Origin of the sequence: Pseudomonas sp. B21-053, assembly GCF_026016365.1 — a bacterium.
Lineage (GTDB): Bacteria > Pseudomonadota > Gammaproteobacteria > Pseudomonadales > Pseudomonadaceae > Aquipseudomonas > Aquipseudomonas nunensis.
In genome coordinates this window covers 1,202,506-1,433,191 of record NZ_CP087205.1, presented here as the reverse complement: position 1 = coordinate 1,433,191, position 230,686 = coordinate 1,202,506, and the positions used below count along the sequence as shown (strand labels likewise).

At 59.6% G+C, this 230,686-nt stretch carries 220 protein-coding genes and 2 tRNA genes (2 of these 222 running past the window's edge); 77 read left to right on the top strand and 145 right to left on the bottom strand.

The features are described 5' to 3' along the window. The 6 genes from LOY68_RS06535 to pdeM all read left to right on the top strand — a co-directional run. Positions 1-536 carry the 3' portion of an ABC transporter permease gene (locus tag LOY68_RS06535; protein ID WP_054046997.1) on the top strand. Its footprint begins 193 nt before the window's first position, so the window shows 536 of its 729 coding nt (coding positions 194-729); its start codon lies off the left edge, out of view; its stop codon occupies positions 534-536. Further along, a complete protein-coding gene (locus LOY68_RS06530) occupies positions 533-1,243 on the top strand; it encodes an ABC transporter permease (RefSeq protein ID WP_054046999.1) in 711 nt (236 codons plus the stop codon). Before LOY68_RS06535 ends, LOY68_RS06530 begins: the two co-directional genes overlap by 4 nt. 29 nt (positions 1,244-1,272) lie before the next feature. Continuing rightward, on the top strand, positions 1,273-2,391 hold the full coding sequence (locus LOY68_RS06525) for a succinylglutamate desuccinylase/aspartoacylase family protein (protein ID WP_265043702.1): 1,119 nt from the start codon (positions 1,273-1,275) through the stop codon (positions 2,389-2,391). 13 nt (positions 2,392-2,404) lie between these two features. Then, a complete protein-coding gene (locus LOY68_RS06520) occupies positions 2,405-3,169 on the top strand; it encodes an ABC transporter ATP-binding protein (protein ID WP_054047003.1) in 765 nt (254 codons plus the stop codon). A gap of 163 nt (positions 3,170-3,332) precedes the next feature. Next, positions 3,333-5,819: a ligase-associated DNA damage response DEXH box helicase gene (locus tag LOY68_RS06515; RefSeq protein ID WP_265043701.1), complete on the top strand. Its 2,487-nt coding sequence runs from the start codon at positions 3,333-3,335 to the stop codon at positions 5,817-5,819. Then, positions 5,819-6,475, top strand: coding sequence for a ligase-associated DNA damage response endonuclease PdeM (gene pdeM / locus LOY68_RS06510; RefSeq protein ID WP_265043700.1), 657 nt, complete (start codon positions 5,819-5,821; stop codon positions 6,473-6,475). The genes LOY68_RS06515 and pdeM overlap by 1 nt, the downstream gene beginning before the upstream one ends. 137 nt (positions 6,476-6,612) lie before the next feature. Here pdeM and LOY68_RS06505 read toward each other — a convergent pair whose 3' ends face one another. Together LOY68_RS06505 and dcd are read right to left on the bottom strand one after the other, a co-directional pair. Further along, entirely contained in the window at positions 6,613-6,822 is a 210-nt protein-coding gene (locus LOY68_RS06505; RefSeq protein ID WP_054047009.1) for a hypothetical protein, read from the bottom strand. Positions 6,823-6,928: 106 nt separating this feature from the next. Beyond that, entirely contained in the window at positions 6,929-7,495 is a 567-nt protein-coding gene (gene dcd, locus LOY68_RS06500) for a dCTP deaminase (RefSeq protein ID WP_054047011.1), read from the bottom strand. Positions 7,496-7,850: 355 nt separating this feature from the next. Here dcd and LOY68_RS06495 point away from each other — a divergent pair, with 355 nt between their 5' ends. Together LOY68_RS06495 and LOY68_RS06490 are read left to right on the top strand one after the other, a co-directional pair. Beyond that, positions 7,851-8,060 (top strand): cold-shock protein, encoded by a 210-nt coding sequence (locus LOY68_RS06495; protein WP_002554837.1) that lies wholly within the window; start codon positions 7,851-7,853, stop codon positions 8,058-8,060. Positions 8,061-8,192: 132 nt separating this feature from the next. After that, the gene (locus LOY68_RS06490) at positions 8,193-9,620 is read left to right on the top strand and encodes a toxin-antitoxin system YwqK family antitoxin (protein ID WP_265043698.1); all 1,428 of its coding nucleotides are present in this window, start codon (positions 8,193-8,195) and stop codon (positions 9,618-9,620) included. 109 nt (positions 9,621-9,729) lie between these two features. Here the strand turns inward: LOY68_RS06490 and LOY68_RS06485 are convergent, their stop codons facing one another. Continuing rightward, positions 9,730-10,737 carry a DUF481 domain-containing protein gene (locus LOY68_RS06485; RefSeq protein ID WP_163908822.1) on the bottom strand — a complete coding sequence of 336 codons (1,008 nt, stop codon included), beginning with the start codon at positions 10,735-10,737 and terminating at the stop codon, positions 9,730-9,732. Positions 10,738-10,901: 164 nt separating this feature from the next. On the opposite strand from LOY68_RS06485, the gene LOY68_RS06480 reads away from it, so the two are divergent. The 4 genes from LOY68_RS06480 (at position 10,902) to LOY68_RS06465 (ending at position 15,675) form a co-directional block, all read left to right on the top strand. After that, complete coding sequence (locus LOY68_RS06480) at positions 10,902-11,255, top strand: MGMT family protein (RefSeq protein WP_163908821.1); 354 nt, start codon at positions 10,902-10,904, stop codon at positions 11,253-11,255. A gap of 43 nt (positions 11,256-11,298) precedes the next feature. Further along, a complete protein-coding gene (locus LOY68_RS06475) occupies positions 11,299-12,858 on the top strand; it encodes an AmpG family muropeptide MFS transporter (protein WP_054047019.1) in 1,560 nt (519 codons plus the stop codon). Positions 12,859-12,988: 130 nt separating this feature from the next. After that, a complete protein-coding gene (locus LOY68_RS06470) occupies positions 12,989-14,704 on the top strand; it encodes a proline--tRNA ligase (RefSeq protein ID WP_054047021.1) in 1,716 nt (571 codons plus the stop codon). Positions 14,705-14,721: 17 nt separating this feature from the next. Beyond that, positions 14,722-15,675: a hypothetical protein gene (locus LOY68_RS06465; protein WP_163908819.1), complete on the top strand. Its 954-nt coding sequence runs from the start codon at positions 14,722-14,724 to the stop codon at positions 15,673-15,675. Positions 15,676-15,775: 100 nt separating this feature from the next. Here the strand turns inward: LOY68_RS06465 and dinB are convergent, their stop codons facing one another. Next, positions 15,776-16,837: a DNA polymerase IV gene (dinB, locus tag LOY68_RS06460; protein WP_265043695.1), complete on the bottom strand. Its 1,062-nt coding sequence runs from the start codon at positions 16,835-16,837 to the stop codon at positions 15,776-15,778. Positions 16,838-17,137: 300 nt separating this feature from the next. On the opposite strand from dinB, the gene LOY68_RS06455 reads away from it, so the two are divergent. The 4 genes from LOY68_RS06455 to LOY68_RS06440 all read left to right on the top strand — a co-directional run bounded on the left by LOY68_RS06455 (position 17,138) and on the right by LOY68_RS06440 (position 21,729). After that, a tRNA-Met gene (locus LOY68_RS06455) sits at positions 17,138-17,214 on the top strand. Positions 17,215-17,434: 220 nt separating this feature from the next. Further along, a tRNA-Met gene (locus LOY68_RS06450) sits at positions 17,435-17,511 on the top strand. A gap of 277 nt (positions 17,512-17,788) precedes the next feature. Beyond that, positions 17,789-20,431 (top strand): bifunctional lysylphosphatidylglycerol flippase/synthetase MprF, encoded by a 2,643-nt coding sequence (gene mprF / locus LOY68_RS06445; RefSeq protein WP_163908818.1) that lies wholly within the window; start codon positions 17,789-17,791, stop codon positions 20,429-20,431. Then, a complete protein-coding gene (locus LOY68_RS06440; protein ID WP_054047028.1) occupies positions 20,431-21,729 on the top strand; it encodes a virulence factor family protein in 1,299 nt (432 codons plus the stop codon). Before mprF ends, LOY68_RS06440 begins: the two co-directional genes overlap by 1 nt. 259 nt (positions 21,730-21,988) lie before the next feature. Here the strand turns inward: LOY68_RS06440 and LOY68_RS06435 are convergent, their stop codons facing one another. Further along, positions 21,989-23,890, bottom strand: coding sequence for a potassium transporter Kup (locus LOY68_RS06435; RefSeq protein ID WP_265043693.1), 1,902 nt, complete (start codon positions 23,888-23,890; stop codon positions 21,989-21,991). Between the two features lie 289 nt (positions 23,891-24,179). On the opposite strand from LOY68_RS06435, the gene rimO reads away from it, so the two are divergent. From rimO to tsaA, 6 genes are all read left to right on the top strand, one after another. After that, positions 24,180-25,517, top strand: a complete 1,338-nt coding sequence (gene rimO / locus LOY68_RS06430; protein ID WP_054047032.1) for a 30S ribosomal protein S12 methylthiotransferase RimO — start codon at positions 24,180-24,182, stop codon at positions 25,515-25,517. Positions 25,518-25,630: 113 nt separating this feature from the next. Then, a complete protein-coding gene (locus LOY68_RS06425; RefSeq protein WP_265043691.1) occupies positions 25,631-26,104 on the top strand; it encodes a GNAT family N-acetyltransferase in 474 nt (157 codons plus the stop codon). A gap of 191 nt (positions 26,105-26,295) precedes the next feature. Beyond that, positions 26,296-27,006, top strand: a complete 711-nt coding sequence (locus LOY68_RS06420; RefSeq protein WP_163908777.1) for an rRNA pseudouridine synthase — start codon at positions 26,296-26,298, stop codon at positions 27,004-27,006. Positions 27,007-27,080: 74 nt separating this feature from the next. Further along, positions 27,081-27,551: a DUF1456 family protein gene (locus LOY68_RS06415; protein WP_054047039.1), complete on the top strand. Its 471-nt coding sequence runs from the start codon at positions 27,081-27,083 to the stop codon at positions 27,549-27,551. Between the two features lie 227 nt (positions 27,552-27,778). Beyond that, entirely contained in the window at positions 27,779-28,549 is a 771-nt protein-coding gene (locus LOY68_RS06410; RefSeq protein ID WP_265043689.1) for an SDR family oxidoreductase, read from the top strand. 160 nt (positions 28,550-28,709) lie between these two features. Next, positions 28,710-29,408, top strand: coding sequence for a tRNA (N6-threonylcarbamoyladenosine(37)-N6)-methyltransferase TrmO (tsaA, locus tag LOY68_RS06405; RefSeq protein ID WP_265043688.1), 699 nt, complete (start codon positions 28,710-28,712; stop codon positions 29,406-29,408). An 89-nt stretch (positions 29,409-29,497) separates the two neighbouring features. Here tsaA and fpr read toward each other — a convergent pair whose 3' ends face one another. Beyond that, positions 29,498-30,277, bottom strand: coding sequence for a ferredoxin-NADP reductase (gene fpr / locus LOY68_RS06400; RefSeq protein WP_003443014.1), 780 nt, complete (start codon positions 30,275-30,277; stop codon positions 29,498-29,500). Positions 30,278-30,413: 136 nt separating this feature from the next. Here fpr and LOY68_RS06395 point away from each other — a divergent pair, with 136 nt between their 5' ends. After that, the gene (locus tag LOY68_RS06395; RefSeq protein WP_163908774.1) at positions 30,414-31,340 is read left to right on the top strand and encodes a LysR family transcriptional regulator; all 927 of its coding nucleotides are present in this window, start codon (positions 30,414-30,416) and stop codon (positions 31,338-31,340) included. On the opposite strand, the gene LOY68_RS06390 is transcribed toward LOY68_RS06395, so the two are convergent. The 3 genes from LOY68_RS06390 to LOY68_RS06380 form a co-directional block, all read right to left on the bottom strand. Next, positions 31,337-31,699, bottom strand: a complete 363-nt coding sequence (locus LOY68_RS06390) for a diacylglycerol kinase (RefSeq protein WP_007947182.1) — start codon at positions 31,697-31,699, stop codon at positions 31,337-31,339. The genes LOY68_RS06395 and LOY68_RS06390 overlap by 4 nt on opposite strands. Positions 31,700-31,775: 76 nt before the next feature. Then, a complete protein-coding gene (erdR, locus tag LOY68_RS06385) occupies positions 31,776-32,426 on the bottom strand; it encodes a response regulator transcription factor ErdR (RefSeq protein ID WP_054047047.1) in 651 nt (216 codons plus the stop codon). 209 nt (positions 32,427-32,635) lie between these two features. Then, positions 32,636-33,394 (bottom strand): tRNA-uridine aminocarboxypropyltransferase, encoded by a 759-nt coding sequence (locus LOY68_RS06380; RefSeq protein WP_054047049.1) that lies wholly within the window; start codon positions 33,392-33,394, stop codon positions 32,636-32,638. 190 nt (positions 33,395-33,584) lie between these two features. Here LOY68_RS06380 and LOY68_RS06375 point away from each other — a divergent pair, with 190 nt between their 5' ends. After that, the gene (locus LOY68_RS06375; RefSeq protein WP_054047051.1) at positions 33,585-34,010 is read left to right on the top strand and encodes a PA3611 family quorum-sensing-regulated virulence factor; all 426 of its coding nucleotides are present in this window, start codon (positions 33,585-33,587) and stop codon (positions 34,008-34,010) included. Here LOY68_RS06375 and LOY68_RS06370 read toward each other — a convergent pair whose 3' ends face one another. Then, a complete protein-coding gene (locus tag LOY68_RS06370) occupies positions 34,011-34,205 on the bottom strand; it encodes a hypothetical protein (RefSeq protein ID WP_054047053.1) in 195 nt (64 codons plus the stop codon). Between the two features lie 468 nt (positions 34,206-34,673). Between LOY68_RS06370 and LOY68_RS06365 the strand changes: the two genes are divergently transcribed. Further along, on the top strand, positions 34,674-35,792 hold the full coding sequence (locus tag LOY68_RS06365) for a TIGR00730 family Rossman fold protein (protein ID WP_054047055.1): 1,119 nt from the start codon (positions 34,674-34,676) through the stop codon (positions 35,790-35,792). A 52-nt stretch (positions 35,793-35,844) separates the two neighbouring features. On the opposite strand, the gene recX is transcribed toward LOY68_RS06365, so the two are convergent. From recX to LOY68_RS06205, 32 genes are all read right to left on the bottom strand, one after another. Then, entirely contained in the window at positions 35,845-36,312 is a 468-nt protein-coding gene (gene recX, locus LOY68_RS06360) for a recombination regulator RecX (protein WP_054047057.1), read from the bottom strand. A gap of 8 nt (positions 36,313-36,320) precedes the next feature. Next, complete coding sequence (gene recA / locus LOY68_RS06355) at positions 36,321-37,373, bottom strand: recombinase RecA (protein WP_007907270.1); 1,053 nt, start codon at positions 37,371-37,373, stop codon at positions 36,321-36,323. Positions 37,374-37,456: 83 nt separating this feature from the next. Next, positions 37,457-37,957 carry a CinA family protein gene (locus LOY68_RS06350; protein ID WP_054047059.1) on the bottom strand — a complete coding sequence of 167 codons (501 nt, stop codon included), beginning with the start codon at positions 37,955-37,957 and terminating at the stop codon, positions 37,457-37,459. A gap of 80 nt (positions 37,958-38,037) precedes the next feature. Further along, positions 38,038-38,556, bottom strand: a complete 519-nt coding sequence (locus LOY68_RS06345; RefSeq protein WP_163908772.1) for a lysis system i-spanin subunit Rz — start codon at positions 38,554-38,556, stop codon at positions 38,038-38,040. Beyond that, positions 38,538-39,101 (bottom strand): glycoside hydrolase family 19 protein, encoded by a 564-nt coding sequence (locus LOY68_RS06340; RefSeq protein WP_163908771.1) that lies wholly within the window; start codon positions 39,099-39,101, stop codon positions 38,538-38,540. Before LOY68_RS06340 ends, LOY68_RS06345 begins: the two co-directional genes overlap by 19 nt. Positions 39,102-39,104: 3 nt before the next feature. Further along, positions 39,105-39,497: a phage tail assembly chaperone gene (locus tag LOY68_RS06335; protein ID WP_163908770.1), complete on the bottom strand. Its 393-nt coding sequence runs from the start codon at positions 39,495-39,497 to the stop codon at positions 39,105-39,107. Positions 39,498-39,510: 13 nt separating this feature from the next. Beyond that, entirely contained in the window at positions 39,511-40,722 is a 1,212-nt protein-coding gene (locus LOY68_RS06330; RefSeq protein WP_265043680.1) for a carbohydrate-binding protein CenC, read from the bottom strand. Positions 40,723-40,754: 32 nt separating this feature from the next. Beyond that, positions 40,755-41,315 (bottom strand): tail fiber assembly protein, encoded by a 561-nt coding sequence (locus LOY68_RS06325; RefSeq protein WP_163908768.1) that lies wholly within the window; start codon positions 41,313-41,315, stop codon positions 40,755-40,757. Positions 41,316-41,322: 7 nt separating this feature from the next. Continuing rightward, on the bottom strand, positions 41,323-42,417 hold the full coding sequence (locus tag LOY68_RS06320; protein WP_163908767.1) for a phage tail protein: 1,095 nt from the start codon (positions 42,415-42,417) through the stop codon (positions 41,323-41,325). Positions 42,418-42,542: 125 nt separating this feature from the next. After that, entirely contained in the window at positions 42,543-43,058 is a 516-nt protein-coding gene (locus LOY68_RS06315) for a phage tail protein (protein ID WP_163908766.1), read from the bottom strand. Then, complete coding sequence (locus tag LOY68_RS06310) at positions 43,055-44,206, bottom strand: phage tail protein (RefSeq protein ID WP_265043678.1); 1,152 nt, start codon at positions 44,204-44,206, stop codon at positions 43,055-43,057. The genes LOY68_RS06315 and LOY68_RS06310 overlap by 4 nt, the downstream gene beginning before the upstream one ends. Before the next feature lie 11 nt (positions 44,207-44,217). Beyond that, positions 44,218-44,817: a YmfQ family protein gene (locus LOY68_RS06305; protein WP_265043676.1), complete on the bottom strand. Its 600-nt coding sequence runs from the start codon at positions 44,815-44,817 to the stop codon at positions 44,218-44,220. Beyond that, entirely contained in the window at positions 44,805-45,848 is a 1,044-nt protein-coding gene (locus LOY68_RS06300; protein ID WP_163908763.1) for a baseplate J/gp47 family protein, read from the bottom strand. Before LOY68_RS06300 ends, LOY68_RS06305 begins: the two co-directional genes overlap by 13 nt. Further along, positions 45,838-46,236, bottom strand: a complete 399-nt coding sequence (locus LOY68_RS06295) for a phage GP46 family protein (protein WP_054047083.1) — start codon at positions 46,234-46,236, stop codon at positions 45,838-45,840. The genes LOY68_RS06300 and LOY68_RS06295 overlap by 11 nt, the downstream gene beginning before the upstream one ends. Next, positions 46,236-46,745, bottom strand: coding sequence for a phage baseplate assembly protein V (locus LOY68_RS06290; RefSeq protein ID WP_163908762.1), 510 nt, complete (start codon positions 46,743-46,745; stop codon positions 46,236-46,238). Before LOY68_RS06290 ends, LOY68_RS06295 begins: the two co-directional genes overlap by 1 nt. 819 nt (positions 46,746-47,564) lie before the next feature. Further along, positions 47,565-48,608 carry a phage baseplate assembly protein gene (locus tag LOY68_RS06285; RefSeq protein ID WP_163908761.1) on the bottom strand — a complete coding sequence of 348 codons (1,044 nt, stop codon included), beginning with the start codon at positions 48,606-48,608 and terminating at the stop codon, positions 47,565-47,567. A 3-nt stretch (positions 48,609-48,611) separates the two neighbouring features. Continuing rightward, positions 48,612-49,850 (bottom strand): DNA circularization protein, encoded by a 1,239-nt coding sequence (locus LOY68_RS06280; protein ID WP_163908760.1) that lies wholly within the window; start codon positions 49,848-49,850, stop codon positions 48,612-48,614. Continuing rightward, entirely contained in the window at positions 49,837-51,642 is a 1,806-nt protein-coding gene (locus LOY68_RS06275; protein WP_265043672.1) for a phage tail protein, read from the bottom strand. Before LOY68_RS06275 ends, LOY68_RS06280 begins: the two co-directional genes overlap by 14 nt. Before the next feature lie 130 nt (positions 51,643-51,772). Beyond that, a complete protein-coding gene (locus LOY68_RS06270) occupies positions 51,773-52,069 on the bottom strand; it encodes a phage tail assembly protein (RefSeq protein ID WP_054047093.1) in 297 nt (98 codons plus the stop codon). Then, a complete protein-coding gene (locus tag LOY68_RS06265; protein WP_054047095.1) occupies positions 52,066-52,413 on the bottom strand; it encodes a phage tail tube protein in 348 nt (115 codons plus the stop codon). The genes LOY68_RS06270 and LOY68_RS06265 overlap by 4 nt, the downstream gene beginning before the upstream one ends. Before the next feature lie 67 nt (positions 52,414-52,480). Next, complete coding sequence (locus LOY68_RS06260; RefSeq protein ID WP_054047097.1) at positions 52,481-53,977, bottom strand: phage tail sheath subtilisin-like domain-containing protein; 1,497 nt, start codon at positions 53,975-53,977, stop codon at positions 52,481-52,483. Further along, on the bottom strand, positions 53,977-54,159 hold the full coding sequence (locus LOY68_RS06255) for a DUF2635 domain-containing protein (protein WP_048393813.1): 183 nt from the start codon (positions 54,157-54,159) through the stop codon (positions 53,977-53,979). The genes LOY68_RS06260 and LOY68_RS06255 overlap by 1 nt, the downstream gene beginning before the upstream one ends. Continuing rightward, positions 54,156-54,740 (bottom strand): hypothetical protein, encoded by a 585-nt coding sequence (locus tag LOY68_RS06250; RefSeq protein WP_265043669.1) that lies wholly within the window; start codon positions 54,738-54,740, stop codon positions 54,156-54,158. The genes LOY68_RS06255 and LOY68_RS06250 overlap by 4 nt, the downstream gene beginning before the upstream one ends. A gap of 295 nt (positions 54,741-55,035) precedes the next feature. Beyond that, complete coding sequence (locus tag LOY68_RS06245; protein ID WP_265043667.1) at positions 55,036-56,064, bottom strand: phage late control D family protein; 1,029 nt, start codon at positions 56,062-56,064, stop codon at positions 55,036-55,038. A 9-nt stretch (positions 56,065-56,073) separates the two neighbouring features. Further along, positions 56,074-56,286, bottom strand: coding sequence for a tail protein X (locus LOY68_RS06240; protein ID WP_163908755.1), 213 nt, complete (start codon positions 56,284-56,286; stop codon positions 56,074-56,076). Next, positions 56,279-56,662 (bottom strand): phage tail protein, encoded by a 384-nt coding sequence (locus LOY68_RS06235; RefSeq protein ID WP_265043666.1) that lies wholly within the window; start codon positions 56,660-56,662, stop codon positions 56,279-56,281. The genes LOY68_RS06240 and LOY68_RS06235 overlap by 8 nt, the downstream gene beginning before the upstream one ends. Beyond that, positions 56,662-58,737, bottom strand: coding sequence for a phage tail tape measure protein (locus LOY68_RS06230; RefSeq protein ID WP_265043665.1), 2,076 nt, complete (start codon positions 58,735-58,737; stop codon positions 56,662-56,664). The genes LOY68_RS06235 and LOY68_RS06230 overlap by 1 nt, the downstream gene beginning before the upstream one ends. 128 nt (positions 58,738-58,865) lie before the next feature. After that, positions 58,866-59,447 carry a phage tail assembly protein gene (locus LOY68_RS06225; protein WP_163908752.1) on the bottom strand — a complete coding sequence of 194 codons (582 nt, stop codon included), beginning with the start codon at positions 59,445-59,447 and terminating at the stop codon, positions 58,866-58,868. Between the two features lie 187 nt (positions 59,448-59,634). Next, positions 59,635-60,141 carry a phage major tail tube protein gene (locus tag LOY68_RS06220; protein WP_163908751.1) on the bottom strand — a complete coding sequence of 169 codons (507 nt, stop codon included), beginning with the start codon at positions 60,139-60,141 and terminating at the stop codon, positions 59,635-59,637. Beyond that, the gene (locus LOY68_RS06215; RefSeq protein ID WP_054047113.1) at positions 60,141-61,307 is read right to left on the bottom strand and encodes a phage tail protein; all 1,167 of its coding nucleotides are present in this window, start codon (positions 61,305-61,307) and stop codon (positions 60,141-60,143) included. Before LOY68_RS06215 ends, LOY68_RS06220 begins: the two co-directional genes overlap by 1 nt. Before the next feature lie 2 nt (positions 61,308-61,309). Next, positions 61,310-61,492 carry a hypothetical protein gene (locus tag LOY68_RS06210; RefSeq protein ID WP_054047115.1) on the bottom strand — a complete coding sequence of 61 codons (183 nt, stop codon included), beginning with the start codon at positions 61,490-61,492 and terminating at the stop codon, positions 61,310-61,312. A gap of 97 nt (positions 61,493-61,589) precedes the next feature. Next, positions 61,590-62,012 (bottom strand): phage tail protein, encoded by a 423-nt coding sequence (locus tag LOY68_RS06205; RefSeq protein ID WP_265043662.1) that lies wholly within the window; start codon positions 62,010-62,012, stop codon positions 61,590-61,592. A gap of 348 nt (positions 62,013-62,360) precedes the next feature. On the opposite strand from LOY68_RS06205, the gene LOY68_RS06200 reads away from it, so the two are divergent. Further along, complete coding sequence (locus tag LOY68_RS06200) at positions 62,361-63,506, top strand: acyltransferase family protein (RefSeq protein WP_163908749.1); 1,146 nt, start codon at positions 62,361-62,363, stop codon at positions 63,504-63,506. Positions 63,507-63,617: 111 nt separating this feature from the next. Here LOY68_RS06200 and LOY68_RS06195 read toward each other — a convergent pair whose 3' ends face one another. From LOY68_RS06195 to LOY68_RS06150, 10 genes are all read right to left on the bottom strand, one after another. Beyond that, positions 63,618-64,049 (bottom strand): phage tail protein, encoded by a 432-nt coding sequence (locus tag LOY68_RS06195; RefSeq protein WP_163908748.1) that lies wholly within the window; start codon positions 64,047-64,049, stop codon positions 63,618-63,620. Next, a complete protein-coding gene (locus tag LOY68_RS06190) occupies positions 64,046-65,983 on the bottom strand; it encodes a phage tail protein (protein ID WP_265043660.1) in 1,938 nt (645 codons plus the stop codon). The genes LOY68_RS06195 and LOY68_RS06190 overlap by 4 nt, the downstream gene beginning before the upstream one ends. Then, on the bottom strand, positions 65,984-66,619 hold the full coding sequence (locus LOY68_RS06185) for a phage tail protein I (RefSeq protein ID WP_265043658.1): 636 nt from the start codon (positions 66,617-66,619) through the stop codon (positions 65,984-65,986). Next, positions 66,616-67,611 (bottom strand): baseplate J/gp47 family protein, encoded by a 996-nt coding sequence (locus LOY68_RS06180; RefSeq protein WP_265043656.1) that lies wholly within the window; start codon positions 67,609-67,611, stop codon positions 66,616-66,618. The genes LOY68_RS06185 and LOY68_RS06180 overlap by 4 nt, the downstream gene beginning before the upstream one ends. Continuing rightward, positions 67,608-67,940 (bottom strand): phage baseplate protein, encoded by a 333-nt coding sequence (locus LOY68_RS06175; protein ID WP_265043654.1) that lies wholly within the window; start codon positions 67,938-67,940, stop codon positions 67,608-67,610. Before LOY68_RS06175 ends, LOY68_RS06180 begins: the two co-directional genes overlap by 4 nt. Before the next feature lie 10 nt (positions 67,941-67,950). Beyond that, entirely contained in the window at positions 67,951-68,562 is a 612-nt protein-coding gene (locus LOY68_RS06170) for a phage baseplate assembly protein V (RefSeq protein WP_265043653.1), read from the bottom strand. A gap of 3 nt (positions 68,563-68,565) precedes the next feature. After that, positions 68,566-69,078, bottom strand: a complete 513-nt coding sequence (locus LOY68_RS06165) for a hypothetical protein (protein WP_265043651.1) — start codon at positions 69,076-69,078, stop codon at positions 68,566-68,568. A gap of 22 nt (positions 69,079-69,100) precedes the next feature. After that, positions 69,101-69,451, bottom strand: coding sequence for a phage holin family protein (locus LOY68_RS06160; protein WP_054615998.1), 351 nt, complete (start codon positions 69,449-69,451; stop codon positions 69,101-69,103). 143 nt (positions 69,452-69,594) lie between these two features. Beyond that, positions 69,595-70,020 carry a tail fiber assembly protein gene (locus tag LOY68_RS06155; RefSeq protein ID WP_265043649.1) on the bottom strand — a complete coding sequence of 142 codons (426 nt, stop codon included), beginning with the start codon at positions 70,018-70,020 and terminating at the stop codon, positions 69,595-69,597. 522 nt (positions 70,021-70,542) lie between these two features. After that, positions 70,543-71,277, bottom strand: coding sequence for a helix-turn-helix transcriptional regulator (locus LOY68_RS06150; RefSeq protein WP_054616000.1), 735 nt, complete (start codon positions 71,275-71,277; stop codon positions 70,543-70,545). A 259-nt stretch (positions 71,278-71,536) separates the two neighbouring features. Between LOY68_RS06150 and LOY68_RS06145 the strand changes: the two genes are divergently transcribed. The 5 genes from LOY68_RS06145 to LOY68_RS06125 all read left to right on the top strand — a co-directional run bounded on the left by LOY68_RS06145 (position 71,537) and on the right by LOY68_RS06125 (position 76,027). Then, complete coding sequence (locus LOY68_RS06145) at positions 71,537-72,262, top strand: zeta toxin family protein (RefSeq protein ID WP_163910389.1); 726 nt, start codon at positions 71,537-71,539, stop codon at positions 72,260-72,262. Then, positions 72,259-72,426: a hypothetical protein gene (locus LOY68_RS06140; RefSeq protein ID WP_204280783.1), complete on the top strand. Its 168-nt coding sequence runs from the start codon at positions 72,259-72,261 to the stop codon at positions 72,424-72,426. Before LOY68_RS06145 ends, LOY68_RS06140 begins: the two co-directional genes overlap by 4 nt. A gap of 288 nt (positions 72,427-72,714) precedes the next feature. Continuing rightward, positions 72,715-75,282 (top strand): DNA mismatch repair protein MutS, encoded by a 2,568-nt coding sequence (gene mutS / locus LOY68_RS06135; protein ID WP_265045750.1) that lies wholly within the window; start codon positions 72,715-72,717, stop codon positions 75,280-75,282. A gap of 142 nt (positions 75,283-75,424) precedes the next feature. Next, positions 75,425-75,748: a ferredoxin FdxA gene (gene fdxA / locus LOY68_RS06130; protein WP_054047139.1), complete on the top strand. Its 324-nt coding sequence runs from the start codon at positions 75,425-75,427 to the stop codon at positions 75,746-75,748. After that, a complete protein-coding gene (locus tag LOY68_RS06125) occupies positions 75,749-76,027 on the top strand; it encodes a hypothetical protein (protein ID WP_265043646.1) in 279 nt (92 codons plus the stop codon). A gap of 261 nt (positions 76,028-76,288) precedes the next feature. Here the strand turns inward: LOY68_RS06125 and rpoS are convergent, their stop codons facing one another. From rpoS to LOY68_RS06085, 8 genes are all read right to left on the bottom strand, one after another. After that, positions 76,289-77,296 (bottom strand): RNA polymerase sigma factor RpoS, encoded by a 1,008-nt coding sequence (rpoS, locus tag LOY68_RS06120; protein WP_054047143.1) that lies wholly within the window; start codon positions 77,294-77,296, stop codon positions 76,289-76,291. A 105-nt stretch (positions 77,297-77,401) separates the two neighbouring features. After that, entirely contained in the window at positions 77,402-78,259 is an 858-nt protein-coding gene (locus tag LOY68_RS06115; RefSeq protein WP_265043645.1) for a peptidoglycan DD-metalloendopeptidase family protein, read from the bottom strand. Between the two features lie 211 nt (positions 78,260-78,470). Continuing rightward, positions 78,471-79,106, bottom strand: coding sequence for a protein-L-isoaspartate(D-aspartate) O-methyltransferase (locus LOY68_RS06110; RefSeq protein ID WP_173860469.1), 636 nt, complete (start codon positions 79,104-79,106; stop codon positions 78,471-78,473). 41 nt (positions 79,107-79,147) lie between these two features. Continuing rightward, the gene (gene surE, locus LOY68_RS06105) at positions 79,148-79,897 is read right to left on the bottom strand and encodes a 5'/3'-nucleotidase SurE (protein ID WP_054047146.1); all 750 of its coding nucleotides are present in this window, start codon (positions 79,895-79,897) and stop codon (positions 79,148-79,150) included. Next, on the bottom strand, positions 79,885-80,943 hold the full coding sequence (gene truD, locus LOY68_RS06100) for a tRNA pseudouridine(13) synthase TruD (protein ID WP_265043642.1): 1,059 nt from the start codon (positions 80,941-80,943) through the stop codon (positions 79,885-79,887). Before truD ends, surE begins: the two co-directional genes overlap by 13 nt. Then, positions 80,940-81,413, bottom strand: a complete 474-nt coding sequence (gene ispF, locus LOY68_RS06095; RefSeq protein WP_054047151.1) for a 2-C-methyl-D-erythritol 2,4-cyclodiphosphate synthase — start codon at positions 81,411-81,413, stop codon at positions 80,940-80,942. The genes truD and ispF overlap by 4 nt, the downstream gene beginning before the upstream one ends. A gap of 43 nt (positions 81,414-81,456) precedes the next feature. Continuing rightward, entirely contained in the window at positions 81,457-82,302 is an 846-nt protein-coding gene (gene fghA / locus LOY68_RS06090) for an S-formylglutathione hydrolase (RefSeq protein ID WP_265043640.1), read from the bottom strand. An 8-nt stretch (positions 82,303-82,310) separates the two neighbouring features. After that, on the bottom strand, positions 82,311-83,423 hold the full coding sequence (locus tag LOY68_RS06085) for an S-(hydroxymethyl)glutathione dehydrogenase/class III alcohol dehydrogenase (protein WP_054616002.1): 1,113 nt from the start codon (positions 83,421-83,423) through the stop codon (positions 82,311-82,313). Positions 83,424-83,530: 107 nt separating this feature from the next. Between LOY68_RS06085 and LOY68_RS06080 the strand changes: the two genes are divergently transcribed. Continuing rightward, positions 83,531-84,427, top strand: a complete 897-nt coding sequence (locus tag LOY68_RS06080) for a LysR substrate-binding domain-containing protein (protein ID WP_054047157.1) — start codon at positions 83,531-83,533, stop codon at positions 84,425-84,427. Between the two features lie 112 nt (positions 84,428-84,539). Here the strand turns inward: LOY68_RS06080 and ispD are convergent, their stop codons facing one another. The 23 genes from ispD to rpsB all read right to left on the bottom strand — a co-directional run bounded on the left by ispD (position 84,540) and on the right by rpsB (position 110,805). Next, entirely contained in the window at positions 84,540-85,247 is a 708-nt protein-coding gene (ispD, locus tag LOY68_RS06075) for a 2-C-methyl-D-erythritol 4-phosphate cytidylyltransferase (RefSeq protein WP_265043637.1), read from the bottom strand. Further along, positions 85,244-85,522, bottom strand: coding sequence for a cell division protein FtsB (gene ftsB / locus LOY68_RS06070; RefSeq protein ID WP_008028992.1), 279 nt, complete (start codon positions 85,520-85,522; stop codon positions 85,244-85,246). The genes ispD and ftsB overlap by 4 nt, the downstream gene beginning before the upstream one ends. Positions 85,523-85,694: 172 nt before the next feature. After that, on the bottom strand, positions 85,695-86,984 hold the full coding sequence (eno, locus tag LOY68_RS06065; RefSeq protein ID WP_054047161.1) for a phosphopyruvate hydratase: 1,290 nt from the start codon (positions 86,982-86,984) through the stop codon (positions 85,695-85,697). A 156-nt stretch (positions 86,985-87,140) separates the two neighbouring features. Beyond that, positions 87,141-87,986, bottom strand: coding sequence for a 3-deoxy-8-phosphooctulonate synthase (gene kdsA, locus LOY68_RS06060; protein WP_054047163.1), 846 nt, complete (start codon positions 87,984-87,986; stop codon positions 87,141-87,143). A gap of 5 nt (positions 87,987-87,991) precedes the next feature. Beyond that, positions 87,992-89,623: a CTP synthase gene (locus LOY68_RS06055; RefSeq protein WP_163908736.1), complete on the bottom strand. Its 1,632-nt coding sequence runs from the start codon at positions 89,621-89,623 to the stop codon at positions 87,992-87,994. Between the two features lie 274 nt (positions 89,624-89,897). Further along, a complete protein-coding gene (gene tilS, locus LOY68_RS06050; protein ID WP_265043631.1) occupies positions 89,898-91,226 on the bottom strand; it encodes a tRNA lysidine(34) synthetase TilS in 1,329 nt (442 codons plus the stop codon). A gap of 131 nt (positions 91,227-91,357) precedes the next feature. Beyond that, a complete protein-coding gene (locus LOY68_RS06045) occupies positions 91,358-92,305 on the bottom strand; it encodes an acetyl-CoA carboxylase carboxyltransferase subunit alpha (protein WP_010462799.1) in 948 nt (315 codons plus the stop codon). A gap of 140 nt (positions 92,306-92,445) precedes the next feature. Next, positions 92,446-95,967 carry a DNA polymerase III subunit alpha gene (gene dnaE / locus LOY68_RS06040; RefSeq protein ID WP_265043630.1) on the bottom strand — a complete coding sequence of 1,174 codons (3,522 nt, stop codon included), beginning with the start codon at positions 95,965-95,967 and terminating at the stop codon, positions 92,446-92,448. Positions 95,968-96,183: 216 nt separating this feature from the next. After that, positions 96,184-96,810 (bottom strand): ribonuclease HII, encoded by a 627-nt coding sequence (gene rnhB / locus LOY68_RS06035; protein ID WP_054047172.1) that lies wholly within the window; start codon positions 96,808-96,810, stop codon positions 96,184-96,186. Between the two features lie 11 nt (positions 96,811-96,821). After that, on the bottom strand, positions 96,822-97,952 hold the full coding sequence (gene lpxB / locus LOY68_RS06030; protein WP_265043628.1) for a lipid-A-disaccharide synthase: 1,131 nt from the start codon (positions 97,950-97,952) through the stop codon (positions 96,822-96,824). 2 nt (positions 97,953-97,954) lie between these two features. After that, positions 97,955-98,731, bottom strand: a complete 777-nt coding sequence (gene lpxA / locus LOY68_RS06025) for an acyl-ACP--UDP-N-acetylglucosamine O-acyltransferase (protein ID WP_017336709.1) — start codon at positions 98,729-98,731, stop codon at positions 97,955-97,957. Continuing rightward, positions 98,728-99,168 (bottom strand): 3-hydroxyacyl-ACP dehydratase FabZ, encoded by a 441-nt coding sequence (gene fabZ / locus LOY68_RS06020; protein ID WP_017336708.1) that lies wholly within the window; start codon positions 99,166-99,168, stop codon positions 98,728-98,730. Before fabZ ends, lpxA begins: the two co-directional genes overlap by 4 nt. A gap of 108 nt (positions 99,169-99,276) precedes the next feature. Beyond that, complete coding sequence (lpxD, locus tag LOY68_RS06015) at positions 99,277-100,332, bottom strand: UDP-3-O-(3-hydroxymyristoyl)glucosamine N-acyltransferase (protein ID WP_163908732.1); 1,056 nt, start codon at positions 100,330-100,332, stop codon at positions 99,277-99,279. A gap of 3 nt (positions 100,333-100,335) precedes the next feature. Next, on the bottom strand, positions 100,336-100,839 hold the full coding sequence (locus tag LOY68_RS06010) for an OmpH family outer membrane protein (protein WP_054047181.1): 504 nt from the start codon (positions 100,837-100,839) through the stop codon (positions 100,336-100,338). 45 nt (positions 100,840-100,884) lie between these two features. Then, positions 100,885-103,260: an outer membrane protein assembly factor BamA gene (bamA, locus tag LOY68_RS06005; protein WP_265043624.1), complete on the bottom strand. Its 2,376-nt coding sequence runs from the start codon at positions 103,258-103,260 to the stop codon at positions 100,885-100,887. Positions 103,261-103,334: 74 nt separating this feature from the next. Then, positions 103,335-104,687: a sigma E protease regulator RseP gene (gene rseP / locus LOY68_RS06000; protein WP_265043622.1), complete on the bottom strand. Its 1,353-nt coding sequence runs from the start codon at positions 104,685-104,687 to the stop codon at positions 103,335-103,337. 54 nt (positions 104,688-104,741) lie between these two features. Beyond that, positions 104,742-105,932 carry a 1-deoxy-D-xylulose-5-phosphate reductoisomerase gene (ispC, locus tag LOY68_RS05995; RefSeq protein ID WP_265043620.1) on the bottom strand — a complete coding sequence of 397 codons (1,191 nt, stop codon included), beginning with the start codon at positions 105,930-105,932 and terminating at the stop codon, positions 104,742-104,744. After that, entirely contained in the window at positions 105,929-106,735 is an 807-nt protein-coding gene (locus LOY68_RS05990; RefSeq protein ID WP_163908728.1) for a phosphatidate cytidylyltransferase, read from the bottom strand. The genes ispC and LOY68_RS05990 overlap by 4 nt, the downstream gene beginning before the upstream one ends. Then, positions 106,735-107,490: a polyprenyl diphosphate synthase gene (uppS, locus tag LOY68_RS05985; RefSeq protein ID WP_054047192.1), complete on the bottom strand. Its 756-nt coding sequence runs from the start codon at positions 107,488-107,490 to the stop codon at positions 106,735-106,737. The genes LOY68_RS05990 and uppS overlap by 1 nt, the downstream gene beginning before the upstream one ends. A 13-nt stretch (positions 107,491-107,503) precedes the next feature. Continuing rightward, the gene (frr, locus tag LOY68_RS05980) at positions 107,504-108,061 is read right to left on the bottom strand and encodes a ribosome recycling factor (protein ID WP_007949335.1); all 558 of its coding nucleotides are present in this window, start codon (positions 108,059-108,061) and stop codon (positions 107,504-107,506) included. Then, positions 108,058-108,801 (bottom strand): UMP kinase, encoded by a 744-nt coding sequence (pyrH, locus tag LOY68_RS05975; RefSeq protein WP_003172271.1) that lies wholly within the window; start codon positions 108,799-108,801, stop codon positions 108,058-108,060. The genes frr and pyrH overlap by 4 nt, the downstream gene beginning before the upstream one ends. Positions 108,802-109,011: 210 nt before the next feature. Next, a complete protein-coding gene (gene tsf / locus LOY68_RS05970) occupies positions 109,012-109,875 on the bottom strand; it encodes a translation elongation factor Ts (protein ID WP_054047193.1) in 864 nt (287 codons plus the stop codon). Between the two features lie 192 nt (positions 109,876-110,067). Beyond that, positions 110,068-110,805 carry a 30S ribosomal protein S2 gene (gene rpsB, locus LOY68_RS05965; RefSeq protein WP_003219330.1) on the bottom strand — a complete coding sequence of 246 codons (738 nt, stop codon included), beginning with the start codon at positions 110,803-110,805 and terminating at the stop codon, positions 110,068-110,070. A gap of 374 nt (positions 110,806-111,179) precedes the next feature. On the opposite strand from rpsB, the gene map reads away from it, so the two are divergent. The 3 genes from map (at position 111,180) to dapC (ending at position 116,117) form a co-directional block, all read left to right on the top strand. Beyond that, entirely contained in the window at positions 111,180-111,962 is a 783-nt protein-coding gene (gene map, locus LOY68_RS05960; protein WP_054047195.1) for a type I methionyl aminopeptidase, read from the top strand. Positions 111,963-112,006: 44 nt separating this feature from the next. Next, positions 112,007-114,709 carry a [protein-PII] uridylyltransferase gene (locus tag LOY68_RS05955; protein ID WP_054047198.1) on the top strand — a complete coding sequence of 901 codons (2,703 nt, stop codon included), beginning with the start codon at positions 112,007-112,009 and terminating at the stop codon, positions 114,707-114,709. A gap of 208 nt (positions 114,710-114,917) precedes the next feature. Next, the gene (dapC, locus tag LOY68_RS05950; protein WP_163908727.1) at positions 114,918-116,117 is read left to right on the top strand and encodes a succinyldiaminopimelate transaminase; all 1,200 of its coding nucleotides are present in this window, start codon (positions 114,918-114,920) and stop codon (positions 116,115-116,117) included. Positions 116,118-116,209: 92 nt separating this feature from the next. Here dapC and LOY68_RS05945 read toward each other — a convergent pair whose 3' ends face one another. Further along, positions 116,210-117,841 carry a Na+/H+ antiporter gene (locus LOY68_RS05945; protein WP_265043595.1) on the bottom strand — a complete coding sequence of 544 codons (1,632 nt, stop codon included), beginning with the start codon at positions 117,839-117,841 and terminating at the stop codon, positions 116,210-116,212. 229 nt (positions 117,842-118,070) lie between these two features. Here LOY68_RS05945 and LOY68_RS05940 point away from each other — a divergent pair, with 229 nt between their 5' ends. From LOY68_RS05940 to LOY68_RS05920, 5 genes are all read left to right on the top strand, one after another. Then, positions 118,071-118,334 carry a hypothetical protein gene (locus LOY68_RS05940; RefSeq protein ID WP_265043593.1) on the top strand — a complete coding sequence of 88 codons (264 nt, stop codon included), beginning with the start codon at positions 118,071-118,073 and terminating at the stop codon, positions 118,332-118,334. Between the two features lie 320 nt (positions 118,335-118,654). Continuing rightward, positions 118,655-119,017 (top strand): ArsC family reductase, encoded by a 363-nt coding sequence (locus tag LOY68_RS05935; RefSeq protein ID WP_265043591.1) that lies wholly within the window; start codon positions 118,655-118,657, stop codon positions 119,015-119,017. Between the two features lie 32 nt (positions 119,018-119,049). Next, positions 119,050-120,084 carry a 2,3,4,5-tetrahydropyridine-2,6-dicarboxylate N-succinyltransferase gene (gene dapD / locus LOY68_RS05930; RefSeq protein ID WP_054047205.1) on the top strand — a complete coding sequence of 345 codons (1,035 nt, stop codon included), beginning with the start codon at positions 119,050-119,052 and terminating at the stop codon, positions 120,082-120,084. 188 nt (positions 120,085-120,272) lie between these two features. Further along, positions 120,273-121,478: an aminotransferase class V-fold PLP-dependent enzyme gene (locus LOY68_RS05925; protein WP_265043589.1), complete on the top strand. Its 1,206-nt coding sequence runs from the start codon at positions 120,273-120,275 to the stop codon at positions 121,476-121,478. Further along, entirely contained in the window at positions 121,475-121,882 is a 408-nt protein-coding gene (locus LOY68_RS05920) for a SufE family protein (protein ID WP_163908722.1), read from the top strand. The genes LOY68_RS05925 and LOY68_RS05920 overlap by 4 nt, the downstream gene beginning before the upstream one ends. Before the next feature lie 94 nt (positions 121,883-121,976). Here the strand turns inward: LOY68_RS05920 and tcdA are convergent, their stop codons facing one another. After that, a complete protein-coding gene (gene tcdA, locus LOY68_RS05915; RefSeq protein WP_123405731.1) occupies positions 121,977-122,795 on the bottom strand; it encodes a tRNA cyclic N6-threonylcarbamoyladenosine(37) synthase TcdA in 819 nt (272 codons plus the stop codon). A gap of 215 nt (positions 122,796-123,010) precedes the next feature. Here tcdA and LOY68_RS05910 point away from each other — a divergent pair, with 215 nt between their 5' ends. From LOY68_RS05910 to LOY68_RS05895, 4 genes are all read left to right on the top strand, one after another. After that, entirely contained in the window at positions 123,011-125,602 is a 2,592-nt protein-coding gene (locus tag LOY68_RS05910; protein WP_054047214.1) for a glycosyltransferase, read from the top strand. 226 nt (positions 125,603-125,828) lie between these two features. Beyond that, the gene (gene dapE / locus LOY68_RS05905; RefSeq protein ID WP_265043583.1) at positions 125,829-126,980 is read left to right on the top strand and encodes a succinyl-diaminopimelate desuccinylase; all 1,152 of its coding nucleotides are present in this window, start codon (positions 125,829-125,831) and stop codon (positions 126,978-126,980) included. After that, positions 126,980-127,789 (top strand): putative RNA methyltransferase, encoded by an 810-nt coding sequence (locus tag LOY68_RS05900; RefSeq protein WP_265043581.1) that lies wholly within the window; start codon positions 126,980-126,982, stop codon positions 127,787-127,789. Before dapE ends, LOY68_RS05900 begins: the two co-directional genes overlap by 1 nt. A 75-nt stretch (positions 127,790-127,864) precedes the next feature. After that, positions 127,865-128,242, top strand: coding sequence for a hypothetical protein (locus tag LOY68_RS05895; protein WP_163908717.1), 378 nt, complete (start codon positions 127,865-127,867; stop codon positions 128,240-128,242). A 118-nt stretch (positions 128,243-128,360) separates the two neighbouring features. Here LOY68_RS05895 and LOY68_RS05890 read toward each other — a convergent pair whose 3' ends face one another. Continuing rightward, a complete protein-coding gene (locus tag LOY68_RS05890) occupies positions 128,361-128,570 on the bottom strand; it encodes a cold-shock protein (protein WP_010462862.1) in 210 nt (69 codons plus the stop codon). A 166-nt stretch (positions 128,571-128,736) separates the two neighbouring features. Between LOY68_RS05890 and plsB the strand changes: the two genes are divergently transcribed. After that, positions 128,737-131,238, top strand: a complete 2,502-nt coding sequence (plsB, locus tag LOY68_RS05885; protein ID WP_054047221.1) for a glycerol-3-phosphate 1-O-acyltransferase PlsB — start codon at positions 128,737-128,739, stop codon at positions 131,236-131,238. Between the two features lie 67 nt (positions 131,239-131,305). Next, positions 131,306-131,995 carry a DUF4197 domain-containing protein gene (locus LOY68_RS05880; RefSeq protein WP_054047223.1) on the top strand — a complete coding sequence of 230 codons (690 nt, stop codon included), beginning with the start codon at positions 131,306-131,308 and terminating at the stop codon, positions 131,993-131,995. On the opposite strand, the gene LOY68_RS05875 is transcribed toward LOY68_RS05880, so the two are convergent. The 3 genes from LOY68_RS05875 to LOY68_RS05865 all read right to left on the bottom strand — a co-directional run bounded on the left by LOY68_RS05875 (position 131,992) and on the right by LOY68_RS05865 (position 137,516). After that, positions 131,992-133,128 carry a Fic family protein gene (locus LOY68_RS05875; protein WP_265043573.1) on the bottom strand — a complete coding sequence of 379 codons (1,137 nt, stop codon included), beginning with the start codon at positions 133,126-133,128 and terminating at the stop codon, positions 131,992-131,994. The two genes, LOY68_RS05880 and LOY68_RS05875, sit on opposite strands and share 4 nt — an antisense overlap. A 209-nt stretch (positions 133,129-133,337) precedes the next feature. Continuing rightward, entirely contained in the window at positions 133,338-136,409 is a 3,072-nt protein-coding gene (locus LOY68_RS05870; protein WP_265043571.1) for an efflux RND transporter permease subunit, read from the bottom strand. 6 nt (positions 136,410-136,415) lie between these two features. Further along, on the bottom strand, positions 136,416-137,516 hold the full coding sequence (locus tag LOY68_RS05865; protein ID WP_163908714.1) for an efflux RND transporter periplasmic adaptor subunit: 1,101 nt from the start codon (positions 137,514-137,516) through the stop codon (positions 136,416-136,418). Positions 137,517-137,610: 94 nt separating this feature from the next. On the opposite strand from LOY68_RS05865, the gene LOY68_RS05860 reads away from it, so the two are divergent. Then, a complete protein-coding gene (locus LOY68_RS05860) occupies positions 137,611-138,255 on the top strand; it encodes a TetR/AcrR family transcriptional regulator (RefSeq protein ID WP_265043568.1) in 645 nt (214 codons plus the stop codon). Between the two features lie 117 nt (positions 138,256-138,372). Here LOY68_RS05860 and LOY68_RS05855 read toward each other — a convergent pair whose 3' ends face one another. After that, positions 138,373-139,155: a class I SAM-dependent methyltransferase gene (locus LOY68_RS05855; protein ID WP_123405700.1), complete on the bottom strand. Its 783-nt coding sequence runs from the start codon at positions 139,153-139,155 to the stop codon at positions 138,373-138,375. A 94-nt stretch (positions 139,156-139,249) separates the two neighbouring features. On the opposite strand from LOY68_RS05855, the gene LOY68_RS05850 reads away from it, so the two are divergent. Then, on the top strand, positions 139,250-139,870 hold the full coding sequence (locus tag LOY68_RS05850; RefSeq protein WP_054616021.1) for a hypothetical protein: 621 nt from the start codon (positions 139,250-139,252) through the stop codon (positions 139,868-139,870). A gap of 13 nt (positions 139,871-139,883) precedes the next feature. Here LOY68_RS05850 and LOY68_RS05845 read toward each other — a convergent pair whose 3' ends face one another. The 7 genes from LOY68_RS05845 to ppc all read right to left on the bottom strand — a co-directional run bounded on the left by LOY68_RS05845 (position 139,884) and on the right by ppc (position 147,149). Continuing rightward, a complete protein-coding gene (locus LOY68_RS05845; RefSeq protein WP_163908713.1) occupies positions 139,884-140,579 on the bottom strand; it encodes an extensin family protein in 696 nt (231 codons plus the stop codon). Positions 140,580-140,581: 2 nt separating this feature from the next. After that, entirely contained in the window at positions 140,582-141,403 is an 822-nt protein-coding gene (locus tag LOY68_RS05840; protein ID WP_265043565.1) for an isocitrate lyase/PEP mutase family protein, read from the bottom strand. A 32-nt stretch (positions 141,404-141,435) separates the two neighbouring features. Further along, complete coding sequence (locus tag LOY68_RS05835) at positions 141,436-142,296, bottom strand: DUF72 domain-containing protein (protein ID WP_265043563.1); 861 nt, start codon at positions 142,294-142,296, stop codon at positions 141,436-141,438. Beyond that, a complete protein-coding gene (locus tag LOY68_RS05830) occupies positions 142,296-142,604 on the bottom strand; it encodes a hypothetical protein (protein ID WP_054047242.1) in 309 nt (102 codons plus the stop codon). The genes LOY68_RS05835 and LOY68_RS05830 overlap by 1 nt, the downstream gene beginning before the upstream one ends. A 210-nt stretch (positions 142,605-142,814) precedes the next feature. Then, complete coding sequence (tsaB, locus tag LOY68_RS05825) at positions 142,815-143,489, bottom strand: tRNA (adenosine(37)-N6)-threonylcarbamoyltransferase complex dimerization subunit type 1 TsaB (RefSeq protein ID WP_163908710.1); 675 nt, start codon at positions 143,487-143,489, stop codon at positions 142,815-142,817. Positions 143,490-143,582: 93 nt separating this feature from the next. After that, positions 143,583-144,230, bottom strand: a complete 648-nt coding sequence (gene adk, locus LOY68_RS05820; protein ID WP_054047246.1) for an adenylate kinase — start codon at positions 144,228-144,230, stop codon at positions 143,583-143,585. A 288-nt stretch (positions 144,231-144,518) separates the two neighbouring features. Continuing rightward, on the bottom strand, positions 144,519-147,149 hold the full coding sequence (gene ppc, locus LOY68_RS05815) for a phosphoenolpyruvate carboxylase (RefSeq protein WP_163908709.1): 2,631 nt from the start codon (positions 147,147-147,149) through the stop codon (positions 144,519-144,521). A 215-nt stretch (positions 147,150-147,364) separates the two neighbouring features. Here ppc and LOY68_RS05810 point away from each other — a divergent pair, with 215 nt between their 5' ends. The 4 genes from LOY68_RS05810 to LOY68_RS05795 all read left to right on the top strand — a co-directional run bounded on the left by LOY68_RS05810 (position 147,365) and on the right by LOY68_RS05795 (position 151,284). Beyond that, a complete protein-coding gene (locus LOY68_RS05810; protein WP_163908708.1) occupies positions 147,365-147,709 on the top strand; it encodes a pilin assembly protein in 345 nt (114 codons plus the stop codon). A 376-nt stretch (positions 147,710-148,085) separates the two neighbouring features. After that, positions 148,086-148,499, top strand: a complete 414-nt coding sequence (locus tag LOY68_RS05805) for a DUF4398 domain-containing protein (protein ID WP_054047252.1) — start codon at positions 148,086-148,088, stop codon at positions 148,497-148,499. Positions 148,500-148,554: 55 nt separating this feature from the next. Then, positions 148,555-149,343: an OmpA family protein gene (locus LOY68_RS05800; protein WP_163908707.1), complete on the top strand. Its 789-nt coding sequence runs from the start codon at positions 148,555-148,557 to the stop codon at positions 149,341-149,343. Between the two features lie 174 nt (positions 149,344-149,517). Next, complete coding sequence (locus LOY68_RS05795) at positions 149,518-151,284, top strand: transposase (RefSeq protein ID WP_265043559.1); 1,767 nt, start codon at positions 149,518-149,520, stop codon at positions 151,282-151,284. A 142-nt stretch (positions 151,285-151,426) separates the two neighbouring features. Here LOY68_RS05795 and LOY68_RS05790 read toward each other — a convergent pair whose 3' ends face one another. The 8 genes from LOY68_RS05790 to LOY68_RS05755 all read right to left on the bottom strand — a co-directional run bounded on the left by LOY68_RS05790 (position 151,427) and on the right by LOY68_RS05755 (position 159,355). Beyond that, a complete protein-coding gene (locus LOY68_RS05790) occupies positions 151,427-151,756 on the bottom strand; it encodes a hypothetical protein (protein WP_054047257.1) in 330 nt (109 codons plus the stop codon). Next, positions 151,753-152,667 carry an alpha/beta hydrolase gene (locus tag LOY68_RS05785; protein WP_265043554.1) on the bottom strand — a complete coding sequence of 305 codons (915 nt, stop codon included), beginning with the start codon at positions 152,665-152,667 and terminating at the stop codon, positions 151,753-151,755. The genes LOY68_RS05790 and LOY68_RS05785 overlap by 4 nt, the downstream gene beginning before the upstream one ends. Positions 152,668-152,808: 141 nt before the next feature. After that, complete coding sequence (locus LOY68_RS05780) at positions 152,809-154,086, bottom strand: flavohemoglobin expression-modulating QEGLA motif protein (protein ID WP_054047261.1); 1,278 nt, start codon at positions 154,084-154,086, stop codon at positions 152,809-152,811. Between the two features lie 36 nt (positions 154,087-154,122). Further along, positions 154,123-154,683: a hypothetical protein gene (locus tag LOY68_RS05775; RefSeq protein ID WP_265043552.1), complete on the bottom strand. Its 561-nt coding sequence runs from the start codon at positions 154,681-154,683 to the stop codon at positions 154,123-154,125. Between the two features lie 153 nt (positions 154,684-154,836). Further along, on the bottom strand, positions 154,837-155,553 hold the full coding sequence (locus LOY68_RS05770) for a TetR/AcrR family transcriptional regulator (RefSeq protein ID WP_265043550.1): 717 nt from the start codon (positions 155,551-155,553) through the stop codon (positions 154,837-154,839). Between the two features lie 101 nt (positions 155,554-155,654). Further along, entirely contained in the window at positions 155,655-157,157 is a 1,503-nt protein-coding gene (gene lysS / locus LOY68_RS05765) for a lysine--tRNA ligase (RefSeq protein ID WP_054047268.1), read from the bottom strand. 100 nt (positions 157,158-157,257) lie between these two features. Further along, positions 157,258-158,353 (bottom strand): peptide chain release factor 2 gene (prfB, locus tag LOY68_RS05760; protein WP_123507983.1). Its coding sequence is split into 2 segments (ribosomal slippage): positions 157,258-158,280 and positions 158,282-158,353, totalling 1,095 coding nucleotides; the frame shifts between segments, so codons are not numbered across the junction. Between the two features lie 228 nt (positions 158,354-158,581). Next, complete coding sequence (locus LOY68_RS05755; protein ID WP_265043546.1) at positions 158,582-159,355, bottom strand: SDR family NAD(P)-dependent oxidoreductase; 774 nt, start codon at positions 159,353-159,355, stop codon at positions 158,582-158,584. Between the two features lie 110 nt (positions 159,356-159,465). Between LOY68_RS05755 and gcvA the strand changes: the two genes are divergently transcribed. Further along, positions 159,466-160,383, top strand: a complete 918-nt coding sequence (gcvA, locus tag LOY68_RS05750; protein ID WP_265043544.1) for a transcriptional regulator GcvA — start codon at positions 159,466-159,468, stop codon at positions 160,381-160,383. 132 nt (positions 160,384-160,515) lie between these two features. Here gcvA and LOY68_RS05745 read toward each other — a convergent pair whose 3' ends face one another. The 7 genes from LOY68_RS05745 to LOY68_RS05715 are packed head-to-tail and all read right to left on the bottom strand — an operon-like array spanning position 160,516 to position 168,964. Then, the gene (locus LOY68_RS05745; RefSeq protein ID WP_054616027.1) at positions 160,516-161,517 is read right to left on the bottom strand and encodes a response regulator; all 1,002 of its coding nucleotides are present in this window, start codon (positions 161,515-161,517) and stop codon (positions 160,516-160,518) included. 48 nt (positions 161,518-161,565) lie between these two features. Beyond that, complete coding sequence (locus LOY68_RS05740) at positions 161,566-162,576, bottom strand: chemotaxis response regulator protein-glutamate methylesterase (RefSeq protein WP_163908698.1); 1,011 nt, start codon at positions 162,574-162,576, stop codon at positions 161,566-161,568. Then, positions 162,573-164,864 (bottom strand): hybrid sensor histidine kinase/response regulator, encoded by a 2,292-nt coding sequence (locus LOY68_RS05735; protein WP_265043541.1) that lies wholly within the window; start codon positions 164,862-164,864, stop codon positions 162,573-162,575. The genes LOY68_RS05740 and LOY68_RS05735 overlap by 4 nt, the downstream gene beginning before the upstream one ends. Continuing rightward, a complete protein-coding gene (locus tag LOY68_RS05730) occupies positions 164,861-165,544 on the bottom strand; it encodes a chemotaxis protein CheW (protein ID WP_163908694.1) in 684 nt (227 codons plus the stop codon). Before LOY68_RS05730 ends, LOY68_RS05735 begins: the two co-directional genes overlap by 4 nt. Beyond that, the gene (locus LOY68_RS05725) at positions 165,541-166,815 is read right to left on the bottom strand and encodes a CheR family methyltransferase (protein WP_265043539.1); all 1,275 of its coding nucleotides are present in this window, start codon (positions 166,813-166,815) and stop codon (positions 165,541-165,543) included. The genes LOY68_RS05730 and LOY68_RS05725 overlap by 4 nt, the downstream gene beginning before the upstream one ends. After that, entirely contained in the window at positions 166,812-167,342 is a 531-nt protein-coding gene (locus LOY68_RS05720; protein ID WP_265043537.1) for a chemotaxis protein CheW, read from the bottom strand. The genes LOY68_RS05725 and LOY68_RS05720 overlap by 4 nt, the downstream gene beginning before the upstream one ends. Continuing rightward, positions 167,342-168,964 (bottom strand): methyl-accepting chemotaxis protein, encoded by a 1,623-nt coding sequence (locus LOY68_RS05715; RefSeq protein ID WP_265043535.1) that lies wholly within the window; start codon positions 168,962-168,964, stop codon positions 167,342-167,344. The genes LOY68_RS05720 and LOY68_RS05715 overlap by 1 nt, the downstream gene beginning before the upstream one ends. 662 nt (positions 168,965-169,626) lie before the next feature. On the opposite strand from LOY68_RS05715, the gene LOY68_RS05710 reads away from it, so the two are divergent. Further along, entirely contained in the window at positions 169,627-170,154 is a 528-nt protein-coding gene (locus LOY68_RS05710) for a hypothetical protein (RefSeq protein WP_265043534.1), read from the top strand. A 161-nt stretch (positions 170,155-170,315) separates the two neighbouring features. Here the strand turns inward: LOY68_RS05710 and LOY68_RS05705 are convergent, their stop codons facing one another. After that, a complete protein-coding gene (locus LOY68_RS05705) occupies positions 170,316-171,038 on the bottom strand; it encodes a tellurite resistance TerB family protein (protein ID WP_265043532.1) in 723 nt (240 codons plus the stop codon). A gap of 188 nt (positions 171,039-171,226) precedes the next feature. Here LOY68_RS05705 and LOY68_RS05700 point away from each other — a divergent pair, with 188 nt between their 5' ends. From LOY68_RS05700 to LOY68_RS05660, 9 genes are all read left to right on the top strand, one after another. Beyond that, complete coding sequence (locus tag LOY68_RS05700; RefSeq protein WP_054047295.1) at positions 171,227-172,141, top strand: LysR family transcriptional regulator; 915 nt, start codon at positions 171,227-171,229, stop codon at positions 172,139-172,141. 131 nt (positions 172,142-172,272) lie between these two features. Next, positions 172,273-173,730 carry a gamma-aminobutyraldehyde dehydrogenase gene (locus tag LOY68_RS05695; RefSeq protein WP_265043530.1) on the top strand — a complete coding sequence of 486 codons (1,458 nt, stop codon included), beginning with the start codon at positions 172,273-172,275 and terminating at the stop codon, positions 173,728-173,730. Between the two features lie 82 nt (positions 173,731-173,812). Beyond that, complete coding sequence (gene ydcS, locus LOY68_RS05690) at positions 173,813-174,964, top strand: putative ABC transporter substrate-binding protein YdcS (RefSeq protein WP_265043528.1); 1,152 nt, start codon at positions 173,813-173,815, stop codon at positions 174,962-174,964. A 198-nt stretch (positions 174,965-175,162) separates the two neighbouring features. Beyond that, a complete protein-coding gene (locus LOY68_RS05685) occupies positions 175,163-176,200 on the top strand; it encodes an ABC transporter ATP-binding protein (RefSeq protein WP_265043526.1) in 1,038 nt (345 codons plus the stop codon). A 1-nt stretch (position 176,201) separates the two neighbouring features. After that, positions 176,202-177,149: an ABC transporter permease gene (locus LOY68_RS05680; RefSeq protein WP_265043524.1), complete on the top strand. Its 948-nt coding sequence runs from the start codon at positions 176,202-176,204 to the stop codon at positions 177,147-177,149. Then, positions 177,139-177,948, top strand: coding sequence for an ABC transporter permease (locus tag LOY68_RS05675; protein ID WP_054047303.1), 810 nt, complete (start codon positions 177,139-177,141; stop codon positions 177,946-177,948). The genes LOY68_RS05680 and LOY68_RS05675 overlap by 11 nt, the downstream gene beginning before the upstream one ends. 159 nt (positions 177,949-178,107) lie before the next feature. After that, positions 178,108-179,532 carry a gamma-aminobutyraldehyde dehydrogenase gene (locus tag LOY68_RS05670; RefSeq protein ID WP_265043522.1) on the top strand — a complete coding sequence of 475 codons (1,425 nt, stop codon included), beginning with the start codon at positions 178,108-178,110 and terminating at the stop codon, positions 179,530-179,532. Positions 179,533-179,758: 226 nt separating this feature from the next. After that, positions 179,759-181,243, top strand: a complete 1,485-nt coding sequence (locus LOY68_RS05665; protein WP_265043520.1) for an APC family permease — start codon at positions 179,759-179,761, stop codon at positions 181,241-181,243. Between the two features lie 392 nt (positions 181,244-181,635). Further along, complete coding sequence (locus LOY68_RS05660) at positions 181,636-182,136, top strand: Bro-N domain-containing protein (protein ID WP_163908672.1); 501 nt, start codon at positions 181,636-181,638, stop codon at positions 182,134-182,136. A gap of 117 nt (positions 182,137-182,253) precedes the next feature. Here the strand turns inward: LOY68_RS05660 and LOY68_RS05655 are convergent, their stop codons facing one another. From LOY68_RS05655 to LOY68_RS05645, 3 genes are all read right to left on the bottom strand, one after another. Beyond that, a complete protein-coding gene (locus LOY68_RS05655; protein WP_265043516.1) occupies positions 182,254-182,655 on the bottom strand; it encodes a type II toxin-antitoxin system VapC family toxin in 402 nt (133 codons plus the stop codon). After that, positions 182,655-182,900 (bottom strand): AbrB/MazE/SpoVT family DNA-binding domain-containing protein, encoded by a 246-nt coding sequence (locus tag LOY68_RS05650; protein WP_163908668.1) that lies wholly within the window; start codon positions 182,898-182,900, stop codon positions 182,655-182,657. The genes LOY68_RS05655 and LOY68_RS05650 overlap by 1 nt, the downstream gene beginning before the upstream one ends. Positions 182,901-183,039: 139 nt before the next feature. Continuing rightward, a complete protein-coding gene (locus LOY68_RS05645) occupies positions 183,040-183,225 on the bottom strand; it encodes a hypothetical protein (protein ID WP_054047310.1) in 186 nt (61 codons plus the stop codon). Positions 183,226-183,640: 415 nt separating this feature from the next. Between LOY68_RS05645 and LOY68_RS05640 the strand changes: the two genes are divergently transcribed. Further along, positions 183,641-185,266, top strand: a complete 1,626-nt coding sequence (locus LOY68_RS05640; RefSeq protein WP_163908666.1) for a glucan biosynthesis protein D — start codon at positions 183,641-183,643, stop codon at positions 185,264-185,266. 144 nt (positions 185,267-185,410) lie between these two features. Here the strand turns inward: LOY68_RS05640 and LOY68_RS05635 are convergent, their stop codons facing one another. The 3 genes from LOY68_RS05635 to LOY68_RS05625 all read right to left on the bottom strand — a co-directional run bounded on the left by LOY68_RS05635 (position 185,411) and on the right by LOY68_RS05625 (position 189,105). Continuing rightward, on the bottom strand, positions 185,411-186,517 hold the full coding sequence (locus tag LOY68_RS05635) for an NADH:flavin oxidoreductase/NADH oxidase (RefSeq protein ID WP_265043513.1): 1,107 nt from the start codon (positions 186,515-186,517) through the stop codon (positions 185,411-185,413). A gap of 269 nt (positions 186,518-186,786) precedes the next feature. Then, entirely contained in the window at positions 186,787-188,496 is a 1,710-nt protein-coding gene (recJ, locus tag LOY68_RS05630) for a single-stranded-DNA-specific exonuclease RecJ (protein WP_163908662.1), read from the bottom strand. Between the two features lie 66 nt (positions 188,497-188,562). Beyond that, positions 188,563-189,105, bottom strand: coding sequence for a YaeQ family protein (locus LOY68_RS05625; RefSeq protein WP_054047319.1), 543 nt, complete (start codon positions 189,103-189,105; stop codon positions 188,563-188,565). A gap of 146 nt (positions 189,106-189,251) precedes the next feature. Here LOY68_RS05625 and LOY68_RS05620 point away from each other — a divergent pair, with 146 nt between their 5' ends. Continuing rightward, positions 189,252-190,451 (top strand): CaiB/BaiF CoA transferase family protein, encoded by a 1,200-nt coding sequence (locus LOY68_RS05620; protein ID WP_265043511.1) that lies wholly within the window; start codon positions 189,252-189,254, stop codon positions 190,449-190,451. After that, the gene (locus tag LOY68_RS05615; protein ID WP_265043509.1) at positions 190,432-191,358 is read left to right on the top strand and encodes a TIGR02285 family protein; all 927 of its coding nucleotides are present in this window, start codon (positions 190,432-190,434) and stop codon (positions 191,356-191,358) included. Before LOY68_RS05620 ends, LOY68_RS05615 begins: the two co-directional genes overlap by 20 nt. A 170-nt stretch (positions 191,359-191,528) precedes the next feature. On the opposite strand, the gene LOY68_RS05610 is transcribed toward LOY68_RS05615, so the two are convergent. The 12 genes from LOY68_RS05610 to ffh all read right to left on the bottom strand — a co-directional run bounded on the left by LOY68_RS05610 (position 191,529) and on the right by ffh (position 202,631). Then, positions 191,529-191,816 carry a DUF3509 domain-containing protein gene (locus LOY68_RS05610; protein WP_054047324.1) on the bottom strand — a complete coding sequence of 96 codons (288 nt, stop codon included), beginning with the start codon at positions 191,814-191,816 and terminating at the stop codon, positions 191,529-191,531. A 170-nt stretch (positions 191,817-191,986) separates the two neighbouring features. After that, on the bottom strand, positions 191,987-192,394 hold the full coding sequence (locus LOY68_RS05605) for a response regulator (protein WP_163908658.1): 408 nt from the start codon (positions 192,392-192,394) through the stop codon (positions 191,987-191,989). A 117-nt stretch (positions 192,395-192,511) separates the two neighbouring features. Then, positions 192,512-193,885, bottom strand: a complete 1,374-nt coding sequence (locus tag LOY68_RS05600) for a transporter substrate-binding domain-containing protein (RefSeq protein ID WP_265043506.1) — start codon at positions 193,883-193,885, stop codon at positions 192,512-192,514. A 120-nt stretch (positions 193,886-194,005) separates the two neighbouring features. After that, on the bottom strand, positions 194,006-195,415 hold the full coding sequence (thrC, locus tag LOY68_RS05595; protein WP_054047329.1) for a threonine synthase: 1,410 nt from the start codon (positions 195,413-195,415) through the stop codon (positions 194,006-194,008). Between the two features lie 66 nt (positions 195,416-195,481). Further along, the gene (locus LOY68_RS05590; RefSeq protein ID WP_054047702.1) at positions 195,482-196,786 is read right to left on the bottom strand and encodes a homoserine dehydrogenase; all 1,305 of its coding nucleotides are present in this window, start codon (positions 196,784-196,786) and stop codon (positions 195,482-195,484) included. Positions 196,787-196,917: 131 nt separating this feature from the next. After that, positions 196,918-197,649: a bifunctional protein-disulfide isomerase/oxidoreductase DsbC gene (dsbC, locus tag LOY68_RS05585; protein WP_054047331.1), complete on the bottom strand. Its 732-nt coding sequence runs from the start codon at positions 197,647-197,649 to the stop codon at positions 196,918-196,920. Positions 197,650-197,901: 252 nt separating this feature from the next. Beyond that, entirely contained in the window at positions 197,902-198,798 is an 897-nt protein-coding gene (gene xerD, locus LOY68_RS05580; RefSeq protein WP_054054727.1) for a site-specific tyrosine recombinase XerD, read from the bottom strand. Between the two features lie 262 nt (positions 198,799-199,060). Then, the gene (gene rplS / locus LOY68_RS05575; RefSeq protein WP_003175895.1) at positions 199,061-199,411 is read right to left on the bottom strand and encodes a 50S ribosomal protein L19; all 351 of its coding nucleotides are present in this window, start codon (positions 199,409-199,411) and stop codon (positions 199,061-199,063) included. A gap of 45 nt (positions 199,412-199,456) precedes the next feature. Beyond that, positions 199,457-200,230 carry a tRNA (guanosine(37)-N1)-methyltransferase TrmD gene (gene trmD, locus LOY68_RS05570; RefSeq protein WP_173860472.1) on the bottom strand — a complete coding sequence of 258 codons (774 nt, stop codon included), beginning with the start codon at positions 200,228-200,230 and terminating at the stop codon, positions 199,457-199,459. Further along, positions 200,212-200,748 (bottom strand): ribosome maturation factor RimM, encoded by a 537-nt coding sequence (gene rimM, locus LOY68_RS05565; RefSeq protein ID WP_265043500.1) that lies wholly within the window; start codon positions 200,746-200,748, stop codon positions 200,212-200,214. The genes trmD and rimM overlap by 19 nt, the downstream gene beginning before the upstream one ends. A 5-nt stretch (positions 200,749-200,753) precedes the next feature. Next, a complete protein-coding gene (gene rpsP, locus LOY68_RS05560) occupies positions 200,754-201,005 on the bottom strand; it encodes a 30S ribosomal protein S16 (protein ID WP_010463010.1) in 252 nt (83 codons plus the stop codon). A 249-nt stretch (positions 201,006-201,254) separates the two neighbouring features. Then, positions 201,255-202,631: a signal recognition particle protein gene (gene ffh, locus LOY68_RS05555; RefSeq protein WP_054054731.1), complete on the bottom strand. Its 1,377-nt coding sequence runs from the start codon at positions 202,629-202,631 to the stop codon at positions 201,255-201,257. 209 nt (positions 202,632-202,840) lie between these two features. Here ffh and LOY68_RS05550 point away from each other — a divergent pair, with 209 nt between their 5' ends. The 3 genes from LOY68_RS05550 (at position 202,841) to LOY68_RS05540 (ending at position 206,525) form a co-directional block, all read left to right on the top strand. Then, positions 202,841-203,653 carry an inner membrane protein YpjD gene (locus LOY68_RS05550; protein WP_054054733.1) on the top strand — a complete coding sequence of 271 codons (813 nt, stop codon included), beginning with the start codon at positions 202,841-202,843 and terminating at the stop codon, positions 203,651-203,653. Positions 203,654-203,665: 12 nt separating this feature from the next. Continuing rightward, on the top strand, positions 203,666-204,907 hold the full coding sequence (locus tag LOY68_RS05545; RefSeq protein WP_265043496.1) for a transporter associated domain-containing protein: 1,242 nt from the start codon (positions 203,666-203,668) through the stop codon (positions 204,905-204,907). Positions 204,908-205,208: 301 nt separating this feature from the next. After that, the gene (locus LOY68_RS05540; RefSeq protein ID WP_265043494.1) at positions 205,209-206,525 is read left to right on the top strand and encodes an MFS transporter; all 1,317 of its coding nucleotides are present in this window, start codon (positions 205,209-205,211) and stop codon (positions 206,523-206,525) included. Positions 206,526-206,680: 155 nt separating this feature from the next. Here the strand turns inward: LOY68_RS05540 and purT are convergent, their stop codons facing one another. The 5 genes from purT to LOY68_RS05515 form a co-directional block, all read right to left on the bottom strand. Next, positions 206,681-207,862, bottom strand: a complete 1,182-nt coding sequence (purT, locus tag LOY68_RS05535; protein ID WP_265043492.1) for a formate-dependent phosphoribosylglycinamide formyltransferase — start codon at positions 207,860-207,862, stop codon at positions 206,681-206,683. Between the two features lie 101 nt (positions 207,863-207,963). Further along, the gene (locus LOY68_RS05530; RefSeq protein WP_054054741.1) at positions 207,964-208,431 is read right to left on the bottom strand and encodes a VUT family protein; all 468 of its coding nucleotides are present in this window, start codon (positions 208,429-208,431) and stop codon (positions 207,964-207,966) included. A gap of 154 nt (positions 208,432-208,585) precedes the next feature. Next, positions 208,586-208,801, bottom strand: coding sequence for a DUF1289 domain-containing protein (locus LOY68_RS05525; protein WP_054054743.1), 216 nt, complete (start codon positions 208,799-208,801; stop codon positions 208,586-208,588). Next, positions 208,798-209,322 carry a gamma carbonic anhydrase family protein gene (locus LOY68_RS05520; RefSeq protein ID WP_054616048.1) on the bottom strand — a complete coding sequence of 175 codons (525 nt, stop codon included), beginning with the start codon at positions 209,320-209,322 and terminating at the stop codon, positions 208,798-208,800. The genes LOY68_RS05525 and LOY68_RS05520 overlap by 4 nt, the downstream gene beginning before the upstream one ends. A gap of 50 nt (positions 209,323-209,372) precedes the next feature. After that, entirely contained in the window at positions 209,373-209,972 is a 600-nt protein-coding gene (locus LOY68_RS05515; protein WP_163908643.1) for a CoA pyrophosphatase, read from the bottom strand. 146 nt (positions 209,973-210,118) lie between these two features. On the opposite strand from LOY68_RS05515, the gene LOY68_RS05510 reads away from it, so the two are divergent. From LOY68_RS05510 to nagE, 7 genes are all read left to right on the top strand, one after another. Continuing rightward, positions 210,119-210,670, top strand: a complete 552-nt coding sequence (locus tag LOY68_RS05510) for an NUDIX hydrolase (RefSeq protein WP_054054749.1) — start codon at positions 210,119-210,121, stop codon at positions 210,668-210,670. A 67-nt stretch (positions 210,671-210,737) separates the two neighbouring features. Then, positions 210,738-211,241, top strand: a complete 504-nt coding sequence (locus LOY68_RS05505) for a L,D-transpeptidase family protein (RefSeq protein ID WP_054054751.1) — start codon at positions 210,738-210,740, stop codon at positions 211,239-211,241. A 375-nt stretch (positions 211,242-211,616) separates the two neighbouring features. Then, complete coding sequence (locus tag LOY68_RS05500) at positions 211,617-212,348, top strand: GntR family transcriptional regulator (RefSeq protein WP_265043487.1); 732 nt, start codon at positions 211,617-211,619, stop codon at positions 212,346-212,348. Between the two features lie 37 nt (positions 212,349-212,385). Further along, positions 212,386-213,492, top strand: a complete 1,107-nt coding sequence (nagA, locus tag LOY68_RS05495; protein ID WP_163908632.1) for an N-acetylglucosamine-6-phosphate deacetylase — start codon at positions 212,386-212,388, stop codon at positions 213,490-213,492. Then, positions 213,473-214,495 (top strand): SIS domain-containing protein, encoded by a 1,023-nt coding sequence (locus LOY68_RS05490; protein ID WP_265043484.1) that lies wholly within the window; start codon positions 213,473-213,475, stop codon positions 214,493-214,495. Before nagA ends, LOY68_RS05490 begins: the two co-directional genes overlap by 20 nt. Before the next feature lie 161 nt (positions 214,496-214,656). Further along, positions 214,657-217,173, top strand: coding sequence for a phosphoenolpyruvate--protein phosphotransferase (gene ptsP, locus LOY68_RS05485; protein WP_265043482.1), 2,517 nt, complete (start codon positions 214,657-214,659; stop codon positions 217,171-217,173). Between the two features lie 41 nt (positions 217,174-217,214). Further along, positions 217,215-218,924, top strand: a complete 1,710-nt coding sequence (gene nagE, locus LOY68_RS05480; protein ID WP_265043481.1) for an N-acetylglucosamine-specific PTS transporter subunit IIBC — start codon at positions 217,215-217,217, stop codon at positions 218,922-218,924. 122 nt (positions 218,925-219,046) lie between these two features. Here nagE and LOY68_RS05475 read toward each other — a convergent pair whose 3' ends face one another. The 4 genes from LOY68_RS05475 to purL all read right to left on the bottom strand — a co-directional run bounded on the left by LOY68_RS05475 (position 219,047) and on the right by purL (position 224,817). Beyond that, positions 219,047-219,502 (bottom strand): hypothetical protein, encoded by a 456-nt coding sequence (locus LOY68_RS05475; RefSeq protein ID WP_163908623.1) that lies wholly within the window; start codon positions 219,500-219,502, stop codon positions 219,047-219,049. Between the two features lie 224 nt (positions 219,503-219,726). After that, the gene (locus tag LOY68_RS05470) at positions 219,727-220,047 is read right to left on the bottom strand and encodes a DUF6124 family protein (RefSeq protein WP_265043477.1); all 321 of its coding nucleotides are present in this window, start codon (positions 220,045-220,047) and stop codon (positions 219,727-219,729) included. Between the two features lie 556 nt (positions 220,048-220,603). Continuing rightward, positions 220,604-220,915, bottom strand: a complete 312-nt coding sequence (locus LOY68_RS05465) for a YqfO family protein (protein WP_265043475.1) — start codon at positions 220,913-220,915, stop codon at positions 220,604-220,606. Between the two features lie 5 nt (positions 220,916-220,920). Further along, entirely contained in the window at positions 220,921-224,817 is a 3,897-nt protein-coding gene (gene purL / locus LOY68_RS05460) for a phosphoribosylformylglycinamidine synthase (RefSeq protein ID WP_163908619.1), read from the bottom strand. A gap of 274 nt (positions 224,818-225,091) precedes the next feature. Here purL and mltF point away from each other — a divergent pair, with 274 nt between their 5' ends. Next, complete coding sequence (gene mltF / locus LOY68_RS05455; protein WP_054054772.1) at positions 225,092-226,552, top strand: membrane-bound lytic murein transglycosylase MltF; 1,461 nt, start codon at positions 225,092-225,094, stop codon at positions 226,550-226,552. A 130-nt stretch (positions 226,553-226,682) separates the two neighbouring features. Here mltF and pdxJ read toward each other — a convergent pair whose 3' ends face one another. The 5 genes from pdxJ to lepB form a co-directional block, all read right to left on the bottom strand. After that, on the bottom strand, positions 226,683-227,426 hold the full coding sequence (gene pdxJ / locus LOY68_RS05450) for a pyridoxine 5'-phosphate synthase (protein ID WP_163908617.1): 744 nt from the start codon (positions 227,424-227,426) through the stop codon (positions 226,683-226,685). 51 nt (positions 227,427-227,477) lie between these two features. Beyond that, positions 227,478-228,161, bottom strand: a complete 684-nt coding sequence (gene recO, locus LOY68_RS05445) for a DNA repair protein RecO (RefSeq protein WP_163908615.1) — start codon at positions 228,159-228,161, stop codon at positions 227,478-227,480. 169 nt (positions 228,162-228,330) lie between these two features. After that, entirely contained in the window at positions 228,331-229,233 is a 903-nt protein-coding gene (gene era / locus LOY68_RS05440) for a GTPase Era (RefSeq protein WP_054054777.1), read from the bottom strand. Then, the gene (gene rnc, locus LOY68_RS05435; protein ID WP_054054779.1) at positions 229,226-229,915 is read right to left on the bottom strand and encodes a ribonuclease III; all 690 of its coding nucleotides are present in this window, start codon (positions 229,913-229,915) and stop codon (positions 229,226-229,228) included. The genes era and rnc overlap by 8 nt, the downstream gene beginning before the upstream one ends. 184 nt (positions 229,916-230,099) lie before the next feature. After that, positions 230,100-230,686 carry the 3' portion of a signal peptidase I gene (gene lepB, locus LOY68_RS05430; protein WP_054054781.1) on the bottom strand. Its footprint extends 268 nt past the window's final position, so 587 of the gene's 855 nt are visible here — the last part of the coding sequence; the start codon falls outside the window, past its right edge; the stop codon is at positions 230,100-230,102.

The following is a 230,686-nucleotide window of genomic DNA, read 5'->3' as shown; positions in this document are numbered from 1 at the left end:
TCTACACCACGCTGATTCGTGGCGTGCCGGACCTGGTGCTGATGCTGCTGATCTTCTACAGCCTGCAAACCTGGTTGACGTCGTTTACCGATTTCATGGAATGGGAATACATCGAGATCAACCCGTTCAGCGCCGGGGTCATTACCCTGGGCTTCATTTATGGTGCGTATTTCACCGAAACCTTCCGCGGGGCGATCCTCGCCGTGCCTCGGGGCCAGGTCGAAGCCGCTACCGCTTATGGCCTCAAACGCGGCCAGCGTTTTCGAATCGTGGTGTTCCCGCAAATGATGCGTTTCGCCCTGCCGGGTATCGGCAACAACTGGATGGTGATGCTCAAGGCCACCGCGCTGGTGTCGATCATCGGCCTCGCCGATTTGGTCAAAGCCGCGCAGGACGCTGGTAAAAGCACCTACCAACTGTTTTATTTCCTGGTGCTTGCCGCGCTGATCTACCTGGTCATCACCAGCGCTTCCAACTTCGTCCTGCGCTGGCTCGAACGCCGTTACGCCGCCGGTTCCCGGGAGGCCGTACGATGATCGAACTCTTGCAGGAATACTGGAAACCCTTCCTTTATAGCGACGGCAACAACATCACCGGCCTGGCCATGACCCTGTGGCTGCTCAGTGCCTCGATCTTCATCGGTTTCCTGGTGTCGATCCCGCTGTCCATCGCCCGGGTGTCGCCACATTTCTATATTCGCTGGCCGGTGCAGTTCTACACCTACCTGTTCCGTGGCACGCCGCTCTACATCCAATTGCTGATTTGCTACACCGGGATCTACAGCCTGGCAGCCATTCGTGCGCAACCAGTGCTGGATGCGTTCTTCCGCGATGCGATGAACTGCACCATCCTCGCCTTCGCCCTGAACACCTGCGCCTACACCACGGAGATTTTCGCCGGGGCGATCCGCAGCATGAACCACGGTGAAGTCGAAGCGGCCAAGGCCTATGGTCTGACTGGCTGGAAGCTGTATGCCTACGTGATCATGCCTTCGGCCCTGCGTCGTTCGTTGCCTTATTACAGCAACGAAGTGATCCTGATGCTGCACTCGACCACCGTGGCGTTCACCGCGACTATCCCCGACATCCTGAAAGTCGCGCGGGACGCCAACTCGGCGACCTTCCTGACCTTTCAGTCGTTCGGCATCGCTGCGCTGATCTACCTGACCGTGACCTTTGCGCTGGTCGGCCTGTTCCGTCTCGCCGAACGTCGATGGCTGGCCTTCCTCGGGCCGACTCACTAGGACCCGTTTTCAGGAATAAAGAGACGAACATGCGCCACCAGATACATGACTTGCTGGCCCCGCTGCCGGGGACCGCACGACAGATCCACAGCTTCCACTTCGGCCCCGCGTCGGCCAAAGGCAAGATCTACATCCAGTCGTCCCTGCACGCCGATGAAATGCCCGGCATGCTGGTGGCCTGGCACCTCAAGCAACGCCTGGCGGAGCTGGAAGCCGCCGGCCGCCTGCGCAGCGAAATCGTGTTGGTGCCCGTCGCCAACCCGGTGGGCCTGGAACAAGTGTTGATGGATGTGCCGCTGGGCCGCTATGAGCTGGAGAGCGGGCAGAACTTCAATCGCTGGTTCGTCGATTTGAGCGAAGAGGTCGGCAACGAGATCGAAGGCCAGCTCGGCGACGATTCGCGGCACAACCTCGAACTGATCCGCACCAGCCTGCGCAACGCCCTCGCCCGCCAGACCGCCGGCACGCAACTGCAATCCCAGCGCCTGACCCTGCAACGGCTGGCCTGCGATGCGGATATGGTGCTGGACCTGCATTGCGATTTCGAAGCCGTCGCGCACCTTTACACCACGCCCGAAGCCTGGCCGCAGGTCGAGCCGCTGGCGCGCTACATCGGTGCCGAGGCGAGTCTGCTGGCCACCGATTCCGGTGGGCAGTCGTTCGATGAATGTTTCACGCTGCTCTGGTGGCAGTTGAAGGAGCGCTTCGGCGAGCACTTCGATATTCCGCTGGGCAGTTTCTCGGTCACCGTCGAATTGCGCGGCCAGGGCGACGTCTATCACCCGCTGGCCAGCCGCGATTGCCAGGCGCTGATCGACTACCTGATTCACTTCGGCGCCATCGCCGGCGAAGCAGCGCCGCTGCCGGAACTGCCCTACCCGGCCACGCCGCTGGCCGGCGTTGAACCAGTGACCACGCCAGTCGGCGGGTTGTTGGTGTTCACCGCGCTGCCGGGGCAATACCTGGACGCCGGGCAACTGATCGCCGAAATCATCGACCCGATCAATGATCGCGTCACCCCCATCCATTGCACCGCCGCCGGGCTGATGTACGCCCGTTCGCTGCGCCGCATGGCCACTGCCGGCATGGTGATCGCCCACGTCGCGGGCACCGAAGCCTATCGCAGCGGCTACCTACTTTCGCCTTGAGGATGCATGCCCCATGTATAAATTGACCATCGACGGCCTGCATAAAAGCTATGGCGACCATCATGTGCTCAAAGGTGTTTCGCTCAAGGCCAACACCGGCGACGTCATCAGCCTGATCGGCGCCAGCGGCTCGGGGAAAAGTACCTTCCTGCGTTGCATCAACTTCCTCGAACAACCCAACGACGGCGCCATGAGCCTGGATGGCAAAGACATCCGCATGGTCAAGGACCGTCACGGCATGCACGTGGCCGATCCCGATGAACTGCAACGGATCCGCACGCGCCTGGCGATGGTGTTCCAGCATTTCAACCTGTGGAGCCACATGACCGTGCTGGAAAACATCACCATGGCCCCGCGCCGGGTGCTGGGTTGCAGCAAGGAAGAAGCCGAAGACCGCGCCCGGCGCTACCTCGACAAAGTGGGTCTGGCGGCGCGTGTTGCCGACCAATACCCGGCGTTTCTTTCCGGTGGCCAGCAGCAACGGGTGGCGATTGCCCGCGCCTTGGCCATGGAACCGGAAGTCATGCTGTTCGACGAACCGACCTCGGCCCTCGACCCGGAGCTGGTGGGTGAAGTGCTGCGCGTGATCCAGGGCCTCGCCGAAGAAGGCCGGACCATGATCATGGTGACCCACGAAATGAGCTTCGCGCGCAAAGTATCGAGCCAAGTGTTGTTCCTGCACCAGGGTTTGGTAGAGGAACAAGGCGCGCCGGAGGATGTGTTGGGCAATCCGAAGAGTGAGCGGCTGCAACAGTTCCTCAGCGGTAACCTCAAGTAAGACCACCGCCCTCACCCTGTAGGAGCAAAGCTTGCTCGCGAAGGCGTCCTTGAAATCGCCTTCGCCGGCAAGCCTGGCTCCTACAGGACCACGTATCGCAATTAAACCTTTCGTATCCCGTCGCGGTCACTGAAAGAACACTTTCAGAGCGCACGCCGCCGGCATGGGAACCTCCCCCGACTTCGCAAAAAAATGGTTCACCGCCCGTGGCTGGAAGCCGTTCGCCTTTCAGAAACAGGTATGGACGGCGGTCAAACGGGGCGAATCCGGGTTGCTGCATGCCAGCACCGGTGCCGGTAAAACCTACGCGGTGTGGTTTGGGGCGCTCAACCGCTTCGCCTCTTGCGTCGCGCCGGTTGAAACACCGCGCAAACGCAAACCGGTTGCCGAACCGCTGACCGTACTGTGGATAACTCCGATGCGCGCCTTGGCCGCCGACACCGCTCGCGCCCTGGAAGCGCCGCTGGCGGATTTGCAGATACCCTGGAGCGTCGGTCTGCGTACCGGTGACACCAGCAGCAGCGAACGCGCCCGTCAGAGCCGGCGCCTGCCGTCCACGCTGATCACTACCCCGGAAAGCCTGACCCTGATGCTCGCCCGCGCCGATGCGCAAACTGCGCTGTCGACCTTGCGCATGGTGGTGGTCGACGAATGGCACGAACTGCTCGGCAACAAGCGCGGCGTGCAATTGCAATTGGCCCTCGCCCGCTTGCGTCGTTGGCATCCCGAACTGATCGTCTGGGGCGTTTCCGCAACGCTGGGTAATCAATCCCACGCCGAACAGGTCTTGATTCCGCATGGTGGCGGCATCAGCGTCCAGGGCCAGAGCAGCAAAGACCTGCGCGTCGATACCTTGTTGCCGCCAGCCATCGAACGTTTCCCCTGGGCCGGGCACATCGGTTTGAAAATGCTGCCGCAAGTCGTCACCGAGATCGAATCGAGTCCCAGCAGCCTGGTGTTCACCAACACTCGCGCTCAATCGGAGATCTGGTATCAGGCTTTGCTGGAGGCGCGCCCGGATTGGGCCGGGTTGATTGCCTTGCATCACAGCTCGCTGTCACGCGATACCCGTGACTGGGTTGAGCGGGCCCTCAAGGACGGACAACTCAAAGCCGTGGTCTGCACGTCGAGCCTGGACCTGGGCGTGGACTTCCTGCCGGTGGAGCGCGTGCTGCAAATTGGTTCGGCCAAAGGCGTGGCGCGGCTGATGCAGAGGGCGGGACGCTCCGGGCATGCGCCGGGACGCGTCTCACGGGTGACGTTGGTGCCGACCCACAGCCTGGAACTGATCGAAGCCGCCGCCGCGCAAGATGCCGTGGCGCAACGACGGATCGAACCCCGCGAATCACCGTATAAGCCGCTGGATGTACTGGTGCAACATCTGGTCAGCATCGCATTGGGCGGTGGGTTTATGCCCGATGAGCTGTACGAAGAAGTGCGCAGCGCGTGGGCTTATCGCGACCTTACGCCAGCGGATTGGGCCTGGGCGCTGGCCTTCGTACGCCACGGCGGACTTTCTCTGACGGCTTATCCGGATTATCGCCGGGTCGAGCCCGATGAACAGGGCATCTGGCGTGTGCCGGATGCACGCTTGGCGCGCCGACATCGCATGAGCATCGGCACCATCGTCAGCGATGCGAGCATTCAGCTGAAGTACTGGAGCAAGGGCGGTGGCGGCAAACAACTGGGCAGTGTCGAGGAAGGGTTTATCGCCCGGCTCAAGCCTGGCGACGGTTTTCTGTTCGCGGGACGCTTGCTGGAACTGGTCCGTGTGGAAAACATGACCGCGTACGTGAAGCGCAGCAACGTGAAAAAAGCTGCGGTGCCACGCTGGAATGGCGGGCGCATGCCGCTGTCCAGCGAGTTGGCGCAGGCGGTTGTCGCGCGTTTCAGTGCAGCAGCATCGGGGCAGTTTGACGGCCCGGAAATGACCGCGTTGCGTCCACTGCTGGAGGTGCAGCAACGCTGGTCCGGGTTGCCGACCGAAAATTCGCTGCTGGCCGAGGCGCTTAAATCGCGCGAGGGGTGGCATTTGTTCCTCTATCCCTTCGCCGGGCGCCAGGTGCATCTGGGATTGGCGAGCCTGTTGGCCTGGCGGGTCAGTCAGCGCCAACCGGTTACGTTTTCCATCGCGGTCAACGACTACGGCCTGGAATTGCTCAGCGCAACGCCGATTGACTGGTCCGTTCATCTGAACCCCGACTTGTTCAACGCCGAGCAGCTGTTGCCCGACGTGCTCGCCAGCCTGAACGCCGGTGAACTGGCGTTGCGGCGTTTTCGCGAGATCGCGCGGATTGCCGGCCTGGTATTCGCCGGTTATCCCGGCGCGCCAAAGAGTACGCGACAGGTCCAGGCATCCAGCGGCTTGTTCTTCGAAGTGTTCAAGCAGTACGACGCCGACAACCTGTTGCTTGACCAGGCAGGGAAAGAAGTCCTACGCGAAGAATTGGATATTCAACGACTGGAGCAGACCTTGGCCCGCATCAACAGTCTGAAATTCGATCTGCATCAGATCAAACGTCCGACGCCTCTGGGCTTTCCGCTGCTGGTGGAGCGGATGCGTGAGAGCATGAGTTCCGAAAAACTGGCGGATCGAATCAGGCGCATGGTCGGCGATCTCGAGAAAACCGCACAGACCGGGAAAGCCTGATGAGCACGCCTTATCCTGTGCGCCTGGCCGGCGAAGAATTGTGGTTATTGCCCGAGAAAGCGATTTACTGGCCCGCCCAGCAAGCGCTGTTGATCGCCGATGTGCATTTCGGCAAGGCTGCGGCCTATCGCAGCCTCGGCCAGCCGGTGCCACGGGGCACGACTGCGCAAAACATCGCGGTGCTGGATGGGTTGCTGGCGGCCCTGCCCTGTCGCCAGCTGATTTTCCTTGGTGACTTTCTCCACGGGCCCGGCTCACACGCCGTGGACACCTTGACGGCGCTGGCAGCCTGGCGCGAACGCCATCGCGATCTGCCGATGACGCTGATTCGCGGCAACCATGACAAGCGGGCGGGTGATCCGCCGGCTTCGCTGAACATCCGCGTGGTGCCCGAGCCTTTCTTGCTGGGGCCGTTTTCCTTGCAGCATGAACCGGATCCGCACCCGAGCCGGCATGTCCTGGCGGGGCATGTGCATCCGGTTTATCGGCTGAACGGCAAAGGCCGGCAAAGCTTGCGTTTGGCGTGTTTCAGGCTGGGGACGGAAATCAGTCTATTGCCCGCATTCGGCGCATTTACCGGTGGGTATCAAGTTGAAGCGGACGAGAGTTGCAGGATTTTCGTCATCGGCGACAACGAAATATGGCCGATCAGCTAACGCTAACTCTGTAGGAGCGAAGCTTGCTCGCGAAGGAGGTGTGCCAGTCGACATCATTTTTGACTGGCACACCGCCTTCGTGAGCAAGCTTCGCTCCTACAGGATGACGCGTCGTGCGATAAGCGCAGGAGGCCACATCAGGCGACAGGTGCTGGAGGCGGCTCATCCGGCAGGGTTGGCTCACCGGGTTCGGTCGGCTGTTCGTTTGGGGTATCGGGATCAGGCTGGCCAGGGATGCCCCCTGCCATATTGATTGGCGGATGTGCCAACAAGGACCAGGCCAAAACACCGACCTGATTGGGCTCAAGCCTGGCCAGTTCGGCGCTGATTTGCGGATCGATCTTCATGGAGCACTCCTGAGCAGTGGCCCGGTTCGCTGTGCGCAAACCGGGCAGTACACCCAATAGAGTGTCTACCTGCTGAAGAATTCCCGGGATCTGTCAGATGGACGGATCAAGTGCGTGGCAGGGTGACGCCGCGCTGGCCCTGATACTTGCCGCCACGGTCCTTGTAGGAGACTTCGCACTCTTCGTCGGATTCGAAGAACAGCATCTGTGCGACACCTTCATTGGCGTAGATTTTCGCCGGCAATGTGGTGGTGTTGGAGAATTCCAGGGTCACGTGACCTTCCCACTCAGGCTCGAGCGGCGTCACGTTGACGATAATGCCGCAACGGGCGTAGGTGCTTTTACCGAGGCAGATAGTCAGCACGTTGCGCGGGATGCGGAAGAATTCCACGGTGCGGGCCAGGGCGAACGAGTTCGGCGGGATGATGCAGACATCGCTGGTTACGTCGACAAAGCTCTTCTCGTCGAAGTTCTTCGGATCGACGATTGCCGAGTTGATGTTGGTGAACACCTTGAATTCACCGGCGCAGCGTACGTCGTAGCCGTAGCTCGACACACCGTAGGAAATCAGCCGCTCGGCACCTTCGCCGCGCATCTGGCGCTCGACGAACGGTTCGATCATGCCGTGCTCTTGCGCCATGCGGCGAATCCACTTGTCCGATTTGATGCTCATGGCGGGGTGTCCTGAATAGCGAGGTGGAAAAATTCTGTCCGGCATCTTACTAGGCGCGCGCTCCGGGTTCAAAGCGCAGGTATTAATTCTCGCCGATCCCCCCTGATTGCCGGGCCTTGGCGCCAATAAGATGCACCGTCAGTCACGAAAACAGAGAAACCTTCGCAAGAAACATTGGCACGTTACTCAAAAAGGGTTAAGGTGGCGCCACTGTGCTGCTTGTGTCACTGAGAATCTCTACACGATATGTTGAATTTCGATCCAACCATCTACAAGAATTTTTCCTGCTCTTTGCACTCAGTCTCGGCCAGGGTTCTTCCTGCGTCGCAGTTATCTTTGTTCAAGGAGTTACACCATGTCTAATCGCCAAACCGGTACCGTTAAGTGGTTCAACGATGAAAAAGGCTTCGGCTTCATCACTCCACAATCCGGTGACGACCTGTTCGTTCACTTCAAAGCTATCCAATCCGACGGCTTCAAAAGCCTGAAAGAAGGCCAACAGGTTTCTTTCATCGCTACCCGCGGTCAGAAAGGCATGCAAGCTGAAGAAGTTCAAGTTATCTAACTTGTACTTGCTTTAGTAAAAAGCCCCGCCCTTAAAAGCGGGGCTTTTTTGTGGGCGTCTGTTTTTGCCTTACGCCATCCTCTCGTCCTTCTATATTATTCGCCACCTGGAAAATCACATGGAAGCAGCAGGATGCCGTTCAATCAATGGAAAGCGCTAGGCACAGCGCTGATCACACTCGCACTCCCCCTCTCGACACACGCCGATACCCGCCCCTATCACCCGACCATCATCGTCGGCATGGATACTCGCGCCACCTACCTCGCCAAAGGCCCGGACGCCCAAGGCGCTGCGCAGCTCCAGTTAATGCCCGCAGTACGACTGAAACTCTCCACCGCAAATACTTGCGGCAGCGATGAGGTTTACCTCACCCCGGAGTCGTCGGGCATCCCCGCAGAGTCATTCAGTCGAGCCCTGGACGAAATCCAGGAGCTGATCGATAACGAAACCCCCGTCCTGATGACCCTTTCCGCCTGCGACGGCAAGCGCGCGTTTTTCGAAAAAATCCGTGGATGCACACCCGAAGAGTGCGGCAAGCTCACCGCCTCTCTGGTAGACGGGAAGCTGTATCTGGACGAGGCATATGCGCCAACCGGCAAAAGCCAGGCGTCTTACTTCCTGAAAATGCCGATGGCCTACGACAGCAAGCGCAAGGCCTGGAAAGCAAAGGTCTACTACGCCGATTCCAAGACACTGCGCCGCGACTACTTTGTCAACGCCAAGGACTTCGTCTCAGGCAGACCCGTCCTCGCCTCAAAAACCTACTACCCAAGCGGAAAACTCGGACAAAGCTATCAGAACGATGCCAATGGCCAACGCCAGGGCGAGGCAATAACGTATTCCGAAAGCGGAATTGTCATCAAACGCGCGAACTATTTGAACGATGAACTGGAAGGCTGGCAAACCACCTACCACGACAACGGCAAAGAGGCTGATGCCTACAAATGGCATCAAGGTAAACGTGTCGACGGTGAATACCTGGAGCATGACGAAAACGGTGCATTGGTTGGCCGCATCAGCTATCGCAATGACGAACCCGACGGCCCGGCCATGAGCTATTACCCAAGCGGCAAACTGAAGGACAGCAGCAGTTTCGTTGCGGGCAAGGCGCAAGGCCCAAGCACTTCATATTTCGAAAACGGCGCGGTACGCAGCACCCGCAACAACGTGGACAGCAGCCCGGATGGCTGGGTCATCAGCTATTACGCCGACGGCAAAGTGGAAGAAAAACAGTTTTTCGAACAGCAAGTACAGCGCAGCTATGCCACTTGGAATGCCCAGGGCATCCAGACCGTGCAATGGCAATGGGATGAGCAGCATCGCGAACAGGGTGATTTCAAGAAGTGGTACGAAAACGGCCAGTTGCAGGATCACCGGATCTACAAGGACGGAAAACTGCAGGGCCCAGCCATCACTTGGTATGAAAACGGCCAGATGAATACGTCGGTCGATTATGTCGAGGGCCGCGAGCAGGGCGTGATGCGTATGTGGAAAGAGGATGGCAGCCCGAACGGCGAATGCCGATACGAGGCTGGCGAGCGTCAAGGTGAATGCACCTGACGCAATAACATCAAAAAAAAGATCGCAGCATTCGGCAGCTCCTACAGGATGAACGTCGATTCATCGTAGGAGTTGCCGAAGGCTGCGATCTTTTGATCTTTTCAGCGATTTACCAAGCCACGCCAAACCCGGCGGTATATCGAGTCTTGCTCAAATCAGCATCATCGGTCCCGCTGATGACATCCCGCTCGGCCTTGAGGTTAAGCGAAGCCCAGTCGGTGACTTTATAGCGCAAGCCCATTTCCGCATCGAGGGAGTAATCAGCCACGCCGGAAAGTGGCTTACCCACTTCGCCGTTGGTGAAGAACTCCACTTTCTTGCCAATCAGGTAACGGTTGTAGTCCCACTTCATGGCGACGGAATAGAAGTTGTCCTTGCCGCCGTCCTTGTATTCAAAATCGGTACGGTTGAACAGCGAGCCGAGCGAGAATGCGCCGAGTTCGTTATCCCAGAACTGATAACCCGGACCAGTACCGACCACGCGCTGACGGGACAAGTCTTCGACCTTGTCGCGCTTGTAGTTCACACGACCATCCCAGTACCAGTGCTCGGTCAGGAATCGGTCGAGGGAGTATTCGGCGCGCCAGTTGTCGGTGGTGACCACGTCATCCTGGAATTCGCGGTTGTACTCACCTTCCGCCGTATGGCGCCAGCGACCATGACGGGCCGAGGTCTTGAAGCCGACATCGTAGTCGTCGGTGTCCTTCTCGGCGCGCTGGTAATCCAGCGCCATGTCGACATTACCTTTCCATACCAGGTCTTCGACGATCGGCTTGGGCTTGAGGATCTGCTGGATACTCGCCAACTCGACGGTTTTCGGCGCCTCGCCATTGGCCAGGGTCACCTTGCCATCTTCGGCTGCCTTCAATGATTTGGCCTTCTCACCGTTGTAGGCATCCTGCTTGACCAGCAACTCCTGATCGCTTTCCAGGGTTTTGACCTGTTTCCAGTCGATCGGGATCGCACCGGCGTATTCGGTCTGGATCAACAGCTTGCCGCCATCGAACACGGTGATCTTGCCGCTCAATTTGTCACCGTTTTTCAACCACACGGTGTCGGCCAGCAAAGGCGTGGAAGCACTGAAGACAGCGAGGCACAGCAAAGTTCTGGACAACATAAGCAGATCGAAGGCTCTGGTTTGCGAAAAAAAGTCGGCATTATCCGCTGGAATAAGGCGCTAGCAAGGACTGACCCAACTATTTCTATTGAGTTCATTTCTCAATTGTCACTTCAGGACTTAATCTACGGGCAGCAAAACGAATTTCTTCAGGACCTGCGGACGTGACAGACGCGATCAGCGAAACCGAAAGCCCGGCGCAAATCCGACGCACGGCGCTCTACCTGACCCTGGCCCAGGTGCCGGAGGGTAAAGTCGTGAGTTACGGACAATTGGCCGAGTTGGCAGGCCTGGGCCGCGCTGCTCGTTGGGTCGGGCGCACGCTGAGTCAGTTGCCCGGCGACACCAAGCTGCCCTGGCACCGGGTTCTCGGCGCCGGCGGTCGGATCAGCCTGCCGGTTGGCAGTCCCTCGGGGGACGAACAACGCGCGCGTTTGCGCACCGAGGGCATCAGTATCCTGAACAATCGTGTTGATATTCAGCGTCATGGCTGGCGCCCGGTAGAGCACAGCGGTTAGAGTGCGCGCTTTGTTTCCGTAATCTTGAGGCAGACTTCAGCCCATGCCCCGTAAAACCTGGCGCGCCGCGCTCGCCGCCTATGCCAGCCCATCAACGCTCGTGCTGTTGCTGCTTGGTTTCGCCGCCGGCTTGCCGTACATGCTGGTGTTCTCGACGCTGTCGGTCTGGTTGCGTGAGGCCGGTGTGGCCCGCGAAACCATTGGCTATGCAAGCCTGATCGGTCTGGCCTACGCCTTTAAATGGGTGTGGTCACCGCTGCTCGACCAATGGCGCCTGCCATTTCTCGGCAAACTCGGCCGCCGCCGCTCCTGGCTGGTGCTGGCCCAATCGCTGGTGATCCTCGGTCTGATCGGCATGGGTTTCTGCGACCCGCAAAAGCATCTGTCCTGGCTGATCGCCATTGCCGTGATCGTCGCGTTCGCCTCGGCGACCCAAGATATCGCGGTGGACGCCTATCGCCTGGAAATCGCTGACGACAGTCGCCAGGCCGCGCTGGCCGCCAGCTATATGTCCGGCTATCGGATCGCAGCCTTGCTGGCCACTGCCGGCGCGCTGTTTTTCGCCGAAGGCTTCGGCTCCACCGGTTTCAATTACCAGCATTCCGCCTGGACCGGTACTTACGTGCTGTTCGGCGCCTTGATGATCCCGGCCCTGCTGACCACCCTGTTCATGCGCGAGCCGCCGGTGCCGTTGCGCACTCAGTTGCAGGCCGGACGCTACAGTTTTGTGCATCAACTGGCGTCGGTGTTTGTATTGATCGTACTGCTGGTGTCCGTGCCGGCCATGTTCACCCAGCTCTACAACACTGATTTCGCCAGCGTGCTGTTCGGCGGCGTCAGCCTGCTCGACCTGCTGCTGGAAGACCGCGCATTCCTGCGCGCAATCCTCTACATCACGCTGACCGCCCTGTGCCTGTCGTCCATGGGCCGCCGCGGCCTGGCGCCGGTGCTGACGCCGGTCAACGACTTCATCCTGCGTTACCGCTGGCAGGCGTTCCTGCTGTTGGGACTGATCGCCACGTACCGCATGTCCGATACGGTCATGGGCGTGATGGCCAACGTGTTCTATATCGACCAGGGCTTCACCAAGGACCAGATTGCCAGTGTCAGCAAGATCTTCGGCCTGATCATGACGCTGGTCGGCGCCGGCATGGGCGGCCTGCTGATCGTGCGCTTCGGCATTCTGCCGATCCTGCTGATTGGCGGCATCACGTCGGCTGCGACCAACCTGCTGTTCCTGATGCTCGCCGACATGGGCGCCAACCTGAACATGCTGATCCTGACCATTTCCCTGGACAACTTCAGCTCGGGCCTGGCGACCTCGGCGTTCGTCGCTTACTTGTCGAGCCTGACCAACCTCAAGTTCTCCGCCACCCAATACGCCCTGCTCAGCTCGATCATGCTGCTGCTGCCACGCCTGATCGGCGGCTATTCAGGGGTCATGGTGGAGAAGTTCGGCTATCACAACTTCTTCCTGATCACCGCCCTGCTCGGCGTTCCGACGCTGCTGCTGATCGCCCTGCACTGGTTCCAGGAGAGCCGCCGGGCCGGCCCGACGCCGACACCTGAACCGGTGCAGACGCCGGCGGTGGAAGAGCTGTAGGAAACGTCCCGATTGGCGGGAGGTTTCCCGCCATCAAGCCTCACCGCCGGCCGCACTTCTGTACGTCAGCAGATCTCGCCCGTACAATGCTCCGTCATTTCTCGTCATCAGCAACCGACAACGGCCAACCATGCGCACCAGTCAATTTTTGCTCGCCACACAGAAAGAAACGCCTTCCGACGCGGTCGTGATCAGCCACCAGCTGATGCTGCGCGCCGGCATGATCCGCAAACTCGCCTCGGGCCTGTACACCTGGCTGCCGATGGGCTTGCGGGTAATGCGCAAGGTCGAAGCCGTCGTTCGTGAAGAAATGAACGCCGCCGGCTCGCTTGAAGTGTTGATGCCGAGCACTCAACCGGCTGAACTGTGGCAGGAATCCGGTCGCTGGGAAGAATACGGCCCTGAGCTGCTGCGCTTCAAGGATCGTCACGGTCGCGACTTCTGCGCCGGCCCGACCCATGAAGAAGTGATCACCGACCTGATGCGCAACGAGTTGAGCAGCTACAAACAGCTGCCAATCAACCTGTATCAGATCCAGACCAAATTCCGTGACGAAATCCGTCCACGCTTCGGTTTGATGCGCGGCCGCGAATTCATCATGAAGGACGCCTACTCCTTCCACGCCGACCAGCCTTCGCTGCAGATCACTTACGATCGCATGCACCAGGCCTACTGCAACGTGTTCACTCGCCTGGGCCTGAAATTCCGCCCTGTTGAAGCCGACAACGGCTCCATCGGTGGTGCCGGCTCCCACGAGTTCCACGTACTGGCCGAATCCGGCGAAGACGATATCGTCTTCAGCAACGGTTCCGACTACGCCGCGAACATCGAGAAAGCCGAAGCCGTACCGCGCGAAACTTCTCGCGCCGCACCGGCTGAAGAGCTGCGCCTGGTCGACACGCCGAACGCCAAGACCATTGCGCAACTGGTCGAAGGCTTCAATCTGCCGATCGAAAAAACCATCAAGACCCTCGTGGTTCACGCTGAAGAGAAAGGCAAGCTGATTGCCCTGATCATCCGTGGCGACCACGAGCTGAACGAAATCAAGGCGTCCAACCAGCCAGGCGTTGCCAGCCCGCTGGTAATGGCCTCCGAAGCTGAACTGCGCGACGCCATTGGCGCCGGTGCCGGCTCGCTCGGTCCGTTGAACCTGCCGCTGCCGATCATCATCGACCGTTCGGTCGAACTGATGAGCGACTTCGGGATTGGCGCCAACATCGACGACAAGCACTACTTCGGCGTGAACTGGGAACGCGACCTGCCGGTTCCAACCGTGGCCGACCTGCGTAACGTCGTGGCCGGCGACCCAAGCCCGGATGGCAAGGGCACCCTGGAAATCAAGCGCGGCATCGAAGTCGGGCATATCTTCCAGCTGGGCAACAAGTACAGCAAAGCGATGAAGTGCGAAGTGCTGGGCGAGAACGGCAAGCCAGTCACCCTGGAAATGGGTTGCTACGGCATTGGCGTGTCCCGTGTGGTGGCTGCGGCCATCGAGCAGAACAACGATGCCAACGGGATCATCTGGAGCGACACATTGGCGCCGTTCCAGGTTGCCCTGGTACCGCTGCGCTACGACAACGAGCAGGTTCGCGAAGCCACCGACAAGCTGTACGCAGAATTGACTGCGGCCGGTTTCGAAGTGCTGCTGGACGACCGCGACAAGAAAACCAGCCCGGGCATCAAGTTCGCGGACATGGAGCTGATCGGCATTCCTCACCGGATCGTGGTCAGTGACCGCGGCCTCGCCGATGGCAATCTGGAATACAAGAGCCGCACCGAGGCCGAGGCGCAAGCGCTGCCGGTCGCTGACGTGCTGTCCTTCCTCCAGGCCCGTATCCGCCGCTGACACCAGATAGAGAAGTCATGTTCAAGCGAAACACCTTAGGCCTCGGTGGTGCCGCCCTGTGCGGCACCCTGCTGGTCAGCGGCTGTGCCAATCACATGTCACAACGCAGCGAGCACGAGGAACGGGTCGAGCGCAAATTGCTCGATCACAGCCTGCAGATCGATGTCGGTGAGCCCAAGGTCCTTGAGCTGCCGCAACGGCGGGTGAAAATCCACGAGCAAAAGACCTTCGAAGTCACCGAATTCGAAGTCACGCGTCACTACGACCGCTACACGCCGTACCAACCCTGGCGGGAGGTCTACGAGATCCCGCTGGGCATGGTGGCCATCGTGGCGGGTGTCGGCGCGAACGTGGTCAACGTGTTCACCCTCGGCAACTTGCCGGACAGCGTGACCAAGGATTGGCTGAGTTACGGTTTCGCCGGGATCAACCCGTTCATGAACGTGCAGTCCCACGGTCGCGCCCAGCAAAACCTGGCCGGTATCGACGAAGTCCAGCGTGACAAACGCACCGAGTACTCGAGCCTGCCGTGGAGTGAGCGCCCGGTGCAGGTCAAGGCAGGCAAAGAAACGTTCGATCTGAACACCGACAAAAACGGCGTACTGCGCCTGAACCTGTTGGACAGCCCTTTCGCTGAACATGACATCAATCATCTGAGCCGACTGCTGATTACCGTCGCAGATGCCCAGGACGACGTGCACACCGACTCGTCCCTGGCGGTCAGTAGCGGCTTGCGTGGCAAGTTGCTCGAAGCCCACGGGTTGATTTATGACGACCTCGAAGACGACGAAGTGAGCCAGTGGGTACACCGGGTCAAACGTTTGTCGGAACTGGGTCTGGAAGAAGAAGCCAGTGAGTTGGAGCAGAGCCTGATCGAATTGACGCGTAACGATCCTGAACTGCAGACCGAATTCCTCAAGTCGTTGACCAAGGATGCCGGGCGATTGGTGGCGGATCCGAACCCGAATTAAAAGCAAAAGCTTCGCGGGCAAGCCTCGCTCCTACAAGGGATAAGCGGTCCCCTGTAGGAGCGAGGCTTGCCCGCGAAGACGCCCGAACATTCAACGCCAACTACCGCTCGAACAACTCCATCTGCTCAAACCCGCCGCGCAAATCCTCCAGCCTCACCCCGATCCCCAACAATCGCACCGGCTTGCCGCCGCGATTGAATGCCTGGGTCATCAACAGCTGATAACTCCCCAGATCCCGCCCTGCCCCGGCCTGCTCCAGTGTGGTCTGGGTAAAGTCATGGAATTTAACTTTGACGAACGGTTTGCCCGGCCGATAGCTGCTGTCGATGCGCGCCATGCGCCCGGCGAGGGTTTCCAGCAATTCGGGCAGTTTATCCAGACAGCTCACCAGATCCGGCAGATCCACGTCGTAGGTGTTTTCAACACTGATCGATTGCCGGCGGTTGTCGTTGTGCACCAGACGCTCATCGATCCCACGCGCCAGACTCCAGAGTCGTTCACCGAAACTGCCGAATTCGCGCACCAGCGCCAACTTGTTCCACTCGCGTAGCTGCGCGCAATCATTGATCCCGAGCCTGGCGAGCTTGTCGGCAGTTACTTTTCCCACGCCGTGCAGCTTGTTCACCGGCAGTCCGCTGACAAAGTCTTCCACTTGATCCGGCGTGATCACGAACAAACCGTTGGGTTTCTTCCAGTCACTGGCGATCTTGGCCAGGAACTTGTTCGGCGCCACGCCCGCCGAGACGGTGATGTGCAACTGATTGGAGACCCGACGACGGATGTCCTGGGCGATGCGCGTGGCGCTGCCGCCAAAATGCGCACTGTCCGACACGTCCAGGTAAGCCTCATCCAGGGAAAGCGGCTCGATCAGGTCGGTGTAATCGCTGAAGATCGTATGAATTTCCTTCGACGCTTCTCTATAGGCGTCCATGCGCGGCTTGACGATGGTCAGGTCCGGGCACAGTTTCAAGGCGTGCCCGGAGGACATCGCCGAGCGCACGCCATAGGCCCGCGCTTCATAATTACAGGTGGCGATCACCCCACGCCGGTCCGCCGAGCCGCCCACCGCGAGAGGCTTGCCAGCCAGGCGCGGGTCATCACGCATCTCGATGGCGGCGTAGAAACAGTCACAGTCGACGTGGATGATTTTGCGTTGAGTCATATAAAAGCGGTGTTCATGGCAAGGAAATGACGTAATGACGAGCCGGATCGGCAGTATCTCACTGACACCTGTATATAGCACCAGTACTCTGAATCTTCTTCATCGCCTGTAGGAAAAGGCTGGATGAATTTATTTTCTCAATCGAATTACCCCCGTCGATAGAGCTGAAAGCCTTGCCACACCTGCCTTCCAGCGCGACCGCCCTGCCTTTTTTGTAGCTAAGCGATTGAACAGGAACAGGTTTTCTCTGAATTGAAGGTTGACACACCTGCGTTCCTCTGTAGAATGCCGACACACAGACGCGGGATGGAGCAGTCTGGTAGCTCGTCGGGCTCATAACCCGAAGGTCGTCGGTTCAAATCCGGCTCCCGCAACCAAACATCAAGAAAGGCTACTCGAAAGAGTGGCCTTTTTTGTGCGCGTCTGTTTTGTGCAAAACATCGCTCAACCGCGCACGAGGTTGAAACGAGAAATCGTTCTGATTCCGAAACTTACCTCTCCCCCATCACCGTTCGACACTAATTCACGCTTATTTGACCTGATTCAGGATTAACCGTTGACACCTCGGCGTTCCGCTGTAGAATGCCGCCACACAGACGCGGGATGGAGCAGTCTGGTAGCTCGTCGGGCTCATAACCCGAAGGTCGTCGGTTCAAATCCGGCTCCCGCAACCAAACATCAAAAAAGGCTGCTCGAAAGAGTGGCCTTTTTTGTATCTGTTGAAAAAGTCCTTTCGCAACAATGATCTGTCACTGTGTAGTGAACCGTTCGGGATCACCAAGGCTCTGAGTTCAGACTATGCTCTGTGCCAGGCAGGCCCTCTACGACCGATGACGTGTCATCGCCGGAATCCGGTGATAGGCGTTAATATTTGTGATTATTTTTTTCTACAGGGATTGGTAACTTGGCTCGATACCTCCATCCTGTCGCGCACAATCCAAGAGGTGATTGATGCGCGCCAACTCGTCTGATCCACAAGACACCGTCACAGCGACACAACCTATCAAGGCCGAGCGTTTGCGCCTGCTTGATCTGGTCAGCAAATACCGTCAGCCCATTGGTCTTGCGGTCACGCTGTTGTTGTTCGCTATCGCGCTGATTGCCTGTCGCCATCTATTAAGCGAACTCGATCTGTATGCGCTTCACGACTCGATCCTGGAAGTCCCTAAACCGGCATTGATCGGTGCACTGGGCGCGACTGTCGTCGGCTTCATCATTCTGCTGGGCTACGAATGGTCCGCCAGTCGCTATGCCGGCGTCACGCTGGCGCCGCGCACATTGGCCCTGGGTGGTTTCACCGCATTCGCGATCGGCAACGCCATCGGCCTGTCGATGCTGTCGGGCGGTTCGGTTCGCTACCGTTTATATGCACGTCATGGATTGGGGGCCTCCGATGTTGCCCACATGACGCTGTTTGCCAGTCTTTCCCTCGGCTGCGCCCTGCCCCCGCTGGCAGCGCTCGCGACGCTGAGCAACCTGCCTGCCGCCTCCTCAGCTTTGGGCCTCTCCGAGACCTTGCTGGGCGTCATCGCCGCTGCAGTGCTGTTGCTCACGACAGTGCTGGCGATCGGCATCTATCGCCGTCGCCTGCCTGACCAGCCTTACCCGGATAACCTTCTGGTCAAGGCCGGACGTCGCACACTGCGCCTGCCTGGGCGTCGCCTGACGTTCCTGCAACTGGTGATCACCGCCCTCGACGTGGCCGCCGCCGCGACCGTGCTCTATCTGTTGCTCCCGGAAGCCCCACCCTTTGGCGCGTTCCTGCTGATCTATCTATTGGCGTTGGCCGCAGGTGTGCTCAGCCATGTGCCCGGCGGTGTCGGGGTGTTCGAAGCGATTCTGCTGGCCGCGTTCGCCGACACCCTCGGTGCCGCGCCACTGGCCGCTGCCCTGCTGCTGTATCGACTGATTTATGTGGTGCTGCCGCTGCTGGTGGCCTGCGTATTCCTGCTGATCAACGAAGGCCAGCGCCTGTTCCAGTCCCGTCAGTCGCTGCGGGCGGCCTCGGGTCTGGCGGCGCCGATCCTGGCGTTGCTGGTGTTCATGTCCGGCGTGGTGCTGCTGTTCTCCGGCGCCACCCCGGAAATCGACACGCGCCTTGAACACATCGGCTTTCTGATTCCGCACCGTCTGGTCGACGCCTCGCACTTCGGTGCCAGCCTGATCGGCGTGCTGTGCCTGTTGCTGGCCCAAGGTCTGCGTCGTCGCCTCTCCGCCGCGTGGATGCTGACCACCATTCTGTTGCTGGTCGGCGCCCTGCTCTCGCTGCTCAAAGGCTTTGACTGGGAAGAAGCCTGCCTGATGACCCTGACGGCGAGCCTGCTCGGGGTGTTCCGGCGTTCGTTCTATCGCGCCAGTCGCCTGACCGAACTGCCGTTCTCGCCGCTGTATCTGGTCGCCAGCCTGTGCGTCCTCGGCGCGTCGATCTGGCTGCTGCTGTTTGCCTATCAGGATGTCCCTTACAGCCATCAACTCTGGTGGCAGTTCACCCTCGACGCAGATGCACCGCGCGGCCTGCGTTCATTGTTGGGTGCCGCCGTGTTGCTGGTGGTGGTGTCGCTGACCTGGTTACTGCGTACCGCGCGCCCGATCATCCATTTGCCGACGCCGGATGAACTGGACCGCGCCGTAAAGATCCTGATGGCGTCGTCGCAACCCGACGGCGGCCTCGCGCTGACCGGTGACAAGGCGTTGCTGTTTCACCCCAACGACGAGGCGTTCCTGATGTACGCCCGCCGTGGCCGCAGCCTGGTGGCGTTGTACGACCCGATCGGCCCGACCCAGCAACGGGCGGAAATGATCTGGCAGTTCCGCGACCTCTGCGACATCCACCACGCCCGTCCGGTCTTCTATCAAGTGCGTGCCGAGAACCTGCCGTACTACATGGACATCGGCCTGACCGCGATCAAACTCGGCGAAGAAGCCCGGGTCGATCTGCATCGCTTTGATCTCGAAGCCAAGGGCAAAGAGATGAAAGACCTGCGCTACACCTGGAATCGCGGCACCCGTGACGGTCTGTCTCTGGAGATCTTCGAGCCGGGGCAAGCGCCGATGGACGAACTCAAGGTGATTTCCGATGCCTGGCTGACCGGCAAGAACGTTCGCGAGAAAGGCTTCTCCCTCGGCCGCTTCAGCGACGACTACCTCAAGCATTTCCGCGTCGCGGTGATTCGTTTCGAAGGGCGCCCGGTGGCGTTCGCCAACCTGCTCGAGACCTACGGCCATGACCTGGCCAGCCTCGACCTGATGCGCGCACACCCGGAAGCCCCCAAGCTGACCATGGAGTTCATGATGGTCGGCCTGATTCAACATTATAAAAATCATGGATACGCGCGTTTCAGCCTGGGCATGGTGCCGCTGTCGGGTCTTCAACCCCGTCGCGGTGCCCCACTGACCCAGCGCCTGGGCTCGATGGTTTTCCGCCGTGGTGAGCAGCTCTACAACTTCCAAGGCTTGCGCCGCTTCAAAGACAAATTCCAGCCTGACTGGGAACCCCGTTATATGGCCGTGCCCGCCGGACTCGATCCGCTGGTTGCCCTGGCCGATACTGCTGCCCTGATTGCGGGCGGCTTGACTGGATTGGTGAAACGCTGATGATTCAACGCTCCTTGCGGTACGTACTGGCCACACTGGTAGTGCTGGCCCTGATTGTCGGTGGCGGTTACTGGTACATGAAACGCCCGGCACCAGAACCGACCCTCGAACTGCTGACGCCCGCCGACGGCGCCGCCATGACCCGTGTCATTCCCGGCACCACGCCAAAGGCTCAGGTGCTGGTGGCGGTCACTGACGAACAGAAACTCAATGACCAGCAACTGAAGACCCTGAGCCGCAGCGGTTCGGCGCAGATCGTCCAGGTGATCCTGCCCAAAGACTGCCTGCTGCAAAGTCGTGCCCTGCAATCCGGTCTGCGCGAGCTGAAAGGCCCGGCAACCCTGGTCAGCGGCATCGGCCCTGGCGCGGTGCTGGCCTGGCGCTGGTTGTCCGAGCAGAAGAACGACAAGGCCCAGGCCGTGTCGGTGGACCTGGCGCTGGAAAAGGGTGGCTGCACGCACCTGCTGCCGAAAAGCGCCGCCCACGGCCACTGGCTGGTGGCCTGGAACGACAACCCGGACGACGCCAGCGCAGGCTTCGTGCGCGACCAACCCAACGCCGAAACCAGCATCAGCGACTACGACATCAACCTGCCGCAAGTGCTGAACAACGAACTGCGCAAGATTCTGGTCGGCGGCGACAAAGCCGCTGGCGGCCTGCAGATCCCAGTGGTTGAAGTGCCTGCCGGTCAGGCCAAAGACACCGTCACCCTGTTCCTGTCCGGTGACGGCGGCTGGCGCGACCTCGACCGCGACGTGGCGGGCGAAATGGCGAAGATCGGCTACCCGGTGGTCGGCATCGACACCCTGCGCTACTACTGGCAGCACAAGAGCCCGGAGCAAAGCGCCCTGGACCTCGCCGAACTGATGCAGCACTACCGCCAGAAATGGGGCACCAAGCGCTTCATCCTGACCGGTTACTCGTTCGGCGCCGACGTACTGCCGGCGATCTACAACCGCCTCGCGGAATCGGAGCAGCAGCGCGTCGACGCAATCATCCTGCTGGCCTTCGCCCGCACCGGCAGCTTCGAAATCGAAGTCGAAGGCTGGCTCGGCAACGCCGGCAAAGAAGCCGCCACCGGCCCGGAAATGGCCAAACTGCCTGCCGATAAAGTGGTGTGCATCTACGGCGAAGAAGAAGTCGACGAGAGCGGCTGCACTGACAAGACTGCAGTAGGCGAAGCAATCAAGCTGCCGGGTGGTCACCACTTCGACGAGAACTACCCTGCGCTGGCCCAGCGCTTGGTAGACATCATCGTCAAGCGCCAGGCCAAGGAAGAGGCGACGGCCCAAGAGTGATCTGAGCCCCCGCCGAACAAAAAGCCCCCGCAACCTGAAGGTTGCGGGGGCTTTTTCATTCTGAAAAACACCACAAATCCCCTGTGGGAGCGGGCTTGCTCGCGAAAGCGGTGGGTCATTCAACATAGAGGTCGACTGACACGGCCTCTTCGCGAGCAAGCCCGCTCCCACAAGGGGATCTTCGTTGTAGTGGGGTGATGTGACCGGACACAAAAAAGCCCCCGCTACCTTCACGGCAACGGGGGCTTTTTGCTGTGGCTTACATCTCCACTTGCGTCCCCAACTCAATCACCCGGTTCAGCGGCAGATTGAAGAAGCGCAGGTTGCCGTTGGCGTTCTGCAACATGAAGGCGAACAGCGCCTCGCGCCAGCGGGCCATGCCTTCGAGTTTGGAGGCGATGACCGTTTCGCGGCTGAGGAAGTAGGTGGTGCGCATCGGGCTGAAGTCCAAGTCGTCGAGATGACACAGTTTCAGCGCTTGCGGCACGTCCGGTTCGTCGACGAAGCCGAAGTGCAGGATCACCCGGAAGAAGCCTTCGCCGTAAGAATCCACCTCGAAACGCCGGGAGGCCGGGACCCGAGGGATGTCTTCGTAGACCACGGTCAGCAGCACCACTTGTTCGTGCAGCACCTGGTTGTGCAGCAGGTTGTGCAACAGCGCGTGGGGCACGGCGTCCGGACGCGCGGTGAGGAACACGGCGGTGCCCTGCACTCGGTGCGGCGGTTGTACGCGGATACTGCTGATGAAGATCGGCAGCGGCAAGCCACCCTCGTCGAGACGGTCGACCAGCAACTGCTTGCCGCGTTTCCAGGTGGTCATCAGTACGAACAGCACGATACCGGCGATCACCGGGAATGCGCCGCCCTGCACGATTTTCGGCACGTTGGCGGCGAAGTACAGACCGTCGACCAACAGGAAACCAATCGACAACGGCACCGCGAGGATCGGCGGCCATTTCCACAGCAGCAACATCACCGCCGATACGAGGATGGTGGTCATCAGCATGGTGCCGGTCACCGCCACGCCGTAGGCCGAGGCCAGGGCACCGGAGGATTCGAAGCCCAGCACCAGCAGGATCACGCCGACCATCAACGACCAGTTCACTGCGCCAATGTAGATCTGGCCCTGTTCAGCACTGGAGGTGTGGCGGATGTGCATGCGCGGAATGTAACCGAGCTGAATCGCCTGACGGGTCAGGGAGAACGCGCCGGAAATCACCGCTTGGGACGCAATCACCGTGGCCATGGTCGACAGGCCGACCAGCGGGATCAACGCCCAGCTTGGCGCCAACAGGTAGAACGGGTTACGCGCGGCCTCCGGATCGCCAAGCAGCAACGCGCCCTGGCCGAAGTAGTTGAGCACCAGCGCTGGCAGCACGAGGATGAACCACGCACGGGCAATCGGCTTGCGGCCGAAGTGGCCCATGTCAGCGTACAGCGCTTCGGCACCGGTCAATGCCAGCACCACCGCGCCGAGAATCGCCACGCCCATGCCCGGGTGCACGATGAAGAAGCGCACGCCCCACACCGGGTTCATCGCTTGCAACACTTCCGGGTGCTGAAGAATGCCGTAGACGCCCAGGGCGCCGAGCACCACAAACCACGTCACCATGATCGGACCGAACAGAATGCCGATGCGCGCAGTGCCGTGGCTCTGGATCAGGAACAACGCCACCAGCACGACCAACGACAGCGGCACCACCCAATGGTCGATGCCATCAAATGCCAGCCCCAGGCCTTCAATCGCCGAAAGCACGGAAATCGCCGGGGTGATCATGCTGTCGCCGTAGAACAGCGCCGCACCGATCAACCCGCAGACCACCAGAAAACCCCGCAACTTCGGATGCCCCGCCGCCGCTCGCCGCGCCAGTGCGGTCAACGCCATGATCCCGCCTTCGCCCTGGTTGTCGGCGCGCAGCACGAACATCATGTATTTGAACGACACGACCCAGATTAGCGACCAGAAGATCAACGCCAGAATGCCCAACACGCCGTCATGGTTAACCGGCACACCATAGCCACCGGAGAACACTTCTTTGAGGGTGTACAACGGGCTCGTGCCGATATCGCCGTAAACCACCCCGACCGCCGCAACCAGCATGCCGATCGGTTTTGCTGCCGAATGCTCGGCGCCCGCCGCCTGACTACTTGCCTGCCCCATCCAAAACTCCTACTACTCAGACCCGGACTTCTTATAAGAAGCACTATGCTTTGCCGTGCAGCATGCGCTGATTTACTTAAGGTTACAGACGATTTGTTGACTGTAAAAATTCGGTAAAGCGTAAAGGCGCGAAGCATAGCGCAGCACTCGTCGTATTTCCCTGCATAAAGCTGGTCAAGTGAGCGTCTCATCGCTAGAATTGCGCACTTTTTGACCAGAGGCGCAACATAGCGCCCGTCTGTCGCCTTGCCGTCTTCGGCTGGAGGCGCCACAAATACCGAGGTTAGACATGTCCACCACTCCTGCTACGGCCAATCCAAAGGTTGGCTTCGTATCCCTGGGTTGCCCCAAAGCACTGGTCGACTCCGAGCGCATCCTTACCCAGCTGCGCATGGAAGGCTATGACGTCGTGTCCACTTACGAGGACGCCGATGTCGTGGTGGTCAACACCTGCGGTTTCATCGACTCGGCCAAGGCTGAATCGCTGGAAGTGATCGGCGAAGCCATCAAGGAAAACGGCAAGGTCATCGTGACCGGCTGCATGGGCGTCGAAGAAGGCAACATTCGCAAGGTGCACCCGAGCGTGCTGGCCGTGACCGGTCCGCAGCAGTACGAGCAAGTGGTCAACGCCGTGCACGACGCCGTGCCGCCGCGCCAGGATCACAACCCGCTGATCGACCTGGTGCCGCCGCAAGGCATCAAGCTGACCCCGCGCCACTACGCGTACCTGAAGATTTCCGAAGGCTGCAACCACAGCTGCAGCTTCTGCATCATCCCGTCGATGCGCGGCAAACTGGTCAGCCGTCCGGTCGGTGACGTGCTCGACGAAGCCCAGCGCCTGGTCAAGGCCGGCGTCAAAGAGCTGTTGGTGATCTCGCAAGACACCAGCGCCTACGGCGTCGACGTGAAATACCGCACCGGTTTCTGGAACGGCGCGCCGGTGAAAACCCGCATGACCGAACTCTGCGAAGCCCTGAGCAGCCTCGGTGTCTGGGTGCGTCTGCACTACGTTTACCCGTACCCGCACGTCGATGAGCTGATCCCGCTGATGGCCGCCGGCAAGATCCTGCCGTACCTGGACATCCCGTTCCAGCACGCCAGCCCGAAAGTCCTGAAGGCCATGAAACGCCCGGCCTTCGAAGACAAGACCCTGGCGCGGATCAAGAACTGGCGCGAAATCTGCCCGGACCTGATCATCCGTTCGACCTTCATCGTCGGCTTCCCCGGCGAAACCGAAGAAGACTTCCAGTACCTGCTGAACTGGCTGACCGAAGCGCAGCTCGATCGCGTCGGCTGCTTCCAGTACTCGCCAGTCGAAGGCGCCCCGGCCAACCTGCTGGACGCGGCCATCGTGCCGGACGACGTCAAGCAAGACCGCTGGGACCGCTTCATGGCCCACCAGCAAGCGATCAGCTCGGCACGCCTGCAAATGCGCGTCGGCCGTGAAATCGAAGTGCTGGTCGATGAAGTCGACGAGCAAGGCGCGGTCGGCCGTTGCTTCTTCGATGCCCCGGAAATCGACGGCAACGTGTTCATCGACAACGGCAGCAACCTGAAACCAGGCGACAAAGTCTGGTGCAAAGTGACCGACGCCGACGAATACGACCTGTGGGCTGAACAGATCTAAACGCAAAAAATACAAAAAGCCCCGCTCTCTTGACGAGATGCGGGGCTTTTTTACGTCTATCGTTTTGTGGAGAACGGATTCGCATCATTCATCCCATGAGAGGCTAGGCGGGCATGCGCCACCATTCGGTCATCCACACACCGAAACAAAGTGACTACAAAGAACTCACCCGGGTCTGGGAGGCCTCGGTGCGCGCCACCCATGACTTTCTGCCGGACAGCTACATCGACTTGCTGAAGAACCTGGTGCTGACCCGCTACCTCGACGCGGTGATGCTGATCTGCACCAAAGACTCGCGCCAGCGCATCACCGGGTTCGCTGGCGTCGCGGCGGGCAAGGTCGAAATGCTGTTTATCGACCCGGCCCATCGCGGCCAGGGCCTGGGAAAGCAATTGCTGCGCTATGCCCTGGAACACCTGAATGCCGATGAACTGGACGTCAATGAACAGAACCCGCAAGCGTTGGGGTTTTACTTCAAGCAGGGGTTCGAGGTGATTGGTCGCTCGGAAGTCGACGGCATGGGCCAGCCTTATCCGCTGTTGCACATGCGCTTGCGCCAGGCGCAACAATTGAAGCGCAATGGCTGACACAACATAGAACCCTTGTGGGAGCGAGCCTGCTCGCGAATGCGGTGTGTCATTCAAGAGATAAATTGACTGACCCACCGCATTCGCGAGCAGGCTCGCTCCCACATTAAAAGCACATGCGGCAAATGGAGCCGGGATTAACCGGCGCCCAGCAGGTACAATGCCCACCCCTTTTTTGTTACGGCCCTGTCATGACTGACCCGATTCGTCTCTCCAAACGCCTCATCGAACTCGTCGGCTGTTCCCGTCGGGAGGCTGAGCTGTTCATCGAGGGCGGCTGGGTCACCGTGGACGGCGAAGTCATCGACGAGCCGCAGTTCAAGGTCGAGAACCAGAAAGTCGAGCTCGACCCGGAGGCCAAGGCCACCGCGCCAGAGCCGGTGACCATTCTGTTCAACGTCGCGGCAGGCATGGACGCGGAAACGGCCATGGCCAGCATCAGCGCCGAAACCCTGAGCGAAGAACATCGCTTCAGCAAACGTCCGCTCAAGGGCCACTTCCTGCGCCTGACCGCCAGCACCGACCTGCAGGCCAATGCCAGCGGTTTGCTGGTGTTCACCCAGGACTGGAAGATCTTGCGCAAGCTGACTGCCGACTCGGCGAAAATCGAACAAGAGTATGTAGTCGAGGTTGAAGGCGACATGGTGGCTCACGGCCTCAATCGCTTGAACCACGGCCTGACTTACAAGGGCAAGGAACTGCCGCCGGTCAAGGCCAGCTGGCAGAACGAAAACCGTCTGCGCTTTGCGATGAAGAACCCACAACCGGGCGTGATCGCCCTGTTTTGCCAGGCCGTGGGCCTGAAGGTCGTCGCTATCCGCCGCATTCGCATCGGCGGCGTGTCCATCGGCAAAGTGCCGTTGGGGCAATGGCGCTACCTGTCCGGCAAAGAGAAGTTCTAAGACTTTTCACGCCGCCTTACATTTCGGCGTCGCTGCTTATGCGGCGCCCACTGCCGATATCAGGATTGCACACCATGATTCATAACGACGTACTGCGCAGCGTGCGCTACATGCTCGACATCAGCGACAAGAAAGTTATCGAGATCATCAAGATCGGCGGCATGGACGTGTCCATGGAAGATCTGCTGACCTACCTCGACAAGAAAGAAGAAGACGAAGAAGGCTTCGTACGCTGCCCGGACGAAGTCATGGCGCACTTCCTCGATGGCCTGGTGATCTTCAAACGCGGCAAGGACGAAAGCCGTCCGCCGCAGCCGATCGAAACGCCGGTAACCAACAACATCATCCTGAAGAAACTGCGCGTGGCCTTCGAGCTGAAAGAAGACGACATGCACGCGATCCTCAAGGCCTCCGAGTTCCCGGTGTCCAAGCCTGAGCTGAGCGCACTGTTCCGCAAGTTCGGCCACACCAACTACCGCACCTGTGGCGACCAGTTGCTGCGCAACTTCCTCAAGGGCCTGACCCTGCGCGTTCGTCCGCAGTAACGTACGCAGCGGATGTACTTTGTAGGAGCTGTCTCGTGAAACGAGGCTGCGATCTTTTGATGTTGTCTTTAAGGAGCAAGATCAAAAGATCGCAGCCTCGTTGCACTCGACAGCTCCTACACAGCTCCTACAAGGCCGTATGGCTGCTCATTCCTCGCAAAAATAGTGGCTCCGCTTCTCGCGGCTGACGACTAGGGTGTATTGACCCTCAGCTCTCAGGATTCGCCATGCACCCGTACTTTTCCCTGCAAGGCCGCACCGCTCTGGTGACCGGCGGCACCCGTGGTATCGGCAAAATGATCGCCAAGGCTTATGTCGAGGCCGGCGCAACCGTGTACGTCTGCGCCCGGGATGCCGAGGCGTGCCTGCAAACCGCTGAGGAATTGAGTGCTTTCGGCCTCTGCCACGGCATCGCAGCCAATCTGGCCACCGAGGAAGGCGTGCTGCAACTGGCGACACGCCTGGGCGAGCAGGTCGATCAGCTGGACATTCTGGTCAACAACGCCGGCACGACGTGGGGCGCGCCGCTGGAAAGCTACCCAATCAAGGGTTGGGAAAAGGTCATGCAACTCAACGTGACCTCGGTGTTCAACTGCATCCAGCAGTTCTTGCCGCTGTTGCGCAAGGCAGGCTCTGAAGCCAATCCGGCACGGATCATCAACATCGGCTCGGTGGCGGGCATTTCGTCTTTTGGTGAACAGGCTTATGCCTACGGGCCGAGCAAGGCTGCCCTACATCAACTGTCGCGGATTCTCGCGCGGGAACTGGTGAGCCAGCACATCAACGTCAACGTGATCGCACCGGGGAGATTCCCGAGCAAGATGACCCAGCACATCGGCAATGATGAGCAGGCGCTGGCGGAGGATACCGCGCTGATTCCGATGAAGCGCTGGGGCCGGGAGGAAGAGATGGCGGCGCTGGCGATCAGTCTGGCGAGTACGGCGGGGGCGTATATGACCGGGAATATTATTCCGCTGGATGGTGGGTTTAGTCTCTGAGATTGGCGGTGCCCTCTTCGCGAGCAGGCTCGCTCCCACATTTTGGAATGCATTCCCCTGTGGGAGCGAGCCTGCTCGCGAAGGGGCCCTACCCGGCACCACCTGGCCAAGGTCGATCGGGTTATCATGCCCGCCTCTTACCCCGCCTCGACCCCAAACCATGACTTACAGCGTTTCCCCCATCGGCTTCGTGCGCTCCTGTTTCAAGGAGAAATTCGCCATCCCGCGCCAACCGCAATTGGCCCCGGCCGCTCGCGGTGTGCTGGAACTGGTGGCGCCGTTCGATCAGGGCGATGCGGTGCAAGGCCTGGAACAGGTCAGCCACGTCTGGCTGCTGTTCCTGTTTCATCAAGCCCTGGAAGAAAAACCACGCCTCAAAGTCCGCCCTCCTCGCCTGGGCGGCAACAAATCCATGGGCGTGTTCGCCACTCGCGCGACGCACCGGCCCAATGGCATCGGCCAATCCGTGGTGAAGCTGGACAAGGTCGAGGCCAATCGCCTGTTCATCTCCGGCATCGACCTGCTGGACGGCACGCCGATTCTCGACATCAAACCTTACGTGCCTTACGCCGACATCATCGACAACGCCTCCAACAGTATCGCCAGCGCCGCGCCGCAGTTGATTCCCGTGCGGTGGGCGGAGGCGGCGCTGCAACAGGCTCACGAGCACGCTCAGCGCCTTGGCGAGCCTTTGGTGGCGCTGATCGATCAATGCCTGGCACAAGACCCACGCCCGGCGTACCAGGTTCCTACACCGGAGCGCGAATATGGCGCGCAGTTCTGGGATCTGGATGTGCGCTGGCATTACCCTGAGGCCGGGGTTATACGCGTCCTCGAGGTCATCCCCGCCCCCAACTGATGTAGGAGCTCCTACAGGGATTGTGTCGGGCATAAAAAAGCCCCCATTGCCTGCATTGGCAATGGGGGCTTTTCAGTGAGGCGGTGTTCTTACTTCTCGACGAACGCACGCTCGATCAGGTAATCACCCGGCTCGCGCATCCGCGGCGAAACTTTCAGGCCGAAGCTGTTCAACACTTCACTGGTTTCGTCGAGCATGCTCGGGCTGCCGCACAGCATGGCGCGGTCGTCCTGCGGGTTGATCGGTGGCAGGCCGATGTCGCTGAACAGCTTGCCGCTGCGCATCAGGTCGGTCAGGCGACCTTCGTTCTCGAAGGGCTCGCGGGTCACGGTCGGGTAGTAGATCAACTTGTCACGCAGGGCCTCGCCGAAGAACTCGTTCTGCGGCAGGTGCTCGGTGATGAATTCGCGGTAAGCGACTTCGTTGACGTAGCGTACGCCGTGGCACAGGATCACTTTTTCGAAACGCTCGTAGGTTTCCGGGTCCTGGATGACGCTCATGAACGGCGCCAGACCGGTACCGGTGCTGAGCAGGTACAAATGTTTGCCAGGCTTCAAGTCATCCAGCACCAGAGTGCCGGTAGGCTTCTTGCTGATGATGATCTCGTCGCCTTCCTTCAGATGCTGCAACTGGGAAGTCAGCGGGCCATCAGGCACCTTGATGCTGAAGAACTCGAGATGCTCTTCCCAGTTCGGGCTGGCAATCGAGTAAGCACGCATAAGCGGGCGGCCGTTGGGCTGTTGCAGGCCGATCATCACGAACTGACCGTTCTCGAAGCGCAGGCCCGGATCGCGGGTGCACTTGAAGCTGAACAGAGTGTCGTTCCAGTGATGAACACTGAGGACACGCTCGTGGTTCATGTTGCTCATGTACGTGGGACTCCTGGAGATTGGGTCTGCGCTGCTCTGCTAGAGAACCAGCCGTGCGCAATTGCATCGCATTCTAATGGCAGCCACAATATCTGTTAACTGGATTATTAAGATAAGGGTTATCGGTTATATAGATATGCGATTTACTCTACGTCAACTTCAAGTCTTCGTCGCCGTTGCTCAGCAGGAAAGCGTATCCCGTGCTGCGGGTCTGCTCAACCTCTCGCAATCGGCGGCCAGCACCTCGATCACCGAGCTAGAGCGTCAGTCCAGCTGCCAGCTGTTCGACCGCGCCGGCAAACGGCTGAGCCTCAATGCCCTCGGCAAACAGCTATTGCCCCAGGCGGTGGCGTTGCTCGACCAGTCCAAGGAAATCGAAGACCTGCTCAACGGCAAGTCCGGTTTCGGTTCGCTGGCGGTCGGGGCGACCCTGACCATCGGCAATTACCTGGCGACGCTGCTGATCGGCAGCTTCATGCAGCGTCACCCGGAAAGCCAGGTCAAGCTGCATGTGCAGAACACGGCCAACATCGTGCAACAAGTCGCCCACTATGAAATTGATCTGGGTCTAATCGAAGGCGACTGCAGCCACCCAGACATCGAAGTGCAGAGTTGGGTCGAGGATGAACTGGTGGTGTTCTGCGCGCCGCAGCATCCGCTGGCCAAACGCGGCATCGCGAGCATGGAAGAGTTGAGCCATGAGGCGTGGATCCTGCGCGAACAAGGCTCTGGCACCCGGCTGACCTTTGACCAGGCCATGCGGCATCATCGCAGCGCGCTGAACATTCGCCTGGAGCTAGAGCACACTGAAGCGATCAAACGCGCAGTGGAATCAGGCTTGGGGATTGGCTGCATTTCGCGGCTGGCACTGCGCGATGCGTTCCGCCGCGGCAGCCTGGTGGCGGTGGAGACGCCGGATCTGGACCTGGCGCGGCAGTTCTATTTCATCTGGCACAAACAGAAATTTCAGACGCCGGCGATGCGCGAATTCCTCGATCTGTGCCGCGCCTTCACCGCCGGGGTTCAGCGCAGCGACGAGATCGTGCTGCCGACTATCGCTTAAAGCAGGATCACCGCCCATACCAGCGCAATCATGGTCAACGCCACGAATTGCGCGGCGCTGCCCATGTCCTTGGCATTCTTGGACAACGGATGCAATTCAAGGGAAATGCGGTCGATGGCCGCTTCTACCGCCGAATTGAGCAATTCGACGATCAACGCCAACAGACAGACTGCGATCAGCAGCGCTTGCTCGACACGGCTGACGTTCAGGAAGAACGAAATCGGAATCAAGATAACGTTGAGCAACACCAGTTGCCGAAAAGCCGCCTCACCGGTGAAGGCTGCGCGCAGGCCATCCAGCGAGTAGCCGGAGGCGTTGAGGATGCGTTTTAGGCCGGTCTGGCCTTTAAAAGGTGACATAGAGTAGGCAACTGAACCAAAAAGGAGTGGGAAAGCTAGAGTAAAGAAAGTCAAAAAAGCGTGAATCTGCCGCGCTTTAGTGGCTCGAAATTGACTCAAGTTGTTGCAAGAGCAACGCGGCCTGCGTTCGGGTCCGCACATTCAGCTTGCGGAAAATCGCCGTCACGTGGGCCTTGATCGTCGCTTCGGACACGCTCAGCTCATAGGCAATCTGCTTGTTCAGCAACCCTTCGCACACCATAGTCAGCACCCGGAACTGCTGAGGCGTCAAGCTCGCAAGCCCCTCACTGGCAGCCTTGGCTTCGGCGGAAACACTGACTGCTTCAAACGCTTGGGGTGGCCAGAACACGTCGCCATCCAGCACCGCACGTACGGCTTTCTGAATGACGCTCAAGTCGCTCGACTTGGGAATGAAACCACTGGCGCCGAATTCCCGGGACTTGACCATGATTGAAGCCTCTTCCTGGGCCGAGATCATGACCACCGGAATCTGCGGGTACTGACCACGCAACAGCACCAGCCCGGAAAAACCGTAGGCCCCGGGCATGTTCAGGTCCAGCAGCACCAGGTCCCAGTCAGACTTTTCGTCGAGGCGGGTTTCCAGTTCGGCAATACTCGCCACTTCCACCAGACGCACATCCGGGCCCAGGCCCAGGGTCAACGCTTGGTGCAGCGCACTACGAAAAAGAGGGTGGTCATCGGCAATCAGGATTTCGTATGTGGCCATTTTTCAAATGATCCTGTTTTTCAAACAACTCAAGGTGCAGCCACGGAGCTGCACCAACAGGGCGCGTTCAACGCCAATTACGTGGCAATCACGTAAAGAAGTCGGCGTATCAAACTTTGGCCGCGCCCTAATCGGCGCCAAGCATGCCCAGCGAAGTCAGGGTGGTCAAGGTGCGTGGCCGCTACAGTTCTTTGCAGTATGGGCGACAATCAGCCAATTACCGGCGCCGTGTTCTGCACAAAAGGCATCAGCTCGGCGTGGGCCGGCGTTTCGACATTCATATCCAACTGGTGCTTGGCGTCCAGGTAATGCTGGCTGAACACATCGAAGTAGGCGTCAAGTGCCGATGCCGCGTCGGTATCGCCCGCCAGATCCAGGCACAGCGCAGCCACTTCGGCGGTACACAGGTGCTCGCTGCGGGTCGAGCGGCGCAGGCGATAGCGGGAAAGTTTCTCTGGAAGCAGGCTGAGGATTGGCAACCGGTCAAAATAAGGGCTTTTGCGGAAAATCTTCCGGGCTTCGGTCCAGGTGGCGTCCAGCAGGATGAACAACGGGCGCTTGGCGCTATCGGCGGCGACACTGTTGGTCACGCGTTCGGGCTCGACGTACTCGCCCGGAAACACCAGATACGGTTGCCATTGCGGGTCGGCCAACAGGTCCAGCAGTTGCTGATCGACTTCAGTACGCGACCAAATGAACGCATGGTTATCGCGGACCACATCGGCAATCAGCCAGCCGGTGTTACTGGGCTTGAACACTTCCTTGTTGGTCATGATCAGGCACACGCCGGAGCGCGTCTCGACCTGCGGGCGCCAGGCGCACAGGCAATGACTCTCGATCACCCGGCAGGCACGGCAACGCGGCGCCCGCCAGCCACGAGCCTGAATTGGCTTGATGCCTTCCTCTTCGCGCTGATCGCGCAAGCGGGCCACGGCGTTTATCGCAAAGTGAGCAGGCAGGGTGTTCATCGCAGGCAACGCCGACAGGCAAGGAAAATCGACACAAAAAACACTCGGAAGGGCAGAAAGTGCCGGGAGTTTATCAGAGCGGCCGGCGCAAGCCTGTACCGTCCGGGCCCGCTCCCCTATAATTCGCCGCCACTGAACGCACAGTCATGTGACGGGTCGAAACCACCAGTCACTGAACCAGGAGAGTTTCATGCTGCGCCTTATCGTTCCCACCGCTGCCATTTTGCTGGCGTCGTCCTTCAGCGCTCAGGCTGCTTCCTTGAGTGAGCAGAACCTCAACAGAGAGCTGCGAAACGTCGCCGTACAAAGCAGCGTCGGCACGCCTCGGGCGATCAACGAGGACATTCTCGATCAGGGCTACACCGTTGAAGGCAATACGCTGATCAACCACCTGAGCGTACAAAGCAGCCACGCCGACAAGATGCGCGCCGATCCGAAAGCCGTGTATTTCCAGCTGGGCGCCTCGGTCTGCAACAACCCATCGTTCCGCAAACTGATGGCCAAGGGCGCCGTCATGCGTTACGACTTCACTGAAGTGAAGACCAACCGCTCGGTCGGCTCCGCCAGCTATCAGGAATCGGACTGCCCGAAAGCGACCCCGGCCAAGAAGAAGTAATCATCGGGAATTGGCGCGCCGCTGTTCATCCTCGGCGCGCAGTTCTGCCAGCAAGGCCTGCAAATAACGCGAACGGCGCTCGCCGCCGCCCAGACGCCGGCAGCACTCCTCTTCAAGACTCAAATGATTGGTCTCTGCTGACGATTTCAATAATCGATACAGTTGCGCATCGATCTCCAGAATCAATCTGGCCATGATTTCCCGCCTCCCTGCACACCCAAATCCCTGAATAGCTTGAACGTTGCGTACTGCCTTTGACGCAAAGTTGTCGTGTCACGCCTGTAACTTAGTAAATCAGAGCCACGGCCTCCGGGCTTGCGTTCTGACGAGCGGTGAAACCACCTTGCAAATCGTCAATAAGCGGTTGCCAGGAAAGACTTTGCGGCGCAATGATCAAGTCAGCGCAAATCACCGCGAAGGTCTAGATTCAGAGTAGTCCTGTTCACTTTTCAGGGTGGGAAAGGGGCCGCCCGTTACGCGTCCTGTTGTGCGAATGTTTCTTTCATCCAAGGGAAAAACAGAGCCTGTATGGATGACCCGATCGCAACTCGGGTCAGGTGGATCGCCCAGGCAAGGGCTTGGGCAGACAGCGACACAAGGGGTGTCGCGGCACTGACGACTGTTTTGTCGGGGCCAAGGGTTCTGTGCATAAGGAGAAGTTGAATGCCTTACCAACCGAATGACCTCCTCAGCCGTCATTTCGAAGAAAGCGGCCACGACCTCACCAGCAAGGTCGAAGAGCAACTCAACCTGGTTTCACCCAACAGCCCGAACATTCCGATTTACCGCGACATGATCCTGACCGTGCTGCGCATGGCCCAGGAAGATCACAACCGCTGGAATGCCAAGATTACCCTGCAAGCTCTGCGCGAACTGGAGCATGCGTTCCGTGTGCTGGAACAGTTCAAGGGCCGACGCAAAGTCACTGTTTTCGGCTCGGCTCGCACGCCGATCGAACATCCGCTGTATGGCATGGCCCGGGAACTCGGCGCCGCGTTGGCGCGTTCGGACCTGATGGTCATCACCGGTGCCGGTGGCGGCATCATGGCAGCGGCCCACGAAGGCGCCGGCCTGGAACACAGCCTGGGGTTCAATATCACCCTGCCCTTCGAGCAGCATGCCAACCCTACTGTCCAGGGCACCACCAACCTGCTGTCCTTCCACTTCTTCTTTACCCGCAAGCTGTTCTTCGTCAAGGAAGCCGATGCGCTGGTTTTGTGCCCGGGCGGTTTCGGTACGCTGGACGAAGCGCTGGAAGTGCTGACCCTGATCCAGACCGGCAAAAGCCCACTGGTGCCGGTGGTGTTGCTGGATACGCCGGGGGGTACGTTCTGGCAAGGCGCGCTGGATTTCATCCACCATCAATTGGAGGAAAACCGCTACATTCTGCCCACCGACATGAAGCTGGTAAGCCTGGTCTACAGCGCCGAAGAGGCAGTGGCGCAAATCAACCAGTTCTACAACAACTTCCACTCCAGCCGCTGGCTCAAGCATCAGTTCGTGATTCGCATGAATCACCCACTCAGCGACGGAGCGCTCGAACACATGCAGACGGCTTTTGCCGATCTGTGCCTGAGCGACCACTTCCATCAGCATGTCTATAACGGCGAGGAGCACGATGAGCCGCAGTTCAGCCATCTGGCGCGACTCGCCTTCACCTTCAATGCCCGTGATCATGGGCGCCTGCGAGAGTTGGTGGACTACATCAATCTGCCGGAAAACTGGGCACAGCCCAAACCCCAGGCACAGCAACGCACACGGGAGCCGTCCAAGGTGACGTAAAAAAAAAGGCAAAAAAAAACGGCCCGCTATCGAAATAGCGGGCCGTTTTTATTTAATCGTCCATCCCTCGACCGCTGAACAAGCGGTTGATCATCTCCATGGAAAACCCCCGATAAGCCAGGAAACGCCCTTGTTTGGCACGTTCGCGCATGTCTATCGGTAAGTGCCCGGCAAACTTGCGTCGCCAGGTGTCTTCCAGTTGTTCGTGCCAGTTGATACCGCTCTCGCGCAAGGCCAGCTCGATATCGTTACGTTGCAGGCCGCGCTGACTCAGCTCTTCGCGAATGCGCAAAGGCCCGTAGCCGGAGCGGGCACGGTAGGAAACGAAGCTTTCGAGGTAACGGGATTCGGACAGCAGGCCCTCTTCCGTCAACCGGTCGAGTGCTGTGTCGATCATTTCAGGGAGGGCGCCGCGCTGACGCAGTTTACGCGTCAGCTCGACTCGACCGTGCTCGCGTCGTGCGAGCAGGTCCATTGCGGTTCGCCGCACCGCGACGAGTGTATCGAGTACGGCGGTCATCGGATCAATCAGATATCAGCGTCAGCCAGGTCATCAGCAGTCTCTTTGACTGGCGATGCTTTGACGTCCGGTGCTGGGGTCAGCAGCTTGTCGCGCAGCTGCTTCTCAAGCTTCGCGGCGATTTCCGGATTGTCCGCCAGGAACTTGGCCGAGTTGGCCTTGCCCTGACCGATCTTGGTGCCTTCATAGGCATACCAGGCACCGGACTTCTCGACGAAACCGTGCAGCACACCCAGGTCGATCATCTCGCCGTTGAGGTAGATGCCCTTGCCGTAAAGAATCTGGAACTCGGCCTGACGGAACGGCGAAGCCACCTTGTTCTTCACAACCTTGACGCGGGTTTCGCTACCGACAACCTCGTCACCTTCTTTCACCGCGCCAGTACGGCGGATATCCAGACGAACCGAAGCGTAGAACTTCAGCGCGTTACCACCGGTGGTGGTTTCCGGGCTGCCGAACATCACGCCGATTTTCATACGGATCTGGTTGATGAAGATAACCAGGCAGTTGGCGTTCTTGATGTTACCGGTGATTTTACGCAGCGCCTGGGACATCAGACGGGCTTGCAGGCCCACGTGCATGTCACCCATTTCGCCTTCGATCTCGGCCTTTGGCACCAGGGCGGCTACGGAGTCGACGATGATCACGTCTACCGCGTTGGAACGCACCAGCATGTCGGTGATTTCCAGGGCCTGCTCGCCGGTGTCCGGCTGGGAAACCAGCAGGTCGTCGACGTTGACGCCCAGTTTGCCGGCGTACTCAGGGTCGAGGGCGTGTTCGGCGTCGACGAATGCGCAGGTCGCGCCGGCTTTTTGAGCCTGGGCGATCACGGACAGTGTCAGCGTGGTTTTACCGGAGGATTCAGGACCGTAGATTTCAACGATACGACCTTTTGGCAGACCGCCAATGCCGAGCGCGATGTCCAGACCCAGAGAGCCAGTGGAGATAGCCGGGATCGCCTGACGGTCCTGATCGCCCATACGCATTACGGCACCCTTGCCGAATTGACGTTCGATCTGACCCAGGGCCGCAGCCAAGGCTTTCTTCTTGTTGTCGTCCATTAAAGTCCTCACGTAATCAATAAGGCCTGACGGCCAACACCTGTATAAGTAGCCAGTATTATTCCACAGCGATTCAGGATCGCCTACCCCTGATTTGAGATTTCTCCAGCGGCATGGCGCAGCAGCCCCTCTAGCGCGGCCTTCACCGTTTGTCGGCGGACCTCATCGCGGTTGCCGGGGAAGTGCTGGACCTCGCTGAACAACTGCTCGCCGACGCCCCAGGCCAGCCAGACCGTGCCTACCGGCTTGCTCGGGGAACCGCCATCCGGCCCCGCGACGCCGCTGACCGCCACGGCAAACCGCGCATGACTTTTGTCCTGCGCGCCACGCACCATGGCCTCGACCACCTCGCGACTGACCGCCCCCACCGACTCGAACAAGCCCTCGGGCACATTCAGTTGCAAGGTTTTCTGGCGGTTGGAGTACGTCACGTAACCGGCCTCGAACCATGCCGAACTCCCGGGAATACGGGTGATCGCCTCGGCAATCCCGCCGCCGGTGCACGACTCGGCGGTGGTGACATGGGCATTCAGAACCTGCAAGCGTCTGCCAAGTTCAGCGGCCAGCTGGGTGATTTCTTTCACGGGCGCTCTCCTGATCGTGCGGAATGGAACCACCGTACACGAGCCAATCGCGCTGGCAAGACACAGGTTCGATCAAAATGTTAGCGGGCCAAAGCGCGGATATAAGCCTGACAGGCCTGCAAGGCAATCAATCCGCTGTCGCCGGCGTCGGTGATGGCGATAATTCGTTGAGCATGCGCCGGGTCAAGTCGGGCTCGCGGGGCGCCATGATCCACGCCGCCGGTGCCGGAGGCGGCTGGCATTGCAAAGGTGGCGGCAACGTCATTGGCATCGAGGAGGACTGACAGGCGCACATCAGCAGTGGCAAGACGATCGCGCAGGCGACCTTGATCACGTTGGGCATCGCTTAGCGCTCGATAATGGGATTGTTCACTGGCTGACAGCCGTTGCTCCAGGGCTTGGCGCTTGTCCTGCTCGGCCTGCTGTTGCGTCACGGCAGCCTGGGTCAGCTGATTCAGCGTCTCAGCCTGCAACTTGGCCTGTTCCGCGAATTGCCGACCGTAACGCCAGTCCTGAATCTGCCAGGCCAGCACCGCCGACAAACCCGCTAACACAACAATGCCAATCAGCCGCCACGACATTAAACCGAAGGCTGGCATAACACCGCCCTCGCCCGCGCCCAGAGTTGCAGGCGATCTTCGAGTCCGTTCAGGCCACCGTTGATCCGTCGAGTGATGCTGTTGAACTGGTCGCGATCGGCCAGCTCATTCAGGCCGTTCTGCTCCCAGAACCACGCGGCGGACTCGGCGGCCCATTGTGGTTGTTCCAGCAGTTCAGGCAGCGACAGCAGACGCTCATCGCCAAACAGGCCGAGGCTGCACTGGCGGTAGTTGTTGTGCCCGGTGATCTGGATCAGGCCGCGGCCGCGGTACTTCTGGCCGTCGCCATCGGCTTCTGGCGTGTTACCCAATCGCAACGCCAGGGTGCCAGTGTCGTATTTGCTCAGGTATTGGTTGTTGCCCAGTTCACGCACGTACTGCAACTGCCCCGATTCATGGCCGACTTGCGCGAGGAACGCGGCGATGCGTTTCGGGGTGTTGATGTTGCGGTGGGTCATGGCGGTGTTGAGGGCGGAAATGAAAACGCCCGCTTGGGAGCGGGCGTTGGGCAATATTTGTTGTAGCTGCGTTGAAGTGAGAGGCATGGGTCATGTTCCATTGGCCGATGTTTTTAACCAAACCGGCGCCAGGGGTTTGCTGAAGTCGTTTGGAAAATTGGCCATCGAGGGCCAGTCGCGCAGATCCTGCCGGTAATCCAGCAGCTCATGATATTCATCGCTGCTCAAGGTCATCGGCGTTCCGGCTGCTTGCTCATCGCGATCACGGTCGACCAGCCATTGGCTGGAGGCCAACGCTTGATCCCGCCAGTTTCGAGCAACTTTCGCGGCCTCAGGTGCACCCTCCTGCATGGCAGGTAGCGGCACGCCACCGCACGCCAGCCATTGCTGGTATTCATCCCAGAAACGGTGATGAAGAGGAACGGTCGCGCCATCTGGCAGACGGATGACAGTGTCCGGGTCTTTAGTCAGTTGATAGCTCATAAGAAAAACCTCCTTAAAGTTCGGCGTCGGCAGTGGCGTGGATGTAGTAAGTCTGAGTAATCAGACCGGTATCGGAGTTATCCACCCAGACGCCGCGAGTCGAAGCACCGAGTGTTCGAGCATTCCCCGACGACACTTCATCACTTCCTGAACGCCATTGCCCTGCGCTCCCTTTCGGCGTGGTGGCGTACAAACTGAAACTTGGAATCGCTCTTTTCTCGACCTTGAAAGTCCACTGAGCCAAGGGCTGCGAGGCGAACCCCGTTTGCCCCTGTTTCACTGTGGATAACAGTGCGCCGTAAGGACCTGCCATGCTTCCCGGAGGCAGATCCTGACTGTAGGTTTTTTCAAAGTAACGCTGGCACATCATCAACTCATCGCCAGGACTACGCAGTTCGAACGGCGTTGATACCCGCCCCTCTTCCAACTGGATTTGCGCCAGGTCGATGACTTGCAAAACACTCAACGGCAGGTCAAAGGACAGCCGCAGAAAGTCATTGCCACTACTTCCCAGAGTCTTACCCGCCAAGGACGGTATCTGAATCGTTGCACTGTATCGGGACCACGTCGTCTTGAGCTGGAAGCTGCCCACCGGCGTCACCGTATCCGCGCTGCCGCCCACACCGAAATACTGTGCGATCGTCACATTGAGCTGACGCGCCGTGTCGGCCTTGGCCCAGAACGTCAGCGTCGCGGTTTTTCCCGCCAGGGTCCTGACCGACTCAATGGCCTGGGAGATTTTATGCACGCTGGCGCCAACGCCCGCGGTGACTTGCTGCCAACGCATGAAGTAACGGGGTTCATTGGGGACATCGGTCTGACCCAATGCAAAGTTCTGCCGGGAAATATTCACCCCGGCATTCCCGTTCCAGTCACAACGAAAACGGTCAGCGATATAGGCCCCGGTGTAAGGCCCCAGGTTGGCGGTCCCGCGCTGCCAGATATCGAAGTTGCCGTTAATCAACAGATTTTTGCGATAAACCTGCACGGGGAAATTCTGTTGCGGATCGAGTTTCGCCAACTCCTTGATAGCCAGGCTCAACTGATCATTTTGATTTTCGGAAGGCGTCAGACCGGCAGCAGCGATGGCATTGACGATTTCCTTGGTGACGGCGTTACCCCACGAGGCAGGAATCAGGGAACCGGGAGTTCCGGCGACCGGGTTTTCATCGACAAATTGGCCGTTGACCAGCCCCGCGCTGGTGACACTTCTTGGGTAGTCCATTTTAGCTTCTCTGTTTATTGGGCTTCATACCGTCACTGGGTCGAACCGGGAACTTGCGGCCAGTCGATCGCTGTCGGAAAGTTGGTTTGCTGTTCAAGACGATTCAACTCAACGCTGTAGAGCTTCCACTCCATCAGTGCCAACTGCTCGATATGGGTCGTATCGCCGATATCTTCGGCGTATTGCAGCGGGGCTATGCGCAGGACCGCCTCACGCAATAGCGCATCGCGTTGGGTCAGTACCTGACTAATGAAATGCGCCAACCGAGCCTGGTCATCCAGTTCCCAAGTGTTATTGCGCCAGACATAAAACGCTCCCGGCCATGGAACAGAGGTCAAGGCGTCGGGCAACTCCCCCAGTTCACTCCAGATTTGCTGCGCCCCACCCTCTTTGCGATACACCATGCCGCGCCGGTCAATCACTTCGCGCGGAACGTTATTGATCAGCGCCCAAGTACGGCCTTGTTCGAGTGGAGGTAATTCAAATGAAAGTTCCACGGCATTACTGGGCAGTTGAATACCGATGCCCGGCGTCACAAAAAACTCCACGGGCCCGGACAAGGCACCCGCGTTATCAATCAGATAATTAAACATGGACACCTCAGATAAGTTTGATGCGGCCGGGATAGGCGATGTTGCGTGGGCGGGATTTGTAGACGTAGAGCAAGGTGCTGGCAGGATCCATTTGATAGTTGGTTCCCGCCGGGTAGATGGGGCCGCCATTGGTGAGCGAGCTGACATATTGGGATTCCTCACCGTTGGCAGCACCGATGGTCGTCAGGCTGTCAGTCCAGCGCGACCCCACCGCGCCACCGCCATTCGCGCCCATGGCGTAGGCATGTGAAGTGCCTGGCTGGAAGGCCCCCATCACACGTCCCGCATCCACGCCACGCCCTTCATCGAGGACCCTCAGAAACTCCCCGCGATTTTCAGGCCCACGGAACGTCAGCGCCCCGTCGCCGCTGGTCCATTTGCCTTCGTTGCCCACCCGTGCGGCCTCGGTGCCGAGCATTCCCGACTGCTGCGCGTGGTCCCACAGCCATGGCCATTGCGCACGATTCATCACCGTGCCATTGAGCGCGCCATAGCCCCCCGGGCTCAGCAGCGTGGTCGTCTCGAAAAACGGTCGCCCCAACGGCGTGTTGTCAAACCGCCCCACCGGCCACCAACTGCCGGCGCCATCGCTGCGCAGCTGCCACCAGTCGCCGCCGCCCATCAGCACCAGGAACGTGTAACCGGTCGCCGACAGATGGGTGTGAAACCGGATTCGATCAGTGCCGGCAGCCTGAATAACCAGGCGGTTGCCGCTGTTGTCCACGCGTCGAACAATCACGTCGCGAACGCCCATGGCGACGTTGGCCGGTGGCAGCGTGATGGTGGCCGCGCCGGGGCTGGCATCAATCAACACCAGACCGAGTTCTTCTGGCGCCAGCAGCTTCGATGCAGCCAGCCGGGTAACCACCGAACGCATTGGGCTGGTCACGCCGATGATCGCCTGGATGGCTTTGAGCAACTGACCGTTGTCCGCTTCCGATGGCGCCATTCCAGCGCCAGCAACCACACTCAAAATCTCTTGCGTAACGGAGTTACCCCAGATCGCCGGAATCAACGATCCCGGCGTACCCGCCACCGGGTTCTCATCGACGAACCGGCCATTCACCAGTCCGACACTGGGGATGCTTTTTGGATAATCCATGGTTCTGCTCCCTGTAAAAAACACCTGCATGGCCATTGGCACTAAGGCAATGCAGGTCATGTTTGAATAAAAACAAAAACGCCCACGGTGAGTGGGCGTGGGGTTCGGCGAATAGATCGGATGAACTAGCCTGCGAAGTCGCTCACCACGGCACGTATGGCGGCAATCGCGTCATCACTGACTTGGTTGGCGAGTTCGGTTTTACCCTTGGCGATATGAACTTTGACTTGCTGTTTCGCCTTCAAGCGCAGGGTTCGAAGTGTCAGCAAGCTCTCGTTGAATTGAGCTGCTTTGGCAACGATCTGATCCGCCGCTTGTCTGGCAGTGCGACCCTTTACGACCCAGGCTGACACCGCTAGCGGTACAACTTTTTTCGGGTAGCCTTCGTCGATGTAAGCCTGAGCATCGGCGGCGGCTTGCGCATATTCCATCGCCCGCAACGGATCGCCTGCAATGACGTTTCGCGCATCGTCTGCCGCCGCATCAATCCTGGCGCTCAGGCGTTCGCCTTCCTGTTGTTGGGAGACCGAAACATTCAAGGCGTCGACAACCCACTGTTCACCGTTCCATTCATGATCTGGCGAAGGTTTGGCCGGACGAAGTTCATCTTCGTACTGATGAAGTTCCTGGATAACGATCATCGAATGAGCTCCCACGAGAGATGTACATTGATCGCAGCGGAAAAGTTAATGGCGATGCCGCTTGTGTAATCAGGTTGAGAAAAGGTTTTGATCCCCATCGAAAGCAGCAATTCATCACTGTTCCCGTTAGTAGCGTTGAACGTGTGTTCGGCTTGATAACTCTGCCAGAGCGAACGTGACTCCGAATGATCAAAACTGGCGACCAAGGTTGAAACCGTCGTGTCGTAAACAACGTTGTTGGTGAAAATACAAACGGCAAAGCCAGGCGTTGACCAGCCATCGGCACTAATAACGGCGCTACTGGGCGGTGTCATTAGCGAGTAATTGCCCCCCATCCAACCTCCGGGAGCAAAAGACACGCCGGTGATCAAGGTGGGGTGAGGCGTCGGATTACCCACCACCAGCCGCGCAGCCCGTGCATGGGGATCCAGAGGAAGGTAAACCACGCCGCTTCCATTCACGGTCTGGGTCCACGACAGTCGGTTGCGGTTGTAAATCAGCCTGACGATCGGCGTGGTACCCGGACCTGCGGTGACAACCCAGGCGATGCACATATCCAGCGGCGTGGATTGAAAGCCACCGCCCGCAGCACCATTCACAGTGCCTTTCAAATTATCCGGGACTGCGTCGTACAAGGTGCCGCGCTGCATGTAAAACGTCAGCGCACCACCAATCACCTGCGCCCGCAGAAAGTAGCCGGAGCTTGGCAACAATTCCGCGCTGCTCCAGGCTTGCGTTGTGAACGTGCGCGACCGCCCCAACTGCCCCGCCACCACTTCCTGGCCGATGCTGACAAACACCCCGGCCGGAATCGACACCTTCCCACCGCTGGTAGACGCCGCAATCGGCGTCACCGACAGACGCCCGTCCGCTGTCGCCACCGTGGGCGCCGGCAGCGAGCCGATCGGCAATGCCGAATCCAGATTCCAGCCCTTGGCCGAAACGCTCTGAATGGCTTGCAGCAACTGGTCAAACTTCGTCTCGTCCGGGGTCAGGTCGCCCGCCTTGATGACGTTCACAATTTCCTGCGTCACGCCATTGCCCCACGCCGCCGGAATCAACGACCCCGGCGTCCCGGTCAGCGGGTTCTCATCGACAAACTTGCCGTTGACCAATCCGGCGCTGGGCACTTTCGTTGGAAAATCCATCTCTCTACTCCCTAGTCATAATTGATGTGCACCTTGGTGTGCGCCGGGGCGCTGCGGTGGATCAGGCATTGCAGGGCCGAGCCTGGATTGACGCCGAAACGCTCGCCCCAATAACTCGCGCCGAAACGCCGGCCCAGCAGCAATCGGCCGCCGGTGTTGAGCGTCCACATGAATTGCGCTTCCCAGGTGCCCCAGTGCGCCGCACCAAAACGCGAGCGACCCATGCGCGGGGCTTCGAGTTCGGTGATGGTGGCGTTCGGGTAGCCCTGGCTTTTGGCGATCTCAAGGTAGTAACCGACCGCCTGGCTGCCGACCGCAAGCAAGCGACGGCGCACCGCAAGCCGGCGGTCATCGAACAGCGGCGTGGCACCCAGGCACGGGTCGGGCAGGTTCATCACCCGCTCCCAATCGGGTACCAGTTCGCTGACGCCGGCCGGGTCCATTTCGTTGAGCAGGTCGGCGGCGCGGGCGTCGAGTCGAGCCAGTTCCTGGGCGATGCCGTCCAGCACCTCTTCCAGTTCCGGAACCCGCTCGGGATCCCACGCCGGGCCGCTGGGCAGCAGGCTGCGCAGTTGCGCGTGGTATTGCGCGGCGGTTCTTAGCCCCCCCATATGCAACCTCCGAAGATCAGCAATTGATTGAAGTCTGCGTCGACATTGGCAATGGGCGCGGTCAATGTGTGGTCGCTTTCGCCTGTGGCGCTGCTGATCGCTTCGCGGATATGGCTGATCAATAAGGTGTCGCCCAGGCCGGCTTCGCGGTTATGTAAGTCACGCAGTTGCGCTTCGACAGCGGCTCGCACGGCGGTTGTGTCAGGGGTCAGGGTCAGTCTGTAGGTGACTGGCACCTGCACCGGCGGCAACACATGCAACTCGGCGGTGACCGGGCGCAACGGTTCGATATAGGCCTGGACTTCAGCCAGTTGCGCGGCATTCGGCACGGGTTGCGGATCGTCGTCGCGCATGATGTACAGGTTGACGATGCCGAGTTTCGCGAGGGTGCTGCGACACCAGGCCCGGGTCACGCCGGGGCATTCCAGTGCCCAGGTTTCGTAGTCTTGCGCCGAGCCGCCATGCGGAATGATCCGATAGGAACTGATCACCCGTGAGCGCAGGGATTCCAGGCTTTCCCGGGCCACTCCGCCGATCAGGCCCGGCGCCAGCACCGTGAAGCTGTTACCGACAATCCCGAGGATCGGCTGCACCGGAATCAGGCTCATGCCGGCGTCGGCATTGCCCAGGCTGCCGGCGTCGAGCGCGGCGATGCTGGTGGTGTTGAGGCCGTTGCTGGTGGTGCGCGACGCGGTCACTTTGTAGGTGCGGCCGTCGCTCGATTGCAGCAGCGTGTCGACATCCAGCACGGCACCGGCGCTGGCGGTAAAACTGACGCTGCCACTGGCGGCTTGCGCGGCTTTGCGTGGCTGGTTCAGGCGCAGTGCGGCGATCCGTTCCAGGGTCGATTCGTCGGCCTTGTCCGGGAGGATCTGCTCGGCGATCCAGTCGAGGTAGCCATACAAACCATAAGCGGCGCCACCGAGGGTACGCGCCAGCACTTGCGCATCGGACTGGCGCAGCGAATCGCTGGCCAGGTCGCTTTGGGTGCGCTTGATCAGCACCGGCAGCGAAGGGGTTTCAAACGGCATAGATCACCTGCCAACTGTTATCGGGGTTGATGTCCAGGCGCTCGCCATCGGCCAGGGTCAGGACCGTGCGCAGGTTCAGGCGCTGGGCGTCGAGGCGCTCGCTAATGATGTCGATGGCGCTGCAGTGGCCGTCGTCGATCAGCCATTGCAGGGCTTCGCGGGCATAGAACTCGGCGTCCATCTGCGTTTGCCGGGTCAGCTTGACCCGGCGCAGCAGCCACAGCCGCGAGCCGATGCGGTCGTCGGCGACGGTGGGAAACGTGTCGCCCCACCAGCCGAAGCGTTCCTCGTCATCGAGGGCATCGTCATCGGCGGCGCGGCGCCAGGTGAACAAGCTGATCAGCACCGCGCGGGTGAGCGCGGCGTGGAGGTTCTGGCTGATGAGCATTACTGACCTCCCGCCGGCACGCCGGTCTGGCCGTTGCCCGCCTGGACGCCGACGTGCACGTGTTTGATCTGGCTGATGCCGCCGGCGATTTGATCGCCCGTGGAGACGATTTTTCCGGTCTGGTTGATGACGGGCGTATCGATGTTCACGGCGGTGCTGGCGCGGATGTTCAGGGTCGCGGTCTGGATGTCGATAATCCGCCCGCGCTTGAAGTGGATCTTGTCGCCTTCGTCGGTGTAGATCGCCACTTCGCCAGCAGCCAGGGACTGGAGGCGATAGCGGCGGTCGGCGACCACCAGGACGATGGCGTGGGAACGGTCACCGCCCAGAAACGTGGCAATGCCCTCGGCGCCGGCCAGCGGGTTGCTGGTGAAACCGTAGGGCTCGAAGTGCTCCATGTCGTCATTCACTTCGCCGGCGGTGAGGCGCATTTGCAGCGATTGCAGCTTGGATGCCGAGTTGGCGAGCACGACAGTGCCGCGCGCCAGGAGGCGTGTCAGTAGGCTCATTGGGTTTCCTTCAAGGATCAGACTGAATGCGATCAAGTGTGGGGAGCGGGCTTGCTCGCGAAAGCGGTGGGTCAGGCGACATCGTTGGTGAATGTGCTGCCGTCTTCGCGAGCAAGCCCGCTCCCACATTTGGACGGCGTCGTTCACGGCATTGGCGTGCACAGTAGATTCCCTGTGGGAGCGGGCTTGCTCGCGAAGGCGGTGGGTCAGCCGACTTCGATGTTGAATGTCAGTCCGTCTTCGCGAGCAGGCTCGCTCCCACATTTGGACGGTGTCATTCACGGCATTGGTGAGCACAGGAGATTCCCTGTGGGAGCGGGCTTGCTCGCGAATGCGGTGGGTCAGTCGACTTCGATGTTGAATGTCAGTCCGCATTCGCGAGCAGGCTCGCTCCCACATTTGATCGGCGTCGTTCACGGTATTGGCATGCACAGGAAATTCCCTGTGGGAGCGGGCTTGCTCGCGAATGCGGTGGGTCAGTCGACTTCGATGTTGAATGTCAGTCCGCATTCGCGAGCAGGCTCGCTCCCACATTTGGACGGCGTCGTTCACGGCATTGGTGGGCACAGGAAATTCCCTGTGGGAGCGGGCTTGCTCGCGAAAGCGGTAGGTCAGTCGACTTCGATGTTTAATGTCTGTCCGCCTTCGCGAGCAGGCTCGCTCCCACATTTAATCGGCGTCGTTCATGGCATTGGTGAGCACAGGAGATTCCCTGTGGGAGCGGGCTTGCTCGCGAAGGCGGTGGGTCAGCCGACTTCGATGTTGAATGTCAGTCCGTCTTCGCGAGCAAGCCCGCTCCCACAGGTTTCGGTGTCGGGCTCAGGTTTTCTTGGGCGGTGTCGGGTTGGCGTCGAAGGTGTGTGGCGGGGCTACTTGCAGGGTGGTGGTTGAGCCTTGTGCCGACAGCGAATACGTCACTTTGGAAATCAACATGTCGCCATCCACTTCCAGCACCGGGTCCTTGACCCTGACCAATGTGTTGTGGCGCCACAAATCGCCGTTGGCCTGGCGCCAGCCTTGCACTTGGTAAGTGGTGGCCGTGGCCTTGCCGACGCGGGTGGCGGCTTCCCAGTTGGCGCGTTGCAGCGCCAGTTCCGGGGTGATCTGCATACCTTCATTGATCACCGTGACCCGTTTGCGCTTGAAGCCCAGGTCGGTAGATACCGCCTCGACCTCGCTGGCCGCCGCCCCGCTCTTCTGATCATTGCCCTTCTGCTGACCGATCACTCGATATTCAGAAAACACCTGGCTGAAATCCATCGGCGCACTGGCCGACAGAATATTCTTGCCCAGTTCCAGCACATCGCTCGCACGTCCGCCGCTGCCCGGGCGGGCCAGGATTACCCGGCCCTGCGCGTCATCGGTCGAAAACACCCGGAACAGCGTCAGCAACCGGTCGATGGACTGGAACACCGTTTCCCCCGGCACAATCGTGTGACTGCCCAACCGAGCGGTTTCCGGAATTTCACTGACCACCGAAACGCCATAGGACGACGCCAGCGCCTCGACGATGCTCAACAACGATTGCTGATGCCATTGATTGGGACGGTTGGTCGCCGCGCAATCCACCAGGTCCTGGGTTTTTGAACTGCCTTCGATACTCAGGCCAATCTGCCGCCCGTCATAACTGATCGGCGCCTTGAACACGTGCCCGGTGAGTACCAGATCGTTGCCGATGCGCACCTCGCAAGGCGCCCCCGGCTGAATCCGTCGCACCGTGGTCTGCCCCGGCCATTGCCAGGTAACGTCGAGCTTGAAGGTGCGGAACTGACGCTCCAGGTCCGCGGTGATTTGCACGCTTTTCCAGCCGCCATACTCCAGACCGTCAACGGTCAGGGTGACTTTGTTATCCAGTTCGCTCATGGCTTACTCCCCGGAGAGTTTCAGGTCATTCGGCGGAGAGAAAACGGGATGAACAATGCCGTTACGCTGGATCACTTCCTCCACCCGCGTTGCGTCGCCCAATTGCTTGTAAGCGATGACGAGGGCCGGAAAACTCTCCTGGAACGACTTGCTGACCAGCCTGACACCCGACGACGCAACGGCCGTCAGGTGCGCATTGAGTTTATGCCGCAGGTCCGTCATTGCCTGGTAGTGCGCCGGATCAGCCTTGTTCGATGCTTGCTGGATCGCCTCATCCAGCGCCGCACGCAACGCCAGCACATCATCGGCCACCGGCACGGCTTGTCGCTGGACCGGTTGCTCGGCCTGTTGTTCGAGGGACGGCGTGGAACCCAACTTGACCACTTTCGACGCCACCGGCATCGCCGCGACCCATTGGGCCGCCTGCACCAGCAACGTGTCTTGCACCAGATTCGCCAGGGCCTGGGCCGCAGCGGTGGTGTCCTTGCCGGTGGTGATCTTCGGTGCGTCCGCCTTGCGGATGGCTTCGACCTGTTGGGAGACGTTGGCAATCACGCCACGATAACCGTCACGAGCGAAGTCCTTGAGCTCCTTGATGTCGCCGACCAAGCCCTTGAACTCGGCTACCACCTCCTTAGGCAATTCCTTGACCGCTTTGACCAACTCGCTGATCTGCTTGTATTGATCGATCAGCGGTTGCAGCTGAGTCTGAATCACCCCGTAGATGTCCTTGATGCTGTTGCGCAGGTCGGCGATGCCGATTCGCGCAGCCTTGATCAAGGTCATCGCGTCTTCGAAACGCGCCACCGCCGAACCTAAAAAACTGTTCGCCGATACCAGCAACACTTTCTGTGTACTGACCGTCGCCGTCGGAAACGGCAGCGGTTCATCGGGGTAAAACTTCAGCGTGAACGTCACCAACCCGCCGTCCTGGCGGGTGTGGGTCATGTCGCATTCGCCGACCTTGACCTGCAAGCGTCCCAGCCACGGATGCACCAGTTCGCCGCTGCCCTGCTCCAGCGCCTTGAGCAGTTTGTCGCGCTGCTCCAGGCAATCGGGGCCAACGATGAATGCCGTCAGATCGTGGATCTTCGCCTGCTGGCCAAGGTTCTCGAAAAACGGCAGATCCCGCTGCGGGTACTCATGCAACTGACCCTTTTTGCCGACCGGGGTTTTCGCCTGATCGACCCAGAAACCGACACCTCGAAAGGACGCCGGCAATAAACGGTCACGCCAGCTCATTGGAACCTCCAAGCGAAAGTGAGCGGTAGCCGATGCGCGAATTGAGCGCCAGCCCCGGTTGGTTGGTTTGCGGTTGATCAGTGCGCAGACCGGCCGGTGCGTTGTCAAAGCGCACGGTCAGGCCACCTTCGAGTTGCGTGCGGTTGTTGGCGGCGGTTTGCTGGATCAGGGCGCTGGAGTTTTGCGTCAGGGACCCCGTCAGCATCGACGGTTTTTGCGGCAGGCCGCCGGGCGCCAATTCTGACTCTGACGCCGGCTCGGTACTGGCGCCAAAGAACGCCGGCGCCAGCTCACCTTTGCCTTCGGCATTGGTTTTCTTCTGCGCTTCGGCCAAGCCTTCGACCTTGCCGGTGACGCTGGCGATCACCCCCGCGAAGCCACCTTCGAACAATTCCTTGATCGGCGCGATGACGTCCTGGAGCTTTTTCCACAAACCGCTGAACCACTCGGTGATCGGTTCCCAGTTCTTGATGATTTGCCCCAGCGGCGACCATTCGAACATCCCGTGCAGGAACTCCAGCGCCGGCGCGGCCAATGCTTGCACCACGCCCCACAGCGCCGAAAACACTTCGCCGATCGGCTGCCAATTGGCCGCAATCTGCGCCATCGGCGACCACTCGAACACACTACTGAAGAAGTCCTTGACCACTTGCGCCGCGCTTTGCAAAGCGGCCCACAGCGGATCGAAAAACGCGCTTATCGCGCCCCAGTTGTTGATGATCATCCCCAGCGGCGAGTAATCGAACAGCGTGCCAAAGAAGTCCTTGATAGCCTGGGCCGCCGGTTGCAGCGCAGTCCAGATCGAACTGAAGAAACCGCCGATGGCCCCCCAGTTGTTGATGATCATGCCCAGTGGCGTCCAGTCGAACACACCTTTGAGGAAGTCGATCACCGGCACCGTCAGGGCCTTGAGCAACTCCCAGATCGCCGAGAACAGACCGGTCAACCCGGCCCAGTTGTCGATGATCATCCCGTAAGGCGTCCACGAAAAAACTGTCTTCAGGAAACCCGTCACTGTCGCGGTCACGGCTTTGATGCCATCCCAGAGACCGGAGAAGAACCCGGTAATCGGCCCCCAATTGGCAATCAGCATGCCGAGTGGTGTCCAGCTGAAGACTGTGCTCAACACCGCCATGGCCTTCGTGGCGACATTCTTGATGCCGTCCCAAAGGTTGACGAAGAACGCGGAAATCGGCGTCCAGTTGGCAATGATCAAACCGGCGGCCAGCGCTACGCCCATGGCAATCAGCATGATCGGATTGACCTTGAGCACCGAGCCCATCAGGTCAATAACCTGGGTCGCTCCGGTGACCGCGGTTTGCATCGCCGAGAACGCGATGGCGGCCGTCGCCAGCGTCTCGACCAGTTTCGGGTTGTCGGCGACAAAGCGCCCTACTCCCGTCAACAACGGCTGCAGACTCACCACCAGGGTGGCGACCGCCGGAGCCAACGCGGCGTCGATGGAGGTCGACACCTTGGCCATCGACTGGCTGAAAATGTTCATGCTTTGCGCGGCGCTTTCGGGCGCGCTCGGCAGATCGACAGCCTTGGCCGATTCACTGACCTCGGCCAATTTGCCCTTGAACGCGTCGGACGCCTTGATCCCGTCCACGAACGGCGTGATCACGCTACCGCCCTTGAACAGGCCGCTGATATCCAGCTTGCCGAGGCCGGCCTGTTCGAGGTTTTTCTTGAAGCTGTCGACCTTTGAAACAAGGCCGGCCAGCTTGGGTGACAGTTCATCGATGCCGGTCAACAGCACCGATTTCTTTAGCGTTTCTGTGTCTGCCATCACTGCACCTGCTGCATCGCATTGATCCGTTGCGCGTGCTCCAGGGATTCCCGGAGCACATCCAGTGGCCTGGCCATCATCTGTTCGGGGTCAACCTTCCAGAACCAGGCCAGGTCATAGGCGACTGCGATCAGGTCGGTGATGGCTCCGACGCCGCACTCATGAAAAAACTCGCGACGGCCCAGCTCAGCGCGTTGAGGTCAGCCAGGTCCAACTGGTTGACCGACGACGGTGGAATGCCGGCGCAGACCGCGATGTATTTGGCCGCGACGTCCATGTCGAGGCTGACTTCTTCGCTCTTGTCGATCTTGTACGGCAGCGCCTTGATTGCTCGCACTTCCTGCACCGTCGGGCGGCGCAGGTTGAGTTCGGTCAAAGGCTCGCCGTGGGCTTCAATCGCAACCTGAAGCTTCACGGCGCCGCTCATTGCCAGGTCCCCTTGACGCCGTTGAACACCAGCGAGATCGAGGCGTCGTCGCCCTTGGACGCTGGTTCATCGACCAGGTAGGCGCCGGCCAGCACGTAGACTTTGCCGTTGCTGAATTCACAGGTGACGGTCATGTCGACGCCGGCCACCAGTTGCTTGAGCGGGAAGTCCGGGGTGTGCAGCGCCGTCACTTTGAACGATGGCGGGATGTCGGTTTCCTTGTAGAAACCCGGTACGACGGTTTCGCGTTTGGTGGACATCAATGGCGCTTCGCAGCCGCCATTGATGGTCAGTTGAGCGCCGTCCACTTTGACGTAGCAGGTGCCCGCAATCAGTTGACCCATGGTGTTTCTCCCTTCAAATAAAAAGCCCACGCGAAGTGGGCTGAAATCGCACGTTCAACCGCGGTTTTTAAGCGGCGTCGTCGTACTGCAGACGGAATTGGTTGAGCAGTGCGAACACGCGCAGACCGTTGATGTAATCCGGCGGGAACAGCACGTTCACACGGCTCGGGTCCTGCACGTCGCGCTCGACAATCAGGTGCTCGGCGAATAGCTCGGCGTTTTCCACGTGGCCTTCCAGTTCGAGCTTGGCGTACTGGGCAATCAGCTCACCGCGAATGGTGCTCGGGGTGATGATCGGCTGGCCGGCGCCGAAGCGGGTGCCGTCGGAAGCCAGTTTGTGGCGCCCGTATTTGCTGGTGATCACGCTTTGCAGACGACGCACGATGAACGCCGACTGGTGCATGGTTTCGCTGTCCAGGTAGGAGTTGTCGGCCTGGCCGTAAGCGTTTTTCTGGTAGGTGGTGATCGAACGCTGGATGCGCACGTAGCCGCCTTCGTAGTACGCGGTGGCGATGCCGTAGTTGAGCAACGACTGACGCTCGGTCAGGGTGAAGCGCTCGCTGGCCGGCGCCGGGTCGAGACCTGGCAGGCTGCCGCTTTGAGTCGGACGGCTGGCGTCGGCTGAGATGAACACCGAGGTGCGTGCAGCCAGTGCAGCGGCCTGGACCCAGAACGGTTGCGGAACACCCGGCTCCAGTGCCTGGATGGTCATGTGCTGATCGTTACGCGCCTGGCCGGCGGCAACCAAAGTGCCGATGGTGCCGCGCTTGGCGCTGTAGACGTGACCGAACAATTGCTTGGCCCAAGACCAACGACCGGTGCTGTCATCCATGACGGCTTGCCAGGTGTTGAGGGTGCTCAGGTCCGAGAACGGCATGCAGATGAACTCGAACGGCTCATCGCCCAGCGCTGCCACGGCAGCCACTTGATCCGGTACACCGGCGCCGCCGGTCATGGCGGTGGCGACCGAAGTCAGGCCCGCCGGGGTTTCTTCGCCGTTGCTCTTGCCCAGGCGATTGAATTGCAGGCTGATGTCGTTACCGCTATCGCCCGTCCATTTGGCGCTCAGGGTCACGATGCCTTCAGCCGCAGCAGCGCTGACCGGCAGATCCGCAGCGGCATTGATTTTCAGTGCCAGCGCGGTGGCGGCTTGAGCGGCGGTAGCGCCATTGACGATGGCCGCTTGAACTCGAACGCCGCCGACGTACAGGTTGAGCACGCCGCTCTGGGTCGCTGCGCCGGTCAGGGTCAGCACGCCTTTGGCGATACTGCCTTCGGTGTTGTGCAGCGGCAGGCACCAGATCTCGCCGATCGGGTCGGTCTTGCGCCAGGTTTCGTACATCGAGGCCAGCATCGAACCTTGACCGCCAATGCTTTTGGCCAGCGCAACGCTGGACACCAGCACCAGTTTGCCGGCGTCGGCCGGGGCGATGTTGTCGTTGACCTGAGCGACGATCAAACGGCGCATGGCCGACGAAGCGCTATTGGCCGCCGAATTGTCCATCTCGGCGTAGAACAGCGGAACACGAATGTCCGCGGGGATGTTGCTGAATCCGATCGCCATTATTTGGCTCCCTGTGGTTTGGCCGCTTTCACGGCTTTGGTAGTGATATCGCCATCGGCCAGACGCCGACGCCACCAGGCGTTGTCCGGCACTTCACGGCCCTCTAGGGACAACAGATCGCCCGCTTCCGGGTCCGGCACGACACGGCCTGGGGCCGGCAGCACGGTGATGCGTTTGCTCATGGGGTTACATCTCCAGAGAAAGTCATTTCCAGGCGCCCGTCGGGGCCTGGGCGTTGCAGATTGGGGTCCGCCGGATCGATGGCATCGACCCGTACGGTGACCCCGGTAAAGGACGACAAACCGTCCAGTTCACGCTCGTGCCAGCTCTCCGCCGGTTGGTTTGGCAGATTGCGGCCGAGCTGGAATTCGGCGTAAAAGCGCAGGCGATACAACGCGCGGCTGGCGTTGATGGAAAGCAACTCACCGCCGTCGTATTCGATAGCGTCGTAGTCAGTGCCAGGCTTGAAACCCACCAACGCACGCCAGAGTTCGGCGCGCAGGTCGTGCAACAGATCCAGCGCTTTTGTCGCGTCGGTGGTGTCGAGCACCAGCGTCACTTCGAAGGTGTCGCGGATCGGTTGCAAGGCCAGGTTTTGCGCGAGGCTTTTGCTCGCCATATCGGCGAGCGGGACGACGTAGGCGCAGGGTGTGGTGAGTGGGGTATTGGCTTGCAAGGTGGTGAGGTCGATGCCCGCCGCGATGCGATTGGCCAGGGTCGGGCATTGCTCACGCAACTGCGTGAGGATCGGAGAGATCTTCATCAGGGCGCTCCATCTGTATGAAAGGTACGGTCGAAACCTGTGGGAGCGGGCTTGCTCGCGAAAGCGGTGGGTCAGGCTGAATCAATGTTGAATGTGCCGCCGTCTTCGCGAGCAGGCTCGCTCCCACAGGGGATTTCGGTTGTATGCAGATGCTGTGCATGACGCAGAGCAAAATGTGGGAGCGAGCCTGCTCGCGAAAGCGGTGGGTCAGGCGCCATTGATGGTGAATGGGCGACCGTCTTCGCGGGCAAGCCCGCTCCCACTGTGGCTTCTGTGTGCTGGTTATTGGGTTTGATCAGACGATGGCTTCAGCACCGGGGTCGATGCAGGTCGCGTCGATCATGCAGCGATAGCTGGCGGCGCGGTCGCCGCTGGCGGTGACTTTGTCGATCGACCAGCGCCCGCGCATGAAGTCCGGCCAGGTGTCGTCCAGCACGACCAGCCCTTCGGCCGAGAAGTCAGGATTGCCCGGACAGCTGATTTTCACCTTGAGCTTTTCACGGCCCATCTTGCGCACTTCACCTTCGCCGATCGCTTGCGCTTCTTCCGCGTTCTGGCAGCTCAAGCGCAGGGTCTTGAACGGTGCGAACCCGGCTTCAATCATCTGCAGCAAACCGCTTGCAGCGTCACACCAAGTGATCTGGCAGCCCTGAGTCTTGGCTCGGGCGGAATCATCAAGGGTCGCGGTGATGAACGCATGGTCGCCGGGGCGATTGTTATGGGTGACCGACAGTCTCACGTCCGCCAATACCTTGCCCGACAACGATTTGAGCTGCCCCGGCCGCGCCAGCACATACAGCTCATTAAAGGGTTTGGCGATGGCGCGGTACCTGGTCGCCAAGCGTGAGATAAAACCCATGTCGGTTTCATTCGACTGATCGATGTGCGCAATCTTTATCAACGACAGTGACGGGTCCACCCTCGGCGAAAAACCGTATTTGGACGTCAGTTCGCGAAACAACGCCCCCAGGGTCGTCGGACCATGACTGACCGAGCGGCGCTGCTGGAATCCGCTCTCGTCCGCCGCACTGAACGGTGCGGCGGTCGCCACCAGCGATACACGAAACGGGAACAGCGTCGGCGTCCGCCGGGCCACCACAAACTGGCCCTTATCCACCAGCCCGGTTTCCCGATACCCCACGAGCAAGCCGATTTTCCCACCTAGGCTCGGCAGCCCTTCAAGACCTTCCAGGTCGAGCACCAACGTCAGTTGATCCGACTCGATACCGGCGGTATCGATGTGCTCCCAACTGATCAGGCGCTTGTTGATCAGGGTCGCGTTGGCCCCGTAGATTTCTATCGCCGGTGTGAATCCGATGGCCATGTAGCCTCCTTAATCCCAAGCCGTCGCCGGCGTTTTCGCTGCGGGCCTGGATTCAAGTTCCGGCAGCACCACCCAGACGCCTGCCGGCAGTACCGGGCCTTGCTCGGCTAGCGTCGGATTGAGACGCCACAGCGCTTCTTCAGCCGCGTCGTCACAACGCTCGGTTTCGCGGCAGAGCAACAGATTCACCGAATCACCGGCAATCGTTCGAACCTTACGCATTGACGAACTCTCCCAAGGTAATCGACCAATTGATCAACATCGCCGTGCCGTCATCAATCACGTCGCTCTGGGTTTCCGTCACATCGTCGATCCGCCACAAACCCCAGTTGCGACCAATGCCATCGACCAGCGGCAGCGGTACTCGCAGTGCTTGCAAGGCGCGCAACTCATCGAGCCGGTCCATGGCCACCGCGTACATCGCCTTGCCGTTGATCGTCAGGGTTTGCAGGCCTTGGCCGGTCTGGCTGGACTTGGGCTTGCTGGTCAAAATATCCACCTTCACCCAGCCACCGTCCGACTTGCGCAACAAACCGCTGTAAGCGAAGTTGCTCGACAAGCCAAAAATGAACGTGCCGAGTGCCATTTGCTGCCTCATCAAGCCACCCCATCGGTCAGGGCCGTGTCACGTCGCACGGCGAGTTGATTGGTCGTTGTCATCATTCCGAACTGGCTGGAAATGTGTTGCACGACCAGGTTGGCCAGTTGCGTGGCGCTGGTTTGATCCTGACCGTTGATGTAGATGTTGGCGGTCAGTGCGTTTTGCTGGCTGGTTGTCTGGGTGTTGGTCAGGTCTTTGCTGACCCGCTCCGGTGACAAGAGCCGATCAGCCCCGGTGTAAACAGACTCTCCCAGCGCTTCACCGCCCTTGCTGCCGAAGTAGGAACCGACGAGGCCACCCACCAAAGCCCCCACCGCAGTGCCCAGGACTGGCACGGGAATGAAGCTGCCAATCAAGGCGCCAGTTGCAGCGCCGGCATAACCTGCGGCGACTCCGCCAACACCCGAACCCACTGCGCCGGCAGCGGCTTTGTAATCGCCGGCCATCAGAGCTTTAACCCCGTCATAACCTGCATTGGCCAACACCAGAGGCGCGCCTAACCGGCCGGTGAAGGTCTTGGCCCTGGCCATGGTCGTGGCCAGTCGATTACGTATCGTAGGACTCGGAGGTGGCGGACCAGAAGCCCCTGGCGGCAGAAAGCCGGCGTCCGGTTTGAACAGTTCTGTGGCGGTGGAAGAGACCACCGATGTCAGTTTGTTCAGGATAGGCCCGCGCAACGGCGTTGCGACCGCAACACCCAGCAAGGTCAACGCGGCCGTGACTTTCGGAAAGGTTTCCACTACGGAACTCACGCCGCTGACCACCATGTCGGCGCTGAGCATCGCCAGGTCAGTAAAAGGCGCCACTGCGTTTCCGACCGCCGTATCAAGTCGGGTCAAACTCGCGTCCAGCGCATTCGAGCGCCCTTGCGAGGTGTTCCCTCGGGCCTCGGCGGTCTGCGCCATCGAGCCCTTGTCACCGTCGCCCTTGTCGGATGCCACCGACAACGCAGTCTTCAGATCCTGAGGCGACTTCAGTAACTTACCGATGCCCTCGTCACCCTCAAACAGCGTCTTGATCAACGAAGTCTGTTGCTCGGCCGGCTTGCTCCTCAGGGCCGCCAGCACATCGCTGATCGCCCCCGGTGCATCCTTGCGCATTCTGCTGGCGAGAGCACCGGGTTCGATATCAAGTTGAACCCAGGCGGCACGCTGCTCTGGCGTGGCGTTGTCACCTTTGCCGAACGCGGTGCCAAGGGTTTTCAACGAGGCGCCGGCTTCTTCCTTGCCCACGGAAGCACTCAGCAGGGCCGCTGCGATGGCCGCCGCTTGCTCGGGCGCCATGCCGGCGGCCAAACCTGGTTCGCCGCCGCTCAATACGACCGAACCAATATCTGCCGCTGACGCTTTCAAATCGAGACTGGCGCCGAGACGGTTTGCCGCATCGCCCAAGTCGAGACTTTTCGCTCGATCAAGGTGTAACGATGTGCGCCAGCCAGTCATGAGCGCGCCGGCGTCCTTGACGTCGATCTTGTACGCCGAGGCCATGATGGCGCTATCGCGTGTGAGATCCGTCAGCGTCTGTTTCCGGTCCTGCGGTTGTACGTCCTTGAGGACACGGGCATCAACCGCCGCCTGCTGCACCTGCACCAGCTGCACACCTGTTGCGCCGCTGGGGGCGGTGCGCTTTTCACCCGCTATCTTCTGGGTCTCATTGCCCAGTTCCTGAAGCTGATCCGGGGGCAACTGCAATTTTTGATTCAGGTCGACGAGGGCCGACTGCGCCGCCATTGCGGGTCTCAACTCCTCTGGCGGCGCACGCTGGTCAACCTCAGCCTTGAGCTTTGATTTGGCCTCACTGGCTGGCGCTGGTGCAGGCGCCGATGCATTGGCCTTAAGCGACGCCTGCTGCGACGTCAGTGCACCGTTCAACGTCGCCAGGGTTTCACGGAGCTTTTCCTGCTCCACCACCAACAAACGGATATCGAGGCTGGCCGTGGTCAGTGCCTGATTCAGCCCCGACAACGGGTCTTCGAAACCGACAAGTCCCGGCGTTTCAGATGCGCTGCCGAGTTGCGGCAGCTCGATGCGGTTGATGTCCGCACCGTGCAGCGAATAGTCACTCTCTGCCATCCCGCTCTACTCCTTTTTCACGCCAAGGCGAGTGATCGCGATGTCGTAGCGGCGCAATGCCTTGCCGGCGTCCCATTCCAGAATTTCCGCTTCACTTACCGGGTAAATGAGCGGCACCACATCGAGGATTACTTCGATGTCGCGCTCCGAAAGAAGTCCGCCGGTTTGTTTAAAAAATCGTCGATGCGTACCTGAAGCTGTGTCCAGTCGGGAACGGTCAGCAGGTCCAGATCGGGAATCATCAGCCCGGTGCAATGGGCGGTGATGAACTCGGCGCGTTCCTTGGCGGTTTTCAGTTTTTTCATCGCCTTGGTGGCGCGCAGGACCGGCATATCCAGGGTCAGCGCGGCCAAGCTGCGGCCTCCAGCGTTGAGCGGTTGCAGCAGTTGCACTTGATCGGGATCGACCGATGGGTCGCCCTGCCCTTCCAGTTCCAGGAAGTAAGCAGCCGGACGGGTCGACATTTCGTGTACGTACTGGGCGATGCTCACGTAGTCCGGGCGTTTGAGCTGATCCAGTTCCTTGACCGACAGGCCAGTGGCCAATTTCGCCAGTTCGAAAAACTGATCGTCCTCATCATCGCCGGCGCGGGCCAGGGCCTCTTTCTGCGCGGCGTAAAACAATGGCTTGAGCTGAATCTGCTCGATCTGCGCCTGATTGTCGGCGGTGATCGGCGACAGCAAGACGTGAACAGGGGGCGTCCAGGACATGAATGAATTCCTTGGTGGATCATGGGGAGGTGTTGCGTGATGCAGGCCAGTTGAGGTGAGCAACCTGTGGGAGCGGGCTTGCTCGCGAATGCGGTGTGTCAGATACATTGATGTTGGATGTACCGCCGCTTTCGCGAGCAAGCCCGCTCCCACAAGGATTGCGTTTAACTGGTGGGCGTTGCGGGGTTTACGGCAGCAGCACCGCGCGGCGGGCATCACCAAGGATGTCGACGCCGTTGAGCATGAACTTCTGGGTCCGCACGTCGATGTCGATCACCGGGATACCGTTTTCGAGGCGGTTGTAGGTGCGGCAGGTGAACTCGAGCACGGTGGTCGGCTTATCCGGCATTTTGAGTGTTGTTTCGGTCAGGGATTTCAGCTTGCCGCCGATCGTGTGATAGGTGAACCAAGTGTTGCCGTCCTGATCCTGACCGGCTTCACGCACGTTCAGCAGAATGTCCTCACCCAGCGTCACACCGAGGGCCAGCATGACTTCAGGGCCCATCCCTTGCAGGGTCAACTTGGCCGTCAGCACGGTAGCGCTTTTGGCCATGTCCTCACCGATGAAGCGCCCGCCCGTCATCGTTTCCATTGCAAAATCGATCTTCGGCGGCTCGAAACTTTCAACAGTCGCCGACAACGGCAGGCCTTGCAGGGTGGCCGCCATGGCCTGTCTTACACGGTTGGTAAACATTAGAGAACATCCTCCAGGAACTGCTCGATGATTTCATCGCGGGCGTTGAGTTGGTAAACCATGTGTTCGTTCGGCGCGTAGCGGCCGTAGTCGATGACGATGAACCAGGTGCCGTTCTTGTACTTCTCGACGCTGTTCAATTCCGGGTGCAGATACACGCTGCCGCCAGGGATGGTTTCGTCGGCGACCAGGGTTTGCAGCCAGTCGTTGATGCGTTTGACTTCCTGATCCATGAACGACTTGGTCAGGTTCTTCGCCATGGCTTTCTGGCCGGCCTTCACCAGCTTGCGGCTGATGGCGTCTTCGAGGCCGACGTAGCTGATGAACTTGCCGGTGATCGAGCGGTTACCCAGCAGCGAGAAGCCGCCGAGGACCGTGCGGGCGTAGTAGCTGATGCCATAACGGTTGAGCAGATCGCCTTCGGTGGAGGTGTCGAGGATGTTGTATTCCACGACCCGCGAAACGTCTTCGGCGTAGGTCACCTGGTTGCCCGGGCTTTCCCATTGCTTGACCTTGGCCAGTGCGGCGATTGCCAGGCTGGAAGGCGAAAGGAACACGTTTTTCTTCGCCGCTTTGGAGTAAACCGCCGGCATGTTGTGCACCACCAGGCAGCGGTCGAAACCGAGGTCCGCGCCGCCCAATTCCTGGCTGTAAGTCACTTGATCAGCGACCGCGGCATCCTTGCCGTCGAGCACTACGCGGGCCTTGATGCGTTTGCCGAACGAGGCGAACTCGCTGGCCACAGCCTTGGTGCCGGTGAAGCCTGGCGCACCGATGATGGTCAGGTCTTCCGGCACACCGCTCAGCGCGGCCAGGCCAAGTTTGCGACCGGTCACTGGCTCGATGCCGCCGATCACGTTGTTGATGGTGTCCGCAGGGGCGGTGCCCTCTTCGACGATGACCACGTAGACCGGCACCTTCACCACTTTGAGGATCTGGAACACCGCTTGAAACAGCGTGCCCGACTCGGTGCCGGTCGGATCGAGCAGCGCTTGAGTGGTGAAGCTGTTGATGCGGAATGGCGAATTGCGCGGAATCAGTGGATCAGCTTTCGGCGCGGTGCCGACCAGACCAATGACGTTGTCGCCCAGGCCACCCATCGCTTCGGGGGATTCGGTGGCATTGACGGTAATGCCGTTGTGCTCGAAGTTCAAAACCTCAGCCATGGTTATTCAGCCTTCTTGGCAGCGGCCTGTTGGCCTTGGGTGGATGTTTTCAGTTCCAGGCGACCGGCGCTGAGCAGTGCATTGGCTTCGACGTCGAGCAGGTCGAGTTCCTGGCCGGCGGTGGACCAGTGACCACGCCCGACAGGGAACGGGACGAGCACGGTGTAGGTTTGGCGTTCTGCCATTTGGGTTACTCCAGAGACGAAAAAGCCCCTTGGTTTTAGGAAGGGGCTATTGGGTGTCGATTAGCGGATAAGAAAACGCCCCGACAATGCGGGGCGTTTATTCAGGTAGGGTTGCGAGCCATTCCGGCGCCGGTGGCCGGTGTTCGCTCAACGGCAACTCGCCGCCTTCCGGCCAGATACGAAGCTCACGGCGATAGGTTTGCAATTCGATGTATTGCGCCGGAGTCAGCAGCGTAGGCCAACGCTCCACCTCGTCACGGTAACGAGACACAGCTTTATCAGTAGTTGCAAGTTGCATGTTTCGCCATGCACGTTCATATCCCTCCAGTTCGGCAGGAGTTGGCCCCGGTCGATCAACCAGGATCGGATAGCCTTCATCATTCCCGACAATCATCTTGCCGCTGGACTGTCCGTCCAATAACTCAATCCAATACTCACGCGAGATTTCAACCACATCGCTTGGCATCGTTGTATGGATGGAGGGATCGTAAAAACCGCTTGTGGATTTTGAATAAAACATAGGTTCTTCCTTATTTAATAGCCAACGACTTTGTAGTCACCCACCAGGGTGGCTAGCGTGGTTGACGGGTTCCAAAACCAAAAACATGCGCCCGACAGACTCGCGATCAGTACGGACGAGGCCTGTACAGGGTTTATTCCAGTGCCTGAAAGCGCTCCGCGGCTCGCTCAATCAGGCGCCGAGCTCAAGAGCGACAACACCAACCCTACGGCCCGCTGCACAACAATCTCCCCGGACGGCTGCCGCGTGGTCGAATGACCAGGCCCTTCACTGAGCGAACTGGCAATCGGACACCAGTTACAATCGTGATAGTATTCAAAAAATTTAAATCGACAGGGCATGTCACTAATGAGAACAAAACAGATTGGGGGGCTGACAGCTCTCCGATTCTTTGCTGCATTTTCAATTATTGTTCACCACACCAAAGGCAGCTTTTTCCCGCCGAATTTCTTGTGGGATATTCCAACTGACGCCGGTGTAATGTTCTTCTTTGTCCTGTCGGGCTTTATTCTCTCGCATGTTCATTCGAAGCGAGGAATTGATGGAGGCGTTGCAAGATTCTATGTTGCGCGACTGGCCAGAATGTGGCCAGCGCATGCATTTTGCACATTGATACTTTTGCTCTGCCTGCCCTATCAACGCGTATTACTAGAGTCAGCCAGTAACGTCTTTATCTTCATCTTGAACTTGATGATGCTTCACTCTGCCGTTCCGATTCCGAACGTGTACTTCTCTTTCAATAGCGTTTCCTGGAGTATTTCCACAGAAATATTCTTCTACATGACATTTCCGCTATTGCTGCTGTGGTTTTCGAGCAAACCCATGCTCAAGCTAGCCGCTGCTATTGCGTTTGGTGGCCTGTATGCCTATTCGATAGACGCTGCAGGCCTCGCTTACTATTCCCCGGACAAACTGGACCAGATTTCCGCTCATGGACTTATTTACATCAGTCCTTTAGGACGCATACAGGAATTCATGCTGGGCATCGTCTGTCAGCGACTAATATCGGGGGTTGATTTCAGCTGGTTGAAAAAATGGCCAGCAACGGCCATCGAAATTCTTTCCATCGCGGCTATTGTTTTTATAGCCCCGCCCCTCGGCATTTACCCGTCTTACTATTTAGGACCTGCGCATAACGCATTCGCCGAATTTATTAGACACTCTTCGATAGCGATTCTTTTCGCCATCGCAATCTCCAGTTTCTACCTGGATAAAGGCATGGTGTCGCGGATACTTTCCTGGCGCCCATTTATATTTTTGGGTGAGATCAGTTTCTCCGTTTACTTGATTCATTCGATTGTTATACGAGTCACCATCGAACAGAAGTTTCTCGAGTCCTATGATCCCTACGCCAAGTTTGCATTTGTGACAATAACGTCCATCATCTGTGCTGCGTTTATCTGGAAGTTCGTAGAGAAACCATGCCAGCGCGGGATCATGCGCGCATATGATGCTGTTCGGCCAAGGCTTAAAGCTGCTGAGCCTGCTCAGTAATCGACGACGGATCACACTGATCTCGAAGGGCTCTCCGAAAGGCGGGCCCTTTTTCATTACCGGGGTGGATTTGATCAGTAGATAAGAAAACGCCCCGGCGGTACGGGGCGTTTACTGGATCAGGGTTGAGAGCCATTCCGGCGCTGCTGGCCGATGTGGGAGCAAAGGAAACTCGCCAGACTCCGGCCAGTTACGCAGTGAGCGACGATACGCTTGCAACTCGGCGTATTGGGCCAGCGTCAGCGTAGTTGGCGAGTTCTCTTCCACCTCGTCTCGATGACGGGTTACAACACCGTCAGTTATCGTCAACTGTACCGAACGCCAATAGCGCTCAACGTCGGCAAGTTCTTCATGCGACTGCGCGAGGGCTTCCAGCAGTACAGGCAAGCCCTGCGGCCCACAGACCAAACGTTTGCCGTAACTGACTTGTGCAAGCAGCGCATCCCGCTCTTGGACAGCAAATTCCCGGGCGTCTTCAGGAATAAAAGTACTCACCTGATCATCGTAGAAAAAGCCAGTGCCAGGACTATAAAAAACCGTCATGCCTTACCCCTCACTCTCCAGAAAAATGACGCATTCGTGCCGTACAAATTGCGCACAGTGATGGTTCCCAGTGTGCTGTTTCTCGCTTGAAGTACCGGGGCAATACCCACAGGCAGGCTACTGGAAAAGTCAGCGAACGACACTTGAATATTGGTGGGAGCCGCCAACATAGCAACAGGCAAGGGAATAACCGTATCCGAACCTGATGGTGCAGCAACATAGAGACCCCATTGCTCGACATCCCCTCCCGGCAGTTTTTGATAACCAATGTTCCCGGATACCGAAGATGCGAACTCGCTGGAGTATTTCAACGAGGACATGCCACCTTCTACGACCCATTGCGTGTTACCTGCGGTGATAACAATGTTGGACGCGGCTTGGAGAGTCACCGATGTAAGCGATCCATTGGCAAATGAGGAAATAAAATCCGTACCTTGCCGAACAATGGTAATCACACCGGGGAATGCGTTGTAGATATAAAAATTGGTTCCGGTTGGCACAGAACTCACAGGTGGCAGGGTGAGCGTCCCTGAGGCGTTGATGACGATACGACTCCCGGCGGACGAAACACTCAGCGTTGCGGGCAGCGCGAGGATATCTACGCGACTCGCGAAGTTTCCTTGGGCGCGTTGCACAAACTCCGTCGTTGCCAATGCCTTGCCATTGTCAAACTGCGGTGGTGTTGATCCAAGTACCTGAGCATATTGCAACTGCGCAGACCCCGAGGCCCACCAACTCGCGCTGCCATTACTAACCAGTTCAAGATTGGCGCCCGGTATCAACGCAATGCCGGTAATCTGCCCTGCGCCGGAGTTAATTGAATCATTCCCCGCGCACACTACCGTGACCACCCCGCCGCCGATGTTCCGGAAGTTGATCGCATGCCCTGCTGTAGGAACACTGGCTGCCGGTAACGTAAGAGTGAAGGTACCGATCACAGTAACTACCGTGCCAAATGCACTGGCCGGCAGTATCGTCGAGGCAGTCAGGCTGGTAAAACCACGATAATTTCCTTGAGCCCTTCTCACAAACTCTGTCGTCGCCAGTCGTGTTGAATCGTCAAACTGTAGCGGTGTATTCGCCGTAGGACTGACCAATGCCGGAGCATTGAGCGGCGCAAATCCTTGCGTCACGTTCTGAAACGTCAGCGCCGTGGTACCCAGGACAATCGCCCCATCAGTCACCAACTGCCAACGAGTATCAGCCAGCGTCGTCCCCTGTTCTACGGAAACAATCAGGCCCGACGTTACATCGGCACTGACATCCGCATCTTTCGACCGTACCCAGCCAGCGACCGCCGCCACATAGATGCCGTTATCCTTCGCAGCCGTCTGGTTTTTAACCAGCACGCGATCCCCCGCAACGACCGCAACGCCATCAATCGTTTGAGGCGCAGCCAACGTGATGTTGGCGGTAGAAGCCACCCGCACCGATTGCTTGCTGTCGAGTTTGGCGAGTTCGTCCGCGACATAGGACGTCACCCACGCCCGGGTCGCTTTAACCACAGTGTCGTCGATCAACAACGTCACTAACGACGCGTTACTGGTCTCGAAAATCGAGCGAATGTAGAACTCTTTGCCCGAACCCGACGTCGCTAGAACAGGTTTGAACGACTCCGGGTATTTGACGATCGCGTACAAAATCCCGGTATCGGTCCAGATCCCGGCCTCACGCACATACCAGCCGCCAACCTCCGGCGGGATGGTGACTTCAGCGAGCAACCAGCTCGGGTTTTTCTCATCCTGGAACAGTGCATTGAGCGGCCCGCGCCAGACTTCGCGCCGGAGCGCTGTGTCGGTGGCAGCCGGGTTGTAAACCGCGCCACCGCCGTCGCCGACGGACAGTTGAGACAACTTGATCGGCAGGCCCGCCGCTTTGCAGGCAGTTTCGTAGGCGATCCCCGCGTTGGTAAGCAGGGTGTAATAGTCGGCCATTTAGGACCCCTGAGGATAAATAGTGGAGGTTTCGACGGCGTAGAGCCCGGCGGCCATAAACACCTGGCCCGAGGCTTCGAGCCCTTCGATGACAATCGGATAAACCGTGGTCAGCTCGCCGCACACGGTGGCGGCGGCGATGACGTGATTGCCGAAGGCGCTCAGGCCGACGGAGACCTTTAAGGTGTCGCGCTCGCTTTTGGCGTCCGCCAGGCGTCGATCAAGGCGTGCATCGATTTCTTCGCTGTAAGGCTGTTCGGTAAAGGCCCTGACGGAAAAACTGTAGGGCTGACCGGGCGGCGACTGCTCGTACCAGGCACGCACCTCGGGTTGCAACTGCAAGCCTTTGGCGGCGTTTTCCAGCGCTTTTCGAGTACCGGCCTGGCGTGCGGTGGGCCAGGCGAGTTCGACTGTTAAACGCTTTTCGGCTTCGGGCGCTTCGGAGCTCCACTCGCTGACCCCGCGATCCGCGCCGAGGTACGGCAAGAACGCCAGCGGTGTTTGGGTGGGGTTCATCAACTCGGGAAACGGCGGCGTAATGCGTTCAAGCAAGCGGCCAAAACCGAGGTCGAGAGCCCTTTCCAGCGGTGAACTGTTGGCCGGCAACAGGCTCGGCCGAGGTATGTCATCACTCATAGCGTGTCCACCTCGACCTCGACACCCGTGCAATACGGGGCCTGGAACGCCGTGGTCACAATCGGCGCCAGCGGTTCAAGGATTTGCAGTTGAACCGCGCCGGCGCTGTGCAGCGTGTAGTCGATCCAGCTCGGGTCAACCCGCCCTTCGAGGCGATGACAAGAATCGGCATACGCCTGCAACTGCTGCTGCGCGGCAACCTTGGTCAGCCCCGAATCGGGACCGGCGTTAATCTTCGCCACGACACGGATTTTGTAGGTCTTGATTTGCGCGCCCTGCACCGTGACCAGGTCCGTTTCCGGCCGCACATCTGGCCGGGCAAAGTGTTGGCGAACGCCGTTAAGCAGTGCAGCGGACGGCGTGCCATCGCCTTCTCGGGCCAGCACGGTGACCATCACTTCTCCCGGAGCCGTACGTCGTCCATTGCCGTCCTTGACCTGCGCGGCAAAGCCATCCGGGTTGAAGGTGTAAGTGACCGTCACCACCCCGGCCGCCGCGGTTTCGACTTTCACCGAGGGCCGTTCGCCGAGGGTGAACACCTCGCGGCGATACTGCATCCGCGACCCCGCTGCCGGAGCATGGGGTGCCAGGTAATAACGCAACCGGGCGTCGTCGTCGCTTTCAAAAACCGACGGGATGGGCGGGAATGCCGCCGGGTCACCCGGGTCGAGTAATTGACGCTCAAGCCCCATGTCCGCCAGGCGTGCATCGAGGTTGCTACCCGTCGCCCACCACGCCAGCATCTGCTTGATGCGGGCGTTGTATTTGCGCTCGTGGGTTTGCAGTCGCACACAAAAGGCTTCCAGCGCCAGGGTCAGCAGTTCGCTTTCATTTTCCAGGCTGACCACAAGCTTCGCCGCGCTCTCGGGAGAGCGGGCACCGACGTATTCAACGACAAAGGTCTTGAACTCTGCGAGCAAGTCCTCAAACGCTTCGACGGTGACGATGGACGGCTCGGCCAATTGGTTCTGGCCGGGGATCAACATGCTCATGTCACTACCTCGAAGGTCTGTTGACGGTTTTTCCAGGTACCGGCGAAGCGCAGCAACAACCCCGCACCGTGTCGGCTGGCTACAATGACCTGTGGCTCAAAATCGTCGATGCCGTTCTGCTTGTTGTAAAACGCCTGTGCCGCATGGCTCTGGGCCAGGATCAGCACGTCGTCGCCGAGGTTCTGTCCCAGCAATTGCGGCAGCGTGCTGCCATACAAAGGACGCTTCTGGCGGGTGCCCAACGGCGTGGTCAGTGCCCGGGTTGCGCGCTGCACAAACTGCAGCCAGTCGTCGACGGTGGCTCCGGTGTTTCTATCGATTCCGATCATGGAAAACCTTTTATTTGGGGCTGATGACACGCCCTTGGTGATCCACCACCGGGCCGCTCAGGTGCACACCGCCAGCGTCGATCAGCAAACCGACCGCGCCCAGTTGCAAGGTGATTGCCTGGGGCGTCATCGCCAGTCGGGCCGGGCCGATATTCAGTTCAAGCGATTCGCGAGAACCGGTGAAGGCCGCCGGGCCGTTGTTCCAGTGCAGGACATGGCTGGCATCGTCGTAGCCGCTTTCCGTGCCGTCCTGATAGAGGCGACGGGTCAGCGACGCCAGTGTCGAGGCCGGGGGAAACCGGTCGCCGTTAAGGCCGAACAACGCAACTGACTGCGCGCCGCCCTCGCCCCCGCCGTGATTGAGCAACAGGCATTGCTCGCCGACGGAGGGGATTCGCGACTCACTCTGAGCACCGGCACTCGGATTGAAAAAGCGGATGGCCGGGGTCAGCAGTTCACCGTGGCGGACCTTGCAGGTATTGCTGGCGGCATCGACTTCCTGGCACACGCCGATCCGACAAAAGCTGTCGGCGCGTCGATACAGGTCCTCAAGCTCAGTCTCCATCTGCGCCAGTCGCTCGATGATCGGACCCAATTGCATCCGTAGCAGCGCATCAAACATGGGCTAGTCCTCGAGTGCGGTGTATTGATCCGGGTCGTCGATGTTCGACACCTCCCAGGTCCGGGCGAATTTCGGGATGCCGGTCGGGTCTTCGAGCAACAGCGGTCCGAGGTACAGCGTCTGGGTGAATGAAACGGTCCAGGCGTTGTATTCCCGTGTACCGCTGAGGGATATGGCCGGTAGCCCATCGATGTCCTGCGGCAAGTCGCATTGATCGGCTGCCAGTTTCCAGCGATTGTCGGTCACGAGATTTTTCAACTCGCTGACCAGGTCGCACACCTCGGGCCCTGGCGTCGGCAACACGACTTGCAATGAAATCGACAGGACATGCGCGATGCGTCCGTTATTGGCGCGAGTGCCCGGCGCATCGTGGTCGATGGCGATCAGCACCCAGGTCGAATCGATGGTGCTATCAAAGTCTTGAGGACTGCCAACCTTCACGCCGGGAAAGGCCAGGCGCAACACGTCGGCAATCGCGGTAACCAGATGAGAAGGTTTTTCGATGACAACGGGCATGAGTGGCCTCCTGTGCCGTCGTTTATGGTTGATCCGTGTGGGAATCGCGGGTCGGGACGTCACAGACACCAATCCGCTTCGCCGCCCAACGTTCATACAGTCCGATGGCCACGTCCGCGCCGGCCATCGCTGTCAGGCAACCGAACGCACATGCGGTCCAGATCGACACGCCAGCGGCGTACAGCAACATGATCGCGGAGACCCCGCAGATCACGCAGGCCCCGGAACGCAATGCCAGGCGCCGTAACAGCGCCCAGCCTCGGGCACCTTCCTTGTCGGCGCGCCACATTTCGCCGGACACCCCGCCCACCAGGGCAAGGACGATGACAAGCCAGATCGGCATGTCCAGCAACGCTTGTTGCTCGTTTGTCATGTCACGCCTCCGTAGGTAATTGATGAGTGATGCAGGTTGAGTTCAAACGATTTCTCTTGAGGTAGGCATTCCAAAAAGCCCGGCGCTGGGGCCGGGCTTTTCAGTAATGCGGTCCCGATATCGAGTTGCGCTGTCGAGGTGATTTAAAAGGGCGCGACCGGCCAGTTGATCGTCTGTGGGTAACCGGATTGGTTTTTTACGTCGCTGATAGCGACGTAGTACTGCTTATAAGCAAGCAGTGCCGCCTCATCAGCTGGTGTGGCGACGCCAAGATCCAGTTTGTATTGCAAAGGGTTGAACACCAGCCAACTGCTAGCAGCACTAAACAGCTGGTTCGTATTCCGTACGGCCAAATTGAGATAGTCCTGATGGGTCAGCTCGGAGAAGACCCAACCACCCACGTAGTCAGCCTTCCATCCCACTTGAACGGTGTTATTACCCGTTACATCGATCCATTGACCCATCACGCCATCCGGGTAGGTAGTGGGCATTTCTTCAGCGTCCACAATCTGACTGACTCTAGGGAACGGGTTTTGATATTCAGTTGGAACAAACACGTAACGATTCATTAATTCTTCCTTTTTACTGATGCGGCGAATGCAGTCTTGAGTTCTGCACACCTGTCACAGCGCACGACTCTTTTTGTGCACGGTAATGAGCTCAGGTGGGCATTCCAAAAAGCCCGGTACTTACCAGGCTTTTCAGTAATGCGGTCCTGCCGACTTTTCGGCGCTACTGGCGCGGTACGAGTCCATTCAAATTGTTTTTCCGACCGCGGTCCCTGCCCGCCGGATAACTGCTTCTGGTGCTTTACGCTGCACACCCGGGTCAGTTGCCAACCCTCTGAACCGTTGAGGCCGGTTCATCGCTGCCTTTGTGGTGGAACTAAAGAGCTTCGTTTCGAGCCGCTTTGTTGAGCGGCTTGAGACAAAGAATATGCATGGATGCATATACAGTCAATGCGTAAATGCATTTATTTATGCGCAACAAATGCACAAGCGCATGAAAGCCCTACCAGCAAAGGCTTTGGCCGATTTCTACGGGCGAAAAAAAACCCACCGGGCGGCGGGTTTTATCTGACAGCGTTGAGGTTAACGGGCGTACATGCCCCACCAGAAGACGTGACCGAGGATGACGATCTGCTCTTCCTGGATTTCCTGGAAGGTGTAGTCCTCGTCCGGATGCTCATCGCGGTTGAAGCTGCGCAGGCGGATACCGGTCGGCAGGCGATAAAGCTGTTTCACCCGCAGCTGGCCGTTATGGTTGATCGCGTACAGGTCGCCATCGACGATGTCGCCAATCCCGCATTTACCGGCGTTCACGCCGACGGTGGCACCATCGCGCAGGACCGGCAACATGCTGTTGCCCCGTACCGTCACGCACTTGGCCTGGTCGAACTGCACGCCGTTGTGACGCAGACTGCGCTTGCCGAAGCGCAAGCTGGAGCGCTCGCTTTCTTCGATGACGAATCTTCCTGATCCTGCAGCCAATTCAACCTCGCGAAGAAAGGGGACCGACACCTCGTCGTCATCGACAGGGGTATCGTCGTCCCACAAGCTTATGTCCTTGAGTTCGGAATGTAGGGGCTCGCGCCCGGCACCCGCGACTGGCGCAACATCCACGCGCCCACGCAGCTGATCGGTGCTCACGGCGAAGTACTCGGCGATCTTCGAGATGTGTTTATCCGAGGGATCGACGATCTTCCCGCTGAGAATTCGCGAGAGTGTGGATTGCGGCACGCCGGTGCGACGGTGAAGCTCCGTGGGGGAGATCCCGTGCTGGTCGAGCAGCGCTCTTAAGACTGAGGAAACGTTGCGTTTTTGCATAACGCGAATAGTGCTTGATCTTTTTCCGGAAAACAAATGCAGATATGCATAAAAACCAAAAATGTTGCAGCATTATGGACAGGTAGGATCGGCTGCCTTGCAGGAAAAAGCTTTTAGAGAGCCTGTGTCTACAATCCTTGTTTCATTTACCACCATTTTTAGCCTGCAAAACCGGGATAAGCTCCGCGATCCTAGACAGTACAAACTGACAAGAAGGAGTTTGCTGGTGGCGAATGAGATGATCCCGGCAAGGCAAGTGATGATGCCCGAAGAGATGAGGATATCGGCTCAAGCTGTCAGCTTCGCGCGCACAAACAAGAAGGCAATCGGGAAGCGCCGGACGGACAAGAAATTTTATCCGGCAGAAGAAGCTCCCGTGTCGGTGTTTATGGCTGGCTCCCCAGGAGCTGGAAAAACTGAAGCCTCCATAGCCCTTGTAAACCTTTTCTCTGACACGAAAATCTTGAGGATTGATCCAGACGAGCTCCGAAACGAGTTTTCAGAGTACTCGGGGGCAAACTCTTGGTTATTTCAGGGGGGGGTTTCGATTTTGGTTGAAAAGATTCTCGACTTTGCTCTCGATCAGAGACAGTCCTTTGTGCTCGACGGGACATTCTCGAATATTGATGTCGCCAGAAGAAATGTTGAGAGATCCTTGAAAAAGGGCAGGTTTGTGCAGATCTTGTACGTCTATCAAAATCCTGAGCTTGCTTGGGGCTTTGTCAAAGCTCGAGAGGAAGCTGAGGGTCGAAGGATTCGCAAGGAGCATTTCATCGATCAATATTTCGCTGCACGTGACGTTGTGAACGCACTTAAGCTAGAGTACGGCGGCGATGTCCACGTGGATTTACTGCTCAAGCATATCGACAACTCGGGACGACTGTACAAAGCCGGTGTCGATAAAATTGACTACCATATACCTGAGCGCCATACGAGGGCCGACCTTGAGGCCGAGCTCGGATTACCATCAGGAGCGCATTCATGATTTCGATTAAGCCAGGCGTAGCCAAAGGTGCTAAAAGCTCATTTGCCGACTTTATTCGTAACGCCAAGTCAGAACAAAAAAAGCGCGTTTACATTGAGGTATTGACCGAGGCGACCAGGCAACAGAACCTCGTGATGATGCAGGCGGAAGCCAAGCAGGGCTGATAAAACCGCACAGAATTATTGATAAGCCCGGCTAAATGCCGGGCTTTTTTATTAGCGTTGACTTGTCACAAACAGTTTGGCGAATAGCACGCGCGATCAATCCCGAGTATTTGCATAATGCTGCGCCTGCGGCGTAAGCGATAGCTGAAATGAGCCGCAGGCCTTTGATGCCTGCGTCCTGCAGACCGCTCATGTTAACCTTGCGCCCATCGCGGAAAAGCCGGGCCGATGCCCCTCCTTTGCCCTACACCTTTCAACGAGTTTTCCTGATTTCCGATGAATAAAGCTATCTCCGATCTGTCCTCGCACACGCCGATGATGCAGCAATACTGGCGCCTGAAAAATCAGCACCCTGACCAGCTGATGTTCTACCGCATGGGTGACTTCTACGAGATCTTCTATGAAGACGCGAAGAAGGCTGCCAAGTTGCTGGACATCACCCTGACCGCCCGTGGGCAGTCGGCGGGTCAGGCGATTCCGATGTGTGGGATTCCTTACCACGCCGCGGAAGGTTACCTGGCGAAACTGGTCAAGCTCGGCGAGTCGGTGGTGATCTGCGAGCAGGTCGGCGACCCGGCCACCAGCAAAGGGCCGGTAGATCGGCAGGTGGTGCGGATCATCACGCCGGGTACGGTCAGTGATGAAGCGCTGCTGGATGAGCGTCGGGACAACCTGATCGCGGCGGTGCTGGGTGACGAGCGCTTGTTCGGTCTGGCGGTGCTGGACATCACCAGCGGCAACTTCAGCGTGCTGGAAATCAAAGGCTGGGAAAACCTGCTGGCGGAACTGGAGCGGGTCAATCCGGTAGAGCTGATGATCCCGGACGATTGGCCAAAAGACCTGCCGGCGGAGAAACGTCGTGGGGTTCGTCGTCGTGCACCGTGGGATTTTGAACGCGATACGGCGCTGAAAAGTCTCTGCCAACAATTTTCGACCCAAGACCTTAAAGGTTTCGGTTGCGAGAACCTGACCCTGGCCATCGGCGCCGCCGGTTGCCTGCTCAGTTACGCCAAGGAAACCCAGCGCACCGCCCTGCCACACTTGCGCAGCCTTCGTCATGAACGTCTGGACGACACCGTGGTGCTGGATGGCGCGAGCCGTCGCAACCTGGAACTCGATACCAACCTGGCCGGCGGTCGCGAGAACACTCTGCAATCGGTGGTCGATCGCTGCCAGACCGCGATGGGCAGCCGCTTGCTGACCCGTTGGTTGAACCGTCCGCTGCGGGATTTGACCGTGTTGCTGGCGCGTCAGTCCTCGATCACTTGCCTGCTCGACGCCTACCGTTTCGAAAAGCTGCAACCGCAGCTCAAGGAAATCGGCGACATCGAGCGGATTCTGGCGCGGATCGGCTTGCGTAACGCTCGTCCTCGCGATTTGGCCCGCCTGCGCGACGCCCTCGGCGCACTGCCCGAGCTGCAAGTGGCGATGACCGAACTCGAAGCCCCGCACATTATTCAACTGGCCGCGACCACCAGTACCTACCCGGTACTGGCGGCGTTGCTGGAAAAAGCCATTATCGACAACCCGCCAGCGGTCATCCGTGACGGCGGTGTGTTGAAAACCGGTTACGACGCCGAGCTCGACGACCTGCAATCGCTCAGCGAAAACGCCGGGCAATTCCTGATCGACCTCGAAGCCCGTGAAAAGGCACGCACTGGTCTGTCGCACCTGAAAGTCGGCTACAACCGCATTCACGGTTACTTTATTGAGCTGCCGAGCAAGCAAGCCGAGTCCGCACCAGCGGACTATATTCGCCGCCAGACGCTCAAAGGCGCCGAGCGCTTTATCACGCCGGAGCTGAAGGCGTTCGAAGACAAGGCGTTGTCAGCCAAGAGCCGTGCCCTGGCCCGCGAGAAGATGCTCTACGAAGCGCTGCTCGAAGACCTGATTTCGCAACTGCCACCGCTGCAAGACACCGCAGCGGCACTGGCCGAACTGGACGTGTTGAGCAACCTCGCGGAACGCGCACTGAACCTCGATCTGAACTGCCCACGTTTTGTCAGTGAGCCGTGCATGCGCATCAGCCAGGGTCGTCACCCGGTGGTCGAGCAAGTCCTGAGCACGCCGTTCGTGGCCAACGACCTGAGCCTCGACGACAACACGCGCATGCTGGTAATCACCGGTCCGAACATGGGCGGTAAATCCACCTACATGCGTCAGACCGCGTTGATTGTGTTGCTGGCGCATATCGGCAGTTTCGTGCCAGCGGCCAGTTGCGAATTGTCCCTGGTGGATCGCATCTTCACCCGGATCGGTTCCAGCGATGACTTGGCGGGCGGTCGTTCGACCTTCATGGTCGAGATGAGCGAAACCGCAAACATCCTGCACAACGCTACTGAACGCAGCCTGGTACTGATGGACGAAGTCGGACGCGGTACCAGCACCTTCGACGGTCTGTCCCTGGCCTGGGCGGCGGCCGAGCGTCTGGCGCATCTGCGCGCCTACACGCTGTTCGCCACCCACTACTTCGAACTGACCGTGTTGCCGGAAGCCCAACCGCTGGTGGCCAACGTGCACCTCAATGCGACCGAGCACAACGAACGCATCGTGTTCCTGCACCACGTGCTGCCAGGGCCTGCCAGCCAGAGCTATGGCCTGGCGGTTGCGCAGTTGGCCGGTGTGCCGAGCGAAGTGATCGTGCGTGCCCGTGAGCACCTGGGTCGACTGGAAGCCACCGCCCTGCCGCATGAAGTTCCCAAGCCCGTCAAAGGCAAACCGGCCGCGCCGCAGCAGAGCGACATGTTCGCCAGCCTGCCGCATCCGGTGCTGGATGAGCTGGCCAAACTTGATCTGGACGATATGAGTCCGCGTCGTGCGCTGGAAATGCTCTATACACTAAAGACACGGATCTAACGCCTTTGCCTGCAAGCTGTTAGAATCTCGCGCGGTTTGGGATGCTGCTGGCTCATAGCCTGGCCAGCAGACTATCGCTCCCGAACCTGGCGACCCCAACGTGAAGGGGCTCCGCTGCCGCCGCCTGAGGAGAAAATTAGAAATGACCTTCGTCGTCACCGACAACTGCATCAAGTGCAAGTACACCGACTGCGTAGAAGTCTGTCCGGTGGACTGCTTTTACGAAGGCCCGAACTTCCTGGTGATTCACCCGGATGAGTGCATCGACTGCGCACTGTGCGAACCAGAATGCCCAGCCGTGGCCATCTTCTCCGAAGATGAAGTCCCGGAAGAGATGCAGGAATTCATTCAGCTGAACGTTGAGCTGGCAGAAATCTGGCCAAACATCACCGAGAAGAAAGAATCGATGCCCGATGCCGAAGAGTGGGATGGCGTCAAAGGCAAGATCAAAGACCTCGAACGCTGATTGACCGCGCGTTCTCGAAAAGGCCCCTTGCGGGCCTTTTTGCTTTATGAAGATCAAAAGATCGCAGCCTTCGGCAGCGCCTACGCATCTGTGGGCGTTGCCGAAGGCTGCGATCTTTTGACTTTTTTGCAGGCAAAAAAAAGGGGCGGTTTGACCCGCCCACATTTTTTCCCTATTCCCTGTATTCCTTTTCATCGTCCTGATGAACCGCTTCCTGCGATGTCCTTTCCCCTCTTCCTTGAAGGGCGTGTCTATCCGTCGACACAACCCAGATACTAGAGAATTCCCCGGCATGAGCAACCGCACTTCCTTGGCGAAACGCTCTGTCATATGCACTCCATAAAACAAAATATCCATATAAGTCAGCCAGTTAACATAACGACTTTGCGAAAATGGCCAACTGCCAACCTGTAAAGATAACGAACACTTACGAAAGAGTAAGCGAAGTCTTACAACGCGAGACTACGAACCTGAGATTTCTCCCAGGCAACAAAAAGCCCCGAACCAGTCGGGGCTTTTCGGTGCCATTGCGTGAATGCCTTATTGGAACAGCGACTCACTCGACAGGCCATTCTTCTCGAGAATTTCTCGAAGGCGTTTGAGCCCTTCCACCTGGATTTGCCTGACCCGCTCCCGGGTAAGACCGATTTCCAGGCCTACATCTTCAAGCGTGCTGCTCTCGTGACCGCGCAGGCCGAAGCGGCGTATGACCACCTCGCGTTGCTTGTCGGTCAGCTCCGAGAGCCACTGATCGATACTCTGGGACAGGTCATCATCCTGCAGCAGTTCGCATGGATCGGTTGGACGATCGTCGGTAAGGGTGTCCAGCAGGGTTTTATCCGAATCCGGACCCAGCGAGACGTCGACCGAAGAAACCCGTTCATTCAGGCCCAGCATGCGCTTGACCTCACCTACCGGTTTTTCCAGCAGGTTGGCGATTTCTTCGGGTGAAGGTTCGTGATCGAGCTTTTGCGTCAGCTCCCGTGCAGCCCGCAGGTACACGTTAAGCTCTTTGACCACATGGATCGGCAACCGGATGGTCCGGGTCTGATTCATGATTGCGCGCTCGATGGTCTGACGAATCCACCAGGTTGCGTAGGTCGAAAAGCGGAAGCCGCGCTCGGGGTCGAACTTTTCCACTGCCCGGATCAGCCCGAGGTTGCCCTCTTCGATCAGGTCCAGCAGCGACAAGCCACGATTGACGTAACGCCGGGCGATTTTCACCACCAGCCGCAGGTTACTTTCGATCATGCGCTTGCGCCCGGCAGGATCGCCACTTTGCGACAAGCGCGCAAAATGAACTTCTTCTTCCGGGGAGAGCAGCGGGGAAAAGCCGATTTCATTGAGATACAACTGCGTGGCATCGAGTGCCCGCGTGTAGTCGATGTACTTGTGTTGCTTTAACGAAGCGGAGTGTTTGGATTTTGCGCGAACGGAAGGCGGTGCAGCCCCTTCATCATTCGACATCGAATCCGTAGCGATGCCGGTCTCCATAAGGAGAACCTCATCGTCGATGTCAAACTCCGGCACTTCTTTACTGAGAGCCATTGTTATAGTCCTTTGGTGAGTTCGACCTCAAGCTCAAGCGGCGCCTTTATCCTTGGCAACGCTGGAGCCTGTTCCCTCTACGCGACGGAACAGGCTGACAACAAATCAACGACGTGGCAGGAATTGCAGCGGATCTACAGGCTTACCTTGTCGGCGAATCTCAAAATGCAGTTTCACCCGGTCTGTACCCGTTGACCCCATTTCGGCAATTGTCTGTCCGACTTTGACCTGCTGCCCCTCCCGAACCAAAAGCCTGCGGTTATGTCCGTAGGCACTGACGTAGGTATCGCTGTGTTTGATGATGACTAATTCGCCGTAGCCCCTTAAGCCACTCCCGGCGTATACCACCGTCCCATCAGACGCAGCTAAAACAGGCTGTCCCAAATCCCCGGCGATATCAATTCCTTTATTCAAACTACCGTTTGAAGAGAATTTTCCAATTAATATGCCATTAGAAGGCCATCCCCAGCCGGTCGGGGCCGGGCCTGCTGGAGGCAGTGGAGCGAGTGCTGGCTTGTTGGCGACGGACGGTGCAACCACCGCTGTGGTCGTGGTTGCGCCATTCGGCTGGCGTCGAATTACCGTTGTTTTCAGCGACGATGAAGGCGTTGAATCCGACGCGCTGGCGGCCGCTGTAGACGTTGAACCGGTACGACCATCGAAGCGAATTGTCTGACCCGGATGGATCGTATACGGCGTAGGAATATTGTTCCGTGCCGCGAGGGCTTTGTAGTCCCAACCGTAGCGAAAAGCGATCGAGAACAGGGTGTCTTTAGGTCGAACGACGTATTGACCCGTCGTCACTGCCGGACGCTGGGCGACCGACTTGTTGCGATCCACCACACCTACGGTGCTCGACTTGGTGCTGGAGCAACCGACCAGCAACGTGCTCAAGACAAGGCCAGTCACCAGGCGCTGAAAGCTTGTTGTAACCATACGCTGCGCAATGACTGTGAGACTCACCCGCCGCTCCCTTTGTGGTGGCTGAAAATGTGGATTGCCGTGTTTCGGCACGAGATGTCGCAAGTATAACGGGCCGTACAGGCTTTACCCTTAATGAAGCGAAATCGCTTCGCGCACACGTTTGCTGCCTGCCGATGAATCCCGTTTAACTGATCGACGCCGCTGTAAGACATGGGCAATCGAAGAGAATTCAGCGCGGAAAAACAAATGCTCAGGCGAGTGGCCCGTTGAGCAATGGTACGAAGCGCACCGCCCCCAGAACGCGTCGGGAAAAGCCCTGTTCTTCACGGATGATCAGCATCAATTGCTGGACCTCTCCGGAGCCGACCGGAATCACCAGACGCCCGCCCGGTGCCAACTGATCGAGCAGTGCCTGGGGCACGTCGGTGGCGACGGCGGTAACGATAATGCCGTTGTACGGCGCCAATGCAGGCCAGCCTTCCCAGCCATCGCCCCAGCGGAAGACCACGTTACGCAGGTTCAGCTCGACCAGGCGTTCCTTGGCCCGGTCCTGCAACACCTTGATGCGCTCCACGGAGAACACCCGCTCCACCAGCTGCGACAGCACAGCGGTCTGATAGCCCGAGCCAGTGCCGATCTCCATCACCTTGTCCAGCGGACCCGCCTCCAGCAGCAACTCGCTCATGCGAGCCACCATATAAGGCTGGGAGATGGTCTGGTTGTTGCCGATTGGCAGTGCGGTGTCTTCATAGGCGCGATGCGCCAGCGCCTCGTCGACAAACAGGTGACGGGGTGTGCGGCGGATCACTTCCAACACCTTGGCGTTGGAAATCCCCTCTTCATATAGCCGCTGAATGAGCCGCTCACGGGTTCGTTGAGAGGTCATCCCGATGCCGCGACGCAGCATATCGTCTTGTTCACGAGACATTAACGCAGCCCCTCCAGCCAGCCATCGAGACTTCTGAAGGCATCATTGAACGTGCGATCCAGTTGTAGTGGCGTGATCGATACAAAGCCCTGCATCACCGCATGGAAATCGGTGCCCGGGCCGCCGTCCTCGGCGTCCCCGGCGGCGGCAATCCAGTAACCGGACTTGCCGCGTGGATCGACGACTTTCATTGGTGCCGCGGCGCGGGCGCGATGCCCGAGGCGGGTCAACTGAATTCCGCGGATATGGTCCAGCGGCAGGTTGGGAATATTCACGTTCAGCACCGTGCGCGGTGGCAGCTGGAGGTCAGCATGGGCTTCGACCAGTTTGCGCGCAAAGTAGGCAGCTGTGGGAAGGTTCTCTACTTGCCGTGAGACCAGTGAAAAGGCAAACGAAGGACGCTCCAGGAAGCGACCTTCAAGGGCCGCCGCAACGGTGCCGGAATACAGCACATCGTCCCCCAGGTTCGCACCCAGGTTGATGCCGGAAACCACCATGTCCGGCTGGCGCTCCAGCAAGCCGTTAAGGCCCAGGTGCACGCAATCGGTGGGTGTGCCATTCAGGCTGATAAAGCCATTGGCCAGGGTTTGCGGGTGCAACGGACGGTCGAGCGTCAGCGAACTGCTGGCGCCGCTTTTGTCCTGGTCCGGGGCGATAACCACGCACTCGGTGTAATCCGCCAGCGCAGCATAAAGCGCGGCGAGACCGGGTGCGGTTACCCCATCGTCGTTAGAAATCAGAATACGCATGGGCTGTCCGTCTGCCCCACCGGCACCAGATCGACGAGTTCGCGCACCAATACAGTGGCGAAGCATCCGGCCGGGAGGACGAATTCCAGTTGCAGAATGTCAGGCTCGGGATAATGCCACGTCAACCCACCAATGGGCAGCCGCAGGATGCGACGTTCGTGGCTCATACCGGCGTTAATCAACCAATCGCGCAAGTCTGCTTCGCGGCTGGCGATTTCCTGCTCCAGTTCATGGACAGCGCCCGTGGCCGGCGAGTCACCTTCGCCCCACTGCGGGCCGGTCGGATGCAGGTCGAGAATCGCCAGGCGCGGATCGCTGCACTCTGCTTCACCGGCCGGAAAAAAGCTGCGGCTGTCAGTGAAAGCCAGCAGATCGCCGACCAGAGCTTTTTGCCAGGTGCCATCGGCAACGCGTGCTGCCAGCACCTGGTTGAACAGGAAACTGCGCGCAGTAGAGAGCAGGCGCGAACGCACATTGCGCTGTTCCGGCAGCGCTTTACGCGCTGCCCAGCCGCGGGCATCGACCACGTTGCCGCCGTCAAAGCCGAAACGCTGGGCGCCGAAATAATTCGGAATACCTTTTTGGGCGATCAGTTGCAGGCGTTCTTCGATTGCCGCTTTATCACCCGCGAACTGGGTCAGGCGCAACGTGAAGCCATTCGCCGAGTGGGCACCGCGCTGCAACTTGCGTTTGTGCCGACCGGTCTTGAGGATTTTCAACGTTTCGTTTTCCGCCGCCGACAGATCAGGATCGGCCTTGCCCGGCAGTTGCACGCTGAACCACTGGCGGGTCAGCGCCTGACGGTCCTTGAGGCCCGCATAGCTGACGGTGCGCAACGGCACACCGGCAGCCTTGGCAATCCGGCGTGCAGCTTCTTCAGTGTTCAAACCGCGCTTTTCGACCCAGATCCACAAGTGCTCGCCATCACCGCTGAGGGGGATATTGAGCACTTCGTCGACCTGGAAATCTTCTGCCGTGGCTTTCAGTACCGCCGTGCCGAGGGCTTCACCATAGGCTCGTGGGCCAAGCAATTGCAGCTCGTTCATGCGCGCAGCAACAAGGCAACGGAATGCACGGCGATGCCTTCTTCGCGACCGACAAAGCCAAGCTTTTCAGTGGTGGTAGCTTTCACGTTCACTTGATCCAACTCAACTTGAAGATCCGCGGCAATCAGCGCGCGCATCGATTCGATATGCGGGGCCATTTTCGGCGCCTGGGCAACGATGGTGTTATCGACGTTGCCGATTTTCCAGCCTTTGGCGTGGATCAGTGCGACGACGTGACGCAACAGCACACGGCTGTCGGCGCCCTTGAACGTTGGGTCGGTGTCCGGGAAGTGCTTGCCGATATCACCCAGCGCAGCAGCGCCGAGCAAGGCATCGCTCAAGGCGTGCAGCAGGACGTCACCGTCGGAGTGAGCGAGCAGCCCGAAGCCGTGTGCAATGCGCACGCCGCCCAGAGTAATGAAATCGCCTTCAGCGAAACGGTGCACATCATAGCCGTGGCCAATACGCATAAAAAAACGCCCCGATTTTTGTCAGGGCGTGATTCTACCTGCATTAGGCGCCTAGAGCGCGCGCGTGATGCTGTAAGTGATCGCCTATAAAGCTGGCGATGAAGAAATAGCTGTGGTCGTAGCCCGGTTGCAGGCGCAACGTCAGCGGATGACCAGCCAGTTTGGCGGCCTGTTGCAGGGCTTCAGGCTTGAGCTGGGTGGCGAGGAAATCGTCGCGATCACCTTGGTCGACCAGCAACGGCAATTGCTCATCGGCTTCAGCGATCAGTGCGCAAGCGTCCCACTCGCGCCACTTCGAACGGTCTTCGCCCAGGTAACGAGAGAAAACCTTTTGACCCCACGGGCAATCCATCGGGTTGTTGATCGGCGAAAACGCCGACACCGACTGATAACGCCCCGGATTGCGCAAGGCACAGACCAGCGCCCCATGGCCACCCATGGAATGACCACTGATACCGCGCTTGTCCGACGCCGGGAAATGCGCTTCGACCAATGCCGGCAATTCCTGCACGACATAGTCATGCATCCGGTAGTGCCGGGACCACGGTTCCTGCGTGGCATTCAGATAGAAGCCGGCACCGAGGCCGAAATCCCAGGCGCCATCCGGATCGGCCGGTACATCAGCGCCGCGCGGACTGGTGTCCGGCGCAACGATGATCAGCCCCAACTCGGCGGCCATGCGCATGGCGCCGGCCTTTTGCATGAAGTTCTCGTCGGTGCAGGTCAGGCCGGACAGCCAATACAGCACTGGCAACTTGCCGCCCTGCTCCGCTTGCGGCGGCAAGTACACGGCGAACACCATGTCGCAGCCGAGCACATCGGAGCGATGCCGGTAGCGTTTGTGCCAGCCGCCGAAGCTTTTCTGACAGGAGATATTTTCCAGGCTCATGAGCGACCTCAGAAATGGATGACGCTGCGGATGCTTTTGCCTTCATGCATCAGGTCGAAAGCCTTATTGATGTCTTCCAGGCCCATGGTGTGGGTGATGAAAGTATCCAGCGGGATCTCGCCGGTTTCGGCCATTTCAACGTAGCTTGGCAATTCGGTACGCCCGCGCACGCCGCCAAACGCCGAACCGCGCCAGACGCGACCGGTCACCAGTTGGAACGGACGGGTCGAGATTTCCTGGCCAGCACCGGCCACACCGATGATCACCGACTCGCCCCACCCCTTGTGGCAGCACTCAAGGGCCGCGCGCATCAATTGCACGTTGCCGATGCACTCGAAGGAAAAGTCGACGCCGCCGTCGGTCATGTCGACGATGACTTCCTGGATCGGACGATCGAAATCTTTCGGGTTAACGCACTCGGTTGCACCCAGTTGCTTGGCGATCTCGAACTTGGCCGGGTTGATGTCGATGGCAATGATGCGTGCAGCCTTGGCTTTAGCTGCACCGATTACCGCTGACAAACCGATGCCGCCGAGGCCAAAGATCGCGACGGTGTCACCCGGTTTTACCTTGGCGGTATTCAGTACCGCGCCGATGCCGGTGGTGACACCACAGCCCAGCAGGCAGACTTTTTCCAGTGGCGCTTCTTTTGGAATCTTGGCGACGGAGATTTCCGGCAACACGGTGTACTCGGAGAACGTCGAGGTGCCCATGTAGTGGAAAATCGGCTGGCCCTTGTAGGAAAAACGCGAAGTGCCATCCGGCATCAGGCCTTTGCCTTGGGTGGCACGAATAGCCTGGCAAAGGTTGGTTTTGCCTGACAGGCAGAATTTGCACTGGCGGCATTCCGGGGTGTACAGCGGGATTACGTGATCGCCGACAGCCACCGAGGTCACGCCCTCGCCGATCGCTTCGACCACCGCGCCACCTTCGTGACCGAGGATCGACGGGAAGATGCCTTCCGGGTCGGCGCCGGACAAGGTATACGCGTCAGTGTGGCAAACACCGGAAGCCACCACGCGCAGCAGGACTTCACCGGCCTTCGGCATGGCGACATCGACTTCAACGATTTCGAGGGGTTTCTTGGCCTCGAAGGCAACGGCGGCGCGCGACTTGATCATGCTGACTCTCCAGTGAATAAAAACGAGACACGGAGTGTAATACACTGCCGTACGATGAATAATCGGGACAAATGCAAAATATTATTGCCGTACAGGGATAATCCTAAATGTCGGAAAACCGTTGGGAAGGGATCGACGAGTTTGTCGCTGTCGCCGAGTGCAGCCAATTCACCGCCGCGGCTGAACGCCTTGGGGTTTCGTCCTCCCATGTCAGCCGACAAATCGTACGTCTGGAGGAACGCCTTCAGACGCGCCTGCTGTACCGCAGCACCCGCCGGGTCACGCTGACCGAGGCCGGGCAAACATTCCTGCAACATTGCCAGCGTCTACAGGATGGTCGCGAAGAAGCATTGCGCGCGGTCGGTGACCTCACCAGCGAGCCCAAAGGCATGCTGCGCATGACCTGCGCCGTGGCTTATGGCGAGCGTTTTATCGTGCCGTTGGTAACCCGTTTCATGGGGCTTTACCCGCAATTGCGGATCGACATCGAGCTGAGCAATCGCCAACTCGATCTGGTGCACGAAGGCCTGGACCTGGCGATCCGTCTCGGTCGCCTGCAGGATTCACGGTTGGTGGCGACACGCCTGGCACCGCGGCGCATGTACCTGTGCGCGTCACCGTCCTACGTGGAACGGTACGGTCGGCCACACAGCTTGTCGGAATTGAGTCGGCATAACTGCCTCATCGGCAGTTCGGACCTGTGGCAACTGGAACAGAACGGGCGGGAATTTTCCCAGCGAGTGCAGGGAAACTGGCGGTGTAACAGTGGGCAAGCGGTATTGGATGCGGCGCTGCAAGGGGTGGGTTTGTGTCAGTTGCCGGATTATTACGTGCTGGAGCATCTGAAAAGCGGAGCATTGATTTCGCTGCTTGATGCGCATCAACCGCCGAATACTGCGGTGTGGGCGCTTTATCCACAGCAACGGCATCTGTCGCCGAAGGTGCGCAAGTTGGTGGATTTCTTGAAGGAGGGATTGGCTGAGCGACCGGAGTATCGGGTTTGAGGGTTTGAAGATCAAAAGATCGCAGCCTCGTTGCACTCGACAGCTCCTACAGGTGCCGTACGGTGAGCGCGAACAAGGTAGGAGCTGTCGAGTGCAACGAGGCTGCGATCTTTTAGCGGCGGTTAGCCCAACGCTGACGCAACCACTCCAGGTCTTCCGGGCGGGTGACCTTCAGGTTATCGGACCGACCTTCGATCAAGCGTGGCGCCAAACCTGACCATTCCATCGCCGAAGCTTCATCAGTGATCACTGCATCGGCCACCAGACTGTCAGCTAATGCCCGATGCAACGCCCCGAGGCGAAACATCTGCGGCGTATAGGCTTGCCAGATCACGCTGCGATCCACGGTTTCAACCACACGACCGTGCTTATCAACCCGCTTCAAGGTATCGCGCGCCGGCACCGCCAACAGTCCGCCGACCGGGTCATCCGCCAGTTCACTGAGTAACTTGTCGAGATCGTCCCGGGCCAGATTCGGTCGTGCAGCGTCATGCACCAACACCCAATCCTCATCATCAGCACCCAGCGCATGCAAGTGCAGCAACGCATTGAGCACCGACCCGGAACGCTCGGCGCCACCCTCGACCCGCTGAATGCGAGGGTCGGAGGCACAGGCCAGGTTCGGCCAATAAGGATCATCAATCGCGAGACTGACCACCAACCCCTTCAGGGCAGGATGATCAAGGAAACAGCCGAGGCTGTGTTCGAGAATAGTGCGCCCGCCCAGTTGCAAGTATTGCTTGGGACGGTCCGCGGCCATACGGGCACCGACGCCCGCGGCAGGAATTACGGCCCAGAAGGCCGGTAACGACTGGATCATTGAGCCAACTGGTAAAGGGTTTCACCGTCCTTGACCATGCCCAACTCATGACGAGCCCGCTCTTCAACGGTCTCCATGCCTTTTTTCAACTCACTGACTTCAGCGTCCATCACCCGATTGCGCTCGAGTAAACCTTCGTTCTCGGCGTGTTGATCCGCAATCTGCTGAGTCAGCTCGGCCACTTGCGCCAGACTGCCATTTCCCACCCACAGGCGGTACTGCAGGCCAGCCAGCAGCAGGAGCAAGACGAGGAACAACCAATTGGGACTGCGCATCGAATATCAGGTATCCAGTGAAAAAAGACAGCCATGCCAAAACTATGAAGCTTCTGATAGCACGAAGCCTGGAAGACCCAGGCTTGTGCTCTTAAGGCATCAGATTAGTGGCAAAAACGTCGCTGTCGCGATTTTTTCGACACAATCCGGTGTCTTTTTTACCATGTACTACTTAACCGCGGAACTCGCTGCGACCGTTGTACTTGGCTTTGCCGTTCAACTGCTCTTCGATACGCAGCAGTTGGTTGTACTTGGAAACGCGATCGGAACGGCACAGGGAGCCGGTCTTGATCTGGCCAGCCGCGGTGCCCACAGCCAGGTCGGCAATGGTCGAATCTTCGGTTTCGCCGGAGCGGTGCGAGATGACGGCGGTGTAACCAGCGGCCTTGGCCATCTGGATGGCTTCCAGGGTTTCGGTCAGGGTGCCGATCTGGTTGAACTTGATCAGGATCGAGTTGGCGATCTTTTTATCGATGCCTTCTTTCAGGATCTTGGTGTTGGTCACGAACAGGTCGTCGCCCACCAGCTGGATTTTCTCGCCGATCTTGTCGGTGAGGACTTTCCAGCCAGCCCAGTCGGACTCGTCCAGGCCATCTTCGATGGAGATGATCGGGTAGCGCTCGGTCAGGCCTTTGAGGTAGTCAGCAAAACCTTCAGAGGTGAACACATGGCCTTCACCGGACAGGTTGTATTTGCCGTCTTCGTAGAATTCGCTGGCGGCGCAGTCCAGTGCCAGGGTCACGTCGGTGCCCAGCTTGTAACCGGCGTTGGCCACGGCTTCGGAGATCACTTTCAAAGCGTCTTCGTTGGAGGCCAGGTTGGGTGCGAAACCACCTTCGTCACCGACCGCAGTGCTCAGGCCACGGGCCTTCAGCACAGCTTTGAGGTGATGGAAAATCTCGGTGCCCATGCGCAGACCTTCCGAGAAAGACTTGGCGCCAACTGGCTGAACCATGAATTCCTGGATGTCGACGTTGTTATCGGCGTGCTCGCCACCGTTGATGATGTTCATCATCGGAACCGGCATCGAGTAGACACCCGGAGTGCCGTTCAGGTTGGCGATGTGAGCGTACAGCGGCAGGTCCTGGTCCTGTGCTGCTGCCTTGGCCGCGGCCAGGGAAACGGCGAGGATCGCGTTGGCGCCCAGGGAACCTTTGTTTTCAGTACCGTCGAGCTTGATCATCGCGTGATCGAGGGCTTTCTGGTCGCTTGGGTCTTTACCCAACAGCAGGTCGCGAATCGGACCGTTGATGTTGGCTACGGCTTTGAGTACGCCCTTGCCCAGGTAACGGCTTTTGTCGCCATCACGCAGCTCGAGTGCTTCACGCGAGCCAGTGGAAGCACCGGACGGCGCGCAAGCGCTGCCGATGATGCCGTTATCGAGAAGCACGTCCGCTTCGACGGTGGGATTGCCACGGGAGTCGAGAACTTCACGACCTTTGATGTCGACGATTTTTGCCATTGTTGTAAACACTCCAAAGTTGACGAAAACGACGCAGCTAGAGGAAATCTTTTACCGTCGGCAAGTGATGTGCAGCGGGCAGGCTTGCGGACGATAAGGCTCAGGCCCGAGGGCCTGAACATTAAATCGTGCGGTACTTTACCGGAGAAATGAGGTTTACGCGGTTTCTACCGTCGGAAAACTCTTAACCAGTTCGTCCAAAGCTTTGAGCTGGGCCAGGAATGGCTCCAGTTTGTCCAGGCGCAAGGCGCAAGGCCCGTCGCATTTGGCGTTGTCCGGGTCCGGATGGGCTTCGAGGAACAAACCCGCCAAGGACTGGCTGATGCCGGCCTTGGCCAGGTCGGTGACCTGGGCGCGACGACCGCCAGCGGAATCGGAACGACCGCCAGGCATTTGCAGCGAATGGGTCACGTCGAAGAACACCGGGTATTCGAACTGCTTCATGATGCCGAAGCCGAGCATGTCGACGACCAGGTTGTTGTAGCCGAAGCTCGAACCGCGTTCGCACAGGATCAACTGATCGTTGCCCGCTTCCACGCACTTGCTCAGGATGTGTTTCATCTCGTGCGGTGCGAGGAACTGGGCTTTCTTGATGTTGATCACCGCGCCAGTCTTGGCCATCGCGACCACGAGGTCGGTCTGGCGCGACAGGAAGGCCGGCAGCTGGATGATGTCGCAGACTTCAGCGACGACCGCGGCCTGTTCAGGCTCGTGGACGTCGGTGATGATCGGCACGCCGAAGGCTTGCTTGATGTCCTGGAAGATCCGCATGCCCTCTTCCAGGCCTGGGCCACGGTAAGAGGTCACGGAGGAACGGTTAGCCTTGTCGAAACTGGCCTTGAACACGTAGGGGATACCGAGTTTCTCGGTGACCTTGACGTACTCTTCGCAGACCTGCATCGCCATGTCGCGGCTTTCCAGCACGTTCATGCCACCGAAAAGCACCATTGGCTTGTCGTTGGCAATCTCGATATCGCCTACACGGATGATCTTCTGCGCCATCGGATTTATGCCTTCTTCTGGTGTTGAGTCAACGCTGCCTTGACGAAGCCGGTGAACAACGGGTGGCCGTCGCGCGGTGTCGAGGTGAACTCAGGGTGGAATTGGCAAGCGACGAACCAAGGATGATCCGGTGCTTCAACCACTTCAACCAGCGCACCATCACCGGAGCGACCGGAGATTTTCAGGCCGGCTTCCATGATTTGCGGCAGCAGGTTGTTGTTCACTTCGTAGCGATGACGATGACGCTCGACGATCACGTCTTTGGCGTAGCAATCGTGAACCAGCGAACCCGGCTCCAGCAGGCATTCCTGTGCGCCAAGACGCATGGTGCCGCCCAGATCGGACGCTTCGGTACGAGTTTCGACAGCGCCGGTGGCATCTTCCCACTCGGTGATCAGGCCCACGACCGGGTGACCGCTGGTGCGATCGAACTCGGTGGAGTTGGCGTCTTTCCAGCCCAGCACGTTACGAGCGAACTCGATCACGGCCACTTGCATGCCCAGGCAGATACCCAGGTACGGAATCTTGTTTTCGCGAGCGAATTGAACGGCGGTGATCTTGCCTTCCACGCCACGCAGACCGAAGCCGCCCGGCACGAGGATCGCGTCGACACCTTCCAGCAGCGCGGTGCCCTGGTTTTCGATGTCTTCGGAATCGATGTAGCGCAGGTTGACCTTGGTGCGGTTGCTGATGCCGGCATGACTCATCGCTTCGATCAGCGACTTGTAGGCGTCCAGCAGTTCCATGTACTTGCCGACCATGGCGATGGTGACTTCGTGCTCAGGGTTGAGCTTGGCGTCAACCACGGCTTCCCACTCGGACAGATCGGCGCCGCCACATTGCAGGCCGAAACGCTCAACGACAAAATCATCCAGGCCTTGCGAATGCAGGATGCCCGGGATCTTGTAGATGGTGTCGGCGTCTTCCAGCGCGATCACCGCACGTTCTTCAACGTTGGTGAACTGGGCGATCTTGCGACGCGACGAGATGTCGATCGGGTGATCGGAGCGGCACACCAGCACGTCAGGCTGCAGGCCGATGGAACGCAGTTCCTTGACCGAGTGCTGGGTTGGCTTGGTTTTGGTTTCGCCGGCAGTGGCGATGTACGGCACCAGCGTCAGGTGCATCAGCATCGCGCGCTTGGCGCCGACTTCGAAACGCAATTGACGGATCGCTTCCAGGAACGGTTGCGACTCGATGTCACCCACGGTGCCACCGATCTCGACCATCGCCACGTCGGCATCGCCGGCGCCCTTGATGATCCGGCGCTTGATTTCGTCGGTGATGTGCGGGATCACCTGGATGGTGGCGCCCAGGTAATCACCACGGCGCTCTTTGCGCAGGACGTGTTCGTAGACACGGCCGGTGGTGAAGTTGTTGTTCTGGGTCATGGTCGTGCGGATGAACCGCTCGTAGTGGCCCAGGTCCAGGTCGGTCTCGGCGCCGTCGTGGGTGACGAACACTTCACCGTGCTGGAACGGGCTCATGGTGCCCGGGTCAACGTTGATGTACGGGTCCAGCTTCAGCATGGTGACCTTAAGTCCCCGCGCCTCCAGGATGGCCGCCAATGAAGCCGAGGCAATGCCTTTCCCCAATGAAGAAACAACACCGCCCGTGACGAATATGTAGCGCGTCATGAAAAACCCTAGAAGTCTGCGTTAAAGCGGTCCGAGCCGCCGGGGAAAGCGAAGGAAGGCCGAAGCCCCCGATCACCTGCATTAATCACAGTGCATCTTTCAAAAAAACCGCCGCGTTGGGACAGACCGGGAGATGAAACACCGGTGCGTTGCTCGCTACACATTTTTTGGAATCGCCCAGCAAAGACTGCTTGGTAATCGGCAACTCCTGCAATTCAGGCGAATCCACAGAAGTTGTATCAAGAAGGGAGCGTAGTCTACCGGAAAGCCCCTTTCAGCTCAAACCTTGATCTTCGCTCGGCGGCTGCCAATGTAAATTCCAGCCCTCACGCAAACTGCCATTTAACCCCCGCAACCCCGCCACCGCCAGCAATTGCTCGCCGCGATAGAGCAGCGGCAATCTGCCACGGGCAAATGACGGTACACCACGTTCATTAAGCAAACGCTTCAGGTCGCGGTGGCCGCGCTCAGGCAAATTCATGATTTCACCACCTTCACGATAGCGGATATGCAGCGGGCCATCGGGGACCTGCCCGGTCATTGAGAGCAGGCCGTTATCGAGCAACGCCAGCGGCAACGTGGGATCAACCCAGCGTCCGACCACCGGCGGCGTGCGCAACCATGCACCGGACAACCACCAGATACGCCCGCTCGCGCGATGCAATTCACCGTCCGCCAGTCGCCAGACCGGACAGGCATCGCCGGTGGCATCGCGAAGATCTTGCCAACCCGACCAATGGTCGCTGTCCGGCAACCGCGTCCGGGTCGCCAACCAGTGACTCAAGGCATTGCGCTGACGAGCGGCAGACAGCTTTTCCAATGCCGCCAGCTCCAAGGACGATAAGCCCAGCCAATCGAAATCACTGCAGTGACCCGCCTCTCCCAGATCGATCTGCGCCAACTCATCGAGCAGTCCTTGAGCTTCGCGCAAATGACCGGCGCTGCGGGCCATGGTCGCCTGCGCTTGCGGCCAACGCTCGGTCAACACCGGGAACACCTGATGCCGCAGGTAATTGCGCGAAAATTGCCGATCCTCATTCGAGGGATCTTCGATCCAGCCCAATTGGTGCTCGGCGGCATACATCTCAAGCTCTGCCCGAGTGACGTCCAGCAGCGGTCGAAGCAAATGCCCCTGCCCTAACGCCCGCTCACTCGGCATTCCCGACAACCCCCGCGCCCCGGCCCCGCGCAACAGTCGAAACAGCAGGGTTTCGGCCTGGTCGTCACGGTGCTGGGCGGTCAGCAGTACTTCATTGGCGTGAGTGGACTTGATGAAGGCGCCATAACGCGCGTCCCGGGCGGCACGCTCAAGGCTGGCGCCTGACTGAACCTGGACGCGGACAACCTCGAGCGGCACACCCAGCGCATCACAGACTGACTGACAATGCGCTGGCCACGCATCGGCCGCAGCCTGGAGGCCGTGATGAACATGGATAGCGCTGAGTGCCGGCAGGGATTGGGTTTTAGCGAGGTGTGCGAGAAGGTGCAGCAGGACGGTGGAGTCGAGACCGCCGGAGAAGGCGATGCGCCAGGTGGCGGCGGTGCGCCAAGGCTTGAGGTTCAGCAGAAGCCTCGCAGACAGATCAATCATGGACTGGCTCATATCGATCACTTCACACAAAACAAATGTGGGAGCGGGCTTGCTCGCGAAGGCTGCCTAACATTCAACACACCCGTTGAATGTTATACCGCTTTCGCAAGCAAGCCCGCTCCCACATTGAAGCCGAGGTCAGATCAGAGACCGTAGCTCATCAGACGCTCGTAACGACGGGCCAGCAGCGCTTCGTTGTCGAACTTCTTCAGCATCGCCAGTTGCGAGCTCAGCTCGGCACGGATCGATGCCGCAGCAGCAGCCGGATCGCGGTGAGCGCCGCCCAACGGCTCGCCGATTACTTTGTCGACGATGCCCAGGCCTTTCAGGCGCTCAGCGGTGATGCCCATGGCTTCAGCGGCATCCGGAGCTTTCTCGGCGGTTTTCCACAGGATCGATGCGCAACCTTCCGGCGAAATCACCGCGTAGGTCGAGTACTGCAGCATGTTCAACTGATCGCAAACACCGATTGCCAATGCACCACCGGAACCACCTTCACCGATTACGGTGGCGATGATTGGGGTCTTGAGGCGTGCCATGACGCGCAGGTTCCAGGCAATCGCTTCGCTCTGGTTGCGCTCTTCGGCGTCGATACCTGGATAAGCACCCGGGGTGTCGATGAAGGTCAGAATCGGCATTTTGAAGCGTTCGGCCATTTCCATCAGACGGCAAGCCTTACGGTAGCCTTCCGGACGCGGCATGCCGAAGTTGCGGCGAACCTTCTCGCGCACTTCACGGCCTTTCTGGTGACCGATGATCATCACCGGCTGGTCGTCCAGGCGGGCGATGCCACCAACGATGGCTGCGTCGTCGGAGAAGTGACGGTCGCCGTGCAGTTCGTCGAACTCGGTGAAGATGTGTTCGATGTAGTCCAGGGTGTATGGACGTTTCGGGTGACGCGCCAGACGCGCGATCTGCCAGCTGGTCAGCTTGCCGAAGATGTCTTCGGTCAAGGTGCTGCTTTTGTCCTGCAGGCGGGAGATCTCATCGCCGATATTCAGCGAATTGTCATTACCGACCAAGCGCAACTCTTCGATCTTGGCTTGCAGGTCGGCGATCGGCTGTTCGAAATCTAGAAAATTCGGGTTCATAGGCGTCCGTCTTGGGTCGACATCCAAGAGAGCTTGGGCCGGCCGGTTGTCTATTCGCGCCCTACCTTAAGGGAGAGGCGCGTTCAGGTCGAGATTAAAAATTCAGGTCGAGATCAGGGCCATTCAAAGACACCTGACCGTCAACGGTATTGGAGGAAGACGTTGTCTCGCCCGAACTGGTCACGCAGGGCTTGAATCAAGGCATCCGCCGGGTCGATCCGCCAGGTCTCGCCGAACTGCAGCAAGGCCTTCGCATCAGGACTGGTGTACTCCATGGTGATCGGGCACGCGCCACGGTGACGCTTGAACAGCTCACCGAGCCAGCGTAGCTGATCGCCTTTCAAATCCTTGGTATGCAGCTTCAAGCGCAGGCTTTCGGCCAGGTTGGTGCGCGCATCTTCCATGCTCATTACCCGCTTGACCCGCAGGCGCAAGCCACCGGAGAAGTCATCGTTGCTGACTTCGCCTTCGACCACCACCATCGCGTCAGTCTGCAACAGCGACTGCGCGGAGTGGAACGCCTCGGCGAACAGCGACGCTTCGATCCGGCCAGAACGGTCGTCGAGGGTGATGAAACCCATCTTGTCGCCCTTTTTGTTCTTCATCACCCGCAACGCGATGATCATGCCCGCGACCGTCTGCGTATCCCGCGCCGGCTTCAGGTCGATGATGCGCTGGCGAGCGAAACGGCGGATCTCTCCCTCGTATTCGTCAATCGGGTGACCGGTCAGGTACAGGCCCAAGGTGTCTTTCTCGCCTTTCAGGCGTTCCTTGAGCGTCAGTTCCTTGGCCTTGCGGTTATTGGCGTAGACATCGGCGTCTTCTTCGACGAACAGGCCGCCAAACAGGTCAACGTGACCGCTGTCTTTGGTACGCAGGGTCTGTTCGGCGGCTTTGATCGCCCCTTCCATGGCGTTCAGCAGGACCGCGCGGTTGCGGTCGATGTTGGCCTGATAGGCTTTCTGCTCGTCATGGAAGTACGGACCGAGACGGTCCAGCGCGCCGCTGCGGATCAAACCGTCCAGGGTGCGCTTGTTGATGCGTTTGAGGTCGACACGGGCGCAGAAGTCGAACAGGTCCTTGAACGGACCGGCCTGACGCGCCTCGGTGATGGCTTCGACCGGACCTTCGCCCACACCCTTGATCGCGCCGAGGCCATAGATAATCCGGCCTTCGTCGTTCACCGTGAACTTGAACTCCGAAGTATTCACATCCGGCGCGTCGAGACGCAGCTTCATGGTGCGAATTTCTTCGATCAAGGTCACGACCTTGTCGGTGTTGTGCATATCCGCCGACAGTACCGCGGCCATGAACGGCGCCGGGTAGTGGGTTTTCAGCCATGCCGTCTGGTAAGACACCAGACCGTAAGCGGCGGAGTGAGACTTGTTGAAGCCGTAACCGGCGAATTTCTCTACCAGGTCGAAAATGTTACCGGCAAGGTCGGCGTCGATATTGTTGGTGGCGCAACCCTCAATGAAACCGCCGCGCTGCTTGGCCATTTCTTCGGGTTTTTTCTTACCCATGGCCCGACGCAGCATGTCCGCACCGCCGAGGGTGTAACCGGCCATGACCTGGGCAATCTGCATCACCTGTTCCTGATACAGGATGATGCCGTAAGTCGGCGCCAATACTGGCTTGAGGCCTTCGTACTGGTAGTCCGAGTGCGGGTACGCCAGTTCGGCGCGACCGTGCTTACGGTTGATAAAGTCGTCCACCATGCCCGATTGCAGCGGGCCCGGACGGAACAGGGCCACGAGTGCGATCAAGTCTTCCAGGCAGTCGGGCTTGAGCTTTTTGATCAGCTCCTTCATACCCCGGGACTCGAGCTGGAACACCGCGGTGGTTTCAGCTTTTTGCAACAGCGTGTAAGTCGGTTTGTCGTCCAGCGGGATGAACGCGATGTCCAGCGGCGGCTGATCGACCTTGGCGCGATCACGGTTGATGGTTTTCAGCGCCCAGTCGATGACCGTCAGGGTCCGCAGACCGAGGAAGTCGAACTTCACCAGACCGGCAGCCTCGACGTCGTCCTTGTCGAACTGGGTTACCAGGCCATCACCGGCCTCATCGCAATAAATCGGCGAGAAGTCAGTCAGTTTGGTTGGCGCGATAACCACACCACCGGCGTGCTTGCCGACGTTACGCACAACGCCTTCGAGCTTGCGCGCCATCTCCCAGATTTCCGCGGCTTCTTCATCGACCTTGATGAAGTCGCGCAGGATTTCTTCCTGCTCGTAGGCTTTTTCCAGGGTCATGCCGACTTCGAAGGGGATCATCTTCGACAGACGATCCGCCAAACCGTAGGACTTGCCCTGCACCCGCGCCACGTCGCGGACCACTGCCTTGGCGGCCATGGAACCGAAGGTGATGATCTGGCTTACCGCGTTGCGACCGTACTTTTCGGCCACGTATTCAATAACCCGGTCACGACCATCCATGCAGAAGTCGACGTCGAAGTCGGGCATCGATACCCGTTCCGGGTTAAGGAAACGTTCGAACAGCAGGTCATATTCCAGCGGATCGAGGTCGGTGATCTTCTGCACATAGGCCACCAGCGACCCGGCACCCGACCCCCGGCCCGGACCTACCGGCACGCCGTTGCTCTTGGCCCACTGGATAAAGTCCATAACGATCAGGAAGTAACCGGGGAAACCCATCTGGATAATGATATCCAGCTCGAAATTCAGCCGGTCGACGTAGACCTGGCGCTTGGCTTCGTAGTCTTCGGTGGTGTCCTTGGGCAGCAGGACGCTGAGGCGATCTTCCAGGCCGTCGAAGGACACCTTGCGGAAATACTCGTCGATGGTCATGCCATCGGGGATCGGGAAGTTGGGCAGGAAGTGCTTGCCCAGCTTCACTTCAATATTGCAGCGCTTGGCAATCTCGACGGTGTTTTCCAGCGCCTCGGGAATGTCGCTGAACAGCTCAGCCATTTCCTCGGCGCTTTTGAGGTATTGCTGATCACTGTAATTCTTTGAGCGCCGCGGATCGTCGAGGGCGCGGCCTTCACCGATGCAGACGCGGGTTTCGTGGGCTTCGAAGTCTTCCTGCTTGATGAAGCGCACGTCGTTGGTCGCAACCAACGGCGCGCCGATCTTCTCGGCCAGGGCCACGGCGCCGTGCAATTGTTCTTCGTCATTGGGACGGTTGGTGCGCTGGATTTCCAGATAGAAGCGATCCGGGAACACCGCCATCCATTCACGGGCCAGGGTTTCCGCTTCTGCCGGGTTGCCGCCGAGCATGGCCAGGCCGATCTCGCCCTCTTTTGCCGCCGACAGCATGATCAAGCCTTCGCTGGCTTCGGCCACCCACTCGCGCTCGATGATGATCGAGCCATTGCGCTGGCCGTCGATGAAGCCGCGCGAGATCAGTTCGGTGAGATTGCGATAACCCACGGCGTTCATCGCCAGCAGGCTGATCCGGCTCAACGGGTTGTCCGGATCCTTGTTCGACAGCCACAGGTCGGCGCCGCAGATCGGCTTGATGCCTGCGCCCATGGAGGCTTTATAGAATTTGACCAGGGAACACATGTTGTTCTGGTCAGTGACCGCCACGGCAGGCATGTTCATGCCGACCAGGGTCTTGACCAGCGGTTTGATCCGCACCAGACCGTCGACCAAGGAATATTCAGTGTGCAGGCGTAGGTGAACGAATGAAGCCGGCATAGTGATCCTGCGTTAAGTCATGAAAACAACAAGGCCCGGAAATCCGGCGTTTAAAGCTACTGCGCTTGGTAATCCAGCGTTAAACGGCAACTCGAAATGCTCATTGACTAACGTCAACTCCGCTTTCTCGCTGCCGTTCGCCTTGTCTTACCTGCGCTCGTGACGCTTTAAATCGCCGGATTGTACCGGGCCTTGATAAAAACATCAGCCTTGCGACTAACTCTCGATCAGGTTTTCCCGAGCCTCGTAGGCCAGGCGAACCGGGGCGAACGAACGCCGGTGAATCGGCGTTGGCCCCAAGCGTGCCAGGGCTTCCAGATGAACGGGCGTCGGGTAGCCTTTGTGGCCGCCGATGCCGTAACCCGGGTAAATCAATTCGAAAGCAGCCATTTCACGGTCGCGACTGACCTTGGCCAGAATCGACGCGGCAGCGATGGCTGGCACCTTGCCGTCGCCCTGCACCACCGCTTCGGCGCGCATGGACAGTTTCGGGCAGCGGTTGCCGTCGATCATCGCCAGTTTCGGCTGAATGTGCAGGCCTTCGATCGCGCGCTGCATGGCCAGCATGGTGGCATGCAGAATGTTCAGCTCGTCGATTTCTTCGACTTCAGCGCGAGCGATATGCCAACTCAGGGCCTTCTCGCAGATTTCGTCGTAGAGCTTTTCGCGTCGTGCTTCGGTGAGCTTTTTCGAGTCGTTCAGGCCGAGGATCGGCCGATTCGGATCGAGAATCACCGCAGCCGTGACCACGGCACCGCACAACGGGCCGCGACCGACTTCATCGACGCCGGCAACCAAGTCTTCCACTTCAGCGACCAAGGTGAAATCCAGCCCCATTTGCATGCTTGTTTTACTCATTGTACTTGGCCGATCAGTTTCAGCACGGCGTCTGCCGCCTGGTTGGAGGCGTCCAGACGCAAGGTGCGGTGGATTTCATCGAAGCCGCGGGTCTGTTCTTCACCGCCCTCGATCAGCGGCGACAAGGTCTGGGCCAGGGCTTCGACCGTGGCATCGTCCTGCAACAATTCGGGCACCAGCAGCCGTTGGGCCAGCAGATTCGGCAGCGAGACGTAGGGACTTTTCACCATGCGCTTGAGAATCCAGAACGTCAGCGGCGCCAGACGATAAGCGACGACCATCGGCCGCTTGTACAACAACGCTTCAAGCGTAGCGGTTCCGGAGGCGATCAACACCGCGTCGCAGGCCGCCAGGGCCAGATGGGATTTGCCGTCGAGCAAGGTCAGCGGCAAATCGCGGCCAGCCAGCAACTCTTCGAGCTGGGCCCGGCGTTCGGGGCTGGCGCAGGGCATGACGAACCGCACGCCGGGGCGCAGGGCACGCAGGCGCTGGGCGGTATCGAGGAACAACGCACCGAGGCGCCCTACTTCGCCGCCACGGCTGCCCGGCATCAGCGCGACCAGCGGACCATCAGGCAAGCCCAACTCGGCCCGCGCCGCAGCGCGATCAGCCTCCAGCGGAATAGCATCCGCCAGGGAGTGCCCGACGAACCTTACCGGCACGCCTTTCTCTTCGTAGAACTTGGCTTCGAACGGGAACAGCGTCAGCATCAGGTCGCAGCCTTCGCGAATCTTCAGCACACGCTTCTGCCGCCAGGCCCAGACCGATGGGCTGACGTAATGCACGGTCTTGATGCCGGCCTGACGCAGCTTGAGTTCGATATTGAGGTTGAAGTCCGGGGCATCGATACCGATGAACGCGTCCGGATTTTCGGCGATCAGGTCGGCGATCAGTTTCTTGCGCCGGGCCATTAGCTCTCGCAGCCGGCCCAGCACTTCCACCAGGCCCATGACCGAAAGCCGTTCCATTGGGAAGTAGGAGGTCAGGCCTTCGGCCTGCATCAGCGGGCCGCCAACGCCAATGAACTCCACCGCCGGATGCTGTGCCTTGAGTGCACGCATCAGACCCGCGCCCAGAATGTCACCGGAAGCCTCACCCGCTACCAGCGCAATACGCAGATTAGCCATGATTAACGGGTGATGCCGCGAGTCGAAGACTGGATGGAGTCACGGAACACCGCGACTTCCGGGAACTGTGCCGAGGGCTCGGCCAGTTCGGCGAGCGCTTGCTCGACCGTCAGCCCCTGGCGATAAACCACCTTGTAGGCGCGGCGCAGGGCGTGAATGGCATCTTCGCTGAAACCACGACGGCGCATGCCTTCGAAGTTCATGCTCCGGGCTTCGGCAGGGTTACCGAATACCGTGACGTACGCGGGGACGTCCTTGCCAATGGCGGTGCCCATACCGGAAAAGCTGTGGGCGCCGATGTGGCAATACTGGTGAACCAGGGTGAAACCGGACAGGATCGCCCAATCTTCAACGTGCACATGTCCGGCCAACGCGGTGTTGTTGACCAGGATGCAGTGGTTGCCAATAACGCTGTCGTGACCGATGTGGGCATAGGCCATGATCAGGTTGTGATCACCCAAGGTAGTTTCCGAACGGTCTTGCACGGTGCCACGGTGAATCGTCACACCTTCACGGATGATGTTGTGATCACCAATGACCAGGCGGGTTTCTTCGCCTTTGTATTTCAGATCGGGAGTGTCCTCACCTACCGAGGAAAACTGGTAGATGCGGTTGTGCTTACCGATTCGGGTCGGGCCCTTGAGAATCACATGCGGCCCAATCACTGTCCCCTCGCCGATTTCCACACCTGCGCCGACGATCGACCAAGGGCCGACCTCGACACCCTCAGCCAGTACGGCCGTCGGATCGATGATTGCGCGAGGGTCAATCAAACTCATAGTTTGCGTTCCGCGCAGATGATTTCAGCGGAGCAGACTGGCTTGCCGTCGACCGAAGCCTGGCATTCGAACTTCCAGATCTGGCGCTTGCAGCTGATGAAGCGGGCTTCGAGGATCAACTGATCGCCTGGGGTGACAGGCTGGCGAAAACGCAGCTTGTCGGAGCCGACGAAGTAATAAAGCGTGCCGTCGGCAGGCTTCACGTCGAGCATTTTGAAACCAAGGATACCGGCAGCCTGAGCCATCGCTTCGATGATCAGTACGCCCGGCATGATTGGATGCGCAGGGAAGTGACCATTGAAGAACGGTTCGTTGATGCTGACATTCTTGTAGGCGCGAATGCGCTTGCCTTCCACATCCAGTTCCACGACCCGGTCCACCAGCAGGAACGGGTAACGGTGTGGCAGGTATTCGCGAATCTCGTTGATGTCCATCATTTCGGGGGGAAGCCTATGTAAAGATTGGGAGAGCGCGACTGACGCGCACCCCTCTAGCAAATCAAGGAGGCAGTCTAGCGGCTGTGCACACTTGATATGGAAATGGTATCAGCCATCTGATGAAGCATTACCGTCAGGGGTCACTTCCCCTACACGCTTTTCCAGTTGTCGCAGACGCCGCGCGATGTCATCGAGCTGACGGATGCGTGCCGCGCTTTTGCGCCACTCGGCAGCCGGTTGCATGGCTGTACCGGAAGAATAGGAGCCCGGCTCGGTAATCGAGTGGGTGACCATGGTCATTCCGGTCAGGAAAACGTTGTCGCAAATCTCGATATGCCCCACCAGCCCGACACCGCCAGCCAGCATGCAATGCTTGCCGATCTTGGTGCTGCCGGAGATCCCCACGCACGCTGCCATGGCGGTGTGGTCACCGATCTGGACGTTATGGGCGATCTGAATCTGATTGTCGAGCTTCACACCATTGCCAAGAACGGTATCGGCCAGCGCACCACGGTCGATGGCGGTATTCACGCCAATCTCCACATCGTCACCGACCAGCACACCGCCAATCTGGGCGATTTTCTGCCAGACACCTTTCTCGTTGGCGAAACCGAAACCTTCACCACCGAGTACGGCACCCGATTGAATCACTACTCGTTTGCCTATGCGTACGTCGTGGTACAGCGTGACCCGCGGAGCCAGCCAACCGCCCTCGCCAATCTCGCTACGCGCACCGATGAAGCAATGCGCCCCTACGGTCACGCCCGCTGCAATACGCGCACCGCTCTCGATCACCACAAAAGCACCAATGCTCGCCGCCGGATCCACCACCGCGTCCGTTGCCACTACCGCCGTCGGATGAATACCGGCAGCAGCCTTTGGCTTGGGATCGAAAAGATGGGAAACACGGGCGTAAGCCAGGTACGGATCCGGCACGACCAGCGCATTACCGGCGAAACCTTCAGCGTCGGCAGCCTTGAGTAGCAAGGCTGCGGCTTTGCTGTCCGGCAGGTATTTACGGTATTGAGGGTTTGCCAGAAAGCTCAACTGAGCTGGGCCAGCCTCTTGCAAAGTGGCTAGCCCAGTAATTTCTTTCTCCGGGTCGCCACGTAGCGTGGCGCCGAGGAACTCGGCCAATTGGCCGAGCTTTATAGTCGCTGTCATGGATTACTTCAGCTGATTCATGCGCTCGATAACCTGGCGGGTGATGTCGTATTGAGGCTTGACATCAATCACTGCGCCACGCTCGAAGACCAGGTCAAAAGCACCTTTCTTGATGACTTCTTCCACAGCGCTGTCCAGTTTCGGCTTGAGCTGCTTCAGCATTTCACGGTCGGCAACGGCTTTGGCTTCGTTCAGCTCCTTGGACTGGAACTGGAAGTCGCGGGCCTTTTGCTTGAATTCAAGCTCCAGACGCTCGCGCTCGCCTTGCTGCATCTTGTCGCCACCGGCTACCAGACGATCCTGGATACCTTTGGCACTGCTTTCGAGGGTTTTCAGCTTGGTCAGTTGCGGACCGAACTTCTTCTCGGCATCCACGGCGTACTTCTTGGCCGCGTCGGATTCCAGCAGAGCCATCTGATAGTTCAGAACGGCGATTTTCATGTCGGCAAAAGCCGGGCCTGCTACCAGTACGGTCGCCAGGAGAACCAATTGAGTCAACTTACGCACGATGCACTCCTACAAAATCCATTGTCGTTATCTTGGGTCAGACGCTTAGAACGTCTGGCCGAGGGAGAATTGGAACACTTGAGTTTCAGCGTCATCCGGTTTCTTGATCGGCATGGCCAACGCGAAGCTCAGAGGGCCCAGTGCGGTAACCCAGGTCACGCCTACACCGACGGAACTGGCCATGTTGCTCAGGCTGATGTCGTTACACTTGGTGTTGGACGACGAACCGTTTGCGTTGGTGGTGTCTTTGCACTGCGAGTCAAAAACGTTACCTACGTCCCAGAATACCGAGGTCCGCAGGGACCGCTGGTCTTTGACGAATGGCAGAGGGAACAGAAGCTCTACGCCGCCCTGGATGAGAACGTTACCGCCGAATGGCAGTGGATCCTGATCCGGGTCTTCCGCCGTGCCTGGGTTGGTACCCTTACTCGGGGTACTACGAGGACCCAACGTGCTGTCCTTGAAGCCGCGAACCGAGTTGAAACCACCAGCATAGTAGTTTTCATAGAACGGCAAGCCATCGGTCGAACCATAACCATCGCCATAACCCAATTCGGTGTGCAGGCGCATGGTGTAGTTTTCGCTCAGCGGCTGGAACAACTGGCCACGGTAGTCGAGCTTGAAGAACGACAGGTCGCTGCCCGGAGTAGTGGTTTCCAGCGTCAGGCTTTGGGAATGACCGCGGGTAGCGAGCACGCCTTTGTTCAAGGTGGACTCGGACCAACCGGCCGACGCCTTGAAGTTCAGGTAGCTGTCGCCTTCCTTGTTAACGAAGTCGAAAATCTCGTCAACGGTGTACAAGCCAGTCTTGATCTTGTCTTGTTGCGCTGTCAGGCCGAAGGTCAGGCGCGACGTCTCGCTGATCGGGTAGCCGACGCTGACGCCAGCACCCAGGCTGTCTACCGCATAGCTTGCTACGTCGACGTCGAGGTCTTTGTAGTCAGTGGTGCGATAGAAAGCGTTGTAACCCAGGCTCACACCGTCAGCAGTCCAGTACGGGTCGACATAACCGAAGTTATAACGGCTCTGGTATTCGCTTCGGGTCAGACCGACGCTGACCCTGTTACCGGTACCCAGGAAGTTGTTCTGGGTGATCGAACCACCGAGGATCAGACCGGCACTCTGGGCGAAACCGACACTGGCGGTAATCGAACCGGAGGCTTGTTCTTCAACGCTGTAGTTCACGTCAACCTGGTCATCCACGCCCGGTACAGCGGGGGTCTCGACGTTGACTTCCTTGAAGAAGCCCAGACGATCAAGACGGGTCTTGGATTGGTCGATCAGGTAAGTCGAAGCCCAGCCACCTTCCATCTGACGCATTTCACGACGCAGCACTTCGTCTTCAGACTTGGTGTTGCCACGGAAGTTGATACGGTTCACGTAGGCACGCTTGCCCGGATCGACCGCGAAAGTGATGTCTACGGTGTGATCTTCATCGTGCGGCTGAGGCACGCCATTGACGTTGGCGAAGGTGTAACCCTCGTTACCGAGACGACGGGTGATCAGTTCGGAAGTGGTGGTCATCAGCTTGCGCGAGAACACCTGGCCTTTCTGAACCAGCAGCAGGGACTTGACCTGGTCTTCAGGCACTTTCAGGTCGCCGCTGAGCTTCACGTCACGAACCGTGTACTTCTCGCCTTCGTTGACGTTGACCGTGATGTAGACGTGTTTCTTGTCCGGAGTGATGGACACCTGGGTCGAAGCGATATCCATGTTGATATAGCCGCGGTCCAGGTAGTAGGAGCGCAGACGCTCCAGGTCACCGGAGAGTTTCTCACGAGCATACTTGTCATCGTTCTTGAAGAACGACAGCCAGTTGGTGGTCTTGAGTTCGAACAGGTCGGTCAGGTCCTCATCAGGGAAGACAGTGTTACCCACCACGTTGATGTGCTGGATAGCAGCAACGGTGCCTTCGTTGATGTTGACCTTCAACGCAACGCGGTTACGCGGCTGCGCCACCACTTCAGTGTCGACAGTCGCGGAGTAGCGACCCTGAGCGACGTATTGGCGCTGCAGTTCGTTACGCACACCTTCGAGGGTGGCGCGCTGGAAGATCTCGCCTTCGGAAAGACCGGATTGCTTGAGGCCCTTCATCAGGTCTTCAGTGGAGATGGCCTTGTTACCTTCGATCTCGATACTGGCGACCGACGGACGCTCGACTACCGTGATAACGAGGACATTGCCTTCGCGACCCAGCTGGATATCTTGAAAGAACCCGGTTTTGAACAACGCACGAGTGGATTCCACCAGGCGACGATCATCCGCCTGTTCACCGACGTTCAACGGCAAGGCACCAAAGACACTACCCGCGGAGACCCGCTGGAGGCCATTGACGCGAATATCAGAGATAGTGAAGGACTCGGCGTGAACTTCGGCGATCATCAATACGGTGAGAACCGCAGTTAGCAGCAGACGTTTCATGAAGTCCTTTCTTATTCCAACTGGCAATAAACAAACTGCCGCAAAATGCGGCAGATTCGCAATTCAGCGAAGCGTTACAGTCGACCCAGATCATTGACCAGAGCAAGCAACATCACCCCGACCACCAAACTGATACCGATCTGTATCCCCCAACCCTGCACCCGATCTGACAAGGGACGACCACGCGCCCACTCGATCAGATAAAACAACAAATGCCCCCCATCCAGTACAGGAATGGGCAACAAATTCAGAACTCCCAAGCTAATACTCAGATAAGCAAGGAAATTCAGGAAATCAGCGACACCCGACTGGGCAGAAGCGCCCGCCACTTTAGCAATGGTTATCGGTCCACTCAAGTTTTTTACCGAGAGCTCGCCGAACAACATTTTCTTGAGCGAATCGAGGGTCAGTACACTCATGGTCCAGGTGCGTCGGGCACCCTCCCCAATCGCGGCTATCGGACCGTAGCTGACCTCGCGAATCATCTCTGGTGGCCAATCGACTGCTTTCACCCCGGCACCCAGATAACCCGTAGGCGCTTTGCTGCCACCACGAGCCGCCAGCGTCACAGGGACGTCGATTTGAGCACCATCGCGCTCGACGCGCAGCATGATTTTGGTATCCGGATGCATACGCACGGTATCGACGACTTGCTGCCAGTCATCCAGCGCCTTGCCATCAAGGGCCAACAACCGGTCACCGGTCTTCAGGCCCGCGGCTTGTGCCGGCCCTTTCGAATCAAGTTCCGCGAGGATCGGCGGCAATGCCGGACGCCACGGACGAATACCCAGCGAGCGGATAGGATCTGGTTCATCGGCACCTTTAAGCCAGTGATCCAGCGCCAGCTCTCGAGGCGAATCTGCTGTAGAGCCCTGCTCGCGCACCAATAACTGCAAGGTACCGCTCTCACCCAGGCGACGGACCAGTTGCAGGTTTACCGCCGACCAGCCGGAAGTCGGCTCGCCGTCAATGGCGACGATTTCCTGATTGGCGCTCAACCCGGCCTTGGCCGCGATGCTGCCCGACTCCACGGCACCGATGACTGGACGTATCTGTTCGCTGCCGAGCATGGCCAGCACCCAGAAAAACACCATCGCCAACAGGAAGTTGGCGATTGGGCCGGCAGCGACGATGGCGATCCGCTGGCGCACGGATTTACGATTGAACGATTGCTCGATCTGGTCGGCCGGTACTTCGCCTTCGCGCTCATCGAGCATCTTCACGTAGCCGCCCAACGGAATGGCGGCCAGCACGAACTCGGTGCCTTGCTTGTCGTGCCAGCGCAGCAACGGCATGCCAAAGCCTACGGAGAAACGCAGCACTTTGACCCCACAGCGACGCGCGACCCAAAAGTGGCCGAATTCGTGGAAGGTGACCAGCACGCCCAGGGCTACCAGGGTGCCGACAATCATATAGAGCGCGCTCATCTACTTTCTCCGCAATCCTATCCAGTGCTGCATTGGGCCAACGTAAAGCAGCACCTATTGCCCGTGACGACTCAACCACTGTTCTGCCAGCACACGCGCCTTGGCGTCTGCGGTGAACACCGCCTCGAGATCATTCACCGCAACCACAGGCTCAAGATTCAAGACTTCCTCGATGATACTCGCGATTTCCGGGTAACGAACCCGTCCGTCGAGAAACGCGGCGACTGCCACTTCATTTGCCGCATTCAGCATGGCCGGCGCACTGTTGCCTGCCTCTGCCGCTTGTCGAGCCAGGCGCAGACACGGGAAACGCTCCTCATCGGGCGCCTGGAAATCCAGACGTGCGATGGCAAACAGATCCAGCGGGGCGACGCCCGAGTCGATGCGCTCCGGCCAGGCCAGGGCGTTGGCAATCGGCGTGCGCATGTCCGGATTACCCAACTGCGCCAGCACCGAACCGTCGATATAGTCCACCAGCGAGTGGATGACACTCTGCGGGTGAATCACCACTTCGACCTGGGATGGCTTGGCATCGAACAACCAGCAGGCCTCGATCAGCTCGAGACCTTTATTCATCATGCTGGCCGAATCGACCGAAATCTTGCGCCCCATGGACCAGTTCGGGTGAGCACACGCCTGATCAGGGGTAACATGCGCCAATTCTGCCATCGGTGTCTGCCGGAAAGGGCCACCAGAGGCTGTCAGTAAAATCCGACGCACACCGACCGCACCCAGACCGCGAGCGAAATCGTTGGGCATGCACTGGAAAATCGCGTTGTGCTCGCTGTCGATCGGCAGCAGCACCGAACCGCTTTTGCGCACCGCTTGCATGAACAACGCGCCAGACATCACCAGCGCTTCTTTGTTGGCCAGCAGGATCTTCTTGCCGGCCTCGACCGCCGCCAGGGTCGGGCGCAAGCCCGCTGCACCGACGATGGCCGCCATGACCGCATCGACTTCAGGGTCGGCGGCGACCTGACACAGGCCCTCCTCCCCTACCAGCACGCGAGTCGAGAGGCCCGCAGCGCGCAGGTCGTCCTGCAGGACACGGGCAGCCGCAACCTCAGGCACGACCGCGAACCGCGGCGTATGCCGGACGCACAAAGCCAGCAACTCACTCAATCGAGTGAAGCCGCTCAGTGCATAAACCTGATAGCGCTCGGGATGACGGGCAATGACATCAAGGGTGCTCAGGCCAATCGAGCCCGTCGCCCCCAAAACGGTAATCTGCTGTGGGCGGCTCACGGTGCAGCCATCCACAACAGCACCGCGAAGACCGGGATCGCCGCCGTCAGGCTGTCGATGCGATCCAGCACGCCACCGTGACCGGGCAGCAGATTGCTGCTGTCCTTGATCCCGGACTGACGCTTGAACATGCTTTCGGTGAGGTCGCCCACCACCGAAATGAACACGATCAATGCGGCGCCAACCAGACCTTTAAGCAGTTCCGCCACCGTCCAGTCGCGGACCAGGCCGACCACCAGCGTGATCACCAGGCTCAACGCCAGGCCACCATAGACGCCTTCCCAGCTCTTGCCCGGACTGACTTGCGGCGCGAGCTTGCGCTTGCCGAACTTGCGACCGGAAAAGTAAGCACCGATGTCAGCACCCCAGACCAGCACCATGACAGCCATGATCAGCCAGTTGCCCAAGGGCTCCTGCTTGATCTGGACCAGACCTTGCCAGGCCGGCAACAGGATCAACAGACCGATCACCAGTTTGCAGGCGGCACTGGACCAGTGTTCGCTGGAGCGCGGATAGGTCAGCACCAGGTAGGTCGCGACGGCCCACCAGAGCACCGAGGCGCCCAGCACCCAAGGCGCGAGCCCGGGAAGGATGTGCATGACAAAGAGCATCAGTGCAACCACAGCCGCGTAGGCCACGCGAACCGGCTGGGCAGTGAAACCCGCCAGACGAGCCCATTCCCACGCACCCAAGGTCACGACCAGCCCGATGAATAGCGCAAAACCGGAGCCTTCGAGCAGGAAAAACCCGCACAAGGCGATCGGCAGCAGGATCAGCGCAGTGATAATTCGTTGTTTAAGCATTAAACCCGGGCTCCAGACTCGACCTGCTCGCTCGTTTTACCGAAGCGGCGCTGACGAGAAGCGAAATCGGCCAGCGCGGTGCGCATGGCGTCGTGTTTGAAGTCCGGCCAGAACAGGTCGGAGAAGTACAGCTCGGTGTAAGCCAGCTGCCAGAGCAGGAAATTGCTGATGCGGTGCTCACCGCCGGTACGAATGCACAAATCCGGCAACGGCAGGTCGCCGGTCACCAGACAGGTTTGCAGCAGTTCCGGGGTGATGTCTTCCGGGCGCAAATGCCCGGCCTGAACTTCCCGCGCCAGACGCTGCGCAGCTTGCGCGATATCCCACTGACCGCCGTAGTTGGCGGCGATCTGCAGGATAAAGCGATTGGCGCCGGCGGTAATCGCCTCGGCTTCGCGCATGGCTGCTTGAAGCTCAGGGTGAAAACGCGAACGGTCGCCAATGATGCGCAGACTGATGTTGTTGTCGTTCAGACGCTTGGCCTCGCGACGCAGCGCCTTGAAGAACAGGTCCATCAAGGCGCTGACCTCATCGGCCGGACGCTGCCAGTTCTCACTGGAGAAGGCGAACAGGGTCAGCACCTCGACCTTGGCCTCAGCGCACACTTCAATCACCGCACGAACTGCATCCACACCCGCTTTATGCCCGGCGACACCCGGCATAAAGCGTTTTTTCGCCCAGCGATTGTTACCATCCATGATGATCGCGACATGGCGCGGCACCGCGGACGGCGCAGTCTGCTTGGTCTTTTCCATGAAAACGCGACCCTTATACGGCCATCAGGTCCGCTTCTTTTTGCTTGGTCGCTGCGTCGATATCGGCCTCAGCCTTGTCGGTCAGCTTCTGGATATCAGCAGCGGCACGACGCTCTTCGTCTTCGCTGATTTCCTTGTCCTTGACCAGTTTCTTCAGGTCGCCAAGTGCATCACGGCGAATATTGCGCACGGCAACACGGGCATCTTCAGCTGCGCTACGCGCCTGCTTGGTGAAGCCCTTGCGGGTTTCTTCAGTCAGGGCAGGCATGGAGATCAGCAGCAACTCGCCCAGGTTGGTCGGGTTGAGGTTCAAACCGGCACTTTGGATCGCTTTGTCGACTGCCGCGAGCATATTGCGCTCAAACGCCACGACCTGAAGGGTCCGGGAGTCTTTTACGGTGATGTTGGCCACTTGAGTGATGGAGGTGTCTGTGCCGTAGTACGGCACCATCACGCTACCCAGAATGCTTGGGTGAGCCTTGCCGGTACGGATCTGACCAAATGCATGATTCAGAGAGTCCAGCGATTTCTGCATGCGCTCTTGAGCGTCTTTCTTGATTTCGTTGATCATTGTTGGCCTTCCTCGATCAGGGTCCCTTCAGCGCCGCCATGCACGATGTTCAGCAGGGCGCCGGGCTTGTTCATGTTAAATACGCGCAGCGGCATTTTGTGGTCGCGGCACAGGCAGATAGCTGTCAGATCCATCACGCCCAGCTTGCGATCCAGTACTTCATCGTAAGTCAGATGATCGAACTTCTCGGCATGCGGGTCTTTGAATGGGTCAGCGGTGTAGACGCCATCGACCTTGGTCGCCTTGAGCACGACATCGGCATCGATTTCGATTGCACGCAGGCAGGCTGCCGAATCCGTGGTGAAGAACGGATTGCCCGTACCGGCCGCGAAAATCACGACTTCCTTGGCGTTCAGGTGGCGCATGGCCTTGCGACGGTCGTAATGATCGGTCACGCCAACCATCGAAATGGCCGACATCACGATGGCCGAGATATTGGCACGTTCCAGCGCGTCGCGCATGGCCAGGGCGTTCATCACAGTGGCCAGCATGCCCATGTGGTCGCCGGTAACCCGATCCATGCCGGCCGCGCTCAGCGCTGCGCCACGGAACAGGTTGCCGCCGCCGATCACCAGACCGACCTGCACACCGATGCCGACCAATTGGCCCACTTCGAGCGCCATGCGATCCAGAACTTTCGGGTCGATCCCGAACTCTTCCGAGCCCATCAGGGCCTCGCCGCTAAGCTTGAGTAGAATGCGTTTATAGCGAGCCTGATAACCACTGCCCTGCTGAGCCATTGCGAATCTCTCCTGCGGCGTATTTTAAAAAATTCTTTGCGAGCTGTTTACAGCTGGCGTTCACTCTAGCTTGGCGCTGCTTCAGCGCCATCGGAACATGGCTTTGTAAGCCAGTTCCAAAGGGAAACCAATAAAAATTGGCAGCCCATCTGAAAAGAGGCTGCGCGCGTAAGCGGGCAGCCTCTTCAGGGCGACAGTTAAAAAACCGTCTTATTGCTTGGCGGCAGCCAGCTGGGCAGCAACTTCTTCAGCGAAGTTGTCGACCGGCTTCTCGATGCCATCGCCTACTTTGAAGTAGGTGAAGGAAACGATTTCAGCACCGGCTTTCTTGGCCAGTTCGCCAACCTTGATTTCAGGGTTCTTGACGAACGCCTGCTCAACCAGGCTCGCTTCAGCCAGGAACTTGCTGATACGGCCTTTGACCATGTTTTCAACGATGTTTTCTGGCTTGCCAGCGATCTTGTCAGCGTTGAGGGTCAGGAACACGCCTTTTTCGCGCTCGACCGCTTCAGCGGAAACTTCCGATGGCAGCAGGAATTCAGGGTTGGTCGCCGCTACGTGCATAGCGATGTCCTTGGCCAGCTCAACAGTGCCGCCCTTCAGGACAACTGCAACACCGATCTTGTTGCCGTGCAGGTAACCACCAACAACGTCACCTTCAACGCGTGCCAGACGACGGATGTTGACGTTTTCGCCAACCTTGCCGACCAGTACCAGGCGAGCAGCTTCTTGAGCTTCGATCAGTGGAGCAACATCAGTCAGCTTGTCAGCGAAAGCTTTTTCAACGCTGGAAGCAACGAATGCCTTGAAATCGTCCTGCAAAGCCAGGAAGTCGGTCTGCGAGTTCACTTCCAGCAGAACGGCGGATTTACCGTCTTCTTTCAGAGTGATCGCGCCTTCAGCAGCTACGTTGCCTGCTTTCTTGGCAGCCTTGATGGCGCCCGAAGCACGCATGTCGTCAATGGCTTTTTCGATGTCGCCGCCGGCCTTGGTCAAGGCCTTTTTGCAATCCATCATGCCTTCGCCAGTACGCTCACGCAGTTCTTTAACCAACGCTGCAGTAATCTCTGCCATTTCAAAAATCCTCTTGGATAGGTTATCAACCATTCCACCCGATCGAACGGGCGTTCAATTCTTCCCGAAATACCTTTGTAAGTCGCTGCACGTTACAGAAGCTGTAGCTGCGCTACCGACAAATGGTTTTCGAGGTGGCAAAAAGGGGGCCAAGCCCCCTTTTTGCTTACTGAGTTAACGCCAAGGCGTCAATTACTCAGCTGCTGCTACCGGAGCTTCTTCAACGAACTGCTCGGTGCCGCCAGCAACGTGGTTGCGACCGCGGATTACAGCGTCAGCCATCGAACCCATGTACAGCTGGATAGCGCGGATTGCGTCATCGTTGCCTGGGATGATGTAGTCAACGCCTTCCGGGCTGCTGTTGGTATCGACTACGCCGATAACCGGGATGCCCAGTTTGTTGGCTTCGGTGATCGCGATGCGCTCGTGATCAACGTCGATAACGAACAGTGCGTCTGGCAGACCGCCCATGTCCTTGATACCACCCAGGGAACGATCGAGCTTCTCAAGATCGCGAGTGCGCATCAGCGCTTCTTTCTTGGTCAGCTTGGCGAAAGTACCGTCTTCGGCTTGCACTTCAAGGTCACGCAGACGCTTGATGGAAGCACGGATGGTTTTGAAGTTGGTCAGCATGCCGCCCAACCAGCGGTGATCCACGTACGGCGAACCGCAACGTGCTGCTTCTTCAGCAACGATCTTGCCAGCGGAACGCTTGGTGCCGACGAACAGAATCTTGTTTTTGCCCTGGGCCAGGCGCTCTACGAAAGTCAGAGCTTCGTTGAACATTGGCAGGGTTTTTTCAAGGTTGATGATGTGAATCTTGTTACGCGCGCCGAAAATGTATTTACCCATTTTCGGGTTCCAGTAACGGGTTTGGTGACCGAAGTGCACACCGGCCTTCAGCATATCGCGCATGTTGACTTGGGACATGATAGTTCCTTAATAAGTCGGGTTTGGCCTCCACGTATCCCAATGACCAACCAGCAGCAATCAGCTGAAGGCACCCAGGTCATCGTGTCGACACGTGTGTGGATTTAAGCCTTTCGGGGTATCCCCGGAAAGCGGCGCATTTTATATCACAAGGCAGGAAAAAACGGAACCCGGATTCTGAATTCCTGGCGCGCGCCTTTATCCACGCCCTTGGAATCGCCCAAGAATGCGCCTATCTATAGAGAGAAGCGACGCACAGAGGCTCAGATTTGCGCTGATCGTCTGTTAGAATCGCGTTTTTCAGGGCTGCGAAGATTGACCGCGCAACGCCCATTCCGAATTAGTAAGCGCCGTTGAGCGCAGAGAGAGCCTGTATGACCGTCACCCTCAAGACCCCCGAGGACATCGCAAAAATGCGGATCGCCGGCAAACTGGCCGCCGATGTGCTGGAAATGATTGCCGAACATGTCAAACCGGGCGTCACCACCGAAGAACTGGACCGCATCTGCCACGACTACATCGTCAACGAGCAGCAAGCCATCCCTGCCCCGCTCAACTACAAGGGCTTCCCGAAATCGATCTGCACCTCGATCAACCATGTGGTCTGCCACGGCATCCCGAATGAGAAGCCGTTGAAGAATGGCGACACCGTGAACATCGACGTGACTGTGATCAAGGACGGCTACCACGGCGACACCAGCCGCATGTTCCACGTCGGCACCGTGCCGGTCTGGGCCGAGCGCTTGTCGCAAGTCACCCAGGAATGCATGTACAAGGCCATCGAAATCGTCAAACCCGGCTGCCGCCTGGGCGACATCGGTGAAGTGATCCAGAAGCACGCGGAAAAGAACGGCTTCTCGGTGGTTCGCGAATTCTGCGGCCACGGCATCGGCAAGGTGTTCCACGAAGAGCCACAGATCCTGCACTACGGCCGCGCCGGCACCGGCATGGAACTGAAAGCCGGCATGACCTTCACCATCGAGCCGATGATCAACCAGGGCAAGGCCGACACCAAGGTGTTGGGCGACGGCTGGACCGCGATCACCAAGGACCGCAAGCTCTCGGCGCAGTGGGAACACACCCTGCTGGTCACCGAAACCGGCTACGAGATCTTCACCCTGCGCGCCGATGACACCATCCCCCGCGTTTCGGCCTGATCGACCCGCACAGTTCACAGCCTTATAGAAAGGAAAGCCAATCGATGCCGCAGGTGGATCCCGAACTCTTCGACCGTGGCCAGTTCCAGGCGGAACTGGCCCTGAAGGCCAGCCCGATTGCGGCCTTCAAGAAGGCGATTCGCCAGGCCCGCGAGGTACTCGACGGGCGTTTTCGCAGCGGGCGGGACATTCGCCGGTTGATCGAGGATCGAGCCTGGTTCGTCGATAACATCCTGCAAAAGGCCTGGGAGCAGTTCAACTGGAGCGAAGACGCCGACATCGCGCTGGTTGCGGTCGGCGGCTACGGTCGCGGCGAGCTGCACCCGTATTCCGACATTGATCTGCTGATCCTGCTGGACAGTGCCGACCACGAAGTTTTCCGCGATTCCATCGAGCGTTTTCTGACGCTGCTGTGGGACATCGGCCTGGAAGTCGGTCAGAGCGTGCGTTCGGTGGACGAATGCGCCGTCGAGGCACGCGCCGACCTGACTGTCGTCACCAACCTGATGGAGAGCCGCACCATCTGCGGCCCCGAGCGCCTGCGCCAGCGCATGCTCGACGTCACCAGCACCGCGCACATGTGGCCGAGCAAGGAATTTTTCCTGGCCAAGCGCGCCGAGCAAAAGGCCCGGCACCACAAGTACAACGACACCGAATACAACCTGGAACCCAACGTCAAAGGCTCGCCCGGCGGCCTGCGGGATATCCAGACGATTCTGTGGGTCGCCCGTCGCGAGTACGGCACCCTGAACCTGCGGGCCCTGGCTGGCGAAGGCTTTCTGGTAGAGAGCGAAAACGCCCTGCTGGCCTCGTCCCAGGAATTCCTGTGGAAGGTCCGTTACGCCCTGCACATGCTCGCTGGCCGCTCCGAAGACCGCTTGCTGTTCGACCACCAGCGTTCCATCGCCGGGCTGCTGGGGTTTGAAGGTGATGACGCCAAGCAAGCCATCGAAAACTTCATGCAGCAGTATTACCGCGTGGTCATGAGCATCGCCCAGCTCAGCGACCTGATCATCCAGCACTTCGAGGAAGTCATCCTCGCGCCGGAAGACGAAGCGCCGCCGCAGCCGATCAACTCGCGATTCCAGCTGCACGATGGCTACATCGAAGCCCGCAATAACAATGTGTTCCGTCGTACGCCGTTCGCCATGCTGGAAATCTTCGTGCTGATGGCCCAGCAGCCGGAAATCAAAGGCGTGCGGGCCGATACCATTCGTCTGCTGCGGGAAAACCGTCACCTGATCGACGACGACTTCCGTAACGACATCCGCAACACCAGCCTGTTTATCGAGCTGTTCAAGTGCAAGATCGGCATCCATCGCAACCTGCGACGGATGAACCGTTACGGCATCCTCGGGCGTTACCTGCCGGAGTTCGGCTTTATCGTCGGGCAGATGCAGCACGACCTGTTCCACATCTATACGGTCGACGCTCATACCCTGAACCTGATCAAGCATCTGCGTAAGTTGCAGTACACCCAGGTGTCGGAAAAATTCCCGCTGGCCAGCAAGCTCATGGCCAAGCTGCCCAAGCCGGAACTGATTTATCTGGCCGGTCTGTACCACGACATCGGCAAGGGCCGGCATGGCGATCACTCGGACATCGGCGCGGTCGATGCCGAAGCCTTTTGCCAACGCCATCAATTGCCGGTGTGGGACAGTCGCCTGATCGTCTGGCTGGTGCAGAATCACCTCGTGATGTCGACCACCGCCCAGCGCAAGGACTTGTCCGACCCGCAGGTGATCCACGATTTCGCGCAGATCGTCGGCGATGAAACCCATCTCGATTACCTGTACGTGCTGACCGTCGCCGACATCAACGCCACCAACCCGACGCTGTGGAATTCCTGGCGTGCCAGCCTGTTGCGCCAGCTCTACACCGAAACCAAGCGCGCCTTGCGTCGCGGCCTGGAAAATCCGGTGGACCGCGAAGAGCAGATCCGCCAGACCCAGAGCGCGGCCCTGGACATCCTGGTGCGCGGCGGCACCGACCCGGACGATGTCGAGCAGTTGTGGGCGCAACTGGGCGATGACTATTTCCTGCGCCACACCGCTGGCGACGTGGCCTGGCACAGTGATGCAATCCTGCAGCAGCCGGCCGATGGCGGTCCGCTGGTGCTGATCAAGGAAACCACCCAGCGCGAGTTCGAGGGTGGCACGCAGATCTTCATCTATGCGCCCGACCAGCACGACTTCTTCGCCGTGACCGTGGCCGCGATGGACCAGCTCAACCTGAACATTCACGACGCGCGGGTTATCACCTCCAGCAGCCAGTTCACCCTCGACACCTATATCGTGCTCGACACCGATGGCGACTCGATCGGCGATAACCCGACGCGGGTCAAGCAGATCCGTGAAGGCCTGACCGAAGCCCTGCGCAACCCGGACGATTACCCGACGATCATCCAGCGTCGGGTACCGCGCCAGCTCAAGCACTTTGCGTTTGCGCCACAAGTGACGATCCACAACGACGCCCAACGTCCGGTGACCGTACTGGAACTCAGCGCCCCGGATCGCCCGGGCCTGCTGGCGCGCATTGGTGGCATCTTCCTCGAGTTCGATCTGTCGCTGCAGAACGCCAAGATTGCGACCCTGGGCGAGCGCGTGGAAGACGTGTTCTTCATCACCGACGCGAACAACCAGCCGCTGTCCGACCCGTTGCTGTGCAGCCGTTTGCAGGATGCAATCGTTGAGCAACTGAGCGTCAGCCAGGAACCCGATATCAAGCTTTCGCGCATTAGCATCTGATTTGAATTAACAAACTTCCCCTGTGGGAATGGGCAACCCCAAAAATGTTCAGTCAAGCAAATCCCATGTGGGAGCGAGCTTGCTCGCGATAGCGGTGGATCAGCACACATTGATGTTGAATGCGCCGCCCTCATCGCGAGCAAGCTCGCTCCCACAGGTTTTGTGTCCTGACTGAGATTGGAGCCCCCCACATTAAACGAGGCCCCCGATGAACAACGCTCTGAACCAGTTGCAGCCCTACCCGTTCGAGAAGCTCCGCGCCCTGCTCGGCAGCGTCACGCCCAACCCGGACAAGCGCCCTATCGCGCTGTCGATCGGGGAGCCGAAGCACCGTTCGCCAAGCTTTGTCGCTGAAGCCCTGGCCAGCAATCTGGATCAGATGGCCGTGTACCCGACCACCCTCGGCATCCCGGCCCTGCGCGAAGCCATCGCCGCCTGGTGTGAACGTCGCTTTAACGTGCCGAACGGCTGGCTCGACCCGGCGCGCAATGTGCTGCCGGTCAACGGTACCCGTGAGGCGCTGTTTGCCTTCACCCAAACCGTGGTCAACCGTGGCGACGACGCGCTGGTGGTCAGCCCGAACCCGTTCTATCAAATCTACGAAGGCGCAGCATTCCTCGCCGGGGCCAAGCCGCATTACCTGCCGTGCCTGGACGAAAACGGTTTCAACCCGGATTTCGATGCGGTTTCGCCCGACATCTGGAAACGTTGCCAGATCCTGTTCCTGTGCTCACCAGGCAATCCGACCGGCGCACTGATCCCGGTCGACACCTTGAAGAAGCTGATCGCCCTGGCCGACCAATACGACTTCGTGATCGCCGCCGACGAGTGCTACAGCGAACTGTACTTCGACGAACAAACCCCGCCGCCGGGCCTGCTCAGCGCTTGCGTGGAACTGGGCCGCAAGGACTTCAAGCGCTGCGTGGTGTTCCACAGCCTGTCCAAGCGCTCCAACCTGCCGGGCCTGCGTTCAGGTTTTGTCGCCGGTGACGCCGACATTCTCAAAGGCTTCCTGCTGTACCGCACCTATCACGGCTGCGCGATGCCGGTGCAAACCCAACTGGCCAGTGTCGCCGCGTGGAACGACGAAGTGCACGTGCGCGCCAACCGTGCGCTGTATCGCGAAAAGTACGATGCGGTATTGGAAATCCTCAGCCCGGTGCTGGATGTGCAGCGCCCGGATGGCGGTTTCTACCTGTGGCCGAACGTTGAAGGTGATGATGAGGCGTTCTGCCGGGATTTGTTCGTTGAAGAACACGTGACGGTGGTACCAGGGTCGTACCTGTCCCGCGACGTGGACGGCACCAATCCTGGCGCTGGCCGGGTGCGTATGGCGCTGGTTGCGCCGTTGGCCGAGTGTGTTGAAGCCGCCGAGCGGATTCGCGCCTTCATCCAGCGCCGTAAATAACTCCCCCCTTGTAGGAGCGAGGCTTGCCCGCGAAGGCGGTGTGTCAGGTAAGACGCCTTCGCGGGCAAGCCTCGCTCCTACGGGGGGCGGTGTTATTTCACTTGGCCGAGGTTTGCTTCGCTCAGGTCCAGTTCCCCCAGCACTTCGCGCAACACGTCATCACCGATCTGGTGGTGACGGCTGAGGCTGTATAACTCCAGGCGCTGCGCCCGCAGCGCCTTCAAGCGCAATCGCCGCTCCAGCAGATCCATCTGAAACGCCAGGGCCTGGGCTTCGGCCGAGTCGTTGAACACCTCCAGTTGATGCCGATATTCGGACATGATCCGCGCCTTGAGTTCAGCCGCCAGCGCCGCTTCCGCCGCATCCGCAGGCTTGGCTTCTTCGACTTCCAGCGCATGAATCGCCGCTTCAGCGGTTTTGCGCCAAGCCTCACGCACTTCGTTGCGACGCTTGTCGTCGGGGCTTTTCTCGATGCCGCGCAATAACAGCGGCAAAGCAATGCACGCCGCAATCAGCGACAGCAGAATCACCCCGGCAGCGATGAAAATCAGCAGGTCGCGCTCGGGAAACGCATCGGCCCCCATTAATAGCGGCACCGACAGCACGCCCGCCAGGGTCACCGCACCGCGTACGCCCCCGACGGTCAGCAACCAGCAAGATCGCGCCGTGGGCACCAGCGTCAACTCACCCTTGCCACGCCAGCGGCGCAACAGTCCCGAGAAGCGCCACGTGCTCTGCACCCAGATAAATCGCAGCACCAGCAACACCAGGAAAATCGCCACCACGTCCAGGCAACGGTAAAGCAGGGTCGGCCACAACGAGGCTTCGTGACTGGCCACGGCCTTCATGATGTCCGGCAGTTGCAAGCCCAGCAGCAGGAAGATCAGGCCGTTGAAGGCGAATTCCAGCAACGACCAGACACTGCGATTGAGCAATCGGGTGCTGGTTTGGCGTGGCAGCAGGTCGAGCCAGCTCTGCATCATCCCCGCTGCGACCGCAGAAAGAATGCCGGAAGCGCCGAGGCGTTCAGCCAGCACATACGCGGCGAACGGCAGCAGCAACATGAACACCACGTGAGTCGCCGGGTCATCCCAGCCCCGGGCGATCATCCACGAACGCAAGCGGCCGACCAGCCAACTGAGTGCCACACCGATGGCCAGGCCACCGACCGCCACCAGCACGAAGGTCAGGCTGGCGTTGGCCAGGGAGAACACGCCCGTCACCGCGGCGACCAAGGCAAACTTGAAGGTCACCAGGCCCGACGCGTCGTTCATCAACGCCTCGCCCTGCAGCATGTGCATCAACGGTGTCGGCAAACGGTTCTGGGAAATCGCCGAGACCGCCACGGCATCCGTCGGCGACAACACCGCCGCCAGCGCAAACGCCACCGGCAGTGGAATACTGGGGATCAACCAGTGAATGAAATACCCGGCGCCTACCACCGTGAACAGCACCAAACCGACGGCCAGGGTCAGGATCGGCCCGCGCAGGCGCCACAGTTCGCGCTTGGGCATGCGCCAGCCGTCGGAAAACAGTAGCGGCGGCAGAAACAGGAAGAGGAACAACTCGGGATCCAGCGCTACATGCAGCCCCAACGTGGGCCAGGCAAGTAAAGCTCCCGCGCCGATCTGCACCAATGGCAGGGGCAGCGGGATCACGCGTCCGATCAGGCGTGAAACGCCGACCAGCATCAACAGGATCAGGACGGTGTAGGCGGTTTGCATAAAGCGTTATTCCCAGACAATCGACAGCATTGAAGCGCCATATTAGCCGCTTGGACTGCTGGCTGGCCGTTGCACCAATGTCGATACCAAAACGCGTCCCCGGATTCAGCAACGCTCCTGAATCGCAAATCAAAAAACAGCCCCCGAGTGAGCCCGAAAACTGCGCCGTCAATCCGCCCCTGCAGCCGGTCAGACCAGGAATGTATCAATTCCTAGGAAACTCTCGGAAATGCCTTACATTTATTCAACGAACGGCGCCCTACAGTTCGGGAGTTTTTATCCCACTGAAGGTACGACGATGTTTGCTTGGCTAAAAATGCTGTTTGGTGAACACAGTGACGAGAGATTTCGCGAGGGATTCCAGGCAAGCAAAATAGCACTGGCCCCGGGAATCGACCTTTCAAGGTCAGGCGCAGACTACAACGATCCGGTCGTACAGGAAGACTGGGCCAACTGGATCGAATACGAACGCTCGAAAATAAACGCCTGGTAATCCGTTCTTCCCGTTGACTCCCGCCAAACGTACCTGGAAAGCCGTCCGAGCAGTTTGCCATGGGCACCTCACGCAACGCTTTGCGGTTCTTGACGAGAGAGGCAGGCCTTCGCCCAGCGAAATAACTTAGAACAATCCACTGCCGATTTTTGCGCAGGCTGCATTTGCTGGCAGCTTGAAGTGACGACACCAGGCTCGGGACGCCAAATAACGGTGTTCTCTGCGAGCCGACTCGCGCCCACAGGTTTTGCGTGGAAACCGCCCGGTCATGGCATAATCCGTCACCATTTTTTTCCAGCACCTGCAAAGGGGGCAATTCCTTGACCAATTCAAGTAAAACGTTGCACCTTTTCGGCATCAAAGCCTGCGACACCATGAAAAAGGCGCGCACCTGGCTCGATGAACACGCTGTCAGCTATGACTTTCATGATTACAAAACGGCCGGTATCGACCGTGAACACCTCAACCAATGGTGCGATGAGCACGGCTGGCAAGTGGTGTTGAACCGCGCAGGCACGACCTTTCGCAAACTCGACGACGAACGCAAAGCCGATCTCGACCAAGCGAAAGCCATCGAACTGATGCTCGCACAACCCTCGATGATCAAGCGCCCGGTGCTTGATCTCGGTGACCGAACCCTGATTGGCTTCAAGCCAGATATCTACGCGGCCGCACTCAAGTAAGGCAGCCCGTTCTTTTTGTTAGAGGTATCAACATGTCCAATTCCCTGTTCAGCCTGGCCTTTGGTGTCGGCACTCAAAACCGTCAAGGCGCATGGCTGGAAGTGTTTTACGCACAGCCGCTGCTCAATCCGTCGGCCGAGCTGGTCGCTGCGATTGCTCCGGTCCTGGGCTACACCGAAGGCAACCAGGCCATCACCTTCACCACCGCCCAGGCTTCGCAACTGGCTGAAGCGCTGAAGAACGTCGATGCCGGTCAAGCCGCGCTGCTGACCCGTCTGGCCGAAAGCCACAAGCCGCTGGTCGCGACCATCCTGGCTGAAGACGTGCAACTGACGTCCACGCCTGAGGCTTACCTCAAGCTGCACCTGCTGTCCCACCGTCTGGTCAAGCCTCACGGCCTGAACCTGGCCGGCGTGTTCCCGCTGCTGCCGAACGTTGCCTGGACCAGCCAGGGCGCCATCGACCTCGCCGAACTGGCCGAGCATCAACTGGAAGCCCGCCTGCGTGGCGAGCTGCTGGAAGTGTTCTCGGTGGACAAGTTCCCGAAAATGACCGACTACGTGGTTCCGGCCGGCGTGCGTATTGCTGACGCCGCGCGGATTCGCCTGGGCGCCTACGTGGGCGAAGGCACCACCGTGATGCACGAAGGTTTCGTCAACTTCAACGCCGGCACCGAGGGCCCGGGCATGATCGAAGGTCGCGTATCCGCTGGCGTATTCGTCGGCAAGGGTTCGGACCTGGGCGGCGGTTGCTCGACCATGGGCACCCTGTCGGGCGGCGGCAACATCGTGATCAAGGTTGGCGAAGGCTGCCTGATCGGCGCGAACGCCGGTATCGGTATCCCGTTGGGCGACCGCAACACCGTTGAATCGGGCCTGTACGTGACCGCCGGCACCAAAGTCGCGCTGCTGGACGAAAACAACAAACTGGTCAAAGTCGTGAAGGCCCGTGAACTGGCTGGCCAACCTGACCTGTTGTTCCGTCGCAATTCGGAGACCGGTGCGGTGGAATGCAAAACCCACAAATCGGCCATCGAACTGAACGAAGCGCTGCACGCTCACAACTAAGCAGAACGCGAAACGATCACCTGTGCCTTGCCCTCGATCTTGATTTTGTAGGAGCGAGGCTTGCCCGCGAAGGCGTCTTCACTGACGCCCAAAAGCTTCGCGGGCAAGCCTCGCTCCTACAAGGGCAAGGGCGAGGAACATCAAGGTCAGGCGCTCCCCCCCGCCCATGTTCAACAGGGCCCGAAAGCATGATGATTCCTTCTCCCTGGCGCGCCGATTTTCCGGCCATCGCCGCCTTGCAACGGCAAGACCAGACCTATCTGGACAACGCCGCCACCACGCAAAAACCTCAAGCCCTGCTGGACGCCCTGGCGCATTACTACGCCAATGGCGCGGCCAACGTGCATCGGGCGCAACACTTGCCCGGCGCCCACGCCACCCAGGCGTTCGAGGACAGCCGCAGCAAAATCGGCCAATGGCTGAATGCCGGCGATTGCGGGCAGATCATCTTTACCCACGGCGCGACCTCCGCGCTGAACCTCCTGGCCTATGGCTTGGAACACTTATTCAATCCGGGCGATGAGATTGTCATCAGCGCCTTGGAGCATCACGCCAACTTGTTGCCCTGGCAGCAACTGGCCCTGCGCCGCGACTTGAAGCTGATCGTTTTGCCGCTGGACGCCGATGGTCTGATTGACCTCGCTACCGCTGCGCAGTTGATCGGCCCGCGAACCCGGTTGCTGGCGGTCAGTCAGCTCTCCAACGTGCTCGGCGCCTGGCAGCCGTTGCCCGAATTGCTGGCGATGGCCCAAGCGCACGAAGCGTTGACCGTGGTCGATGGTGCTCAAGGCATCGTTCATGGCCGGCATGACGTGCAGGCGCTGGGTTGCGACTTTTATGTGTTTTCCAGCCACAAGCTCTACGGCCCTGACGGTTTGGGCGTGCTGTTCGGTCGCAATGAAGCGCTCAAGCAGCTGCGTCATTGGCAATTCGGTGGCGAAATGGTGCTGGACGCCAATTTCCACGACGCCCGCTTCCGCCCGGCGCCGCTGGGTTTCGAAGCCGGAACGCCGCCGATTGCCAGCGTGATTGGCCTCGGCGCGACCCTGGATTACCTGAGCGGACTGGATCAGGACGCAGTGAACGCCCACGAAGCGGCGCTGCATGACTATTTGCTCAAGGGTCTTGAGGCTCGCAATGGCATTCGATTGCTGGGCAAACCGCAACTCGCGCTGGCCAGTTTTGTCGTCGAGGGTGTGCATAACTCCGATCTGGCTCATTTGCTGACCGAACAGGGGATCGCCGTGCGCGCCGGTCATCACTGCGCCATGCCGCTGCTCAAGAGCTTCGAACTCGCTGGAGCGATTCGGGTGTCGTTGGCGCTGTATAACGACTCCGAGGATCTGGAGCGGTTCTTTGAAGCGCTGGATCAGGCGCTGGAGTTGCTGCGATGAGTTTGCCGGCCGATGCGGTTTTAGCGCTGGAAACATTTGAACAAGCCGGAAGCTGGGAACAGCGGGCACGATTGCTGATGCAATGGGGCGATCGCCTGCCGGCGTTGAGCGATGTGGATAAGGTTGACGCCAACCGCGTGCATGGCTGTGAAAGCCAGGTTTGGCTGGTAGGAACATTGCAGGATGGGCATTGGCAGTTCGCCGCGAGCAGCGATGCGCGGTTGATTCGCGGGTTGGTGGCGTTGCTGCTGGCGCGGGTTAACGGGTTGTCGGCGGTAGAGTTGCGGCAGGTGGATTTGCCGGATTGGTTCAATCAGCTTGGATTGAGCCGGCAGTTGTCGCCGTCGCGCAGTAATGGCCTGAATGCCGTGTTACAGCGGATGCGGAGCCTTAGCGACGTGTAGCTGCCGAAGGCTGCGATCTTTTGATCTTTAGCGGGAGCACCCACGCCGAAGATCAAAAGATCGCAGCCTTCGGCAGCTCCTACAGGGGCTCGGCTTAAGCTTCTGGCTTGACTCGATCCGCCGGGCGCCGCACACCCGCCACAATCTTATCCACAGCCTTGGTCGCCGCGACCATGCCGAACGTCGCCGTTACCATCATCACCGCGCCAAACCCGCCGGCGCAGTCGAGCTTCACGCCATCGCCGACAAAACTCTTCTGCAAACAAATGCTGCCATCCGGTTTCGGGTAGCGCAGCTGTTCGGTGGAGAACACGCACGGCACGCTGTAATGGCGAGTCACGGTGCGGGAGAAGTTGTAGTCGCGGCGTAGCGTCGAGCGCACTTTCGAGGCCAGCGGATCGTTGAAGGTCCGGTTCAGGTCGCAAACCTGGATTAGCGTCGGGTCGATTTGCCCGCCCGCGCCACCGGTGGTGATGATCTGGATCTTGCGGCGTTTGCACCAGGCGATCAGCGCAGCCTTGGCATTCACGCTGTCGATGCAGTCGATCACACAGTCGATGTTCGGCGTGATGTACTCGGCCATGGTTTCACGGGTCACGAAATCCGCCACCGCGTGCACCGTGCAGTCCGGGTTGATCCCGCGCAGGCGCTCGGCCATCACCTCGACCTTGGGCTTGCCGACGGTGCTGTCCAGCGCGTGCAACTGACGGTTGGCGTTGCTGACGCAGACGTCATCGAGGTCGAACAGCGAAATCTCGCCCACGCCACACCGGGCCACGGCTTCCGCCGCCCAGGAACCGACGCCGCCAACGCCGACAATCGCCACGTGGGCCGCGCGCAAGCGCTCCAGGCCTTCAATGCCATACAACCGAGCGATGCCGGCAAACCGCGGATCTTCTGTACTCATGACCATTACCCCAAAAACCGGCGCGCATTATAGGGCCACAACGCGAGAACTTTTAACCATCCGGCTACAAGTGTAAGAACTTATGTTCAAGCCGATTGCCCAATGTCAGGCTTTTCCTTGCTTGCTGTACGGTAAGTGAAAGCACGGTGTAGGATGCGCGCCCCCTTGGCCAACCGCCGACCCGTTCCTTCGTTCCACAGCCTTTGGAACCTGAAATAGCTATGTCATCGCGTAAATTTGGACTCAACCTGGTTGTGGTGCTCGCCATCGCTGCCTTGTTTACCGGCTTCTGGGCGCTGATCAACCGCCCGGTCACCGCTCCCAACTGGCCTGAACAGATCTCCGGTTTTTCGTACTCGCCGTTTCAACAAGGCCAGTACCCACAGAAAGACCAGTACCCGACCGACGATGAAATGCGTCGCGACCTGGAGATCATGAGCAAGCTGACGGACAACATCCGCACCTACTCGGTCGACGGCACGCTGGAGGACATTCCCAAACTGGCGGAAGAGTTCGGCCTGCGCGTGACCCTGGGGATCTGGATCAGCCCGGACCAGGAACGCAACGAGCGCGAGATCCTGCGCGCCATCGAACTGGCCAACACTTCCCGCAGCGTCGTACGCGTGGTTGTAGGCAACGAGGCGATCTTCCGTAAGGAAATTACCGCCAAGGACCTCAGCGTCATCCTCGACCGCGTCCGCGCCGCCGTGAAAGTGCCGGTGACCACGTCCGAGCAGTGGCACGTCTGGGAAGAACACCCGGAACTGGCCAAGCACGTTGACCTGATCGCCGCGCACGTCCTGCCTTATTGGGAATTCATCCCGGTGGACAAGGCCGGTCAATTCGTCCTCGACCGCGCCCGGGACCTGAAAAAAATGTTCCCGAAAAAACCGCTGCTGCTTTCGGAGGTTGGCTGGCCGAGCAACGGTCGCATGCGTGGCGGCACCGATTCGAGCCCGGCGGACCAGGCGATTTACCTGCGCACCTTGGTTAACAAACTGAACCGCCAGGGCTTCAACTACTTCGTGATCGAAGCCTTCGACCAACCGTGGAAGGCCACTGACGAAGGTTCGGTGGGCGCGTATTGGGGCGTGTTCAACGCCGCGCGCCAGCAGAAATTCAACTTCGAAGGTCCGGTGGTCGCGATTCCGCAATGGCGCGTGCTGGCGATCGGCTCGGCCGTATTGGCCTTGCTGTCCCTGACCTTGCTGATGATCGACGGCTCGGCCCTGCGCCAGCGTGGCCGCACCTTCCTGACCTTTATCGCGTTCTTGTGCGGTTCGGTTCTGGTGTGGATCGGTTATGACTACAGCCAGCAATACAGCACCTGGTTCAGCCTGACGGTGGGCTTCTTGCTCGCCCTCGGTGCGCTCGGGGTGTTTATCGTGTTGCTGACCGAGGCCCACGAACTGGCCGAAGCGGTCTGGACTCACAAGCGCCGGCGAGAATTCCTGCCAGTCGTGGGGGATTCGGACTACCGACCGAAAGTGTCGATTCACGTACCGTGCTACAACGAACCGCCGGAGATGGTCAAACAGACCCTCAACGCCCTGGCCAACCTCGACTATCCGGACTTCGAAGTCCTGATCATCGACAACAACACCAAGGACCCGGCGGTCTGGGAACCGGTGCGCGATTACTGCGAGACCCTCGGCCCGCGCTTCAAGTTCTTCCACGTCGCCCCGTTGGCCGGTTTCAAGGGTGGCGCGCTGAATTACCTGATCCCGCACACCGCCAAGGATGCCGAAGTGATTGCGGTGATCGACTCGGACTACTGCGTCGACCCGAACTGGCTCAAGCACATGGTGCCGCACTTCGCCGATCCGAAAATCGCCGTGGTGCAGTCGCCACAGGATTATCGCGACCAGAACGAAAGCACCTTCAAGAAGCTCTGCTACGCGGAATACAAAGGCTTCTTCCACATCGGCATGGTCACCCGTAACGACCGTGACGCGATCATTCAGCACGGCACCATGACCATGACCCGACGTTCGGTGCTCGAGGAGCTTGGCTGGGCTGACTGGTGCATCTGTGAAGACGCCGAACTGGGTCTGCGCGTATTCGAAAAAGGTCTGTCGGCGGCGTATTACCACACCAGCTACGGCAAAGGCCTGATGCCGGATACCTTTATCGACTTCAAGAAACAGCGTTTCCGCTGGGCCTATGGCGCGATTCAGATCATCAAGCGCCACACCGCCAGCCTGCTGCGCGGCAAGGACACCGAGCTGACCCGCGGCCAGCGTTACCACTTCCTCGCGGGTTGGTTGCCGTGGGTGGCGGACGGCATGAACATCTTCTTCACCGTGGGCGCCCTGTTGTGGTCGGCGGCGATGATCATCGTGCCGCAACGGGTCGATCCACCGCTGCTGATCTTCGCGATTCCGCCATTGGCGCTGTTCGTGTTCAAGGTGGCCAAGATCATCTTCCTGTACCGCCGTGCGGTCGGGGTCAACCTGAAGGATGCGTTCTGCGCGGCGCTGGCCGGTCTGGCGTTGTCGCACACCATCGCAAAAGCGGTGCTGTACGGCTTCTTCACCAGCAGCATTCCGTTCTTCCGTACGCCGAAAAACGCCGATAACCACGGCTTCTGGGTGGCGATTTCGGAGGCGCGCGAAGAGGTGTTCATCATGCTGCTGTTGTGGGGCGCGGCGCTGGGGATCTTCCTGGTGCAGGGCCTGCCGAGCAACGACATCCGCTTCTGGGTGACCATGTTGCTGGTGCAGTCGCTGCCGTACCTGGCGGCGCTGATCATGGCGTTCCTGTCTTCGCTGCCCAAACCGGCCGCCGAGCCTGAGCCTCTACCAGCCGTCTAAATCAGTACAGATGCACTAAACGGCGGCCAATGGCCGCCGTTTTGCTTTAAGATAACCGCCATTTTGCAGGCCTTGGCCTTAGTGGCCTGACCCAATACCTGTGGGAGCGAGCCTGCTCGCGAATGCGGTGTAACAATCGACGATTATGTTGACTGACACACCGCCTTCGCGAGCAGGCTCGCTCCCACATTGGCTCTTGCCCAAATTCATGTTTCCGGAGTTTTCCATGACGGCCCACGCCGACCTTTCGCCGACCCTTCAACTCGCCATTGACCTGATCCGCCGTCCGTCCGTGACGCCGGTGGACGCCGATTGCCAGAAGCAGATGATGCAGCGCCTGGGCGATGCCGGTTTCCAACTGGAACCGATGCGCATCGAAGATGTGGATAACTTCTGGGCCACCCACGGCAAACACGACGGCCCGGTGCTGTGCTTCGCCGGTCACACCGACGTGGTCCCGACCGGTCCGGTCACCGCGTGGCAGATCGACCCGTTCAACGCGGTGATCGACGAACACGGCATGCTCTGCGGCCGTGGCGCGGCGGACATGAAAGGCAGCCTCGCATCGATGACCGTGGCCGCCGAGCGTTTTGTCACCGACTACCCGGATCACAAGGGCAAGGTCGCTTTCCTGATCACCAGTGACGAGGAAGGCCCGGCGCACCACGGCACCAAGGCTGTGATCGAACGCCTCGCCGCGCGCAAGGAGCGTCTGGACTGGTGCATCGTCGGCGAACCGTCGAGCACCGCCTTGGTCGGTGACGTGGTCAAGAACGGTCGTCGCGGTTCTCTCGGCGCCAAGCTGACCGTGCGCGGTATTCAGGGCCACGTGGCCTACCCGCACCTGGCGAAGAACCCGATCCACCTCGCCGCCCCGGCCCTGGCCGAACTGGCCGCCGAGCATTGGGACCACGGCAACGATTTCTTCCCGCCAACCAGTTTCCAGATCTCCAACGTCAACTCCGGTACTGGCGCGACCAACGTGATTCCAGGTGATCTGGTAGCGGTGTTCAACTTCCGCTTCTCCACCGAATCCACCGTCGAAGGCCTGCAAAAGCGCGTCGCTGACATCCTCGACAAGCATGGCCTGGACTGGCACGTGGATTGGGCGCTGTCGGGCCTGCCGTTCCTCACCGAACCGGGCGCGCTGCTGGATGCCGTGGCGTCGAGCATCAAGGACATCACCGGTCGCGAAACCAAGGCGTCCACCAGTGGCGGTACGTCCGACGGTCGTTTCATCGCGACTATGGGCACTCAAGTGGTTGAGCTGGGACCGGTCAACGCGACGATTCACCAAGTCAACGAACGTGTGCTGGCCGCCGACCTCGACGTGCTGACCGAAATCTACTACCAGACCCTGATCAAGTTGCTCGCCTGATGCTGGCCTGCCCGATCTGCAGCGAACCGCTTAACGCGGTGGACAACGGCGTGGCTTGCCCCGCCGGGCATCGTTTCGACCGCGCGCGCCAGGGTTACCTGAACCTGTTGCCGGTGCAGCACAAGAACAGCCGCGACCCTGGGGATAACCTGGCGATGGTCGAGGCCCGCCGCGACTTCCTGAACGCAGGGTATTACGCGCCGGTGGCCAAGCGCCTGGCGGAACTGGCGGCGCAGTACGCGCCCCAGCGCTGGCTCGACATCGGTTGTGGCGAGGGTTACTACACCGCGCAAATCGCCGAGGCCTTGCCGAATGCTGATGGTTACGCACTGGATATTTCCCGGGAAGCCGTCAAACGCGCCTGCAAGCGGAATCCGCAGCTGACGTGGTTGATCGCTAGCATGGCTCGGGTGCCGCTGGCGTCCGGTAGTTGCCAGTTTCTCGCGAGCGTTTTCAGTCCGCTGGACTGGGAAGAAGCCAAGCGCCTGCTGAGCCCCGGCGGCGGCTTGATGAAAGTCGGTCCGACCAGCGGCCACCTGATGGAGTTGCGCGAAAGTCTGTATGACGAAGTGCGTGAATACACCGACGACAAGCATCTGGCCCTGGTGCCGGAAGGCATGGCGCTGGCGCACAGTGAAACCCTGGAGTTCAAACTGACGCTGGCCAATGGTCAGGATCGTGCCAACCTGTTGGCCATGACGCCCCACGGCTGGCGCGCCAGTGCCGAACGCCGGGCAGCGGTGATCGAGCAGGTCGAGCCGTTCGAAGTCACGGTTTCGATGCGTTACGATTACTTCGTACTTCAATAATTTTTGGTCTTGAGCAACAGCTTGAGGCCGGCTAAATCCGCGAATGGATTTTTCAAGACCGCAGTGAGGACATCCATGCGCCAACCCGATATCGAGATTTACCTGAAAGACGCCGACGTCGACTACAAGACCGTCGCCGATTGGCTGAGCGCCGCGTTGGGCCCGTGCAGTGAGTGGGTCAAGAAAGGCCAGACCTACAAGTGCAAGGCCGGCAACGTCCCAGTCACCTGGCTGCCGAAAGCCGTAGGTAAATGGAACAGCCTGTACCTGGAAAGCGACCAGACGCCGTGGGAAGACGACATCGCCTGCGCCCGTGCAGCCTTCGCCGCGCTGAACGTCGAAGTGCGTTGCGCGCCGGGAACGTGGGTCGAGGAAGAAGGTGAAGAGACGGCAGATCGCTGGATGCGCATCAGCGCTGATGGTGAAGAAGAAATCACCTGGAAGACCGCGTAACCAGCCACACCACAAACCCGTAGGAGCGAGGCTTGCCCGCGAAGGCGTCATCGCTGGCGCTAAAAGCTTCGCGGGCAAGCCTCGCTCCTACGGATCATGCGTGATCCGGGGATCGGGTTTACAGACCTACAACATCCTCAGCCTGCAATCCCTTCTCGCCCGTCACCACGGCGTACTCAACCTGCTGGCCTTCAGCCAGCGAACGGTGGCCTTCGCCGCGAATCGCGCGGTAGTGCACGAACACGTCCACCCCGTCCTCGCGTTGAATGAAGCCGTAGCCCTTGGCGTCGTTGAACCACTTCACATTGCCGGTTTCGCGCGTAGCCATGTCTCGTTACCCCCTTGTTTTTATTTTGAGCGGTCAAGTATATGACAGCCGCGAAAACTCTCAACTCAAGTTTACTTGACCGCTTTTTTGCCGATTTTCGGCGAATACGGCACACTATCGACCGCCCGAGCATTTGCTCGGTTTTATTCACTCAAGCAGAAGCCGTATGACCCGTTCCCCGTTCCGCCGTCTTGTGTTTGGCACCCTGCGCCGACTGTTGTACCTCTGGGTTCGCTCGGAGACGATCAACCAGTCGTCCCTTACCCTCAACCTCGACCGCAGCCGTCCGGTGTTCTACGTCCTGCAAAATCCTTCGCTGACCGACCTGGCCGTGGTCGACACCGAGTGCACCAAGGCCGGCCTGCCGCGTCCGGTGCTGCCGGTATCGGTGGGTACATTGATCGAACCCGCCGCGTTCTTTTACCTGACACCCGAGCCCGACTGGCTCGGCCGCCAGGACAAACGCGGCGCGCCGCCGACCCTGACCCGTCTGGTCAGCGCCTTGAGCCAGAACGCTGCCGAAGATGCGCAGATCATTCCGGTCAGCGTGTTCTGGGGCCAGTCGCCGGACAGCGAGTCGAGCCCGTGGAAGCTGTTGTTCGCCGACAGCTGGGCGGTCACCGGGCGCCTGCGCCGCTTACTCAGCATCATCGTGCTGGGGCGCAAGACCCGCGTGCAGTTCTCGGCGCCGATCCATCTGCGCGAACTGATCGAGCACAACAAGGGCCACGAACGCACCGTGCGCATGGCCCAGCGGATCCTGCGGGTGCACTTCCGCAACCTCAAGGCTGCGGTGATCGGCCCGGACATTTCGCACCGTCGCAATCTGGTCAAAGGCTTGCTCAATCAGCCCTTGGTCAAGCAAGCGATTCTGGACGAAGCCGAGCGCGAGAAAATCTCCCCGGAAAAAGCCAAGGCCCAGGCCCTGCGCTACGGCAACGAGATCGCCTCGGACTACACCTACACCGCGATCCGTTTCCTGGAAGTGGTACTGAGCTGGTTCTGGAACAAGATCTACGACGGGATCAAGGTCAACCACATCGAAGGCGTGCAGAAAGTCGCCCAGGGTCACGAAGTGATCTATGTGCCGTGCCACCGCAGCCACATCGATTACCTGCTGCTCTCGTACCTGCTGTTCCGCAACGGCCTGACCCCGCCGCACATTGCCGCCGGGATCAACCTGAACATGCCGGTGATCGGCAGCCTGTTGCGCCGTGGCGGTGCGTTTTTCATGCGCCGTACCTTTAAGGGCAACCCGCTGTACACCTCAGTGTTCAACGAATACCTGCACACCCTGTTCACTAAAGGCTTCCCGGTCGAGTACTTCGTCGAGGGCGGCCGTTCGCGCACCGGGCGCATGCTGCAACCGAAAACCGGGATGCTGGCGATCACCCTGCGCAGCTTCCTGCGTTCGTCACGCATGCCGATCGTGTTCATTCCGGTGTACATCGGTTATGAACGTGTACTGGAAGGCCGGACCTACCTCGGCGAACTGCGTGGCGCGAGCAAGAAAAAAGAATCGATCTTCGACATTTTCAAAGTCATCGGCGCCCTCAAGCAACGCTTCGGCCAGGTGGCGGTGAACTTCGGCGAACCGATCAAACTCGCGGAGTTCCTCGACAGTGAGCAACCAGACTGGCGCCAACAGGAGCTCGGCCCGCAGTTCAAACCGGCGTGGCTCAACGAAACCACCAACCGCCTCGGCGAGAAAGTCGCGCAGCATTTGAACGAAGCCGCGGCGATCAACCCGGTGAACCTGGTGGCCCTGGCGCTGCTGTCCACCAGCCGTTTGGCGCTGGACGATCGTGCGATGGCGCGGGTGCTGGATTTGTATCTGGCGCTGTTACGCAAAGTCCCGTACTCACCGCACACCACATTGCCGGAAGGTGATGGTCGGGCGCTGATCGAGCATGTGAAGGACATGGATCTGCTGTCCGAACAGAGCGACGCGCTGGGCAAGATTCTGTACCTGGGCGAGCAGAACGCCGTCCTGATGACCTACTACCGCAACAACGTGTTGCACATCTTCGCGCTGCCGTCTCTGTTGGCGAGTTTCTTCCAGAGCGCGTCGCGCATGAGCCGCGAACAGATCCTGCGCTACACCCGCGCGCTGTATCCGTACCTGCAATCGGAACTGTTCATCCGCTGGTCCATGGATGAGCTGGACGGTGTGGTCGATCAGTGGCTCGAAGCCTTTGTCGAGCAAGGCCTGCTGCGTTTCGAGAACGACGTGTACCTGCGTCCGGCACCGAGTTCGCGGCATTTCGTGTTGCTGACCCTGCTGTCGAAAAGCATTGCCCAGACCCTGCAACGCTTCTACATGACGGTGTCCTTGCTGCTCAACAGCGGCCAGAACAGCATCAGCGCCGAAGAGCTGGAAGACCTGTGCACGGTCATGGCCCAGCGCCTGTCGATCCTCCATGGCTTGAACGCCCCGGAGTTCTTCGACAAGAGCCTGTTCCGCCACTTTATCCAGACCATGCTCGATCTGGACGTCCTCAAGCGCGACGAAGCCGGCAAGCTGAGCTATCACGAATTGCTCGGCGAACTGGCCGAAGGCGCGGCCAAGCGTGTGTTGCCGGCGGAGATTCGCTTGTCGATCCGCCAGGTAGCGTTGCATCGCAGTGAAGATGCTGCGGATCAGGTCGCCACACCGCCTGAGGCTTGATGCAATAACGGTGGGAGTAAGCTCCCACCTATCCACTGATTTCCCTTATTCGTACAAGGAAGCCGCCATGCTCCGCCCTACCCTTCGCTTCGCCGGCCTCTGCGCAGGCTTGATGATTTCCGCCAGCGCGCTGGCGCTGTCCCTCAGTGATCTGTCGCAGAACGACGCCACCGGCGGCCTCAAGGACGCCCTGACCCAAGGCGCGCAACTGGCCGTTAAACAACTCGGCACACCGGGCGGCTTCAGCAACAACCCGGACGTGAAGATCGAACTGCCAGGCAAACTCGGCAAAGTCGCGAAAAAGATGAAGCAGTTCGGGATGGGCGACCAGGTTGATCAGCTGGAAACCAGCATGAACAAAGCAGCTGAAACCGCCGTGACCCAGGCTCAGCCGATACTCGTCGATGCTGTGAAAAAAATGAGCGTGTCCGATGCCAAGGGCATTCTCAGCGGCGGCAAGGATTCAGCCACTCAATACCTGGATAAATCCAGCCGCGAACAGATCCGCGCCAAGTTCCTGCCGATCGTCAAACAAGCCACCGACCAGGTTGGCCTGGCCAAGCAATACAACTCGTTCGCCGGCCAAGCCGCGACCCTCGGCGTGGTGGACGCGAAAAGCGCCAACATCGAAAGCTACGTGACCGAACAAGCGTTGAACGGGCTGTTCGAGATGATCGGCAAACAAGAAGAAACCATCCGCCAAAACCCGGCGGCTGCGGCAACCAGCCTCGCCAAGAAAGTCTTCGGCACGCTCTAAGCCTCACAGCAAAACCCTGTGGGAGCGGGCCCGCTCTCACAATAAGCCAGGCTTTTGCGGTAGACCTCGGTAAAGCCAGTCACCGCCCGCAAGACGACCGAACACTGGAAATCGATGAAGTAAGTCAAGTCCAGGTCATCGGCTTCGGTGTGCAGATAAGAGCGTCCATACTTCACCGGCGCGTTGCGCAGCAGTGTGCTGATGGCGATATAGCGAAAGGCCGAAAAGTCATTCTTGAACATGGACCAGTAAAACAGCGCTCGGGCGACGCGGCCGTTGCCGTCGCGAAACGGATGCTCGTAGCCCAAGGCAAAATGTAGCGCCATGGCTTTGATCAAGGGATGAATGTAATCCGCATGGAGGGGGTCGTTATTGGCTTGATTGATCCACTTCGCCAGCGCTTGCAAGCGTAATGCGAGCCCCGCCGCGGGAGGCGGTGTGTGGACGGTGTTGCCCTCGCCGTCCTGCACCACTACATCATCTTTGACCCTGAAAATCCCGGGACTGTATTTCGCGTCGTCGATGCCTTCGACGCCCACGCAATGAATCGCCGCGATCAACTCGACGCTCAAAGGTCGGTCACGCATTTCCCAGGCGAAATTCATCATCTTGTAATTGCCGATGACCATGCGTTCGTCCGGCGTGCGCGGCAGGCGCTTGCGCTTGAGCATGTCCTTGGCCACTCGCGTGGTGGTAGCCGCGCCTTCCAGCTGGCTGCTGCTGATGGCTTCGTCTTCAATCAGGTCATTGAGCAGGTAGCTGAAATGCGCCTGCTCACCAATCTGGCGACTCATGTACGCCAACGCTGCAGTCGTCGCCTCTCGGTCGACGGTGGATATCGCGATTTGCGCGACCGGTGTCAGCACAAAGTTGCCCCACTGGATCGGCTCGCCCAATGGCAACAGTCTTGCGTACTGGGCGGTGCGGGCCTTTTTGACCAGTGCCCAACAGAGATGGGTATCCAGGCCCGGCGCCCAGCGATGGCGCAAGTCATCAAACGGAAGGTAACGGCCCTGACCGTCCAGAGGCTTCAGCAGTACGAGGTAATCCGAAAGGCGTTCTTTGTGCGGCGATTGCGCCAGCAGGTCAAACACAGGGTCGGACCTGCCTCTCAGCGCAGGGGGCTTTTTCATTACGACTGCCTCAAGAACTCATCAAAACCGAGTCCGGAGTACAGCATTCAGCCCTCTGCGACTCAATATCAGAGCATTCTGAAAATCCTGTAGGAGCTGCCGCAGGCTGCGATCTTTTGATCTTGAAAATCAAAAGATCGCAGCCTGCGGCAGCTCCTACAGGGGCAAGTGCACTCGCAAAAGACTGGGCGGCCCTTAGGCCGCCCGGTTCACGCAGGGTCTTTTTTGATCCTGAACCACGCCGCATACAGCGCCGGCAGGAACAGCAACGTCAACGCCGTCGCCACGATCAATCCGCCCATGATTGCCACCGCCATCGGCCCGAAGAACACGCTGCGCGACAGCGGGATCATCGCCAGCACGGCGGCGAGTGCCGTCAGCACGATGGGCCGGAATCGGCGCACGGTGGCTTCGATGATCGCTTGCCACGGCTTGAGGCCGGCGGCGATGTCTTGTTCGATCTGGTCCACCAGGATCACCGAGTTGCGCATGATCATCCCGGACAAGGCGATGGTCCCGAGCATGGCGACGAAGCCGAACGGCTGGCGGAACACCATCAGAAACAGGGTCACGCCGATCAAGCCCAATGGCGCTGTCAGGAATACCATCGCGGTGCGTGAGAAACTGCGCAGTTGCAGCATCAGCAAAGTCAGCACCACGACGATGAAAAGTGGTACGCCAGCCTTCACCGAATTCTGTCCGCGAGCCGAATCCTCCACGGTGCCGCCAACTTCCAGCAAGTAGCCGTCCGGTAGTTCCGCGCGAATCGGGTCGAGGGTCGGCATGATCTGCTGCACCAGGGTCGCCGGTTGTTCCTTGCCGTAGATGTCGGCACGAATCGTCACGTTGGGCAGGCGGTTGCGGTGCCAGATGATGCCTTCTTCGAAGCCATATTCCAGGGTCGCAATCTGCGACAGCGCAACGCTTTTGCCGTTATCAGTCGGCACCGCCAGGCTCGGCAGCAGCGACAGTTCGGTGCGTTCATGCACGGTGCCGCGCAGCAGGATTTCGATCAACTCATTGTCTTCGCGATACTGGCTGACGCTGGAACCGGTCAGGGAGCTTTGCAAAAACTTCGACAGGTTGGCGGTGCTCACACCGAGGGCGCGGGCGCGGTCCTGATCGACGTTCAGGTACACGACTTTGCTCGGTTCTTCCCAGTCCAGATGCACATTGACCACATGAGGATTCTCGCGAACCTTCTCCGCGACTTTGCGCGCCAAGGCGCGGACTTCCTCGATGTGTTCACCGGTCACGCGGAACTGCACCGGGTAGCCAACGGGCGGGCCGTTTTCCAGGCGCGTAACCCGCGAACGCAGGGCCGGGAATTGTTCGTTGAGGGTTTCGATCAGCCAGGTGCGCAGGGTTTCGCGCTCCTCGATGGTCTTGGCCAGGACCACAAACTGGGCGAAGCTCGCTGCGGGAAGTTGCTGATCCAGCGGTAGGTAAAAGCGCGGCGAACCGGTACCGACGTAGGCCACGTAATTGTCGATGCCGGCGTGATCCTTCAACAGACCTTCCAGGCGTTTAACCTCGTCGTTGGTGTTGCTCAGGGACGCGCCTTCGGCCAGTTTGAGATCGACCATCAGTTCCAGACGCCCCGAGGCCGGGAAGAATTGCTGCGGCACGAAGCGGAACAGGAAGATGGAGCCGATGAACAACACCACGGTCAGCACGATCACGGTCTTGCGCCAACGCACGCACCACTCCACCAAGCGCCGAACGCGTTGATAGAACGGCGTACCGTACGGGTCGGGCTGACCGCCCGTGGTGCCGTGTTTGGCGGCGTGAATCTTCGCCAGGTCCGGTAGGAGTTTTTCCCCGAGATACGGCACAAACACCACGGCAGCAATCCACGAGGCCAGCAGCGCGATAGTCACCACCTGGAAGATCGAACGGGTGTATTCACCGGTGCCCGACTGCGCGGTGGCAATCGGCAGGAACCCGGCTGCGGTGATCAACGTGCCGGTGAGCATCGGGAACGCGGTGCTGGTCCAGGCGAAGCTGGCGGCTTTGACTCGGTCGAAGCCCTGCTCCATTTTGATCGCCATCATTTCCACGGCGATGATCGCGTCGTCCACCAGCAAGCCCAAGGCCAGAACCAGTGCGCCAAGGGAAATCTTGTGCAAGCCGATGCCGAGGTAATACATGCAGGCAAAGGTCATCGCCAGCACCAGCGGAATGGCCAGCGCCACCACCATGCCGGTGCGTACGCCGAGGGAGAAAAAGCTCACCAGCAACACAATCGCAAGGGCTTCCACCAGCACCTGGACGAATTCACCGACACCGGTTTTCACCGCGGCGGGCTGATCAGAAACCTTGCGCAGTTGCATGCCGGCCGGAAGGTTTTTCTGGATGCGGTCGAACTCGACTTCCAGGGCCTTGCCAAGCACCAGAATGTCGCCACCATCCTTCATCGCTACGGCCAGACCGATCGCGTCTTCAGCCATGAAGCGCATGCGCGGCGCCGGTGGATCGTTGAAACCGCGACGCACGTCAGCGACATCGCCGATGCGGAACGTACGATCACCGACCCGGATAGGGAAGTTCTTGATCTGATCGACCGTCTGAAAATTCCCCGAGACCCGTAGCTGCAATCGCTCGCTGCTGGTTTCGAAGAACCCGGCGGTGGACACCGCGTTCTGTTCCTCAAGCGCCTGCTGCACAGCGGCCAGCGGCAAGCCGAGGGTGGCGAGCTTGACGTTGGACAGTTCGATCCAGATCTTCTCGTCTTGCAGGCCGAGCAGATCGACCTTGCCCACATCCTTGACCCGTTGCAGCTGAATCTGGATGCGGTCGGCGTAATCCTTGAGCACCGCGTAGTCAAAACCGTCGCCGGTCAGGGCGTAGATGTTGCCGAACGTGGTGCCGAATTCATCGTTGAAAAACGGCCCTTGAATACCCGGCGGCAGGGTCTGGCGGATGTCGCTGATCTTCTTGCGGACCTGATACCACAGCTCCGGGATCTGCGCCGAGTGCATCGAATCCCGGGCCATGAACGTCACTTGGGATTCCCCCGGACGAGAGAACGAGACGATGCGCTCGTACTCACCGGTTTCCATCAGCTTCTTTTCAATACGCTCGGTGACCTGACGCGAGACTTCCTGGGCCGTGGCTCCCGGCCAGTTGGTGCGAATCACCATGGCCTTGAAAGTGAACGGCGGGTCTTCGCTTTGGCCGAGCTTGGTGTAGGAAAGCGCGCCGACGATTGCCAGCAAGAGCATCAGGAACAGTACGATCTGGCGATTGCGCAGCGCCCATTCGGAAAGATTGAAACCCATCGGGGATTACTCCTTGTCCGCCAGATTGACCACGCGGTTGGAGCGATCCACCGGGCGCACTTGCTGCCCGTCATGCAGCACATGAACGCCGGCGGCGACCACCCAGTCGCTGGCATTCAACCCTTCCAGCACCGGCACGGTTTTCTCACCGAAGGCACCGACCCGGACCGGGACTTTCTTCAACGTGTTGTTGGCGCCGACCACCCACACGTAGGTGGCGCCGTTTTCGGCGGTGACCGCCGACAAAGGCACTGCCAGTGGCACGACTGCGGCAGTCTGGATAAACACCCGGGCGCTCTGGCCGAGTTCGGCGGGGACTTTGCCGGAGGTGAAGGCAATACGCGCCGCGAAGGTCCGGGATTTTGGATCGGCGGCGGGCGACAGTTCGCGGATGCGCCCGGTAAAACGCTGGTCAGGCTGGGTCCAGAGTTCCACCGACACCGGTTGATCGACCTTGAATCGACCGAAGCTTTGCTCCGGCAGGCTGATCAATACTTCGCGCTCGCCATCGGTGGCGAGGGTAAATACGGTTTGCCCGGCAGCGACCACTTGGCCGACTTCCACCGCACGCTTGGCGACCACGCCGTCCTGAGGCGCACGCAGCACCGCGTAGCTCGCCTGATTGGTCGAGACACTGAATTCGGCTTTGATTTGTTTGAGGCGCGCTTCACCGGATCGGTAAAGGTTTTCGGAATTGTCGTACGCAGACTTACTCACCATCTGACGGTCCATCAGCGTCTTGTAGCGATCCCGCTCGGCGCGAACCAGGTTCAGATTGGCTTCGGCGGCGGCGACCTGGGCGCGAGTGGCTTCCAGTTGCAGGCGCACGTCCTGAGGATCGAGCTCCGCCAGGGGTTGATCGGCCTTGACCCGCTGGCCTTCCTCGACCAGTCGTCGGCTGACTTTGCCGCCAATGCGGAACGCCAGATCCGGCTCATAACGGGCGCGAACTTCACCGGGATAGCTTTCCATCGCCTGGGCCGAAGGCTGCGGCTGCACCACCATGGCCGGGCGCACGCTGACTTGCGGCGCCTCCTCGTGACCGCACGCCGACAATAAAAAAGCCAGGCTGACTGGCAACGCGAGGGGCAAGGCATAGCGGAACATGGTGAAGGACCTTTCGCTAATGGTGCTTGGAATAATTATACTGACGGGTATGTTATTAATAGCAAACTCACCAGTCCAGTATTAAAAGCGAAGAATGTCGAACAATCTTTCAGCATCTAATGGTCCGGGTCGCCCCAAGGATCTGGCCAAGCGCCAGGCAATCCTCGATGCGGCGAAAATTCTTTTCCTGAGTAATGGCTATGCCAGCACCAGCATGGATGCCGTGGCGGCCGAGGCCGGGGTGTCTAAACTGACGGTCTACAGCCATTTCAACGATAAGGAGACGCTGTTTTCCGCCGCCGTGGTGGCCAAGTGCGAAGAGCAACTGCCACCGCTGTTCTTCGAATTGCCCGACGGCATCGCGGTGAAAACAGTGCTGTTGAACATCGCCCGCGGCTTTCATCACCTGATCAATAGCGATGAGTCGGTGAACCTGCACCGCTTGATGATCAGCCTGGGTAGCCAGGACCCGAAGCTGTCGCTGATCTTTTTCGAGGCCGGACCGGAGCGCATGTTGAATGGCATGGAGCGATTGCTGGGCCAAATCGATCAATCCGGCGCATTGAGCATCGATAAACCGCGCAATGCCGCCGAGCATTTCTTTTGCCTGCTCAAGGGCGCGGGGAATTTTCGCTTGTTGTATGGCTGCGGCGAGCCGTTGCTCGGGGATGCGGCCGAGGAGCATGTGCTGGAGGTGGTGGAGTTGTTTATGCGGGCTTATCGGACTGAGGCAGTCTGATCGATTTGGTTGGTTGTTCTGACGCCTTCGCGAGCAGGCTCGCTCCCACAATGGATCTATGCAACACCTTAGATCCCATGTGGGAGCGAGCCTGCTCGCGAAAGGGGCGCCTCGGTCCTAAGGCTTAAGCGCCTTCTTCGGATAAATGTCATACCGACTGGATTTGCCATCCAGCGCATGACTCGGCTTCGGCCCGGCAATGCACGGCGCCTTGCGCGGGCGCTTGACCACTACCCGGTGGCTGGCCAACGCCAACGCCGCTTCGAGCAAGGCCGGCGCATCCGGATCATCCCCCACCAGCGGGCGGAACAGGCGCATTTCTTTCTTCACCAACGCGGTTTTCTCACGGTGCGGGAACATCGGGTCGAGGTAGATCACCTGCGGCGGCTCGCCTTCCCAATTGCGCATGACTTCAATCGAATTGCCCTTGAGCAAACGCATTCGCGCCACGATCGGCGCCACGTCGAAATCTTCCGCGCCACGCGCCAGGCCATCTTCGAGCAACGCGCCGATCAGCGGCTGACGCTCGATCAGGCTCATCTCACAACCCAGGCTCGCCAGCACGAACGCATCCTTGCCCAACCCCGCCGTGGCATCCAGCACCCTTGGCCGCACGCCTTGGGCGATGCCGACCGCTTTGGCGATCATCTGCCCCGTGCCGCCGCCGAACAACCGGCGATGCGCCGCGCCGCCCTCGACGAAGTCCACTCGCACCGGCCCCGGCGCGTCAGGCCCCAGCTGTTGCAGCTGCAAACCCTGTTCGCCCACCTGCAGGGCAAACTCGCCGTCATCCACCTGCAGGGGCAAGCCCAGGCGCTCGGCCCATTGCTCGGCCTGTGGCTGAAACGCCGGGGCCGAGGCCTCGACATGGATGCGGCAGGCCGCGGGTTGTTCAATCATGGGAAAAGGTGCTCAAAAAATTAATGATCGGCAAAAAACGTCCGATAACAAAACTATCGAGCATTTTGCCAGAGCTGAGCGTCGACCGAGAAAAATGTCAGACATTCAAACCACATCCGTAGGCTACATATCGCGTCATGGCGATTATGGCCTGCGAAACTCCCAAGCACTGAGCGGCGTCAGTCACCTGTGGCAAGATTTCTTTGCCCAGGCCCTGGCCGAACAGTCGAGTGATGTGGTGCCTGCCTGCGGGACCTTTCCACCGGTTGACCTGGAAAGCCCGGTCGAGCCGACCGTCGGCAGCGAGCTCTACGCGCACATCGTGTCCCAGCGTGAATGCGATGTGACAGAAACCCAGGTCAAACCACCAGAGCCGCTATTCCTGCCGATTGCCGAGTTCGAAATGGACCTGGCCGACAAACCTTTCCCGCCGTTCCCGCCGGAAGAAATCGTCGCCCAGCAGAAACAGCAAGACTTCGAAAGTGGCTGGGTGCGCCCAATCGTACTCACCGCTGGCCAACCTGTACCCGAAGCCGGCCCGGCACCGCAGCCGCGTCCGCTGCACCTGCCAATCGCCGAATTCGAACTGCACCTGCTGGACAAACCGTTCCCGCCGTTCTCGCCCGAAGAGCTGGTGGCGCAACAGAAACAACTCGATTTCGATAACGGCTGGGCACGCCCAATCATCCTGCAGAACCTGCGCATCGCCGCCTGATCCTCAGAATCTCTCAGCGACACACCCACCACGGCCCCACATCCAGATGAAAGTGATTGCGATGGGCGGCGTTGTAATCCGGGCTCAACACCACACTGAACATATCGCAGGCGCCGTCGCGGACCTGGCGTAGAAACCGCGCGTCCTGATTATCCTTGGGCCAATCCTTGAGCACGCTGATCGCACGGCCATCGGCCAGGCGAAAACCGGCGATATCCAGGGCGTTGGCACCGGCATGCTGGCTGCGGGCACCGTTCTCGCGGTTGTACATGTTGCGGCAGGCGAAACTGCCGAGGTGATCGACCCGCGTCACCGCCTGGCCGTAAACCGCCTGAGACGCCGGTTGCAGGGCGTGGCGCTCGAACAGGGCGAACGCCACCGCCAACGGGCAACTGGCGAGGAAACTGCTGCTCAGGGCCACCTCACCGCCTTGTACACGCAAGGTGTTAGTCAACGGACATGTCGCATCGGGGCTATCGGCCTGGCGGGAGACGCGCAGGCCAGAGCTACTCAAGGCTTGATCGCACAATTGCGGATCATCGCGAAGACGCATCAGTTTGTAGCGGGTCAGAAAATTCGGCGCAGCGTTGACGTCCAGCGCTGCCCATGGATTCCACTGCGCAGGCACAGCAATCCACCCACGCCAGACGCTCAGCCCCGCCGCCCCCACGATCAACAACACCAGCAGCAATCCCTTGGCAAAGCGCATCGTCAGCCTTTGAAAAACTGATTGGCCTTCGCGTAGGGCATGGAACGCGACGTGAAGCTGAAGGTGCCAGACGTCTTGATCTCTTCAGCCGCGCGGAAGAATTCGCCGTACGCCGCCAGGGCGAGCGCCGAGCCAACGCTGATGCGCTTGACGCCCATCTCGTTCAGTTGCTCGACCGTCAATTTGAGCCCCCCGGACATCAACACATTGACCGGTTTTGGCGCCACGGCGCGGACCACCGCCAACACGTCTTCAGCACTGCGCAGCCCCGGCGCGTAAAGCACATCGGCGCCGGCTTCGGAGAACGCCTGCAAGCGGCGGATGGTGTCAGCCAGATCAGGATTGCCGTGCAGGAAATTCTCCGCGCGAGCCGTCAACATAAACGGGAATGGCAGGCTGCGAGCAGCTTTCACGGCGGCTTTAACACGCGATACCGCATGTTCGAAGCAGTAGATTGGCGCCTCTTCACGACCGGTAGCGTCTTCGATCGAGCCGCCGACAGCGCCCGCCTCGGCCGCACGCAAAATGCTCTGCGCGCATTCGGCCGGATCGTCGGCGAAACCGTTTTCCAGATCGACAGCTACGGGCAGATCAGTCGCCGCGACAATTGCCCGAACGTTGGCCAGGGTGTCGTCCAGCGACAATCCGCCATCGGGGCGAGCATTGGAAAAAGCATATCCGGCACTGGTGGTCGCCAGTGCCTCGAAGCCCAGGCTGGCCAGCATTTTCGCCGAGCCGGCGTCCCACGGGTTGGGAATCACAAAAGCCCCCGCGCGTTCATGCAGCGCTTTGAACGCCTGGGCTCGAAGGGTTTGCGCATCCATTGGCAGGCTCCTGAGAAGAGGAAGAAATCACCTCAGAGCAGGCCAAGTTGCTCCGCGGCGGGTTCTCTGTATAGCTCAGGCAGCGGCGGCAAGCCAGGCAAACGCAGCATCAGTTTTGCGTGGAAACGTTGCGCGAGTTTCGCCGCCAGCAGGTTGTCGGCGGTGTGCAGGAAGATGTAAGGCGTGCGGCCCTCTTCGATCCACACGGCAATTTTCTCGACCCAGGGCACCAGGAACGGGTCATTGGCCTCCAGTTGCGGATGGCCGATAAAGCGCACTTGCGGACATTGCGTAAACGCTGCCGGACGGGTTGGCACGTTGGGCTTTTTCGATTGGGCGTGGAGCACCGACGGATCGGTCGAGATGCAACTGAACAGCGCACGCGGATCAAGGCAGATACGCTCGACACCCCGATCCAGCAGCAGCCGATTGAGCATGCGCTCGGCATCGCCCTTGGCAAAGAATTCGGGGTGGCGCACTTCGACCGCCAGCGGTCGGTCCACGGCGTCGATAAAACCGGCCAGCTCCGAGAGTCGTTGCGGAGTGAAGCTTTTCGACAATTGCAGCCATACCGGCGACACCCGCTCGCCCAACGGGCTGAGCAATTGCAGGAAGGTTTCGGCGGCAGTCAGTTGTTCGCGCAGGTCGCCGCTGTGGCTGATATCGCCGGGGAACTTGGCGGTGAAGCGAAAGTGTTCGGGCATGGTCTCGGCCCAGCGCTGCACAGTGGTGGCAGCCGGGCTCGCGTAGAAAGTCGTATTGCCTTCAACGGCGTTGAACACTTGGGAATAGAGATTGAGGAATTCGGCGGGTTTGGCGTCTTGCGGGTAGAGATAGTCGCGCCAGGCGTTTTCACTCCAGGACGGGCAACCGAGGTAGTAAGGCAGCAACATCAGATGTACAGGTCGAGGCCCAGCACATCGGCATCCCAATCGACAAAACCGGCGGTGCTCAGGTAGCTGGCCAGGGCCATCGCTACGCTTTTGCTCATGGCACGGTGGTAAATCATGTCTTGCTGACGGGCGGGGAGATTGCTCAAGCGTTGTGCGGAGGCTTTGGCAGCGCGGGCGGCCAATTGCTCTTCAGTCGGGATTTCCAGCTCGCCGTCGATGTCATCGACGGATTCATCCAGCGCTACATTGCCTTTGCGAGGCTTGCGCTTGATGGGGTAGGACTGAGAGGAAAGACCGTCTATACGCATAAGTGCATCTCGGTATCAGTGATGGCAGTTTAGTGGCGCGCGGACCACTTCGCAAACTGTCGAGTGATAACTAGAACACATAAAAGGAAAAAGGTTTAAAGCTGGGGGTTAGAAACTGACAATTGGCGGTATCCGTTAGATCGCTTTCGCGGGCAAGCCTCGCTCCTACAGGGGTTAGCGCGAGCCCGCTCCCACATGGGTTCGCTTTGATCAGCGCGCTTTCGGGGTCGCGACCTTGTCGCGCAGATAAACCGGCTGCGCCTCATCCGCGACAATCGCCTCGCCCCGCTCCCAGGCAAACCGCGCCAGGGTCAGCAGGTCTTCGGCATGCGGCAGCATCCCCGCATCCTGCCCGCTCAGGTTGACACCGATGCGCTCGGCATAGCCCCAACCGGTGCCCGCGCCAAACCACTCGCCACTGGCATCCGCCGGCAACGCCGCCACTTCCGGTGGCAACACAGCTTCATTGCCGACGAGGCGCATCTCACCTGCCGTTTCGCGGTAGCAACCCCAATACACTTCGTCCATCCGCGCATCAATGGCTGCCGCGACCTGGCTCACACCGTGTTCACGATAGGCGCGCTGAGCCAGCACAGCGAGGTTCGACACCGGCAACACCGGGCGCTCCAGGGCAAAGGCCAAACCTTGCACCACACCGATGGCGATCCGCACGCCGGTGAAAGCCCCCGGCCCGCGGCCAAACGCGATGGCATCCACCGCTTGCAGGGTAGTCCCGGCGTCGGCCAGCAGTTGCTGGATCATCGGCAACAGTTTTTGCGCGTGCAGGCGCGGGATCACCTCGTAATGGCTCGTAACCTTGCCGTCGTGCAGCAAGGCAACGGAGCAAGCTTCAGTCGCGGTGTCCAGGGCCAGCAAGGTGCTCATCGATGTTTCCGTAAGAGAGGTCAGAAAAAGTGCGCCAGTATAAACAACTACGGCCCGCAAGCGGGCCGTAGAAGATGAAGCGTTTCAGACTTTTCAGTTCAGCGCTTCAAGCACCTTGCCGGTGATCGCTTCAACCGAGCCAACACCTTCGATGTGGCTGTACTTCGGCTTGCCCTGAGCGGTGGACAGTTCCTGGTAGAACTTGACCAACGGCTCGGTCTGCGCGTGGTAGACCGACAGGCGATGACGCACGGTTTCTTCGGTATCGTCTTTGCGCTGTACCAGCTCGTCGCCGGTGATGTCGTCTTTACCGGCAATTTTCGGCGGGTTGTAGACGATGTGGTACACACGGCCAGAAGCCTCGTGCACACGGCGACCGGCGATACGCTGGACGATGTCTTCGTCTTTGACGTCGATTTCGACCACGTGGTCCAGTTCGACGCCGGCTTTCACCAGGGCTTCAGCCTGGGGAATGGTGCGCGGGAAACCGTCGAACAGGAAACCGTTGGCGCAATCAGCCTGGCTGATGCGTTCTTTAACCAGATTGATGATCAGGTCATCGGAGACCAGACCACCGCTGTCCATGACGCTTTTGGCGATCAGGCCCAGCTCGGTGCCGGCCTTGACCGCTGCACGCAGCATGTCGCCAGTGGAGATTTGCGGAATGCCGAATTTCTCGGTGATGAACTTAGCCTGAGTACCTTTACCGGCCCCGGGAGCTCCCAGCAGAATGACGCGCATCGATGTGCTCCTCAATTTTTTATATAGATAACGTCAGATTCGCCTCGTGGGGCCAATCTCAAAAATAGGGTCGTGGCCGCCCAAACGGCCAAAGGCTGATCAAGATACACAGCAGGCCCTGACCACACAAGCCGCCGAAAGTCGGAGAAACCCGCGCCGGTTGCGACCTTTGGACGGGGTACCCCAAGTCGCAACCCCGTCATTAACTGTCGCCTGCCAGACCTTTTCGGCCCTTCGCCCACAGGCACCCGGCGCAGGTGCCAAGTGCCCGGACCCAAGAGGAAAACCTTAGCCGGTATTTCGCAAACCGGCGGCAATCCCCGCCACAGACACCAGCAACGCCTGTTCTACCGGGCTGCCCTGCGCCACTTCCTGTTGCCGCGAACGGGCCAACAACTCGGCCTGCAATAGATGAAGCGGGTCGAGGTAGGTGTTGCGCAGGCGAATGAATTCCAGGGTGTCTGGGCTATGTGCCAGTAGCTGCGACTGACCGGTCAACCCAAGGACCACTGCGCAGGCCTGCGACAATAGGTCGCGTAAATGCGCGCCCAAAGGAAGCAAATCGGGCTCGACCAGCCGCTGATCGTAAGACTGGGCGATGTCTGCGTCGGCCTTGGCCAGCACCATTTCCAGCATGTCGATGCGGGTACGGAAGAACGGCCATTGCTCGCGCATCTGTCCCAGCAACTCACCTTCGCCACGCTCCAGCGCCTTGCTCAGGGCCGCTTCCCAGCCTAACCAGGCCGGCAACATCAGGCGCGTCTGGGTCCAGCCGAAGATCCACGGAATGGCGCGCAGACTTTCGATTCCGCCCGCACGGCGTTTGGCCGGACGACTGCCCAACGGCAAACGCCCAAGTTCCTGTTCCGGGGTCGATTGACGGAAATACTCCACAAATTGCGGATTTTCCCGCACCACGGCGCGGTAAGCCTTGACGCCATCGGCGGCCAACTCGTCCATCAAGTGGCGCCAGGCTGGCTCCGGCGGTGGTGGCGGGAGCAAGGTCGCTTCGAGCACTGCCGCCAGATACAGATTGAGGTTTTGCTCGGCGATGTCCGGCAGGCCGAATTTGAAACGAATCATTTCCCCCTGCTCGGTGGTGCGGAAACGTCCCGCCACCGAACCCGGCGGCTGCGACAGAATCGCCGCATGCGCCGGACCGCCGCCACGGCCCACGGTGCCACCGCGACCGTGGAACAACAGCAGTTCCACTTGTTGCTCGCGGCAAATATCCACCAAGCGTTCCTGCGCTCGATATTGCGCCCAGGCCGCCGCCGTGGTGCCGGCGTCCTTGGCCGAGTCGGAATAACCGATCATCACCTCCTGCGGCCCTTGCAGACGCGCGCGATAACCCGGCAGCAGCAACAGTTTTTCAATCACCGGACCGGCGTTGTCGAGGTCGGCGAGGGTTTCGAACAGCGGCACCACGCGCATCGGCCGCAGTACACCGGCCTCTTTGAGCAGCAACTGCACGGCCAGTACGTCGGAAGCGGCGCCGGCCATGGAGATCACATACGAACCGAGGGATGCGCCCGGTGCGGCGGCGATTTCCCGGCAGGTCGCCAACACTTCGGCAGTGTCGGCGGACGGTTTGAAGTAAGCCGGCAGCAAGGGGCGACGGTTGTTCTGTTCGCGCATCAGGAAAGCGATGCGCTCCTCCTCGCTCCAGTCTTCGTAACGACCGAGGCCCAGGTAATCGGTGATTTCGGTCATGGCGGCGGTGTGGCGGGACGAATCCTGCCGCACATCGAGACGCACCAGGAATAAGCCGAAAGTCACCGCACGGCGCAGGCAATCGAGCAGCGGACCGTCGGCGATCACGCCCATGCCGCACTCGTGCAGCGAGTTGAAACACAGCTCCAGCGGATCGAGCAGGTCGCGGTTGTTTTGCAACACATCAGCCGGTGCCGGTGTGCTGTTCGTCAATGAGGCATGCGCCCAATTGCGCGTCGCCCGCAGACGTTCGCGCAGTTGTTTAAGCACCGCGCGGTAAGGTTCGGCGCTGTCGCCGGCCTTGGCTTTCAGGGCTTCGCTGGCCTGCTGCATCGACAACTCGGCGGCCAGGTGATCCACATCGCGCAAGTACAAATCAGCGGCCATCCAGCGCGCAAGCAACAGCACTTCGCGGGTGACGGACGCCGTGACATTCGGGTTGCCGTCGCGGTCGCCGCCCATCCACGAGGCGAACCGGATTGGTGCGGCCTCCAATGGCAAACGCAGGCCAGTCGCCGCGTGCAGCGCTTGATCGGCCTTGCGCAAATAATTGGGGATCGCCTGCCACAGCGAATGCTCGATCACCGCAAAGCCCCATTTGGCTTCGTCAACGGGCGTCGGGCGTGTGCGGCGGATTTCTTCGGTGTGCCAGGCTTCGGCGATCAGGCGCTGCAATTTCGCCTGGATCTGCTCACGCTCGGCGGTGGTCAGGTCACGGTGGTCCTGAGCCGCCAGTTGCGCGGCGATGGCATCGTATTTCTGGATCAGGGTGCGACGCGCGACTTCGGTCGGGTGCGCGGTCAGCACCAGTTCGATTTCCAGCCGACCAAGTTGCCGGGCCAGGGATTCGGCGCTGTGGCCTTCGGCACGCAGGCGGGCGAGCAGTTCCGGCAGCACCCGGGCTTCGAACGGCGCGGGCTGCGACTCTTCGCGGCGGTGGATCAGCTGATATTGCTCGGCGATATTGGCCAGGTTGAGAAACTGGTTGAACGCCCGCGCCACCGGCAGCAACTCGTCTTCGCTCAACTGGTTGAGGCTGGCGCTGAGTTCGGCGTCCATCGAGCCGCGACGGTCGGCCTTTGCGCCCTTGCGAATCTGCTCGATCTTGTCGAGAAAACCGTCCCCGTACTGTTCACGAATGGTGTTGCCCAACAGCTCACCCAACAGGTGAACGTCCTCGCGCAAGCGTGCATCAATATCGGTCATCAGCAGTTCTCCAGCAAAAAATCCGGGCGGCTTTAACAGCATGCTTTGAAGTCCAAGAGTGCCGCCGTAAAGCGCTTCTTACAAGCAAACGACGAAGGGACTTTAAACCTTAGGCGATAAAGCTAGTCTCAACAGTAAGCCTTACAACGGCTTACCGGCAGCCACCGCCGGACACTCACCCTGCCTGCCACTCGCAGGTGCGACATGAGGTCTTTATGAAAATCCGTGAGCTAGCCCAGCATTGGGAAGAAAACGCCAAGGGTCGCCTGACCGACACTGGCTACGCGATTCACCTGGACGTGGAAGCCGCCGCACGGCTGGCAGCGATCACCGAGATGTACCCGAAACGGCATCCCGAAGAACTGCTGGGCGAACTGATCGGCGCGGCGCTTGAAGAACTCGAAGCGAGCTTCCCGTATGTGAAAGGACAGACCGTGGTCGCTACTGATGAAGAAGGCGATCCGCTGTATGAAGACGTCGGTCCGACCCCGCGTTTCCTCGCGTTGTCCCGTCGGCATTTGCATGATTTGTCTGCCAGTGAAGACAAGCCAAAACATTGATCCAGCAGAGATAAACCTGTGGGAGCGAGCCTGCTCGCGAAGGCGTTAGCCCAGTCAAAATCATGTTGGCTGATCTACCGCTTTCGCGAGCAGGCTCGCTCCCACATGGGCTGTGACACCCTTCAAAATTGGCGTATCCCCGAGCCCTCGAATGTCCGGGAATACCGCCGCACATCGCGAAAGTTCCCGTCCTAGAGCCTTGTCCATTCGGTCAAAGTTTTTTTAGGCAATACGCCATCTTCTCTGAACTTTTGAAAAACCCCTCGGGTCGTACCCATTAACCACGCCTGGTACGGCCGTTTCAAATCACGCTTTGAAAGTACGGTTACGGCTCCTAACACCAGGATGGATTTAGATGTTTTTCAGGAGATATCCAATGGAGTTGAAGACCATGACGACCAGCACTGCCAAATCCTCGTTTACCCACCTGCGCGGTCTGAAATTGGCTGCCTTGGCGATCGGCAGCACCTTCGTACTCGCCGGTTGCGCTGGCAACCCGCCGACCGAGCAATACGCCGTGACCCAGTCCGCCGTGAACAGCGCCGTCAGCGCCGGTGGTACTGAATTCGCAGCCGTGGAAATGAAGTCCGCCCAGGACAAACTGAAACAAGCCGAAATCGCCATGCACGACAAGAAGTATGAAGAAGCCCGCACCCTGGCCGAACAAGCCGAGTGGGACGCTCGTGTAGCAGAACGCAAAGCCCAGGCGATGAAAGCCGAACAGGCTGTGAAGGATTCCCAGAAAGGTGTTCAGGAACTGCGTCAGGAAAGTCAGCGCACTGTGCAGTAAGCGCGCATCCGGACCACACGCCTGAAGCTCTTATCGATAGAAAGGACGAACCATTATGCGTAAACAATTGATGATCCCCGCTCTCCTGGCCGCAAGCGTCGCACTGGCTGCTTGCTCCACCCCGCCGAACGCGAACCTGGAACAGGCCCGCGTGAACTACTCCGGCCTGCAAGCAAACCCGCAAGCCAGCAAAGTCGCGGCCCTTGAGACCAAAGACGCCAGTGATTACCTGGACAAGGCCGACAAGGCTTACCTGGACAAACAGGACCAGGCCAAGGTCGATCAACTGGCTTACCTGACCAACCAGCGCGTGGAAGTGGCCAAGCAGACCATCGCCCTGCGCACCGCTGAAGCGAATCTGAAAAACGCCGCCGCCCAACGTGCCCAGGCGCGTCTGGACGCTCGCGATCAGCAGATCAAACAGCTGCAAGACAGCCTGAATGCCAAGCAAACCGATCGCGGTACCTTGGTGACCTTCGGTGACGTGCTGTTCGCTACCGACCGTGCTGACCTGAAATCCAGCGGTCTGGTGAACATCAACAAACTGGCGCAATTCCTCCAGGAAAACCCGGACCGTAAAGTGATTGTCGAAGGCTACACCGACAGCACCGGTAGCGCTGGCCACAACCAGCAACTGTCCGAGCGTCGTGCCGATTCGGTACGTACCGCACTGGTGAAAATGGGCGTTGATCCAGCGCGCATCGTCGCTCAGGGTTATGGCAAGGAATACCCGGTTGCCGAAAACGGCAGCGTTTCGGGCCGTGCGATGAACCGTCGAGTGGAAGTGACCATTTCCAACGACAACCAGCCAGTGATTCCACGTTCGGCTGTTAGCTCGAACTAAGCGTCACGCTGAAACACAAAAGCCCCGCCTGATCTGATCAGGCGGGGCTTTTGCGTATGCGCAGGTGATTGCCGTCTGTCGCCACCTGTTACTTATGACAGTAGGCAGGCCATTCCAGCGGGCGTAATAAATACCGTCAAGCCAGGCTCATGGCACGACGCAGGTTACTCTCGCATGAATAAGACAAGATATTTGCCGCTGATTGTTCTCGCCGCCAGCCTGGCCGCGTGCACGGCCCAGAACCTCTCCACGACCACCTCCCCGGAGCAGCGCAGTGATGCGGTGATCACCAACACGCCTCTACCACAGGCCGGCGTCAACCAGCGCCCGGTTACCGGGGTCAAGACAGCATTGCTGGTTGCGGCGCACTGGCAAGGTGATCGCGAACTCGACATGCAGCAACTCTATGATTCGAGCTTTTCCGCAAATCCCCGATCGTTGAGCGACTATCTGCTCAAGGCCTCAGGAGGCAAGCTGATCCTCAGAGGCACCACCATCACCGCCCGGTTCACCGATCCCGTTCCGCCGGAAGGCTTTTGGGGCGAGACCGAAGAAGCTGAAAAAGCCGCTCGGGCTCAAGGCTACGAGCCTGATCAGTACGACTATTTCTTCGTCGTCCACAACAATGGCGTTGGCGGAGCGCAAGGCACCATGCCGGGCCGCAATATCGTGATTCGCGACCAACCCTATGCTGGGCATTACCTCTTCGCCCATGAATTCGGGCATAACCTGGGCTTCAGTCATGAACCCAAATTCGCCGGCGGCAACGGCGGGACTTTCGACACCTATGTGAACTGCCCTTCAAACGGCACAGACGTCGTCGCCCCCCTGGGTTGCAACGTCAAACGCTACGGTGATTCCGGTGATCCGGTTCAGGGCTCCAGATCAATCCAGGCACTGTTCCCGGCCAACTATCGCTGGTATGCCGGATGGCTGGATGCTTCGCAAATGGCGCTCATTTCCCGCTCGGGTCTTTACCGAATCGGCGCGCTGGGCGGTCCCGGGCCTCAGCTTTACCTGATCAACCGCGGCAGCACCAGCGCCAACGACCCGGAACAGATTGCCCTTGAGTTCCGCCAGCCCATTCCGCCCTACGATAATTTCGCCCCGACTGACAACCGTGTCACCGGCGTCTGGATCAGATACACCAGCATGGGCAATCGGGTTGATAACGTGCAAGTAGACGGCACCCCGTTGACCGCCTCGACAGACGATCCCACCTTGCAACCTGGCCGAACCCTGACGGATGTATCGGCAAAACTGAAAATTCACGTGTGCTCGGCGGATACCAAAGGCGCAACAGTCGCGGTGGCCGTCAACAATGAAGCACTGCCCACTTGTACGCCCGCGCTCAACATTGCCTGGGTATTAAAACCCTCTTCCCAGCAACAGGTCGGCTATCGGCCGTTTGTTTCGGGGACAGGGCCTTCAGGTACGACCGTAATCATTGAGACCGCCCAGCCGAGTGGCGAGCGGGAGGTGGTCGGCACTGCCATCGTCAGGGCTGACGGCAGTTGGTCGGCACAAATCGATCACGATTTATCGCCGGGCCCGCAACGCCTGTCAGTCCATGTGACGAACCCTGGCAGCCCGGACGGCATCCGTTTGAACTCCCCGCTCTTCACCGTGATCGATACCCCCGAACAACCGGTGATGCAGACGCCCCAACCGGATCAGACGACCAGTCGCTACCCAAGCTTTTCGGGCCGCGGCCTGCCTGGCGCGACAGTGAATGTAGAACTGGAGGCTAACGGTCTGCCGATTGGCCTTATCGCCAGCGCAGTGGTCGATCAAGACGGGCATTGGTCGGCTCAAAGCAGCATTCTCTTCAGACGAGGCAGCTATAGCGTCACCTTCTACCAGAGAAACGGTGACAAACAATCACCGGGGTTTGCGACTCGCACCTTTCAGGTGGTTGATGCTGCGCCCCACAATCAATAGAAAACCACTGGGATTTTTTTTGGGGCGATAACTTAACCCTGTGGGAGCGGGCTTGCTCGCGAAAGCGCTGGATCAGCCAATATCAATGTCGACTGACACGACGCCAAACGCTTCGCGAGCAAGCCTCGCGCCTACAGGACTTTCATTGTTCGAGCTTCTGTGGGGTTTCCTGGCCCATGCAACGCACGGCTTTTTTCTGGCCGTTGATCAATACGCCAGTCAGGCCTTTCTGTTCGGTGTCGAACAGCACCAGCACGCCATCGATGCACTGGGCCACTTGTGGCGCGGGGTCCAGGGCGACTTTGTAGTCTTCGCCCGGCACGGTCTTGAGCATGGTGAATTCGTTGAGCAGCAACGCATCCTCAGGCTTGGCGAAATGCAGGTAGCCGTAATACCACAGCACCCCGACGGTGCCGAGGATGGTGCAGATACCGGTGATGATCAGCGGGATGGCGTTACGTTCTTCACTCATTGCGGACTCTCTGGTGGTTCATCTTTTGAATGGACGGGCACCGGGTAATTCGGGATTTCACCCAGGCGGCGCAGACCGTTGAAATGCTGCGGGTCTTCGAGATAACGCAGCATCACCTGACGCCAGACCGGGTCGGCGAAAGTCTGCACGTGACCGCCACGGGTCAGTTGCAGCACCCGCGGTGGCGGCGCAGCTTGATACAGACGAATGCCGTTGGAAAGGGGCACGAGGTTGTCGTCGATGCTGTGGTAGATCAGTTTCGGCACGCCTTTGAGCTGCGCCATGGAATTGATCGCGCTGTCACCGTCCGGCACCAGCCATGACAACGGCACCTGTAGCGGCCAGGTTAGCCATGAGGTGGTCAGGGCAAATCGACCGACATCACGATAGCTGGCGGGCGCGCCGTCGAGGACCAACGCCTTGATTTGAGGCTGGCGTTCCGGGTGCTGGACCAGGTAATGCACGGCCATCGAACCGCCGAGGCTCTGGCCCAGGACGACCAGCGGCTTGCCCTTGACCTCGGGCGCCTGGTCGAGCCATTTGAACGCGGCGTCGATGTCCTGATAGATCTCCGGCAGGCTCGGTTTGCCTTCGGACAGGCCATATCCGCGATAGTCCACCAGCAACACTTGGTAACCCTCTTTCGGCAGCCACCAACTGCCGCCCAAGTGATAAGACAGGTTGCCGCCATTGCCATGCAGGTGCAGCACGGTGCCTTTTACCTCGACGCCTTTGGCCACCGGCAGCCACCAACCGTGCAGCTTCACGCCGTCGGCGGTGGTCAGGGTGAGGTCGCGGAATTCGAGTTTGGCCTTGTCCGGAGTGAACGGCTGGCCGGGTTCGGGGTAGAACAGCAGCGAGCTGCAACCGCCGAGGGTTAGAAGCAGGCAGACGATGCCGAGGATTCTCATCCGTTGAAACCTCGCACTAACATTTGATTAGAGGTCTGTAGGAGCGAGGCTTGCCCGCGAAGAACGATAACGCGGTGTACCTGCTGGATTGCGTCATCGTTTTTCGCGGGCAAGCCTCGCTCCTACACAGTGTTGTGGTGCTTACAAAATGTTGGAGTAATCCGCCTCAATCCGGTCCAGGCTCAAGTGATTGAGGAAGTTGGAGAAGCACATCCACGCCGACAGTGCGTTCAAGTCGCGGAACTGGTCCGGCAAATACTTGGGCGCGACCACCAGGCCTTCGTCCACCAATTGGCGCAGGGTGCGCATGTCTTCCAGCGTGGTCTTGCCGCAAAACAGCAGCGGTATCTGCTCAAGCTTGCCCTTACGCACGGCCAACTGAATGTAGTTGTAAACCATGATAAAGCCCTTGAGGTAGGACAAGTCTTTGGTAAATGGCAGACCATTCGGCACCGAGCCACGGAAAACCCGACTGGCGTTGCCGTAGCTTTCGGCCATTTCGAAGCCTTGCTCGCGGAAGAACTCGAACACCTGCAGGAAGTCCGCGCCCTCCTCCACCATGTGAATGGCGCGGGTACGGTTAGTCAGTTTGCGCAAGCGGCTTGGATAGGAGGCGAAGGTGATGATTTCCATCAGGATCGCCAGGCCTTCCTGGGTCACCGTCGACGAGGGCGGGCCCTTGGACAGGAAGGTGCAGATCGGCTGGTTCAAGCCGTTGAGGGTCGTGCCCACGTGCACCAGCCCTTCATGGACTTCGAGGGCGCGCACGTCGCGTTCGTTGAACATCGCGTCGGTGCGGATCTTGATGTAGTCGGCACCGGCCGCCGCATCGGCGACGATCCCGTCGGACTCGAACACCCGAATGGTTTCCTCAGCCTCGCCAAACACCTTGTTCAAACGGGTTTGCAGCAAGTGCACGGCGTCCTTGGCGGTGAGGATTTTCGGTTCATCTTTCAGATCGCCACGGCCATCGATGTTGTTCAAGTAGTCGGACATCATCAGGCCAAGGTCGGCCAGGGTCGGGTCGCCGGCGTGGAACGCGTCGGACGCGGCGCCATACAACTCCTGGGAAATCAGCCCGAAATCCTCTGTGCCGCGCGCTTCGAGCATGCGCACCACCATCCGGTATTCCTTGCACATGCGCCGCATGATCTGGCCGACCGGGTTGAACTGGCCGAGCTGGCGGGTGATGTCGCGCTCGATGTTCTGGAATTCCAGTTTGACCTTGCTGGAGTCGAAGGACAGCGGCCGATTCAGGTAATAGTCGCGGTCCACGGCCGGCATTTCCTTGCCCTTGCCCTTGAGGAAACCCTTGCGGATGCTGTCGTCCCACTTGACCGCATCGAGGACGCGAATCGGCGTCTGCGCCAGCACTATGCGATCGGACAAAATGCGTATCGTCTGCTGGTAATCGTCCACCCGAAACTCCTGTAGAAAAACCGTTAGGTGCTGGATTTATTTGGCTTTGGCTTTGGCCAGGCGCTGGTAGCGCACCGCTTCGACGAACACATCGGAATTGGCCGGGTCGTCGAGGTAAGCGAAGACCTGGTTCATGTCAGTGTTGATCAGCACACCATCGCCATCGTCAGTCTGAAAGCCTTCGCCGCTGAGGGCTTTTTGCCCCAGGGCCTGGTTGATCTGCTCGAGGTCGAGGTTGTAGACCACCAGTTCGTGCTTTTCGTTGAGCTCGAAGCCGGCAATCGTGAAATGCCCGCCGAATCTGGCTGGCACCGGCGCCGACAAATACCAGCGATTGCCGTGGCGGGACACCGTGAAGGGGTAGGCCTCGCGCTCGCGGGGCTTGGCTTTGAAGTAACTGACGGCCTGATAGCGGTTGTCGCCGATGCGCGTGAGCTCAAGGTTCATCGGTTCGCCCCAGGCGTTGGTGCTGGTCCATTTTCCGAGCAGCCCTTTAGGCGCGGGTTCGCTCGAAGGCAGCGGTTCCTTGAAGGTCACCAGACAGCCACTGAGCAGCAGGAACGACAAGGCGATCACAACGACGCGCCAGGCTTTCATTCAATACTCCCTATGAACACACGCAGACCTCATGTGGCCACCGACCCTCTGTAGGAGCGAGGCTCGCCCGCGAAGGCGTCGTGTCAGTCAACACATATACTGAATGTCAAACCGCCTTCGCGGGCAAGCCTCGCTCCTACAGGGGATACGGGGTTACACCGACGCCAATACCAAATGCATATACCGCGTGAGGATACCGAGCATTTCGGCTTCGGCCGCAGGCGCGGCGTCGTTGAGCAGGCCCTGATATTCCATCCGTCCGATAATGGCCGTCAACACTTTGGCATCCTGTTGTGGCTCGCGGGAGCCCAATACTTCGAAAAGCTGGCAGGTGCCCTGCAACAATATCTGCTGATGGGAGCGCACCAACAGGGCCAGGCGCGGGTTGAGCAGCGCTTCCTGGCGGAAGGCTTGCTCGGCCATCAAGTGCTCGCGGCGATTGATCAACTGCCGGTGCACATAGTCCGCCATCAGCCGGGCAATGTCGTCGGCCAACTGCGAGCGAGACTCCGGAGTGCCATCGCCACTGACGACCATTTCGCGCAGCAGGCCTTCATTACTGGCCCACAGCTTGCCCATGTAAGCGGCGCTGCGCTCCACGTATTGGGCGAAGGTATCGGTGAGCAGGTCATCGATATCCTTGAAATAGTAAGTGGTGGCCGACAACGGCACACCGGCCTCTGCCGCCACCGCACGGTGACGCACGGCCCGCACGCCGTCGCGCACGACAATACGCATGGCCGCATCGAGAATGTCCTGTCGACGCTGTTCGCTGCCCTGCCGGCTGGCCTTGCGGCCCTGGTACTGAACACTTTCAGCGACCGCAGTGGCGATACCCGCTGCACCTTCTTGAGCCATTGCACGATTCACGACAGGTAATCCCTCTTACGTCAAAAGTAACCAATTGATACGTTTGTACCAGACAGGCAATAAAAAGCCGCCTGTTTTAGGCGGCTTTTTAACTGAAACGTTTACGCTTGCGGCCGCATGTGCGGGAACAGGATCACGTCTCGAATCGACGGTGAGTTGGTCAGCAACATCACCAGGCGGTCGATGCCGATCCCTTCACCGGCCGTTGGCGGCATGCCGTACTCCAGCGCGCGAACGAAGTCGGCGTCGTAGTGCATGGCTTCGTCGTCGCCGGCGTCCTTGTCGGCCACCTGGGCCATGAAGCGTTCGGCCTGGTCTTCCGCGTCGTTCAACTCGGAGTAGGCGTTGGCGATTTCGCGGCCGCCGATGAACAGCTCGAAACGGTCAGTGACGTTCGGGTTGTCATCGTTACGACGGGCCAGCGGCGACACTTCGAACGGGTATTGGGTAATGAAGTGCGGCTGTTCCAGTTTGTGCTCGACCAGCTCTTCGAAAATCATTACCTGCAACTTGCCCAGGCCTTCGAAGCCCAGCACCTTGGCGCCGGCCTTTTTGGCGATGGCGCGAGCCTTGTCGATATCGGTCAGGTCGTCAGCGGTCAGCTCAGGGTTGTACTTGAGGATCGAGTCGAACACCGACAGACGCACGAACGGTTCGCCGAAGTGGAACACTTTGTCGCCGTAAGGCACGTCGGTGCTGCCCAGAACCAGCTGCGCGAGTTCGCGGAACAGTTCTTCGGTCAGGTCCATGTTGTCTTCGTAGTCGGCGTACGCCTGGTAGAACTCCAACATGGTGAATTCAGGGTTGTGACGCGTCGAAACACCTTCGTTACGGAAGTTGCGGTTGATCTCGAAAACTTTCTCAAAACCGCCGACAACCAGGCGCTTGAGGTACAGCTCCGGCGCGATACGCAGGAACATTTCCATGTCCAGCGCGTTGTGGTGCGTTTCGAACGGCTTGGCCGCCGCGCCACCCGGGATGGTTTGCAGCATCGGGGTTTCGACTTCGAGGAAGTCGCGCTTCATCAGGAAGCTGCGGATGTGCGCAATCACTTGCGAACGCACGCGGAAGGTCTGACGCACGTCTTCGTTGACGATCAGGTCAACGTAGCGCTGGCGGTAGCGCTGCTCGGTGTCGGTCAGGCCGTGGTGCTTGTCCGGCAACGGACGCAGGGATTTGGTCAGCAGGCGCACTTCGGTCATTTCGACGTACAGGTCGCCCTTGCCGGAACGCGCCAGGGTGCCAACGGCGGCAATGATGTCGCCCATGTCCCAGGTTTTCACCGAGGCCAGGGTTTCTTCGGACAGGGTTTTACGGTTGACGTAAACCTGGATGCGACCGGTCATGTCCTGGATCACCATGAACGAGCCACGGTTGAGCATGATGCGACCGGCAACCTTGACCGGGATTGCAGCCTCTGCCAGCTCTTCCTTGGTCTTGTCCGCGTATTGCTTCTGCAGTTCTTCGCAGTAGTTTTCGCGGCGGAAGTCGTTCGGGAAGGCATTGCCCTTGGCGCGCTCGGCAGCCAGCTTTTCCTTGCGCAGGGCGATCAGGGAGTTTTCTTCCTGTTGCAGGGCTTGCGGGTCGAGTTCTAGGTCGCTCATGTCTTTAAATATTCCATCAGGTTCGTTGCCCCCGGCATTCGCCGGGGTTCGCGGGCAAGCCTCGCTCCTACAGGTATCCGAAGATCCTGTAGCGCGTGCTTTAGAGCCCTTGTTTCAAGCTTGCTACCAGATATTCGTCGATATCGCCGTCGAGCACCTTGTCGCAGTCACTGCGTTCGATGTTAGTGCGCAAATCCTTGATTCGCGACGCATCGAGCACGTAAGAGCGAATCTGGTGACCCCAGCCAATGTCCGACTTGGTGTCTTCCAGGGCTTGGGAGGCGGCGTTGCGTTTCTGCACTTCCTGCTCGTACAAGCGCGCCCGCAACATTTTCATCGCGGTGTCTTTGTTGGCGTGCTGGGAGCGTTCGTTCTGGCAGCTGACCACGGTGTTGGAGGGTACGTGGGTGATACGTACGGCCGAGTCGGTGGTGTTTACGTGCTGACCACCGGCACCGGAGGAGCGGTAGGTGTCGATGCGCAGGTCCGACGGGTTGATGTCGATTTCGATGTTGTCATCGATTTCCGGCGACACGAACACGGCCGAGAACGAGGTGTGACGGCGGTTGCCCGAGTCGTACGGGCTCTTGCGCACCAGACGGTGCACGCCGATTTCGGTACGCAACCAGCCAAAGGCGTATTCGCCCTTGATGTGGACGGTGGCGCCCTTGATCCCGGCGACTTCACCGGCCGACAGCTCCATGATGGTCGCGTCGAAACCGCGTTTGTCAGCCCAGCGCAGGTACATGCGCAGCAGGATGTTGGCCCAGTCCTGGGCTTCGGTGCCGCCGGAGCCGGCCTGGATGTCCAGGTAGGCGTTGTTGGCGTCCATCTCACCGCTGAACATGCGACGGAATTCGAGTTTTTCCAGGGACTCGCGCAGACGCTCGACTTCGGTCGCGACGTCATCGACGGCGGCCTGGTCTTCTTCTTCGGCGGACATCAGCAGCAATTCTTTGGCATCGGCCAGGCCAGTGTGCATTTCGTCGAGGGTTTCGACGATCTGCGCCAGCAGCGAGCGCTCGCGCCCTAGTTCCTGAGCGTACGACGGGTTGTTCCAGACTGCCGGATCTTCAAGCTCGCGATTGACTTCAGTCAGACGCTCATGCTTTTGATCGTAGTCAAAGATACCCCCGAATAGTTTCGGAGCGCTCGGACAGGTCCTTGATACTGTTAAGGATCGGGTTGATTTCCATGGCGGGCAGCACTCGTTGGCGAACTTTTGAAAGCCGGCGAGTATAACGTAATCAAGCTGTCACGGCAGCCCGCCTGGCGGCTTTAGCTGCGAATGGTCTCACTGGAGCAACCTGTGGGAGCGGGCTTGCTCGCGAAGAGGCCTTGTCGGTCAGCATTGATGTGAATGACGCACCACCTTCGCGAGCAAGCCCGCTCCCACAGGGGGATTGGGTTTGATTTCCCCCTACTCAGTTGCGGCCGGCAGTTACGCCGCCATCAACCGGCAATACGGTGCCGGTAATCCACGAGGCCTGGTTCGATGCCAGGAACAGAATCGCTTGCGCCACATCCGCAGGCTGACCGTTGCGCCCCAGCGGGTGGAAGGCGTTGAAGGTCGGCAGGGTTTCCTTGACCTGTTCGGCTGTCATGAACGTGCCGTACACCGGGGTTTCCACCACGGCCGGGGCGACGGTGTTGATGCGGATATTGAGCGAGGCCAGCTCGAGGGCGAGGTTGCGGGTCAAGGCGTGTACGCCGGCATTTGCTGCGGAATAGGCCGCCGACGGGGTAGCGCCGATGGCTTGAATCGCCCATAGGGAACCGGTTTGCACGATCGCGCCGCCCCCGCGCAGTTGCATCGCCCGGGCTGCGGCCTGGGCCATGAAGAATTTGCCCTTGAGGATGATGTCGAGAAAACCGTCGTACTCGTGCTCATCGACTTCAAGGAACGGTTTGGGGCTGAACACCCCGGCGTTGTTGATCAGGATATCGACGCCGCCAAACGCGCGGGTCGCCTCATCCACCAATGCCTGGGCGGTGGCCGGGTTGGCGATGTCGCCGGCGACGAAACGCACGTGGGTGCCGCTCGGGTCGATGGCTTCTGCGGCCAGGGCCAGTTTTGCCTGGTCGCGACCACCGATCACCACCGAGGCGCCGGCAGCGACCAATTGCTCGGCCACTTCTTTGCCGATACCTGAACCGCCGCCCGTGACAATGGCCACCTTCGAAGAAAAGTCGTACATAAAATGATCCTTAGGGAAGTAAAGAAGAGCGCTGATTTTCAGCTTCGCGACATTCCCCGACAAACCAGATAATCTTTGAATCCGATAAAGAAAAGCTTTAGTGGGCAGCCATGAAATACCCCTCCTACCTCAATGCACTCAGGGCTTTTGAAGCGGCAGCGCGACACCAAAGCTTTTCCGAAGCGGCCGCCGAACTGAACGTGACACCCGCCGCCGTGGGGCAGCAGGTGCGGGTGCTGGAAGCGTGGCTTGGGGTCGCGCTGTTTCATCGTGCCAATAGCGGCACTACCCGGTTGGTGCCGACCGACGCTGCCCGCGCCGCGCTGCCGGACATACGCGCCGGGTTCGATCGTTTGAGCATGGGACTGTCCCTGCTCAAGGATGCGTCCGACAGTGGCGTGCTGACCGTCACCGTCAGCCCGGCGTTCGCGGCCAAATGGCTGCTGCCACGGATCGAGCGTTTCCAGCAGGCGCATCCGGACACTGACTTGCGGCTCGACACCAATCAGCGATCGGTGGATTTTCTGGTGGATGGCATTGATGTCGGCGTGCGCTATGGCGCCGGAGTCTGGCCGGGTTTGACGGCGGTGCGATTGATGGATGAGGAGATCTATCCGGTGTGCTCGCCGTCATTGCGCGATCAGTCACCGGCGCTGACGGAGCCTGGGGACTTGGCCCGCTTCACCCTGCTCCACGACCTGACCCTGGAACAGAACAGCGGATTTCCGACCTGGCGGACCTGGCTTGATGCGGCTGGTTTTCCTGCGATCGAGGCGGAGCATGGCCTGCGTATCAACAACTCGGCAGCGGTGCTGCAAGCGGCGATCGACAGTCGGGGCGTGGCCCTGGGGCGAAGCGAGATGGTGCGTGATGATCTGGCGGCGGGGCGACTGGTGCGGCCGTTTGGCGACCTGACTTGCCCGATTGATCTGGCGTATTACGTGGTGTATCGACCGGAGTGTGCGGCGAAGCCGAGGATTGCGGCGTTTCGGGATTGGTTGGTGGCTGAGGCGGGGATGGCTCGATAAATTTCAAGTGAACACAAACCCCTGTGGGAGCGAGCCTGCTCGCGAAAGCAGTGTGCCATCCAACCACGTTGTTGAATGGTAAACCGCATTCGCGAGCAGGCTCGCTCCCACAATTAGAATCAGAGCAAGCCGCTACTCAATCCCCACCTGATTGCGCCCATTATTCTTCGCCAGGTACAGCCCTTTATCCGCCGCCGAGATCAATTGCCGGCAATCACTGCCCGCCTGCGGGGTAATCGTCGATAGGCCAATACTGATGGTCAGATTCGAACCCTCCGCCGGGAACACATGCGGAATCTTCAACGCCGCCACAGTCTGGCGCAGTTTCTCTGCCACCAATCGCGCGCCGCCCGGTGAAGTATTTGGCAGCACCAAGGCAAACTCTTCGCCGCCATAACGGGCCGGCAGGTCCGAAGGGCGGGCACTGGCGTCGCGAATGGCCGTGGCGACTTTGCGCAGGGCCTCGTCGCCTTCGAGGTGGCCAAAGCTGTCGTTGTAGGATTTGAAGTAATCCACGTCGATCATCAGCAATGACAATTGAGTCTGGTCGCGCAGTGAACGGCGCCACTCCAGTTCCAGGTATTCGTCGAAGTGCCGGCGGTTCGACAGGCCGGTCAGGCCGTCGGAGTTCATCAGGCGTTGCAGCACCAGATTGGTGTCGAGCAACTGCTGCTGGCTGACCCGCAACGCCCGATAAGCCGCATCACGCTGCAACAAAGTCATGTAGGAGCGCGAGTGATAGCGGATGCGCGCCACCAGCTCGATGTTGTCCGGCAGTTTCACCAGGTAATCGTTGGCCCCGGCCGCGAAGGCCGCGCTTTTGATCAGCGGGTCTTCCTTGGTCGACAGGACAATGATCGGAATGTCCTTGGTCGCCGGGTGATTGCGGTATTCGCGTACCAGGCTCAAACCGTCGAGACCGGGCATTACCAGGTCCTGGAGGATCACCGTCGGCTTGATCCGGATCGCCTGGGCAATGGCCTGGTGCGGGTCGGCGCAGAAGTGGAAGTCGATGTTCTCCTGGTTCGCCAGACCGCGCCGAACCGCCTCGCCGATCATCGCCTGATCGTCCACCAGCAACACCATGGCGGCGTTTTCATCGGTCTTGAAGTCGTCGAGCTGTAAGTCATTCATGTGCGGTCACCTGAGTACTGCCTGGGCCAGGATTGCTGTGAAAAGTCTTCATTTAGGGAATATCTCCAGCAATCGTGGCGCTATCTTTTCCAGTGGGCGAATTTCTACGGCGGCATCGATGGCCGCAGCCGCTTTCGGCATGCCGTAAACCGCACTGCTGTTCTGGTCCTGAGCGATGGTCAGGTAGCCCTGTTGGCGCATGAGTTTAAGCCCCTGCGCGCCGTCGCGCCCCATGCCGGTCAGCAAAACGCCGACGGCATCGCCGTTCCAGTAACTGGCCACGCTCTCGAAAAACACATCGATGGAGGGCCGGTAAATCTCGTTGACCGGTTCAGCGGTGTAGGCCAGCGTCCCGTTTTTCAACAAGCGAATATGGTGGTTGGTGCCGGCCAGCAACACCGTGCCGGCCTGGGGCGGTTCGCCCTCCAGTGCCAGGCGTACATCGAGGCCGCTGGCGCTGCTGAGCCACTCGGCCATGCCGGCGGCGAACACCTGGTCCACGTGCTGCACCAGCACGATGGCCGCCGAAAAATCCTGCGGCAGGCCTTTGAGCAACACTTCCAGCGCCGCCGGCCCGCCCGCGGACGAACCGATGGCCACCAGTTTTTGTCGAGAGCCAGAGCTGCGCAGCGTGCTCGGCGCCGAGCGCACGCGGTTGCCCTTGTCGCCGATCAGCCAGCCGATGTTCATGATCTTGCGCAGCAACGGCGCCGCCGCTTCCGCCGGATTGCCGGCACCGATCGCCGGTGTATCGACCACATCCAGCGCGCCGTGGCCCATGGCTTCGAACACCCGGTGCACGTTCTGCTGGCGGTCGACGGTGACGATCACGATGGCGCACGGGGTTTCGGCCATAATCCGCCGGGTCGCCTCCACGCCATCCATCACCGGCATGATCAAGTCCATCAGGATCAGGTCCGGGATATTCTCGGCGCAACGTTGCACCGCCTCGGCGCCATTGCTGGCGACCCAGATCACCTGATGCGCCGGTTCGAATGCCAGGGCGCGGCGCAGGGCCTCTACCGCCATGGGCATGTCGTTGACGATTGCGATTTTCATGCCCGCGCTCCTCCGATGAGCTCAACCACCGCATCAAGCAGGGCGTCGTCATGAAAACTGGCTTTGGCTAGATAATAGTCGGCTCCGGCGTCCAGTCCACGACGACGGTCTTCTTCTCGATCTTTATAAGACACCACCATAACCGGCAGCGATTGCAGGCGATTGTCCCGGCGCAATAAAGACACCAGTTCGATGCCGTCCATGCGCGGCATGTCGATGTCGGTGATCAGCAGATCAAAATCCTCCGAACGCAGGGCGTTCCAGCCATCCATACCGTCCACCGCGACGGCCACGTCATAGCCGCGATTGAGCAGCAACTTGCGCTGCAACTCGCGCACGGTCAGGGAATCGTCCACCACCAGAATCCGCTTGCGCGCTGCTTCCGTGGCTTGGTTACTGTGGCGGGCAATGCGCTCCAGACGCCCAGTGTTGAGCAGTTTGTCCACCGAACGCAGCATGTCTTCGACGTCAACGATCAACACCACCGAACCATCGTCGAGCAAGGCCCCGGCGGAAATGTCCTGAATCTTGCCCAGCCGCTCATCCAGCGGCAATACGACCAAGGTCCGCTCGCCAATAAAGCGCTCGACTGCCACGCCGTAGATCGCATCGCGCTCGCGAATCACCACAACCTTGAGGGTCTGCGGGCTGTTCTGGCTCGCCGGACGCTGCAACAACTGACTGGCCGCGACCAACCCGACATGCCGGCCTTCGTGCCAGAAGTGCTGGCGGCCTTCGAGCTGGACGATGTCGTCCGGTTCCAGGTCGCACATGCGCTCGATGTGCGCCAACGGAAAGGCATAAGCCTCGTCGCCGACTTCCACCACCAGGCTGCGCACCACCGACAGGGTCAGCGGCACTTCCAGATGGAAACGACTGCCCTCGCCCGCCGTCTGCTCCAGCACCACCGCGCCGCGCAACTGGCGAACCATATGCTGAACCGCATCGAGGCCAACGCCGCGCCCGGAAACTTCGGTGACCTTGTCCCGCAGGCTGAAACCGGGCAGGAACAAGAACGTCAGCAGTTCTTCCTCGCTCAACTGCGCTGCGGTTTCTGCTGGGGATAACTGCCGTTCGATGATGCTGCGGCGGACCTTTTCCAGATCGACGCCATTGCCGTCATCGCTAAGTTCCAGCACCAGCAGACCGGCCTGATGGGACGCACGCAAGCGGATCAGGCCCTCCGCCGGTTTGCCGGCCAACAGCCGTTGTTCCGGGGTTTCAATGCCATGGTCCACGGCGTTGCGCAGCAGGTGGGTCAGCGGCGCTTCGAGTTTTTCCAGCACGTCGCGGTCAACCTGGGTCTTTTCGCCTTCGATCTCCAGGCGCACCTGTTTGCCGAGGTCACGGCCGAGGTCGCGGACCATCCGCACTTGGCCGGTCAGCACATCGGCAAACGGCCGCATGCGACAGGCCAGCGCCGTGTCGTACAGCACCTGCGCACGTTGACTGGCGTGCCAGGCGAACTCATCCAGTTCGGCGTTCTTTTCCACCAGCAGTTGCTGGGCTTCCGCCAACAATCGACGGGCATCGTCCAGCGATTCCTGGGCTTCCAGGCTCAACGCCATATCCTTGAGATGGACGTTGAGATTTTCCAGGGCCCGCAGGCCATTGCTCTGCGTGCGCTTGAGCCGTTGCATGGTGGCCAGGTGCGGTTTGAGCCGCAGGGTTTCCACCAGGGATTTGCTCGACAGATCAAGCAGGCTGTTCAGTCGTTCGGCGGTGACTCGCAACACCCGCTCACCGTTTTCGGTGGTGCGTTTGGTCTTGCGCGGCGGTTCGGCGGGCGCAACTGGTGGCTGCTCGACGACCGGAACCGGTATCTCGACCTGAGGCGGTTCCAACTGAAGCTCGGCCATGAACGGCGCAATCGGCGTGCTGATCGGCGGCGCTAACGCCATCGGGTCGAGCAAGCGCCCCATCAGCGCCACATAGGCGTCGATTTCAACCGCCGAAGGTGCGTTGTTCGGCGTGGCGATGCGCATCAGCAGATCGGTGCCTTGCAGCAAGGCGTCGATGTGTTCCGGGCGCAGATACAACCGCCCTTCCTGGGCGCTGACCAGGCAATCTTCCATGACATGGGCCACGCTGACCCCGGCATCCACGCCGACAATCCGCGCCGCACCCTTGAGCGAGTGCGCCGCGCGCATGCACGATTCCAGGTGATCGGCCTGAGTCGGGTCGCGTTCAAGGGCCAGCAGACCTGTGCTCAGCACCTGGGTCTGGGCCTCGGCTTCCAGGCTGAACAGCTCCAGCAAAGACGAGTCGCGCATTTGCTCGGGGGTCATGTGAGGCTCCGGGTCACGGCGGACAACAACTGTTCTTCATCCAGCCAACGCAGGCTGCGACCTTTGAATTGCAACACGCCACGGGTGTACTTGGCGCTGGCCTGGGCGCCGGACTGCGACGCCGCCTCGAGGATGCGCTCGTCGATGGCGTGAATCCCGTCGACTTCGTCCACCGGCACCACCACTGGACCACCCCGGGCCGCGATGATCAACATACGCGGCATCACCCGCGCACCCGATGCCACATTGTTGGTGGTGTCGAGCCCCAGCAACTCAACCAGTGACAGGCACGCCACCAACGCACCACGCACATTCGCCACGCCGAGCAGGGCCCGGGAACGCTGATGCGGCAAGGAGTGAATGGTTTGCAGCGGCGCCACTTCCACCAGGCTGCGAGTGGCCAGCCCCAGCCATTCTTCGCCGAGGCGGAACATCAGCAGCGAGCGGGTTTTGACGTCGGTTTCGACCACCGTCGCCACCTGCTCACGGTCTTCCTGCTGCAAGGCGTAGCGATCGAGCAAACGGGTAGCGGCCGCCGAATACACCGCGCAATTGCGGCAATGAATATGCTCGGCAAGCAGCGGGCAGGACTTGTCACCGTGGATACCAATGCGGTTCCAGCAGTCGTCGATGGCCTGGGCATCTTCATGGGTGACGCTCAAGGTGTCGGAGACGATCATCGTTTACGCTCACTGTCAGCGGCGCGCTCGCTACGAGCGGCGCGTTCCTGCAATCGTCTGGCGCCCGCCGTGTCGCCCTGGGATTGCAGCAAAGCCGCCAGGTGCATCAACGCGTCGGGGTGTTGCGGTTCGAGGTACAACGCCTTGCGATAAAACCCTTGGGCCTCAAGCGCGCGGCCGGCGACATCGCTAAGCAGCCCCAGCCAATAAAACACTTGGGCCACCGGTTCGTGGCTGCGCAGATAACTTTCGCACGCGGCGCGGGCTTCGGCACTCTTGCCTTCGTTGGCCAGCGCTGCGATGTTCGCCAGCAACGTGGCGGCGTCAGGGTTGGCAGTTTTCAAGGTGTTTGGCAACGGCACGACAGTGGCGAACGGACGGTTGCGTACCGGCGGCGGGGCCACGCTGCGTACCGGTTGGCGCACCGGCAGCGGAGTCGGCACGAATGTCGTTGGATAAGGCTCGGGCTCCGGCGCGCTGTGGCGGCTGAAGGCAAACGACTGCGGGATGCCGATCGACCGCATGCCCAAACGCCCGAGCAAACTGCCCTCGGCCGGACCGATAAACAGCACGCCATCGACGTGGGTCAGGCGCTTGAGCACTTCGAAGACTTGTTGCTGGGTCGGCTGGTCGAAATAGATCAGCAGGTTGCGGCAGAACACGAAGTCATAGGCCGGCTCGTTGGCCAGCAAGGCCGGATCGAGCAGATTGGCGACCTGCAAACGCACTTGCTCCAGCACCCGCTCGTTGAGCCGATAGCCGTCCTCTTCAGCGCTGAAATGCCGGTCACGAAATTCGATGTCTTGCCCGCGAAACGAGTTCTTGCCGTACAGCGCACGCTTGGCTTTCTCCACCGAGAGCGGGCTGACGTCCATGCCTTCGACTTTGAATTGATGGGGTTTAAGCCCCGCGTCCAGCAAGGCCATGGCGATGGAGTACGGTTCTTCGCCGGTGGAGCACGGCAGGCTGAGAATCCGCAGGGCGCGCATGTTGTTGATGTCGGCCAGGCGTTTGACCGCCAGTTTCGCCAGGGTGGCGAAGGATTCCGGGTAACGGAAAAACCAGGTTTCCGGGACGATCACCGCTTCGATCAGCGCCTGCTGTTCATCCCGCGAGCCTTGTAAGGTGTGCCAGTACTCATCGGCGGTCAGCGCCTGGGACGCCGTGGTGCGCTGACGCACCGCGCGCTCGATAATGGCCGGGCCAACCGACGCAACGTCGAGGCCGATGCGATCCTTGAGGAAGTCGAAAAACCGCTGGTCACTGCTCATGACGTCTCCTTAAGCAGGTCCAGGGGCTGCGCCGGAAACAGCAGCGCACGCACCTGCTCATCGAGCAGATCGGCGACGCGCACCCATTGCAGCAAACCCTGGGCATCCTTGCGTACCGGACCGAGGTACAGCGCTTGGCGATTGTCCAGGCCATAGGGCTGAAAATCCGCCGGGTTGCAGCGCACGGTGTCGGTGGCCTGTTCCAGAATCAGCCCGAGCAATTGCGTCGGCGTAGCCTCATCCGGGCGATAGTGCACCAGCACCAGACGCGTACTGGTGCGAGCCTGGGCTGGTTGGCCAAAGGTCAGCGCGCTGAGGTCGATCACCGGCACCACGGCGCCGCGATAGGCGAATACCCCGGCAACCCAGTCCGGGGCCCGGGCAATCGGTTTCAACGGCAGGCGCGGCAGCACCTCCGCCACCTCAACGGCTTGCAGGGCGAACCGCTCGTTGCCGATACGAAACACCAGGAACAGCGCAAGCCTGGCCGCTGTCACGGCACTGCGTTTAGCCGTGAGCTCGCTCATCAGACTTTGAATCGCGAGACGCCGCTGCGCAGCCCGACCGCCACCTGACTCAGCTCGTCGATGGCGAAACTGGCCTGACGCAAAGACTCGACAGTCTGGCTGCTGGCATCGCCCAACTGCACCAGCGCGTGGTTGATCTGTTCAGCGCCAGTGGCCTGGGCCTGCATGCCTTCGTTGACCATCAACACCCGCGGCGCCAGCGCCTGGACCTGATGGATGATCTGCGACAGTTGCTCGCCGACCTGCTGCACCTCGGACATGCCGCGACGCACTTCTTCAGAGAACTTGTCCATGCCCATGACCCCGGCCGACACCGCCGACTGAATCTCACGGACCATTTGCTCAATGTCGTAGGTGGCCACGGCAGTCTGGTCCGCCAGACGCCGAACTTCGGTGGCGACCACGGCGAAACCTCGACCGTATTCACCGGCCTTCTCGGCCTCGATCGCGGCGTTCAGCGACAGCAGGTTGGTCTGGTCGGCGACTTTGACGATGGTCACCACCACCTGGTTGATGTTGCCGGCCTTCTCGTTGAGGATCGCCAGTTTGGCGTTGACCAGATCCGCCGCGCCCATCACCGAATGCATGGTGTCTTCCATGCGCGCCAGGCCTTGCTGCCCGGAACCGGCCAGCACCGAGGCCTGATCGGCAGCGGTGGAGACTTCGGTCATGGTGCGCACAAGGTCACGGGACGTGGCGGCGATTTCACGAGAGGTCGCGCCGATTTCCGTGGTGGTGGCGGCGGTTTCGGTCGCAGTGGCTTGTTGTTGCTTGGAGGTGGCGGCGATTTCCGTCACCGACGTGGTGACCTGCACCGACGAGCGCTGGGCCTGGGACACCAGGGCGGTGAGCTCGGTCATCATGTCATTGAAGCCGGTTTCAACGGCGTTGAACTCGTCCTTGCGCTCCAGATTCAAGCGACTGCTGAGATCGCCAGTGCGCATGATTTCGAGGATCTGCACGATGCGATTCATCGGCGCCATGATCGCCCGCATCAGCAGCAGGCCACAGAGGCCGGCGGCCAGCACCGCGATCAGCAGGGATACGCCCATGATGACCTTCGCGGTGACCACGGCGTTATCGATGTTGACCATGTCCTGGTCAGCCACGGCTTTGTTTTCGCGCAGGATGTCATTGAGCTTCATGCGCCCGGCGGTCCACGCCGGGGTCAGGTGTTCGTTGAACAACTTGATGGCCTCGGCTTCCTGATTGCGCTTATGCAAGTCGAGCACTGCGGACAGGATCTTGTAGTAGTTCTCATGGAGCTTTTCGAAGGTGGCGAATTCGACTTTGTCTTCATCCGTGGTGACCGTGCCGCGATAACTGTTCATCGCTTCTTGCACGCGCACCTCGAAGCTTTTGAAGTCGGCGGCGTCTTCGGCACTGATGCCCTGGCCTTCCTTCAAGCCAAGCATTTCCTGGATCTGCAGAAAACTGTCGACCCAGGCGCCACGGATGGTCGAGCTGTAATAGACCCCGGGCAGCGCATCGTCACGCACGCTTTGCTCGCTTTCTTCAATCTTCAGCAGCCGGGAATACGAGACCACCACCATCAACAGCATGATGGCAATAATGACCGCAAAGCTCGCCAAGATGCGTTGGCGCAACGTCCAGTTCTTCACAGTAAGTCCTCGGGCCATTTTCAAATGCTGCGGAGTATAGCTGAGGGCGGTGTTTCATTTATAAGACGGATGCGCGCCAACTCAGCCCCCAACGGCAAATAGCCGGGATCGGCTCTGGAATGGGACTTTCCGCTAGATGAGGGGAGCGTTGCCAGTGGTGATTTGGCAGAAATGGACCGTGGACTGGTCATTTGCAGCTCCAGCTACGCTAAAACGTCATCGCAAGCAGCCTCGGACCGTCGAACCATCACCGGCGCAGCGAAATCATGCTTTTGCATTTCGTCGAGCCAATCGGCGCCGCGTGTTAACGATGCAGCTTCGCTTTCGTTGTATGCCGCTGCCGTATTCGTGGCGGTGATTGATAGTCAGGTATGCCAAGCTACCCACGCCACGAATGGCCAAGCGCTCCCCGGAGTTAAAAGAAGCCATCGCCAAACGTGAGGCCGAACTACCCATGCAAACGAAGCAAGCATCGGCTTGATGGTGAGCGGTCAGTCTTACGCGCGATAATCAGTCCGCCCCGCTTTTCGTACTTGTTTATTGCTATAGCTTTGTTCAATGCTCGAAAGATAATTAAAAAATATAAAGGAATATAAGCAGTGCCTACAAACGGGAGCGCCAGAGCCACATTAATACGATACATAAAAGCAGTGAGCCACCTCTTGCTTGAGACGACCAGATACCTCATTGGAACCCTGATAAAACTCATGGTTTTCGTGGCAGCCCTATCGGCTTTTATTGTGGCATTGGTTTATTTAACCGATGACTCTACCAGTCCAAAAATGGTTCCCCTGCTAAACACCCTGATCACCACTGCGAATGAACATCGAGTTTCTTATTTTCAAAACCAGGATTGGTGTGAAAGTTTGCTCTCCGAAACTGGCAACTACGCGACTTCAGAAATTTCCACATGCGGCGGCGGGGAGACCAAACCTTTCGATGCGCAGGGAACGCAGCTTTTTAACACCATCAGATCTGCAGCTAAAAAAGCAAAGATATCCCCTATCAGAATCAGCCTTAAATCAGAACATGGGACCGTATCATTCGCGCAGATCAGCCTCCCATGCCTCCTCCTTTGCAACGCAAAGTACGTCTATTCACCGCATAAGCCTTATGTATCAGAGGAAAGGAAACCAACAACCGTTACCGATATGACTGGGGGCTGGTACTACGAAATAATGGGTATTTGATCGCGCCCCAATGTCTGTTGATAGGCAGAAACGGGACGTTGAATGGGTCATTGACGCCTTCGCGGGCAAGCCTCGCTCCTACAGGTAATCGTCGAACATCCTATTAAAGGGCGACGCGAAACTGTAGGAGCGAGGCTTGCCCGCGAAGGCGCCCTGAAGCCTTACATCGAAGCCTGCCGCACCTGTTTTTCCAGCTCAGCCTTCAACCCCGGTTCCAGTTTCAACTGTCGCGCCAGCTCATCAAGGTAGGACTTCTCCATGAAGTTCTCCTCATCCACCAGCATCACGCTGGCGATGTACATTTCGGCAGCCATTTCCGGGGTGCTGGCGGCGCGGGCGACGTCGGTCGGGTCCAGCGGTTTGTTGAGTTCGGCGTGCAGCCAGTGCTGCAGTTCCTGGTCGTTATCGAGCTTGGTGAATTCGCCTTCGATCAACGCACGCTCGCGCTCATCGACGTGGCCATCGGCTTTGGCTGCAGCGACCAGTGCCTTGAGAATCGCCTGGCTGTGTTGCTCAACCTGAGCCGCTGGCACGCGATCAACCGTTTGTGGCTCGGTCTTCGTCGCAGTGCCCTGCTGGGCCTGCCAGTTACCGTAAGCCTTGTAGGCAAGGACGCCCAGCGCCGCGAGGCCGCCATAAACGACGACCTTACCGCCCACTTTGCGAACCTTCTTGTTACCCATCAGCAGCCCCATCGCGCCAGCCGCCAACGCCCCGCCACCGGCACCCGAAAGCAAACCACCGAGACCACCCGAGCCACCGCTGCCGCCGAGCAAACCGCCCAGCCCGCCGCCGGAAGCCTTGTTCTGATGGCCGCCAGTTTTGTTCTGCAACAGGTCCTGGCCGGACTTGAGTAGTTGGTCGAGCAATCCACGGGTGTTCATTTGTTGCCTCCACGAATTCGGGGTAACCGGATCATTCAGGCCACCAGCCTAGATCGAAAGTGCCCGCAACTTGACCGCGAGAGTGCTTCCAGATGTTGCTCGCTCGCCGAAGCGCCCAACTGGGCCATCGATTAAAAAGATATACACTCGAACGAATCTATAAAAACCGCCCACCGGGTACTTTCCCCATGATGACCCTGCGTCAGATCCGTCATTTCATCGCCGTGGCCGAGACCGGCTCGATCTCCGCCGCCGCGCAAACCGCATTCATTTCCCAATCCACCCTGACCCTGGCAATCCAGCAGTTGGAGCAGGAAATCGGTGTCAGCCTGTTCAACCGACATGCCAAAGGCATGACGCTGACGCACCAAGGTCATCAATTCCTACGCCAGGCACACCTGATTCTCGCCACCGTCGATAACGCCAAACGCAGCCTGCAACAAAGCACCGACCAGGTTGCCGGGCAGTTGATCATCGGCGTGACCAGCCTCGTCGCCGGTTATTACCTGGCGGATTTGCTTACCCGGTTCCAGCGTGCTTATCCGAACGTCGAGATCCGGGTGATGGAGGACGAGCGGCCCTACATCGAGCATTTGCTGGTCAGCGGTGAGATCGATGTCGGCGTGCTGATCCTCTCCAACCTCGAAGATCGCCACGCCTTGCAGACCGAAGTCCTGACCCACTCGCCCCATCGCTTATGGCTGCCGGCCCAGCATCCGTTGCTGGAACACGACAGCATCAACCTCGCCGACGTGACTCGGGAGCCTTTGATTCAGTTGAACGTCGATGAAATGGACCGCAACGCCCAGCGCATGTGGTCGGCGGCCTCGCTGCAACCGCGCATCACGTTGAGGACCGCATCCACGGAAGCCGTGCGAAGCCTGGTTGCGGCGGGGTTGGGCGTGTCGATCCAGCCCGACATGACCTACCGACCCTGGTCACTGGAGGGCGACATCATCGAAGCCCGGCCCATCGCCGATCTCAGCCAGACCCTCGACGTCGGACTGGCCTGGCGCCGTGGCACCGCGCGGCCAGCATTGGTCGATCCATTCCTGACCGTCGCCCGCGAACAGCCTCACGGCGGGCGCAAGCCATCTATTTAATCGAACGCCACCTTCAGTATTAAGAATTTGTCGACCTCGGGCCCGGGCACTAGTCTTGTTACATCTTTATAAGACGGCCGGCCCCAGTCACTGGGAGCACCATGGCCACACAAGAAAAGAGAACCCGAAAAATGGCTGGCGCGCAGACCCCGTTGTTCACCGCGTTGTTGATCGATGGCGAATTGGTCGCGGGCCAAGGCTTTGTCGAGCCGATCCTCAACCCGGCCACCGGGGAAGTGCTGACGCACATCGCCGAAGCCAGCACCGAGCAAGTGGAAGCCGCGATCCTCGCCGCCCACCGCGCCTTCGCCAGTTGGTCTCGGACCACACCGCAGCAACGCTCGAACCTGCTGCTGGACATCGCTAACGCCATCGAAAAAAACGCCGACCTCCTCGCCCGCCTCGAATCCCTGAACTGTGGCAAGCCGCTGCACCTAGCCCGTCAGGATGATTTGAGCGCCACGGTTGATGTGTTTCGTTTTTTTGCTGGCGCGGTGCGTTGCCAGACCGGCCAGCTCAGCGGCGAATACCTGCCGGGCTACACCAGCATGGTGCGGCGCGATCCGATCGGCGTCGTGGCGTCCATCGCGCCGTGGAACTACCCGATCATGATGGCCGCGTGGAAAATCGCCCCGGCCCTCGCCGCTGGCAACACCTTGGTATTCAAACCGTCGGAGCACACGCCGCTGTCGATCCTCGCCCTGGCGCCAGCGTTGGCGGAAATCCTGCCGCGCGGGGTGATCAACATTGTTTGTGGCGGCGGTGAAGGCGTTGGCAGCCATTTGGTCAGCCACCCGAAAGTGCGCATGGTGTCGTTGACCGGCGATATCGTCACCGGACAGAAAATCCTGCAAGCCGCAGCGAAAACCCTGAAGCGCACCCACCTTGAGCTCGGCGGCAAAGCCCCGGTGATTGTCTGCAACGACGCGGACATTCAAGCGGTGGTCGAAGGCGTGCGCACTTACGGTTATTACAACGCCGGCCAGGACTGCACCGCCGCCTGCCGGATTTATGCACAGGCTGGAATCCATGATCGTTTGGTGGCCGAACTCGGCACAGCGGTCAGCAGCCTGCGTTTCGCCGGTAAACGCGATGCCGACAACGAGATCGGCCCGCTGATCAGCACCCGCCAGCGCGACCGCGTGGCCAGTTTCGTCGAACGCGCCCTCGGCCAGCCGCACATCGAGCGCGTCACCGGTGCGGCCGTGCATTCCGGCGCCGGTTTCTATTACCAGCCAACCCTGCTCGCCGGTTGCAAACAGAGCGATGAGATCGTCCAGCGCGAAGTGTTCGGACCGGTGGTCACCGTCACCCGTTTCGATGAACTCGAACAAGCCGTCGACTGGGCCAACGATTCGGAATACGGCCTCGCCTCGTCGGTCTGGACCCAGAACCTCGATAAAGCCATGCAGGTCGCGGCGCGCTTGCAGTACGGCTGCACCTGGATCAACAGCCATTTCATGCTGGTCAGCGAAATGCCCCATGGCGGCCTGAAGCGTTCGGGCTACGGCAAAGACTTATCCAGCGATTCGCTTCAGGACTACAGCGTGGTGCGGCACATCATGGCCCGCCACGGCCAGCATCTCTGACTACGCTAATAACAAGCCGCCAACGGCATGCTTCACCACGTTCACAACTGCCCCGACCATAACTAAAGAAGAGGGAATCCCCATGTTCGTGCACAAGACCGCACTGCTCAGTGCAATCACCACTGCATTGCTCGCCAGTGCCAGTATCCAGGCCGCCGAACCGCTGACAGCCGTCGGCGCCGGCGAAGGCCAGCTGGATATCGTGGCCTGGCCCGGCTACATCGAACGTGGCGAGAGCGACAAGGCCTACGACTGGGTCACCGGTTTCGAGAAGGAAACCGGCTGCAAGGTCAATGTGAAAACCGCCGCCACCTCCGATGAGATGGTCAGCCTGATGGCCAAGGGCGGGTACGACCTGGTCACCGCGTCGGGCGATGCCTCGTTGCGCTTGATCGTCGGCAAACGGGTGCAGCCGATCAACACCGCGTTGATCCCGAACTGGAAAGGCCTCGACCCGCGCCTCAAGGATGCGCCGTGGTACGTGGTCAACAAGCAGACTTACGGCACCCCGTATCAGTGGGGCCCGAACGTGCTGATGTACAACACCAACGTGTTCAAGACCGCGCCGACCAGTTGGGGCGTGGTGTTCGACGCGCAAAACCTGCCGGACGGCAAGGCCAACAAGGGTCGCGTGCAGGCGTATGACGGCCCGATCTACATCGCCGACGCGGCGCTGTACTTGAAAACCACCAAGCCTGAGCTGGGCATCAAAGACCCGTATCAACTGACCGAAGCGCAATACAAAGCCGTGCTCGATCTGTTGCGCGCCCAGCAGCCGTTGATTCACCGCTACTGGCACGACACCACCGTGCAGATGAGTGACTTCAAGAACGAAGGCGTGGTCGCGTCCAGCGCCTGGCCGTATCAGGTCAACGGCCTGATCAATGAGAAACAGCCAATCGCCTCGACCATCCCGAAAGAAGGCGCCACTGGGTGGGCGGATACGACCATGTTGCACGCCGAGGCCAAGCATCCGAACTGTGCCTACAAGTGGATGGATTGGTCGTTGCAACCGAAAGTCCAGGGTGACGTAGCGGCGTGGTTCGGCTCGTTGCCAGCGGTGCCGGCGGCGTGCACCGGCAGCGAATTGCTCGGCGCCGAGGGGTGCAAAACCAACGGATTCGACCAGTTCGAGAAGATCGCCTTCTGGAAAACCCCGCAGGCTGAAGGCGGCAAGTTTGTGCCGTACAGCCGCTGGACCCAGGATTACATCGCGATCATGGGCGGTCGTTAAGCCTCTTGTAGCAGCTGCCGAGGTACGAGGCTGCGTTGGGCTGCGTAGCGGCCCCCCGAGGGCGGTCCTGCGGTCACGCAACGCAGCCTCGTTCCTCGGCAGCTGCTACGGATCTCTCCCACAAGTTCACCGCGATAACTGTGGGAGCGAGCCTGCTCGCGAAGCTTTTTAAGATTCAGATTTTCGGAGTTCCGCACCATGACGCTTGCAGTCCAGTTCACCAACGTTTCCCGGCAGTTCGGCGAAGTGAAGGCCGTTGACCGGGTTTCCATCGATATCCAGGACGGCGAGTTCTTTTCCATGCTTGGGCCTTCCGGCTCGGGCAAAACAACGTGCCTGCGCCTGATCGCCGGGTTTGAGCAACCGAGTACAGGTTCGATCCGTATTCACGGCGAAGAAGCCGCCGGGCTGCCGCCATATCAGCGTGACGTGAACACCGTGTTCCAGGATTACGCGCTGTTCCCGCACATGAACGTTCGCGACAACGTCGCCTACGGTTTGAAAGTCAAAGGCGTCGGCAAGACCGAACGCCACAAGCGTGCCGAAGAAGCCCTCGACATGGTCGCCCTCGGCGGCTACGGCGAGCGCAAACCGGTGCAACTGTCCGGCGGCCAGCGCCAGCGTGTGGCCCTGGCCCGCGCCTTGGTCAATCGGCCGCGCGTGTTGCTGCTCGACGAACCTCTCGGCGCGCTCGACCTGAAGCTGCGCGAACAGATGCAAAGCGAGTTGAAAAAGCTGCAACGCCAACTCGGCATCACCTTCATTTTCGTCACCCACGACCAGACCGAAGCACTGTCGATGTCCGACCGCGTGGCCGTATTCAACAAGGGGCGCATCGAACAGGTCGACACCCCGCGCAACCTCTATATGAAACCGGCGACTACGTTCGTGGCGGAATTCGTCGGTACTTCTAACGTGATTCGCGGCGATCTGGCCAAGCAGTTGAGCGGCAATCCGCAGCCGTTTTCGATTCGTCCGGAACATGTGCGTTTTGCCGAAGGTCCGCTGGCCAGTCATGAGATCGAAGTCAGCGGCTTGCTCCATGACATCCAGTACCAGGGCAGCGCCACTCGCTATGAAGTGAAACTGGAAAATGGCCAGACGCTGAACATCAGCCAGGCCAACGTCCAGTGGCTGGACACCAGCGCCCAACACCAGACCGGGCAACGCATCAGCGCACGCTGGGCTCGCGAAGCGATGATTCCGTTGCACGACACCGTTCCCGGCGGGGTGTGAAATGAACACCTTGGCAATCTCTCAAACCCCGGCCAACGGCTCGCCGTTGCGGCGGTTTTCCAACCTGCTGTATCGCCGGCCTAACTTTTATCTGGCGCTGCTGCTGGTGCCGCCGCTGCTGTGGTTCGGCGCTATCTATCTCGGCTCGTTGCTGGTGTTGTTGTGGCAGGGTTTCTACACCTTCGACGACTTCACCATGGCGGTCACCCCTGACCTGACCCTGGCGAACTTTGCCGCGCTGTTCCAGCCATCGAACTTCGACATCATCCTGCGCACGCTGAGCATGGCGATTGTGGTGTCGATTGCCAGCGCCATCGTCGCGTTCCCGATTGCCTATTACATGGCGCGTTACACCACCGGCAAGACCAAGGCGTTTTTCTACATCGCGGTGATGTTGCCTATGTGGGCCAGTTACATCGTCAAGGCCTACGCCTGGACCTTGCTGCTGGCCAAGGGCGGCGTGGCGCAGTGGTTCGTTCAGCACCTGGGGCTGGAACCGATTCTGCAATTCATCCTCGGCATTCCCGGCGTCGGCGGCAGCACCTTGTCGACCTCGCACCTGGGACGTTTCATGGTGTTCGTCTACATCTGGCTGCCGTTCATGATCCTGCCGATCCAGGCCTCGCTGGAACGCCTGCCGCCCTCTCTGCTGCAAGCCTCGGCCGACCTTGGGGCGAAGCCGCGCCAGACCTTTATGCAGGTGATTTTGCCGCTGTCGATTCCGGGCATTGCCGCCGGTTCGATCTTCACTTTCTCGCTGACCCTGGGCGACTTCATCGTGCCGCAACTGGTGGGGCCGCCGGGGTACTTCGTCGGCAGCATGGTGTATGCGCAGCAAGGTGCGATTGGCAATATGCCGATGGCCGCCGCGTTCACGCTGGTGCCGATTGTGTTGATCGCCATTTACCTGACCATCGTTAAACGACTGGGGGCTTTCGATGCACTCTGAGAAAGCATCTATTGGCTTGCGCATCGCAGCCTGGGGCGGGTTGGTGTTTTTGCACTTCCCGATCCTGATCATCTTCCTCTACGCCTTCAACACCGAAGATGCGGCGTTCAGCTTCCCGCCGAAGGGCTTCACCCTGAAGTGGTTCAGCGTCGCGTTTTCGCGCCCCGACGTGCTGGAAGCGATCAAGCTCTCGGCCGAAATCGCCGCCATCGCGACGCTGATTGCGATGGTCCTCGGCACCCTCGCGTCGGCGGCGTTGTACCGCCGGGAGTTCTTCGGCAAGCAAGGCATCTCGCTGATGCTGATCCTGCCGATTGCGCTGCCGGGGATCATCACCGGGATCGCGCTGCTGGCGACCTTCAAGACCCTGGGAATCGAGCCGGGGATGTTCACCATCATCGTCGGTCACGCGACCTTCTGCGTGGTGATCGTCTACAACAACGTCATCGCCCGGTTGCGCCGTACTTCACACAGCCTGATCGAAGCCTCGATGGATCTTGGCGCCGATGGCTGGCAGACCTTCCGCTACATCGTCCTGCCGAACCTCGGCTCGGCGTTGCTGGCCGGCGGCATGCTCGCGTTTGCGCTGTCGTTCGACGAAATCATCGTCACCACCTTTACCGCCGGCCACGAACGCACCCTGCCGCTGTGGCTGCTCAACCAGCTCAGCCGCCCACGGGATGTGCCAGTGACCAACGTCGTCGCGATGCTGGTGATGATGGTCACCATGCTGCCGATCCTGGGTGCGTACTACCTGACCCGGGGTGGCGAGAGCGTGGCGGGGAGTGGCGGGAAATAACTGACAACCCATTTCTCAATGTGGAAAACCAAACCCTGTAGGAGCGAGGCTTGCCCGCGAAGCTTTTGACACTCGTGAGGACGCCTTCGCGGGCAAGCCTCGCTCCTACAAGGGATTGGGTTCCGGCAGAAAAATAATAGTTTCGATGAGGACAAAACCATGCAAACCAAACTCTTGATCAACGGCCAACTGATCGACGGCGACGGCCCCGCCCAACCGGTGTTCAACCCGGCGCTTGGCCGCGTACTGGTAGAAATCAACGAAGCCAGCGAAGCCCAGGTCGATGCGGCCGTACGCGCCGCCGACAACGCCTTCGAAGCCTGGTCGCAAACCCCGCCGAAAGAACGTTCGCTGCTGCTGCTCAAACTCGCCGACGCCATCGAAGCCCACGGCGAAGAACTGGCCAAACTGGAGTCGGACAACTGCGGCAAACCCTACAGCGCCGCGCTGAACGACGAGATCCCGGCGATTGCCGATGTGTTCCGTTTCTTCGCTGGCGCCAGCCGTTGCATGAGCGGTTCGGCGGGCGGTGAATACCTGGCCGGCCACACCTCGATGATCCGCCGCGATCCGGTGGGCGTGATCGCCTCCATCGCGCCGTGGAACTACCCGCTGATGATGGTCGCCTGGAAAATCGCCCCGGCGCTGGCCGCCGGTAATACCGTGGTGCTCAAGCCGTCGGAACAAACCCCGCTGACCGCGTTGCGTCTGGTGGAACTGGCGTCGGATATTTTCCCGGCGGGCGTACTCAACCTGGTGTTCGGTCGCGGTCCTACGGTTGGCAGTCCGCTGGTTACGCACCCGAAAGTGCGCATGGTCTCGCTAACCGGCTCCATCGCCACCGGCGCGAACATCATTTCCAGCACCGCCGACAGCGTCAAACGCATGCACATGGAACTGGGCGGCAAAGCGCCGGTGATCATCTTCGACGACGCTGACATCGACGCTGCCGTGGAAGGCATTCGCACTTTCGGCTTCTACAACGCCGGGCAGGATTGCACCGCCGCTTGCCGCATCTATGCGCAGGCCGGCATCTACGAAAAATTCGTCGAGAAGCTCGGCGCGGCGGTCAGCACGATCAAGTACGGCTTGCAGGATGACCCGGCGACCGAGTTGGGGCCGCTGATCACAGCGCAACATCGCGACCGCGTGGCCGGGTTTGTCGAGCGTGCCGTGGCGCAGTCGCACATCCGATTGGTCACCGGCGGCAAAGCGGTGGAAGGCAATGGATTCTTCTTTGAACCGACGGTGTTGGCGGATGCACAACAGGACGATGAAATCGTGCGTCGCGAGGTGTTCGGACCGGTGGTGTCAGTGACCAAGTTCAACGATGAAGCGCAGGTGCTGGGCTGGGCCAACGATTCGGACTACGGCCTGGCGTCATCGGTCTGGACCTCGGACGTCGGTCGCGCCCATCGCCTGGCCGCTCGCTTGCAGTACGGCTGCACCTGGGTGAATACGCACTTCATGCTGGTCAGCGAAATGCCTCACGGCGGTCAGAAATTGTCCGGCTACGGGAAGGACATGTCCATGTATGGGCTGGAGGACTACACCGTCGTGCGGCATGTGATGTTCAAGCATTAAAAACTTCGCGGGCAAGCCTCGCTCCTACATTTGGATGCATCCCCTGTAGGAGCGAGGCTTGCCCGCGAAGGCGTCACCGCAATCCCAAGGAAGAAACCGACACCCAGCACCACCAGGCTCAACCCCAGACAAACCAAAACAATAACCACCGACCCGGGCGGCGCCTAACAGCCCCGCCACGGTTTCGGACATCCGAAATCTGCCGATTTTCCGGAGCTGACAGACCATGAGTACATCACCCGAACTCTCCCCCGCCGTTGCCGACAGCGATGCTGAACAACTGCGCAAACTGGGCTACACCTCGAACTTCAACCGCAGCATGAGCCTGTGGGAAAACTTCGCCCTGGGCTTCACTTATCTCTCGCCAGTCGTAGGGGTTTATACCCTGTTCGGCCTGTGCCTCGCCGCTGGCGGGCCACCGATGTTCTGGGCCTATTTGCTGGTCGGTTGCGGCCAATTGCTGGTGTGCCTGATCTTCGGCGAAGTGGTTTCGCAATTCCCGATCTCCGGCGGCGTCTACCCATGGGCGCGCCGCTTGGTGGGCAAAAAATGGGCGTGGATGGTCGGCTGGATCTACTCCATCGCCCTGTGCGTGACCATCGCCGCGGTTGCCGTGGGTGCCGGTCCGTACCTCGCCGCAATGATGGGTTTTGAACCGAGCAACAACACCAACATCGTCATCGCGCTGTTCCTGACGTTGTTCGCCACGCTGGTCAACCTCAGCGGCACTAAAGTGCTGGCGCGGATCGCCATGTTCGGCTTCCTTTGCGAACTGATCGGCGCAGTGATCGTCGGCGTCTACTTGCTGATCTTCGAACGTCACCAACCGATCAGCGTCTTGTTCAACACCTTCGATATCAGCATCGACGGCTCGTACCTGCCAGCCTTCCTCACCGCCTCGCTGGCAGGAATGTTCCTGTATTACGGCTTCGAAGCCTGCGGCGACGTCGCCGAAGAAACCCCGAACCCGAGCAAGCAAATCCCGATCGCCATGCGCATGACCATCTACATCGGCGGCATCTCGGCGATGTTCGCCTGCCTGGCACTGATCCTCGCCGTGCCCGACATGCAAGCCGTGATCAACGGCACCGACAAAGACCCGGTCACCACCATCCTCAACAACGCCTTCGGCCCGGTGGGTTCGAAAGTGGTGATGGGCGTGGTGATGATTTCCTTCATCTCCTGCGTCATCAGCCTACAAGCGGCGGCGAGTCGTCTGCTGTACTCCTACGCTCGGGATGAAATGGTCATCGGCAGCACACTGCTGAAAAAGATTTCCCCTACGACTCAAGTGCCGGTTGCGGCGCTGTTTGTGTCGGGTGTCCTGCCTGCACTGATCATCGCACTCGGATTCTTCCTGCAAGATGCTGTCGCGACCATCGTCAGCTTCGCGGCCATCGGGATTTACCTGGCATTCCAGATGATCGTCCTGGCAGCGTTGTATGCACGAATGAAAGGCTGGAAACCGAGCGGCAAATTCACCCTGGGTGCATGGGGTTTGCCGGTGAACATCGGCGCGCTGGTTTATGGCGTCGGCGCGATCATCAACATGGCCTGGCCGCGTACGCCGGATGCAGCTTGGTATATCAACTATGCGATGGTGTTGAGCACGGCGATTGTGATTGGGTTGGGGTTGATCTACATGTTGATTGCCAAGCCGTACGACCACGGGACTGCGCCTGCGGGGGATGCTTGGAAGGTTAGTCGGTAAATGATGTTGCCCAGCCCGTAGTGATGCGGGCTGGGTTCATGCTCGTTTTTTCCTACAGACTGAGCCTTCCAGTAAAAGCACCAATTCCTACAACACATGGCGCCAGAGTAGACTTGGCGCCGCGAGCGCCTGGACGATAGGCTTTACCTCGTCGCTGCCAAATCAGCGACCCGGGGTCGAAGCCGGAAAAAGTCAAAACGGTGCTTGCGCACCCTCCATAGAACTACGGCTGTTTCACGCCTTCAGTTCTGCTTTATGGCGGGCCGTGTGGCGCGGGCCTTTCGGCTTCCGTTTTGACTGGAAGTGTCCCGACTTCGAACGCCACTCGGTCCGCCACCCAACCTGTCGAAGGGTTGGTGGCGACTTTCCCAATCAAAGCGGAAGTTACCTCCATGCTTAATCAAGCTCAAAATTCGCCTCATTTCATACCAACCGTCTTCACCCGCCACAACCGCTTCCTCCACACCCTCATGCAAGACAACCAAGCCTGGTTCTGCGTCCACGATCTCGGTCGCCTGATGGGCCGCCCAATGGACGAACGCCTCACCCTGAAACTCGATCCCGATCAGCGTCGAAACGTCCGACTGCTGAAAAGCGGCAACACCGTCGAATCCCTGATGGTCAGCGAATCAGGTACGTACGCCCTTCTCGTCCACCACTTCATCCCGGAAAACCGAAACCTGCGCCAATGGCTGAGCAATGAAGTCATCCCGATGCTGCGTGAGTCGAACGCGGCATCTGTGGATAACATTCCAAGCCTGAGTTCGCTGCAATGGGCCGGCATCTCGGTGCCGCTGTTGCACTGGCAGCATCAGGCCTGGATCAAGTGGCGGGACATGCCTGACCTGATGCAGGTACACCGACCTTTCAAGATCATGGGCACTTGCAGTTGAAGTGAAGGTAAAAAATGAAAAGGGGCAGACTTTGCAGTCCGCCCCCGTTATTAACCATTCTTCAGAATCTCCACGAATCGCTTTTTCTGCCAGTCTATCCGTGACAACACGAGGGGCTCACGCTGGCACTATCAATTCAACCGACGGAAAATAGTTGCGATAACGCTTGGCATCCCGAGTCAGTAGCGGCAGCTTTTTCACAGCGGCATGCGCACCGATGAAAAAATCCGCCAACACATTACTTTTCCCGCCCCCAATTTTCCGGTAACGAATAAAAGCTTTTCCTGCCAAAAACAAAGCAGGACGCGGGAGTTCCCGCATCTCCAAACCGAGTTGAGTAACAGCATCATCCAACGCTTCAAACGTGGTGAAGGTATGGGACAGTTCGGCGTAGATAATCGGATTAATGGCCAACTCATGGATCTGGGATTGAGCACGTAGCTGTTGAATGGACCAATCGGCCCAAACGGGATCATCCTCCAGAACATCAATCAACACATTCGTGTCGACCAATATCATCAGTCCTCACCCCGCAGCAACGCCATCAAATCATCTGTCCGCCACTTGATATCCGCTTTACCACGCGCAGCCTCGAACCGATCTGGAATGGCTGTTTTTTCAGCTTTTGTCTTATGACCATGCAGCACGACCTCACCTTGCGCGTTGACGCTAAACTCGATGGCCGAACCCGGTATCAGATGCAGCGCGTCACGAATAGGCTTGGGAATGGTTACCTGCCCTTTACTGGTCATGGTTGTCGTCATGTCACTCTCCTGAAGTATTACTCTGTGGAGAAACGTAATACTTGGTATGCAATCCTGCAACCGCCGCTCATCGTAGGTATCTTCCCACCGCTCCGTAGGATACGACCGTGACACTAGTGTCACGGCCAAATCCCTCTCCTCAAAACCGCGAAACACTCCTCATCGCATCCACCAGATACCTCATCGCAATCCGATCACTCTCGGACAGCTCCCGATACCGCTCCACCAATTTCATCTCCTCTGAATTGAGTCGACGCCTGCGCCTTACATTCGACAGAAATGGAAATATCCCTAACAGCTCGGTGATGCCTTGTACTTTCGACATGGACGATGTCCTTCTAATACGTCAAAGAAAACTTCAGAAAACCGCATCGCCCTACTACTTTTTCAGCAGTCGCTTGGTGCGCGCTGAACCCACCGGCCTGAAGGGCCGAAACCGGTCATGCCCATAGGATAGGAATTAAATCGGCGCTGAAAAGTGGTTTTTAGAGTAATTAGTCGAAAAAGGCACAAATGGCTTATAAAACAGAAAGTACTGTGGGAAACGTTACCGGACACGTCTTGTTTCATTGCCGCAACATTGTTGTGCTATCAATCATTTTTTCTCCGGGACCGAACGGTTTAAGCTATTTGGCATCTGTTTAAAGTCCGTTGCGTTTGGCCGAAGGCATGTCCGAACCTCCATTTTTGATCCAGCAGTGCCAGGAACGGCGCGGGATTGTTCACGACAGGTTGTACTTATGCACCGCAGGAATTTGCTCAAAGCGTCCATGGCTATCGCTGCCTACACCGGCTTATCGGCCACCGGCCTGTTGGCCGCTCGGGCTTGGGCCGGGAATGGCGCGGCGGATGGCGACGCGCAGGCGTTCGACTTCGAAGCGCTGAAGATCCAGGCCAAGCAGCTCGCCGGCAATCGTTATCAGGACACCAAGCAGGTGCTGCCGCCGACATTGGCGACCATGGCGCCGCAACAATTCAACGCGATTCAGTACGACGGCAAGCACTCGTTGTGGAACGACTTGAACGGTCAACTGGACGTGCAGTTTTTCCACGTCGGCATGGGCTTCAAGCAACCTGTGCGCATGTTCAGCGTCGATCCCAAGACGCGTCAGGCGCGAGAAGTGCATTTCCGTCCGTCGCTGTTCAACTATGAAAAAACCACGGTCGACACCAAGCAGCTTGGCGCTGACCTGGGGTTTTCCGGGTTCAAGTTGTTCAAGGCCCCCGAGCTGGACAAGCACGACGTGCTGTCCTTCCTCGGCGCCAGCTATTTCCGCGCGGTGGATGCTTCTGGCCAATATGGCCTGTCGGCTCGCGGCCTGGCGATCGATACTTACGCCAAGAAGCGTGAGGAATTCCCGGACTTCACCAAGTTCTGGTTCGAGACGCCGGACAAGGACAGCACCCGTTTCGTGGTCTACGCCTTGCTCGATTCGCCGAGTGCCACTGGCGCCTACCGTTTCGACATCGACTGCCAGGCCAGTCAGGTGGTCATGGCCATCGACGCGCACATCAATGCGCGTACCGCCATCGAGCAACTGGGCATCTCGCCGATGACCAGCATGTTCAGTTGCGGCACCCACGAGCGGCGCATGTGCGACACCATTCACCCGCAAATCCATGACTCTGATCGCCTGGCCATGTGGCGCGGTAACGGCGAGTGGATCTGCCGTCCGCTGAACAACCCGGCGACCCTGCAGTTCAATGCCTTCGCCGACACCGATCCGAAAGGTTTCGGCCTGGTGCAGACCGATCACGAGTTCGCCAGCTATCAAGACACCGTCGACTGGTACAGCAAGCGTCCGAGCCTGTGGGTAGAACCTACAACTGCGTGGGGCGAAGGCTCTATCGATCTGCTGGAAATTCCTACAACCGGCGAGACCCTGGATAACATCGTCGCGTTCTGGACGCCGAAGAAACCCGTGGCGGCCGGTGATTCGCTGAATTACGGCTACAAGCTTTACTGGAGCGCATTGCCGCCGGTCAGCACGCCGCTGGCGCGGGTCAACGCGACCCGTTCGGGCATGGGTGGGTTTATCGAAGGCTGGGCGCCGGGCGAGCATTACCCGGAAGTCTGGGCCCGTCGCTTTGCGGTGGATTTCACCGGTGGCGGTCTGGACCGGTTGCCGCCGGGTGCGGCGATCGAGCCGGTGGTCACTTGCTCGAATGGCGAAGTGAAAGACTTCAACGTGCTGGTGCTCGATGACATCAAGGGTTACCGGATTACGTTTGACTGGTTCCCGACCAATGACAGCGTCGCACCGGTGGAGCTGCGGTTGTTTATTCGCACCAATGACCGGACGTTGAGTGAAACCTGGTTGTACCAGTATTTCCCGCCGGCGCCGGAGAAGCGTAAGTACATCTGATGTAGCAAAATCAAAAGATCGCAGCCTTCGGCAGCTCCTACAGGGGAATCGCATTTCTCTGTAGGAGCTGCCGAAGGCTGCGATCTTTTGACGTTAAAAAGCCCCGATCAATCCGATCGGGGCTTTTTGTTTTTACAGCGCTATTCAGTCCCGCAAATCAGACTCATGAATCGGCTGATCGCGATGGGTCGCCCGCTGATACTGCGCCGGCCACACCGCTTTGCGTCCACCCAGGTCATCATCGGCATGCAGCGGCCAGTACGGATCGCGCAACAACTCCCGAGCCAGGAAGATGATATCCGCCTGACAGGTCCGCAGAATGTGCTCAGCCTGCGCCGGCTCGGTAATCATGCCCACGGTGCCCGTGGCGATGCCTGACTCCTTACGCACGCGCTCAGCGAAGCGGGTTTGATAACCTGGCCCTGTAGGAATTTCCGCGTTGGCCGCCGTACCGCCCGACGAGACGTCGATTAAATCCACGCCCAGGTCCTTGAGGCGTCGTGCCAGCTCCACGGTTTCGTCCGGGTTCCAGCCGTCTTCCACCCAATCGGTGGCCGATACCCGCACAAACAGCGGCAACTCTTCCGGCCAGACCGCACGCACTGCTTCGGTGACTTGCAGCACCAACCGAATGCGATTTTCGAACGAGCCGCCATATTGGTCGCGCCGCTGATTGCTTAATGGCGACAGAAACTGATGCAGCAGATAACCGTGAGCAGCGTGGATCTCGGCCACTTTGAAACCGGCGGTCAGTGCACGTCTAGCCGCATCGACGAAGGCCTGGATGACTTCAGCGATTTGCCCTTCATCGAGCTGTTTAGGCGGCGTGTGTTGGGGATCGAAGGCAATCGGCGAAGGCCCGACCGGGGTCCAGCCACCGTCTTCGGGCTTGAGGCTACCGTGCTTGCCGATCCACGGCCGATGGGTGCTGGCCTTGCGCCCGGCGTGGGCCAGTTGAATACCGGCGACGGCGCCTTGGGCCGCGATAAACCGAGTGATGCGTTGCAGCGGTTCGATCTGTTCGTCATTCCACAGGCCGAGGTCTTCGGCGGTGATGCGGCCATCGGCGGTAACCGCCGTGGCTTCGGTAAAAATCAGACCGGCCCCGCCGACGGCACGGCTGCCGAGGTGGACCAGGTGCCAGTCATTGGCCAGGCCATCGACGCTGGAGTACTGGCACATGGGCGATACGGCAATGCGGTTAAGCAGGGTCAATTGGCGAAGGGTATAGGGTTCAAGCAGCAGACTCATGGGGCACCTCTCGAATCAGTGGGCAGGCTCCAGGGTTCTGTTTGAAAAGTCGACGAGTGACAGTAAAAGGTGCAGCACCCGCCCCCGCGGGCAAAAAATTCGACAAGACGTCACAAGGCCAATCAAGCAGTGCTTAGAGCCTAGTCGACAACGGGGGATGAGGGAGGGTTCCGGGGATATTTGGTGTCTGGGAGATCGCTTCGCGGGCAAGCCTCGCTCCTACAGGGTTCGCGCAATTCCTGTAGGAGCGAGGCTTGCCCGCGAAGGGGTCACCGCGGTTCGATGTGAGCAATCATCAGTTGAACAGTTTCATTCCCGCGAAACTCGTTGAGATCGAGTTTGTACGCCAGCTCAACCCATTTGATAGTCGGATTCGGCCAGATATCACGGTCGATACCAAAAGCAATGCCATCCAGCTTCACCGAACCACACTCACTTCTCAGCACCACTTTAAGGTGCCGCTCGCCCACCACCCTTTGCTCGACCAACTGGAACACGCCGTGAAACAACGGCTCCGGGAAGTGCTGACCCCAAGGGCCGGCATGGCGCAGCGCGCGGGCCAGTTCAAGATGGAATTCTTCGACAGCCAAAACCCCGTCAGACAGCAAGCGCCCGGTCAGGTCTTCTTCGCGCAATTGCCTACGCACTTCAGCATCAAAGGCTTCAGCGAACAGCGGAAAATTCGCTTCCGGCAAGGTCAAACCGGCCGCCATCGCGTGGCCGCCGTACTTGCTGATCAGGTTCGGATGCTGCGCCGCCACCACGCTCAAGGCGTCACGAATGTGAAAGCCCTGGACCGAACGACCCGAGCCCTTGAGCAAGCCATCGCCAGCATCGGCAAAGGCAATCGTCGGACGGAAATAGCGCTCTTTCATCCGCGAAGCGAGGATGCCGATAACGCCTTGGTGCCACTCGGGATCGAACAGGCACAGGCCGAACGGCATCGACTCCACCGGCAGATCCTTGAGCTGCGCCAGCGCTTCACGCTGCATGCCTTGCTCGATGGATTTACGATCCTGGTTCATGCCGTCGAGCTGGGCCGCCATCTCGCGGGCAAGCCCTGCGTCGTCGGTAAGCAGGCATTCGATGCCCAGACTCATGTCATCCAGGCGTCCTGCCGCATTCAAACGCGGGCCGACAATGAAGCCCAAATCGGTAGAGGTAATCCGCGCCGGCTCGCGCTTGGCGACTTCGAGAATCGCCTTGATCCCCGGGCGGGCGCGACCGGCGCGAATCCGTTCCAGGCCTTGGTGCACCAGGATCCGGTTATTGGCATCCAGCGGCACCACGTCGGCGACGCTGCCCAATGCCACCAAGTCCAGCAACTCGCCGATGTTCGGCTGAGGTTTGCTCTCATACCAACCGAGACTGCGCAGGCGTGCACGCAGGGCCATCAGCACATAAAAAATCACTCCGACCCCGGCCAGCGCCTTGCTCGGAAAGTCGCAACCAGGCTGGTTCGGATTGACGATGGCATCGGCCAGCGGCAGCTCATCGCCGGGCAAGTGGTGATCGGTGACCAGCACTTTGAGCTTGGCCTTTTTCGCCGCCGCCACACCTTCGACGCTGGAAATCCCATTGTCCACGGTGATCAGCAGCTGCGGATCACGGGTCAACGCCACTTCGACGATTTCCGGGGTCAGGCCGTAGCCATACTCGAAACGGTTCGGCACCAGATAATCGACGTGAGCCGCGCCCAGCAGGCGCAAACCAAGCACGCCGACGGTACTGGCTGTCGCGCCATCGGCATCGAAGTCGCCGACGATCAGAATCCGCTGGCGCTGTTCCAGTGCCGTCACCAGCAGATCCACCGCCGCGTCGATGCCCTTGAGTTGTTGAAACGGAATCAGCCGGGCCAGGCTCTTGTCCAGTTCAGCCTCGCTCTGCACGCCCCGTGCCGCGTACAGACGGGTCAGCAGCGGCGGCAGATCACCGAGGAATGGCAGGGTGTCGGGCAACAGGCGAGGTTCGATGCGCATGGGGTGACAGGTGCTTCTCTTGAATACGTAGGATAAAACCGGATGACGCGTAGTACCGGCGAATGATCAGCCGCGTTCGCCGCTCAGCCACTGCAACTGGACTTCATGTTGACCACGGTCGTCGGTGACGAAAATCGTCCCTTCGCTGATCATCACGTCCCACTTGATAACGCGGGGCATGTCTTTGGCCAGGGTTTCCAGGATGTCCTGCGGCACGGCAGCAATGTGCACGTTTTTCAGGTTCTTGATCGCCGGGATCACTTTGGTTTCCCAGACACGCAGACTGCCGTACGCCAACAGGCTGGTGCGCTCGGTGCGACGCGAGCACCAGGTCAAGCGATCGGCGTCTGGCTGGCCGACTTCGATCCAGTGCAGGACGCGGTCATCCAGGCTCTTTTCCCACAGGGCCGGTTCATCCACGTCTGACAGACCGCGCCCAAACGACAGCTGCTCGTTGTACCAGAAGGCGTAGGCCAGCAGCCGCACGGTCATGCGCTCTTCGGTTTCCGAAGGGTGACGGGCGATGGTCTGCTTCACGCTCTCGTAGATGCTGCGGTCGAGGTCGGTGAGGTTCAGTTCAAACTTGTAGGTCGTGGACGGCTGGGCCATGAACGGGCTTCTTGATACGAGGAAAGGCCGCAAGTCTAACCGATGCGACAGGCAATCAGAGCATTGACGACCATCAACTTCGGGCGACTGACACGCGGCTATGTTAAAACGCACTACTCACACGACTTTGTCCTACAGGATCGCGCATGCCATTCACCGGAAAACCACTCTCAGGCCTGAAAGTCATCGAATTGGGTACGTTGATTGCCGGGCCGTTTGCCTCGCGCATTTGCGGCGAGTTCGGTGCTGAAGTGATCAAGATTGAATCCCCGGATGGCGGTGATCCGTTGCGTAAATGGCGCAAGTTGTATGAAGGCACCTCGCTCTGGTGGTTCGTCCAGGCGCGCAACAAGAAGTCCCTGACCTTGAACCTCAAGCATCCGGACGGCCTGGCGATTCTGAAAAAACTGCTCAGCGAGGCGGACATCCTGATAGAGAATTTTCGCCCCGGCGTGTTGGAAAAGCTCGGTCTGGGGTGGGAAGTTTTACACGCCCTGAACCCGAAACTGGTGATGGTGCGGCTCTCGGGATTCGGCCAGACCGGACCAATGAAAGATCAACCGGGGTTTGGCGCAGTCGGTGAATCCATGGGCGGTCTGCGCTACATCACCGGGTTCGAGGATCGACCGCCGGTGCGTACCGGGATTTCCATCGGAGACTCGATTGCCGCGCTGTGGGGCGTGATCGGCGCGCTGATGGCCCTGCGTCATCGCGAGGTCAACGGCGGCCTGGGCCAGATGGTCGACGTGGCGCTGTATGAAGCGATCTTCGCCATGATGGAAAGCATGGTCCCGGAATTCGATGTGTTCGGTTTCATCCGCGAGCGCACCGGCAACATCATGCCTGGCATCACGCCCTCCTCCATCCACACCAGCGCAGATGGCAAGCACGTGCAGATTGGCGCCAATGGCGACGCAATCTTCAAGCGGTTCATGTTGATTATTGGTCGGGAAGATTTGGCCAACGACCCGGTGCTCGCCAGCAATGACGGGCGTGACAGCCGTCGCGACGAGATTTACGGAGTCATCGATCGTTGGGTCAATTCGCTGCCGCTCGATCGCGTGATCGAGCAGTTGAACCAGGCCGACGTCCCGGCCAGCCGGATCTTCAGCGCCGAAGACATGTTCAGCGATCCGCAGTACCTGGCCCGGGAAATGTTACTGCACGCCAATCTGCCGGATGGCAAGGACTTCAAGATGCCGGGGATCGTGCCGAAACTCTCTGAGACACCTGGCACTTCCGAATGGGTCGGACCGCAGTTGGGTGAACACAATGCGCAGGTACTCCACGATCTTGGCTACGACAAGGGACAGATCGCAAAGCTGCGTGAAGACGGGGCCATTTAAGCTGAAGCGCCTGCTTTCATCAGCGGCCAAGCCTGCTCTGCACTGGTGTGCGTGGGTGGTTATCGGGCTATTGGCAGGTTTTGCGTCAACCGCTTCGGCACAACCCAAAGAGACGCTGATCTGGCTCTTGAGGGACCTGCCGCCCATGACGATCTTCGAAGGCCCGAAAAAAGGCCAAGGCGTGATTGATCAACTGATGCCGCTGTTGATTGCAGGCATGCCGCAATACGAGCACAGCCTGATGCGGGTGAACCGCGCCCGCGGCATGCAGATGCTCCAAGAAGAATCATTCACCTGCGACCCTTCGCTGATCTGGACCAAAGAACGGGAGAAGTGGATCGCGTTTTCCACGCCGGCATTTCTGGCGGTGACCAATGGCTTGGTGGTCCGTCAGACAAATCGAGCAGCACTGGAGCCGTTTCTTGTCGATGGCGAAGTCGATCTCCCCGCATTGCTGGGTAGCGGCAGTAACAAAGTCGGCGTCATCGCCGAACGCAGTTACGGCCCCTACCTCGACGGCCTGCTGCAACAGGCGCCGACCGGTGCCTTGACCGCTCATTACGGTAATGATGCGCTAGGTAGTCTGTTACAGATGCAGCGCCTGGGGCGGTTGCAGATGGTGCTGGGCTATTGGCCGGAAATCCGCTATCGAGCCAGTGTTGAACACATTGCCGACAATGAACTGGCGTTCTACCCGGTCAAAGGCACTGGCAAGTACCTGCCTGGCTACATTGGTTGTTCCGCCACAGCGCAAGGTCGGCAGGCCATCAGCGAGATCAATCAGCTATTGCGCACCCTGCCCCACGAGCGACTGGCCCATGCCTACGCCGACTGGCTCGACCCGGAAAGGCGCAGCGACTACTTGGGGGAAGCCAAGCGCTTTTTCGAGCATCAGGACGCGCAGTGACGAATTTCAGGCAAAAAGAAACCCCGAGAAGTGGGGAGACGACTCGGGGTTAAACGTGGCCTACATAAAGACCAGTAGCAGCAAGCTACAAGCACCGGAGCACAATGCTTGATCCTGCTGTTACATGGTCTGACGACCTTGGCGCAGGAAGGTTCCCACAAAAAGGCAATTCAATTTCGATTGGCCAGGATCTTGTCCTGGGCCGCATTGCGCAACGCCGCGATCACACAGGGCTCCAGGCGACCTTCGGCAATCAGCACATCGCGATGCAATCCGTCGACGACATCCGTCAGTTGCCGCTTATCGGTCAACTGCGCCTGATTGAACTCGCGTTCCACCACAATCGCGCCGGCCGCACTCTTCAGGGTCACCAGGCATTCGCCATGGGTACCCGACGGGGTCAACGTCACTTGATACGGGCTCAGAGCCTCACCGAGCAATAGGCTGATACTTTCCATCTAGCGATCACCACTCAATAGTCCGAAAACAAAGTGCCTGGGAGGGCGTGTCTACAGTTAATGACCTCTGGCCCGAGAAGAAAGTTCTGAATACCGCATGGCAGCGGTATTGGCTTCTGAGGGGAAATTGAGCATGCACCGCAAAGATGACAAGGAAAAAACAGCCGGTTTCAGGCCCTGGCTTGAAGCATCGACTCCAGCAGATAAACATCCAGCAGCCGGCGCAGCAACACGGCGGAAACGGGTGTGTGCAAGTGCCCAAGGAGTTTGACCTCGCTGTCGGCCAGTATGGACGTCACGTGCGGCATGATGCTCGACGCCACGTTGCCAAGCAGAATCAGCGCTCGGGCCTCGCGCTCCTCTGCCAGATGCCGCACCAATGCCAAGCCGTCGCCGCCCTTGAGTTGCGGATCGCAGAAGGCAATATCGACCGTGCCCCTGCGTCCCAGGGAACGCAGCGCCGCCGACATTGACGGCGCCGTGAGCACGTCATAGACACCAATGGCGTTGAGCATCTGGTGCAACGCCATCATCTGGAAAGGATTGTGTTCGAGGATCAGGATTTTGAGCGTGCGCATAAGCGACCTCTGGAACGACACGCGCGGACTCTCACCGCAGTTGCCGATCACTCTAGGGGAGCATCCTTCAGCATCCCATCGGAAAAGTAGCCACATCCCATAGGAATATTCCGAAACTTACCGCGAACACTGACACCCCCCTTCACTCCTTCGCTGAGCGATATCAGACCATCCACCCAGCAATCCGCGCACCTGCCCGTCAACACCGTAAAAAGGCACCGTCCATTGGTAGATGTCGCGCACACCGTTGTTGAATTTCAACTGGCGCTGGGTGAACCGTGGCTTGCGGGTGTCGAGCTGGGCAATGAACTCGGCATGCAACTGCTCGGCCGTCTCCCTGGGCAACACATCGACCTCAATCAGTTGTCGGCCCTGAACCTGGTCCAACCGGATCGACAGGGCCTCTTCGTAACTTTTGTTGCACATGATCAAACGACCCTGCAGATCACGCACAAACATGGGATCGGGCATGGCATCAATCAGCGCATGCTGAAAGGCGAGTTGATCGCTGAGGTCTTTCTCGACGTCCAGACGCTGCTTGATCAGCATCGCGAGCCGACGGTTCCAGAGCAAGGACAGCAGGCCGAACAGGCTGATTACAAACACGCCCCAGCAGCCCCAACGCGTCACCCGTTGCCAGAAAGAAAGTGCCGGGCTGGGGGCGATGCCATCCAGCCACTTAAGGCGGATGGCCCGCAATTCCGCCGCAGGAAAGGCTTCAAGCGCCTTGTTAAGGATGCTCAACAACTCCGGTTGCCCTTTGCGTACAGCCAGATGGTCGGCTTCCCACGAGCCTTCCACCGTATGGCCTATTTTCAGCTGCCCGGTCGGATAGAGATGCGCCCCGGTTTCGTTCTCGATAGTGGCGTCAGCCTCGCCACTTTCGACCAACGCCCGGGCTTCGGCATAGGTCTTGACCGAACGCAGCTCGATGGTCGGGTGGTCACGCTGAATGGCTGCCTCCATGGCGTGTCTGGCCGGCAACACCAGTTTCTTTTCCGACAGCTGTTCAAGAGAATGGAGCAGCGGAGCCCCGGCATGCCCCACCAGCACCCAGGCAGAACCGCCAAAGGCATGGCTGAAATCCAGGAACAGCTTGCGCTCATCATTAAGCGCCAGCGTCGTGGTCATGTCCGCGTCACCGCTTTCCAGGCGGCGGAGTAAATGTTCGGTGGAAAATGTCTCTTCATGGACGAAGTTCAGCCCCGTCATCGCACTGATGCGCTGAAGCACATCGATGTTCAAACCACTCCATTGACCGTGCTCGTCCTTGAACTGGTACAGCGGATATTGCTTCGAAGCCACGATGACTTGCGGGTGGGCGCGAATCCATTGCAGCTCTTCGGCGTCCAGCTCAATGGCATCGACGATCATCGGTGCCGCAGCCTTGAAATCCATCAGTTGTGCCGCCCGTGCGCAATGTCCGAGGCTTATTGCGCCCAGCAAAAATATCCAGCACATGGCTGGTCTGAACCCTCTTAAAAACCGCATTGCCACTTCCTTGGTGATCAACTCGCCCGTCCTTCAGGGGCGAAAACGCGACAAGTGTGGCACGCAGAAACAAGAAAGCCCGTCAGGAGACGGGCTTCAAAATGTGACAGCGTTGCGGGCTTAAAGTGGCTTGCCGCGGTTTCCATGCTGACTGACAAAGGCCTGTACGGCTTTCAGGTCATTCGGCAACACGGTGCAGCGCTCTTCTCGCTCAAACAAATCAGAAAGATGTGCAGGTAGTTCGAGAGCTTTTCCTACACCGGCTTTTAACACGGCGTCCGGGAACTTGACCGGATGGGCCGTGCCCAGAATCACCATCGGGATATCCAGGCTGCGACGGCATTCCCGTGCAGCCTTGACGCCGATGGCGGTATGCGGGTCCAGCACTTCGCCGGTCTGCTCGTAGACCTCGGCGATGGTTTCGCAGGTTTGCGCGTCATCCACGGCCAGGGAATCGAACAGTTTGCGGGCTTCGGTCCAACGCTCTTGCTCGACGCTGAAACCACCGCCCTGCTTGAAGTTGTCCATCAGGCCAGCGATCGCTGCGCCGTTGCGACCGTGCAGGTCGAACAGCAGGCGCTCGAAGTTCGACGACACCATGATGTCCATCGATGGCGACAGCGTGGCGTGCAGGGTTTCCTTGACGTACTGATTGCCGCTCATGAAGCGGTGCAGGATGTCGTTGCGGTTGGTGGCGACGATCAACTGGTTGATCGGCAGGCCCATGTTGCGCGCCAGGTAACCGGCGAAGATATCGCCGAAGTTGCCGGTCGGCACCGAGAACGACACCGAACGCGCCGGGCCACCCAGTTGCAGGGCTGCGTGGAAGTAGTAAACGATCTGGGCCATGATCCGCGCCCAGTTGATCGAGTTCACCGCCACCAGGCGCGTACCTTTGAGGAAGCTCTGGTCAGCGAAGCTGTTCTTGACCATTTCCTGGCAGTCATCGAAGTTGCCTTCGATGGCGATGTTGTGGATGTTCTCACCGAAAATGGTGGTCATCTGGCGACGCTGCACTTCGGACACACGGTTGTGCGGGTGCAGGATGAAGATGTCGACGTTTTCGCAGTGCTTGCAGCCTTCGATGGCGGCCGAACCGGTATCACCGGAGGTGGCGCCAACGATCACTACGCGCTCGCCGCGTTTTTCCAGCGTGTAATCGAGCAGGCGACCGAGCAGTTGCAGGGCGAAGTCCTTGAACGCCAGGGTCGGGCCGTGGAACAGCTCCAGCACCCATTCGTTACCGTTCAACTGACGCAACGGCGCCACGGCGTTGTGCGCGAACACACCGTAGGTTTCTTCAAGAATCTTTTTGAAATCGGCATCCGGGATGCTGCCAGCTACAAACGGGCGCATCACCCGGAAGGCCAGCTCGTGATACGGCAGGCCGGCCCAGGACGCGATTTCTTCCTGGGTGAAACGTGGCAAGCATTCCGGCACATACAGGCCGCCATCCGTGGCCAGACCGGCCAGCAGGACGTCTTCGAAATTCAGGGCCGGTGCCTGGCCGCGGGTACTGATATAACGCATGACTGGCTCCAATAGACAGTGTTCGCAATCCCGGGCCCGCAGGCGAGCCCGGTGAACGATAACGGCTTAGTTCAGGTGCTCGACACGGATCCGCACAACCGGACCGACAACGCCCGCCAAGGCTTCCAGGGCGGTGATCGCGTCGTTCATGTGCTGCTCCAGCACACGGTGGGTCAGCAGGATCATCGGCACCAGGCCGTCGTGTTCTTCGACTTCCTTCTGCATGATCGATTCGATGTTGATGCCGCGCTCCGACAGGATGCTCGCCACCTGGGCCAATACGCCTGGATGGTCCTTGGCCTGGATCCGCAGGTAATACGCACTTTCGCAGGCTTCGATCGGCAGGATCGGGTGGGCCGACAGCGAATCCGGCTGGAAGGCCAGGTGCGGTACGCGGTTTTCCGGGTCGGAAGTCATGGCGCGAACCACGTCCACCAGATCGGCAATTACCGAGGAAGCGGTCGGTTCCATGCCGGCGCCAGCGCCGTAGAACAGGGTCGAACCGGCAGCGTCGCCGTTGACCATCACCGCGTTCATCACGCCATTGACGTTGGCGATCAGGCGATCAGCCGGGATCAGCGTCGGGTGCACGCGCAACTCGATACCAGCGGCAGTGCTGCGCGCCACGCCGAGATGCTTGATGCGGTAGCCCAAAGCTTCGGCGTAGTTCACGTCAGCGGTGGTCAGTTTGGTGATGCCTTCGGTGTAGGCCTTGTCGAATTGCAGCGGGATACCGAACGCAATGGACGCCAGGATTGTCAGCTTGTGGGCTGCGTCGATGCCTTCAACGTCAAAGGTCGGATCGGCTTCGGCGTAACCCAGGGCTTGCGCCTCGGCGAGTACGTCTTCGAAGGTGCGGCCCTTCTCACGCATTTCGGTGAGGATGAAGTTGCCGGTGCCGTTGATGATGCCGGCGACCCAGTTGATACGGTTGGCGGACAAGCCTTCACGGATCGCCTTGATCACCGGAATGCCACCGGCCACGGCCGCTTCGAACGCAACGATCACGCCCTTCTCGCGAGCCTTGGCGAAAATCTCATTACCGTGAACGGCGATCAGTGCCTTGTTCGCGGTGACCACATGCTTGCCATTCTCGATGGCCTTGAGTACCAGCTCGCGGGCAACGGTGTAGCCGCCCATCAGCTCTATAACGATGTCGATCTCAGGGTTCGTGGCCACTTCGAACACATCGTTGGTAATCGCAATACCGGTCGTCTGGAACTGAGGCTTTGGCGTGCGCGTGGCAATTTGTGCCACTTCGATTCCACGCCCGGCACGACGAGCAATTTCCTCGGCGTTGCGCTGAAGTACGTTGAAGGTTCCGCCACCGACGGTCCCTAACCCACAGATGCCTACTTTGACCGGTTTCACTGTGAACTCCCCATAAAACGGCCGACGCAAGGTCGGCCGTGAAAACAGCCGCATACTCGCGGCTCTCTATTAATGGCCAGGCGGGTGACCGCCGGACCATGATCGTCAAAGGCTGACCGTGACGATGCGAATTATTTCGCGCCCAATGCCAGTTTGGCGACTTGTGGCGCAGGCTGGTAGCCCGGAATTACCTGACCGTCAGCCAAAACGATGGCCGGCGTACCATTGACACCGATCGATTGACCAAGGGCGAATTGCTTGGAAACCGGGTTGTCGCACTTGGCGGCCTTGATTTCCTTGCCATCGACCATCTTGTCCATGGCCGCTTTTTTGTCCTTGGAGCACCAGACCGCTTGCAGCTGTTCGTCACCCGGCGAGCCCAGGCCCTGGCGCGGGAACGCGACGTAACGCACTTCGATGCCGCGCTTGTTCAGCTCAGGCACTTCGGCGTGCAGCTTGTGGCAGTACGGGCAGGTGGTGTCGGTGAACACGGTGATGTGCGATTTGGTTTCGCCGATCGCCGGGTAGACCACGGTTTCTGCGACCGGAATCTCGTTGACCAGTTTGGAAACGCCCAGGCGCTCGGTCTTCTCGGTCAGGTTGACCGGCTTGCCGTCCTTGAGCTGGAACATGTAGCCCTGCATCACGTACTGGCCATCGGCGCTGGCGTAGAGCACGCGGCTGCCTTTGAGTTTGACTTCGTACAGACCGGCCAGCGGACTCGCGCTGATGGCTTCAATCGGGGTTTCGAGCTGGAGGCTTTCCAGGCTTTTACGAATCGCTTTGTCGGCCGCGTCATCGGCGACGGCAAAGGTGCTGACCAACGCAATGGCTGCGGCGGCGAAAATCTGGGTCAGACGCATGAGAACTCCTGAAGGCGGACAAATGGGACGATCAGAACGCCCGTGCCGAAACACCGGGTCATAATCGCCCATCGTGCAAACCGGCAAAGCCTACCACATAAGGCTGGTGGGGCCGAATGCGGGTGATGCAAGACATCCAGCTCCTGACACACGAACTTTTGTGTAGGAGCTGCCGAAGGCTGCGATCTCTTGATCTTTAAAAATCAACATCAAAAGATCGCAGCCTTCGGCAGCTCCTACAAAGTGCTGTTTTTAACCGCGAGGGTGATGTTTGGCGTGCAGGTCTTGCAAGCGGGCGCGAGCGACGTGGGTGTAGATCTGGGTGGTCGACAGGTCGCTGTGGCCGAGCAGCATTTGCACCACCCGCAGGTCGGCGCCGTGGTTGAGCAGGTGCGTGGCGAAGGCGTGGCGCAGGGTGTGCGGCGACAACGACTTGCTGATCCCGGCGACTTTGGCCTGGTGCTTGATGCGGTGCCAGAAGGTCTGGCGTGTCATCTGTTCGCCGCGCTGGCTGGGGAACATGACATCGCTGGGCCGCCCGTTGAGCAGCTCGCCTCGGCCGTCACGCAGGTAGCGTTCGACCCAGACAATCGCCTCCTCGCCCATCGGCACCAGTCGCTCCTTGCTGCCTTTACCCATCACGCGCAACACGCCCTGACGCAGGTTGACCTGTTCCAGGGTCAGGCTGATCAGCTCAGTAACCCGCAAGCCGCAGGCGTAAAGCACTTCCAGCATGGCGCGATCACGTTGACCGATGGCTTCGCTCAGGTCCGGTGCATTCAGCAGTGCCTCCACATCGGCTTCCGACAAGGACTTGGGCAATGGCCTACCCAGTTGCGGCATATCGACGCGCAAGGTCGGATCGACCGCAATCAGCTTTTCCCGCAACAGATAGCGATAAAAGCCACGCACGCCGGAGAGAAATCGCGCAGTGGAACGGGGTTTGTAGTTTTGCTCCAGGCGCCAGGCCAGGTGATCGAGGATCAACTCACGGCCGGCGTTGATCAGCTCGAGGTTTTTTTCCTGCAACCAGCCGTTGAATAGTGCCAGGTCGCTGCGATAGGCATCGCGGGTGTTATCGGAGAGGCCTTTTTCCAGCCACAGCGCGTCGAGGAATTGGTCTATCAGGGGATGGTCGATGGCGGGCATAAAGGCTCAGGTAGCGGGAATCCGGGGCTAAGTCTTTCATAGCCGGACGGGGCTTTACAGTGCCTGATGTTATTGCGGTGACGACGTCGTGATCTTCTGTAGGAGCGAGGCTTGCCCGCGAAGACGGAATTACATTCAACATTGATGTTGGCTGATATGACGTCTTCGCGGGCAAGCCTCGCTCCCACAGTTCGATGAGAGATAAATCGCAGGCAACAAAAAAGCAGCCCTCAGGCTGCTTTTTTTGCATCGGAAGCTGGACTTAAGCCAGTTTTTCCTTGATGCGAGCTGCTTTACCGGACAGGTCACGCAGGTAGTACAGCTTGGCTTTACGTACGTCACCGCGACGTTTAACGGCCATGCTGTCGATTTGCGGGCTGTAGGTCTGGAAAGTACGCTCTACGCCAACACCGTTGGAGATTTTACGAACGGTGAAAGCACTGTTTACGCCGCGGTTACGCTTGGCGATAACAACACCTTCGAACGCTTGCAGACGCGAACGGTCGCCTTCCTTCACTTTCACCTGAACGACAATAGTGTCGCCCGGGGCAAAGGTAGGGATCTCTTTGGTCATCTGCTCTGCTTCGAGTGCAAGGATGATTTTGTTAGTCATGCTGTGCTCCTAAGGTAAATCGTCGGATTTACCATCGATACGTTGTTAACTATCGTCCCGCTCGCGGATGTATTCCTCGAGCAGCTTCTTCTCTTCTCCAGAAAGCGAGCGGCTTTCCAGAAGATCGGCGCGTCGTTCAAAGGTCCTACCAAGGGACTGCTGTAAACGCCAACGCCGGATATGCGCGTGATTGCCACTAAGCAACACGTCGGGAACACGCTGATCCGCATACACCTCCGGTCGGGTGTAGTGCGGGCAATCCAGCAGACCGTCCGTAAAGGAATCTTCCTCGGCGGAGTCCGCATGCCCTAAAGCTCCAGGCAGCAGTCGTGTAACCGCATCGATCAGGACCATCGCCGGCAGCTCGCCGCCAGACAGTACATAGTCGCCAATCGACCACTCTTCATCGACGTGAGCATCTATAAAACGCTCGTCAATGCCTTCATAGCGGCCGGCAATCAGGATCAATGCATCCAGATTCGCCAACTCGCGGACCGCCGACTGAGTCAGCTGACGGCCTTGGGGGGACAGGTAAATCACCTTCGCCGCCTCCCCGGCTGCTGCCTTGGCCTGAACCAGAGCATCTTCCAGGGGCTTGATCTTCATCACCATGCCCGGGCCACCGCCAAATGGGCGATCGTCCACAGTGTGATGTCGATCCGTCGTGTAGTCTCGCGGATTCCAACAGGTCAGCTGCAACAGCCCCTGTTTCACCGCACGACTGGTGATGCCGTACTCGCTGATGGCGGAGAACATCTCGGGAAACAAACTGATCACTTCTACGCGCAAGTTAGCCACGCTTAGAAGTCCGCATCCCATTCCACCTTCATCTCGCCTGCGGCAAGGTCGACTACCAACACGCATTGCTCCGTATAGGGCAACAGGCGTTCGCGATCGTCCAGGCTGCCAGCGCAAGGCTTGACCACCATTACATCATTGGCGCCGGTTTCCAGAAGATGATCGATTTTCCCGAGCAAATGCCCGAGTTGATCAATAACCTTCAGACCTTCCAGCTGGTACCAGTAGTACTCGCCGTCGGTCAATTCAGGGAACAGGTTGCGCGGCACGCAGATCTCATAACCGGCCAGAAGACGCGCTTCTTCACGATCATCGAGACCCTTGAGCTTTGCGACCAGGAACTTGTCGTTCCCGCGTCCGCTGACCAGCTCGACCTGTTTGACATTGCCTTCGCGCTTGAGCGTCCAGGTTTTGTACTGCAACAGGTTTTCAGTCGGATCAGTAAAGGAATAAACCTTAACTTCGCCGCGAACGCCGTGAACAGAGTAAATCTTGCCGATAACGATCAAATCATCAGCAACAGCAGGCGTCGCGCTCATATTGCTCAGGCCGCAGCCTTAGATGCATCCTTCAACAACTGAGCAACACGCTCAGAAGGTTGTGCACCAACGCTCAGCCAGTAGGCTACGCGCTCTTGGTTCACGGACAGACGAACTTCTTGACCACGAGCAACAGGGTTGAAGAAGCCAACCTGTTCCTTGTGCGAACCGTCGCGCGGGTTGCGGCTGTCGGTTACGGTCAAGTGGTAAAACGGGCGCTTTTTGGAGCCGCCAAGGGCAAGACGGATTGTTAGCATGTGAACATCGTTCCTGTAGTCGGTGCTGCAAATCTAAAGGCACAGCGGGCATAGGTGCCCGAAAGGCCGCATATTCTAAGGAATATCCGGACTTTTGCAAATGTCTTTTTCCGGCGGCCTTCCGGTCGCCATCAAGATTTGCTATAGAGCCGTCGTTGAAAACGGCCAGTCAGCTCCCGCCAAGTGCGGGTTTGCTGGAGTTCCCACATTGCTGTGGACAGCGCAAGAGCAAGCCCTTGCGCGGATTCTTTACATCTTCGGCATACCGCCGCCGGGCAACATACCGCCCATGCCGCGCATCATTTTGGCCATTCCGCCTTTCGCGGAGAATTTCTTCATCATCTTCTGCATCTGCTTGTGTTGCTTGATCAAGCGACCGATGTCCTGCACCTGAGTGCCCGAACCCATGGCGATCCGGCGTTTGCGCGAACCGCTGATCAGCTCAGGGTCGCGGCGCTCGGCCGGTGTCATGGAATTGATGATGGCTTCCATCTGCTTGAATTGCTTCTCTGCCGCGCCCTGGGCATTGCCCATTTGCGCCAGATTCACACCGCCGATGTTCGGCAGCTTGTCCATGAGGCCGCCGAGGCCGCCCATGTTCTTCATCTGTTGCAGCTGATCGCGGAAGTCTTCGAGGTCGAAGCCCTTGCCCTTCTTCAGCTTCTTGGCCAGTTTGTCGGCCTTGTCCTTGTCGAGGGTCGCTTCAGCCTGTTCGATCAGGCTGAGCACGTCGCCCATGCCGAGGATGCGCGAAGCAATCCGCTCAGGATGGAACGGTTCGAGCGCTTCGCTCTTCTCGCCCATACCGATGAACTTGATCGGCTTGCCGGTGATGGCGCGCACCGACAGGGCGGCACCACCACGGGCGTCGCCGTCGACTTTGGTCAGGATCACACCGGTCAGAGGCAGTGCATCGCCGAAGGCCTTGGCCGTGTTGGCGGCGTCCTGGCCGGTCATGGCGTCGACCACGAACAGGGTTTCGACCGGGTTGATCGCAGCGTGCAGCGCCTTGATCTCGCCCATCATCTCTTCGTCGATGTGCAGACGACCGGCGGTATCGACGATGACTACGTCGATGAATTTCAGTTTTGCTTCTTTAATAGCGGCTTGCGCGATCTCGACCGGCTTCTGGCTCAGGTCGGACGGGAAGAAGGTAACACCGACTTCACCCGCGAGCATTTCCAGCTGTTTGATCGCCGCAGGACGGTAAACGTCCGCGGACACGACCATGACCGTCTTCTTCTTGCGCTCTTTAAGGAAGCGCGCAAGTTTGCCGGCGGTGGTGGTTTTACCCGCGCCCTGCAAACCGGCCATCAGTACGACGGCGGGCGGAACGGCGCTCAGGTTCAAGTCTTCGTTGGCCGCGCCCATCAGGCTTTCGAGTTCGGCCTGGACGATCTTCACGAAGGCCTGGCCCGGCGTCAGGCTGCGCGACACTTCGGTGCCGACGGCACGTTCCTTGACCGAATTGACGAAGTCCTTGACCACCGGCAGGGCGACGTCGGCTTCGAGCAACGCCATGCGCACTTCACGCAGGGTGTCTTTGATATTGTCTTCGGTCAGCTTGGCCTTGCCGGTGACATGGCGCAGCGTCTGCGAGAGACGGTCGGTTAAGTTTTCAAACATTGCGCGATCCTTTCAGGCCCTGTGTAGACCGGGATAATGGCGGCCCAGACCGGAATAAACATGTGCTCGGCGAGCCTGCGGCGTGGGCAGGTCGCGGATTATAGCGAAGACTGCGTCTGGCGGACACCTCGCTGTCAGGTTCTATGGTCTTTCGTGCCATGTGGGTTCTATGCCAAACTCGCGCCTTTCGGGCTTGCCTAACAGGATTTATGCTCCCCTTGTCACCCAGTTTGCTTACCACCCTCGCCGCCGCCTGCTTATATGCCGCTGCGACTATCTATCAAGGCACTCGCCTGGCCTCCGGTGCCAAGGCGAACAAGCGCCTGTTGGTCACGCTCGGCGTATTGGCCGTGCTGGCTCACAGCGCCAGTCTGTTCACGCATCTGCTGACGCCGATCGGCCTGGGCCTGGACTTCTTCAGTGCCGCCAGCCTGATTGCCGCAGCCGTTATCGCCCTGACCTTGCTGGCCTGCTCGCGGATTCCGGTGGAGAACCTGCTGATATTGCTGTTCCCGCTCGGCGTCGCCACCGTGCTCCTGGCGCAATTCGCCCCGGCCGGCACCGTGCAGATCATCGACGAAGAGCCGGGCATCCTCGCCCACATTCTCCTGTCGATCCTGGCCTACGGCATGTTCACTATCGCGGTGTTCCAGGCCTTGCTGCTGCTGGTGCAAGATCACCAGCTCAAGCACAAGCATCCGTCCGGGCTGATCAAGAACTTCCCGCCGCTGCAAACCATGGAAAGCTTGCTGTTCGGCTTTCTCTGGGCCGGTTGGACCTTGCTGTCGCTGTCGCTGATCTCTGGCTGGCTGTTCGTCGAGAATCTGTTCGCGCAGCATCTGGTGCACAAGACCCTGCTGGCCTGCCTGGCCTGGATCGTGTTCAGCGTGTTGCTGTGGGGCCGTAATCGCCTCGGCTGGCGCGGACACAAGGCGATCCGCTGGACCCTCGCCGGTTTCTGCCTGCTGATGCTGGCCTATTTCGGCAGCAAGCTGGTTCGTGAATACATTCTGCACATCTGACGGGCGGCAATAATGGACGACTTGCCCATAGGGCCGATGCTTGCAGTGATCGCCCTGCTGATTTTGTGGTCGGGGTTGTTTACCGCCATCGAAGTCGCGCAACAGTACTTGCTGGCCCAACGCACGGCCTCACGGTCGAGCGACAAGCCCTTGGCGAAGCTGAGCTTTCCGCTGAACAGCCTGATCCTCTGCAACACCCTGTGCCGCGCACTGGTCATGGTCATCAGCACCTTGCTGGCGATTTTCACCTGGGCGGAAAACGGCCCATGGGCAGCCTGCGTCGGTGCCGGCGTGATCCTGCTGGTGTTCGCCGACTACCTGCCGCGCACCCTGGCCGTGCGCTACCCGGACGCAATCTTGAACCTGGGCAACACCTTGCTCGGCGCGCCGCTAAAAATCATCTACCCGGCAGCCTGGCTGCTCAATGGCTTCAGCCAATTGCTGATGCGTCCGTTCGCCCGCAAGGTCAAAGTGGTGCAGCAAAGCGAAGACGAGGCACAGGCGGATCGCCACGACGACCACGAGCACGCGCCTTCCCGCCCGCACCCGTTGTCGGGCATTCATGCGCTGGACAACATCACGGTCAACGACATTCTGGTGCCACGCAGTGATGTCGACGGGATCAACCTCGACGACACCCTCGACGAAATAATCGAACAACTGCGCAACAACCGCCGCACGCGCCTGCCGGTGTTCCATAGCGACATCAATCAGGTCGAAGCGGTGCTCAATACCCGGCAGATCCGCCACTTGTTGCCGGATGCCAGCCTGACGCTCGAAGCGTTGCTGGCGGCCTGCCACGAACCGTACTTCGTGCCGGAAAGCACGCCGTTGCAGCTGCAATTGCTGAACTTCCACAAGCAACAGCGGCGGCTGGGCATGGTGGTGGACGAGTACGGCGAAGTACTCGGCATCGTGACCCTGGAAGACATCCTCGAAGAAATCGTCGGCGAGTTCGAAAGCGAGCACAGCCTGGACAACCCGCACGTTCACCCACAGGCCGACGGTCGATTGATGATTGAAGGTGCGGCGTCGATTCGCGAACTGAACAAAAGCCTGGGCTGGCACCTGCCCAGCGACGGCCCGAAAACCCTGAACGGTCTGGTGACCGAGGCGCTGGAGACGATTCCGGAAAGCTCGGTTTGCCTGAAGATCGGGCGTTATCGGCTGGAGATTCTCGAGACCGAAGACAACCGCGTCACGCAGGTGTTGGTCTGGCATACCAGTTCGGTGCCGGCCCTTTCCAAAATCTGATACGTCCCTATGTTCAAGGCTCGATACCTGTGGGAGCGGGCTTGCTCGCGAAGGCGATTTCATATTCAGCAGAGATGGTGACTGATGATCCGCTTTCGCGAGCAAGCCCGCTCCCACATGGGTGTTGGCGGACTTACTAATCCAACCCCTTGTTGAATCGTTAGCCGCCTTCCTATAATCGAGTCGCTTACCCAAGCCCCGCCCTACCCCGTGCTACCCGCACGCTGCGTTAAACCCACATCCCTGGGTGTTCGACCATAATAATTCGCTCCACTGGAGCATGACTGTCAGGGATCACCGCATGACGACCAGCACCGCTTACAGCGACACCACGCCTGCCCCGCCGACGAACTCCGCCACACGAGTGGCCACCGCGAGCTTCATCGGCACCGCCATCGAGTTCTACGACTTCTACGTCTACGCCACCGCCGCTGCGCTGGTGATCGGGCCGGTGTTTTTCCCGCAGACCTCCGGCACTGCACAGATGCTCTCGGCGTTTCTCACCTTCGGCATCGCTTTCCTGGCGCGACCATTGGGTTCGGCACTGTTCGGCCACTTCGGTGACCGCATAGGGCGCAAATCGACACTGGTCGCATCCTTGCTGTTGATGGGTGTGTGCACCACGCTGATTGGCGTGCTGCCGGGTTACGACAGCATCGGGGCCTGGGCGCCGATCCTGCTTTGCGTGCTGCGGTTTGGCCAAGGCCTGGGACTGGGCGGCGAATGGGGCGGCGCGGCATTGCTGGCGACAGAGAATGCGCCGAAGGGCAAACGCGCCTGGTTCGGCATGTTCCCGCAGCTCGGCCCTTCGATTGGCTTCCTGGCGGCCAACGGGTTGTTCCTGACGCTGGCCATGACCCTGAGCGACGAACAGTTCCGCTCGTGGGGCTGGCGCATTCCGTTCCTGTTGAGCGCGGTGTTGGTGATGGTCGGCCTGTATGTGCGCCTCAAACTCCACGAAACGCCAGTGTTCGCCAACGCCATGGCGCGCCAGGAGCGGGTGAAGATTCCGCTGGTCGAGCTGCTCAGCCAGTACTGGGCGCCGATGTTGCTGGGTGCCGGGTCGATGGTGGTCTGCTACGCGCTTTTCTACATCTCGACCGTATTTTCCCTGAGCTACGGCGTGTCGACCCTCGGCTACACCCGCGAAACCTTCCTCGCGCTGCTGTGTTTTGCGGTGCTGTTCATGGCGGCGGCGACGCCTTTGTCGGCCTGGGCCAGTGACCGTTACGGGCGCAAACCGGTGCTGATCATCGGTGGCGTGCTGGCGATTCTGTCCGGTTTCCTGATGGAACCGCTGCTGACCCACGGCACAACCTGGGGCGTGGCGCTGTTCTTGTGCATCGAACTGTTTCTGATGGGCGTGACGTTTGCGCCAATGGGCGCCTTGTTGCCGGAGCTGTTTCCGACCCACGTGCGGTATACCGGTGCGTCGGCAGCCTACAACCTGGGCGGCATTGTCGGGGCCTCGGCGGCGCCGTTCTTTGCGCAGAAACTGGTGGCGATGGGCGGTTTGAGTTATGTCGGCGGGTATGTGTCGGGGGCGGCGGTGCTGAGTTTGATTGCGGTGCTGTGCCTGAAAGAGACACGGCATAACGATTTGAATCGGGTGGTCTGACAGAAAAAGCTTCGCGGGCAAGCCTCGCTCCTACAGGGTTGCGTCGTTCCACATTGACGTGAACGACGCCAATACAGGGTTGCGTCGTTCCAAGATGATGTGAACGACGCAAATCCTGTAGGAGCGAGGCTTGCCCGCGAAGGCCGCGCCTCGGTTTACAGCTCTACAACAACAGCCTGAGAAGCACGAGTCGCTTTAGCACGAGCCGCTTCAATCGACTCATCCCGCGCCAACGCCACGCCCATCCGGCGCTGGCCATTCACTTCAGGCTTACCAAACAGACGCAACGCCGTGTCCGGCTCGCTCAATGCGGCGCCCAGGTTGGCGAACGCGGTTTGGGTCGACTGACCTTCCACCAGGATCACCGCCGACGCCGAAGGGCCGACCTGACGGATCAACGGAATCGGCAGGCCCAGAATCGCCCGGGCGTGCAGCGCGAATTGCGACAGGTCCTGAGAAATCAGGGTCACCAGGCCGGTGTCATGCGGGCGCGGCGAGACTTCGCTGAACCACACCTGATCACCTTTGATGAACAACTCGACGCCAAACAGACCACGGCCACCCAAGGCTTCGGTCACGGCTTTGGCGACGCGCTCGGATTCAGCCAAGGCAACCGGGCTCATGGCTTGTGGCTGCCAGGATTCCTGGTAGTCGCCCTTCTCCTGACGGTGACCGACCGGTGCACAGAACGTGGTGCCGCCAATGTGGCGCACGGTCAGCAGGGTGATTTCGTAGTCGAAATCGATAAAACCTTCGATGATCACCCGACCTTTACCGGCACGGCCGCCTTCCTGGGCGTAATCCCACGCGGTTTTCACGTCGTCGACGCTGCGCAGCAGGCTCTGGCCTTTGCCCGAGGAGCTCATGACCGGTTTGACCACACACGGGAAGCCCAGGTCTTCAACGGCTTTGCTGTAGTCCTCGAAGGTGTCGGCGAAGTGGTACGGCGAGGTCGGCAGGTCCAGCTCTTCAGCGGCCAGGCGACGGATACCTTCGCGGTTCATGGTCAACTGCGTGGCGCGAGCGGTCGGGATCACGGTGAAGCCTTCGGCTTCCAGTTCAACCAGGGTCGCGGTGGCGATGGCTTCGATTTCCGGCACGATGAAGTTCGGCTTCTCGGCTTCGATCACCGCACGCAGGGCAGCGCCGTCGAGCATGTTGATCACATGGCTGCGATGGGCGACTTGCATGGCCGGCGCGTTGGCGTAGCGATCCACGGCGATCACTTCAACGCCCAAGCGTTGCAGCTCGATCACCACTTCCTTGCCCAACTCGCCACAGCCACACATCAATACGCGGGTCGCGGTGGGCGACAATGGAGTTCCGATACGGGTCATCTGAAGGTCCTCAAAGAAGCGGATCATCGAGGGACGCAACGCTTGGCGCGCTTCCCATGGGGAGAAAGCGCGGCATTTTACATGAACCGCAGGGTTTGGCTTCAGCTGGCGACGGCCTGTTTGCGCAGGCGCCAGGCCATGATCAGCCAGACGACCGTTACGCCGGCGAACTTCGAGCCCATGGCGGTGAGGATCACGGCCGGGGTGAAGGCGTCGATCATGCCGAAAAAGATGAAGGTGTCGAGGGGAATACTCAGCGCCGAACTTATCCACAGGCGATCGTGCAACGGGCGCTTGGTGATGCTGAACACCAGCCAGTCGATGCACTCGGATATCGCAAACGCAGTAGCGCTGGCCAGGGCGATGGACGGGTCGGACGTCACGTAGGACAACACCAGCGCCGCGAGCATCGCGGCGATAGCACCGTGGCCGAAGCGGGTTTGCACCATGTCGCGCAGGACAAACACCAGCCCGCCCCAGGCTGACCAGATGATGTCCAGGTGCGGAGCGGTGGAAAAGGCGTAGTTGATCAGCACGACGCTGCTGATGTAGGCGATCAGGAAGAGCATGGGGCGATGGATACCTGTCAAATTTGGCGCACAGAGTACCGTAGGAGCTGACGAGTGCAACGAGGCTGCGATCTTTTGATGGTGTTTTTTAGGAGCAAGATCAAAAGATCGCAGCCTCGTTGCACTCGACAGCTCCTACCAGTTCCTACAGTTCCTACAGGTCAGGGGTTTTGCCCAGCATCCAAATCAACCCACTCGACTTCGCCCGCTCATGACACAACTCCAGCACCTTGCGGCGCTCGGCGTTGTCCATCCGGCTCCAGCGGGTGATCTCTTCCACCGTACGCTGGCACCCGGTGCAAATATCGTCGTCATCCAGTGCGCAGATGTTCACACAGGGCGATAGCACCGGCCGTTCAGTAGCGTTCATTCTTCCTGCTCGACCAGGTCGCGGGCATAGCGCTGCGAGTTGTGCACATAGTGGGCGGCGCTGGCTTCGAGCATTTTCTTCTGCGGCTCGGTGAGTTCGCGCACGACCTTGCCCGGCGAGCCCATGACCAATGAACCGTCGGGAATTTCCTTGTTTTCGCCGATCAGCGAATTGGCGCCGATGATGCAGTTCTTGCCGATTTTCGCGCCGTTGAGGATCACCGCATTGATGCCGATCAGGCTGTAGTCGCCCACTGTGCAGCCATGAAGCATGGCGTTGTGGCCGATGGTCACGCCGGTGCCGATGGTCAGCGGGTAGCCCATGTCGGTGTGCATCACGGTGCCGTCCTGGACGTTGCTGTTCTTGCCGATCAGGATCAGTTCGTTGTCGCCACGCAACACGGCGTTGAACCAGACATTGGCGCCCTCTTCCAGTTTGACCTTGCCCACGAGCACGGCATTGGGTGCAACCCAGCTCTGTGGATGGGTTTCGACGCGGGCGTCGCCCAGGCGGTATTTCATCGTGTTGTCCTCAAGGCTCAGGCCGGGTTCACGCCATTCGAACGATGGCTTCAGGTGTTGATAAAACTCTTGGGCGGATGATGCAGGCTGATGTCGGCGTCATACAGCAGATTGATCAGCTCGACGATCATAATCGCGGTCAAACCCCAGATCTTGTACTCGCCATAACGATAACTCGGCACGTACCAACTGCGGCCCTGGTAATCGATGCGGTGGGTGTGTTCCCGCGGGTCCTTGCGAAAGAACTCCAGGGGCACGCTGAACACGGCGGCGATTTCGGCATCGTTGGCCAGGTATTCAACGTAATCGGGAATGACGCCGACATAAGGCGTGACCTTGATGCCGTGCAGGGAGATCAGTGGGCTGAGCGGGCCGATCACTTCCACCAGACCGGGCGGCAGGCCGATTTCTTCTTCGGCTTCGCGCAGGGCAGTGAAGATCAGGTCAGGGTCTTCGGGGTCGCGGCGTCCGCCGGGGAAGGCGACTTCGCCGCCATGGGTCGAGAGCCCGCTGGCGCGCAGGGTCAGAACCAGTTCCGGTTCATCGCTGCGGGTGATCGGCACCAATACGGCGGCCTCAGGGAAACGCTTGTCGGTTTCAAGGGTGCGTGGCGTGTGGTTGCTTACCCGATGCAGTAGCTCGTCCAGCATGAGTGTTCTCGATCTGTGCCTTACCCTGCATCATGCACCAATCACACCGACCGCCCAACCCCCGAACTGCGCCATGTCGCGAAACGACAACTTGCCGACTGACACCGCCGCACGCCAAGATAGGCGCAGCCTCCAGGAACCCAAGCATGAAATTTTGCAGTCAGTGCGGTAACCCGGTCACCCAGCGCATTCCCGAAGGCGATTCGCGCCTGCGATTTGTCTGCGACAGCTGTCAGACCATTCACTACCAGAACCCCAATATCGTCGCCGGTTGCGTCGCCACTTGGGGTTCGAAAGTGTTGCTGTGCCGCCGCGCCATCGAGCCGCGACTCGGCTACTGGACCCTGCCCGCCGGTTTCATGGAAAACGGCGAGACCATCGAGCAGGCTGCCGTGCGCGAAACCGCCGAGGAAGCCTGCGCCCGGGTACGCAACCTGAGCATCTATACGCTGATCGACGTGCCGCACATCAGTCAGGTGCATGTGTTCTTCCGCGCCGAACTGGTGGATCTGGACTTTTCCGCCGGCCCCGAGAGCCTGGAAGTCATGTTGTTCGAAGAAGCCGACATCCCTTGGTCCGAGCTGGCTTTCCGCACGGTGGGCCGTACCTTAGAATGCTTCTTCGCTGACCGGCAGACGGAGGTCTACCCGGTGCGATCCGAGTCGATTCCGCCGCTTGCTCAAGCCGCCATCACTTAAGCGTCAGTTAATCCAAAACCATCTATAACTTATAAATAGTCGCGACACCTCTAGGGATATCGTTTCAATGCGCTGGTTGCTTGCTTTGTTTTGCCTGTCGTTCGTCGTGGTGTCCCAGGCTTCCACCGTGGTCACTCTGGACGGCAAACCCATTGAAAAAGTGCTGGTGCTTAAATCCGCCCATCAACTGCAACTGATCGCCGACGGCAAACCGCTGCGAACCTACCGCATTTCCCTGGGCAAAAATCCTCGGGGCACGAAGCTGATGGAAGGCGACAAGCGCACGCCAGAGGGGTTTTACTGGGTTGATTGGCGCAAGGTCAGTGACCGCTTCAACCTCGCCATGCACATCTCGTATCCGAACATTACCGACTCGGCGCGCTCACGCCGTGAAGGCGTCGATCCCGGCGGCATGATCATGATTCACGGCACCCCCGACACCTACGACTACCCGGAAGACCTGTTCCACACCCTGGACTGGACCGACGGCTGCATCGCCATGCGCAACATGGACATGCGTGAGGTCTGGGGACTGGTGCCGGATGGCACGATGATCGAGATTCGGCCTTAACCCTTCCTGCAGATGGCGAGTGAGCTTCTGTGGCGAGGGAGCTTGCTCCCTCGCCACAGAGTCCTGCGTAGACTGTTCCTACAGCTACCTTCTGTCGCCCTTCGAAAAAATAAATCAAAAGATCGCAGCCTGCGACAGCGCCTACAGGGTTGATACCACTCCCACCTGTAGACGCTGCCGCAGGCTGCGATCTTTGCTTTGAAAACCCCCACCCGTAATACCACTTAAAGCCAACCCCCATTCAACCACCCCGAAAGCCCCGGTTTTCCTGCGCTTTGAGCAAAGTGGTCTCATTGACATGGTATTTAAGTGGTATTAGGTTTCGTCCTACAACCGAGCGACAACAATCCAACATCCGCATCGGAAACGCCCTACATGAATGACATCCAGGCCCTACGTCCTGACGACACCCAGCCGACGCCGCTGTACCTGCAACTGGCGCGCAACCTGGAAGCGGCGATCCACGCCGGCCAATGGAAAGCCGAGCAAGCGATGCCGTCGGAGCGCAGCCTCAGCGAGTCGCTGGGCATTTCCCGCGTCACCGCCCGCAAAGCGCTGGAAGTGCTGTTCGATCAAGGCCTGATCCGCCGCAACCAGGGTTCCGGCACCTTCATCACGCCACGACTGGAACAACCGCTGTCGCGCCTTTCCGGTTTCAGCGAAATGCTCCGCCTGAAAGGTTTCGTTCCCGGCTCGCAGTGGCTGGAGCGGGAAATTACCCCGCCAACCCACGAAGAACTGATCCGCCTCGGCCTCTCGCCCAACGACAAGGTCGCGCGACTCAAGCGCCTACGCAAAGCCGACGACGCGGTGATGGCGATCGAGATGAGCACCCTGCCCGCCTCGATTATTCCCAAGCCGCAAGCGGTGGGCGATTCCCTCTACGAATACCTCGATGGCATCGGCAAACCGATTGTCCGCGCGCTGCAGCACATTCAGGCAATCAACGCCTCGGATGAGTTCGCCGCACTGGTCGGCATCGCCCCCGGCACTGCCATGTTGCTGATGACCCGGGTCGGCTACCTGGAAGACAACACGCCCATCGAAGTCACCGACACCTATTGCCGCAACGACTACTACGACTTTGTCGCAGAGCTTCGTCGATAAAGAGCTTCGTCGCTAACCAAGCTACCGAGAACCGATCATGTCCGAAGACAACATCCTCACCGCCCACGGCTGGGTTCGCGGCCGGCTGATTCACCAGCACGGCAAAGTCGTGTCCATCGAAGGCGTGCCCTGCGATCCGGCCGACAATGACCTGCCTTACCTGCTGCCGGGTTTTATTGACCTGCACGTTCACGGTGGCGGCGGCAAAGACATCATGGAAGGCGCCACGGCCTTCGAAACCATCACCAAAACCCACGTGCGTTTCGGCACCACCTCGCTGCTGGCCACCACCATGACCGCGCCGAGCGAAGAGATTTCCAGCGTGCTCAAAGCCGTCGGCGAGTTCTGCGAGCAACGCCCGACAGGCAGCGCCCGAGTGCTCGGCGTGCACCTTGAAGGCCCGTACATCAACCCCGGCAAACTCGGCGCGCAACCGAATTTCGCCCACACCGCGTTGATGGTTGAAGTCGAAGCGTACCTGGCGTTGGCACCGATCCGCGTGATCACCATTGCTCCGGAAATCGCCGGCCACGACGCGTTGATCCGCGCCCTCAGCGCTCGCGGTGTGCGCATGCAGATCGGCCACACCCTCGGCAGTTACGAGGAAGGCGTGGCCGCGCTGGACGCCGGCGCCACCAGTTTCACCCACCTCTACAACGCCATGAGCCCGCTGCATCACCGCGAACCCGGCATCGTCGGCGCGGCGCTGGCTCACGCCAAATATGCCGAACTGATTCCGGATTTGTTGCACGTGCACCCCGGCGCCATGCGCGTGGCCCTACGTTCGATCCCGTGCCTGTATTGCGTCACCGATTCCACCGCTGCCGCCGGCATGCCCGACGGTGAATACAAACTCGGCAGCCACACCGTGACCAAATGCCTGGGCGGTGTGCGCCTGGCCGACGGCACGCTGGCGGGCAGCACCCTGACCATGGATCAGGCCCTGCGCAACCTGGTGAAGATCGGTTTGCCGATCGCCGAGGCTTCGCAGCGCCTGTCGCAATTCCCCGCCGACTACCTCGGCATTACCGAACGCGGGCGCCTGCAACCCGGCGCCTGGGCCGACTGCGTGCGGCTGGATCGCTCACTCACACTGACCGCCGTCATGGTCGAAGGAGAAGACATTGACTTCAAAAATGCTTGAGGAGGCGCTGTCCTCGTTCGAGGCCGTCGAAGCCCAACTGCAGCAACTCGACCCGCAGATGATCGAGATTGCCGGACGCCTGCGCCGTCAGCCGCCGCAAGTGGCGATGACCGTCGCCCGTGGCAGCTCCGACCATGCCGCCAGTTATTTCGCCTACCTGACCATGCAGCAACTGGGCATCCCGGTGGCGTCGTTGCCGATGTCGGTGGTGACCATGCAACAGGCCCCGTTGAAGGTCAGCGGCCAGGTCGCGTTTGCGTTCTCGCAATCGGGGCAAAGCCCGGACTTGGTGAACAGCCTGCGTCTGTTGCGCAAACGCGGCGCCCTGAGCATTTCCATGGTCAACGCCGCCGACTCGCCTCTGGAAGCGGCATGCGAATTCAGCCTGCCGCTGCTGGCCGGCACCGAAAGCAGCGTCGCGGCGACCAAGAGTTTTATCGCCACCCTCAGCGCCAGCGCTCGATTGATCGCCCACTGGAAGGAAGACGTGGAATTGCTCGAGGCCGGCAACGCGCTGCCCGAAGGTCTGCGCGATGCCGCGAAACAGGATTGGAGTCTGGCCATCGAGGCCCTGCGCGATTGCGAGCGGCTGATGGTGATCGGCCGTGGCGCCGGTTTTGCCATCGCCCAGGAAGCCGCGCTGAAATTCAAGGAAACCTCGGCGATCCAGGCCGAAGCTTTCAGCAGCGCCGAAGTCCGCCACGGCCCTATGGCGCTGATCGGCGACCAATACCCGCTGCTGGTATTCGCCCCGCGTGGCGCTGAGCAGGCCGGTTTGCTGAGCCTGGCGGCGGACATGCGCCAACGCGGAGCTCGCGTGTTGTTGGCCGCACCGGATGACGTCAGCGAACGCGACCTGACCTTGACCCGCGCCGAGCACCCGGCCCTCGACCCGATTTTGGCGATCCAGAGTTTCTACGTGATGGCCGCCGGTCTGGCCGTCGCCCGCGGCATGGACCCGGACCAGCCGCGGCATTTGAGCAAAGTCACCCGGACCCATTGATTGAAGGATTCCCGTAGGAGCTGACGAGTGAAACGAGGCTGCGATCTTTCGACTTTGGTTTTTAAAAGCAAGATCAAAAGATCGCAGCCTCGATTCTCTCGACAGCTCCTACGGGGGGGCGAGTGAACTGAACCGAATTGTTTACTGATGAGTACCGAGCCATGCACAACAACAATAAAGAGCTGACCCTCAGCGCCCCGCTCAGCGGCCCGGTGCTCACGCTCGCCAAAGTCCCGGACCCGGTGTTCGCCAGCGGCGCCATGGGTGACGGGATTGCTATCGATCCACTGAACGACACCCTCCACGCCCCTTGCGCAGGCGTGGTGGTGCACGTCGCCCGCACTGGCCACGCGGTGACCTTGCGTGCCGACAACGGTGCCGAATTGCTGCTGCACCTGGGCCTCGACACCGTCGAGTTGCAGGGCGAAGGTTTCTCGATGCTGGTCAAGGAAGGCGCACGCGTCGCCAACGGCCAACCGTTGCTGCGCTATGACCTGGACAAGGTTGCGCAGCAATGCAAAAGCCTGGTCAGTTTGATGATCCTGACCAACAGCCAGGATTTCCAGGCGCGGCCGATCACGTTGAAATCGGTGAAGGTCGGCGATCCGCTGCTGCATATCGTACGGCGGTTGGCTAATGGCGCTCAGGTCGAAGTCGATTTGTCGGGCAACGAAGTTCACGGCCACGTCCGCATCGCCCATCGCGGCGGTTTGCACGCTCGGCCGGCGGCGCTGATTCGCCAGACCGCGCAAGGTTTCAAGAGCAAGTCGCAGCTGCATTTCGCTGGCAAATCGGCGTCGTGCGACAGTTTGATTGGGCTGATGAGCCTGGCGGTTGGCGAGCAGGAAGAAGTGCAGGTCAGCAGCCAGGGCCCGGATGCGGAAGCGGCGCTGCAAGCATTGCTGACGGCGTTATCCACCGCCCTGGCCGAAGACACTCACGCCGCTGCGCCAACCCTGATTGCCCAACGTCATCGCCCCGCCGAAGCGGGTGTGTTGCACGGAGTTTGCGCGGCGCCCGGCCTGGTCGCCGGGCCGCTGTTTCGCTTGAACGCGATCAGTTTGCCAGTGGATGCCGGCAACCATGATCCCGAGCAACAACTGCACGCCCTCGACACCGCGCTGAGCGTGGTGCGCAGCGAAATCGACCACACGCTGACCCAGGCCAGAAAGCACAAGAACACAGATGAAGAAGCGATCTTCGCCGCGCACTTGGCGCTGCTCGAAGACCCGGCGCTGCTCGACGCGGCGGCGCAATCCATCGACAAGGGCATGGCCGCGACTCACGCCTGGAATCAATCCATCGACGTGCAGTGCGACGTCCTCCAGCAACTCGGCAGTCCGTTGCTGGCCGAGCGTGCCAACGATCTGCGCGACCTCAAGCAACGGGTGCTACGCGCCCTGCTCGGAGAAACCTGGCACTACGATATTCCGGCCGGCGCCATCGTCGCCGCCCATGAACTGACCCCGTCCGACTTGCTGCAACTGAGCCAGCACGGTGTCGCGGGGTTGTGCATGGCGGCGGGCGGCGCGACCTCGCATGTGGCGATTCTGGCGCGGGGCAAAGGCCTGCCGTGCCTGGTGGCATTGGGCTCGACGTTGCTGGATCAGGAGCAAGGCCAAGCGGTGGTGCTGGATGCCGACGGTGGTCGGCTTGAACTGACGCCGACCACCGAACGTCTGGCAGAGGTGCGTCAGGCACAACTCGATCATCAACAACGCCGCGCCCAAAAACAGGCACAAGCGCATACCCCGGCACTAACCCTTGATCGCTTGCACATCGAAGTCGCGGCCAATGTCGCCTCCAGCGCTGAGGCGGCTGATGCGCTGGCCAATGGCGCCGATGGCGTTGGCCTGCTGCGCACCGAGTTTCTCTTCGTTGACCGCAACACCGCGCCGGACGAACAGGAACAGCGCCTCGCCTACCAATCCGTGCTTGATGCCATGGGCGACAAATCGGTGATCATCCGCACCATCGACGTCGGCGGCGACAAGCAACTCGACTACCTGCCGCTGCCGACCGAAGCCAACCCGGTGCTCGGTCTGCGCGGCATTCGCCTGGCCCAGGTGCGCCCGGAATTGCTCGACCAGCAACTGCGCGCGCTGCTGCACGTCTGCCCGTTGTCGCGCTGCCGGATCCTGTTGCCGATGGTCACCGAAGTCGATGAGCTGTTGCACATTCGCCAACGCCTCGATGCCTTGTGCGCCGAGTTGGAACTGACCCAGCGCCCGGAGCTGGGAGTGATGATCGAAGTCCCGGCCGCCGCGCTGCTGGCCGAACAACTGGCCGAGCACGCGGACTTCCTGTCCATCGGCACCAACGATTTGTCCCAGTACACCCTGGCCATGGACCGCGACCACGCCGGGCTCGCCTCGCGGGTCGATGCGCTGCACCCGGCGCTGCTGCGACTGATCGCCCAGACCTGCGCCGGCGCGGCGGTGCATAACCGTTGGGTCGGGGTGTGCGGCGCACTTGCCTCCGATCCATTGGCCACGCCGGTGCTGATTGGCCTGGGAGTCCGAGAGTTGTCGGTGAGCCCGGTGCAGATCGGTGAAATCAAGGACCGCGTCCGCCATCTCGACGCGAGCGAATGCCGACGCATCAGCCAGGACCTGCTCAAGTTGAGCAGTGCCGGCGCGGTGCGTCACGCCTGTCACCAACATTGGCCTCTGAGCTGAACAACAAGCTCTAAAACAAAAAGAACACAGGGAGAACCGCCATGTACCAATACTTTATCGAAGGCTTGCAGCGCCTCGGCCGCGCGCTGATGCTGCCGATCGCGATCCTGCCCATCGCCGGCCTGTTGCTGCGCCTGGGCGACACCGACCTGCTGAACATCGCGATCATCCACGACGCCGGCCAGGTGATCTTCGCCAACCTGGCGATGATCTTCGCCATCGGCATCGCGGTCGGGTTCGCCAAGGACAACAACGGCACCGCAGGCCTCGCCGGGGTCATTGGTTATCTGGTGATGATCTCCACGCTCAAGGTGCTGGATGCGAGCATCAACATGGGCATGCTCGCCGGGATCGTCAGTGGTTTGATGGCCGGCGCGTTGTACAACCGCTTCAAGGACATCAAGTTGCCGGAGTACTTGGCCTTCTTCGGTGGCCGGCGTTTTGTGCCCATCGTCACCGGTTTTGCGGCTGTAGGCCTCGGCCTGGTTTTTGGCTATATCTGGCCGCCGATCCAGCAAGGCATCAACAGTTTCGGCGCGTTGATGATGGAAAGTGGCAGCTTCGGCGCCTTCGTCTTCGGCGTGTTCAACCGTCTGCTGATCGTCACCGGCCTGCACCACATCCTCAACAACATGGCGTGGTTTGTGTTCGGCAACTTCACCGATCCAACGACCGGCGCCATCGTTACCGGCGATCTGTCGCGCTACTTTGCCGGCGATCCGAAGGGTGGCCAGTTCATGACCGGCATGTTCCCGATGATGATCTTCGGCCTGCCCGCCGCGTGCCTGGCGATGTACCGCAATGCCTTGCCGGAGCGGCGCAAAGTCATGGGCGGGATCTTCCTGTCGATGGCGCTGACCTCGTTCCTGACCGGAGTGACCGAGCCGATTGAATTCGCTTTCATGTTCCTCGCGCCGATGTTGTATCTGGTGCACGCCGTGCTGACCGGCCTGTCGATGGCGGTCACCAATATGCTGAACATCCACCTCGGCTTTACCTTCTCCGGTGGCTTCATCGACATGGTGCTGGGCTGGGGCAAGTCCACCAACGGCTGGTTGGTGGTACCGGTGGGGTTGGCGTATGCAGTGATCTACTACGTGGTGTTCGACTTCTGTATTCGTCGCTTCAACCTCAAGACGCCGGGGCGTGAAGATGTTGTTTCTGGTGAAAGGGTCGTGGTCGCCGAGAATGAACGTGCCGGCGCCTACATCAAGGCATTGGGCGGCGCTGCCAACTTGATCACCGTGGGTGCATGCACCACGCGGTTGCGGCTGGACATGGTGGATCGCAACAAGGCCAACGACGCCGAGTTGAAAGCGCTGGGCGCGATGGCGGTAGTGCGTCCGGGCAAGGGCGGGAGTTTGCAAGTGGTGGTCGGGCCGATGGCCGACAGCATTGCCGATGAGATTCGCCTGGCAATGCCGGCGCTGGGTCGCGCCGTGATCAGCAGCCCCGCCGCTGTTGTCGAAGAAGCAAAACCGGTCGCGCTGCCAGAAGCGCAACAGTGGCTGAATGCGTTGGGCGGTGGCGACAATGTGCTGCAGATGGACTGCATCGCCATGACCCGGATTCGCTTGCATCTGGCGGATGGCAAGGCGTTGTCGGAATGTGATTTGAAAGCGCTGGGTTGCCAGGGTGTCAGCCAGCTAGAGGGTGGCGTCTGGCATCTGTTGATTGGCGACAAAGCGCCGAGTTTGAGTGGGGCGTTGGAGGCGTTGGTTAATCGTAGTGAGGTGAGTGCCAAGGTTTAGATCTTCAGCGCCTGTTAGTCCGCCTTCGCGGGCAAGCCTCGCTCCTACATGGGAAGGCGTTTCTCCTGTAGTAGCGAGGCTTGCTCGCGAAGAGGCCCTTACAAACACTGAAAGCTTAAAACTCAAGCAGACGTAACATGCTGCTCAGCTTCGTAATGTCGAGTCTGGAAAGGCATGAGCGTCTGAGCTTTCAGACCCAACCCCTCACTCAGCCCCCAAGAAACCGCGAGTTCATCTCGTCGCTTGCGAAGCGGAACAGCCACTGCCTGTGATCGCACTTCCAATCTGGGCGTCGAGCGCAAAAAAAGTTTAAGAGCACCGAAGGTCTCTAATACACGGCTATCTGAAACACATGCAAAGCGTGTAAACCGCTCAAGCAAATAGCCTGCACGACGAACCTCGACCTCCTCAGCGTGACGACTCAGGAATGCTTCAACTTCACTCGCAAGATCATCCTTCGAATACCAGACAGCTTTAGCCGCACTCACCAGCGCAGCGTCATCGGCCTGGTTCAAAGGTTTCTTGACCAAGGTGTCCAAGGCAGATGAGAGGACGTGGCCACTATTGGGCGTTGCCATCCGGGGTCTCCAGTTAGTCTTGCAAGATTGCGCAGCAGTCCCATTCGGCCAAAAACTGGTCGGTTGTAGTGGCAGTCGCCACGCGTAGTGAGTTGAGTGCGAAGGTCTGATCCACACAAAACCTGTGGCGAGGGGGCTTGCCCCCGTTGAGGTGCGAAGCGCCTCCAAATGGGACTGCTACGCAGTCCAACGGGGGCAAGCCCCCTCGCCACAGTAACCGGGGTCTATTCGCGCGGGTCGATCTGATCCAGCACTCGATTCGCGGTGATTTCCGCCAGCATCACGCTGTTTGATATGCCCAGCAGGGCATTGCGCGAACTGCCGTCCAGCAGGTCTACCAGGTTATGGACCATTACGTCGACCGAGGCCAGGGTCTCGACAAGGTAAACCATCAGGGTTTCGCGGGTGGCTTCGGGGTTTACGGCAAATAGGGTGCCGGGTGTGCGCGGTGTGGCTTTGATGTCGGCGAATGAGGGGATGCGCTCACCTAAGTCGCTGGGCGTTGTTGAATCGGTTCCAGGCGGGTTGGGTGTTACTTTGAACATGACTAACTCCTGAGGTGGAGCCGTTCACTCGTCGCTGCTAAACGAAGGGTGGCGGCTGTGCGCGGGTTAGCAGACCGGGAAGTTAGCAAACCGGCGCGTCCAAGGACGCCCCACGCACAGCCACCATCAAGTTCAGGGATATGAAGACCTGACTGAAGGGAGCGTTATGCACCTCACTAACAAACACGGGCTGCTAAACCCGATCACTGATGGGCAGTGACAGGAATCAAATTACCGAGCAGCCCCAAGGCGCACAAGCCGGCGGATTCTGGCGTAGCCGTAGGCAACGGCGCAAGAATTTGTAGGTCTCGGGAAGTTACTTAGAGCGTCTTTAAACAAGGGCTTTGCGGCGATGTTTAATGGTCGGACAGGCAGTGACTACGCGGGTGTGACTCAGTCAGTCTTCGCGGGCAAGCCTCGCTCCTACATGGGAATGTGTTTCTCCTGTAGGAGCGAGGCTTGCCCGCGAAGAGGCCAGCCCAGACACCACAAATCCTGGGCAACAAAAAACCCGCTGATCTGCATCAGCGGGTTTCTTGTTTCAGCGGCAAGCGAATTAGAAATCCTCCAGCCGCCACACTTCATAAGCCGGCGTCTCGTAGGGGTGACTGAGTTTCAACGCAGCCACCACGGCCACGATCAACTCATCCGCCACCACCAGCTCTACTTTCCATTCCTCAACCTGCTCGACCTGCCCCGCTTCGCCAATAAACGGCTGGCTGCCATCCAGTGGACGAAACTGGCCCAGGCCCAACACCTGCCATGCGCAGTGATCGTAAGCGCCGATCCGTCCGCCACCGGCGGCGAATAGGGCACTTTTGACCTGTTCCACATGACTGGCCGGAACAAAGAAGCAGAGCTTGTACACAGCTATCAGTTAACCCAGACGCGAGCATTACGGAACATACGCATCCAAGGTGCGTCTTCATTCCAGTCTTCCGAGCGCCACGAGTTCTGCACGGCGCGGAACACACGTTCCGGGTGCGGCATCATGATGGTTACGCGACCGTCGCGGCTGGTCAAACCGGTGATCCCGCGCGGCGAGCCGTTCGGGTTGGCCGGGTATTTCTCGGTGACCTTGCCGTGGTTGTCGACGAAACGCATGGCCACGCAACCCGACAGATCGGCTTCCAGCAACGCTTCTTCGCTGGCGAACTCGGCATGACCTTCACCGTGAGCGATGGCGATCGGCATGCGCGAACCGGCCATGCCTTGCAGGAAGATCGAGTTCGACTCCTGGACCTGGACCATCGCAACGCGGGCTTCGAACTGCTCGGAACGGTTGCGCACGAAGTGCGGCCAGAACTCGCTGCCCGGGATCAGCTCGTGCAGGTTGGACATCATCTGGCAACCGTTGCACACGCCGAGGGTGAAGCTGTCGTTACGTTCGAAGAAGCCCTGGAACGCATCGCGAGCACGGCTGTTGAACAGTGCGGATTTGGCCCAGCCTTCACCGGCACCCAGTACGTCGCCGTAGGAGAAACCGCCGCAAGCGACCATGCCCTTGAAGTCGTTCAGGTCGACACGGCCGGCCAGAATGTCGCTCATGTGCACGTCGATCGCGTTGAAACCGGCGCGGTCGAAGGCAGCAGCCATTTCCACCTGACCGTTGACGCCCTGCTCACGCAGTACGGCAACCTGTGGCCGGATGTTTTTCTTGATGTAAGGCGCGGCGACGTCCTGGTTGACGTCGTAGCTCAGCTTGACGCTCAGGCCCGGGTTGTCTTCTTCCAGCAGCACGTCGAACTCTTGCTCGGCGCAGTCGGCGTTGTCACGCAGACGCTGGATCTGGTAGCTGGTTTCAGCCCAGGTACGTTGCAGCAGACGACGCTGGCCTTCGAAAACGGTTTCGCCGTTGAAGGTGATGTTGATCTGGCCGTTGTTCATCGGCTGACCGATCACCGACACGCAGTCACCCAGACCGGCCGCGCTGAATTGCGCGAGGATGTCTGGAGTAGCGTCCTGGCGAACCTGGATCACCGCGCCGAGTTCTTCGTTGAACAGGATCGCGGCGATGTCGGCGGAAGTTTCCGCCAGGCCATCGAGGTTCAGGCTCAGACCGCAGTGACCGGCGAAGGCCATTTCCACGGTGCTGGTCAGCAAACCACCGTCGGAACGGTCGTGGTAAGCCAGCAGGTGACCGTCGGCGTTGAGGCCCTGGATCACGGCGAAGAAGGCTTTCAGGTCTTCGGCATCATCGACGTCCGGCGCTTGCGAGCCGAGCTTGCCGTGAACCTGGGCCAGGATCGAGGCGCCCATGCGGTTCTGGCCACGGCCCAGGTCGATCAGGATCAGGTCGGTGGTGCCTTTGTCCATGCGCAGTTCCGGGGTCAGGGTCTGACGGATGTCAGCCACTGGCGCGAAACCGGTCACGATCAGGGACATTGGCGAAGTGACAGTCTTGTCGACGCCTTCGTCGTTCCAGCGCGTGGCCATGGACATCGAATCCTTGCCCACCGGAATGGTAATGCCCAAGTCCGGGCACAGTTCCATGCCGACCGCTTTCACGGTGTCGTACAGACGCGCGTCTTCACCCGGGTGACCGGCCGCGGACATCCAGTTCGCCGACAGTTTGATGTCGGAGATCTTGTTGATGCGCGACGCGGCAATGTTGGTCAGGGTTTCGCCGATGGCCATGCGGCCCGACGCCGGAGCGTCCAGCAAGGCCAGCGGAGTGCGCTCGCCCATGGCCATGGCTTCACCGGTGTAGACATCGAAGCTGGTGGCGGTGACGGCAACGTCGGCCACCGGAACCTGCCACGGGCCGACCATTTGGTCACGGGCCACGAGGCCGGTGATGGTGCGGTCGCCGATGGTGATCAGGAAGCTTTTGCTCGCGACAGCCGGGTGATGCAGAACGCGTTCAACGCAGTCGGCAATGTCCAGCGTCGACGGATCAAAGTCGTCGCCCAGTTCGTTTTCACGAACGGCCGAACGGTGCATGCGCGGGGCTTTGCCCAGCAGCACTTCGAGTGGCATGTCCACCGGGCTGTTGCCGAAGTGGCTGTCGGTGACCGTCAGTTGCGGCTCGGCAGTGGCTTCGCCGACGACGGCAAACGGGCAGCGCTCACGTTCGCAGATCGCCTGGAAGCGTTCGAAGTCCGCCGGGCCAACCGCCAGAACGTAGCGTTCCTGGGATTCGTTACTCCAGATTTCGTGCGGGGCCATGCCCGGCTCGTCATTTGGAATGTTGCGCAGTTCGAAGCGGCCACCACGGTTGCCGTCGTTGACCAGTTCCGGGAAGGCGTTGGACAGACCGCCCGCACCCACGTCGTGGATGAAGCTGATCGGGTTGTTTTCACCCAGTTGCCAGCAACGGTCGATGACTTCCTGGCAGCGGCGTTCCATTTCAGGGTTTTCGCGCTGTACGGATGCAAAGTCCAGGTCCGCCGAGCTTGTGCCGGTGGCCATGGAGGAAGCAGCGCCGCCGCCCAGGCCGATCAGCATCGCCGGGCCGCCGAGGACGATCAGCTTGGAGCCGACGGTGATCTCGCCTTTCTGTACGTGCTCGGCACGGATGTTACCCATGCCGCCGGCCAGCATGATCGGCTTGTGGTAACCGCGAACTTCGTCGCCACGCGGGGTGGTGATCGACTGTTCGAAGGTACGGAAGTAACCGGTCAGGGCTGGACGACCGAACTCGTTGTTGAACGCGGCGCCACCCAGTGGGCCTTCGATCATGATGTCCAGCGCGGTGACGATGCGCTCAGGCTTGCCGTACGGCACTTCCCACGGCTGTTCGAAGCCCGGTATTTGCAGGTTGGAGACGGTGAAACCGGTCAGGCCAGCCTTCGGCTTGGCGCCACGACCGGTTGCGCCTTCGTCGCGAATCTCGCCACCGGAACCGGTGGACGCGCCCGGGAACGGGGCAATCGCGGTCGGGTGGTTGTGAGTCTCGACTTTCATCAGGATGTGCACCGGTTCCTGCACCGCGCCGTACTGGCGGGTTTCAGGGTCCGGGAAGAAACGACCGGCGACGTTGCCGACGATTACCGAAGCGTTGTCCTTATAAGCCGACAGAACGCCTTCGCTGTGCATCACGTAGGTGTTCTTGATCATGCCGAACAGGCTTTTTTCCTGGCTCTGGCCGTCGATGTCCCAACTGGCGTTGAAGATCTTGTGACGGCAGTGCTCGGAGTTCGCCTGGGCGAACATCATCAGTTCGATGTCGTGCGGGTTGCGCTTCAAGCCGACGAAGGCGTTGACCAGGTAATCGATCTCGTCTTCGGCCAGGGCCAGGCCCAGCTCGGTGTTGGCTTTTTCCAGCGCGGCGCGGCCGCCACCCAACACGTCGATCGCGGTCAGGGGCTTGGGCTCGGCATGGCTGAACAGGCCGGCAGCCTGTTCGAGGTTGCCCAATACGATCTGGGTCATGCGGTCGTGCAGCACATCGGCAATCAGCTGCGCGTCGGCGTCGCTGAACTGGCCAGCCACGTAGAACGCGATGCCGCGTTCCAGGCGCTGGATTTTGCTCAGGCCGCAGTTGCGAGCGATATCGCTGGCTTTACTGGACCATGGCGAAATGGTGCCGAAACGCGGCAACACCAGGAAAAGACGTCCGGTCGGTTCTTGCACCGGGACACTTGGGCCGTACTTCAGAAGGCGCGCAAGCACCTGCTGTTCGTCGCCGGTCAGGACGCCGGTGACTTCGGCGAAGTGAGCGAATTCAGCATACAAGCCGCTGACAGCCGAAACTTTCTGGCTCAGTTGCTCAAGGAGTTTGCTGTGGCGAAAGGCAGAAAGGGCAGGAGCGCCGCGCAGGATCAACATCTTCGGGACAGCCTCGGGAAGGGGTGTGCTTTGAGGCCGTGCATTCTAGCCTAAACAGCTCGCGACATCACCCGAAACGGTACGGGCGGCATGACCCGGACGTCGGGCCGGGTATCGGAGGCCGGAACGGGTGCTTATCAGGGGTTATTTTTTCTGTCACAAAATGCGCTTTCGGCCCATTCCTGCGGGCTCCGGACGGGTTTTCGACTCTCTAGCAGACTCGCCCTTCTCTGTCGAGATATGGCGCTTGCGGTCCTTTGCGTATACTGCGCAGATGTTTTCCCCAACGGCTTTGCGTCCGCGGTACGCCAAATGGCTGATCGCAACCGGACTCTTCCTGATGCTCAGTGGCTGTGTTGATAAACCCAACACGCTGGAGCGCGTAAAGGAGGATGGCGTGCTGCGGGTGATTACCCGGAACAGCCCCGCCACCTACTTTCAGGATCGCAACGGTGAAACCGGCTTCGAATACGAGCTGGTGAAGCGCTTTGCCGACGATCTGGGGGTCGAACTCAAAATCGAGACGGCTGACAACCTCGACGACCTGTTCAATCAGGTGGGCAAGCCTAACGGCCCGGTGCTGGCTGCTGCCGGTCTGGTCAGCAGCGAGCAACGCAAAAAGCAGGTGCGGTTTTCCCACTCCTACCTGGAAGTCACCCCGCAAGTCATCTACCGCAACGGCCAGTCACGGCCAACGGATGCCGGGGACCTGGTCGGCAAGAAGATCATGGTGCTCAAGGGCAGCACCCACGCCGAACAACTGGCGGAGCTGAAAAAGAAATATCCCGGCATTGAGTACGAAGAGTCTGACGCGGTTGAAGTCGTCGACCTGCTGCGGATGGTGGACGAAGGCCAGATCGACCTGACCCTGGTCGACTCCAACGAAGTGGCGATGAACCAGGTCTACTTCCCGAACATCCAGGTCGCGTTCGACCTCGGCGACGCCAGCAACCAGAGCTGGGCCGTGGCCGCCGGGGAAGACAACAGCCTGCTCAACGAGATCAATGCCTACCTCGACAAGGTACAGAAGAACGGCACCCTGCAACGCTTGAAAGACCGTTATTACGGTCACGTCGATGTCCTCGGCTACATGGGCGCCACCACCTTCGCGCAGCACTTGCAGCAACGCCTGCCCAAATACGAACAGCACTTCAAGAATTACGCCAAGAAAGAGAAAGTCGACTGGCGCCTGTTGGCGGCGATCGGTTATCAGGAATCGCTGTGGCAACCGGCGGTCACGTCCAAGACCGGCGTGCGCGGCCTGATGATGCTGACCCAGAACACCGCGCAAGCCATGGGCGTATCGAATCGTCTCGATCCCAAGCAGAGCATCATGGGCGGCGCCAAGTACCTGGCTTACATGAAGGATCAACTGGACGAGTCGATCCAGGAACCGGATCGCACCTGGTTTGCCCTGGCGGCCTACAACGTCGGCAGCGGTCACCTGGATGACGCGCGCAAGCTGGCGGCAAAGGAAGGGTTGAACCCGGACAAATGGCTGGATGTGAAGAAGATCCTGCCACGGCTTTCCGAGAAGAAGTGGTTCAGCAAGACCCGCTATGGCTACGCCCGGGGCGGCGAGCCGGTGCACTTCGTGGCGAACATCCGTCGCTACTACGACATCCTGACCTGGGTGACCCAGCCGCAGCTTGAAGGCGATCAAGTGGCCGAAGGCAACCTGCACGTGCCAGGGATCGACAAGACTAAGCCGAATCAGGAAACGCCGCCGCTCTGACGGGTTATCCACAAGCCAATGTGGGAGCGAGCCTGCTCGCGAATTCGGTTCCACATTCAACATCTCTGTCGACTGTTACACCGCTTTCGCGAGCAAGCCCGCTCCCACATTTTGGTTTTGTGTTTGGCGCTTAGGCTTTTGCTGCAGCCAGAATCAGCGCTTTCATTTCCGACACCGCCGACTTGAACCCGACAAACAACGCATGCGCCACCAGCGCGTGGCCGATGTTCAGTTCGTTGATGCCCTTGATCGCTGCCACCGCTTCGACGTTGTGGTAATGCAGGCCATGGCCGGCATTGACGATCAAGCCTTGGGTCAGGCCAAACGCCACGCCATCCGCTACGCGCTTCAGTTCTTCAGCCACGTCGGTCGGTGTCTCGGCATCGGCGTAACGACCGGTGTGCAGCTCGATGGCCGGCGCGCCGACGCGTTTGGACGCTGCAATCTGCCGCTCGTCAGCATCGATAAACAGCGACACTTCGCAACCGATCTTCGACAGGCGCTCTACCGCAGCCTTGATTCGCGCTTCCTGCCCGGCCACGTCCAGGCCACCTTCGGTGGTCAGTTCCTGACGGGTTTCGGGCACCAGGCAAATGTGCGCCGGACGGATGCGCTCGGCGAACGCCATCATTTCTTCGGTGACGCCCATTTCGAAGTTCATGCGGGTTTGCAGCACATCCTTGAGCAGCAGCACGTCACGCTCCTGGATGTGTCGGCGGTCTTCGCGCAGGTGCACGGTGATGCCGTCAGCGCCCGCCTCTTCCGCGTCCAGTGCTGCCTTGACCGGATCAGGGTAACGCGTGCCCCGGGCCTGGCGCAGGGTGGCAACGTGGTCGATGTTCACGCCAAGAAGAATGCGATTGCTGGTGGTCACGGAAGCGCTCCTGAAGAAGAGGAAATTCGGTGCACAGCATACACGGGGATTTTACGGCTTTCGAAACAACTCTCGGGAAACCAGCGGCCGACCGCCCAGATGCACGGCCAGCGCCTGACGCATCAGACGCTTGGCAGCCGACAACGCACCGGGGGCAGACCAATCGGCTTCGGCCATGGCCAGCAACTCGGTGCCGTTGAACAGACCGGGTTGCAGCAAGTAGACGCGCTCTAGGCCAGCGTCCACCTGCAAACGGTAGAGCCCGTCTGGCGCGATGGGTTCGCCATTGATGTCGGTGTTCAGCGCGAAGCCGTAGCCGAGATCGTCCAGCAGCCGCCATTCGAAGGAGCGCAGCAACGGTTCCAGCGGACGGCCTTCAGCCAGCGCGAGCAGGGTCGCGGCGTAGTGATCGAAGACGCCGGGGTGCGGGTCTTCAGCCGGCAACAGGCGAATCAGCAGTTCATTGAGATACAGACCGCTGAACAGCGCTTCACCGACGAGCCATGTAGAAGTCCCCGAGCTTTCCATGCGCCCGACATTCTTCAGCTCGCCTCGCCCTCGAAACTCGACTTCCAGCGGCACAAACGGCCGCGCCAGCGTCCCGGCCTTGCCCCGCGCACTGCGCAACACCGCCCGCAGCCGACCTTGCGGCGTGAGGAAATCCACCAGCGCACTGGTCTCGCGGTAGGCGCGGCTGTGGAGCACGTAGGCGAGTTGGCCGATTGGCTGGGACATGGAGCTCTCAATGGCGGAACGCAATTTTTACAAACAACCCAAAACCAAATGTGGGAGCGGGCTTGCTCGCGAAAGTGGTGTGACAGTCAACATCAATGCTGAATGTTACATCGTCTTCGCGAGCAAGCCCGCTCCCACAGGGGTTCACTGGTGTAGCTGGAACCGGGTGTTACAGATCGCCATACCCCAGCGAACGCAGGGCGCGTTCGTCGTCGGACCAGCCGCCTTTCACTTTCACCCAGAGGTTGAGCATGATCTTGGAGTCGAACAGCAGCTCCATGTCCTTGCGCGCTTCGGTGCCGATGCGCTTGATGCGCTCGCCCTTGTCGCCAATGATGATCTTCTTCTGGCCGTCACGTTCGACGAGGATCAAGGCATGAATGTGCAGGGTTTTGCCCTGCTGCTTGAATTCTTCGATTTCGACGGTGATCTGGTACGGCAGCTCGGCGCCCATCTGGCGCATGATTTTTTCGCGTACCAGTTCAGCAGCAAGGAAACGGCTGCTGCGGTCGGTGATCTGGTCTTCCGGGAAGAAGTGCTCGTTCTCCGGCAGGTAACCAGCGATCACACGCTCCAGCGCTTCGAGGTTGTGCCCGTGCTGGGCCGAGATCGGCATGATCTGCGCGTTCGGCAGCTGTTCCTGCAACCAGCTCAGGTGCGGCATCAGCTCGGCTTTGTCTTCGATGCGGTCAGTCTTGTTCAGCGCCACGATCAACGGGCCGGTCACGTACTGGACGCGCTCGAGAACCATCTGGTCTTCGTCGGTCCACTTGGTGCGGTCAACCACGAAGATCACCACGTCGACGTCTTTCAACGCCGCCGATGCGGTCTTGTTCATGTAGCGGTTCAGGGCTTTCTCGCCACCTTTGTGCATGCCCGGGGTATCGACGTAGACAGCCTGGATGGCGCCTTCGGTCTTGATGCCCAGCATGTTGTGACGGGTGGTTTGCGGTTTGCGCGAGGTGATCGCCAGCTTCTGACCCAGGATGTGGTTCAGCAGCGTGGACTTGCCCACGTTGGGACGGCCGACGATGGCAACATAGCCACAGCGTGTTGCGGTTGTATCAGTCATTGCCATTCTCCACACCCAGGGCAATCAGTGCTGCGGCGGCCGCTACCTGTTCGGCAATACGACGACTCACACCCTGACCTCGGCTTTTTTCGTTCAGTAAGGTGATTTCGCATTCGACGAAAAAGACTCGGCAATGCGGTTCACCCTGGATATCCACCACTTCGTAACGTGGCAGCTCACAGCCCCGGGACTGCAGGAATTCCTGCAGGCGGGTTTTCGGATCTTTGTTGGTGTCGACCAGGGTCAGGCCCTCGAACTCCCCGGTCAGCCAGGCCAGCACGCGTTCGCGCGCCATGTCCATGCCGGCATCCAGGTAGATCGCACCAATCAGCGCTTCCAGGGCATCGGCCAGAATCGACTCGCGACGGAAACCGCCACTCTTCAATTCACCGGAACCCAGACGCAGGTAATCGCCCAGATCAAAACCACGGGCCAGTACGGCCAGGGTCTCACCTTTCACCAAGCGTGCGCGCAAACGCGACAACTGGCCTTCGCGGGCCAGCGGGAAGCGATCGAACAGCGCCTCGCCGGCAACGAAGTTGAGGATGGCATCACCGAGGAATTCCAGGCGTTCGTTGTTGCGCCCGGCAAAGCTGCGGTGAGTCAGGGCCAGGACCATCAGTTCCTGATCCTTGAAGGTGTAGCCGAGCTGACGCTCTAGACGACTTAAGGAGACGCTCACGGTTTACCCACGCTGAGTTCGTGGTTGGATTCCACCGCCATCGCCGTGATGCGGCGCAGGCTTGGGACAATTAACGCTGTGTTCAAAAATAACGTCCTGAATATCATTGGCTTCATGCCTTCGGGGTCGATTGTGGCGACTCCAGAAATGCATTCGGCGCTGTGTTCAACAGCGCCGTGTGTGATTACTTGATCAGGCCAACCCGCGAGAAATTCGGCAGGTGACTGAGTTTAGGTTCCGGCCAGCTCATCCAGACTGCGAAGGCCTTGCCGACGATATTCTTGTCGGGAACCATGCCCAGCAGATCCTTGGGAATCGTTGGATCATCCCAGTAGCGACTGTCGTTGGAGTTGTCGCGGTTGTCGCCCATCATGAAGTAGTGCCCGGCAGGCACGGTCCAGGTATGGTCCGGCGTTGCGCGGTAGCGGCTCATTTCCTTGCGGATCAAGTGCTCGGCCGCGCCGAGTTTTTCCTTGTAGAGCTCGGCGCTGCCCAACGTGCCCGGCTCGGAGCCGACCAGTTGCTCGGCGATCGACTCACCGTTGACGAACAGGCGCTTGTCGGCGGTGTAGCGAATCTGATCACCCGGCAGGCCCACTACACGCTTGATGTAGTTGACGTTCGGATCGCTTGGATAGCGGAACACCATCACATCGCCGCGCTGCGGATCACCGACTTCGATGACTTTCTTGTCCATCACCGGCAAGCGGATCCCGTAGGAAAACTTGTTTACCAGGATGAAATCGCCAACGTCCAGGGTCGGTTTCATCG

Coding starts and splice junctions, on each gene's coding strand:
- LOY68_RS06530 (WP_054046999.1), top strand. CDS start 533: ATGATCGAACTCTTGCAGGAATACTGGAAACCCTTCCTTTATAGCGAC.
- LOY68_RS06525 (WP_265043702.1), top strand. CDS start 1,273: ATGCGCCACCAGATACATGACTTGCTGGCCCCGCTGCCGGGGACCGCA.
- LOY68_RS06520 (WP_054047003.1), top strand. CDS start 2,405: ATGTATAAATTGACCATCGACGGCCTGCATAAAAGCTATGGCGACCAT.
- LOY68_RS06515 (WP_265043701.1), top strand. CDS start 3,333: ATGGGAACCTCCCCCGACTTCGCAAAAAAATGGTTCACCGCCCGTGGC.
- pdeM (WP_265043700.1), top strand. CDS start 5,819: ATGAGCACGCCTTATCCTGTGCGCCTGGCCGGCGAAGAATTGTGGTTA.
- LOY68_RS06505 (WP_054047009.1), bottom strand. CDS start 6,822: ATGAAGATCGATCCGCAAATCAGCGCCGAACTGGCCAGGCTTGAGCCC.
- dcd (WP_054047011.1), bottom strand. CDS start 7,495: ATGAGCATCAAATCGGACAAGTGGATTCGCCGCATGGCGCAAGAGCAC.
- LOY68_RS06495 (WP_002554837.1), top strand. CDS start 7,851: ATGTCTAATCGCCAAACCGGTACCGTTAAGTGGTTCAACGATGAAAAA.
- LOY68_RS06490 (WP_265043698.1), top strand. CDS start 8,193: ATGCCGTTCAATCAATGGAAAGCGCTAGGCACAGCGCTGATCACACTC.
- LOY68_RS06485 (WP_163908822.1), bottom strand. CDS start 10,737: ATGTTGTCCAGAACTTTGCTGTGCCTCGCTGTCTTCAGTGCTTCCACG.
- LOY68_RS06475 (WP_054047019.1), top strand. CDS start 11,299: ATGCCCCGTAAAACCTGGCGCGCCGCGCTCGCCGCCTATGCCAGCCCA.
- LOY68_RS06470 (WP_054047021.1), top strand. CDS start 12,989: ATGCGCACCAGTCAATTTTTGCTCGCCACACAGAAAGAAACGCCTTCC.
- LOY68_RS06465 (WP_163908819.1), top strand. CDS start 14,722: ATGTTCAAGCGAAACACCTTAGGCCTCGGTGGTGCCGCCCTGTGCGGC.
- dinB (WP_265043695.1), bottom strand. CDS start 16,837: ATGACTCAACGCAAAATCATCCACGTCGACTGTGACTGTTTCTACGCC.
- mprF (WP_163908818.1), top strand. CDS start 17,789: ATGCGCGCCAACTCGTCTGATCCACAAGACACCGTCACAGCGACACAA.
- LOY68_RS06440 (WP_054047028.1), top strand. CDS start 20,431: ATGATTCAACGCTCCTTGCGGTACGTACTGGCCACACTGGTAGTGCTG.
- LOY68_RS06435 (WP_265043693.1), bottom strand. CDS start 23,890: ATGGGGCAGGCAAGTAGTCAGGCGGCGGGCGCCGAGCATTCGGCAGCA.
- rimO (WP_054047032.1), top strand. CDS start 24,180: ATGTCCACCACTCCTGCTACGGCCAATCCAAAGGTTGGCTTCGTATCC.
- LOY68_RS06425 (WP_265043691.1), top strand. CDS start 25,631: ATGCGCCACCATTCGGTCATCCACACACCGAAACAAAGTGACTACAAA.
- LOY68_RS06420 (WP_163908777.1), top strand. CDS start 26,296: ATGACTGACCCGATTCGTCTCTCCAAACGCCTCATCGAACTCGTCGGC.
- LOY68_RS06415 (WP_054047039.1), top strand. CDS start 27,081: ATGATTCATAACGACGTACTGCGCAGCGTGCGCTACATGCTCGACATC.
- LOY68_RS06410 (WP_265043689.1), top strand. CDS start 27,779: ATGCACCCGTACTTTTCCCTGCAAGGCCGCACCGCTCTGGTGACCGGC.
- tsaA (WP_265043688.1), top strand. CDS start 28,710: ATGACTTACAGCGTTTCCCCCATCGGCTTCGTGCGCTCCTGTTTCAAG.
- fpr (WP_003443014.1), bottom strand. CDS start 30,277: ATGAGCAACATGAACCACGAGCGTGTCCTCAGTGTTCATCACTGGAAC.
- LOY68_RS06395 (WP_163908774.1), top strand. CDS start 30,414: ATGCGATTTACTCTACGTCAACTTCAAGTCTTCGTCGCCGTTGCTCAG.
- LOY68_RS06390 (WP_007947182.1), bottom strand. CDS start 31,699: ATGTCACCTTTTAAAGGCCAGACCGGCCTAAAACGCATCCTCAACGCC.
- erdR (WP_054047047.1), bottom strand. CDS start 32,426: ATGGCCACATACGAAATCCTGATTGCCGATGACCACCCTCTTTTTCGT.
- LOY68_RS06380 (WP_054047049.1), bottom strand. CDS start 33,394: ATGAACACCCTGCCTGCTCACTTTGCGATAAACGCCGTGGCCCGCTTG.
- LOY68_RS06375 (WP_054047051.1), top strand. CDS start 33,585: ATGCTGCGCCTTATCGTTCCCACCGCTGCCATTTTGCTGGCGTCGTCC.
- LOY68_RS06370 (WP_054047053.1), bottom strand. CDS start 34,205: ATGGCCAGATTGATTCTGGAGATCGATGCGCAACTGTATCGATTATTG.
- LOY68_RS06365 (WP_054047055.1), top strand. CDS start 34,674: ATGCCTTACCAACCGAATGACCTCCTCAGCCGTCATTTCGAAGAAAGC.
- recX (WP_054047057.1), bottom strand. CDS start 36,312: ATGACCGCCGTACTCGATACACTCGTCGCGGTGCGGCGAACCGCAATG.
- recA (WP_007907270.1), bottom strand. CDS start 37,373: ATGGACGACAACAAGAAGAAAGCCTTGGCTGCGGCCCTGGGTCAGATC.
- LOY68_RS06345 (WP_163908772.1), bottom strand. CDS start 38,556: ATGCCAGCCTTCGGTTTAATGTCGTGGCGGCTGATTGGCATTGTTGTG.
- LOY68_RS06340 (WP_163908771.1), bottom strand. CDS start 39,101: ATGCCTCTCACTTCAACGCAGCTACAACAAATATTGCCCAACGCCCGC.
- LOY68_RS06335 (WP_163908770.1), bottom strand. CDS start 39,497: ATGAGCTATCAACTGACTAAAGACCCGGACACTGTCATCCGTCTGCCA.
- LOY68_RS06330 (WP_265043680.1), bottom strand. CDS start 40,722: ATGGACTACCCAAGAAGTGTCACCAGCGCGGGGCTGGTCAACGGCCAA.
- LOY68_RS06325 (WP_163908768.1), bottom strand. CDS start 41,315: ATGTTTAATTATCTGATTGATAACGCGGGTGCCTTGTCCGGGCCCGTG.
- LOY68_RS06320 (WP_163908767.1), bottom strand. CDS start 42,417: ATGGATTATCCAAAAAGCATCCCCAGTGTCGGACTGGTGAATGGCCGG.
- LOY68_RS06315 (WP_163908766.1), bottom strand. CDS start 43,058: ATGATCGTTATCCAGGAACTTCATCAGTACGAAGATGAACTTCGTCCG.
- LOY68_RS06310 (WP_265043678.1), bottom strand. CDS start 44,206: ATGGATTTTCCAACGAAAGTGCCCAGCGCCGGATTGGTCAACGGCAAG.
- LOY68_RS06305 (WP_265043676.1), bottom strand. CDS start 44,817: ATGGGGGGGCTAAGAACCGCCGCGCAATACCACGCGCAACTGCGCAGC.
- LOY68_RS06300 (WP_163908763.1), bottom strand. CDS start 45,848: ATGCCGTTTGAAACCCCTTCGCTGCCGGTGCTGATCAAGCGCACCCAA.
- LOY68_RS06295 (WP_054047083.1), bottom strand. CDS start 46,236: ATGCTCATCAGCCAGAACCTCCACGCCGCGCTCACCCGCGCGGTGCTG.
- LOY68_RS06290 (WP_163908762.1), bottom strand. CDS start 46,745: ATGAGCCTACTGACACGCCTCCTGGCGCGCGGCACTGTCGTGCTCGCC.
- LOY68_RS06285 (WP_163908761.1), bottom strand. CDS start 48,608: ATGAGCGAACTGGATAACAAAGTCACCCTGACCGTTGACGGTCTGGAG.
- LOY68_RS06280 (WP_163908760.1), bottom strand. CDS start 49,850: ATGAGCTGGCGTGACCGTTTATTGCCGGCGTCCTTTCGAGGTGTCGGT.
- LOY68_RS06275 (WP_265043672.1), bottom strand. CDS start 51,642: ATGGCAGACACAGAAACGCTAAAGAAATCGGTGCTGTTGACCGGCATC.
- LOY68_RS06270 (WP_054047093.1), bottom strand. CDS start 52,069: ATGAGCGGCGCCGTGAAGCTTCAGGTTGCGATTGAAGCCCACGGCGAG.
- LOY68_RS06265 (WP_054047095.1), bottom strand. CDS start 52,413: ATGGGTCAACTGATTGCGGGCACCTGCTACGTCAAAGTGGACGGCGCT.
- LOY68_RS06260 (WP_054047097.1), bottom strand. CDS start 53,977: ATGGCGATCGGATTCAGCAACATCCCCGCGGACATTCGTGTTCCGCTG.
- LOY68_RS06255 (WP_048393813.1), bottom strand. CDS start 54,159: ATGAGCAAACGCATCACCGTGCTGCCGGCCCCAGGCCGTGTCGTGCCG.
- LOY68_RS06250 (WP_265043669.1), bottom strand. CDS start 54,740: ATGAAGATCTCTCCGATCCTCACGCAGTTGCGTGAGCAATGCCCGACC.
- LOY68_RS06245 (WP_265043667.1), bottom strand. CDS start 56,064: ATGGCCATCGGATTCACACCGGCGATAGAAATCTACGGGGCCAACGCG.
- LOY68_RS06240 (WP_163908755.1), bottom strand. CDS start 56,286: ATGCGTAAGGTTCGAACGATTGCCGGTGATTCGGTGAATCTGTTGCTC.
- LOY68_RS06235 (WP_265043666.1), bottom strand. CDS start 56,662: ATGAGGCAGCAAATGGCACTCGGCACGTTCATTTTTGGCTTGTCGAGC.
- LOY68_RS06230 (WP_265043665.1), bottom strand. CDS start 58,737: ATGGCAGAGAGTGACTATTCGCTGCACGGTGCGGACATCAACCGCATC.
- LOY68_RS06225 (WP_163908752.1), bottom strand. CDS start 59,447: ATGTCCTGGACGCCCCCTGTTCACGTCTTGCTGTCGCCGATCACCGCC.
- LOY68_RS06220 (WP_163908751.1), bottom strand. CDS start 60,141: ATGTTTACCAACCGTGTAAGACAGGCCATGGCGGCCACCCTGCAAGGC.
- LOY68_RS06215 (WP_054047113.1), bottom strand. CDS start 61,307: ATGGCTGAGGTTTTGAACTTCGAGCACAACGGCATTACCGTCAATGCC.
- LOY68_RS06210 (WP_054047115.1), bottom strand. CDS start 61,492: ATGGCAGAACGCCAAACCTACACCGTGCTCGTCCCGTTCCCTGTCGGG.
- LOY68_RS06205 (WP_265043662.1), bottom strand. CDS start 62,012: ATGTTTTATTCAAAATCCACAAGCGGTTTTTACGATCCCTCCATCCAT.
- LOY68_RS06200 (WP_163908749.1), top strand. CDS start 62,361: ATGAGAACAAAACAGATTGGGGGGCTGACAGCTCTCCGATTCTTTGCT.
- LOY68_RS06195 (WP_163908748.1), bottom strand. CDS start 64,049: ATGACGGTTTTTTATAGTCCTGGCACTGGCTTTTTCTACGATGATCAG.
- LOY68_RS06190 (WP_265043660.1), bottom strand. CDS start 65,983: ATGGCCGACTATTACACCCTGCTTACCAACGCGGGGATCGCCTACGAA.
- LOY68_RS06185 (WP_265043658.1), bottom strand. CDS start 66,619: ATGAGTGATGACATACCTCGGCCGAGCCTGTTGCCGGCCAACAGTTCA.
- LOY68_RS06180 (WP_265043656.1), bottom strand. CDS start 67,611: ATGAGCATGTTGATCCCCGGCCAGAACCAATTGGCCGAGCCGTCCATC.
- LOY68_RS06175 (WP_265043654.1), bottom strand. CDS start 67,940: ATGATCGGAATCGATAGAAACACCGGAGCCACCGTCGACGACTGGCTG.
- LOY68_RS06170 (WP_265043653.1), bottom strand. CDS start 68,562: ATGTTTGATGCGCTGCTACGGATGCAATTGGGTCCGATCATCGAGCGA.
- LOY68_RS06165 (WP_265043651.1), bottom strand. CDS start 69,078: ATGCCCGTTGTCATCGAAAAACCTTCTCATCTGGTTACCGCGATTGCC.
- LOY68_RS06160 (WP_054615998.1), bottom strand. CDS start 69,451: ATGACAAACGAGCAACAAGCGTTGCTGGACATGCCGATCTGGCTTGTC.
- LOY68_RS06155 (WP_265043649.1), bottom strand. CDS start 70,020: ATGAATCGTTACGTGTTTGTTCCAACTGAATATCAAAACCCGTTCCCT.
- LOY68_RS06150 (WP_054616000.1), bottom strand. CDS start 71,277: ATGCAAAAACGCAACGTTTCCTCAGTCTTAAGAGCGCTGCTCGACCAG.
- LOY68_RS06145 (WP_163910389.1), top strand. CDS start 71,537: ATGATGCCCGAAGAGATGAGGATATCGGCTCAAGCTGTCAGCTTCGCG.
- LOY68_RS06140 (WP_204280783.1), top strand. CDS start 72,259: ATGATTTCGATTAAGCCAGGCGTAGCCAAAGGTGCTAAAAGCTCATTT.
- fdxA (WP_054047139.1), top strand. CDS start 75,425: ATGACCTTCGTCGTCACCGACAACTGCATCAAGTGCAAGTACACCGAC.
- rpoS (WP_054047143.1), bottom strand. CDS start 77,296: ATGGCTCTCAGTAAAGAAGTGCCGGAGTTTGACATCGACGATGAGGTT.
- LOY68_RS06110 (WP_173860469.1), bottom strand. CDS start 79,106: ATGACCTCTCAACGAACCCGTGAGCGGCTCATTCAGCGGCTATATGAA.
- surE (WP_054047146.1), bottom strand. CDS start 79,897: ATGCGTATTCTGATTTCTAACGACGATGGGGTAACCGCACCCGGTCTC.
- truD (WP_265043642.1), bottom strand. CDS start 80,943: ATGAACGAGCTGCAATTGCTTGGCCCACGAGCCTATGGTGAAGCCCTC.
- ispF (WP_054047151.1), bottom strand. CDS start 81,413: ATGCGTATTGGCCACGGCTATGATGTGCACCGTTTCGCTGAAGGCGAT.
- fghA (WP_265043640.1), bottom strand. CDS start 82,302: ATGAGCCTGGAAAATATCTCCTGTCAGAAAAGCTTCGGCGGCTGGCAC.
- LOY68_RS06085 (WP_054616002.1), bottom strand. CDS start 83,423: ATGATCAAGTCGCGCGCCGCCGTTGCCTTCGAGGCCAAGAAACCCCTC.
- LOY68_RS06080 (WP_054047157.1), top strand. CDS start 83,531: ATGTCGGAAAACCGTTGGGAAGGGATCGACGAGTTTGTCGCTGTCGCC.
- ispD (WP_265043637.1), bottom strand. CDS start 85,247: ATGATCCAGTCGTTACCGGCCTTCTGGGCCGTAATTCCTGCCGCGGGC.
- ftsB (WP_008028992.1), bottom strand. CDS start 85,522: ATGCGCAGTCCCAATTGGTTGTTCCTCGTCTTGCTCCTGCTGCTGGCT.
- eno (WP_054047161.1), bottom strand. CDS start 86,984: ATGGCAAAAATCGTCGACATCAAAGGTCGTGAAGTTCTCGACTCCCGT.
- kdsA (WP_054047163.1), bottom strand. CDS start 87,986: ATGGCGCAGAAGATCATCCGTGTAGGCGATATCGAGATTGCCAACGAC.
- LOY68_RS06055 (WP_163908736.1), bottom strand. CDS start 89,623: ATGACGCGCTACATATTCGTCACGGGCGGTGTTGTTTCTTCATTGGGG.
- tilS (WP_265043631.1), bottom strand. CDS start 91,226: ATGAGCCAGTCCATGATTGATCTGTCTGCGAGGCTTCTGCTGAACCTC.
- LOY68_RS06045 (WP_010462799.1), bottom strand. CDS start 92,305: ATGAACCCGAATTTTCTAGATTTCGAACAGCCGATCGCCGACCTGCAA.
- dnaE (WP_265043630.1), bottom strand. CDS start 95,967: ATGCCGGCTTCATTCGTTCACCTACGCCTGCACACTGAATATTCCTTG.
- rnhB (WP_054047172.1), bottom strand. CDS start 96,810: ATGCAAATGGGGCTGGATTTCACCTTGGTCGCTGAAGTGGAAGACTTG.
- lpxB (WP_265043628.1), bottom strand. CDS start 97,952: ATGGCTAATCTGCGTATTGCGCTGGTAGCGGGTGAGGCTTCCGGTGAC.
- lpxA (WP_017336709.1), bottom strand. CDS start 98,731: ATGAGTTTGATTGACCCTCGCGCAATCATCGATCCGACGGCCGTACTG.
- fabZ (WP_017336708.1), bottom strand. CDS start 99,168: ATGATGGACATCAACGAGATTCGCGAATACCTGCCACACCGTTACCCG.
- lpxD (WP_163908732.1), bottom strand. CDS start 100,332: ATGACAGCGACTATAAAGCTCGGCCAATTGGCCGAGTTCCTCGGCGCC.
- bamA (WP_265043624.1), bottom strand. CDS start 103,260: ATGAAACGTCTGCTGCTAACTGCGGTTCTCACCGTATTGATGATCGCC.
- rseP (WP_265043622.1), bottom strand. CDS start 104,687: ATGAGCGCGCTCTATATGATTGTCGGCACCCTGGTAGCCCTGGGCGTG.
- LOY68_RS05990 (WP_163908728.1), bottom strand. CDS start 106,735: ATGCTTAAACAACGAATTATCACTGCGCTGATCCTGCTGCCGATCGCC.
- uppS (WP_054047192.1), bottom strand. CDS start 107,490: ATGGAAAAGACCAAGCAGACTGCGCCGTCCGCGGTGCCGCGCCATGTC.
- frr (WP_007949335.1), bottom strand. CDS start 108,061: ATGATCAACGAAATCAAGAAAGACGCTCAAGAGCGCATGCAGAAATCG.
- pyrH (WP_003172271.1), bottom strand. CDS start 108,801: ATGGCTCAGCAGGGCAGTGGTTATCAGGCTCGCTATAAACGCATTCTA.
- tsf (WP_054047193.1), bottom strand. CDS start 109,875: ATGGCAGAGATTACTGCAGCGTTGGTTAAAGAACTGCGTGAGCGTACT.
- rpsB (WP_003219330.1), bottom strand. CDS start 110,805: ATGTCCCAAGTCAACATGCGCGATATGCTGAAGGCCGGTGTGCACTTC.
- map (WP_054047195.1), top strand. CDS start 111,180: ATGACCGTCACCCTCAAGACCCCCGAGGACATCGCAAAAATGCGGATC.
- LOY68_RS05955 (WP_054047198.1), top strand. CDS start 112,007: ATGCCGCAGGTGGATCCCGAACTCTTCGACCGTGGCCAGTTCCAGGCG.
- dapC (WP_163908727.1), top strand. CDS start 114,918: ATGAACAACGCTCTGAACCAGTTGCAGCCCTACCCGTTCGAGAAGCTC.
- LOY68_RS05945 (WP_265043595.1), bottom strand. CDS start 117,841: ATGCAAACCGCCTACACCGTCCTGATCCTGTTGATGCTGGTCGGCGTT.
- LOY68_RS05940 (WP_265043593.1), top strand. CDS start 118,071: ATGCCTTACATTTATTCAACGAACGGCGCCCTACAGTTCGGGAGTTTT.
- dapD (WP_054047205.1), top strand. CDS start 119,050: ATGTCCAATTCCCTGTTCAGCCTGGCCTTTGGTGTCGGCACTCAAAAC.
- LOY68_RS05925 (WP_265043589.1), top strand. CDS start 120,273: ATGATGATTCCTTCTCCCTGGCGCGCCGATTTTCCGGCCATCGCCGCC.
- LOY68_RS05920 (WP_163908722.1), top strand. CDS start 121,475: ATGAGTTTGCCGGCCGATGCGGTTTTAGCGCTGGAAACATTTGAACAA.
- tcdA (WP_123405731.1), bottom strand. CDS start 122,795: ATGGTCATGAGTACAGAAGATCCGCGGTTTGCCGGCATCGCTCGGTTG.
- LOY68_RS05910 (WP_054047214.1), top strand. CDS start 123,011: ATGTCATCGCGTAAATTTGGACTCAACCTGGTTGTGGTGCTCGCCATC.
- dapE (WP_265043583.1), top strand. CDS start 125,829: ATGACGGCCCACGCCGACCTTTCGCCGACCCTTCAACTCGCCATTGAC.
- LOY68_RS05900 (WP_265043581.1), top strand. CDS start 126,980: ATGCTGGCCTGCCCGATCTGCAGCGAACCGCTTAACGCGGTGGACAAC.
- LOY68_RS05895 (WP_163908717.1), top strand. CDS start 127,865: ATGCGCCAACCCGATATCGAGATTTACCTGAAAGACGCCGACGTCGAC.
- LOY68_RS05890 (WP_010462862.1), bottom strand. CDS start 128,570: ATGGCTACGCGCGAAACCGGCAATGTGAAGTGGTTCAACGACGCCAAG.
- plsB (WP_054047221.1), top strand. CDS start 128,737: ATGACCCGTTCCCCGTTCCGCCGTCTTGTGTTTGGCACCCTGCGCCGA.
- LOY68_RS05880 (WP_054047223.1), top strand. CDS start 131,306: ATGCTCCGCCCTACCCTTCGCTTCGCCGGCCTCTGCGCAGGCTTGATG.
- LOY68_RS05875 (WP_265043573.1), bottom strand. CDS start 133,128: ATGAAAAAGCCCCCTGCGCTGAGAGGCAGGTCCGACCCTGTGTTTGAC.
- LOY68_RS05870 (WP_265043571.1), bottom strand. CDS start 136,409: ATGGGTTTCAATCTTTCCGAATGGGCGCTGCGCAATCGCCAGATCGTA.
- LOY68_RS05865 (WP_163908714.1), bottom strand. CDS start 137,516: ATGTTCCGCTATGCCTTGCCCCTCGCGTTGCCAGTCAGCCTGGCTTTT.
- LOY68_RS05860 (WP_265043568.1), top strand. CDS start 137,611: ATGTCGAACAATCTTTCAGCATCTAATGGTCCGGGTCGCCCCAAGGAT.
- LOY68_RS05855 (WP_123405700.1), bottom strand. CDS start 139,155: ATGATTGAACAACCCGCGGCCTGCCGCATCCATGTCGAGGCCTCGGCC.
- LOY68_RS05850 (WP_054616021.1), top strand. CDS start 139,250: ATGTCAGACATTCAAACCACATCCGTAGGCTACATATCGCGTCATGGC.
- LOY68_RS05845 (WP_163908713.1), bottom strand. CDS start 140,579: ATGCGCTTTGCCAAGGGATTGCTGCTGGTGTTGTTGATCGTGGGGGCG.
- LOY68_RS05840 (WP_265043565.1), bottom strand. CDS start 141,403: ATGGATGCGCAAACCCTTCGAGCCCAGGCGTTCAAAGCGCTGCATGAA.
- LOY68_RS05835 (WP_265043563.1), bottom strand. CDS start 142,296: ATGTTGCTGCCTTACTACCTCGGTTGCCCGTCCTGGAGTGAAAACGCC.
- LOY68_RS05830 (WP_054047242.1), bottom strand. CDS start 142,604: ATGCGTATAGACGGTCTTTCCTCTCAGTCCTACCCCATCAAGCGCAAG.
- tsaB (WP_163908710.1), bottom strand. CDS start 143,489: ATGAGCACCTTGCTGGCCCTGGACACCGCGACTGAAGCTTGCTCCGTT.
- adk (WP_054047246.1), bottom strand. CDS start 144,230: ATGCGCGTCATTCTGCTGGGAGCTCCCGGGGCCGGTAAAGGTACTCAG.
- ppc (WP_163908709.1), bottom strand. CDS start 147,149: ATGACCGATATTGATGCACGCTTGCGCGAGGACGTTCACCTGTTGGGT.
- LOY68_RS05810 (WP_163908708.1), top strand. CDS start 147,365: ATGAAAATCCGTGAGCTAGCCCAGCATTGGGAAGAAAACGCCAAGGGT.
- LOY68_RS05805 (WP_054047252.1), top strand. CDS start 148,086: ATGGAGTTGAAGACCATGACGACCAGCACTGCCAAATCCTCGTTTACC.
- LOY68_RS05800 (WP_163908707.1), top strand. CDS start 148,555: ATGCGTAAACAATTGATGATCCCCGCTCTCCTGGCCGCAAGCGTCGCA.
- LOY68_RS05795 (WP_265043559.1), top strand. CDS start 149,518: ATGAATAAGACAAGATATTTGCCGCTGATTGTTCTCGCCGCCAGCCTG.
- LOY68_RS05790 (WP_054047257.1), bottom strand. CDS start 151,756: ATGAGTGAAGAACGTAACGCCATCCCGCTGATCATCACCGGTATCTGC.
- LOY68_RS05785 (WP_265043554.1), bottom strand. CDS start 152,667: ATGAGAATCCTCGGCATCGTCTGCCTGCTTCTAACCCTCGGCGGTTGC.
- LOY68_RS05775 (WP_265043552.1), bottom strand. CDS start 154,683: ATGAAAGCCTGGCGCGTCGTTGTGATCGCCTTGTCGTTCCTGCTGCTC.
- lysS (WP_054047268.1), bottom strand. CDS start 157,157: ATGAGCGACCTAGAACTCGACCCGCAAGCCCTGCAACAGGAAGAAAAC.
- LOY68_RS05755 (WP_265043546.1), bottom strand. CDS start 159,355: ATGTACGACTTTTCTTCGAAGGTGGCCATTGTCACGGGCGGCGGTTCA.
- gcvA (WP_265043544.1), top strand. CDS start 159,466: ATGAAATACCCCTCCTACCTCAATGCACTCAGGGCTTTTGAAGCGGCA.
- LOY68_RS05745 (WP_054616027.1), bottom strand. CDS start 161,517: ATGAATGACTTACAGCTCGACGACTTCAAGACCGATGAAAACGCCGCC.
- LOY68_RS05740 (WP_163908698.1), bottom strand. CDS start 162,576: ATGAAAATCGCAATCGTCAACGACATGCCCATGGCGGTAGAGGCCCTG.
- LOY68_RS05735 (WP_265043541.1), bottom strand. CDS start 164,864: ATGACCCCCGAGCAAATGCGCGACTCGTCTTTGCTGGAGCTGTTCAGC.
- LOY68_RS05730 (WP_163908694.1), bottom strand. CDS start 165,544: ATGATCGTCTCCGACACCTTGAGCGTCACCCATGAAGATGCCCAGGCC.
- LOY68_RS05725 (WP_265043539.1), bottom strand. CDS start 166,815: ATGAGCAGTGACCAGCGGTTTTTCGACTTCCTCAAGGATCGCATCGGC.
- LOY68_RS05720 (WP_265043537.1), bottom strand. CDS start 167,342: ATGAGCGAGCTCACGGCTAAACGCAGTGCCGTGACAGCGGCCAGGCTT.
- LOY68_RS05705 (WP_265043532.1), bottom strand. CDS start 171,038: ATGAACACCCGTGGATTGCTCGACCAACTACTCAAGTCCGGCCAGGAC.
- LOY68_RS05700 (WP_054047295.1), top strand. CDS start 171,227: ATGATGACCCTGCGTCAGATCCGTCATTTCATCGCCGTGGCCGAGACC.
- LOY68_RS05695 (WP_265043530.1), top strand. CDS start 172,273: ATGGCTGGCGCGCAGACCCCGTTGTTCACCGCGTTGTTGATCGATGGC.
- ydcS (WP_265043528.1), top strand. CDS start 173,813: ATGTTCGTGCACAAGACCGCACTGCTCAGTGCAATCACCACTGCATTG.
- LOY68_RS05685 (WP_265043526.1), top strand. CDS start 175,163: ATGACGCTTGCAGTCCAGTTCACCAACGTTTCCCGGCAGTTCGGCGAA.
- LOY68_RS05680 (WP_265043524.1), top strand. CDS start 176,202: ATGAACACCTTGGCAATCTCTCAAACCCCGGCCAACGGCTCGCCGTTG.
- LOY68_RS05675 (WP_054047303.1), top strand. CDS start 177,139: ATGCACTCTGAGAAAGCATCTATTGGCTTGCGCATCGCAGCCTGGGGC.
- LOY68_RS05670 (WP_265043522.1), top strand. CDS start 178,108: ATGCAAACCAAACTCTTGATCAACGGCCAACTGATCGACGGCGACGGC.
- LOY68_RS05665 (WP_265043520.1), top strand. CDS start 179,759: ATGAGTACATCACCCGAACTCTCCCCCGCCGTTGCCGACAGCGATGCT.
- LOY68_RS05660 (WP_163908672.1), top strand. CDS start 181,636: ATGCTTAATCAAGCTCAAAATTCGCCTCATTTCATACCAACCGTCTTC.
- LOY68_RS05655 (WP_265043516.1), bottom strand. CDS start 182,655: ATGATATTGGTCGACACGAATGTGTTGATTGATGTTCTGGAGGATGAT.
- LOY68_RS05650 (WP_163908668.1), bottom strand. CDS start 182,900: ATGACGACAACCATGACCAGTAAAGGGCAGGTAACCATTCCCAAGCCT.
- LOY68_RS05645 (WP_054047310.1), bottom strand. CDS start 183,225: ATGTCGAAAGTACAAGGCATCACCGAGCTGTTAGGGATATTTCCATTT.
- LOY68_RS05640 (WP_163908666.1), top strand. CDS start 183,641: ATGCACCGCAGGAATTTGCTCAAAGCGTCCATGGCTATCGCTGCCTAC.
- LOY68_RS05635 (WP_265043513.1), bottom strand. CDS start 186,517: ATGAGTCTGCTGCTTGAACCCTATACCCTTCGCCAATTGACCCTGCTT.
- recJ (WP_163908662.1), bottom strand. CDS start 188,496: ATGCGCATCGAACCTCGCCTGTTGCCCGACACCCTGCCATTCCTCGGT.
- LOY68_RS05625 (WP_054047319.1), bottom strand. CDS start 189,105: ATGGCCCAGCCGTCCACGACCTACAAGTTTGAACTGAACCTCACCGAC.
- LOY68_RS05620 (WP_265043511.1), top strand. CDS start 189,252: ATGCCATTCACCGGAAAACCACTCTCAGGCCTGAAAGTCATCGAATTG.
- LOY68_RS05610 (WP_054047324.1), bottom strand. CDS start 191,816: ATGGAAAGTATCAGCCTATTGCTCGGTGAGGCTCTGAGCCCGTATCAA.
- LOY68_RS05605 (WP_163908658.1), bottom strand. CDS start 192,394: ATGCGCACGCTCAAAATCCTGATCCTCGAACACAATCCTTTCCAGATG.
- LOY68_RS05600 (WP_265043506.1), bottom strand. CDS start 193,885: ATGCGGTTTTTAAGAGGGTTCAGACCAGCCATGTGCTGGATATTTTTG.
- thrC (WP_054047329.1), bottom strand. CDS start 195,415: ATGCGTTATATCAGTACCCGCGGCCAGGCACCGGCCCTGAATTTCGAA.
- dsbC (WP_054047331.1), bottom strand. CDS start 197,649: ATGCGTCTGACCCAGATTTTCGCCGCCGCAGCCATTGCGTTGGTCAGC.
- xerD (WP_054054727.1), bottom strand. CDS start 198,798: ATGCCCGCCATCGACCATCCCCTGATAGACCAATTCCTCGACGCGCTG.
- rplS (WP_003175895.1), bottom strand. CDS start 199,411: ATGACTAACAAAATCATCCTTGCACTCGAAGCAGAGCAGATGACCAAA.
- trmD (WP_173860472.1), bottom strand. CDS start 200,230: ATGGGATGCGGACTTCTAAGCGTGGCTAACTTGCGCGTAGAAGTGATC.
- rimM (WP_265043500.1), bottom strand. CDS start 200,748: ATGAGCGCGACGCCTGCTGTTGCTGATGATTTGATCGTTATCGGCAAG.
- rpsP (WP_010463010.1), bottom strand. CDS start 201,005: ATGCTAACAATCCGTCTTGCCCTTGGCGGCTCCAAAAAGCGCCCGTTT.
- ffh (WP_054054731.1), bottom strand. CDS start 202,631: ATGTTTGAAAACTTAACCGACCGTCTCTCGCAGACGCTGCGCCATGTC.
- LOY68_RS05550 (WP_054054733.1), top strand. CDS start 202,841: ATGCTCCCCTTGTCACCCAGTTTGCTTACCACCCTCGCCGCCGCCTGC.
- LOY68_RS05545 (WP_265043496.1), top strand. CDS start 203,666: ATGGACGACTTGCCCATAGGGCCGATGCTTGCAGTGATCGCCCTGCTG.
- LOY68_RS05540 (WP_265043494.1), top strand. CDS start 205,209: ATGACGACCAGCACCGCTTACAGCGACACCACGCCTGCCCCGCCGACG.
- purT (WP_265043492.1), bottom strand. CDS start 207,862: ATGACCCGTATCGGAACTCCATTGTCGCCCACCGCGACCCGCGTATTG.
- LOY68_RS05530 (WP_054054741.1), bottom strand. CDS start 208,431: ATGCTCTTCCTGATCGCCTACATCAGCAGCGTCGTGCTGATCAACTAC.
- LOY68_RS05525 (WP_054054743.1), bottom strand. CDS start 208,801: ATGAACGCTACTGAACGGCCGGTGCTATCGCCCTGTGTGAACATCTGC.
- LOY68_RS05520 (WP_054616048.1), bottom strand. CDS start 209,322: ATGAAATACCGCCTGGGCGACGCCCGCGTCGAAACCCATCCACAGAGC.
- LOY68_RS05515 (WP_163908643.1), bottom strand. CDS start 209,972: ATGCTGGACGAGCTACTGCATCGGGTAAGCAACCACACGCCACGCACC.
- LOY68_RS05510 (WP_054054749.1), top strand. CDS start 210,119: ATGAAATTTTGCAGTCAGTGCGGTAACCCGGTCACCCAGCGCATTCCC.
- LOY68_RS05505 (WP_054054751.1), top strand. CDS start 210,738: ATGCGCTGGTTGCTTGCTTTGTTTTGCCTGTCGTTCGTCGTGGTGTCC.
- LOY68_RS05500 (WP_265043487.1), top strand. CDS start 211,617: ATGAATGACATCCAGGCCCTACGTCCTGACGACACCCAGCCGACGCCG.
- nagA (WP_163908632.1), top strand. CDS start 212,386: ATGTCCGAAGACAACATCCTCACCGCCCACGGCTGGGTTCGCGGCCGG.
- ptsP (WP_265043482.1), top strand. CDS start 214,657: ATGCACAACAACAATAAAGAGCTGACCCTCAGCGCCCCGCTCAGCGGC.
- nagE (WP_265043481.1), top strand. CDS start 217,215: ATGTACCAATACTTTATCGAAGGCTTGCAGCGCCTCGGCCGCGCGCTG.
- LOY68_RS05475 (WP_163908623.1), bottom strand. CDS start 219,502: ATGGCAACGCCCAATAGTGGCCACGTCCTCTCATCTGCCTTGGACACC.
- LOY68_RS05470 (WP_265043477.1), bottom strand. CDS start 220,047: ATGTTCAAAGTAACACCCAACCCGCCTGGAACCGATTCAACAACGCCC.
- purL (WP_163908619.1), bottom strand. CDS start 224,817: ATGTTGATCCTGCGCGGCGCTCCTGCCCTTTCTGCCTTTCGCCACAGC.
- mltF (WP_054054772.1), top strand. CDS start 225,092: ATGTTTTCCCCAACGGCTTTGCGTCCGCGGTACGCCAAATGGCTGATC.
- recO (WP_163908615.1), bottom strand. CDS start 228,161: ATGTCCCAGCCAATCGGCCAACTCGCCTACGTGCTCCACAGCCGCGCC.
- era (WP_054054777.1), bottom strand. CDS start 229,233: ATGACTGATACAACCGCAACACGCTGTGGCTATGTTGCCATCGTCGGC.